The sequence below is a fragment of the Buttiauxella sp. 3AFRM03 genome (genome assembly GCF_003675305.1).
Classification (GTDB): domain Bacteria; phylum Pseudomonadota; class Gammaproteobacteria; order Enterobacterales; family Enterobacteriaceae; genus Buttiauxella; species Buttiauxella ferragutiae.
Map to the genome: position 1 here is coordinate 3568965 of NZ_CP033076.1, position 230686 is coordinate 3799650.

The window sequence follows — 230686 nt, forward strand, 5'->3', positions numbered from 1 at the left end:
ACTGGTGAACGTCTTAGGATGACCACCGTCGTCACCCTAAGAACCCGGACTCCCGGCAAATAAATCGCCGCAAGCGGTAAACCTCCATTTTGCCTCCGTGTCAGGGTCGGTTGCGATTCGTTCCCGACGATCGCGCCCTCCAGCCGTTCCCGACGGCTGGACCCTGCCACCAGGAGTCAAAATGGAGGCGATTTAAGCCGGACCTGAAAGTCAAAGTCAAAGTCAAAAGACAGAGCGGTTTTGACCTTGTTGCCGGCTTCAATCGCACCGTTTTTCGCCCTTCAGTCGGGGTCACGTGGCCGGGAGCCACGTGAGAGAGCGATCGTCTGGAACGAATCGCGAACGACCCCGAATGTTGGGTGAAAAACGGTGTTTACCGCTTTAGCGGCGATTGATTTGCCGGGCGCCTGGATTATCAAGGGGTTGGCGTTAACCCCTTGATACGTTCACCGTTTTCGGGAATTAAAGAGATAACAGAACGCACAGGTGAACGGAAAATCAACGAGGCTTACAGGTCTCACCCTGACAAAATGCCCGGGTGAGTTGTGTATAAGAGACAGCCCTTTGGGAGAGGGCCGGGGTGAGGGGAAGGTTAGTCCGTCAGGCTCTCATGCACATCCATTGCCAAATCAAATGAATGTAACCGCGCTTCAGTATCAAAAATCTGGCCGTTGACCATAATCTCATCGGCCTGGGTTTCCCGCAGTAACGAAATCAGCCCATGACGCACCTTCGCTTTATCGCCTACCAGCGACATGCTCAACGCTTGCTGCACGCCATACTTCTCGGCAGGGCTCCAGAAGTTATCCATATTTTCAATCGGTGGCGGTAGTTGACCAGTCTCACCGCGACGTAATTTAACGAAAGCCTGCTGCATAGAGGTAAACAGGAATTCGGCATCGCGGTTACTGTCGGCGGCGACGATATTAATACATACCATCGCATACGGTTTTTCAAGACGAGCAGAGGGTTTGAACTGGGCGCGATAAAGTTGCAGAGCCTGGAACAACATATCTGGCGCAAAGTGCGAAGCAAAGGCAAATGGCAGCCCAAGTTGTGCCGCGAGTTGTGCGCTGTACAAGCTGGAGCCTAACAACCAGACCGGAACTTTAGCGTTGTAACCCGGAACCGGGCGCACCGCTGGATTGGGATCGGTTGCATCAAACCAGGAGACCAACTCACTGACATCGCGCGGGAAGTTATCGATATCACCACTCATATGGCGGCGCAGCGCCATCATGGTTCGTTGATCGCTACCAGGTGCGCGGCCTAAACCCAAGTCAATACGCCCAGGATAAAGAGTTTCCAGCGTACCAAATTGTTCGGCAATCACTAAAGGTGAATGGTTCGGCAGCATCACGCCACCGGAACCCAGGCGCAAAGTCTCAGTATTCGCCGCCAGATAACCAATCAGTACCGACGTTGCCGCACTGGCAATCCCAGTCATATTGTGGTGTTCAGCCAGCCAGTAGCGGTGATAGCCACGTTTTTCGGCCAGGCGCGCTAAATCCAGAGAACGATGAAATGCATCACGAGGCTCGGAGCCTTGTGGAATAGGGGCTAGATCGAGTAAAGAGAACGGGACTTTTGTGATGTCAGGCATAACGGCTCACTTTGTTTGGGTACTACGTTTGCTGATAATCTCTTCAGTATTGCTGAAAATCATCAACATTTAAGTAACAAAGTGAGCCTTTTCTCAGCTCTGAGTGACTAACTCTAAGCCTGCGACGCGCCGCCAGTAGCCATTACAATCGCTTTGCTGTGCCAGAGTTAAAGGCGCATTGCCGTTCTCATTTTTTCGGAATGCTTCCAGCACGCGCAGGGTATCCATGCCCATTGGCGATAAACGCACCATGTCGACCAGGCCTTTCATTGATGCCAGTTCATTACCGAGGTTGTAAACATAACCGCTCATGGTTTGAATGCCGTTAAGCACAAACACTTGCTGATTTTCCTGTGAAAGCATGTTGCGCCCGACAGGATATTTAATGCAGCAGGTTTCGCATTCATCTTTCGGTTTGTCTTCTGAACGAGCGGTAAAACAACGGGCAGAGTAGGCCAGTGGCAAGTGCCCGTAACTGAGGACTTCAACTTCAAACTTGTTGCGGATGCCCAACTCATCGCACTGAATCAACATGTTTTTCAGCCAATCTCGCGACAGCTCAACGGGCATACACCAGCGAACCATGCCTTGTTTGAGCAGCAAGCGCAGCGTCACTGCGTTGTAACAGTTAAGCGCATGCCCGGCGACAAATGGCAGCTTGCGTTCTGCCGCCATGTTCACGGCACCAAGGTCATTGGCTTCAATCAGGAACTCGCCATTCTCAACATAGCGTTTTAGCTCGTTCAACTCAGACGGAGCTTGAACCAGTGCCAAAGTAGAGAGCACCACTTGCTTGCCCTGGCTTGCCAGGCTTTTCGCCATATCCAGCCATTCACCCGTCTTGGTAGCACGACGTTTGCTGCATACCGACTCACCAAGATAAATAGTTTCAGCACTGCTTTTTGCCGCAGCCTGGTAAAACTTTTCCAGCGTCTCTTTTGGCCAATAATACAACACTGGCCCTAATGAATATTTCATGGGATTTCCTACTGCCATTTACGGTGATAGGCACCGAGAGTGGTTTGTGTGCCTTCGGCCATCGCCCCTAATGCTTCCATCCATGCCGGTTGTGCACGGTAATTTTCAGGATCGGCCATGCAGCGGTCGATTGCCTGACGCCACACTTTAGCGACCTGGCTGACATATGCCGGGCTACGTTGGCGACCTTCGATTTTCACGGATGCAATATTTGCGGCGAGTAATTCAGGCAGCAGCTCAAGCGTGTTCAGGCTGGTTGGCTCTTCTAGCGCGTGATATTTCTGGTCATCAACCAGATAGCGCCCTTTACAAAGCGTCGGGTAACCGGCGTTTTCGCCATCCTGGTAACGGTCAATCAGCACATCATTGAGGCGTGATTCCAGACCTTGTGGCGTTTGTTGCCAACGAACAAAGCGCGCAGGAGAGCATGCGCCCACCGTATTTGGCGACTCGCCAGTCAGATAAGAAGAAAGATAACAGCGACCTTCCGCCATGATGCACAGGCTACCGAAAGCGAAAACCTCCAGTGGCACCGGTGTCACGCGGGCTAACTGTTTTACCTGATGAATGGATAACACACGCGGCAGAACGACACGAGCCACGTCGAAATGACGATGATAAAAACGAATCGCTTCTTCGTTGGTGGCGGAAGCTTGTACTGAAACATGGCGTTCGATATGCGGATAACGCTCAGCCGCGTATTCAAGCATAGCGAGGTCAGCCAAAATGAGGGCATCGGCTCCGAGTTGCGCTGCCATATCCACTGCTCGTTGCCAGCGCACGTAGCCGTCAGGGTGCGCGAACGTATTGATAGCGATATGGAGCTTACGGCGATGTTGATGCACGTAACTTACCGCTTCTTGCAGTTTCTTCTCCGTGAAATTCAGTCCAGCAAAATGGCGTGCGTTGGTATCATCTTTAAGACCAATGTAAACCGCGTCGGCACCATTATCGATGGCCGCTTTCAACGCCGGTAAGTTTCCGGCTGGGCAAAGCAACTCCATAATTTATCCTGAATCATCGGGAAACCTCAGAGGTGACCCGTGCAGCCCAAGGCAAGGGCCGCAAAATTGTTAACGAACTGGGATTTTAGTTAACCCGACAGCGACAAATTTTGATTTAAGGCAGCTAATGGCGTATTGATCGCTTATTGATGTGACCTATAAGTCGTCTTGATAACCCGCGTAATTGTTGATTTGCACCGCTACGGAGAATAGTTGGTGTGGCAAAATAGCGGATAAATTTCTCAAGGAGTAAAGCTCGTGTTGGATAAATTGCGTTCACGCCTGGTCCATCTTGGCCCGTCACTGTTAAGAACACCGGTTAAACTCACGCCCTTTGCTCTAAAGCGCCAGGTGCTAGAGCAGGTACTTGGCTGGCAGTTTCGTCAGGCGATGGAAGAGGGTGAGCTAGAATTTCTTGAGGGACGCTGGTTAAGTATTGAAGTACGCGACCTCGATCTGAAGTGGTTTACTTCGGTACAAGATAATAAACTGGTAGTGCGTGAAGATGCCCCAGCAGATGTCAGCTTCAGTGCAACCGCCAACGATCTGTTGATGATCGCAGCCCGCAAGCAAGATCCAGATACCTTGTTTTTCCAGCGCCGTTTGGTCATTGAAGGCGACACTGAACTTGGGCTATATGTTAAAAACCTAATGGATGCCATTGAGCTGGATGCGATGCCTAAACCATTACGCATGCTGCTGCTACAACTGGCTGATTTTGTCGAAGCAGGTATGAAATATCAGTCTGCTCCAGAAAGTAACTCGGTAGGTGAGCCATGCTAATTCGTGTAGAAATACCCATTGATGCTCCGGGCATCGACGCCTTACTTCGCCGTTCTTTTAAAGGTGATGGTGAAGCCGATTTGGTCAAAGATTTACGAGAAGACGGCCTGCTAACGCTTGGCGTTGTTGCCACTGATGACGAAGGTCAGGTTGTGGGTTACGCCGCTTTCAGTCCTGTCGCCGTAGAAGGTGAAGAGCTGCAATGGGTGGGGCTTGCGCCGCTTGCCGTTGATGAAGCTTACCGTGGGCAGGGCCTGGCGAAGCAACTGGTTTACGAAGGACTGGATTCGCTCAATGAGTTTGGTTACGCAGCCGTTGTGACTTTAGGTGAGCCGGAACTCTACAGCCGCTTTGGTTTTGTTCCTGCCGCTCAATACGGCTTACGCTGTGCCTGGCCAGACACCGAAGCTTATTTCCTGATCCATCCGTTAGCTGACGATGCGCTGACTGGTGTTTCAGGACTGGTGGAATACCACGAGCATTTCAACCGGGAGTTTTAATTTCCGGAGTCTTTTGAAGATCTGCCAGCAGGTCTTCAAAAGGCAGTATCCCCTTTACCAACATCTCTTTGCTCGCTTTCGGTAGTTGTTTGATGCGATATTCCAGGCGTAACGCACTGGAACGATCGCCCACCAAATGGCTGAATGCCAGTGTAAGTTCGCCTTTCCCGCGCAGCGCTTTCGCACCTTTCCCTGTTTGATGCTGTGAGAAACGGCGCTCCACATTAGTGGTAATGCCCGTATATAAACGGTTATCGAGAGTGCGGACTAAATAGAGATACCAGGGAGACATAGGTCAGGCGCATAATTGACATTTCCCGCAGAATATCACTCTTCAGGTTGCACATGGAAACTCTCAATGCCATCAGTCGTTGGCTGAACAAACAGCATGTACTGACTTACTGCGCAGGTAGTCACGGCGATTTATGGTGCGCGAATGCGTTCTACCTCTTTGATGAACAACGGGTGGCTTTTTATCTGCTCAGTGAATCCCATACCCGTCACGGTGAGTTAATTGGCCAGCAGGCCCATGTCGCCGGAACCGTCAATGGACAGCCGAAAACTGTCGCATTAATTCGTGGTGTGCAGTTCCGAGGTGAAATCAAATTAGTAGAAGAAGGCGAAGTGGACAGTATCCGCAGCCGTTACTGTAAGCGCTTCCCGGTTGCCCGAATGATGTCTGCACCGGTATGGGAACTTCGGCTTGATGAAATAAAAATGACCGACAACACGCTCGGTTTTGGAAAAAAACTACACTGGCTGCGGGATGAAACTAAGCTTGGTGAATAAGCGAAAGGAGAACTTATGAGCCGGGTTTTGCTAACAGGGGCCACAGGTCTCATTGGTGGACATCTATTACGCATGTTGATCAATGCGCCGCAAGTCAGCCACATCATTGCGGCGACAAGGCGTCCCTTGCCTGCGATGAACAACGTCACCAATCCCTACGATCCTCAGTTGAGTGACGCACTCACACAATTAACCGAGCCGCTTGATACGGTCTTTTGTTGTCTCGGTACCACTATGAAAGAAGCGGGTAGCAAAGAGGCTTTTGTATTAGCGGATTACACGCTGGTGGTGGATACCGCGATAACCGGCTTGCGTCTGGGGGCAAAACATATGCTGGTGGTCAGCGCTATCGGTGCAAACAGCAAATCACCGTTCTTCTACAACCGGGTGAAAGGGGAAATGGAAGAGGCGCTTATCGCGCAGAACTGGCCACGTTTAACCATTGCTCGCCCGTCTATGCTGCTTGGGCATCGTGAATCACAACGCTTTAATGAATCGCTGTTGGCGCCGTTGTTTAAAATCATGCCGGGGAAATGGAAATCCATTGAAGCGCGGGATGTGGCAAAGACGATGTTGCGAGAAGCGCTGGCTCCCTCTCGCGAAGGCGTGAACATTCTGGATTCACATGACCTCAGATTGCTGGCAAAGGGTGATTAACGTGTTTTTGTAGGGTGGATAAGCGTTTTAGCGTCATCCACCATTTGCATCAGTGGTGCCGGATGACGCTGCGCTTATCCGACCTACGAGGGGCTTTATCGTAAATGATGCACAACCTGGTTGCTGCTGCCGCGCCAGACAAGCGCCGGATCTTTGAGATCCTGAACAAATTTACCGTCAATCAGCACATTGATTAAATCAACAACTTCACGTTGAGCTTCGGTTAATTCATCAAGCCTATAGCCCGTCCACATCCAGATATCTTTGCCGGGACATTCCGTTTTCACTCGTCGCACCAGTTTCAACACATCCGCGATATTTTGCGGATGAAGCGGATCGCCGCCTGAAAGCGACAACCCCTGGCGGCGGATACGCGTGTCGTTCAGATCGTTAATGATCCGGTCTTCCATCTCCTGCGTGAACGGCACACCGGAATTCACCCGCCATGTGCTTTTGTTATAACAGCCTGCGCACTCATGCACGCAGCCTGAAACAAACAGTGTGCAGCGGGTACCCGGCCCGTTAACAATATCAACCGGGTAATATTGATGCATGTTCACTTAGCCGATCTGCCCGTTGCCAAGGTGCTTCACGCGGCGCTTCACTTCTTCTTGCTTGCCGGCGTTAAACGGGCGAGCATCCGGGCTGCCGAGGTAACCGCAAACGCGGCGCGTTACCGAGACGCGAGCGGCGTCGTGGTTACCACATTTCGGGCAGGTGAAGCCTTTGCTGGTGCATTCAAACTCACCGGTAAAGCCACATTCGTAGCACTCATCAATTGGCGTGTTAGTGCCGTAGTACGGAACGTGTTGGTAGCTGTAATCCCAGACATCTTCCAGCGCTTGCAAATTGTGCTGAATATTTGGGTATTCGCCGTAACAGATGAAACCGCCGTTCGCGACTGGCGGATAGGCAGCTTCAAAGTCTATTTTGTCGTAAGGGTTAACTTTCTTCTCAACATCTAAGTGGAAGCTGTTGGTGTAGTAACCTTTATCCGTTACGCCTGCAACCACGCCAAACTCAGCGGTATCAAGACGGCAGAAGCGGTCACACAGGTTTTCACTTGGCGTGCTGTAAAGGCTGAAACCGTAGCCGGTTTCTTCTTTCCATGTGTCAGTTGCCTGGCGCAGACGCTCAACAATTGCCACGGCTTTCGCACGCAGTTCTTCGCTGTCGTAAACGTGCTGATTACCAAACAGCGCATTCACCGTTTCGTGGATGCCGATATAACCCAGGGAAATCGACGCACGGCCATTTTTGAAGATCTCCGACACGTCGTCGTCGGCTTTCAGGCGCACACCGCAAGCCCCTTCCATATACAGGATTGGCGCAACGCGAGCTTTCACTCCTTCCAGCCGTGCAATACGCGTCATCAGGGCTTTAAAAGCCAGCTCCAGACGGCTATCGAGCAGCGTCCAGAAAGTGGCTTCATCGCCTTTTGCTTCCAGCGCAATACGCGGCAAGTTCAGGCTGATCACGCCGATGTTATTACGGCCATCGTGAATCTGCTCGCCGTTCTCTTCATATACGCCAAGGAAACTACGGCAGCCCATTGGTGTTTTGAACGAGCCGGTCACTTTCACGACCTGGTCATAGTTCAGGATATCCGGGTACATGCGCTTGCTGGCGCACTCCAGAGCCAACTGTTTAATGTCGTAGTTTGCATCGCCAGCCTTGTGGTTCAGACCCTCTTTGATAGCAAATACCAGTTTCGGGAACACCGCCGTTTTGCGGTTTTTGCCCAGACCTGCGATGCGATTACGCAGAATAGATTTCTGAATCAGACGTGATTCCCAACTAGTTCCCAGGCCAAAACCAAAGGTGACAAACGGCGTCTGACCATTGGCTGTATGCAGCGTATTCACTTCATATTCCAGGGACTGGAAGGCGTCATAACACTCTTTCTCAGTACGGGAAAGCGCATAACCTTCGGCATCCGGGATCTGCCATTCCTCGGCGGTTTCACGGTGTTTTTCAAAGCTTGCGGTGACAAATGGCGCCAGCACTTCGTCAATACGGTTAATCGTGGTGCCGCCGTAAATATGGCTGGCAACCTGAGCAATAATTTGCGCAGTCACCGCTGTGGCGGTAGAGATGGATTTTGGTGGCTCGATTTCCGCATTACCCATCTTAAAGCCGTGCGTCAGCATGCCTTTGAGATCGATAAGCATGCAGTTAAACATCGGGAAGAACGGGGAGTAATCCAGATCGTGATAGTGAATATCGCCACGCTCGTGGGCCAGTACCACATCACGCGGTAACAAATGCTGTGATGCGTAGTGTTTAGCCACGATCCCGGCTAACAGGTCGCGCTGTGTCGGGATAACCTTGCTGTCTTTATTGGCATTTTCGTTGAGCAAGGCGGAGTTAGTTTGTTCAACCAGACCGCGGATCTCCTGGTTTAAGCGGCCACGTTTTTCGCGCTCAATATCACGGTCATGACGATATTCGATATAAGCACGCGCCAGTTGCTTGTAGTCACCAGCCATCAGCTGATTTTCCACGGCAGTCTGGATTTCACCGATATCAACCTGAGTGCGGCCTTCCATTTGCGCACGAACAATATCTGCGACGGTGGCGCAATAGTCTGCGTCATCGACTCCCGCTGCTTTAGCTGCACGAAGAATAGCTTCTTTAATGCGCTCTGAAGTGAAAGGCACTTTGCACCCGTCTCTTTTCATCACATGCGGTGTCATGATCTCTCCATTCTAAAAAGGTTATCCACAAAGGATTGAAATTGTTCGCAAGCCGAAATTTGCTCGCGTTGCCATAGGCTTTATGATTTTGAGCCGATGTTTATCCACAGATAATCCCCTGAATCCTCTGTGGTACTTGTTGCTATAATAGTCGAAAAATACAATATGTGGGGTCGGGGCGCATTTTAAGGTCTATATGTAGTGCTTTGCATCAAAGATGTTTGTGGTTTTATTGATGCAGAACAAAGTAAATCAGGCGACGCAGTCACGATGGGGGTGTGCTTATTTACGGAGGCGTTTTTTCGTAGAAATACCCAGCAAATGGATGGTGTGATGGAACAGAATCTATACCGAGCCACCACACCGTTAAACAATCAGGTGTTTCCGTTCCAGGATAATGCAGCAAGTAGAAACGCTGTGGCTGAAATCAGCCCCAGAATAGCGGGAACGACCTTATTCTGGAGTACAGGTTTTTCTTGTGGAGCGATTTCATCGCTTTCAGCGCAAAGTAGTGCCATGACTTCATCAGGTGTTCTGACTGCTAATAACGCTTCGCGAAACGCGTCTTCCGTTAAACGACTGGTTAAGGTTGTCAGAAGCTGTATATGGGTGTTACCCGCTTCCTGCGGTGGGATTGCTAACAGAAAAACTAGTCTTACCGGTTCATCCCCCTCAATGCCTGTCCAGTTAATAGGCTGCGGCAATATTGCCAGCGCGAAAGCGGCTTGTGCTACAGCATCACTTTTGCCGTGCGGTACCGCGAGTTCTTCCCCTAGCGCAGTCGGACCTTCAGCTTCACGTTTCATCACACTGTTGATAAATACTGAGGCATTCCGTACTTTTCCTGTTTGTACCAGGCGTTCAGTCAACAGTGTAATGAGCGTGGCTGGCGTCGGATTGACGGGATCAATCAAAATCAGCTCTCGCTGAGTGAGCATGTCCAGTTCCATATTTTTATCCTTATTATTTAGTGTGTTGTATCCACATTACCTGCCAGCCTTTCAGTGTACAGTTGCCAGAAAAAGGGGTGTTACTGAGCAGATCGATGCCACTGATGTTCAACATTAGCGGTTGTGTGTCATTTCTGACATTCACCACGCAGGTTAGCGTTTCGCCGCTTATCGGGTGATGGCGCTCGACGGCAAAAAGCGCATCGTTCAGGGTCAATACATGTTGGTTGGCAAACGGGGAAAAGGCGCTGTGCAGTCGACGGATAGACAGTAACTGGCGCAGACTGTTAAATACGCAACTACTCAAGCTTGTTGTATCCGCTAAGTTTTGCTCAACAATCGCCAGAGGCAGTTTTTTTCGGTTGATCCGCCGATTTATGCCCGATTGTTCTGCCGCCGCCAAATCGTTTTCACTGCCAAGCAGGCTGTGATAATAGATCGCAGGTACGCCGCGTAGCGTGAGCAAAATGGCATGGGCCGCAGTAGTACAGGCGGTTTTTTCTGCCACGCTATGCCATGGTTCACTCAGTGCGCTGAGGAAATTAATGTTCAGCTCATAGGGTGACTGGCTGCCGTCCGGGTTGTTTTTCCATGAGACTAAACCTTGCTTGCGTAATACTTCACTGACAATAAATTCCCGCTCTGCATCCTCAAGCAAATCTTCGGTTGGACGTAAACCAATGCCGTCATGACTCGCCAGAAAATTGAAGAAAGTGACGTTTTCTGGCAAAGGCTGAGTTTCAAGTGATTGTGCCCAATCGCGTAGCCAGCGCACATTGCCACGCAGAAAAGCATGCAGAGTTAACGGCGGCAATGGGAACTGATACACCATTTGCGCTTCGTTTCCGTCACCAAAATAGCTGATGTTTTCAGCATGCGGCACGTTGGTTTCGGTAATCAGGCGGCAGCAAGGAAAAACCTCGTCGAGGATCATGCGCCAGATCTGAATAATCTGGTGAACCTGTGGTAGATGGATACAGCAGCTAGCAGGCTCTTTCCAGATAAAGCCAATCGCATCCAGACGAATGGAGCGCCCACCACGTGCGGCGTATTCCAGTAAAATGTCGATGCTTTCCAGTAGCACCGCAGGTTCGCGGAAATTGAGATCGATCTGATCGGCGCTGAAGGTCGTCCAGATATGCAGCTTTTCACCATTGTGTTTCACGAATGGGGTCAGTAGCGGCAGTGTCCTCGGGCGGGTCACCTGGTGATAATCGCCCTGAGGATCGGCGGCGATGAAAAAATTCTGATACTGCGGCTCACCGCGAAGAAACCCCTGGAACCAGGCGCTGTGCTGCGAGATATGGTTAATCACGCAGTCAAACATCAGATCTGCGTCTTGCGCCAGTGCGGCAATATGCGACCAGTCTCCCAGCTGTGGATCGATTTTCCGGTAGTCGGTGACGCTAAAACCATCGTCAGAAGTCCATGGGTACATCGGCAACAGATGCACGTCGCTTATTACATTCTTGAGATGGCGACGGACGAAATGGTGTAATACCGTAAGCGTTGGCTCACTGTTGTGCTGGAACGCATCGCCGTAGGTAATCATGTAAGCCGTTTTTTCATCTACAGGCGTGGCGGCATAATCCGGGAGTGCCCAGTGTCTGCAACGCTCCATAATGGCGTCACACAATACGGTGTTATCGTTGTCGGGATAAACCCCGGTCAGCGCGGTTTTCAGATGCAGAGCAAGTTCTGAATCATCAGGTTTCATGCGAGTTCTCCATGCACTTTAACTAAAAAATCGACTGTATTAGCTGGGGCGATGTACGATGCGGGTGCGACTTTTTCTTCGAGATAATTCACCTGGCGATGGCGCAGTAACTCAGGCGGCAGTGCCACATCATCATCCGTCGCATTAAATGCCCTGATGACGGTTCCATCTGTGGTGAGTGAATGTGGGATCGCCGACAAAAATAGCGAGTCAGGCAGCGTGATTAAGCTGAATTCGGGTGCCAGCAGGCGTGCGCTAAAGCGTAAGGCAAAGCGTTCCAGGCGATGTTCGGTGGTATTAAGCGCCTGACGCTGGTAGCAGAATGGCTGGTGGATGGCATCTGCTTCAAGTTGGCGCAGGGTAAGATGGCGGGCGTTGTCGGTTAATGCCAGTGCTAGGCTAAAACGCAGCGGTTGTAGCAGTTGTGCGTCCGGCGTTTCCACCACCGTGTTGTTGATACCCGAAGCGCGCCCTGGTCGCCATTCCAGATCGTCACGCCCAAGTACACCTGTGGCTTTAAACAAAGTCAGCGCCACACGGTTGGGTGAGGACTCCAGCACCTGGAATTCTTTCATTCCCATGCTATTGATAACCAGTGCTTTCCCTGGTTGCTCAATGGCGATAATTCCGTCGCTGGTTTCGATATCGACCGGATTTTCCCGTAGTGTGTGCTGCCAGCCGTGAGGATGATTATTCAGCGGACGTGCGATCATAGAGAACGGTTGGGAGGCCAGCGAGTGGCTAGTGTGAATATCGCTGTTAATCACCAACCGTAACCGGTGATCGCAAACTGTGTTGGTCAGCTCGACATGAATGAAAAGATGCGGATTGTCATGATGCAGCTCGCACACCACGGTGACTGGTAATGTCGCTGCGTGCTGTTCTTTCCCCTGTCGTGCTGCCAGATTCGCCGGCAGAGCCAGCGTGGTGCGAAGCGTCAGGCGCTGGAAGTGATCTTGTGTTTCACAGGAGAGAAGCGTGAAATTATCGGCTGCTATTGGGACGTCGCCCGCTAAAGGTGAGAAATCGTAGCTGTCGCCTGCATCGGCGCAATCTTCCAGCGCCAGCAGACTCTCAATTATGCGGCCGGTTTTTTTCTCCACCAGTTTCAATTTTGCGTTTTCGAGGCTCAGGCAGTAATGCTGGTTTTGAATCTCCGCGGTGGCTTTTTTTACCGTTGTGGCAATGAGTTGCGATGGGCTTTCATTCACCTGTACCACGGCATAGCCTAACGCCGGGAGGTCGACGGTTTCTATTGCCACACGCCAGCGATAGTAAGAGGGTTGAGCAACCTCTTGCTCCCCTTGTGGTGTGAGCTGCACAGTTTTACCGCCGGAAAGCGTTTGCTTTTCTATCACGCTAAAAGCCAACGGCTGGCCTGCGCGAGTGAGCGTGAAGCCTGGTGCGACGGTATACAGCGTAGCTTCCACCGTGCCAGACCAAATGCTTGCACGGGTGTTGAATATCAGGAAATCACCTTCACGGCAGGTAGCAAATGCTAGCTCTTTTACCACCAGGTTCCACAAGCTATGGACGACCTGTTCTGCCTGTTTCAGGCGATGCACAATATCCTGATTAGTCGCGTCGCTATTACAGCCGCCCATTGAGTCATGCGCGTGGCTACGCAGAATCGTTTTCCAGGCGTTGTCGACCCATTCGGTATTGACACTGATCCCCTGATTGCGAGCGATAGCGACTACCGGTTCCAGCTTACGTAGCAGGAATTGTTCGATGTCATAATTGCGCTTTTTAATGTCATAACGCACGGAACCAATGGTTTTGTGGATGCGTGTGTAACGTGGGGCTTTCAACTCGCCTTGCCATACCGTTTCTGCATCACATTGCGGGCGCACAGCATCGATAAACTGTTCCAGTGAGCTGAGTATCCATTCGTCCTGTTGCAGAGACGATGCTGACGCCTGAGCCAGAATTTGCGGTAGATTGGGGTCGATATTCACCTGATCTCCACCGCAGGGAAGCAGCACATCAGCAAGGCCTGAACGTTGCTTAATCTGCTCCACCATAGGGAAAATCTTCTGTTCAAGATGGACGCTTGTGGCCTGGATATTCTTGGCGGCACCGTAACCATACGGCATGGAACAGGCCAAAATAGTGGCACCGGATGGCGCTTGCCACCAGAACTGGCTGCGTGGAACTTGCGTGTCGTGGTCAATCCCGCGCCAGAACACCAGGTTATCAAGGCCGCAACCGCGCAAAAGCGTCGGCATCTGGGCATTATGGCCAAACGTATCGGGCAGATAACCCACCTTCATGGCATGACCCAATGAACGGGCAAAAGTGATGCCATATTTCAGATTACGAATGATGGATTCGCCATGCACATTGTAGGTATCGGTTTGAGTATACCAGGGGCCGATAAACAGCCGTTTATCGCTGACAAGCTGTTGTAAAAGATTGCGGTAATCAGGTTTGATCGCCAGAAAATCTTCCACAATGGCCGTTTGCCCATCAAGGTGGTAGTAGGCGTAATCCGGCGCATCAGAGAGCGTGCGCAGGACTTCGATAAAGTTATATGACGCCAGAACGCTGCTGTCCTGATGCGTGAAATACCACTCCTGATCCCAATGGGTATGTGGGATTACATGAATCCGGGTCATGTTCTTTTCCTTATATGATGAAGTCATGCGACGCTTTTCTTGCTAAGAAACAACACACCCAGTGCGCAAATCAGCGAGCCAATCAGCACCCCGAATAAGTAACCCGGCACATTGGTCGCCAGCGGCCAGCCCCAAATCGCAGGTAACGGAAGGGTTTGTTTCACGCCCAGTGAGATGGCGACCAGCGTTCCGCCTACCGCTCCGGTCATAAAAACAGGGATCAGGCGTGGGTTCTTCAGAATGAAGGGAATCGCCCCTTCAGAGATACCGATAACCCCCAGCAGAAGTGATGTGCTACCCAAGGTTTTTTCTTCACTGCTGAAGACATCGGGTAAGCCAAAGCGTCCATTGAGTAATGCCGCAAAACCGACGCCAATCGATGGGATAACAATCGATAGCTCGCGGGCGGTTAAATCGAATGTCGGGCCAGCACCGTTTAACCCCAGCGCTACAGAACCTGCTGCTTTATTGATTGGGCCACCTAAATCGAAGGCGGTACCGGCAGCAATCATTGCGGAGTAGAAACCGCGCCCGGTATCTCCGGCGGCGGTGAAGAATCCCACCATCCATTGGTTGAGTGCGCCAAAAACGGGATTAATCAGATACTGCATCACCATCACCAGCGTAATGCCCGTCAGAAGCGGTACCACCAGCATGGTTTTGATGGTAGTCAGCTGTGTGCTGACTTTGATCACATCGTTGAGATAACGCACCATATAGCCGACGAAAAAGCCAATCGCAATCGCGCCAAAAAAGCTGGATGGCATAAAACCGTCCAAATCAAAGAAGCGTTTATAGATTTCATCAGACATTATGCCACCGATAAAACCAGGGATCAGTGCAGGTTTTCCGGCGATAGAAAAAGCCAGATACATGGCGAAAATCGGGTACATAAATTTGATGGTCATAAAACCCAATTTATCGAGTACCGCGAAAGGGGTGTTTTCAATCTCAATAAACTGACCAGTAATTTTGGCGACGGCCATGAGCAGCCCGCCTAATACCACTACCGGCAGCATATAGCTGATACCCGTCATAATATGACCGATAAAAACCTGGTAAGCCGTGCGCGATATTTCTGGCGATCCTGTTGTTATATGAGGCGTTTTACCGGCATTGAGTGCCTGTTGTAAAAATTCATCCGTATGCTTGATTAATTCCTGGGTGCGGACTTTAAGCTGCGGTAATCCATCAAAGCGTTCTTGATCCTGAATTGGGACATCGACGGCAAGAATAATGGCGTCTGCGCTGGCGATATCTTCGCGCGTAAGGAGATTCTTTACACCATCACTACCTTGTGTTTCTACTTTGACATGAAAGCCATGCTCTTTAGCCCAACTTTCTATTTTCTTTGCCGCCATAAAAGTATGAGCAATACCTGTCGGACACGCAGTGACCGCAACAATACGTTTTGTTTTCATTATGAGACATTCCAGTCATTATATTATTCTGGCGAGTATAAATAGCTCCCAGTGGTATCTAAATAGTTTGCTGATACATATCACGTATCATCATACTAATTACGATCAAAATGTGATTTATGTGGCAGTGGAAAAGAAACTGAAAGTGTAATCTTTACATTTTTAATGACTAAAGGTTTAATTCAGTGAATGCATTTCAGGGAAGTGAACGTCTTATTTATGAGTACATCTTACGGCGTGGTAAGGAAATAGGGGGGCTATCGGCTAAAACTATTGCGCATGATAATTTTACGACTACGACATCCGTTAATCGGGTGTGTAAAAAAATGGGCTATGCAAGTTATACCGAACTGCGTTACAAATTTACTCGTGACCAGGCATTATTTAAACCGATTGAGCGGGAAATGTCCTCTGATGAACCACCATTTCTGAATAGCGTTTGTGAGTTACTGGCGAACTCAGGGCATATCTACCTTTATGCCCGTGGGGCAACGCTGACCAGCCTGAATTATTTATCGCGTTTTCTTTCACTTGCGAACTTACCCCATCTGATGCTCAACGATATTCACCAGCTTACCTGTGTGGTGAAAGGAACCCTGGTATTATTGAGCAAGTCTGGTGAAACACATTCATTGATTGAAATGGCCCATAATGCTCACCGCAAAGGGCTTAAAGTGCTGGTGATTACCAGCCGCAATTCGACACTGGAATCCCTGGGAACAGTCTGTTGGCCGCTGGAAATTAATCGTAATCCCATTTCGCTCTATCAGCGTGAAGGGCAGCTGGATTTGCTGATGGTTGTAGACCGCATTGGCTGTCATCTTTTACAGCACAACGCAGTCTGACTCTATCGTTTTATAAGGACTTAACGAGTCCCAGGCGTACGGCGTAATCATTCTCATGATTGCCGTCATTGTTGATGTAGGTTTTATCCAGCGAAACCAGTTCGACGTACGGTGTCCAACCGTCATCCAGTTTGTAGTTGAAGGCCAGAGTATGTTCCCAGTAGGTATCATCACCAGTCCCCTGGTCGACGCCATCCTGCCAGCGGAAACGAGGGTTATAAGACATACCAAATTTACCCATGTTGTAGGCAAACCAGATATCAAACTGATGTGACTGGCGGCGGGTATAGCCGCTGCCGTCCAGTTCCCGGTCGCTGTGGGCATCATTCACAGTGTTATAGCGGTAACGAGTAGAAATATTTAACCCATTATCAAAGGACTTCCAGCCCTGAATAAATGGACGATAGTGGGTGTTGGTGCCGGTAAAAACAGTGACCATCCCCGGAGCAACGGCATAACCATTACCGAGGTCAAAACGCCAGCGGGTTTCAATTTCCTCTGCTGCCTCGGTAACACCTTTATCATCTGGATTATAACGGTCGGTATCACCGAAAAATGTATCATTATGATTTTGTGCAGCTTCAACAGAAAAATAAAATCCATTATCTGCTTGATGCATCACTTTAATACGCGAATCATTAACATCTGAATTTGTATTATGCCCGAAACGAACATCCACTGCGGTAGTGGAACTCCAGGCAACGTTAGAGATGAGTAATGAAGCTAGTAATGATATTTTTGAAATAGAGGTATTCATAAACGTCCTGTCTAATAAATGAAATGTAGGCAGGACAAATTGTGATTAATTCATTGCAGCGTGTTAAAGGTTTTATAATCCATTCGTTGTATAGCAATACTACGAGATAATAAAAGAGAAAAAGCAGATAAAATACATTGTGTGTTTTATCTGCCACTTAAAATTACTGCAACCAATAAACCGCCTCAAATGGCCGTAAGCTGATCTCGCCAGGTTTCCCCGCTGCATCAGCGTAGTTGCTCATCAGTACATCCCAGTCGCCTTCAAAGGCTTCCGGCATCCACCATTGATTTTCACGGCTGAGGTTCGCCGCAACCACCAGTGTTTGCCCTTGCCATTCACGGCGGTAACACCACAAATACGGATGCTCAGGCAGCAGATCCTGATAACTACCCCAGGTGAAAACAGGGTTGGCTTTACGCAGTTTGATGAGGCGTTGGTAGGCATAAAATACTGAATCGGCATCGTCAACCGCTGCTCTGGCATTGATGGTCTGATAGTTATCGCACAGGTTGATCCACGGCGTACCGGTGGTAAATCCTGCGTTTTCGCCATCGTCCCATTGCATCGGCGTACGGCTGTTATCGCGCGATTTACTGGCGAGGATCGCCAGCAGATTGTCACTCTCGCGGCCCTGGGCGCGCAGTTCGGCGTACATGTTGTGGCTTTCGACATCACGGTAATCAATGATGCGTTTGAAGTGCGGGTTGGTCATCCCCAACTCTTCGCCCTGATAGATATACGGCGTGCCCTGCATGCCATGTAGCACCATCGCCAGCATTTTGGCTGCCGGCACACGCAGCTCGCCTTCGTCACCAAAGCGCGACACAATGCGCGGCTGGTCGTGGTTACACCAGAACAACGCATTCCACGCTACGTTGTGCATGCCTTGTTGCCAGTGGCTGAAAATCGCTTTCAGTGCGATGTAATCAGGGGCTGCCAGCGCCCATTTTTGCCCGTCCGGATAATCCACTTTCAGGTGATGGAAGTTGAACGTCATCGACAGTTCATTGCTGTTGAGTGCGGCATATTGCTGGCAGTTATCGAGCGTGGTGGAGGACATTTCGCCCACCGTCATTAACTCGCGTGGTACAAACACATCGCGGCTTAATTCTTGCAGATATTCGTGGATGCGCGGCCCGTCGGTGTAAAAACGACGCCCGTCACCGCCTTCAATATCCGCCGGGAAATCCTGATCCTTGGAAACCAGGTTGATCACATCAAGACGCAAACCATCTACGCCACGGTCGGCCCAGAATTCGCAGACCTTTTTCAGTTCAGCGCGAACTTGCGGGTTTTCCCAGTTGAGATCCGCCTGCTCCGGCGCAAACAGGTGCAGATAATACTGGCCGCTCTCTGCGTGCCAGCGCCAGGCGTTACCACCGAATTTAGAGCGCCAGTTGTTGGGTAAAACGTCTGGCGTACCGTCGCGCCAGATATAAAACTCGCGGTACGGGCTCTCTTTGTTCAGCGATTCGTGGAACCATGCATGTTGCGTGGAAGTATGGTTAAACACCATATCCAGAACGACGCGGATACCGCGCTCGTGGGCGCCAGCAACCAGTAAATCAAAGTCATCCAGCGTGCCGTAGGTATGATCGATGGCACAGTAGTTCGCCACGTCATAGCCGTTATCGACCTGCGGCGAAACATAAAACGGTGTCAGCCAGATGGCATCCACACCAAGCAGTTTGAGATAGTCCAGGCGCTTAATTACGCCAATCAAATCACCGGTACCACTGCCAGTCGTGTCCTGGAAACTCTTCGGGTAGATCTGGTAAATGACACCGTGTTGCCACCAGGGAGGAGTTGTATTCATAAATCATTCCTAAAACCAGTGAGGCCAATGTGACCTCTGTTGTCGGATGACGCTAGCGCTTATCCGACCTACGAAAAGCCTTTGTAGGGTGGATAAGCGTTAGCGTCATCCACCACCGATTGTGAACCGATTACACCACCAGCAACAAACCTTGACGGTGTTTGCGTTTATACATCACGCTGGTCAATACAATCGGCACGATGACCGCAATCAGAATCGCCAGCGAATACACTTCCCAGTAACGCGGCTGAATGGACAGAATGCCCGGTAAACCACCCACGCCAATCCCGTTTGCCATCACGCCACTCAGGCCACACAGTAAGCCCGCAAGCCCTGAGCCAATCATTGCGCACAGCATCGGGAAGCGGTATTTCAGGTTGATGCCGTACATCGCCGGTTCGGTCACGCCCAGGTAGGCAGAAATCGCCGCCGGAACTGAAATCTCACGTTCGTTGTGCTTACGGCTGCAAATGATAATGCCAACCACCGCAGACGCCTGAGCAATGTTAGACAGCGCAATCAGCGGCCAAACTGGGGTTCCGCCCATGCTCTGAATCATCTGCATATCGATGGCGAGCGTGGTCTGATGTACACCGGTAATCACCAGCGGCGCGTAAAGGAAGCCAAACAACGCAGCGCCAATCGGGGCAAAACTGCCGGTCATCAGGTGGCGAACCGCAAAGGCCACACCGTCACCAATCCAGCGGCCAAACGGGCCGATAAACGCGTGCGCCAGGAATACCGCCAGAATCAACGAACACACAGGCACTACTACAAGATAGAGGTAATCCGGCACGATGCGTTTCAGACGCGTCTCAATAAAGCCCAGAGCCAGGCCCGCCAACAAGGCTGGAATCACTTGCGCCTGGTAGCCCACTTTCTCGATGGTAAACAGGCCAAAGTTCCACACTTCAGGAATTTTGCTACCCAATTCATAGGCATTCATCAGCTGTGGTGATACCAGCGTGACGCCAAGCACAATCCCAAGGATAGGTGTCCCGCCCATTTTTCGCACGGCTGACCAGCAAATACCGACTGGCAGATAGAAGAAGATTGCCTCGCCAATCAGCCATAAGAAGTCGTAAATCGATTGTAGCGACGGGTGCATTTGCGCCAGCGTCTGCCCGTTGCTCATCGGCAAGTCGCCGATCACATTACGGAAGCCGAGGATTAGACCGCCGCTGATCAATGCCGGTAACAGTGGGAAGAAGATCTCGGCGAAGTGGGAGATCAAACGCTCATGCCATTTCATATTCTGGCGCGCGGCGAGTTTTGCTTGTTCTTTGTCTGAGTTGCTGTGGCCACTTGTGGCGATCAACGCCTGATAGTAATCGCCGACTTCGGGGCCAATCACTACCTGGAACTGCCCGGCATTGGTAAAGCAGCCTTTCACCATCGGTAATTCTTCAATCTGTTTTGGTGATGCAGCGGCTGGGTTATTCAATACAAAACGCAAGCGGGTAATACAATGGCTCACAGTGGCGATGTTGCCACGTCCGCCAACCAGCTCTATCAGCCTGTCTATATCTTGTTGTTTCACTTTGGCCATGATGATGTCCCGAGGTAGTGAGGTGTTATCTGCCAGCAAGGTTATCTTTTAATCTTTTTTACGAAAATGGGAACGTTCCCTAAATAAGGCGACGATCACAATAAACCGTAAAAGAGGGGAGATTACTGTAATGATCCGGGGATAACGATCTGCTGTAGATCGCGGGTTTGGGTGATCTGGCCGATCAGTTGTCTTGCGGCCTGGCGACCGGCTTCGGCGTAACCGGGATCGACGGTAATGATCTCGGGATGGAGGAATTTCATCAGCGGCGTGCTACCGACGCTCGCCAGTTGCAAAGCGCTGTTTTGTTGTTCTTGCAGATATTTACTGGCACCCAAAGCGAGGGTATCGGTGGCGCACAGCAGCGCGGTGGTTTCCGGAGTCAATACTTCGGCCACGTGGTCATAACCTTGTTTCATTGCCAGGCCCGGCAGGACGAAATTCGGTGTTAGCGCGTGGCTTTTACAGAACGCGAGATACGCCTGATGGCGGCGAAAACCGGTAGTGACATCGCTATGGGGAACGCCGAGGAAACTAATCTGGCGGTGGCCTTGCTCATACAGACGAGCCATCAAAATATCGATAGCGCCTTCATCGTCATAACACACCGAAGCAAACCCTTTGGCGTCCCGCGCCATCAGCACCAGCGTCGATTGCCACGGAGCGAGTATTTTCTCATTGATGCCGGTGAAGCCAAACAAAATCACCCCGTCGATATGGCGACGCCTCAGCACGCCTAAATGCTCTTCGACCAGTTTCGGGGAAAATTGGCTTTCCATCATGATCGGATCATAGCCTTGCTCATAGAGCGACGGCAGCAGGGTTTGTACCGCGAGGTTTTCCGATAGCGAATCCAGACGGGTCACAATAATAGCGACCACTTTATCGCTCTGTCCACGCATCGCACGTGCTGACCGGGAAGGGGAAAAACCTTCTTGCTGCATCACCGCTTCCACGCGCTCACGTGTACGCGCACTGACCCCGCTTTCATTATTCAGAACTCGCGAGACAGTGGATTTACCCACACCGCTTAAACGGGCGATGTCTTTGATAGTGAGGCGGCTTTGCATGTGTCGGTTCCTGGCAATCAATTGCTCATTAGAATTAAGGCTAGTCAACGATACCACAACGGAAAAAATCTGGTTTACGTGAGGTTTAGTTTTGTCGGCGTAGAATATCCGCCAGTATCGTAATGACTTTTTCTTTTAACCGGAGGCGACATGGAACCTGATCCCAGTCCAGACCCTGTAATGACAGGAATAATCCGGTAAGACTCCCTTCTTTGAAGCGACTGCCTTACCGGATTGCGTAAGGCAGAGATCTCTCAATTAATGATATCCCTGCTGATGAAAAAATTTGGCCTGCAAGGCAAGGATTAGCCGCGCCTGCACGTCACCAGGTGCCACAACACGTGGCGCCGAGGGACTACTATGCTGTTAAAAAATCTGACCCGGCAGTTGTTTGCACAACTCAGCCGCCACCTGCCTCGTCGCTTGATCCAGCGCGACCTGATGCCGGACGACAATACCATTGCACTTGCGCAAGAGGTTCCCGCTTCGCTGAGCGAATCGTGCCTGAAGTATGCGCACGCATCCGAAGAACAACTGTATCGCGATTTCCACAGCCATCCTGAAGGGCTGAATGCGCGTGAAGTTGAGAGTGCGCTCGAGAAACATGGCTCAAACCAAATCCCGGCGCAAAAGCCATCGCCATGGTGGGTGCATCTTTGGATGTGCTACCGCAACCCATTCAATATTTTGCTCACTATTCTCGGCATTGTTTCTTACTCCACCGAGGATATGTTTGCCGCAGGGGTGATTGCGCTGATGGTGGCGATCGCCACTTTGCTGAACTTCGTCCAGGAAGCGCGCTCCACCAAAGCGGCTGACACGCTCAAAGCAATGGTCAGCAATACCGCCACCGTGCTGCGCGTGGTGGATGAAACGGGGGAAAATGCGTTTATCGAAATCCCTCTCGAAAGACTGGTGCCAGGCGACATCGTTAAACTGGCTGCGGGCGACATGATCCCGGCAGATCTACGTGTTATGCAGGCTCGCGATCTTTTTGTCGGCCAGGCCTCGCTGACCGGTGAATCCTTGCCGGTGGAAAAAGTGGCGGTCAGCCGCGACACGTCGCACAACAACCCGCTGGAATGCGACACGCTGTGCTTTATGGGCACCAACGTGGTGAGTGGTACGGCGCTCGCGATGATTATCGCAACGGGTGGTAACACCTGGTTTGGGCAACTGGCCGGGCGCGTGACTCAACAAGAAAGCGAGCCGAATGCGTTCCAGAAAGGCATCAGTCGCGTCAGTTGGGTGCTGATTCGCTTTATGCTGGTGATGACGCCGATCGTCTTGCTGATCAACGGTTTCACCAAAGGCGACTGGTGGGAAGCCGCACTCTTCTCGCTCTCTGTGGCAGTCGGTTTGACACCAGAAATGCTGCCGATGATCGTCACCTCGACGCTGGCTCGCGGGGCGGTAAAACTCTCTAAACAGAAAGTGATCGTCAAACACCTCGATGCGATTCAAAACTTTGGCGCGATGGACATTCTGTGCACCGATAAAACCGGCACGCTGACGCAAGATCGCATTGTGCTGGAGTCGCACACCGATATTCTTGGTGCGACAAGCAACCACGTTCTGCATACCACCTGGCTCAACAGCCATTACCAGACCGGGCTGAAAAACCTGCTGGATGTGGCGGTGCTGGAAGGGGTGGATGAAGAGACTGCGCGTCATGCAGCTACGCGCTGGCAAAAAGTGGATGAGATCCCGTTCGACTTTGAGCGCCGCCGCATGTCAGTGGTCGTCTCCGAACAACCGCAAGTGCATCAGCTGATCTGCAAAGGCGCCTTGCAGGAGGTGCTCAACGTCTGCACACAAGTGCGTTACGGTGATGAGATCGTGCCGCTCAGCGAAACCTTGCTGGCACGTATTCGCCGTGTGACGGACGATCTTAACCGTCAGGGACTGCGTGTGGTGGCAGTGGCGAGCAAAGTCCTGCCTGCACGCTGTGACGATTACGGTCGTGTGGACGAATCGGATCTGATTCTCGAAGGTTACATCGCGTTCCTCGATCCACCGAAAGAAACCACGGCACCTGCGTTGAAAGCGCTGAAAGCCAGCGGCATTGCGGTGAAAATCCTCACCGGTGATAGCGAGCTGGTGGCGGCGAAAGTGTGCCGCGAAGTGGGGCTGGATGTCGGTGAGCTGGTCACTGGCAGCGACATCGAAAACATGAATGACAAAGATCTCGCGGCACTGGCGTTGCGCACCACACTATTTGCGCGCCTGACGCCAATGCACAAAGAACGTATTGTGCGCCTGTTGCGGGGCGAAGGGCATGTGGTCGGCTTTATGGGCGACGGCATTAATGACGCACCCGCATTGCGTGCGGCAGACATCGGGATTTCCGTCGATGGCGCGGTCGATATTGCGCGTGAAGCCGCAGATATCATCTTGCTGGAAAAGAGCCTGATGGTGCTGGAAGAAGGGGTGATTGAAGGGCGCAGAACCTTCGCCAACATGCTGAAATACATCAAAATGACCGCCAGTTCTAACTTTGGTAACGTGTTCAGCGTGCTGGTAGCGAGCGCCTTCCTGCCGTTCTTGCCGATGTTGCCGTTGCACTTACTGATTCAGAACCTGCTGTACGATGTGTCCCAGGTGGCGATTCCGTTCGATAACGTCGATGACGAGCAAATCCAGAAACCACAACGCTGGAACCCGGCGGACTTAGGGCGCTTTATGGTGTTCTTCGGGCCGATCAGTTCTATCTTCGATATTCTGACGTTCTGCGTAATGTGGTGGGTGTTCCAGGCAAATGTGCCGGAAGCGCAAACGCTGTTCCAGTCTGGCTGGTTCGTGGTCGGGTTACTGTCGCAAACATTGATTGTGCATATGATTCGTACCCGTCGCATTCCATTCATTCAGAGCCGTGCGGCCTGGCCGTTACTGGTAATGACGCTGGTGGTGATGGTTGTCGGGATTGGCCTGCCGTTCTCGCCACTGGCAAGCTACCTGCAACTCCAGGCGCTACCGCTGAGCTACTTCCCATGGCTGATTGCGATCCTTGCCGGATACATGACGCTGACGCAGTGCGTGAAAGGTTTCTATAGCCGCCGTTACGGCTGGCAGTAAATACCCATCATCCTTCAAGCTGCAGCGGCGTTGGCTGCAACTCGAATGCTAATGGGTATAGTAAATATCAGCGGGATGTGATCTGCATCCCGCGTTTCCCGCCCATAATCTTGATGAATATTTCTACACGTGTTACCAGATTGTTTTTGCTTTTTTCTGGCCCGTCACTGTTAAAGGAATATTCATGTTTAAATCAATTCGTTTGAGCCTGCTGGCGGGTTGCATCGCTGCAACTTGCCAGGCTTGGGCGGCACCGGCAGGCGATTTGCCGCTGATGCCCTGGCCGCAGCAGGTCGATCGCCCTTCAGCGGAAGGGACGCTGGTTATCGACAATGCCATTTCCATAAAAATCACTGGCGACAAACTGCCTGGTGCCACCGAACGCTGGCGTCAGCGCATTTCCCGGCAAACTGGCTGGCAGCTACAACCGGCACAGACCAACCCTGCAAAACCCACCATCGACATTCAAATCAAACAAGCGGTTGCTCCACTCCCTAAACTCGACAGCGATGAAAGCTACGAATTAAGCGTTACCGCAGACGGTGTGAAACTGACGGCGAATAGCCGTTTTGGTGCCTTGCGCGGCATGGAAACCTTATTACAGCTGATTCAAAACGGCCCAGAAAACACCGCCATCCCGTTTGTTGCGATTAAAGACCAGCCGCGCTTCCCGTGGCGTGGGTTGCTCCTCGACTCCGCTCGTCACTTCATGCCAGTCAACGATATTCTGCGCCAGTTGGATGGCATGGCCGCCGCGAAAATGAACGTCTTTCACTGGCATTTAACCGACGACCAGGGCTGGCGTTTTGCCTCAACCGCCTATCCAAAATTGCAGCAACTGGCCAGCGATGGGGACTTTTACACCCAGGCACAGATGAAAGAAGTGGTGCGCTATGCAACATCGCTCGGTATCCGCGTGGTGCCAGAAATGGATCTTCCAGGGCACGCTTCAGCCATTGCTGTGGCCTATCCGGAATTCATGAGCGCGCCGGGGCCGTATCAAATGGAACGCCATTGGGGCGTGTTAAAACCGCTGCTGAACCCGACCAACGAAGCCGCCTATAAATTTGTTGATACGCTGATTGGTGAGCTGACCGCAATTTTCCCGGACAGCTATCTGCACATCGGTGGTGATGAAGTTGATGACTCACAGTGGAAAGCTTCGCCAGAAATTCAGGCGTTTATGAAGCAGCATAATTTGGCCGACACCCACGCTTTGCAAACTTACTTCAACCAACGGCTGGAAAAGATCCTCGAAAAACATCATCGCCAGATGATGGGCTGGGATGAGATCTACCATCCGGATCTGCCGAAAAATATCCTGATCCAATCATGGCAAGGGCAGGACGCACTTGGTGCTGTGGCAGCCAACGGCTACAAAGGGATCTTGTCGACCGGCTTCTATGTTGATCAACCGCAGGCGACCGCTTACCACTATCGCAACGAGATCCTGCCGCAAGGGTTGAACGGTATCGACAAAATTAGCGAATCCGACAGCGCCCAAAGCTGGTTCTTCAGTATGCCGCGTCTGAAAGGCAGTGCCGTAGAAGGGAGTTTCACCCTGGTGAGTGGCCAAAGCGGGTGGCGTGGGTTTATCGATTTTAAAGGAAAGTCTCGTCGTGCGGTGCGTGATGTTGACTGGTTGAGCCCGACTCAGGTGACTTTTACCGTCGATACCTGGATGGGGGAAACCCGCCCGGTATTAACGCTTGATAAAGACAAATTGAGCGGCTATTTGCTGGTGGGCAACGTACGTTATCCGGCAACTGGCCAGAAACTGGATGATGTGCCAGACGGCATCCAGCCTGTGGTGCCAACGCCTGAACAGATGAACAATATTCTGGGTGGCGAAGCGGCGCTGTGGGCTGAAAACGTGATATCGCCATTGCTGGATATCAAGTTGTGGCCACGGACTTTTGCGGTGGCAGAGCGTTTATGGTCAACGGAAGACGTGAAAGATGTCGACAATATGTACCAGCGTATGCAGGCGATCGACGCCTGGTCGACCGTTTCTGTGGGTTTGCAGCAGCACGCAGCGGCAGCGCGGCAAATGACACGCCTGGCGGGGACGGCGGAGATTATGCCGTTGCAAATTCTGGCTCAGGCGGTTTTGAACCGGCGCAGTACTACACGCGCCAGCATCTGAAATTCCAGGCCGGAAACTATCATCACTTTGAGCCGCTAAACCGTTTTGCTGATGCGTTAGGTGCGCAAAGCAGCCAGGTGCGTGCGCTGGATATGTGGGTCGATAAACTGATTGCTGACCCGGAAGATAACAACAGTGTCGATTCCCTGCGCCATACCTTTGCGCGCTGGCAAAGTAACACGCCGGATGTGCTGGAGTTGATCGACGGTAATTATCAGCTCAAGGCGCTAAAACCGGTGGCGGAAAACGTCGATAAACTGGCGGGAATAGGGCTGCGTCTGACGGATTTGGTGGCTAGACAGGGCACGCTGAGCGCTGATGAAGTTCAGGGGATTCAGAAACAGCTCGATGATGCAGCACAAACGCAAGATGAAGTGGTGATTGCGGCGGTGTATCCGTTGCAAAAATTATTGCGGGCGAGTGTGAAACCGTAATTATTTAAAAGGCCGCGTTTGCGGCCTTTTGACTGAAACGTTAGCGGCGAATCGCAATCGCTTCGATTTCAATCTTCACATCTTTAGGCAGACGAGCCACTTCCACGCAAGAACGCGCCGGGAAAGAAGCTTTATGCTCATTAAAGAAGGCTTCGTAAGTCGCATTCACGGTAGCGAAGTCGTTCAGGTCTTTAACGAAAACGGTGGTTTTCACGATATCGCCCACTTTCAGGCCAGCCGCTTCAACAATCGCCTGCACGTTTTCCAGAGACTGACGCGCTTGCGCTGCTACGTCTTCCGGTACGGTGCCAGTTTTTGGGTTCACTGGGATCTGACCTGAAGTGATAATCATGCTGCCCAGGTCTACACCCTGAACATATGGGCCGATAGCTGCAGGTGCGTTTTCGGTGCTGATAATACGAGACATATTAATTCCTTCAATAAAGTTCGTAGATGCTTGAGTCGTGGATGGCGTTTATCCATCCTACAAACAAAAAGCTCCCGTCCATTATAGGGACGAGAGCTTAAGCGGCAATGATTAATCAGCCAGCACAACGTAATGTGCGAACTCCTTCTCACAATATTTGCATTTGAGGCTGATGCTTTCGTCGCGCTTTTTCACTGCGAATGAAGAATGAACAGGTTCGCTGCGGCTGATGCAGTTGGTATTCGGGCAAACCAGCACTTTATCAATACGTGAAGGCAGGCTTGGTTTGCTTTTACCGACCACTTCATATTCATCAATACGGTTGACGGTGGCATGCGGTGCATACAGCGCCAGTTGGTTAACTTGTTCGTCCGTCAGGAAGGTATTTTCTATTTTAATCAGGTCTTTACGGCCCTGTTCGCGAGAAGGCAAGTTCAGGCCAATAGTGATGCGCTGGTCGGTTTCCGTTAACTGGAAGAGAGTCAGCAGCTTAAAGCCTACCAGGGCAGGAATATGATCGATAACCGTGCCGCGTTTAATCGCTTCCACTTGTAATTTGTTGTCGTGTGTCATCTTAATCTTCCTCTCACTCAAACCAGTTCAGGTTGCAAAACTAACGCCAGCAGAGCCTGGCGGGCATAAATACCGTTGCCTGCCTGCTGGAAATACCAGGCGTGGGATGTTTTGTCGACATCAGTCGTAATTTCATCAATGCGTGGCAGCGGGTGCAGGACTTTCATGTTTTCGCGAGCATCGACCAGATCGGCCGCGCGCAGCACAAACTGTGCCTTCACGTTGGCGTATTCAGATGGGTCAAGACGCTCTTTCTGGACTCGCGTCATGTACAGAATATCCAGATCGGCGACCACATCGTCGATAGCTTCATGGCAGCTCCAGGCAATCCCTTTTTCATCCAGCATATCGAGAATGTACTTCGGCATCGCCAGCGCATTTGGTGCGATGAAGTAGAAGCGGTTACCTTCAAATTTCGCCAGTGCCTGCGCCAGAGAATGCACGGTGCGGCCATATTTCAGGTCACCGACCATCGCGATGTTCAGGTTTTCCAGACGGCCCTGCGTTTCCTGGATGGTGAACAAATCCAGCAGCGTTTGAGTTGGGTGCTGGTTGGCACCGTCACCAGCATTCAGCACCGGAATGTTGCCAGAGAATTCAGTCGCCAGGCGTGCAGCCCCTTCTTGCGGGTGCCGCATGACGATGGCGTCAACGTAAGTGCTGATCACCGAAATGGTATCGGCCAGCGTTTCGCCTTTTTTACCCAGCGACGTGTTGCTGCTGTCCGAGAACCCGACAACTGACGCGCCGAGGCGGTGCATTGCGGTTTCAAAAGAGAGGCGTGTACGCGTTGAAGCTTCAAAGAAACAACTGGCAACAACGATATGCTTTAACAGTTCCGGCTGCGGGTTGGCTTTCAGTTTTGCCGCGGTCGCGAGCACTAGTTCAAGCTCTTCACGACTGAGATCGTTTATGGAAATGATATGTTTTTGATATAGGGGGTTAGCCATGGTTATCTCCTGCTCTCGGGCGTCGGGCAAAAAAAAAGGCCCCTCAACGAGGGGCCTTTGGAATTGATTGAAGCAACGGAAAGAAAAACAGATTCGCGCCGTCTTTTAGACGACGTGGTGTGGCAATTTTTTGAACACACTTGACCATGCTTCCTCCCGGCAAATTGTGGCGCATTATACGCGTGTAAGGGGACACTTCAAGCGATTAATTCACATATTTTAGCTATTCGCAATCGGTTGCTGTGGATACTTACCCGCTATAAATGCGCCAGTGATTTGTTCAATCACACACCGGTTTTACGCAGTTCAAAACGCGGAGAGATAAGGCCATATAGTGTCCAGCCGAGGAAAGTCACGATGGCACCATACATCATCGCTTCTTCACCGGAAGAATACAGAGCGTAGAAGCTATACATCGCGCCAATGAATGCGAAGATGTTGGCAAGACGCGCTTTACTCGGTTCCACTTTCGCCACTTTCTGGATAATGACCAACGCCGCCATCGACAGGATGTAAGGGATAATATTGGTCACTACGGCCAGGTTAACCAGCACGTTGAACTGTTTGTTCAGCGATGGGCTGATGGTCATCAAAGACAACACTGACTGGATGATAACGATAACGATCATCCCTTTCACTGGTGCTTCTGCTTTGGTTAATTTAGAGAAAACTTTCGGGAAATAACCTTCGTCAGCAGAAGATTTGAATACTTGAGCGATAGTGAACTGCCAGCCCAACAGTGAACCTACGCAGGACATAATCATCAATGCCATGATGATTTTACCGACGCCAGGGGTAAACATCTGAGCAAAGGCTAAACCAAACGGAGCGGTTGAGTTTGCCAAATCCATGTTTGGCACAATACCGGCGATCACGTTAGTCGAAATAATGTAGATAACCGCAGCGCCCAGCGTCCCGCCTAATACGGCGATAGGTACGTTACGCTCTGGGTTTTCAACAACATCGGTGTTTGCACAGGCAGATTCTAAACCCAAGAAGGCCCACAGCGTCATGGCGATAGAAGAACCGATGGCTTCAAAAACAGGAAGATGATGCGGGTTCCAGGAGGCCACATACATTGATGGACTGAACCAGAACCAACCAATGATTGAGATGCCCAGTACAGGAATAATTACGCCCCAAACGGTCACGCCACTAATACGCCCGGTAATGCGTGCACCGCCAAAGTTTGCAACTGTCGCCAGCCACAACACCCCGATGGTTGCAATACAAATTCCGATTGGCGATAACGTGGCATCCAATAATTCGGTGCCGTAACCCACTGCAGAAATCGCAATCGCGACGTTGGCAATGAGTAATGAAACCCCGTAAGTGTAGTTCGCCATGAAGTTACCAGATTTGCCAAAGGCATATTCTGCGTAACCGCCCATGCCACCTGATTTGCGGCTGAACATCCCACATTTAGCGAAGGCGTAAGCCAGGGCCATCGAGCCCAATGCCGTCACTAACCATGAAACGATTGAAAGTGTGCCCACTTCCGCTAATTTGGTCGGCAACATGATGATCCCTGATCCCATCATGTTAACTGCTGTCAAAATTGTGAGCTGAACGACGCCCATTTTGTTGCTGCCCTTAGACGTACTCATAATCTGTTCCTTTAATAAACTTGAGTTGTGAAGAACCGAAAAATCACGGTTCTTCACTGTTTCTTTTTATGGGAAAATCAGTTTTTGCCAGTAACGCTGACGCCTGCTGATTTCAGATTTATTGTTTAATAACATAGCCATAAGCGCGTTTTTTACGGTCATCATCCAGTTTGATATAGACACCCTGTAATTCAGGAGCAAAGCCTGGTAACAGATTGATCCCTTCTTCCAGCGCCAGGAAATAACGCTGCACAGAACCGCCCCAGATTTCGCCTGGAACCACACATAAAACACCTGGAGGATATGGCAGAGCACCTTCAGCAGCGATGCGGCCTTCAACCTGAGATAACGCCACTAATTCAACGTTACCGCGCACAAACTCAATGTTTGCCTGTTGAGGATTCATCACGACTTTCGGGAAGTGGTCTTTACGGAACATCTCTTTTTGCAGCTGTTTGACGTTATGGCTGACGTACAAATCGTGCATTTCCTGGCACAACTGACGGATGGTGTAGCCCTGATAGCGTTCTTCGTAGGTTTTATAGATTGATGGCAGAACTTCAGATAACGGCGCATCTTCTTCAATCAGGCGCTCAAAACGGGAAATTTGAGCAACAAGATGCTGCATTTTTGCCATGTCTTCGGCAGGTGTCATCAGGAACAGAATGGAGTTGAGGTCGCATTTCTCCGGGACAATGCCGTTCTCGCGCAGGAAGTTGGCGAGGATAGTCGCTGGTACGCCGAAGCTATCGTATTCACCGGTCTGAACGTTGATACCCGGAGTGGTCAGCATCAGTTTGCATGGGTCAACGAAGTATTGGTGCTCGGCGTAGTTATCAAATGAGTGCCAGCGTTCGCCTGGGATGAAGTTAAAGAAGCGCAGGTCGTTTGCCATGGTTTCGGTATCAAACTCTTCCCACTTACGGCCATCAATAGTTTCTGGTACGAACGGACGAATATGTTTGCAGAGTTTTAACAGCAGCTTGCGGGTCTCAATCCCGACTTTTACGCAGTCCATCCACATACGTTTACCGCTTTCGCCTTCATGCATTTTGGCGTTAACGTCAAGGGCGGCAAACAGCGGATAGAACGGGCTGGTGGAAGCGTGCATCATAAACGCATTGTTCATACGCTTATGATTGACATAGCGATCTTGCCCTTTGATATGCTTGTCTTTTTTATGAATTTGCGAAGTCTGAGAGAAGCCAGCTTGCTGTTTATGTACGGATTGTGTGACCAGAATGCCTGGGTCATTTTCATTTAATTCAAGCAGCAGAGGTGAACAGTCGTTCATCATCGGAATGAATTGCTCATAACCTACCCATGCAGAATCAAACAGGATGTAGTCACACAGATGACCAATCTTATCAACGACCTGGCGTGCGTTATAAATAGTGCCGTCGTAAGTGCCCAACTGGATAACGGCCAGGCGGAATGGACGTTTCTCAGCACCTCGATTTGGTGCAACTTCACGCACTAAATCACGGAGATATTTCTCTTCAAAACAGTGAGCATCAATACCACCGATAAATCCGAACGGGTTACGAGCTGTTTCCAGATAAACTGGCGTAGCGCCCGCCTGAATCAATGCACCATGGTGGTTGGATTTATGGTTATTACGGTCAAATAACACCAGATCGCCCGGTGCCAGTAATGCGTTCAACACCACTTTGTTAGAAGAAGAAGTCCCGTTTAAGACAAAGTAGGTTTTATCAGCGTTAAACACTTTCGCTGCGTGCATCTGTGCAGTACACGGAGCGCCTTCATGGATCAGTAAATCACCCATGGAGACGTCAGCATTACAAAGGTCAGAGCGGAAAAGCGTTTCACCAAAGTAATCAAAGAATTGGCGTCCAGCCGGGTGACGGCGGAAGAATTGGCCGCCCTGGTGTCCCGGGCAGTCGAAGGCAGCATTACCCTGCTGCACATATTCCACCAGGCTGCCAAAGAACGGTGGTAGCACTTCTTTTTCATATTTAACCGCTGCGGCTTCCAGCTGTTTGCCATAGAAATCCACATTTCCATCGCACAGTTCAAACACGCCAGTAACGCGAGGTAGCACTTCGGCTGGTAACTCTTCTTCGCAGCAAACGGCGACAAAGATTGGAATACCAAAACCCGTCTGTTCAATGGTATCTAACATACCTGATGTTGCATCTTTTACGGAAATGACGGCGGCCGACACATCAGTAAAATTAGTATTTGTTATCTCGACGATTTCACGTTCGGTACTAAAGCATTCAGTCGCGCTGGTATTAACTGCTATTTTTAATTTTTCCATTTTGACTTTGTTCTCTTGTATTTTGAATAATTGAAATTTTGGCATGACATGGTCGTCAGATATTCCCCACAGGGAATCCGATGTTTATTATTTTTTTAAAGACAATAACTACCCGCAATAATTCTTATTATTGAATTACTGATGTGAGTCGATATATGTCAGGTGATTGATTCACCGGATTGGCTAAAAGCTAATTTGGATAGTCAAATGCCATACGAAAAACGAAAGATAATAGTAGCTATATTCAACAGCTTACTTTATTTATCAGTGTTTAGAGACAAGCAGGCACGAGTATCCACAAAAGCAGATGCCGTGGGGGAGGGGTTTACTTAGAGTTGAAAAGATGAAAATCAAAGCAGCTACGGTGTATTAGCATCATAATATGCGTAACACGTCGTATGTGTGGCATGGATTTATTATTGTTTTCCATTTCTCTATTTCCTTATATGGTGGGAAATCGAGGTCATTGTAATCATGAGAAGATATAAAACTGTGACATTTGTCACTAATGGTTTTAGTGTTAAAAATAAAACAATGTTTTTATTTAAGTCAAATGAATAAAATATCATTTATCAGGGTTGCTGAAATGTGAAGTTATTATTATGCGAGTGGTGAGTATTAAATAAATAGCCACGAAGCATCAGGAACATTCGCACCCATTATTGAAAATGAACCCCGTAAAGCATCATGGGTGATAACAAGATGAAATCTTAATGTTAATCGTTTGTCACAATGGTAGATTTTCATGATCTACATAATGATTCATTTTTTATATTTGTTTTCGCATGTTTATTCACTAAAATTATCTAAGCAATAAATGCTGTGTAGTTTGAATTTTATGAAGCATATCTCTGCATGTTGATCGTTTAATGACTTTTATCTGCTGTTTTTTTTCTGTTTACGGTGTCTGGCACCCGCGCTTAAAAAGGTCAAAAACGGTGTAAGTAGAATTTTTTAAGATGCAGCACAGGTTTTCATAAAAAACTCGTAGCGGTAGAAGATGAATGCTCGTATAAATACCATAATAAAACATCGTTTCAAAAAAGGTATCGAACATGATTATTGGCAACATTCATTCTTTGCAATCCTGGCTACCGGAAGAACTGCGTCAGGCAATTGAACACGTGAAACAACACATCACTCCAGAAACGCCACTTGGTAAACATGACATCGACGGTAACCGCCTGTTTATGCTGGTTTCTGAAGATTCCACACAACCAATCGAAGACCGCCCTGCGGAATTTCACCAGCGCTATCTGGATATCCAGATTGTGATGAAGGGTCAGGAAGGGATGACGTTTAGCTGTCAGCCTGCGGGCGCGCCTGAGACTGACTTGTTGGCGGAAAAAGACATCGCGTTCCTGCCTGAAGGTGTGCAGGAAAAAACCATTATCATGAATGAAGGGGATTTCGTGGTGTTCTACCCAGGCGAAGTTCACAAACCACTGTGCGCGGTGGGCAAACCCGCGCCGGTGCGTAAAGTTGTGGTGAAGATGTTGGTAGGATAAGGGAATTTTCACCCTCACCCTGGCCCTCTCCCTGAGGGAGAGGGGACTGGCTTTCTCCCTCGCCCCTTTGGGGAGAGGGCCGGGGTGAGGGGATGTTACTTAACCAGCGTCGCCACCATCACCGCTTTAATGGTGTGCATGCGGTTTTCAGCCTGAGAGAACACCACGCTGTTTGGCGATTCAAACACTTCATCCGTCACTTCCATGCCACCGTGCAGACCATATTGTTCCGCCATTTGTTTACCCAGTGTCGTTTGGTCGTCGTGGAATGCAGGCAGGCAATGCAGGAATTTCACCTCAGGATTGCCAGTCAGCGCCAGCATTGCGCTATTGACCTGATAATCCCGTAACAGGCTGATACGCTCAGCCCACTTCTCTTTAGCCTCGCCCATCGACACCCATACATCGGTATAAATGAAATCGGCCCCTTTCACGCCTGCGGCAATATCTTCTGTCAGCGTGATATTCCCACCGTTGTGAGCCGCCAGAGCCTGGCATTCGGTCACCAGTTTTTCATCCGGCCAGCATGCTTTTGGAGCCACCAGGCGCAAATTCAGCCCGGTCAACGCGGCAGCTTCCAGCATCGAATTACCCATGTTATTGCGCGCATCACCTGCATAAACCAGCGTCATCTGTTGGAAGGTCTTACCGGGCATTTGCTCCTGCATAGTCAGCAAATCTGCCAATAATTGCGTTGGGTGAAATTCGTTAGTCAGCCCGTTCCACACCGGCACACCGGCATACTGCGCCAGCGTTTCAACGATTTCCTGGCCATACCCGCGATACTGAATGCCATCGTACATCCGGCCTAATACACGAGCCGTATCTTTAATTGATTCTTTATGCCCAATTTGGCTGCCGCTTGAACCGAGCCAGGTGACTCGCGCGCCCTGGTCAAATGCGGCAACTTCGAAAGAGCACCTCGTACGAGTCGAGTCTTTTTCGAAGATGAGCGCAATATTTTTTCCAGTAAGATGCTGAACTTCAGTGCCTTTTTTCTTGTCACTTTTCAGTTTGGCAGACAGGGCAAGCAATTCTTGAAGCTGTGCAGGGGTGAAATCCAGTAATTTTAGAAAATGTTTTTGATAGAAATGACTCATATTTTCCTCTCATGGCATAAGCCAGTAATTGAATGCAAATTCAATTTATATGTATGAATATTCATTTGCAACCCCGAAAGTAAAATCTTTAGCGGGAAAGGTGGAGGCAAACTCAGCCGTGTGTGAAAATAGAAGTATCTGCCGACAAAATTGAGGAAAGGGCCATGGCAAATCCAGAACTGCTGGAAGAGCAACGCGAAGAGACGCGTTTGATTATTGAAGAATTACTGGAAGACGGCAGCGATCCTGACGCGCTGTACACAATCGAGCATCACCTTTCCGCAGACGATTTCGAAACTCTTGAAAAAGCCGCTGTTGAGGCATTCAAAATGGGTTACGAAGTGACTGACCCTGAAGAGCTGGAAGTGGAAGAGGGTGACACCGTTATCTGCTGCGATGTGCTGAGCGAATGTGCGCTGAAAGCTGAACTGCTGGATGAGCAAGTTGAACAACTGCTAAACCTCGCCGAGAAATTCGGTGTGGATTATGACGGTTGGGGCACTTACTTCGAAGACCCGAACGGCGAAGAGGGTGAAGAAGGCGATGACGAAGATTTATTTGACGAAGATGACGACGGCGTACGCCACTAATCTCTTCAGTGCAGCGGCGTAATGCCGCTGCACATCAAGGAAAGACAATAATCCAATATGAACTACCCGCAACTCCTCTCCCCGGTACTCAATTTCCTGCATTGCCCAACGCCTGACGCCTGGATTGAAAAAGCCCGGCAGCCTGAGTATTTACCTCTGTTGCTCACCGACCATCTGGTATGCGAACTCAAAGCGGCGCAAACCGCCATGTTCCTGATTCGTAAATATGTCGCCGATAAGAGTAGCGCGCAGGTTTTACTTGATTGGCTAAAACCTTACGAAGATTTCACTTTCCGTGAAGGCAAAGAACCTGATTTTGTCGCGCTGCATAAAAGCCTGAGTAAAAGCGTGATGCCAAAAACGCAAAACGCCTGGGGTCAGCAACTCATCGACAGCATGGTTTTGTTGATTAAAGAAGAGCTGCACCACTTCTTTCAGGTGCGCGAGATCATGCTCGCTCGCAATATTCCCTACGTTAAAATCACGGCCAGCCGTTATGCCAAAGGCTTACTGAGCGAAACACGTACCCATGAGCCAGTGATGCTGGTGGATAAATTGATTTGTGGGGCGTATATAGAGGCGCGATCTTGTGAGCGCTTTGCTGCACTGGCGCCCCATCTGGATGATGAGCTACAGAAATTCTATTTGTCGCTGCTGCGTTCAGAAGCCCGGCATTATCAGGATTATTTAGCGTTAGCTGAAAAGATTGCTGGTGGGGATATTCGTGAACGAGTGCGTTTCTTTGGTGATATAGAAGCAGCTTTAATTAGCAGCCCGGATAACGAATTTCGTTTTCATAGTGGTGTGCCTGGCGGTCAATCGCTTAAGGCTTGAACAGCAACACGCTTATCGCTAAGGTAAGCGCGTTTTTACCTTCCTGGAAAGTATCATGACAACCATCGCCCTTATTGACGACCACCTCATCGTCCGCTCCGGCTTTGCGCAGCTATTGGGGCTGGAGCCGGACTTTCAGATTGTGGTTGAGTTCGGCTCCGGGCGCGAAGCGCTGGCTGGGCTGCCGGGCCGCGGTGTGCAGGTGTGTATTTGTGACATCTCGATGCCGGATATTTCCGGGCTGGAACTGCTCGGCCAACTGCCAAAAGGAATGGCGACCATTATGCTGTCGGTGCACGACAGTCCGGCTTTGGTGGAGCAGGCTTTAAACGCAGGCGCACGTGGCTTTCTGTCTAAACGCTGTAGCCCGGATGAGCTGATTGCCGCCGTCCGTACGGTGGCGACAGGTGGCTGCTATCTGACGCCGGACATCGCCATCAAACTGGCGGCCGGACGGCAGGATCCGTTAACCAAACGCGAGCGTCAGGTAGCCGAAAAGCTAGCCCAGGGCATGGCGGTCAAAGAGATCGCCACTGAGCTTGGACTATCGCCAAAGACGGTTCACGTCCATCGTGCCAATCTGATGGAAAAACTCGGCGTCAGTAACGACGTTGGGTTGGCTCACCACCTGTTTGATGGATGGTGATGCAACCCTTTTTCTCCCGGTTTATTTCCGTCGTCGCCAGCTTTTTTATCTTCACGGCCAGCTGGTTTTGCCTGTGGAGTATCAGCCTGCATTTGGTGGAACGGCCCGATCTGGCAGTATTGCTGTTTCCCTTTGGGCTGCGTTTGGGCCTGATGCTGCAGTGTCCACGTGGTTACTGGCCCGTGTTGCTCGGCGCGGAATGGGTGATGCTTGGCTGGCTGGCGCAGGAAGTGGCTCTGACGCATGTTCCGTTGCTAATGATTGGCGGTGTGCTAACCGTCCTGCCAGTCGCGCTGATTTCCCGCTACCGCCATCAGCGTGACTGGCGCACTTTACTCCGTCAGGGCGGGGCGCTGATTGCCGCCGCACTGTTGCAGTCACTGCCGTGGATCGGGCAAGGACAGGAGACGCTGAACGCGTTGCTGATCACACTGACCGGCGGGCTAACTCTGGCCCCAACCTGCCTTGTCATCTGGCACTACCTCACCAGTACCGTCTGGCAGCCGCTGGGACCTGGATTGGTTTCACAACCAGTAAACTGGCGTGCCCGCCACCTTATCTGGTACCTGTTACTGTTTGTGCTCAGCTTGTGGCTACAGCTCGGGCTACCTGACGAACTTGCTCGCTTTACGCCGTTCTGCCTGGCGTTGCCGATTATCGCCCTTGCCTGGCACTACGGCTGGCAGGGCGCGCTGATCGCGACGTTGATGAATGCCATCGCGCTAATCGCCAGCCAGACCTGGCACGATCATCCTGTGGATTTACTCCTCTCGCTGCTGGCTCAAAGCCTGACCGGACTTCTGCTGGGGGCGGGGATCCAGCGCCTGCGTGAGCTTAATCAGTCCCTGCAAACCGAACTGGTGCGTAACCGTCGCCTTGCTGAACGCTTGCTGGAAACCGAAGAGAGTGTGCGGCGCGACGTGGCTCGTGAGCTACATGACGACATCGGCCAGACCATTACCGCAATTCGTACCCAGGCGGGTATTGTGCAGCGACTGGCGCAGGGCAATGACGGGGTCAAGATGGGGGGATTGCACATCGAACAGTTATCCCTTGGGATTTATGATTCGGTACGCCGTCTGCTGGGAAGACTGCGTCCACGCCAGTTGGATGATTTATCTCTGGAGCAGGCAATTCGCTCGTTGATGCGTGAAATGGAGCTGGAAAGTCGGGGCATCATCAGCCATCTCGACTGGCAAATTGACGAACCGCTGCTGAGCGAAAGCCAACGAGTGACACTGTTCCGCGTTTGCCAGGAAGGGTTAAACAACATTGTGAAGCACGCTAGCGCTAGCGCGGTAACGATTCAAGGCTGGCAGCAAGATGAGCGGCTGATGCTGGTGATTGAAGATGACGGCAGCGGCCTGCCTACCGAATCCGGGCAGCAAGGCTTCGGCCTGACGGGCATGTGCGAACGTGTGACAGCGCTCGGTGGAACTCTCAATATTTCCTGCACTTACGGCACTCGCGTAAGCGTAAATTTGCCATTGCGATACACCTAAGGGCTGACGATGCTCACTTTTCTGAAAGTCCCCCGGTGGCTACGCCTGTCAGCGGTAAAGCCGAAATTGACGAGCGCTATCGCTACTGGCGTCGGCACATTCTGGTCACTATTTGGTTGGGTTATGCACTGTTTTACTTCACCCGTAAAAGCTTTAACGCCGCGGCACCGGAAATCCTCGCCAGCGGCGTGATGACGCGTACCGATATCGGCCTGCTGGCGACGTTGTTTTACATAACTTACGGGCTGTCGAAATTTGTATCCGGCATCGTCAGTGACCGATCCAACGCTCGTTATTTCATGGGAACAGGGTTAATCGCAACAGGTATTGTTAACATCCTTTTTGGTTTCTCTACCTCCCTTTGGGCATTTGCCTTGCTGTGGGTATTGAATGCTTTTTTCCAGGGCTGGGGCTCGCCGGTGTGCGCGCGATTGCTAACGGCATGGTACTCACGCACTGAACGCGGTGGCTGGTGGGCGGTATGGAATACTGCGCATAATGTCGGTGGGGCTCTAATCCCGATGGTGGTTGGGGCTGCAACACTGCATTACGGTTGGCGGGTGGGGATGATGATCGCCGGTTCGCTGGCTATTCTTGCTGGGCTATTTCTCTGTTGGCGTCTGCGAGATCGCCCGCAAACCGTTGGCTTGCCGCCGATAGGTGACTGGCGGCATGACGAACTGGAAATCGCCCAACAGCAGGAAGGAACAGGGCTGACGCGTCGGGAAATCCTCTACAAATACGTTCTGGGGAATCCCTATATCTGGCTGCTGTCACTGTGTTATGTGCTGGTCTACGTGGTACGGGCGGCGATTAACGACTGGGGAAACCTCTACATGTCAGAGACTCTGGGCGTGGACTTGGTTACCGCCAACTCCGCGGTAACGATGTTTGAGTTGGGTGGGTTTATCGGCGCACTGGTGGCAGGGTGGGGATCGGACAAACTTTTCAACGGCAACCGCGGGCCAATGAATCTGATATTTGCCGCCGGAATTTTGCTTTCAGTAGGCTCGTTGTGGCTGATGCCATTTGCCAGCTACGTCATGCAGGCGGCCTGCTTCTTCACCACTGGTTTCTTTGTGTTTGGCCCGCAGATGCTTATCGGCATGGCGGCGGCGGAGTGCTCCCACAAAGAGGCCGCGGGGGCCGCTACCGGCTTCGTGGGCTTGTTCGCCTATCTCGGGGCATCACTCTCTGGATGGCCGCTGGCGAGGGTTATCGACATTTGGCACTGGAACGGTTTCTTCGCCGTAATCGCCATCGCCGCAGGGATCTCTGCACTGCTGTTGCTGCCATTTCTTAACGCCCAGTCCCCACGCACCTGCAGCGAAGCGTGATGCATCTCACCTTTTTACCTCGAATGGCGCAAAACTAAGAAATTTTCCAGGTTTCCCCTGGAAGCCATCTCAGGCCAAAGCTGCTGCTGATTTTTACAATACCTGCTATCACGCAGGTTTTTAAATCAGGAGTAATCCATGCTGGCCTTATTAAACCAGGTGCGCAAGCCGACCCTGGATCTGCCGCTCGATGTACGGCGCAAGATGTGGTTCAAACCGTTCATGCAGTCTTATCTGGTAGTTTTTATTGGCTACCTGACCATGTACCTGATTCGTAAGAACTTCAATATTGCGCAGAATGACATGATCTCGACCTACGGGCTGAGCATGACGCAACTGGGGATGATCGGCCTGGGCTTTTCCATCACCTACGGCGTGGGCAAAACCCTGGTTTCCTACTATGCAGATGGCAAAAACACTAAGCAGTTCCTGCCGTTTATGCTGATCCTCTCCGCAATCTGTATGTTAGGTTTTAGCGCCAGTATGGGAACGGGTTCTGTCAGCCTGTTTATGATGATTGCCTTCTACGCCCTGAGCGGCTTCTTCCAAAGCGCGGGTGGTTCGTGCAGCTATTCCACCATTACCAAATGGACGCCTCGCCGTAAGCGTGGAACCTATCTGGGGCTGTGGAATATCTCCCATAATCTGGGTGGTGCTGGCGCGGCGGGTGTGGCGCTGTTTGGCGCGAACGTCCTGTTCGACGGTCACGTGATTGGCATGTTTATCTTCCCGTCCATCATCGCGTTGGTTGTTGGCTTCATTGGCCTGCGATATGGCAGCGACTCCCCTGAATCTTACGGCTTGGGTAAAGCTGAAGAGCTGTTCAGCGAAGAACTGAGCGAAGAAGATAAAGTGACCGAAGATGAGTCGATGACCAAATGGCAGATCTTCGTTGAATACGTGTTAAAGAACAAAGTTATCTGGTTGCTATGCTTTTCCAACATCTTCCTCTACGTGGTGCGCATTGGCATCGATCAGTGGTCTACGGTTTACGCCTTCCAGGAGCTGAAGCTCTCTAAAGAAGTAGCGATTCAGGGCTTTACTCTGTTTGAAGTGGGGGCGTTGGTCGGCACATTGCTGTGGGGCTGGCTGTCGGATCTGGCGAATGGTCGCCGTGCGCTGGTCGCCTGTGTCGCACTGGCATTAATTATCGCTACCCTCGGCGTTTATCAGCACGCCAGCAACCAGTATGTCTACCTGACATCACTGTTCGCGCTGGGCTTTCTGGTGTTTGGCCCGCAGTTGCTGATTGGTGTAGCGGCGGTCGGTTTCGTTCCGAAAAAAGCCATCGGCGCGGCCGACGGAATTAAAGGAACCTTTGCTTATCTTATCGGTGACAGTTTCGCTAAATTGGGGCTGGGGATGATTGCCGATGGTACGCCAATCTTTGGCCTGACCGGCTGGGCAGGGACTTTCGCTGCACTGGATGCTGCTGCTATTGGCTGCATTGTACTGATGGCGATGGTCGCGATAATGGAAGAACGCAAAATCCGCCGCGATAAACGCATTCAGCGTTTAGCTACCCAGTAATAGTTGACAGTAATAGTTGAAGGGTTTGCTGGATCTAATGGATTCAGTAAACCCGTTTTCGAAGGGTTACAGAGACTTAATCATCCGCACTTCGCAATCCACGTGTCCGGTACAGCCAAGTGGTTCAGAAATATGTTCAAAGCCCAGGTGCTCATACAGCGCAATCGCTTCGGTCAGAAACGCAGTGGTTTCCAGATAGCAGCGTTTAAAACCCTCTTCGCGGGCGAAATCCATCGCCTGTAACGCCAGACGTTTTGCCAGACCTTTGCCACGAACCACCGGCAGGAAATACATCTTCTGCAATTCACAAATATCCGGCTCGCTACACGTTAAAGGTGCGACACCTCCGCCACCGACCACTTTGCCATCCATTTCTACAATCCAGAAAGCATGCCCAGGTTGGCTATAAACCTGAAATAGCTCGTCCAGATTGGGATCGGCCACCGTGTAGCCTTTATCGGCAGTTAAACCATATTCAGCAGAGACTTCACGGATAACACGGGCAATAGCCGCATTATCGTGGGGGGTTATCCGGCGCAGAGCGATTTCAACCGGAGCTTCGATATTCATAAATTAGCTCGTGATTTATTAAAGAATATTCCGATTTAATAGCACTCCCCTCAGGAGGGTGCAAGCGTATAAAAAAGGCCGGGAAATTTCCCCGGCCTTTTAACTTTCAACCAACCTAATTACAGCGCGGCAATCGTCGCTTTCTGTTCAGTCAGTTTCACTTTAGCTTCGCCACAAGCAGCCAGACGTTCGCGTTCTTTCGCGACAACAGCTTCAGGCGCGCGTGCCACAAAGCCTTCGTTAGACAGCTTGTTTTCGATGGCTGTAATTTCAACATCCAGCTTCGCCATCTCTTTATCCAGACGTGCAAGTTCAGCCGCTTTGTCTACCAGACCCGCCATAGGGATCAGCAGCTCTGCACCTTCGATGATTTTGGTCACGGAAACCGGGCCTTTATCATCAGCAGGCAGCAGGGTGATGCTTTCCAGGCGCGCCAGGTTTTGCAGGAAGGTACGGTTCGCATTAACGCGACGTTCCGCTTCTGCACTGACGTTGCGCAGCAATACTGGCAGTGGTTTACCCGGAGAGATGTTCATCTCAGCACGAACGTTACGCACTGCGGTGATTGCCAGCTTCAGCCACTCGGTATCGGCAAACGCAGCTTCATCGTCCTGTGCGCTGTTATACGCCGGGAACGGTTGCAGCATGATGGTATCGTCGGTGATGCCTTTGAAGGTTTTCACGCGCTGCCAGATGGTTTCAGTGATGAATGGAATGATTGGATGCGCAAGACGCAGCAAACCTTCCAGCACGTTAATCAGCGTATTACGCGTGCCGCGCAATTCCGCTTCAGAGCCACTGTTCATGACCGGTTTGGTCAGCTCCAGATACCAGTCACAGAACTGGTTCCAGGTGAATTCATACAGAATGTTGGCAGCGATATCAAAGCGATAGCTGTCCAGCGCTTCACGGTACGCTTTCACCGTGCGGTTGAATTCCGCCAGAATCCAGCGGTCTGCCAGAGACAGAACCATTTCGCCGCCGTTAAAGCCGCAATCCTGGTCTTCGGTATTCATCATCACGAAACGGCTGGCGTTCCACAGCTTGTTACAGAAGTTACGGTAACCTTCCAGGCGCTTCATGTCCCAGTTGATATCGCGACCGGTAGAAGCCAGTGCAGCCAGCGTAAAGCGCAGTGCATCGGTGCCGTGTGGCTCAATGCCGTTCGGGAATTGCTTCTCGGTACGCTTACGGATTTTCTCAGCCAGTTGTGGCTGCATCATGTTACCGGTGCGTTTCTCAAGCAGGTCTTCCAGGGAGATACCATCAACCATATCCAGTGGATCGATAACGTTACCCTTGGACTTGGACATTTTCTGCCCTTCGTCATCACGGATAAGACCGGTCATATAGACGGTTTTAAACGGAACCTGTGGTTTGCCGTCTTCATCTTTGATGAAGTGCATGGTCAGCATGATCATGCGTGCAATCCAGAAGAAGATGATGTCAAAGCCGCTAACCATCACGCTGGTAGGGTGGAAGGTTCGCAGCGCTTCGGTGTTTTCCGGCCAGCCGAGTGTGGAGAACGTCCACAGACCGGAGGAGAACCAGGTATCCAGTACGTCTTCGTCCTGGTTCAGAACAACGTCGTCGCTAAGATTGTTTTCAGCACGGACTTCCGCTTCGTTGCGGCCAACGTACACGTTGCCTTCAGCATCGTACCAGGCCGGGATACGGTGACCCCACCACAGCTGACGAGAAATACACCAGTCCTGAATATCACGCATCCAGGAGAAGTACATGTTTTCGTACTGCTTCGGCACGAACTGAATGTCGCCTTGCTCAACCGCTTCAACCGCGACTTTCGCCAGCGGAGCAGTACGCACGTACCATTGGTCAGTCAGCATTGGCTCGATAACCACGCCGCCACGGTCGCCGTAAGGTACGGTCAGATCGTGTGGTTTGACTTCTTCGAGCAGGCCCATTTCATCAAACGCCGCAACCACCGCTTTACGCGCGGCGAAACGTTCTAATTTCTGGAATTGAGCCGGGATTTCGTTGCTATACACATCGGCTTCTTCGCCGTTGGTATCGAACACTTCTGCTGTTTCGCGGATATCACCGTCGAAGGTCAGAATGTTGATCATTGGCAGGGCGTGACGACGGCCAACTTCATAGTCGTTAAAGTCGTGTGCAGGCGTTATTTTCACGCAGCCGGTGCCTTTTTCCATATCGGCGTGTTCATCGCCAACAACTGGAATGCGGCGGTTAACCAGCGGCAGCACCACAAATTTACCGATCAAATCTTTATAACGCGGATCTTCCGGGTTCACGGCCACGCCAGTATCACCGAGTACGGTTTCTGGACGGGTGGTCGCAACAACCAGGTAATCTTTGCCATCAGCGGTTTTCGCGCCGTCAGCCAGCGGATAACGCAGGTGCCACATGGAACCTTTGGACTCACGGTTTTCCACTTCCAGATCGGAAATTGCCGTGCGCAGTTTCGGGTCCCAGTTTACCAGGCGCTTACCGCGATAAATCAGGTCTTCTTTGTACAGGCGAACGAACACTTCTTTCACCGCGTTGGACAGGCCTTCATCCATGGTGAAGCGTTCGCGCTCCCAGTCAACTGAGTTGCCGAGACGACGCATCTGACGGGTGATGGTGCCACCAGACTCTGCCTTCCACTGCCAAATTTTCTCGATAAAGGCGTCGCGGCCATAGTCGTGACGTGTTTTCCCTTCTTCGGCGGCAATTTTGCGCTCAACGACCATCTGGGTCGCGATGCCGGCGTGGTCAGTCCCCGCCTGCCACAGAGTATTTTTACCCTGCATGCGCTGGTAACGAATCATGGTATCCATGATCGTTTGCTGGAAGGCGTGACCCATATGCAAGCTGCCGGTAACGTTCGGCGGCGGGATCATGATGCAGAAGCTTTCCTGGCTGGTATCGCCATTTGGCTTAAAGTAGCCCTGCTGTTCCCAGTGCTCGTAAAGCGGCTGTTCGATATCTTGCGGGTTATATGTCTTTTCCATTGTCTGCTATGTCGTTCCCGGCGGGGTATGAGTCGCCGTAGTCAAGTGGAAACCAGCAACGCGATATGCTTTATAGCGATCGCGGGCCAGTTGTTTTTGAGTGTCTTCGTAAGGTACGAAGTCTATCACTTCATGGAAAGCGGTGGCAAAATCTGCGAACTGTGGCAACAGGCTAATCAGCACATCGCGGGCTGAACTCCCACGCCGCTGCGGCCAGGCCAATTCCACAGGGGCTCCGTAACGCGGGCCTTCACCGGCAAGATTATGCGGTACAAACGCGTGCGCGTCGCGCTGCCAAAGAGCTTCATCCAGACGGATCGCTTGTTGTTCATCAACACAAGCAATCAGCAGGCGTTTTCCTGCGCGAAAGCTTTCTGCCGCCAGTTCACACACCAACGCTTCAACGGCACTCAACTCACCGGAAGGCGTGTCGTTGTCGAGCAGGTAGAACGTCGCGTTTTTCATTAAGCCAGCTTTTTCTATTGAATATGGACGCCCTCACCCTAACCCTCTCCCCCAGGAGAGGGAACATTCTTTTCACCCTCTCCTGAGGGAGAGGGTCGGGGTGAGGGGAAACAATCACTCTTCGCCGTTAAACCCTGAACGGTTCAACAGGAATTGCGACAACAGTGCCACCGGACGACCGGTTGCCCCTTTCGCTTTACCTGAACGCCAGGCGGTACCTGCGATATCGAGGTGTGCCCAGTTGTACTTACGGGTAAAGCGCGACAGGAAGCAGGCTGCAGTGATAGCGCCGCCTGGACGGCCACCGATATTTGCCATATCAGCAAAATTGGTTTCCAACTGTTCCTGATACTCATCGGCAATCGGCAGACGCCACGCGCGGTCACCCGCTTGCTCAGAGGCGCTAATCAGCTCATGTGCCAGTGGGTTGTGATTCGACATCAAACCGGTGATGTGATGGCCCAGGGCAATCACACATGCGCCGGTAAGCGTTGCCACATCGATAACCACTTCAGGTTCGAAGCGCTCAACATAAGTCAGCACATCACACAGCACCAGACGGCCTTCCGCATCGGTATTCAGTACTTCAACGGTCTGGCCAGACATCGTTGTCAGCACGTCGCCTGGGCGATACGCACGCCCGCCAGGCATGTTTTCACAGCCCGCCAGCACGCCGATAACGTTAATTGGCAGATTCAGTTCAGCCACCATACGCATCACGCCGTACACGGAAGCTGCGCCGCACATATCGTATTTCATCTCATCCATGCCTTCGGCAGGTTTGATAGAAATACCACCTGAGTCGAACGTCAGGCCTTTACCGACCAGCACGATAGGGCGCACATCCGGTGAATTATTGCCTTTGTATTCGATTACGGACATCAGAGATTCGTTCTGGGAACCATCACCTACTGCGAGGTAAGAGTGCATGCCCAGCTCTTTCATCTGCTGCTCACCGATGACACGAGTGACCACATTTTTGCTGTAAGAATCAGCCAGTTGACGTGCCTGGGAAGCCAGGTATGCCGCGTTACAGATGTTTGGTGGCATATTGCCAAGATCTTTTGCTGCTTTAATACCGGCAGCAATCGCCAGACCATGCTGAATGGCGCGCTCGCCGCTGGTCAGTTCGCGACGGGTTGGCACGTTAAAGACCATTTTACGCAACGGACGACGTGGCTCGCTTTTGTTGGTCTTGAGCTGATCGAAGCTATACAAGGACTCTTTTGCCGTTTCCACCGCCTGGCGTACTTTCCAGTAAGTGTTGCGGCCTTTAACGTGGAGTTCGGTCAGGAAGCAAACGGCTTCCATCGAACCCGTATCGTTTAGTGTATTGATCGTTTTTTGGATAACTTGCTTATACTGACGCTCGTCCAGTTCACGTTCTTTGCCACAGCCAATCAGCAGAATGCGCTCTGAGAGCACGTTCGGAACATGGTGAAGCAATAAAGTTTGGCCGGCTTTTCCCTCGAGCTCACCACGGCGCAAAAGCGCGCTGATGTAGCCATCGCTGATTTTATCGAGTTGTTCGGCGACCGGGGACAGGCGACGCGGTTCAAAGACTCCCACAACGATGCAGGCACTACGCTGTTTCTCGGGGCTACCGCTTTTTACACTGAACTCCATGCACTACGCTCCTGAATCTTAAAGACAACGACGGTGGCTACAGCTAGAATTACAAGCTTTCGTAACTCATGTCCGCGGTTGCGATGACTTCGTGTTAATCTTACGAGTATGTTTGTACTGTTTTGGCGACGTCAATTAAATCACCCTGTGCCAGAAACATGCTGAGCTTCTTAATCTTAGCGATGTTTTCGACGACTCAAGAGAATAAATGACGTATAAGCGATGAAACAAGCAATTTTCCTGCAAAAAGACTCGTTTTCACAGGCGTATTTAATGTGATTATCATAAGATATCTGGTTCGGGAGACGTTCAAAAGCCAACTTGCGATCCTCTTCATCCTGCTGCTGATCTTCTTTTGTCAGAAGCTAGTCAGGATTCTTGGGGCAGCGGTTGACGGCGATATTCCGACAAATCTCGTTTTCTCTCTCTTAGGGCTGGGCGTGCCTGAAATGGCGCAACTTATCCTGCCTCTTAGCCTTTTCCTTGGGTTACTCATGACCTTTGGCCGCCTGTATACCGAAAGCGAAATTACGGTAATGCATGCTTGTGGCTTGAGTAAAGCGGTGCTGATCAAAGCTGCAATGATCCTCGCACTCTTTACCGGTGCTGTTGCTACCATCAACGTGATGTGGCTCGGCCCGTGGTCTTCACGCCACCAGGATGCAGTGCTGGCGGAAGCCAAAGCTAACCCTGGCATGGCTGCGCTGGCTCAAGGGCAATTCCAGCAAGCGACCGATGGCAACTCAGTGCTGTTCATTGAGAGTGTTAACGGTTCAAGCTTCAACGATGTTTTCCTGGCGCAATTGCGTCCGAAAGGTAATGCGCGTCCATCCGTCGTTGTTGCGGATTCCGGCCATTTGTCACAGCGGCCAGATGGTTCCCAGGTGGTGACGCTCAATACGGGCACTCGTTTTGAAGGCACCGCACTGCTGCGTGATTTCCGTATTACAGACTTCCAGGATTACCAGGCGATTGTTGGGCACCAGTCGGTCGCGCTTGATCCCGATGACTCCAGTCAAATGTACACGCGAGCCTTGTGGGCAAGCGATGCGCCTAACACGCGAGCTGAATTACATTGGCGTCTTACGCTGATAGTGACCGTCTTTATCATGGCATTGATGGTTGTTCCGTTAAGCGTAGTGAACCCGCGACAAGGTCGTGTGCTTTCAATGCTGCCAGCCATGTTGTTGTATTTGGTCTTCTTCCTGCTGCAAACTTCTCTGAAATCGAATGCGGCGAAAGGGAAAATCGACCCAATGCTATGGATGTGGTTGGTTAACCTGGTCTATTTTGCCATCGCAGTGGTGCTCAATGTGTGGGATACGGTGCCGATGCGCCAGCTACGTGCACGCTTTAGCAAAACACGAGGAGCGGCATAAATGTTTGGTGTTCTCGACCGTTATATCGGTAAAACCATCTTCACCACCATCATGATGACATTGTTCATGCTGGTGTCGCTGTCGGGCATTATTAAGTTTGTTGACCAGTTGAAAAAGGCCGGTCAGGGCAGCTATTCGGCGATGGGGGCGGGGATATATACCGTCCTTAGCATTCCAAAAGACATCCAGATTTTCTTCCCGATGGCCGCACTTCTCGGTGCGTTGTTAGGGTTAGGGATGCTGGCACAGCGCAGTGAGCTGGTGGTTATGCAGGCCTCCGGTTTTACCCGCATGCAGATTGCCTTGGCCGTAATGAAAACGGCTATTCCGCTGGTGTTGCTGACTATGGCCATTGGTGAATGGGTGGCACCGCAAGGCGAACAAATGGCGCGTAACTACCGTGCGCAACAGATGTACGGCGGTTCTTTGCTGACGACCCAGCAAGGTTTGTGGGCAAAAGATGGCCACAACTTTGTCTATATCGAACGTGTGAAAGGTAACAACGACCTCGCCGGTGTGAGCATTTACAGTTTCAGTAAAGAAAAACGCCTCGAATCAGTTCGATATGCCGCATCAGCACAATACGATGTGGAGCATAAAGTATGGCGACTGTCTCAGGTTGATGAATCTAACCTCACCGACACGAAACAAATTACTGGCTCACAGACGGTTAGTGGCGAGTGGAAAACTAACTTAACCCCAGACAAACTGGGTGTTGTGGCACTCGACCCGGATGCGCTATCGATTAGCGGTCTGCACAACTACGTTAAGTACCTTAAGGCCAGTGGACAAGATGCCGGGCGTTATCAGCTCAATATGTGGAGCAAAATCTTCGCGCCACTCTCTGTTGCGGTAATGATGTTAATGGCACTGTCGTTCATCTTTGGCCCACTGCGTAGCGTGCCGATGGGGGTGAGAGTTGTCACCGGTATCAGCTTTGGTTTTGTGTTCTACGTGCTCGACCAAATATTTGGCCCTCTCAGCCTTGTGTACAGCATCCCGCCGATTTTGGGTGCTTTGCTACCAAGTGCAACGTTCTTCTTAATCAGCCTGTGGTTAATGATGAAGCGCTCCGGCTAATACCCATCATACTTCAAGCTGCAACTGTGTTGGCTGCACTCACAAACCCCAGTCACTTACTTATGTAAGCTCCTGGGGCTTATGCGGCCCATCCTTGGGTCTTACCCCTTTGGGGACGCTGCAAGCAGCGTTCAAATTTGTTCCAGACAAATTTGTTGTTCTTTTGCCGCCTTGCTGCAACTCGAATTATTTTGGGTATAGATAGTTAACGTGTAGATATTACCGTTTACGCCCACCCATAATACTACCTAAGACTCCACGAATAATTTGGTTAGTCACCTGGCGTGCTGCACTCTTGGCCATGGTTTGCACCACACCGTCTTTTTTGCCACCACGCGGCCCTGTGGTTCCAAACAAAATATCCTTCAGTCCGCCAAGGATGCCGTCATCTACCGCAACAGATTCGCCTTTTGCAGGCGGTGCATTTTGTTGCTCACCTGCGGCTTGCACACCCTGTTGTAATCGTTCATAGGCGGATTCACGATCGACCGTTTCATCGTATTTGCCGTATAGCGGTGAATGATTCAGTAACCCGTTACGTTCATCTTCAGTGACTGGCCCCATGCGTGAGCAAGGTGCAATTACCATGGCGCGCTCGACTACCGTTGGGCTGCCTTTTTCGTCCAGCAAAGAAATCAATGCTTCCCCAGTCCCAAGCTCCTGAATCGCTTTCTCAGTATCGAATTTAGGGTTGGCTCGCATGGTTTGTGCCGCCGTTTTTACTGCTTTCTGGTCCTTCGGTGTAAAGGCGCGTAGCGCATGCTGGACCCGATTACCTAACTGCCCCAGTACGGTATCTGGAATATCCGACGGGTTTTGGGAAACAAAATACACCCCAACGCCTTTGGAACGAATCAAACGAATAACCTGCTCGATTTTATCCAGTAGCACTTGCGGCGCGTCGTTAAATAGCAGATGCGCTTCATCAAAAAAGAACACTAGTTTTGGTTTTTCCAGGTCACCAGCTTCTGGTAGTTGTTCATAAATTTCTGAAAGCATCCACAGCAAACTGGCGGCATACAGTTTCGGCATCTGGTACAGCTTTTCGGCAGATAAAATATTGATAATGCCTTTACCGTTGGCATCGGTACGCATCCAGTCTTTAATATCCAGCATCGGTTCGCCAAAGAAATACTCAGCACCTTGTTGTTCGAGCTGTAAAAGCCCACGTTGAATGGCACCGACAGAAGCACTGCTGATATTGCCGTACTGGTTCTGGAACGATTTTGCGTTATCGCCGATGTACTGCGTCGCGGCGCGCAAATCTTTAAAATCGAGCAGCAACAAGCCTTGATCATCAGCAATGCGGAAGATGATTTGTAGCACACCAGACTGTACTTCATTGAGATTAAGCAGGCGGGCGAGTAACAGCGGGCCAAGATCTGAAACAGTCGCCCGTACCGGATGGCCTTTTTCGCCAAAGATGTCCCACAGCACCACCGGGTTTTTGTGCGGTGACCAGTCAGTCACACCAATTTTTGCCAGCCGTGCGAGCAGCTTTTCAGACTCAACGCCTTCTTGTGCAATACCGGTGAGGTCACCTTTCACATCCGCCATAAATACCGGTACGCCAATCTCTGAAAACGACTCAGCCAGCTTTTGTAACGTCACCGTTTTACCGGTGCCGGTCGCCCCGGTTATCAGCCCGTGACGGTTTGCCATGCCGGGCAGTAAATGCAGTTCTTGTTCAGTGGTTCTGGCAATCAGCAGTGGTGCAATCATGATGATTTCCTGTGGCGATATTTCCATAAGCATAGCAAGCGCATACGGAACGTCACCCGCCAAAATCCTGGTTTGCGCAGATCCTCGCAGCAAAGGCTATGCTTTGCATATGTATTACTTATTATTGGGAAGCCATGTCCAGATTCTTCTTTAACGACCGTCAGAAAATGGTCGACGATGCCATCGAAGGTGTGATCATCAGCTCTCGTTTTCGTAATTTGACCCGTTTAGATACCGATCCCGCTATACGTGTGGTGGTACGCAAAGACTGGAATAAGAGCAAAGTGGCGATTATTTCAGGTGGCGGTTCGGGGCATGAACCGGCTCACGCAGGCTTTGTTGGCAAAGGGATGCTAACCGCTGCGGTATGTGGGGACTTGTTTGCCTCGCCAAGCGTGGATGCGGTTTTAAACGCGATTGTTGCGGTCACGGGCGATCGCGGTTGTTTGCTTATCGTCAAAAACTACACTGGCGATCGTCTTAATTTCGGGCTTGCGGCGGAGAAGGCCAAAAAACACGGTCTCAAAGTGGAGATGGTGATCGTTGGCGATGATATTTCGTTGCCCGATAACAAACAGCCACGCGGCATTGCCGGAACGGTACTGGTGCATAAAATTGCGGGCTTTGCCGCAGAACAAGGCAAGTCTTTGAGCGATGTTCGAGACATCGCGCAAAGTGCCTGCGATAGCATTGCCAGCATGGGTGTCGCCATGCAAACCTGCAACCTTCCGGACCAAAATGAAGAAGAAGGGCGCATCAAAGGCGGGCATCTCGAGCTAGGTCTGGGGATTCATGGTGAACCTGGCGCCAGTACACTGGATAGCCAAAACAGCCAGAAGACGATTGCTACTCTGGTGAATCATTTGCGTAAAAAGACCGGCAACGACGCAAGACTGGCAGTGCTGGTTAACAATCTTGGCGGCGTATCGTCTTTGGAAATGGCCATGCTTACCAAAGAGCTGGTGCATTCAGAATTAAAAGACCAGATCGATTATTTGATTGGCCCGGCACCACTGGTCACTGCATTGGATATGAAAGGATTTTCACTGTCCGCTATAGTGCTAAATGATCGTTTTATCAAAGCATTGCATGCAGATGTGGAAACGGCAGGCTGGTGCCCGGTGGTAAAACTCCACGCGATGCCAAAGCGGAAACACAGTGTGATACGTATCGAATCATCGGCGAAGCCGTCAGAAAATGCGGACGTTAAAACGTTGGTGGCGAATATTACGAATACGCTTATCGCACAGGAAAAAGCGTTGAATGCGCTGGATGCCAAAGTCGGAGATGGTGATACTGGCTCCACGTTTGCACAGGGTGCACGCGACATTGCACAGCTTAACGATGACGGCAAACTGCCATTAAATGACCCAGCGGCGCTGCTGGAATTAATCGGCGAACGCCTGGCAACGGTGATGGGTGGCTCAAGTGGCGTACTGATGTCGATCTTCTTCACTGCGAGCGGGCAGCAAGTCGCTAAAAAGCAGCCACTTGTCGATGCCTTGCTATTTGGCCTTGAACAAATGAAACGCTACGGTGGGGCAGAACTGGGTGATCGCACGCTAATTGACGCGTTACAGCCAGCACTGGAAGCATTAAAAAATCAGGATTTGTCTGCTGCAATAGAAGCCGCGGAAGCTGGTGCAGCAGCCACGGCGAAAATGCAGAAAGCTAATGCCGGGCGTTCGTCGTATGTAAACAGCGAGAATCTGAAAGGGGTAAAGGATCCAGGTGCAGTAGCGATTGCCGCAGTATTTGCCGGGATAAAGTAAGTTAGAGCATTGAACGTGATTTTGTAGGGTGGATAAGCGCCAGCGTCACCCACCATTTTTTCCGATCACGCCTGCCCGCTCAATGCCATCTGCGTTAACCAAAGCCGCGTATCAAACTCCAGTTGGTGATATTGCGGCTCCATATGGCAGCACAGCGAGTAAAACGCCTTGTTATGATCTTTCTCTTTTAAATGCGCCAGCTCGTGCACCACGATCATGCGCAAAAAGGCTTCTGGCGCATTTTTAAATACTGTCGCCACGCGAATTTCAGCTTTGGCTTTTAGCTTGTTCCCTTGCACGCGCGACACGGCAGTATGCAAACCCAGCGCATTATTCAGCACATGAATTTTGCTGTCATAAGCCACTTTATTAATCGGCGGCGCATTACGCAGATACTGGTTTTTAATCTCTTGCGTCCAGGCATACAACGCTTTATCGGTAGTGATGTTATGCGTTTCTGGATAGCGTTTTTGCAGTACCTCGCCCAGACGTTGTTCCGCAATCAGCGTGCGAACCTGAGAGAGCAAATGCTCTGGGTAGCCCTGTAAATAAGTTAAATTGCTCATAGTTCTCGCTTGCTCGAAGTCTTTCAAAAGGCAGTTGCGCAGTTTTTGGAAAAAAAAGGGTATACTCACGCCCCCATTCGGGGATTACGCCGAAATTTTACCATCCAGGAGGGCCGATGAGCCAATTAGACAACGGTTTCCGTTCACTGACACTAAAACGTTTTCCAGAAACGGATGACGTTAACCCACTACAGGCGTGGGAAGCTGCCGATGATTATCTTTTGCAGCAACTGGACGAAATCGAAATCAGTGGCCCGGTCCTGATTTTTAACGATAACTTCGGGGCGCTGTCTTGCGTGCTGGCTGAACACAAGCCGTACAGCATCAGCGACTCGTATCTTAGCGAACTGGCTATCCGTGAGAACTTGCGCGAGAACGGCATCGTTGAATCCAGCGTCACGTTTGTTGATAGCACTGCAAAATATCCAGAAGCTCCAGCAGTGGTTCTGATTAAGATCCCTAAAACGCTGGCATTACTGGAACAACAACTGCGCTCGCTGCACAGTGTCGTGACCCCAGAAACACGTATTATCGCGGGTGCGAAAACACGCGACATTCACAACTCAACTATTGAGCTGTTTGAAAAGATCCTTGGGCCGACCACGACCACTCTGGCCTGGAAAAAAGCGCGTCTCATCAACTGTACTTTCAATGCACCCGTGTTGAAAGAAGCCGCAGAAACCCTGAGCTGGAAACTGGAAGGTACGCCGTGGACGATTCACAACCACGCCAACGTATTCTCCCGCACTGGCCTGGATATTGGCGCTCGTTTCTTTATTGAAAACTTGCCAACTAACCTGGAAGGCGAAATTGTCGATTTAGGTTGTGGTAACGGTGTGATTGGCCTGCACTTGCTGGAGCAAAGCCCAGAAGCAAAAGTGGTATTTGTTGATGAATCACCGATGGCCGTTGCTTCAAGCCGCCTGAACGTTGAAACCAACATGCCGGAAAATCTGGATCGCTGCGAATTTATGATCAACAACGCGTTGTCAGGTGTTGAGCCATATCGCTTTAACACGATTCTGTGCAACCCACCGTTCCATCAGCAACATTCGTTGACCGATCAGGTGGCGTGGGAAATGTTCCACCACGCCCGTCGTTGCCTGCAAAATGGCGGTGAGCTGTACATCGTTGCTAACCGCCATCTGGACTACTATCACAAGCTGAAGAAAATCTTCGGTAACTGCGATACCGTTGCTACGAACAAAAAATTCGTGGTGCTAAAAGCCGTGAAGCTGGGCCGTCTTCGCTAAGCGTTTGGTCACTTCTGCTAAAAGTGGTGGATGACGCTTATCGCTTATCCACCCTACAAAACCTGGCCTGTAGCTACCGTCTTGGACGTCAAGCGGTAGCTGCATAATTTTCATCCCATGGTAATCGGGTTTTCAGTACGCCGAAGCACATATGTACCAGCTTACGCATCACTGCACCCAGCGCCGCTTTTTTCGCCTTACCTTTCGCTACCAGCCTTTCATATATCGCCTTCGCGGGTTTATTCCACCGGATTGCACTCAGGGCTGCTACATACAGTTTGGCTCTGACTATTGAGGGGCCTGTTTTTGACATATGTGCCCGCCCGCGTACCGAACTGCCGGACACTCTCTCCACCGGTGTTATTCCCAGATACGCTGCCACCTGCGAGGCACTTTTGAACGTCCCGTCTTTCAGTAGTGCCAGCATCTCCCGTCCCACCTGCTCCTTCACACATTTTATCGATTTCAGCAGCTCCAGATCGGCCTTCAGTCCCGGGTCGTTATCTGTGTGGTCAGTAATGAGCTTTTCTATCCGTTCCAGTTCATCACTCAGCCAGCCGTGTGTCCGCTCCAGTGAGCCTATGACCTCCCGTGGTGTCGAGGTTGAATGCGCTTTTTCAAGCCGGTTGGCCGTCCTCTGCACATCCTCTTTCAGCGCGTCGCGCTGACGCAACAACGCCCTGAGTTTACGGACTTCAACTGACGGTGGGACCCAGGCATCGGGATGCTTCAGCTCGCCATAACAGGCCAGCACAAATGCGTCCACTGTGTCATTTTTCGTGAGGATATCCATTCCGCAGGCAAACTCACGGACACGGTATGGATTGGCCATGCAGACAGAAATCCCCGCATCATGAAGCCCATACGCCAGATTCTCATGGTAGATACCCGTGGCTTCCATCACGACTGTCATATTATCAGAGGCGCATTTTTGGGCCTCCAGCCAGTCGATGATTTTGCGGGCCACACAGGGTTCATTGGTGAAGACTTTCTGCTTTTTCTTACCCTTAATACCGGCAACAAGCAGACAGACATCTATTTTATTTTTGCTGATATCAGCACCGAGAAAAGCCATATTTCATCTCCTTCCACGTGAACCAACACGCCATTCCAGCCTTGTACATGCGAAGTCAGAGCTTCTGGTTACCGTTCGGATTTTGAGTGGCGTGAAAGGTGAAACGGAGGGCTTAAGCTACGTCGGAAGATCGAGGTCTTCAGGTCGGATACAAGCTTCCTCCGTTTCATGTAACCGGTAGCTAACCAGCTACCGGTTCAAGATACAAGGTCGGATAAGCGCAGCGTCATCCGACGTTTAGTTCTAAATTTCCAGCGCTAAACGGGTGCCCTGCGCGATTGCGCGTCGGGCATCCAGCTCCATCGCCACATCTGCTCCACCAATCAAATGTATCGTCTTCCCTAATTCTTGCAGCGGTTGCGTCAATTCACGGCGCGAATCTTGCCCGGCGCAAATAATCACATTATCGACTTTCAGCGTTTGCGGCTCACCGCCTACCGTAATGTGCAGACCCTCATCATCAATGCGTTCGTAAGTTACGCCCGCCAGCATTTTGACACCGCGTGCCAGCAGCGTGGTGCGGTGAATCCAGCCTGTCGTTTTACCTAAACCTTCACCTGGCTTACTGGTTTTGCGTTGCAGCATTACAATCTGGCGCGGGCTTTTATGCAGATGAGCGCCTTCTGGACGCAATCCTCCTGCGTGTTGCAGGCTGGTGTCGATGCCCCATTCCACGCAAAACTCAGCGATATTCTGGCTGGTGGACTCCCCTTCCTGGCTTAGATACATCGCGGTATCAAAGCCAATACCGCCGGCACCGATAATCGCCACGCGGTCACCCACTGGCGCTTTTTCACGCAACACATCAATATAATTCAATACTTTAGGATGAGTAATACCGTCGATAAGCGGCATGCGTGGCTCGATCCCGCAGGCGAGAATAATCTCGTCGTATTCTTCGAGCATTGGCGCGGTGACGTATTGATTCAGGCAAACTTCCACTCCGGTCAGCTCCAACATGCGGCGGTAATAGCGCAGTGTTTCGTAAAACTCCTCTTTGCCGGGGATCTGCTTGGCGATATTAAATTGGCCGCCGATTTCAGAGGCTGCATCAAACAATGTCACTTTGTGGCCACGCGCTGCGGCATTGATCGCAAAAGCAAGCCCGGCAGGCCCAGCACCAATTACCGCCAGATTTTTATGCACGGAAGCGGGGACAATCGGCATTTTGGTTTCATGGCAGGCGCGGGGATTGACCAGGCATGAAGTCACTTTGCCGAGGAAAATCTGATCCAGGCATGCCTGATTGCAGCCAATGCAGGTGTTGATTTCATCTTCGCGCCCCTGCTCGGCTTTGGAAACAAACTCCGCATCGGCGAGGAATGGCCTCGCCATTGACACCATATCGGCGTCGCCATCAGCAATGATTTTTTCTGCGGTTTGCGGATCGTTAATGCGGTTGGTAGTGACAAGCGGAATAGAAACCTGGCCTTTGAGTTTGCGGGTCACCCAGCTAAATGCGCCGCGTGGCACAGGTGTTGCGATGGTTGGAATACGCGCTTCATGCCAGCCGATGCCAGTGTTAATTAACGTGGCACCGGCTTTTTCAATCGCTTTTGCAAGCTGTACGGCTTCTTCAAACGTGCCGCCGCCATCGACCAAATCCAGCATCGACAGGCGATAAATGATAATAAAATTCGCTCCCACTTTTTCACGCACCGCGCGGACGACTTCAATGGCAAAACGCATGCGGCGAGGGTAATCGCCGCCCCATTCGTCATCGCGCTGGTTGGTTCTTGCCGCTAAAAACTGGTTAATCAGATAGCCTTCGGAACCCATGATTTCGACGCCATCGTATCCGGCAAGCTGTGCCAGACTTGCGCACTGAGCAAAATCCTCGATCAAAGTCAGGATCTCTTCATGGCTCAAGGCGTGGGGTTTAAAACGGTTAATCGGTGCCTGGATTGCGGAAGGGGCGACCGGGTTTGGCTGGTAGCTATAACGCCCGGTATGCAGGATTTGTAGCGCGATTTTCCCGCCTTCTTTGTGCACTGCATCGGTAACAATCTGATGATGGGCAAGCTGGCTTACGTCATTGAGTACCGCGCCGCTTTCCACGCCGACGCCAGAAGGCGAGGGGGCAACGCCGCCAGTGACAATTAACGCCACGCCGTGGCGTGCGCGCTCGGCATAAAACGCCGCCAAACGGTCAGCGCCTTTAGGGTGCTCCTCAAGTCCGGTGTGCATCGAACCCATCAGCACACGGTTTTTAAGCGTGGTGAAACCCAGGTCTAGTGGGGAAAACAGCGACGGATAGCTCATATTCTCTTCCTGCGGGTCATTATTATTATGTGGTCGGATGAGTTAGTAATCTAGCTTGATGTAGCGCAAATGGGGAGAAGTTGTCGAATGATTGTGACATAACTCAAAGAACGGCAGTCATGCAGGTCGGGTAAGCGAAGCGCTTCCCGACACAACAGAAGCTGTATTTAGTGCGCCAGGCGCTTACCCAGTGCATCAAACAGATGAAGATGTTTTTCATCTACGCCCAATGTTAGCGCCGTCCCACTGGTGAAATTGAGCTGCTGGAAGGATTTCAGGCAAACCGATTGCCCGGCTAAATCCAGATAAACCAGCGTTGAATCACCCTGAAGTTCAGTAAATTTGGCGCTGGCATCAAACTGGTAATCTGCCGCTTCGCCGAGGCGCAGGTGTTCCGGACGAATGCCGATAAACACTTTATCGCCCTGTTGTAACGTTGCGGGCGGGTTCGCCATAGGCAATATCACATCGTTGGCAATATGCAGCGCATTACCCTGGAACGTCGCGGGCAAGATATTGATTTTCGGCGTGCCAATAAACTCGGCGACGAACAAGTTTTCAGGCCGGTTATACAGCTCCAGAGGTGTACCAACCTGCTCAATTTTACCTTTGTAGAGCACCACAATTCTGTCCGCCAGCGTCATGGCTTCAACCTGATCGTGGGTGACGTAAATCATCGTATTGTGCAAATTGCCGTGTAGCTGGCTAATTTCCTGGCGCATTTCAACGCGCAATGCGGCGTCTAGATTCGACAGCGGTTCATCAAACAGAAAGATTTTGGGTTGTTGAACGGTAGAGCGGCCAATCGCCACACGTTGCCGTTGCCCGCCAGAAAGATTCTGCGGCAGGCGGTCGAGCAACTCTTCAAGCTGTAACATTTTGGCGGCTTGCGTAATGCGCCGCGTAATTTCGTCTTTCGGTGTTTTGACATTATTGAGGCCGAAAGCGAGATTTTCACGCACCGTCATATGTGGATAAAGCGCGTAGGATTGAAACACCATCGAAAGACTACGCTGACCAGCAGGTAAATCAGTGACATCCTGGTCACCGATGATTATCGAGCCACTGTTTAAACTTTCCAGCCCGGCAATAATGCGCAATAACGTTGATTTACCGCAGCCAGATGGGCCGACCAGCACAATAAATTCGCCGGAATGAATATCGAGTGACAGGTTTTCGATGATGGTATTTTTTTCGTAGGTTTTATTAATATTTTTTAGGGTAACAGTGGTCATCATTTTCTCCGTATTGATTCACAGCGATTCAATAAGTGATAACAGCAGCGAAGTTTTCATCTTCATCAACGCATGATCGCCACGGCTTTCAACGTTCAGGCGCAGCAAGGGTTCAGTATTCGAGGTGCGTAAATTAAAACGCCATGTGTCAAATTCCATGCTTAAGCCGTCACAATGGGATTGGCTCACACATTGTGCTGAAAACTTCGCTTCAATATGTGCCAGTACGGCAAGAGGGTTCTTAACGGTGATATTGATTTCGCCGGATATCGGGAATTGGTTTTTACGCTCGGCGACGAGTTCGGATAAATTTTTGGCGGTGGTATTCAATAACTGAAAAACTAACAGTGCGGGGAGCATGCCGCTGTCACAATAACCAAATGAGCGAAAATAGTGATGACCACTCATTTCACCGCCATAAATGGCATCTTCCTGGCGCATTTTATCTTTTATAAATGCATGACCCGTTTTGGACTCAATCGCTATTCCGCCACACTGGCTGATGATTTGTTGTGTATTCCAGGTCAGGCGCGGGTCATGAATAATTTTCTCACCCGCAGCCTGGTTAAGAAACCCACTTGCCAGTAACCCCACCAGATAATAGCTTTCGATGAACTCGCCCTGGCTGTCGAAGAAAAAACAGCGATCAAAATCGCCATCCCAGGCAATACCTAAATCGGCTTGGTGTAACATGATTGCCGCACGCGTGTCATAGCGGTTTTCTTCAAGCATTGGGTTCGGCACACCATTAGGGAAATGGCCATCCGGTTCAACGTATAACTTGATGAATTCAATGGCCGCATGGCTTTTGCGCAGCGCGTTTTCCAGGGCTTCAAGGGCGGGGCCAGCCGCGCCATTTCCCGCATTAACCACCACTCGCAACGGGCGGCTTAACGGCGTGGTGATATAACTCATCAGATGGTTAATCCAGGCGTCACGATGTGAAACTCGCTGGTAACTCCCTGGTTGTGCCGCTTGAGTAAAATCATTCGCCAGCGCCAGCGCTTTAATCTCCAGCAACCCGTTGTCGTTACTGACCGGACGGGCTTGCTCACGCACAATTTTCATGCCGTTATGATTGGCTGGGTTATGGCTGGCAGTAATTTGAATGCCACCATCGGCTTTCAATATCCGCGTAGCAAAATAAACTTCTTCCGTGCCCACCATGCCAATATCGATAACATCGACACCGCTCAGCGTTAATTCTTTTGCCAGGATATGTTTATATGCATCCGACGTCAGACGGCTGTCGCAGCCAATGACCATGCGCTTGGGTTTTAACCAACTGGCGACAGCGTGTGCAATTCGCAGAATAATATCGTGATTAATGGTGACATCCACTTCACCACGAATATCGTAGGCTTTGAAACAGCTAAGTTCATCCATAAATTAACCCGTATCAGTAGAACGTCACGTTGACGCTCCTTCAATAAATTGATAATCCAGCTCGTAATGGGTTTTATTATTTTCGTCGAGTAATAACTTCACGGCGATCGCCCCTTTTTCCTCGGCATGCTGGGAAATGGTGGTTAAACGAATGCCTGATGTATTTACCGGAATATTATCGAAACCCGTAATCGCCACTTTCTGTGGAATAGCGATATTATTTTCGACGCAATAATTGATTGCACCAGCGGCAAAACGGTCAGATAAACAAATTAATGCGCTAATTTCAGGGTGCTCGGTTAACAGAATTTTTGCTGCCTGCGCACCGTGTTGTTCATTGTGAATGGTTTCGTACAACCAGCATTCGTTAAGGGCAATCTCATGAGCGGCAAAGACATCGCGGCAGGCATTGACACGCGTTAGCATCACGCTGTTATCGCCGTTCACGGGTTGCTCAAGTGAACGCATACCCGCAGCCGATTTTTGTGATGGGAAGGAGATGATACCGAAGCGGCGATGGCCTTTATTAAGTAAATAACTGCATATTTCGTTCATCGCTTTTTGGTTATTAATTGACACGCTGCTGTGGTCGGGTAAAGAAAAATCGATAGTGACCACAGGAATATTCTTCGCCAATGCCTGCTGGATAACTTCATCATTATTGTGGGTGGCGTTAAGAATATAACCATCAACCAGCGTATTGATCGTTTTTATTTTAATGTTTTGGCTATTTTTTAACGGAATCAGCACCAGGTTGATATCATGGTTTTCGCACTGCGTAGCGATACCTTTCATCAAATTGAGATCGTGATTATCGATAAACACGTAGCTCATTGAGTCATTAAAAATCACCCCGATGGTATCTGACTTGCCGGTACGCAGCGCCCGGCCCAGTCTGTCTGGCCCCTGAAAGCCGCAAGAAGCGGCATATTCAATAATTTTCCCCCGTAGCTCAGCGGAAAGTTTGTCGGGGTTGTTCCACGCGTTAGAAACGGTGGTATGCGAAATACCTAATGCTTTTGCGATGGATTTGGTGGTTACTTTTTTGTTGTCATTCATCTTCTTCAGTACGTCTTTTTTTGTTTTTCATACTTCGTAATTTGCCATGAGTTTAACGTTAAACAAAGCTGTTTTTGTGACTTGTTTAACGTTAAACATAAATTCCTGGTGTTAGCGTGAAAATAGGATGCGCGCTTACTGTTTCAAAGGAGAGTTTCTAGTGAAAATTTTTACACTGGTTAAATGGACAGCCCCAGTTGTATTAGCAATGGTTATTTCGGGCTGCGGGCAGGATGACGAAAAGACAGCGGAACAAGACGCTACACCAATAAAAATGTGGGTTGCACCGAATGAAAATGAAGAAGCTTTCTGGAATGCAATGGTCACCGAATGGAATAGTTTGCCGGAGCACCACAAAGTAGAATTCACGACCATTCCGGCAGCCAGCAGCTCTGAAGAAGCCATTATGAATGCACTGGCTTCGGGAACAGAACCTGATATTTCGAGTAATATTTTTATCGGTTTTGCCAGCCAACTGAATGAGATGGATCAGCTCATCGATCTGGCGAAATTACCCGGTTACCCGCAACTGATTGAAAACCGCCATATGGGGAAAATTGTTCCGGCCTGGGAAATTAACGGCCAGAAAAATGTGTTGCCGATTTACATTAATCCTATCGTCTATTGGTGGCGAATGGACTTATTAAAGCAATATGGCTATGACAAAGTTCCAACCACGTATCAGGATATTTATACGCTTTCACAGCGTCGTGCGGATGATAAATCAGGTTATGCCATTCAACTTACCGCCGGAAAAAACTGGTGGGATCGCTGGTTCGATTTCATCCCATTATTTTATGCCGCCACCAATGGCCAAGCTTATATTACTGATAACAAAGCCCAATACAATAATGCCCAAGGGGAAACCGTCCTGACATTTATGGCGAAAATATTTGCCAATAAGTGGAGTAGTTATGATTTCACTGCCGTAGATGATCCATTAGCCACCGGCCAGGTAATGGCATCGGTGCGTGGCCCGTGGGATATCGCCCGTTATCGCAAGCAATACCCAACCATTCTTGAAAGTATCCAGATTGGCCCGATGGTCACCGCTGATGGGCACCCTCAGCCTCACACCCTGGCAGACAGCAAAGGCGTGGTGATGTTTAAAAGCAGCAAACACCAAACTGAAGCCTGGGAGTTTATTCAGTGGGTATTTAACGCGCCAGAACATGACCTGAAATGGCTGGAATTAACCGGCATGCCACCTGCACGTGAGGACTTACTCACCAACAGCCTGTTCACCGCATATCTTGGCCACAGCCCAGTGGAAAAGCAGATTGCAGCCTTTGTGGCGAATGCACAACCGCCAGCGGCGACCACCAAAACCAGCGAAATTCAGCGCAGCATGACGCAAATGATCGAACGCACTATCTTCTCTGGCAGCGCCCCGATAGAAGCACTCAATCAGTCTGCCGCTGAAACTGACAAGTTGCTCGGGCAATAATTATTATGCGCAGAATAAGAATTAGTGATTCTTCATTAGGGGGCCTGTTGGCCTCCTCGTGGCTCGGCTATTCCGTGTTGTTTTGGTTTTATCCGTTTGTCTGGTTAGTCATCTTAAGTGTGACCCAATGGCAATTTATTGGCACTCCTCGCTTTAACGGATTGTATAACTTTATTGGCGTGATGCAGGACGAATTATTCTGGAAATCAATGCTCAATGTGCTGCGCTTCTTGCTCTATTACATTCCGATAGTGTTAGTTGCATCATTACTTTTTGCTGCGGGATTAAAACGCATTAAATATGGTAAAGGTTTTATTGCCTTGAGCTTTCTGTTAGCGAATGTCTCATCGGGTGTGGCGTATTCCATCGTGTTTTCAAAGCTGTTTAGTGAATACGGGCCGATAAACGAATTTCTGCGCGAATGGCTTGGTTTTGCCATCCCATGGTTTACTAACCCAGACTGCGCCATGTTATCTATTGCTTTAATTGTGACATGGAAGTTTGTTGGCTATTACGGCTTGATTTTATATTCCGGCATGATGGCAATTCCAAAAGATATTTATAGCGCGGCGATCCTCGATAAAACCGGGCGCTTTAAACAGCTGTATGCCATCACTCTGCCGATGATGAATGCGCAAATCATCATGGTGCTGGTGCTGGCAATTACCGTCGCCTTCGGCATTTTTACCGAACCTTATTTAATCACCGGCGGTGGCCCGCTCAATAGCACCACTACACCAATGGTGGTGATGTATGAAGCCGCCTTCCAGAATATGAAACCCAGTTGGGCGGCAACCATGTCTATTATTGTCGCGGCTTGTAGTTTTGCACTTATTTGGATCTTGCGTCGAATGTTTGAAAAAAATATCGAGATCGTCTGATGAAAAAATTTAAACCGCTCAGTTTATTGATTCACCTGGCGATGCTGACGCTGGCGATAACCTGGCTATATCCGTTTATCTGGATGGTGGTGGTGTCGTTTAAAGATACGGCGCAGATTTATACCACCGCATTATTCGATGGGCGCTTCTCGCTTGATAACTATGCTTTTCTTTTTGATAACAGCGCCCGTGCGGATAAACCCTTTTTACGCACGCTGTTTAACTCGATGTTTATTGCCATCACCATTACCGCCAGCGTGACGTTAACCTCGACGCTGGTAGGTTATGCGGTGGCGAAAATTCAGTTCCGTGGCAAAAGCGCATTTAAAAATTTGCTGATTGTGCAGATGGTTTTCCCGGTATTCATGTTCATTATTCCGCAGTTTGTCTTAATGCGTGAGCTGGGGCTTATCAACAGTTACGGGGCGATGATCCTGCCGTTTATGATGAGCGCATGGGGAATATTCATGGTGTCGCAAAGCTTTAAAGGGACGCCAAATGATTATATTTATGCCGCTAAATTAGACCACGCCAGTTTATGGGGGATTTTGCGCCACGTGATGATGCCGCTGAATAAATCGATTCTGGCGATTGTCGCGCTGTTTACCTTCTCCAGCGCGTGGGACAACTTCCTCTGGCCGCTGATTGTGATGCGCGAAGCAGAAAAAATGCCGTTTTCGGTATTACTGGCAACGTTCAGCAAATCGTATGGCGTTTATCTCGGGCCGGTGATGGCTGGTGCCGTAGTGCAAACGTTGCCAGTGGTTATTCTCTTTATCTTGTTCCGTAAATATTTCCTGCAGGGAATGTCGCTGTCATTAAAATAATAGGGATCTGGAGATGGATAATTCCCATTGGTGGAATGAGACAGTTTTTTATCAAGTCTATTTACCGTCATTTCGTGACGGTAATAATGATGGATTAGGTGATTTTTACGGCTTACTGGAAAAAATAGACTACCTCGCAAGCCTTGGCGTGAAAGGACTGTGGATAACGCCTTTTTACCCTTCGCCACTGGTCGATAACGGCTACGACATCAGCGATTACTGCGCTGTAGACCCGCGTTTTGGTGATATGGCGGCGTTCGGCGCCGTACTGCAAGCGTGCCATCAACGGGGCATGAAAGTGATTATTGATGTGGTGATTAACCATGTCTCGTCTTTGCATCCGTGGTTTCAGGATGCCTGGAACAATCCTGCCAGCCCGTGGCGTGATTTCTTTCTGTTTAGTGACGCCCCCAATAATTGGCAATCATTCTTTTCTGGCCCGGCATGGAGCAAAGAGCCGGATACCGGCCAGTATTACTTCCATAAATTTTCCCCGCAGCAGGTGGATCTCAACTGGCGCAATCCGCGCGTCGAGCAGGAAATTTTGCAGATGCTCGATTTCTGGATAGTGCAGGGCGTTGATGGCTTCCGTTTTGATGTGATCAATTTCCTCACCACCGACGGCATCACGGCGGATAACCCGCAAAGCGAAGGTGAGCAGCAGCACCTCAACGATATTAATCAGCCTGGTTTATGCGCGGTACTGGCGCGCTTATGTCGCCATGTCCGTCAACAAGGCGACTACTTTCTGGTGGGTGAAGTGGGCAGCGAAGACCTCGATGTGCTGCAACGTTATCAGCGCCCCGAATTGTTGGATGTGGTGTTTAACTTTAATCTCGGCAGCCAGAAAACCTTTTCCGCCACCGCGATTTATCAGCAACTGACGGCGATGGAAAAACAGTTAACGGGTGTCCCGACGTTGTTTTTCTCAAGCCACGATATGCCGCGAATGATCAGCCGGTTTGGTGAGTCAGAGCGAGATACTGCACGCGCCATTGCTGTGATGGCACTGCAAATCACCGCCCGTGGCGTGCCATTTATTTTCCAGGGCGAAGAGAATGGTATGACCGATTATGTGCCTGAATCTCTGGAACAAATTTATGACATTCAGGGGCGCACGCATTACCACTCCGCGCTGGCCGACGGACTACCTCCAGGCCAGGCATTAGTGCAGGCGATTCAACATTCGCGCGATGGTTCGCGTTCTCCATGTCAGTGGCGGAATACGCCGCACGCCGGGTTTTCATCATGCCCGCCATGGATACCCGTTAACGCTAATTATCCCGAGGTGAATGCGCGGGCGATGCAGGACGACCCAGATTCTATCTTTCATGCTTATCAAAAGCTTATCTTGCTGCGTAATCAGTCACCGGCATTGCAGCATGGCGAATATCAGTTTCTGGAATGCATTCAACAATGCCTGTGGTTTGCCCGCCGCTTTGGTGACGAAACGGTGATGGTGGCGATTAATTTTGGCATGGAAATCAGCAACCCCGGCCGGGAAATCGCCGGGGAACTGTTGTATGGCGAAGATGCGCCAGTGCTCGGAAAAAATCATATTGTTATTAAGAGGACAGTTCATGGAAAGGAATAGCAAAAACCCGTTGATCACACCGGCAGATATCAAGCCATCGCACCCGTCAATGAAAGTAGAGTGTGTTTTCAACGCTGGAGTCACTGAATTCAACGGCGAAATTATTCTTCTACTGCGTGTAGCCGAGAGCGTAATTAGTGATTCGCCGCAGACAATCCATGTGCCTTTACTGGAACAGCAGGGCGATAAATGGGTTTGTACGACACGCATCTTTGACCGTAATGATCCACGTTTTGACTACAGTGACCCGCGCACTATCGTGAATATCGATCAGCCGGACGAAGTCTATTTAACCTCGATGTCCCATCTGCGGTTAGCACGTAGCCGTAATGGCATTGAATTCGTTATTGATAGTGAGCCGTTTATCTTCCCGGATAATCAATATGAGCAGTTTGGCTGCGAAGATCCGCGCATCACTGAAATCGACGGTGTCTGGTATATCAACTATTCAGCGGTGTCGTGTTACGGCATCTCGACCGCATTAGCGGTGACGCGTGACTTCCGGACTGTTGAAAAGCAGAGCGTCATTTTCTGCCCGGACAACCGTGATGTTTGCTTCTTCCCTGAGAAAATTCACGGCAAGTTTTATGCCTTAACCCGCCCGGCACCGAAACACTTTGGTAAGCCGGAAATCTGGTTAAGTGAATCACCGGATCTTCTGCATTGGGGTAATCATCGGCATTTACTGGGTGCTTCCGGGGATATTTGGGATGCCCGTAAATCGGGTGGTGGTGCCCCATTACTGAAAACAGATCGCGGCTGGCTGGCGATTTATCATGGTGTTGATGCCAGCCAACGTTATTGCCTCGGCGCGCTGCTGCTTGATCTTAACGACCCGACGAAGATCCTCGCCAAATCACCGGTTCCGTTGCTGCAACCTGAGGCAATTTATGAGCGCGAAGGGTTCTTCGGCAATGTGGTGTTTACTTGCGGCGCGCTGATTAAGCACGACACGCTGCACGTCTGGTATGGCGCGGCGGATGAATGTATGGCGCTGGCAACGCTGCCATTGACTGAACTCTGGCAACATTTACGGCTGGCATGAATGAAGAAAAATCCCACTGTTAACGCGCTGCTGGCGGCTTATCGCCAGCGCCGTCCCTACCGTCTTGCGTGTCATAAAATAGAGTTCCATGGCGTGGCGGGGTTTGATGTTTACAACCCGACGAAGCCGTTCCGATACCAACAGCAATGGATAATGGCGGCGCGTGTTGAAGCTCGCGAAAGTGAGTTTTCACAGGTGCGTTTTTTCCGTCTGGAAAATTTTAAATCGGCTTATTTACTGGAAGATGCGCCAGTTTTTGATTTGCAGGATCCGTTTATTTGCCAGGTCGGCGGAGAGATGGTTTTCGGTGGTGTTGAAGTGGCTTTCACATCGACTGGCGATCGGACCCTGATCTGGAAAACGCATTTTTGGCGCGGTAAAGATCTCGCTTCGTTGCGTCATTTTGCCGATGGTCCGCCGGGCATGAAAGACATTCGGCTGGTTGATTTAGAAGATGGGCGCATTCTGCTGTTTACCCGTCCTCAAGGTGCGTTGGGTGGGCGCGGCAAAATTGGCTGGAAAATTATCCACACGCTTGAAGAGCTTACACCGGAGGTTATTGAACAGGCGCAATTGCTGGAACATGTTGATGCGTTGTCGTGGTGCGGAGTGAACGAAGCGTGGCTCAGTGCACCAAACTGCGTTGAGGTACTGGCGCATGTTGCCTGTTTCGATGAGCAAGGGAATCGCCATTACTACGCCGCAGCTTTTAGTTTTGATGTGTCTCAGCGGCAAAGTTCGCCAATCAGAATTATGGCTGAACGGAATGATTTTCTGGCCGGAGAGGCAAAACGTAGAGATTTAAGTGATGTGATATTTCCTGGGGGATTACTACTAAAAAATGATAATGCAGTGTTGTTATTTTGTGGCACCAGTGATTGTGAAGTACAGGTGTTACTAATAGCTAAAAATCTTTATGGGATTTACCTCGCAAATTAACCATTGGTTGCCCCTTAATAAATAATAAGATGATAAAAAGAAATTGCTTTAATTCACAACAGCAAAGCATTTAGTTTATCAATATAAATACGAATTGCATTCATGGTAATTATTCTGTGTTGTTTGCATTACGTAATAAGTCACACCCAATTAATTGTTCTCATAAATGTTTCATGAACTATATAAGGATATAGGTGATTATGAAAAGAAAAGCTTTGGCTTTATTTATCGGCCTGACGATTTCTACTGGTGCATTAGCAGCGAATAAATCAACGAGTAGCGATTTGGAACAACGTCTGAATCAATTAGAGCAACGTCTAATCGCTGCAGAACAGCGTGCTGCCACTGCGGAAGCCGAAATCCAACAGATTAAAACCACCCCTAAACCCGCTCAGACTACGGCACCGGTTCAAGTGGTGAGCGAACAATCTGTTAATGATAAAGCTGATAACCAATCACCGAAATTATCTTTAACCGGATATGGCGATTTAAAAATTTATGGCGACGTTGAATTTAATATGGATGCCGCCAGTCGCAGTAATGGCCTGACATCTGTACGCCGTAGTGCCAATACTAATTGGGCTGATGGCAATAACGAACGTTGGGATATTAATGGTCGTTTATTATTGGGCTTTGATGGTTATCGCCGCATGGAAAATGGCCAATTTGCCGGTTTCTCAGCACAGCCGTTAGCGGATTTAACCGGTGATATGAATCTTGATGATGCGGTATTTTTCTTTGGGCAAGAGAACGACTGGAAAATAAAAGTCGGGCGCTTCGAAGCCTACGATATGTTCCCGCTGAATCAGGATACTTTTGTTGAGTATTCCGGTAATACCGCCAACGACTTGTACGGCGATGGCTTTGGCTACATCTATATGATGAAAGAAGGGCGCGGGCGTAGTGATTCCGGTGGTAGCTTCCTGATGAGTAAAACCATCGACAACTGGTATTTCGAATTCAATACCCTGCTGGAAGATGGCACTTCGCTGTATCAAGACAAGTCTTATCATGGCAATGAACTGACCAAAGACAAAAATGTTGCTTATCTGCGTCCGGTGATTTCCTGGTCGCAAGATGAATTCTCAGTTGCTGCTGCGATGGAAGCGCAGGTGGTGGATAACGCATACGGTTACAAAGATGCCAATGGCCAAATGGTGGATCAATCGAGCCGCACCGGTTATGGCTTAACCATGACGTGGAACGGACTGAAAAGCGACCCGGATAACGGCATCGTTGCCAACTTCAATACTGCCTACCTTGACGCCGCCGATGAAACTGACTTCACTGCGGGTGTCAACGCACTGTGGCAGCGTTTCGAGCTAGGTTATATCTATGCCCACAACGACATTGATAAGTTTGATGTCAACTCGGCGATGGATACCTGTGAAGACGACTGCTGGATAACCAATGCGGGGACTTACGATATTCACACCATCCATACTTCGTATCAATTCCCGAACGTGATGGGCATGAAGAACTTTAATATTTATCTCGGGACTTATGTGTCGTGGGTTAGCGCTGATAATGACGGCAGCGATAGCGACGACAATACCCGCTATGGCGGGCGTGTGAGATTTAAATATTATTTCTAATGTGAGTTAGCTTGCCCTCATCCTAACCCTCTCCCCCAGGAGCTGTCTCTTAGTCACATCTTTGAAGGACGGTTCCTGCTGATTGGGAGAAGGTTTCGTTCACCGGGCGATTTAAGCCGGACCCGAAAGTCAAAGTCAAAAGCCAGAGCGGTTTTGACCTTGTCCCCGGCTTCAATCGCGCCGTTTTTTACCCTTCAGTCGGGGTCACGTGGCCGGGAGCCACGTGAGAGAGCGATCGTCGGGAACGAATCGCGAACGACCTCGAATGTTGGGTGAAAAACGGTGTTTACCGCTTTAGCGGCGATTGATTTGCCGGGCGCCTGGATTATCAAGGGGTTGGCGTTAACCCCTTGATACGTTCAACGTTTTCGGGAATTAAAGAGATAGCTGAACGCACGGGTGAACGGAAAATCAGCGAGGCTTGCAGATCTGACCCTGACAAGATTGCCAGAGCAAGTTGTGAGCCCTCAGGGAGAGGGCCGGGGTGAGGGTGGCATCACCAGGCCAGGAGCCTGCCACATCGACGTCGTCAAACCACTATCAACCAGCGTTAACTGGTCGGCATAAACCTTCATCCATTTGCGTTTCATCTCGTCATACAACCCGCGATGCGCCTGATTAGGTGTAAATTCACGCTGCCATTGCACCAGGCGCTCGCCTGCATCAGCCATATTATTAAACAACCCGACACCGACGCCTGCGGCTATCGCACAACCCAATGCTGTCGCTTCTTTGACAACCGGAACACGCACCGGTAGGCCCGTCACATCACTTAAAATCTGGCTCCACAACGCGCCTTTTGAGCCGCCACCGGCAAACACCAGCGACTCAAACTGAATGCCAGAAAACCCGGAAATTTGCTCAAGATTGCAGGCCGACACGATCGCTGCATTCTCTTCCAGTGCTCTGAATAATGTCGCTTTGTTGCATTTTTCTGGGTCGATGGAGAGATTAATAAACGACGGCGCTGCGTGATACCACTGCTTGAAGTGCATCGCGTCGGAGAAAATCGGCATCACACCGTGAGACCCCGCCGGAACACGCGCTGCCATCTCCTCGAGCAAAGCGTAAGTATCCACGCCAAGCCTTTCGGCCAGCAGTTTTTCTTCCGCGCAGAAGGCATCCCGGAACCAGCGCATCGTCAGGCCGGTAAAAAAGCTGATGGATTCGGCCTGTACCATATTGGCGATAACATGTGGATTGATACGAATGTTCATATCCGGATCGGTTTTGATCGCTGGCAGATTCACTACCTGTTGCCAGAAGGTGCCACCCAGCACTGCCGCTTGCCCGGCGCGCACCACGGCAAGCCCGAGGCAACCCAGTTGCACATCGCCGCCGCCCATCACCACGGGGGTTCCAGCCAGCAAACCACTCTGCTGTGCGGCTTGCTGGGTCACGGCTCCCAGCACGCTGCCGGTTTCTTTTACCGGAGAGAGAATATCCGCGCGCAGCCCCGCCATATCCAGCAATGCGGGCTGCCAGTCGCGGGTGGCTAAATCCAGCATACCGGTAGTTCCTGCGTTGGAAGGGTCAACCGCCAGCTCACCGCTGAGTTTGGCCGCCAGCCAGTCGCTGATCATCGTCACGGTCGCCGCCTGGCGATAAATATCCGGGCGATGATGTGCAAGCCACAGCAGACGCGGCATGGCGCTTAACGCCAGCGTCTGGCCGGAAACGTGGTAAACCTCGGATTCAAACTGATAGTCGTGGATCTCCTTTAGCTCGGAGACTTCACGGCTGGCACGGGCATCAACGTTGGCACAGGCCCAGATAGGTGTGCCATTTTTATCGTAAAGCACGATCCCCTCACGCATCGAACAGCAGGAAATTGCGCTGATAGCACCAGGGGGAAGGTGGGCTTTTTGCAGTGCATCACGGATGCACTGGCAGGCGAGCTGCCAGTTGGTGATGAGGTCAAACTCCATCGAGCCGGGGACATCAGCCACGCTCAGGTGTTTCCATTCGGCCTGGCCGACGGCAATCTGGTGGCCTGAAGTATCGAAGATCACGGCGCGGATGCTGCCCGTTCCGGCGTCCAGTGCAAGTAAATAACTCATCGCCATTCCTCTTATGAGCGCGGCTGGCGACGAATCAGGTTTAATCCGCCAACGCCAGTACCGCCCGCGCAGTCTCTTCTTCCGTCACCAGGCCATTGATATGCTGACCTAGCAGTGCGGCATAAATCGCGTCCGCTTTGTCTGTCCCGCCCGCAACACCCACAATCGTCGGGAGATGCGCCAGGTCATCAAGCGTCACGCCAAGTAGTTCGCGGTGAATTTCCAGTCCTTCCACCCGTTCGCCATCCGCTTGCAGGAAATAGCCAAGAATATCGCCCACCGCACCTTTGCGGGCGTACATCAGTTGTTCGCCTTCGCTGATATAACCGGAGCGCAAAATGGTGGCATCGCGCTTTTGATTAATCGCCCCAATCCCGACCACCGCGACATCGGCGGCGGTAGCCGCAAGAATCACATCGCGCACGCTGGATTCCATGCGCAAAATCTCGGCCACTTGTGGCGATGACACCCGCAGCGGTGCCGGGATCATGCTGACACTGCAAGCCGCATCTAACTGGCCGATGCCGGTCATATACGGCCCGACACCGCCGGAAAGCGTCACCAGGCGAATCTGCTGTGAGCTGATAAAGCCGCTCAAATGTTGCAGGCAGTTCATGGTCGCTTCGCCAAATCCCACCGCCAGTAATTGCCCTGGCTCCAGAATGCCCATCAGCGATTGTGCCGCGCCAATCCCCAAGCGGGTGTTCATCGGCGGCGTGTTATGCGCCGGAAGCACGCGGGCGATTTTGAGACCGAAACGCTGCTGCAACTGAGTTTCCAGCGCCAGGCACCCTTCAAAACGCGAGTTAATCTGCACGCGAATCACGCCAGATTGACGGCCTTTTTCCAAGAGTCGTGAAATCTTTAACCGCGGTAAGCCGAGGCGCTCGCCAATGTCGTTCTGCGTCAGCCCGTCGTGGTAGTAAGACCAGGCTACACGCGCCAACAACTCCTCTTCTGCCATCGGCAAGGCGGCTAGTTTGCCTTCTTCTGCTGTTCGTTTATCGCTCATATTTGAACTCTTCTTAAAATTTAGATCATATGTTCGAAGATGCGGGGCAAGAAAATGTGAAGCACACGGCAAAAAGATCATTTTCTGATACCAGGGGTTTAGCCGATCTATTTAAAAATTTTGTGATCCCAGTCCGGTTGTAAAGATAACCCTGCGTCTACGCTTTTGAACATTATTAATTCAATTTATCTTTTGTTCAATTGTGGAGTGCCGATGCCCAACACCACCGCAATGCTGGAAGCTCATCACATCAGCAAACAATTTTCAGGCGTCAGCGTTCTGAAAGCGATTGATTTTGCTCTGTATGCCGGGCAGGTCCACGCATTGCTGGGCGGGAATGGTGCCGGTAAGTCGACGCTGATGAAGATTTTCGCCGGGGTCGAAACCGCGGATAGCGGTGAACTGAAGGTGCACGGTAAAGCATTTGGGCGGCTTAAACCGGGTCAAGCGCATGAGCTGGGTATTTACCTGGTGCCGCAGGAACCGATGTTGTTCCCCAATTTGACGGTACGTGAAAACATTCTTTTTCGTCTGCCGCGGCAAAGTGACATTGAAAAACGGCTGCAAGAGAAAATGCGCCAGCTTGAGTGCCAGATCCCGCTCGGTGCCACTGCCAGCACGTTAGAAGTGGCCGATCAACAGATGGTTGAGATCCTGCGCGGTTTAATGCGCGAGGCGAAGATCTTGATCCTTGATGAACCGACCGCCTCTCTCACACCAGGTGAAACCGAACGCTTGTTCCGCCAGATCCGCGCGCTACAAAACCTCGGCGTCGGCATTGTTTTTATCTCGCACAAATTGCCGGAGATCCGCCAGATCGCCAGCCATATCTCGGTGATGCGCGACGGCGCGGTGGTGCTACAGGGCGAAACCGCACAACTGCTGGATGAGCAGTTAATCAATGCCATGACGCCACTCGACCGCAAGCATACGCTGAGCGATACGCAAAAACTGTGGCTGGCGCTGCCGGGAAACCGCCGCACGCAGCCGCAGGATTTTCCGGTATTGCGCGTTGAAGAACTCACCGGAGAAGGTTTTATCGATCTCAGTTTTGAGCTGTACGCCGGTGAGATCGTCGGCCTTGCCGGGCTGGTCGGATCCGGGCGCACCGAGTTAGCTGAAACGTTGTATGGCCTGCGCCCGGTGCGTGGAGGCCGGATCTATCTGGAGAACCGGGAAATTAGCGGCGACCGGACGAAATCACGCCTCGATCGTGGGCTGATTTATCTGCCGGAAGATCGGCAAGTTTCCGGTCTTTTTCTGGATGCGCCGATTCGCTGGAACACCGTCGCGCTCAATGAGGCGAGTGTCTGGCAGCAAAGCAAGCGGGAAGCAGCGGTAGTGGAACGCTACCACCGGGCGCTGGGCATCAAACTCAATAATGCCGAGCAAACTGTGCGCACGTTGTCCGGCGGTAATCAGCAGAAAGTCCTGCTGGCGCGCTGCCTGGAAGCCAACCCGTTATTGCTGATCATCGACGAGCCGACGCGCGGCGTGGATGTAGCAGCGCGGGCGGATATTTATCAACTGATCAAAAGTGTCGCGGCGCAAAACGTCGCGGTGCTGATGATCTCATCCGATCTTGACGAGTTCAGTGGGCTTGCGGATCGCGTACTGGTGATGCATCAGGGCGCGATGAACGGCGAATTACGCAAACCTTCGATCACGGTCGAAAGCATGATGAGCATGGCGTTTGGCGGAGGTAAAGCATGAAGAAATTGCTCCGTAACCGCGAATTGAGCGCACTGCTGGCGATCGTCGCCCTGTTTGCCGTGCTGGTGGCGCTGAATCACAGCTATTTCAGCTTGCAAACGTTAAGCATGATCTTCACCAGTGCGCAGATCCTGATCCTGTTGGCGGTGGGCGCGACGATGGTGATGCTAACGCGCAACATCGACGTTTCGGTGGGATCAACCGTCGGCTTGTGCGCCATCGCGGTAGGGGTTGCGCTTAACAGCGGTTACGGCCTGCCAGCGGCGATGCTATTTGCATTGCTGATTGGCGCAATTGCAGGGTTTTTTAACGGGGTGCTGGTGGTGTGGCTGCGCATTCCGGCGATTGTCGCCACGCTGGGCACGCTCGGGCTTTATCGTGGCGGCATGCTGCTGTGGACCGGCGGAAAATGGATTGAAGGGCTGCCTGCCAGCCTAAAAGCGCTCTCCGAGCCGGTTGCTATTGGGGTTTCACCGCTTGGGTTTTTGGTACTGATTGTGGTGGCTATTGCCGCCTGGATGTTAGCGCGTACCGCCTTTGGTCGCGATTTCTACGCGGTGGGTGATAACCTCGCCGCTGCGCGCCAGTTGGGCGTTGCGGTCAATCGCACCCGTCTGCTGGCGTTCACGTTTAACGGCATGCTGGCGGCCATCGCCGGGATTATCTTCGCTTCACAGATTGGCTTTGTACCGAACCAAACCGGTAGCGGGCTGGAGATGAAAGCTATCGCCGCCTGTGTGCTGGGCGGCATTTCATTGCTCGGCGGCACCGGAACCGTGATTGGCGCATTCCTCGGCGCGTTCTTCCTGACTCAAATCGACACCGTCTTAGTGCTGTTCAAACTGCCGGCCTGGTGGAATGACTTTATCGCCGGACTGGTTTTGCTCGGCGTTTTAGTGCTCGACGGGCGCTTGCGACAGGCGCTGGCTCGCCACCAACGGGCGCAGAAATACAGCCGTTTTGTACCGCCATTGCCTGGAGCCAAAAACGTGCGGCAATTTCCCCGTAAGAAAAAGGATGTGGCGTAAATGAACAAGCTGAAACTTAACTGGGAAGTGGCGTTGTTACTGATTCTGGTGGCGGAGATTTTACTGTTTGGGGCCATCAACCCGCGCATGCTCGACGTTAACATGCTGCTGTTTAGCACCAGCGATTTTATCTGCATCGGGATTGTCGCACTGCCGTTGACGCTGGTGATTATCAGCGGTGGCATTGATATTTCGCTCGGTTCCACCATTGGCTTATGCGCGATTGCGCTGGGCGTGATGCTGCAGGCGGGAATGCCGATTTCTCTGGCGGTGATCCTTACGCTCGCCGTCGGCCTGCTATGCGGGTTGTTCAACGCGGTACTGATTCACTACACCGGAATCAGCCCGTTGGTGATTACGCTGGGCACACTGTATCTGTTTGGCGGTGCGGCGCTGCTGCTTTCGGGGATGGTGGGGGCGACAGGTTACGAAGGCATTGGCGGTTTCCCGGATACCTTCACCAACTTCGCCAATCTGACGCTGTTTGGCTTGCCGATCCCGCTGGTGATGTTCGCTGTCATCACGTTGCTGTTCTGGCTGCTGACCCACCGCGCACGCTTTGGCCGCCATATTTTTCTTATCGGACAAAACCCGCGTGCGGCGCGCTATGCCGCGCTGCCAGTCAACGGTTCGCTGTACGGCGTTTACGGCATGGTTGGGCTGGCGTCGGCGATTGCCGCCATTGTGCTGGTTTCTTACTTCGGTTCGGCGCGTTCCGATTTAGGCCGCGATTTACTGATGCCTGCGCTCACGGCGGCGGTGCTGGGTGGAGCGAATATTTATGGCGGTTCCGGTTCCATTCTTGGCACCGCGCTCGCCGCGCTGTTAGTGGGATATTTACAACAAGGTTTACAGATGGCTGGCGTGCCTAATCAGGTATCGAGTGCGTTGTCCGGTGCGTTGTTGATTGTGGTAGTCATTGGTCGGTCGGTGAGTTTGCACCGCGATTATCTACAGACGACATGGCGTCGTTTGCGCGGTCACAAAAAACTAACGGGGGTTTGAAGATGAAGCAGACAACAAAACGCGTGCTACAGCTCAGTGCATGGGCTTTGGCCTTTGGTGTGGTGAGCGCGCAAGCCGCCGACAGGATTGCCTTTATCCCAAAATTAGTGGGTGTCGGCTTCTTTACCAGCGGCGGCAATGGCGCGATGCAGGCGGGTAAAGACCTCGGTGTACCGGTGACCTACGATGGCCCCACTGAACCGAGTGTCTCCGGCCAGGTGCAGCTGATTAACAACTTCGTTAACCAGGGTTACAACGCGATTATTGTCTCGGCAGTTTCGCCAGACGGCCTGTGTCCGGCGCTGAAACGTGCGATGCAGCGTGGAGTGAAAGTGCTGACCTGGGATTCTGATACCAAACCCGAGTGCCGCAGTATTTATATCAACCAGGGCACCCCGCAACAGCTCGGCGGCATGCTGGTGGATATGGCCGCGAAACAGGTGACTAAACCGGCCGCCAAAGTTGCCTTCTTCTACTCCAGCCCCACCGTGACGGATCAAAACCAATGGGTGAAAGAGGCGAAGGCGAAAATTGCTAAAGATCATCCACAGTGGGAGATCGTCACCACCCAGTTTGGCTATAACGACGCGACTAAATCGCTGCAAACCGCTGAAGGGATCTTAAAAGCGTATCCGGATCTGGATGCGATCATCGCCCCTGATGCCAACGCGTTACCTGCCGCAGCCCAGGCAGCTGAAAACCTGAAACGCACTAATGTCGCGATTGTTGGCTTCAGTACGCCAAACGTCATGCGCCCGTATGTTGAGCGCGGCACGGTGAAAGCCTTTGGCCTGTGGGACGTGGTACAGCAGGGCGAAATTGCGGTCAACGTCGCCAATACGCTGCTGAAAAAAGGCGATCTGAACGTCGGCGATACTGTTGATGTGGCGAAAATTGGCAGCCTGAAAGTCGAGCCAAATAGCGTGCAGGGCTACCAGTATGAAGCGAAAGGTAACGGCATTGTGCTGCTACCTGAACGTGTGGTGTTCACCAAAGACAACATCGGCAAATACGACTTCTGAGGGAGGAAAAATGGCAGATCTTGACGATATCAAAGAGGGAAAAGATTACGGCATTGGCCGCCCGCAGGAGAATAAAGCGTTTTACCTGAAGGGCAGCGGGGCGCTGGATTGGGGCATGCAGTCGCGGCTGGCGCGGATTTTTAACCCGGACAGCGGGCGCACCGTGATGCTGGCCTTCGACCACGGCTATTTCCAGGGGCCGACCACCGGCCTTGAGCGCATTGATTTGTCTATTGCGCCGCTGTTTCCGGAAACCGATGTGCTGATGTGTACCCGCGGTATTCTGCGCAGCGTGGTGCCGCCAGCCACCAACAAACCGGTGGTTTTGCGGGCTTCCGGTGGTAATTCGATTTTGAGCGAGCTGTCGCGGGAAACGGTGGCGGTGACCATGGAGGATGCCTTGCGTCTCAATGCCTGCGCGGTGGCCGCACAGATCTACATTGGCAGCGAGTATGAACACCAGTCGATTAATAACATCATCAAACTGGTAGATGAAGGCACGCGCTACGGTATTCCTACGCTTGCGGTAACAGGCGTGGGCAAAGAGATGGCACGCGACGCACGTTATTTCTCGCTCGCCAGCCGAATTGCCGCAGAAATCGGTGCGCAGTTTGTGAAAACTTACTTTGTGGAAGAGGGGTTCGAGAAAGTCACCGCCAGTTGCCCGGTGCCAATTGTCATCGCCGGAGGCAAGAAACTACCGGAGCAAGAAGCGCTGGATATGTGCTTCAAAGCCATCGACCAGGGCGCATCCGGTGTGGACATGGGGCGCAATATCTTCCAGTCAGACGCACCGCTGGCGATGCTAAAAGCGGTGAAAAAGGTGGTGCATGAGAATCTTTCTGCCCGCGAAGCGTACCAATTCTGGCTGGATGAAAAACATCATGGAGGCAAAGGATGAACGTGACGTTGGTGGAAATTAATATCAAACCGGAACGGGTTGATGAGTTTATGGATGTGTTCCGCGCCAATCACGAAGGCTCAATCAAGGAACCGGGCAATTTGCGTTTTGATGTGTTGCAAGACCCGGATGTCGCGACGCGGTTTTTTATTTATGAAGCGTATCAAAACGATGAAGCGGTGTTGGCGCATAAGCAAACACCGCATTATCTGGCCTGTGTCGATAAGCTAGACGCGATGATGTCGGAACCGCGTAAGAAAAGGAGTTTTGTTGGGTTGTTGCCTGAAAACTAATTATCATGAAATTCTATAACGCCGCAGATTTTTTCTGCGGCGATGTTTTGCGTGCTGTAATAAATACTTAAATAGAGTTGTCGTTTATTAATCTCTCTAGCATGGTATCTGCGGTATAGTTTTTCATTAATTTAACATTTATCGGTGGCAAAGTTAGATTCATAAAGCCGGATAAACTATCTAAAGAATCCACTCCCCATATAAAAATCCTTTCTGGTGAGTAGAAGTCACATTTTTTTATTTCATTATTAGTTGTGATCAGTTTTTTATTGAAGAATAGCGCTTCAAGAGCACGAAGTGTAAGCCCTGTTTGCCCCGTCCTGTTTATTTCAATGAGTATTTCGCAGTGTTTTATTTTTTCGAGATTTTCTTTATATGACAGGAATTCATTTTTGCAACAAGCTGGATATTTTTCTTTATCTTCTTTGGTCACTAAATAGAAATCCGAGGTGTAATTTAATTCTTTGATAGTTAAGTCTATTTCGTTTAATGTTCTGACGCGATAATTATCATACCCACCAACATAAAAACACGTTTTTGAATGGGGGGTATTATTAGATGGTGCAAGAGAAATAAACTGTTGAGAGGTAAAGCTGATAAACTGCGGCAAATAAACCATATCATGATTTAGGCAGTCAAGTTGGTCAAAGCTATAAACTTTGTCAAAGACGGTTTTAACCCTGCCTAAATAATCTTCATGCTGAGTCAGCAAACCTTTTTCTCGCATGTGATAATTTAGTTTTTCAATGGTATCACGGACTATAATTATCTTTTTACATGGTAATGTGGCTACCATGTCAATTATTGCCAATGCACTGTAGCCAGTGCAAATTACCAGATCATTTTTAGTGATGTTTTTAAATTTCAAACGTGCATGAGCTTTTGTATGCAGTTTTTTCAGGAAACTAAAATGAATGTGTTTTTGAATGGTTTTATATCTATGTAATACACGTGATATTTTGGCAGTATTATAATGAGAAGATAAATTATCAATCATTAACTTTCCGTGCTCTGCATTCCACTCAACAAAAAAAATACGCATGTGAGATTCTTCTCTCATTCTAAATGAGGGGTATTGTACTATAAAATATCGCTCATATCTGCGGATGTTTATGGTGAGTTATCGTGGTCACGATATCAGATATAAATGGCATCTAATACCGTAACCACTTGTCATGTTAACCAAAGACCATTTTATTAATGTCTTCTTGTGGGTTAACGTTTTTCAGGCTTTGTAGTGCTTTCCGCGCACAACTCAACACATGTTCGCACTGCTCAATCGTGATAGTCAGTGGAGGCTCAACACGAATGGTTTTCGCATTGTTGAGCGTCCCGGCGACCAGCACCTGCTGGCGGAACATAGCACTAGCAAAGTTATAGCCAATTTCGTTGTCGCTGAACTCGATGGCAATCAACAAACCTTGCCCACGCGCATCAACAACCAGCTCAGGAAACTCGCGTTTCAGAGCCAGGAAGCCATCCACCAACAATTGCCCTTTCTGTTGTGCCTGAGCGGGAAGGTTTTGCTCAAGCAGAACATGGATTGTGGCAAGCGCTGCAGCACAGGCTAACGGGTTGCCACCAAAAGTTGTGGTGTGCAGGAAAGGATTATCAAACAGCACAGAGAAAACTTCTTCCGTGGCAACAGTCGCGCCAATCGGCATTACGCCACCACCGAGTGCTTTGGCGAGGCATAAAATATCAGGCTGTACGTTTTCGTGTTCACAGGCGAACATTTTGCCGGTACGGCCCATGCCAGTTTGCACTTCATCAAGAATCAACAGTACGCCGAACTCATCGCACAGCTTACGAACCGCAGGTAAATACCCCGCTGGTGGAATAATGACGCCACCTTCACCCTGAATAGGCTCAAGGATCACGGCTGCGACATCATCACCGGTTTTACGGCATTCGTTGAATAGGGTGCGTAATGCATCGATATTGCCAAACGGTACATGCCTGAAGCCCGGAAGCAGCGGCATAAATGGTTTACGGAATGCAGCTTTTGCTGTTGCTGACAATGCCCCGAGAGATTTGCCATGGAACGCGCCACTGGCTGCGACAAAGGTAAATTTCCCGCGTGGAGATTGATAGGCTTTAGCGAGTTTAATCGCCGCTTCAACCGATTCTGTACCGCTGTTGCTAAAGAAACTGTACTTAAGTTTACCCGGTGTGAGTGTCGCAAGGGTTTTGGCTAACATCGCCCGTAGGGGGTCGAGCAGCTCCTGACTGTGCAGGGGTTGTTTTTCGAGCTGATGCTGTACGGCGGATACCACTGTTGGATTACGGTGCCCCACGTTAAAAATTCCGAACCCACCCAGACAATCTAAATATTCCTTACCCTGGGTGTCGACAAGCGTATTTAAGCTGCTTGCTTGCCACTCTACGGCTCCGTAATCCCCGCCGGCGGTCACTGATTTGCGATACTCAAGAAAACCCGGATTCACATGCTGTTGGAAGTTATCAATAACTTCGCGATTTAACGCCTTCATCTCCTCATGACTCAGCGACTTCTTTTCAATGATGTTGAGGGCGTGCGCTGTACAGGCAAGAGCCGAAGCGCTGGTAGGTAACCTGTTCAAAATGTGCTCCTGGGGATGACGTATCACGCGATACACGAAATAAGTATTGCAGGGAATACGCCACTTCGCTTTCCCTAAACAAAATCAGGATAAACGATCTGAGTGAATGCAAACTGCGTAATAAATAAGCACACGGGATGAGTTTTTTTGGTTGAAAATTCCATAATGGCGGGACTTTGGTCTGCGTTATCTGGTTGTAGTGCACCATTGCCGTGCATCGTGCTACTTAAAGGTGCATCGCTAAGAAAAGTTAGCAGTTTTAAATTCATAAAATGAAAAGAAGTAATTTCATTTTAATTTATTTTTGCGATGAATTGCGAATAAGTAAATTATAGAATGATGCCTGCCAGTTTAATGACTCTTGAATTAATGATTCACCCAGTGAATATTTCACCGCTGAACGTTATCATTTTGTGGGGGTTATTAAATAAATGCAGTGTATAAGTGGTTTGAATATGTATATAAATGACCTTGATTATTCAATAACTGAATTAAATTTGGCGATAAATGATCATTATGATTGGGCCGGAAAATTCCTTCGTTTGAGTCTGCTGGGGGGGAAGTTGACGGCGATATTCTTGACCCCAACTCGGCTCAGCACTGCCGCTTCAGTCGTTGGCTATCATTGCGTATGAATGGTGAAGCTTTAGATAAAGAGATGGTCATCACCATCGATAAAAATCACACCCACATGCACAATGTTGCCCGCGAATTGATGCAGTCCATTGTTCATCAACATGTGACTGATTCATTACTGATGAAGTATCAAAAAGCCCAGCAGGAATTTATTCATAACTTGGATCAATATAAGGAACATCTCTTTTCCTGGCGGAATTTGCATGATGCATTAACCGGGTTACCGCTGCGCCATTTATTATATCGGGAGTTCCCATTAGTTCGTGCGCAGTGCCAACGTATGAATCATCATTTGTATCTATTAATTATCGATATTGATCATTTTAAGTCGATAAACGATACATGGGGCCATAATGCTGGTGATGATGTATTGCGCAATGTCGCGTTGGCGCTAAAAGAGGCGACGCGCAAAGCCGAGCGAATTTATCGTTTTGGTGGTGAAGAGTTCATTATTTTACTTGATGCGAAAAACGACCGGGATGCACAGACCGCAGCGCAGCGTATACAGCAATACTTACAACAGCATAGTTTCCTTGTGGGTGACGATAAGATCACTGTCACGGCAACCGGTGGGTTGGCAAAAGTCCTGGAAACTGACACCTTACATCAGACCATTGGCCGCGCGGATAAAGCGATGTATTACGGTAAAAACACCGGGCGCAACCGTTGCATTATGGCGATGACAGATAGCGAAATGCTGACTATCAGTTAAAAAAAACGCCGGCATTCACCCGGCGTTTTATCACAAACAGAAGTTATTCATTAATACGCGGATGCTGCTGAACCAGCAGTGTGCGTTTTTCCTGAAGCGCTTCGATTTCACGGTCCAAATCTTCGATTTTGTGCTCGATATTGTCGTGATGTTCCTGAACAATTTCACGCGCTTCCGCAATATCAGACGCCGCAGGCGTTGCCCCTTTAAGCGGCTTATTCGCGGTCTCTTTCATAGTCAGGCCGGTCACCAGGCCAATCACCGCAACCACCATCAGATAATAGGCAGGCATCATCAGGTTGTTGGTTGTTTCGACTAACCATGCGGCAACCGTTGGCGTAATACCCGCAACCAGCACTGAAATATTAAAGGCACTTGCCAGCGCACTGTAGCGAATATGGGTTGGGAACATCGCAGGCAGTGTCGATGCCATGACGCCAGTGAAGGAGTTGAGGATCACCGCCAGAATGAGCAGCCCGGCGAATATCAGACCCAGCACATTACTGTTAATCAAGACAAATGCAGGAATCGCCAGTATCAGCAATGCCACGCTACCAAAGACGATAAACGGACGGCGTCCATAACGGTCACTCAGCAGGCCAATCATCGGCTGCACAAACAGCATACCGATCATAATGGCGATGATGATCAGCACGCCATGTTCTTCAGAATAATGCAGGTTATGGGACAGGTAACTCGGCATATACGTCAGCAACATGTAATAGGTCACGTTGGTAGAAATAACGATACCGATACAGGTCAACAGACTGCGCCAGTGCTTAGTGGCAATCTCTTTGAAGGAGATTTTTGGCCCTTCCGCCAGGCCTTCTTTATCGCCTTGTTCCAGCTTTTCAATGTGCTGCTGGAACGCCGGTGTCTCTTCAAGCGCATGGCGCAGATACAGGCCGATAATCCCTAATGGCAGTGCCAGGAAGAACGGTAAACGCCAGCCCCATTCGAGGAAGTTAGCTTCGCCGACAATCGCGGTAATCAGAACCACGACACCCGCACCACAGACAAAACCGGCAATCGAACCGAAGTCCAGCCAACTGCCCATAAAGCCACGTTTACGGTCGGGCGAGTATTCCGCCACAAAGATGGATGCCCCGGTGTATTCGCCGCCCACTGAGAACCCTTGCGCCATTTTCGCAAGTAACAACAGGATTGGCGCCCAGATACCAATGGTCGCGTACGACGGGATCAGGCCAATACAGAAGGTACTCAATGACATAATGATGATAGTGATGGACAGGATCTTCTGGCGCCCGTACTTATCACCCAGCATGCCGAAGAACAGGCCGCCTAGCGGGCGAATCAGGAACGGAACAGAGAAAGTACCCAGTGCTGCAATCATCTGCACGCTTGGGCTGGCATCCGGGAAGAAAACTTTACCGAGGGCATAGGCCACAAAGCCATAAACGCCGAAATCAAACCATTCCATCGCGTTGCCCAAAGAAGCGGCAGTAATCGCTTTTTTCAGGCGGCTGTCGTCGATGATGGTGACGTCACTGACCTTGATAGGTCTGACTTTCTTTTTCCTTTTTAACATTATTTTCCTCTTTTTCCTTGCGGGAGCAAAAGCGTCTCCCAGTCTAAGTGTAGTGGGCCGATCGCAAATTGAAGGTTAAAACTCCTGCACTCAGCGTCACTATGCAAAAGCCACTAATAACTTTATGAAATTATTGGAAAATGTGGCTCTCTTCTAAAAACATTATAAAAAATATGGCTTAGTTAAAAAAGTGTGATCGCCATCAAGTTTAACCGCTAAAGGAAATCTTTGCAGCGCCGAAATAACAACACGATGAAAAAAATTAACAATTAGCTAACCTATTCAAGGGAGTTGCTATGACTGCGCGCACGGCTATTACACAGCACGAATACCTGCTTGATGACGATACGACTTTGATGTCCACGACCGATTTAAAAAGCGTGATCACCCATGCGAATGATGCGTTCGTGAAAGTGAGCGGTTACCAACTTAACGAACTTACCGGACAGCCACATAACCTGGTGCGCCACCCTGATATGCCAAAAGCCGCTTTTGCTGATATGTGGTTCACCCTAAAACAGGGCGAGCCGTGGACCGGAATTGTTAAAAATAGGCGTAAGAATGGTGATCACTACTGGGTTCGCGCCAATGTAGTGCCGGTGGTGCGCAACGGTAAAACCACCGGATATATGTCGATTCGCACCAAAGTACGGCCGGAAGAAATTGCTGCCGTCGAACCGCTGTACAAGGCGCTGAAAGAAGGGCGCTGTAAACGCCGTCTGTTTAAAGGACTGGTGTTGCGCAAAAGTATGTTGGGGAAATTGCCCGCTTTACCACTAAGAGCCCGCATTCGCCTGATTATCAGCAGCGTATTTTTATCGATGATGGCCGCACTCATTGTGACGGAACAAGGTGCGTTGCCGCTGGTAGTCAGTGCTGTGGCAAGTGTGTTGGCCTGCGCGTTGCTGGAGTGGCAAATTGCACGCCCGTTAGAAAATGTCGCCCGCCAGGCGCTGGAAGTGGCGACGGGCAACCAGCAATGTGTGCAGCATCTGGCACGAACCGATGAAATCGGCATGACGTTACGCGCCATAGGCCAGCTCGGGTTGATGTGCCGCTGGCTGATTCATGATGTCAGTCATCAGGTCGAAAACGTGCGCAGCGGCAGTGAAACTCTGGCGCAGGGCAATGTCGAACTCAACGCACGCACGCGCCAGTCGGTGGTTAACGTGCAGCAAACGGTCACTACCATGAGCCAGATGGCGGTTTCAGTACAGAACAACTCTGAAACTGCCGCCGCTGCCGATAAGCTTTCCAGCTCTGCGAGCGATGCCGCAGCACATGGCGGTAAGGCAATGGAAACCGTGGTAACGACGATGGATGATATTGCCGACAGTACGCAGCGTATCGGCTCCATTACTAGTCTTATCAACGATATTGCTTTCCAAACTAATATTCTGGCGCTCAACGCTGCCGTGGAAGCCGCCCGTGCTGGCGAGCAGGGCAAAGGGTTTGCGGTAGTGGCGGGTGAAGTGCGTAACCTGGCACAGCGTAGTGCGACGGCGGCAAACGACATCCGCAAGCTTATCGATGCCAGCGCCAGCAAAGTGCAATCAGGCACTATTCAGGTGCACGAAGCGGGGCGCACCATGAATGACATCGTGGCGCAGGTGCGTAATGTGACGCAGCTTTTAGGGCAAATTAGCCACGCGACATCGGAGCAAGCGCAAGGGCTGTCTGATTTAACCCGCGCGGTGGCGGAACTGGATGCCATCACACAGAAAAATGCGGCACTGGTCGAAGAAAGTGCCGAAGTCTCGGCGATGGTAAAACACCGCGCCGCACGGCTGGAAGATGCGGTAACGGTTCTGCATTGATTCAACAGTGGCTGGAGAAGCGTTAGCGCCATCCAGCCTTTCAAACGAATGCTTAAAGGCACTTTTTTCATGCCACACTCAGCAATTATTAGCTAGGCTGGGACAGATTGACCGTTTATTCACGACCCTAACCTATGGAGAGCGTTATGACTCAGTCGTCCCAGATTAACCGCCGCTTTGTGCTTAAGCAGCGTCCACAAGGTATGCCAACCGATCAAGATATTCGCCTCGAAGAAGCACCCGTCCCACAACCTGCCGCAGGTCAGTTGTTGTTACGTACCCTCTATCTGTCACTCGACCCGTATATGCGCGGGCGCATGGATGATACGGAATCCTATTCTGCCCCATTAGCCATTGGCGATGTGATTGGTGCAGGTACCGTTTGCCGGGTTGAAAAATCTGCACATGCGGATTACAAAGCGGGTGACCTGGTGTTGGCTTATACCGGCTGGCAGGATTACGCGCTCTCTAATGGCGAAGGTTTGCAAAAACTCGACGCCAATATGTCGCACCCGTCGTATGCGCTCGGTTTACTCGGCATGCCCGGTTTTACCGGCTATATGGGCTTGACCGATATTGGCCAGCCAAAAGAAGGTGAAACGGTAGTTGTAGCCGCCGCCAGCGGCGCGGTAGGTTCGGTTGTTGGCCAGGTGGCGAAATTACTGGGTGCAAGAGTGGTGGGTATTGCGGGTGGCGCGGAGAAGTGCCGTCACGTCACCGATACTTTAAAATTCGATGTCTGTATTGACCACAAAGCACCAGACTTTGCCGAACAGCTTAAAAAAGCCTGCAACAAAGGGATTGATGTTTATTTTGAGAATGTCGGTGGTGCAGTGTTTGACGCCGTTTTGCCTCTGCTCAATACCAAAGCGCGTATTCCGGTGTGCGGTGTTATCAGCCAGTACAACGGCATGAACAGCGCATTCGAGCAGGACAGATTACCGTTGTTGATGAGTAGCATTCTGAAAAAACGCATGCGCGTACAAGGGTTTATTATTTCCCAGGATTACGCCGATCGTTATCCAGAATTCTATCAGCAGATGAGCCAATGGCTGGCTGAAGGGAAAATTCAGTACCGCGAAGATGTGGTTGATGGCCTGGAGAAGAGCGTAGAAGCGTTTCGCGGTCTGTTGAGCGGTAAGAACTTCGGCAAGTTGATTGTGAAAGTCGCGAGTTGATTTTTATTGAAACGGCGCTAATGCGCCGTTTTATTAACCTTTATATGGCCCATCAATCACCGAATTTCTGGCTAACAAATCCGACGTAAACACATTATCTTTCGATAAGTATCCGCCATCCAACATGGATATTAAGCGGTTGATGACCTCACTGATCATATCGCTCACCGGATCTTTAATACTGGTTAACGCCGGAGAAAGATAAGGTGCAGTCGGAATATTATCGAAGCCAATAATCGATATATCCTGTGGAACAGAAATTTCCATATCGTTTAATTTTTTCATGGCTCCGACCGCCATTTCATCATTACTGGCAAGAATCGCGCTGATCTTATGCTTGCGCGCAAGCAATGCTTCTACCGCAGAAACACCGCTGGCTGGCGTCCATTTTCCGTGGGCAATCAACTCTTCGTTTACAGCAATATCATATTGATTCAACGCTTCTTTATAGCCCGCTAAGCGCTCGATAGCGGTAGGGGAATCCATTGCGCCGGTAATAAAAGCAATATCACGATGCCCGCGTTCAATAAGATATTTTGTCGCCATCAAACTGGAGCCTTTATGGTCACAACAAATACAGTGGCTCTGGTGTTTTCTGAGTTTTCGGTTCACTACCATAATCGGCTGTTTATGCTGATCAATAATGTCGTCCATTTCATCAATGGTCAAAAAGCGTGGATAAATAATTACCGCATCACAGCGTAAATCGAGCAAGAACTGAATCGCTTCGCGTTCTTCCTGCGCACTGTGTTTACCATCCACCAGAATAAGCTGACGGCCATTGTCTTCTAATTTCTTCGCTGCCTGCGAAAGTATTTCACTGAAATAACTGCCGTTATAAAGCGTGTTGGTGACCACTAAACCAATACATTCTGACTTATTCGTCGCCAGATTTCGCGCCAGCAAATTGGGCCGGTATCCCGCTTCTTCAATGGCTTTATAGACCTGCTCTTTTGTGGCTTCGCTGACGTATCCCTTGCCGGATAAAACGCGTGAAACAGTGGCTTTTGAGACGCCGGCTTTTTGTGCCACTTCTAGCATTGTCGACATGGGAGCTTCCTGGCTTTTTTGAATGCCTCATTTTACACATTCCGCGGCGACAAAATACTGCCGAAAAGGTGTGGTGAGTGCCCTTTTAGAACAACTTGTGGCGATCGTCATCACAAAATTAACAATATGTAAAATTAGGATTTGATCTGTTCTATTTTCATGGTCAATCTAATGTGGAACCGGTTACCTATCTCTCAGACCCCTACAAGTCGATGCGGAGTTGCCGGAGAGTTTTTAGTAACTACATGAATTTAAAATTATTAAAGTCTCATGACGAGAGAGTGGTAACTCATGGCTAAGAATTATGCGGCAGTATCTCAGTCGATAGTCGACGCAATAGGTGGCGCGGGCAACGTCGGCGCGGTGACTCACTGTATGACCCGTTTGCGTTTTGTCCTCAACGACGATAGCCGGGTCGATACCGCAAAGTTAAAAGCTATTAGTGGCGTGATGGGCGTCGTGCGTAGCGAAAATCAGTGCCAGGTGATCATCGGCAACACCGTTTCACAAGCTTACGCTGAAGTGCTGAAACTGCTGCCGGAAGGGATGCAGCCCGCGCAGCCCGCTCCGGGTAAAAGCAAAATTACGCTCAAACGTATTGGTGCCGGGATTTTGGATGCGCTGATTGGCACTATGTCACCGTTGATTCCGGCGATTATCGGCGGCTCAATGGTAAAACTGCTGGCGATGATTCTGGATATGACCGGCGTCTTCGGCAAAGGCTCCTCAACGCTTATCATCCTCAATGTGATTGGCGACGGCGCATTCTTCTTCCTGCCAATCATGGTTGCGGCATCGGCGGCGGTAAAATTCAAAACCAATATGTCGCTGGCAATTGCTATTGCCGGTGTGCTGGTTCACCCAAATTTTGTTGACCTGATGGCGAAAGCGGCACAAGGCCAACACGTTGAATTTATGGGGATGTCGGTCACTGCGGTGAAATATACCTACACCGTCATTCCTGCGCTGTGCATGACCTGGATTCTTTCGTATATCGAAAAATGGGTTGACCGCATCACCCCAGCGGTGACGAAAAACTTCCTCAAACCGATGCTGATTGTGCTGATTTCCGCACCGATTGCCATCATGTTGATTGGCCCGCTGGGTATCTGGATTGGTACCGGAATTTCCGCACTGGTTTACACCGTTCATAGCTACCTGGGCTGGTTGTCCGTGGCGATTATGGGCGCACTGTGGCCGCTGCTGGTGATGACCGGTATGCACCGAGTATTCACACCGTCTATCATTCAGACCATTGCCGAAACGGGTAAAGAAGGCATGGTTATGCCATCAGAAATTGGTGCTAACTTGTCGCTCGGTGGTTCATCTCTGGCAGTCGCATGGAAAACGAAAAACCCTGAACTGCGCCAGACTGCGCTGGCTGCGGCGGCATCGGCCATTGTGGCGGGGATTTCGGAACCGGCACTTTACGGTGTGGCGGTACGTTTAAAACGCCCGCTGATTGCGGCATTAATCAGTGGTTTTGTCTGCGGCGCGGTCGCAGGAATCGGTGGGTTGGCCAGCCATTCCATGGCATCTCCGGGCCTGTTCACCAGTGTGCAGTTCTTTGATCCAGCTAATCCGATGAGCATCGCTTGGGTGTTTGGCGTGATGATTCTGGCCGTGGTGCTCTCTTTCGTCCTGACGTTAATCCTGGGCTTTGAAGACATTCCCGTTGAGCAAAGTCACGAGAAAGAGCCAATCCAGCCAAACGCCGTTGTTGCACCGCAACATGCTGTAAACGCTAACTAACTTAGAAGAGGGACTTTATGTCAGCATCCATTTTTCCTGATGACTTTTTATGGGGCGGTGCTATTGCTGCGAACCAGGCTGAAGGTGCCTACCTCGCAGGCGGAAAAGGGCTTTCAACCGTCGATACCATTCCGCACGGTGAGCATCGTCTGGCGGTGAAACTCGGTTTAGAAAAACGTTTTTCACTGCGTGATGACGAATTTTACCCGAGCCATGAGGCGATCGATTTTTACCATCGCTACAAAGATGATATTGCGCTGATGGCTGAGATGGGTTTTACCGTTTTCCGTACCTCGATTGCCTGGAGCCGTATCTTCCCTCGGGGCGATGAGAAAGAGCCTAATGCGGAAGGGATCGCGTTTTACCGTGATCTGTTTGCCGAGTGCAAAAAACACAATATCGAACCACTGGTCACGCTGTGCCACTTTGATGTGCCGATGTATTTGGTGCAGGAATATGGTTCGTGGCGCAGCCGCAAAATGGTGGAGTTTTTCACCCATTACGCGCGTACCTGTTTTGAAGCCTTTGACGGCCTGGTGAAATACTGGCTGACCTTCAACGAAATCAATATTTTACTTCACGCTCCATTCTCCGGTGCGGGTCTGGTATTCGAAGAAGGCGATAACAAAGAACAAGTGAAATACCAGGCGGCGCACCATGAACTGATCGCCAGTGCGTTAGTGACCAAAATTGCTCACGAAGTTAACCCTGATAACCAGGTCGGCTGTATGTTGGCGGGTGGGAATTTCTATCCGTATTCTTGCAAACCGGAAGACGTGTGGGCGGCGCTGGAAAAGGATCGTGAGAACCTGTTCTTTATTGATGTGCAGGCACGTGGTGCTTATCCGTCGTACTCCAAACGTCTGTTCCGCGAGAAAGGCTTTGAGCTTGAAGTGCTGCCTGGCGACGACGAAATCCTCAAGAATACCGTCGATTTTGTCTCATTTAGCTACTACGCCTCACGTTGTGCTTCCGGTGAGATGAACGAGCTCAACAGTAACGCGGCAAACATCGTTAAGTCACTGAAGAACCCGTACATTCAGGCGAGCGAATGGGGCTGGGGCATTGACCCGCTTGGCCTGCGCATCACCATGAACATGATGTACGACCGCTACCAGAAGCCACTTTTCCTGGTAGAAAATGGCCTGGGTGCAAAAGATGAAGTTAATGCGCAGGGCGAAATCAACGATGACTACCGCATCGACTACCTGCGTGAGCACATCAAAGCGATGGGCGATGCTATTGAAGATGGTATCCCGGTTATCGGCTACACCTCGTGGGGCTGCATTGATTTAGTCTCCGCATCGACCGGTGAAATGAGCAAGCGTTATGGTTTCATCTACGTTGATCGTGACGACCAGGGCAACGGCACATTGGCACGTACACGTAAAAAGTCGTTCTGGTGGTATAAGAAAGTGATCGCCAGCAATGGCGCTGATTTAAGCTAACAAGCCCCGTTTTACGGCCCGGTTTCAACCGCCGGGCCGCCTTCACACATTCTAAACCCGCACCACCATCTCCAGAGCATCGCTGTCTTGTAACCAGTCGCGGGTGTTAATTCTTAGCATTTCCATAAAGGTGTGTCCGGCACTGGAAAGACGGCCGATATTCGGGCAAAGAATGCTGATATTGCTGGCTGGAAGCACTTCGCGCAGTACCAGCGGGCGCAAGTTTGAACTGTAGCCAGGGAAGCGCAAACGCACTGACGTCCACATGCTGACCATATTGGTTTGTTCCATCATGCGCGCCATGATCCACGGCGATGAGCAGTGGATAATATTTTGCGGCAGCGGCAGGTTATAACGCCGGAAAACCTGGCCTAAAATCGAGTGTTCACCAGGTTCATCCCAGTCCAGCCACGGGTAATCCATCAGGTTTTTCAGCGAGGTTGTATGGGTGACGGGATGCTGGTTTCCGGCAATAATCGTGTTGCTCAGCGCATACAGCGTTTCGTGATACATACCGTTTTGCACCGCATTGCTGGCGCTGGTGATGACGGCAATATCCAGGCGTTGGTTCTCCAGCGCATCGTGAATTTGTTGCGGTCTGCCTTCCATCACGATCAGTTTCACGCCGGGGAAACGTGCCTGAAATTGAATCAACGTGTGGGTAAATGGCCCGTAGGATGCAGCAGAGGTAAACCCCACTCGTAACTGGCGCATCGCTTTGCCGAGCAGATTGTCGATTTCGTCACGCGCCTGGTGCAGCGAGCGGTCGATGTCGCGCGCATGGCGCAGCAGAACTTGCCCATACTCATTTAACGTTACGCCGCGTGATGAGCGTTGCAGAATCGGCATGCCGATTTCCGCTTCCATCTCCTGAATGGTTTTCGAAATGGCCGGTTGTGTGAGGTGTAATGCTTTCGCCGCTTTGCCAATGCTGCCTTGCGCGGCAACCTCTAACAAAATATCTAACTGATTTAGTTTGATTTTCAATTTTCCATCCCGCCTGAGCCACCACCGTGGTGCAAATTTTGCTCTCTAACAATACAAACAAGATAACCAAAGGCATAACTAATTTTTATGATTGTAATGTTCTTTTTTTATGCAGATAGTTAAATCCAGCCCCAGTTTGTTTACATCTGAATAACAAAAGAGGACGTGAGCATGAAACAGCGTGTCAGCTATGCCCAGTTAGATGCCGGGATCTCCGCCTCGCTTCCCGTAGATGTGGCGTTGGTTCCGGAACGTGCCAACTTTAAGTCATTGGTGGCGGTGACGATTGGCAACGGCCTCGAGATTTACGATTTTGCGGTTTACAGTTTTTTCTCGGTGATTATTGGGCATCTGTTTTTCCCCAGCTCCAATGAATACACCTCGTTGTTGTTAGCGGTGGCGACCTTTGGCGTGGGGTTTGTGATGCGCCCGCTCGGCAGCATGGTGCTTGGGAGCTATGCCGATAAACATGGGCGTAAAGCGGCCATGACGTTGATACTGGGGCTGATGTCTTTAGGGGTGATGATGGTGGCTTTTGCGCCCACTTATCAGCAAGCCGGGATTATGGCGCCTGTGGTGCTGGTGGCCGGGCGCATGTTGCAGGGCTTTTCAGCAGGTGGTGAAGTGGGGGCGGCAACCTCGTGGTTGATGGAAGCCGGTGATAAATCTCGCCGCGGTGCGCGAGTGAGCTGGCAGATGACCAGCCAGGGCGGCGCGGCACTTTTTGGTGCGGCAATGGGCGCGGGCCTGAGCCATGTTCTGAGCGAACAGCAGTTGTATGACTGGGGCTGGCGTATCCCGTTTATTGTCGGCCTTGCGATCATGCCGATTGGTTTATACATCCGTCGCCAGCTTGAAGAAACGCACACCGTGACGCCTGCGGTGAGTGCAGAAAACCCAGCATTAACGCTGTGGCGTGAACATCGCCGCGCTCTATTACTGGGCATTTTACTGGTGATGAAAGGCACCACGACTTTTTACATCATCATCTATTACATGCCCGCGTATATGGTTAACACGCTGCATATGCCAGCCAGCACCTCATGGTGGGTGAGTTTGACCGCGGCGGCTCTAACGCTGCTGGTGCCTTTCTTCGGCGGTAAACTGGCGGACAAATTGCCACGGCGTAAACCGATCCTGATTGGCTGCGCAGTGGGATCATTTGCCCTGATTTGGCCGATCTTCGCGACAATTCTGCATGGCGCTCCGCTGGGCGTCACCCTGCTGCTGATTGCTATCGATCAGATACTGGCAAACATCAGCTCGGCTGCATTTTTCTTGTTGATCCTTGAAGCGTTTCCAAAAGCGGTTCGTGCCTCCGGTATGGCGATGGTTTATGCCATTGGCGTTACGCTGTTTGGTGGCTTCGCACAATTGATAGTGACCTGGTTGTTGAAAGTCACCGGCCAACCGATGGCTCCGGCATGGTATTTGATGTTCTGCGCGGTGGTGACTTTTGCCGCGTTGCTGGCCTGGCACGAACGCAAAACTTTCTGTGATGAATAAAAAGGAATAACCCTATGCTGATTAAAGAAATTCTCGATTACGAAGAAGAGATGATTGCCATTCGTCGTGATTTCCATCAACACCCGGAGCTAGGTTTTGAGGAGTTCCGTACCAGCGACCGTATTGCCGAATTGCTGACGGGCTGGGGCTATGAAGTTCACCGTGGGCTAGGTGGCACAGGGGTTGTTGGCACGTTGAAAGTGGGTAGTGGCGGTAAGCGCCTGGGCATTCGCGCTGATATGGACGCCTTGCCGATGCAGGAACAAACCGGGCTGCCGTGGGCGAGTGTGGTTGAGGGGAAAATGCACGCCTGCGGGCACGACGGGCATTGCGCTATTTTGTTGTCAGCCGCGCGTTATCTGGCAGAACATCGCCCGTTTAGCGGCACGCTCCATCTGATTTTCCAGCCGTCAGAAGAGACGATTGGCGGTGCCAAACGGATGATTGATGACGGCTTATTCAAGCTGTTTCCGTGTGATGCGGTGTTCGGTTTGCACAATTTCCCTTTGCTGCCAGCAGGTGAGATCGCCACCAAACCAGGCGCGTTGATGGCTTCCTCAGACAGCATGACCGTGACGCTCGAAGGAAAGGGCGGACATGGATCGATGCCGGAGCACTGTATTGATCCGACCGTTGCCGGGGCGTCGATCGTTATGGCGCTGCAAACGATTGTTTCGCGCAATGTTGATCCGCAGGATTCTGCCGTGGTCACAGTGGGAAGCCTGCAAAGCGGCACCACGCACAACATCATCCCGCACAGCGCGGTACTCAAGCTCAATATGCGTACTTTCAAATCGGATGTGCGTGATGCGGTGAAACAGCGCATTCAGAAATTAGTTCATGCTCAGGCCGAAAGCTTTGGCGTGAAAGCAACGATCGCCGTGGATTTTGGTTATCCGGTGACGGTGAATGATCCTCAGCAGACCGAGTTTGCGTTGCAAGTTGCGCGCGATGTTTTTGGCTCCGATAAAGTCGCCGATCCTGCGCAGGTGAAAAGTGCCATGGGCAGCGAGGACTTTTCATTTATGTTGGAAGAAGTCCCTGGCTGCTATTTATGGTTGGGGACGGCAACGGGCAACAATGATTACTCGGTTCACCATCCGCTCTATCAATTTAACGATGCCTGTATTTCAGGTGGCGCGACTTACTGGGTTAAATTGACCGAGTCATTTTTACGCTAGCTTTTGCTCCTCACCCTGCGTCATGCGCGGTGAGGAGGTACTTTTCAAGCGGTAATCCAGCCTGCAAATTACAACTTTCTGCTGACGGTCAATCACGGAGGATTTTCTAGACTGAAAGAAAACGTCTGCAGAGGTTTTACATGTCCTGGCAACCTTTTCTCTCAGTGATCCCAGGATCGGTGCCTGCGGATCTTGCCATTAAACACATCACTTGCAGCGACATCAGTGATGACTGGCCGATGAAGGATCAGGTATCAGAGCAGATCGATGACATCAATCAACAGCTAGCATCAGACCCTTCTTTGGAAGCCCCGGAAATCATTTTAGACAACCTGGGAATACGCCAGATTAGGTGCCGGAACAAACACTCAGAATTTGCCTTTCATAATCGCCCCGCGCTCGCGGAGTGGCGTTGCCAACTGGTGCCGACCGCACTTGCGCTGTGGGCGGTGCAGCACCCGCTTGCCGAGCGGCTGATCAGCGGCGGGGAGATGGATCTCAATAGTCGGCCATGGTTTATTCACGCCAACGATGCACGGGGGATTCGCTCGCGCGCCAAAGTGATGGCGGCCATTGCCGATATTCATCTCAACGACCGCGTTTCAGGAAACTGGATAAGCCTCGCTTGCGGCGCGGCGGTGCCGGTTTTAAAGACTTTGCGCGGGGCAAAATTAAAGGCGCAGAAATTCACGTTGTTGCTGGTTGACCACGACAGGCAATCGCTGAAGTTTGCCCGCGGGCTGGCGACACAATATGGGTTGGTTGAAGGCCACCATTTTTCGCTGTTAATGCGCAATTTGTTCGACCGGATGATTGCCAGTGACAAGCTGGTTCAGGAACTGGGCGAGGAGTCAGCGGAGCTGGTCGACGGGCTGGGTATTTTCGAGTATTTCTCGCAGGCCGAAGCGGTGCATTTCATTCGCCACGCGCTGCGCCTGGTGAAACCCGGTGGCGTGCTGATTATTTCTAATATGCTGAAAACCAGCCCGCAAATTGACTTTGCGCTGCGTTGTGTCGGCTGGACCACGATTTATCCACGCACGCTGTTTGAGCTTAGGGAGATTATTCTGGCCGCCGGAATCAATCTGCAAAACGTCACCGTGACGTTACCCAGCGATGGGGTGTATGCCGTGCTGGAGATTAATGTTAAGGAGTGAGTATTGATGATCCGCCCTACAGCCGCTTTACGCAGGGCGGTAATTCAACTTAGGAAAGGTAGCTCATGCCCTGCTTGAGGACAAAATCACAGGCCTGAGTTTTTACTTTTTCTGCTATCGGCGAACTGCCAATAGTGTCCAGATTCAGTTGCTGGCCTTTGCCGGTATTGAGCATCCCCATCAAGCCTTGTGTGTAATCCTGTGGCTGAGTTTCTTTCTTGCCGCTATCAAGACCCAGTTTATCGAGCAGCTCGCTTTTCACGTTGTCGGTGTTGGTGGCTGAAACCAGTTTGTTTTTCATGCAGTACTGCAAAATGCCCGCCGCGTTAGTCATGCTGTTGGCGCTAAGGGCCTGAGTACCGCCGCCGAGCAGGCTGGTTAGTGAGGAAAGTGAGTTGCCTGTGGTTGCGGTGGTCGCAGGTGTTGCAGTATTGCTGGTGGTGGTTTTGCTTAATTCACTCGCAGCACTGGAGAGTTGATCCTGCCAGCTCGACGCCATCGCCTGGCCTGCAAATACGGATGTTGCCAACGCCAGTGCACAGAGAACCCGATTGCTTGCTTTCATCATTTTTATACTCTTTTCGTTAACCTGCATCGCAGGAGAATTTTCGACGAGTATACCGCTATCTGTAGGGCGATGGGTGCCAGGAGATTTCCTAAAGCTTCCAGATTTACCCGTTATAATTCAAGCTGCAGGTGCGTTGGCTGCAACTCGAATTATTTAGGGTAGAGATTTATGTTTATGGCCCGATATAACGCAGCACCACTTTTACCGCCATTTCACGGTAATGTGCTGTGCTATCAACCGGTTCTGAACCATCTTCAAAGAAATTCGAAAATGTGTAGCTGTTTGCGACGTGGTAGAAACAAAAACTACTGATCAGGCGGTGGACGTCTTTAGCGGTGACGAGTCTGCTGAATAGCTGTTTATCCTGGCCTCGGGAAAGCACATCTTGCAGTAATTCCAGCGCACTGCGGTTTATCTCGCGTAAGTAAGCCGACTCTTTCACAAAGCGCCCACGCTGCATGTTCTCCATGCAGATGATCCGAATGAAATCGGGGTGAGTGACGTGGAAATCAAAGGTCCATTCTACCAGTTCCACCATCGCTTCGACTGGCGGCTGGTCAGTGAGATTAAGCTGGCGCTCACAGCTGCGAATTTGGGTGTAAACATATTCCAGCACCTGAACGTAAAGCAGCTCTTTGCTTTTAAAGTGATAAACCACCATCCGTTTGGTGGTGTTGGCTTTCTCGGCAATTTGCTCCATGCGTGCGCCGTTAAGGCCAAATTCAGCGAACAAACTAATGGCGCTGAAGAAAATCTTTTCTTTCAAACTGGCGTCATCAAAACGCTCAGGAAGATAAATTTCGTGGGTTTCCACGCAAGGCTCCTTAATGTCATCAGGCCGCTGGTATCGCCCAGGCCAGATGACATTAAAACAAGTTTGCGTGGGCAAAGCACTGATGAGTTAGCGAAGCCCTGCAACACATCACACTCGCGGGCGTTTACGGTACAGCCACAGGCCTGGAATGGATAAGCCAATCGATAATGCTCCGACGATAAACGACGCCTTCAGGAAGTTGGTGAGCAGTTGAATCATCAAGTCTTCGGTGTAACCAAAGTGGCTCAGTTTCACGGCTGAAATCATGGCGGTGTAGGCAGAAATGCCAGGGAACATCGGAATAACCGCCGCCACGGTAAAGACTTTAGGATGGGCGAGATACCAGCGCGACCACTGAATACCGATGCTGCCCACCAGAAGTGAAGCGATAAACGTGCTCCATTCAATGTTCATGCCCGCCGTCATCATCGCCATTCTCGAACCGTGGCCAATGGCACCCAGCAGTGCGCAATAAGGTAAGGCACGCTGTGGGACGTTAAACACCAGGGCAAAACCTGCGGCGGGAATGGCGGCCAGCGTCATGTCCTGAAGCAGCGCCAGTAAAAAGTCGATTACTCCCATCCTTTTAACCCCCACAGTGACATCGCCATCACCACTCCAATACACGTGGCAAGCGTAAGCAGGCTAGCCATCGCCCATCTGGCAAGGCCAGTATTGACGTGGCCTTTAAACATATCGGCGACGGCGTTAATCAGCGGAAATCCAGGAACCAGCAACAAGACGCTTGCGGCCATCGCAATATTTGAGGTCATGGCGAACGGGCCTTTGGCAATCAGCAGGCCAGAAATCGTGGTGGCGACAAACGCCGTGATGCAGAAGTTAATTTGCGGATGCAGGTGGTGTGATGTGAGCACCAGGCGCACATACATCGCCACCGAACTGGCAAGGAAAGCAACCATTGCACCATCCCAACCGCCGCTATTGAGCTTACAGAAACAGCCGCAGGAAAGACCGACCATCAGCACTACTAACCAGCGGGGATAGCGCAAGGGTTTAATGTGCTCAAAACGCTTCAAAACGTCTTTATGATCCAAAAGCTTATGCTCGGCCAGGATCACGATGTGCTGCACTTCCGTCACCACATGCATATTGATGCCGCGGTCGCTGTTTTTGCGTGTCGTCGTGAGGCACTGATTGTCTTTGATGGTGCTGAGTACGATGGCGTTCGCTGAGATTGAGCTTTCAACGCTGTCCATCCCTAATGCCACACCTAAACGACTGGAAAGCTCTTCTACAAGGGCGCTTTCGGCGCCGTGTTGCAACAAGAAAAGCCCACATTGAATGCAGAGGCGGGTGACTTCGCGCTGCGGGTTGACATCTGTCGACATGCCTGGCCTATGTAAGATGAAAAGCGACGGCGGTCGCTGAAATTTTAACATCCCCCATTTTTAACATATGCCGACCCCTGTACTCAGGCGCACCAGATCAACATTTAGCGTAATAACGCATTTCGCACACTTTTTCGGCGAAATATGAGCTTGTCCGCACTTTGAGTGAGACTTTCGAAAAGTGCACGTTTTAGACAGATATTGGCCTTCTTTTTCTCTCTGTGGACGCTAAAAATGCACGAATGAGCATTTGTTAAACATAAAAACAACATTCATGTAACGTTTTATTAGAGAGCATATCTTATGAAAACTCAGGTCGTGATAATCGGTGCTGGCCCGTCGGGTTTGTTGTTGGGGCAATTGCTGCACAATGCAGGTATTAGCAATGTGGTGTTAGAAAGACAAACCCCGGAGCACGTACAGGGGCGAATTCGGGCGGGTATCCTGGAAAATGGCACCGTAGATTTGCTGCGTGAAGCCGGGGTCAGTGAAAGAATGGATGCCGAAGGGCTGGTCCATGAAGGCGTGGAGTTTTTGGTAGATGGAAAACGTATTCCGGTTGCGCTAAAAGAGCTGACCGGTGGCAAAACGGTGATGGTGTACGGCCAGACCGAAGTGACGCGTGATTTGATGGACGCACGCCGCAAAACCTCAGCGCCGACGATGTACGGTGTCAGCAATGTACAATTGTTTGATGTGAAAAGTGATTCGCCGTATGTCACTTTTGAAAAGCAGGGCGAAACCTACCGCATTGATTGCGATTACATTGCCGGATGTGATGGTTTTCATGGTGTTTCACGTAAAGCGATTCCGGCAGAGATTACTCGCGAGTATGAACGGGTTTATCCCTTCGGCTGGCTCGGCTTGTTATCTGACACGCCACCAGTAAATCACGAGCTGATTTATGCCCATCATCAACGCGGATTTGTGTTGTGTAGTCAGCGCTCACTAACCAGAAGTCGCTACTATTTGCAGGTTCCTTTAATCGATAGCGTTGACGCCTGGCCGGACGAACGCTTCTGGGATGAGCTTAAACAGCGGTTGCCAAAAGAATTGGCGGATAAGTTAGTGACTGGTCACTCACTCGAGAAGAGCATCGCGCCGTTACGCAGTTTTGTGGTTGAACCGATGCAGTATGGCAACCTTTTCCTGGTGGGAGATGCAGCGCACATCGTACCGCCAACCGGAGCCAAAGGGCTAAACCTGGCCGCCTCTGATGTGAATTATCTGTTCCGGATCTTATGTAAGGTGTACCACGAAGGGCGAACCGATTTGCTGGAAACCTATTCACCTATGGCGTTGCGCAGGGTGTGGAAAGGTGAGCGTTTTAGCTGGTTTATGACTAATCTCCTGCATGATTTTACAGGAATGAATGCGTTTGACCGCAAAATGCAGCAGGCAGATCGTGAGTATTATCTGACCTCACGCGCTGGATTGACGACTATCGCCGAAAACTACGTCGGTTTACCGTTCGAGCCCGTTGAATAAACTACACTTATTCACTATTAGTCTGTGGATCTTATGCTTAAAAAGAGGACGTAATGAATCTGAATGCCAGTATTCCGGTATTTAAACTATATGGTGAAAGCCGGAACTGGCCTGCAGCAGATTTGCTGCATTGCGAATCGATTCAAAGCCGCAGCAGCCTTTATGAATGGCACATTCGCATTCATCAGCATGCGGATTTGGTTCAATTACTTTATTTGCACAAAGGTGAGGTGGAGATAGATATTGAAGGCGTTAAGCATCATGTGCGACAGGCGTGTATTCAGGTGGTACCTGCGTTGTGCGTGCACGGTTTTAAATTCTCACCGGGGACTCAGGGTTATTCGCTTTCGTTTTCAGCTCCGTTAATCGCCCAGTTTGAGCAGCAATTTGGCCGCCCTTTACAGGTACTTAAGCAGGCGGCGTGTGTGCCGGTGAAAGGCTCGAACAGGCAAATTAATACACTGTTTAGTACCTTACAAAGTGAGTATGAAGGCGCGGGGGAAGCCCGTGACATGATGCTGCATTCATTAATCAGCGCGCTTTTAGTTTGGCTCAATCGGCAATGTGCTCCGGTACCAGGCAGCAGTTCGCGTGTCGAGCGAAAACGGGCGGTGATTCATCAATTTAATCAATTGGTTGAGTGTCATTATCGTGAGCAGTTGCTGGTCACGCATTATGCCAGCGAAATCGGTTTATCAAGTGTGCACCTGAATACCCTGTGCCATGAGTTCTTTGGCTGTAGCGCTCTGAATGTCCTGCATCAACGCGTGTTGCTCGAAGCCAAACGCAGGTTGCTGTATACCAGTATGACGATCAGCCAGATCTCTGATTATCTTGGCTTTAGTGATGCGACCTATTTTTCGCGTTTTTTCCGCCGTTATACGGGTACGACGCCAAAGGATTTTCGTCAACATCCGATGCGTGAATTGAAAGCGTCTTTAATAGAAGGAAGGTAATTGTTTAATTAAATTTAAATAGTTATTTAGTCACACTGACTATTATTTTGTAGTTTGTAGGTTATTTGTAAATAAGATCATAACTTGAAATATTATTTCATCATAAAACACTCCTTCTAATTTAAATTTCCATCTGAATAAACTATTGTATTTTTGTTGTTCAAAGCACTTATATGTTTAATGTATGAGTGAATCATCGGACATATTTTAAATAATATGAATGCATTAATCAAAGGAATGATATGGAAAAAATTATTAGTACAAATAGTTTACCTGGAAAAATAATGGTGGTTGTACCCTGCGTGTTAACGGCAGCAGGAATTGTACATCGATTAAAATCCATGCCAAAAATTCATAAATTAGTGAGCAATATCAAAAGGATTGATGAGGCTTATGGAGAGGTATTAAAAGCCACGGACTCACTTGTTATTTTGAATATTAGCGAGTCATCTACTCAACTCGCTGAGGAGATAAAATTTATTAACTGGTGCCGTACAGTGCAACCTGGCGCTGCCATTGTTGCTTACACACGAAATCATAAACTTAGCGTGTTGAATTATATTTCTGCTTTGGGTGCGCGGGTGATTATTTCTCAATACGAGTCATCCTCAACATTCACCGATTTAATTATAAAGTCTTTTTCCTCCAGATCGATGCTTTCCAGCCCGATGATCAAGAATATTCTGGATACGAGAATTTCAGGTGAACTGACGGTATGCGAAGTTCAGGTAATAGGGCAGTTATTTCTTGGGCACAACGTCAGCCAGGTTGCTCAAAGTTTAGGACGCGATATCAGAACGGTGAGCGCACATAAAAGACATGCGATGGAAAAACTCGGCCTTCAGTGTGAGAAAGATCTCCATGTCCTGGGTTGCGCACTGCTAGGAAAGTGAAAGTTTTAAAAGGAGATAAATATGCAGGAAAGCAAAGCAAAGGTCTTTTTGCGTAACCCATTTTGCCGCGCGTTAGTTGTTAGCAAGCGGCCAATGATGAGAGAAGGCCTTCAGTTTATGATGAAAGAACGCGCTGAGAAATCATCGCTCATTCTTTGTGAAAACTATTTAGATATCAGGCCAGAAATATTGCTGCAGATCGATGTGGTGGTTATTGAACTGGATAGCACGTTGCAGGAAATCTTCGAAGCCTGTGATTTCTTCAACCAATTACAAAATCAGCACCGGCAAGTGGAGTGGGTTTTCACGCTTCCCGTGAACTTGGTGAATATTGCCATTGAACGGTTGTTGACGGCCAAAACAGCATTGCTTTCTTTACATGAACCGATGAGCCGTATTATCGAACATGTCTTTAATAGCGGTGGTCAAACCGAAAGAATTAGCCGGCTTCTTTTGCAAGAAAAAGCGGTTAATACGTCCGATATTACGGTGACGAATGCCAATTTAACTTTTTCAGAGCGTCGTGTTCTACGGCTGCTTAGCAAAGGGTGGCAACTGACCCAAATTGCGACTCTGCTCGAGAAAAGTTACAAAACCATCAGTGCACAAAAGAGCAGTGCTATGCGCCGCCTGATGCTGAAAACGGACGCCGAAATGTATGCATGGATGATCAGTGTACATGGGATGCAGGAGCTGAATTTGCCTCCGTATCACCAGGGGATATGAAGAAAATTAGTGATGACTGAGGTTCGCTAGTGCGTCCTCAGTCATCTGATTATTGGCAGACATCGACCCAAAGTGCAGCTGTGAGTTCAGCCAGACGAGCCGGGGAAATACGCACTGCGCTATGAATCGCTCCTGCTGCGGGTAAAACTTCTTCGTACTGTTTTAGTGAAATATCACAGTAAACCGTTAACGGATTTTCCAGGCCAAACGGACAAACCCCGCCTACCGGATGACCTGTCCAGATAACCACTTCATCGCTGCTGAGCATGCGGGCTTTTGCCCCTAAAGCCGCTTTGAGTTTTTTATTATCCAGGCGTGCGTCACCTTTCGCGACAACCAACACGACTTGATCCTTAACTTTCAACGACAATGTTTTAGCAATTTGGCCCGGTTCAACGTTATGGGCCATGGCTGCCAGAGCAACGGTGGCGGTGCTTTGGTTTAATTCGATAATGTCGATATCCGGGGCGTTTTCGGCAAAGAATTGCCGGACTGACTGCAGGCTCATGCTTTTCTCCCATTCTTGGCCGCAAATAATTTGGCATAAGGCTGTGCTATATGTAAACCAGTGAACGCATAATTTCTATGTGTCATGAATACATACCGTCAATAGCCAATGCTGTGATGTGAAATAGCTAAACAACTCAAAGTTTCAGTGATTTCTGGATCTTCTTCACAATCACTGCAACCGGTTTCAGTAACCGGTTGCAGAGTAAGAAAAGGCGATGAATACTGAAACGGTCACACACCTGTACCCAATAATAAGAGCAGCCTATGAAACCTATTTTTTTATGCTGTGCCACTGATGCCCCTGCCAGTGTTTTAGACATTAAAGCTGTATCTAAAAAGGTCCCGGCTACGGGGATCAATTATATAAATTACGGATTGTTGCGCAGCGATATTCTTCCCGCTGTAACATTCGCGTTGAAAGCCTGACAGGAGCACTGCTATGTCATCGAATCATGCCGCTTTTAATCTGATCTTTCGCTTCGTAGAAAACTACGTGAGTCCCGTCGCGGGAAGAATTTCATCACAACGCCACGTTATGGCGATTCGTGATGGGTTTATTTCTGCGATGCCATTCATGATTGTCGGTTCGTTCCTGCTGGTCTTCGCCTATCCGCCTTTCTCGCCAACCACCACCTGGGGCTTTGCTCGTGCATGGCTGGATATGGCAAAACAGTTTGAAGGGCAAATTCTGACGCCGTTTGATATGACGATGGGCATTATGTCTATCTACATTTGTGCGGCGATTGCCTATAACCTCGGTAAACATTATGTGAAGTCGCACGGCCTGGATCCGTTCATGTGTGCGATGCTTTCGCTAATGGCATTCCTGCTGGTGGCGGCTCCGAAAACCAAAGGTGTGATGCCGATGGATAGCCTGGGCGGGACGGGGATCTTTACCGCGATTCTGGTGGCGGTTTACTGTGTTGAAATGATGCGCTTCCTGAAAGCGCACAATATCGGGATCAAGCTGCCGGACCAGGTTCCACCAATGATCAAAAACTCCTTTGATCTGCTGATTCCTGTGCTGGTTGTGGTTCTGACACTCTACCCGCTGAGCCTGCTGATTCAGTCGCAGTTCGACATGTTAATCCCGCAAGCGATTATGTCGGTGTTTAAACCTCTGGTATCTGCTGCTGATTCATTGCCGGCGATTCTGCTGGCGGTGCTGATTGGTCACTTGCTGTGGTTTGCCGGGATTCACGGTGCGGCGATTGTTTCCGGCATGCTGCAAATGTTCTGGCTGACCAACCTGGGGATGAACCAGAGCGCGTTGGCACAAGGCGCACCTTTGCCACACATCTTCATGGAAGCATTCTGGACCTTCTTCATTGTTGTCGGTGGTTCGGGGGCCACTATGGGTCTGGTGATTTGCTATCTGCGGAGTAAATCTGCCCACCTGCGTTCCATTGGCCGTCTGAGTATTGTCCCAACTTGCTTTAACATTAACGAACCCGTCATCTTTGGTACGCCAATCGTAATGAACCCAGTGTTCTTTATTCCATTCTTGCTGGCACCAATGGTTAACGCCGTGCTGGCATGGGGTGCTATGAAGATGGATTTGATTGGCCGTGTGATTTCAGTGGTTCCATGGACTGCACCCGCGCCAATCGGTGCTGCATGGGCATTAGGCTGGGATTTCCGTGCGGCGATTTTGGTGATTCTGTTGGCTGTTGTTTCCGCCATCATCTACTTCCCGTTCTTTAAAGTGTACGAGAAGCAGTTGCTGGAGCAGGAAGCGGAAGAAGCTCAGAAAGCCTCTGGCGAAGAGAGCCAACAGGCTGCTTAATGAAATGAAAGAGTGAGATGAAACGGTGGGGAAACCCGCCGTTTTGCTTTATTACTTCAGGGTACAGTCGCCACAACCTTGTACATCAGGCAACTTATAGCGCTGGCAGCAGGTGCGGCGTACCAACAAACCTTCGCGCAGGATTACAGTGCGGTAGAGGGGGTTATCCTGGCCATCGCGCAGTTGTTTTTCAAAGAAACAGGCGTGGCGCAATTCAGCGATTGTCGCATCATCAAGCAACTCTCTCAGCTCACCAAAAAACCAATTTAGCAAATACCCAGTATTGCTCCAGATGAGTTTCCCATTGATCTCACCGCTGTTTTCCAGCGCCTCAACGACCGGCATTAGCCCTTCAACCAGCAGTTTCTCAAGGCGTTGTTGCAACGGCTGGGTGGTTGCCACTCTATCTTCCTGAACGTCTATCCAGAAAGTGGCGGCTCTGCCCGTTTCATGAAACTCGACATGAATATGTTGTGGGCCGATATCCAGCGCTCGGGGCTGAGTGATCAGCGCCATCACCAGCGGTGGAACCAGCAGGCCAAGATACCATTGCGCCCACAGTGATTTCAGCGGTTTCCCCTCACGGGCAAGTTGCGGCTGGTTGCGATAAATATGGTCACTGTAACAGGCAAGAAGCGAGGTTAACGCAGCGGGTTGGGCCCATTGATACAACGTCTGGCTGGTTGCCGGAGCGGGCTCATTGAATTTGATGATGTCATTAAAATAAGGTCGATGGGTGATGAAATGCGCGCGCAGCTCATCTGCCAGCTCTGGCTGTGAGCTGGTAGCAAATGGTGAGTGCCATGCAAAATCATCAAGAAACTGGGAAGACTGAAAAGCCATCGACAAACAAGACCACTAATACAAATGATAATGATTGCCAATCCTATCTATAGGCAAAGCCTTTAGCAAGGCTATTTTGTGCGCGTGTTCTGATGGGGGATTTTTGCTCAGGCAGGCAGCAGCGATTCGCTGACAAAAATGCTATTACGACCCTGGCGTTTGGCTCGATAAAGAGCGCTATCAGCCTGCCGAAAGGCCTCTTCGATGTTTTGCTGTTCCAGCACGGCAAGGCCAATGCTGGCCGTCACATGGGTTGCCACGTCGTCATTAAACAAGTGTGGGATCTTTAAATCATAAACCCGTTGGCGGATACGTTCAGCGGTTTGCAAAGCCTGCTCGGCATCCACATCGGTCAGCAACACCATAAATTCTTCACCGCCATAACGGGTGACAATATCGCGAGAACGAACGGCATCGCGAATGGCGGCAGAGACATGGATCAAAGCCTGGTCGCCCATGCTATGACCATAGTTGTCGTTGTAAGCTTTAAAATGATCGATATCCAGCAACAAGACGAAATGCGTGCCGCTTCCAACGGCTAACACTGTCTCAAGTCGATTTTGAAAACCACGGCGGTTATACAGACCGGTAAGGGGATCTAACATACTCAAATCGTTAAGAGTTTCTTTCTCTTCGAGTAGTTTATCCATTAAACGACGAGTAAAATTATCATTACGTTGCTGAATGATATTCTGAATGATAATGCCAATGCCCGGGAGGGCCACCGAATATAAAACTCTCGGCCAATTATTCCCGTGGTCGAGCCATAAAATCATTAGCGTTACTGGCAAGCATGAGGCGATAAATGCTTGTATGTTATTGATAAAAGAGATTGAGCCAATAAATAATATCGCCAGTAAGGCAATAATTAGAAAATTAAGATCTTTAATCGGCATCACACTGACTTTTATATAGATATGCCATGCCCAAAGTGAGCCAATTATTAACGAAACAGCGTTAATGTTGATCAGTGTTTTTTTGTTAAAAAACTGCCAGAGTAGGCAGCAGAGGCTTATCACCAGCACCATGATAATCGGTAAGGTAAGGTGCTGAGTGTGGGCAGAAGGCGACGCCATACTAAATCCCGCAGAAAACGCGTTCAGTAATAAAAATAAACGCAACGAGAGTTGATGTTTCCCATTGAGTAAAGCGCGCCAGGTTGTTGCTGTCATATCAGATAGTTCTTTTTACTCGAACTCAACATTATGCTGTTGAATAATATTATAAAAATAGATAGGAAAGTGATTTCTTAAGGAAATTATTTGACTGTTAATTATGTATTTTTAATCGTCGCTCAATCTATCACCTTAATGAATATATGTCATCTGGTGATCAGGAATGCTAAACATTTCTAATGTAAAACAGAATCTACACAAGCGCTGACAAACGAGAAATTATATCATATGATATTGGTTATCATTACCAATTGATGAGATAGAGATAATGTTACAACGGCAGTTAGAAAGTGCGTGGGCAGTGTTGATACCTGGAGGAATTGTCGCCGCATTGTTGTATCTGGATCTTTCTTTTAGTCAGTGGCGAGTGCTGATTGTGCTGGGATTATTGGTGACGACGGCAATGCTCTACCATAAACGGTTACGTCATTTTGTCTTGTTGCCATCATGCGTTGCATTTGCCAGTGGGCTTGCACTAGTGATGATGAATCTGGAAGCTATGAAATAGGGATGTGAAACAGAGAATGACGAGAGTGAAGCCAGAAGAGGGTGATAAGAATTGGTGCGAAGAGAGGGACTTGAACCCTCACGCCCGTTAGAGCACTAACACCTGAAGCTAGCGCGTCTACCAATTCCGCCACCTTCGCAAATCAAATCTTATCTGATATCGCCTTCGCATTGGTGCGAAGAGAGGGACTTGAACCCTCACGTCCGTAAGAACACTAACACCTGAAGCTAGCGCGTCTACCAATTCCGCCACCTTCGCGCAGTGCGAACGATATCTTGCGTGGTTAATGGTGCGAAGAGAGGGACTTGAACCCTCACGTCCGTAAGAACACTAACACCTGAAGCTAGCGCGTCTACCAATTCCGCCACCTTCGCATACCCACAACACCGAAGTATTGTAACCACGGAGGCGCATTCTAGATGTTTTCTGCGCGTCGTCAACAGTTAATTTAGTGCCGCTTTTCTAATCGCTGCAAAAAGCGGCACAACAACGTGTTAGCGCTTCTTCACGCCACGCATCACAACTGAGCGGTAAACTTTGAAACGGCCTGTCTGAGCGATAACTTCGTGGTTACCGAAGGTTTCATCCAGCACGTCCGGATACGCCAGGAAGGCGTTCGCCACGATACGCAATTCACCACCCATATTCAGGTGGCGTACTGCGCCACGAATCAGCTGGTGAGCCGCATCCAGGCTGGTTTGTAAACCATCATGGAACGGTGGGTTTGAGATAATCATGTCGAAACGGCCATTCACTTCGGAATAGACGTTACTGGCGATAACTTCGCCTGCAATTTCGTTGGCGGCAAGCGTTGCACGGCTTGCCGCAACGGCTGGTGCAGAAACATCACACAAAGTCAGACGGACTTTTGGTGAATGCTTAGCAAGCGTTACCGCCAACACGCCTGCGCCGCAACCGACATCCAACACTTTGCCTTTGGTGTGCGGTGTCAGCGTGGAAAGCAGTAATTTACTGCCAGTGTCCAGACCGTCACGGCTAAACACGCCAGGCAGAGTTTTTACGGTCAGGCTTTCGTGTTGATACTCATCCCACCAGGAATTCTCATCAAACTGCGGCTGTTTTTCCAGGCGACCATGATAGAAACCGCAACGACGTGCGCTATCAATTTTATTGAGTGGGCTAAATTCGGCGAGCATCTGCTCAGCACTGCGCACACCACTACGGTTTTCACCAACCACAAAAATATCGCTGCCAATTGGCATCAACGATAAAATGTTCATCAGCTGGAACTGAGCTTCTGGCTTATTCTTCGGCCAGTAATAAATTAATGTATTGCAGTCGCCAATGCTGCTGGCGTCAGCCACCAGGCCGTATTGTGCATCTTCGCCCATCTGAGCGCTTAATACCTGCCAGTGGTGAAATTGTTGGGTATGGACGCGACTTGCTGCCGTTTCGAAACGGGCAGGCATGTCGTCTTGTAAATCACCGGCAAACAGCACGCGGCTCTCGGTAAAATCATCGCTATGGCGCAGCAGCACTTCACTTGCCGGGGTTAACGCAGTCATCAAATTACTCCTGGGAAATCAGAACCGGGATTATAGAGCTTTAATGGCGCACATTCGATGAATTTGCTATATTTGCGCCCCAATTGGCACTCTCTACCTGGTTTCGCTATGCCCCATATACCTTTGCGACGTGACTGGTTGTTACAACAGCTGGGCATCACCCAGTGGGAGCTGCGGCGCCCGGCTGCGTTGCAGGGCGAAATCGCGGTCTCGCTGCATGAAAACGTTAAGTTATTGATAATCGCCGAAGATCTTCCTGACTTAAACGATCCTTTCGTTTGCGATGTTTTGCGCAGCCTGAATCTGGATGCACAGCAGATTATGCAACTGACCCCGGAACGAGCTGCAATGCTGCCAGGTGAAAGTCGTTGTAATAGCTGGCGACTGGGTGTGAGTGAACCGCTCCCTATTTCTGGCGCGCAGTTAGCGACCCCGGATTTAAACGAGCTTTATCATAATGGCGCTGCCAGACAGGCGCTGTGGCAACAAATTTGCGAACATGAACACGATTTCTTCCCTCAACACCAGTGACTTGAGCCTGGCTTACGCCATCGAACAACGCAGCCATGCTTTCCCATGGAGTGAAAAAACCTTCGCCAGTAACGAGGGCGAACGCTATTTGAACTTACGACTCGATGTTGACGGTAAAATGGCAGCGTTTGCGGTGACGCAGGTCGTGCTAGATGAAGCGACGTTATTTAATATTGCGGTCGACCCGGATTTCCAACGACAAGGTTTGGGCCGCCAGTTGCTGGAGCATTTAATCAGCGAGCTGGAAGCGCGAGATGTGTTTACCCTGTGGCTTGAAGTGCGCGCCTCGAATACGGCGGCGATTGCACTGTATGAAAGCCTGGGCTTTAACGAGGCGACGATTCGCCGTAACTATTACCCCACAAAAGAGGGTCGGGAAGATGCCATCATCATGGCATTACCTTTAGGCTGAAACGACAGGTGTGTAAATGAACTGGGACTGGATTTTATTTGATGCTGACGAAACGCTGTTTACCTTTGACGCGTTCGGCGGCTTACAGCGGATGTTTCTCGATTATAGCGTGACGTTTACCGCTGAAGATTTCCAGGATTACCAGGCTGTTAACAAACCTTTGTGGGTCGATTATCAGAACGGTGCCATTAGCGCGCTTCAGTTACAGCATCAGCGTTTTCTGGGCTGGTCGGAAAGATTGTCGGTGCCTGCGGGTGACCTGAACGCTGCGTTTCTCAATGCTATGGCCGAAATTTGTGTGCCGTTGCCCGGTGCTGTTTCGCTGCTTAATGCGTTAAAAGATAAAGTAAAAATCGGTATTATCACCAACGGTTTTACTGCGCTGCAGCAAATCCGCCTGGAACGCACGGGTCTGCGCGATTATTTCGATTTGCTGGTGATTTCCGAACAGGTCGGTGTCGCGAAACCCGATCGTAAGATTTTTGATTACACCTTTGAGCAAATGGGCCATCCGCCGCGCGACCGCGTCATGATGGTTGGCGACACCGCAGAATCAGATATTCTGGGCGGCATGAATGCAGGAATTGCCACCTGCTGGCTCAACGCCCACGGACGAAGCTTACCGGAAGGCATCTCACCGACCTGGGAAGTGACCACACTAAATGAACTGGAGCGATTGTTGTGTAATTGATGATTGCATCACAGCTGATTGTTAAACCTGACCTGATGGGTAAAATAGCCGCCAGGTAACGTTCATTTGCCGCGCAGTTACGCCTGTGCGCAATTCACAGAAGAATTCATTATGACTTTGTCTCCTTTTTTGCAAGAAGTGGGGAAACGCCGCACTTTTGCGATCATTTCTCACCCCGATGCCGGTAAAACGACCATCACGGAAAAAGTGTTGCTGTTCGGACAGGCGATTCAAACTGCGGGTACGGTAAAAGGCCGTGGCTCCAACCAGCATGCAAAATCTGACTGGATGGAAATGGAAAAGCAGCGTGGTATCTCGATTACCACCTCCGTCATGCAGTTCCCGTATCGCGACAGCCTGGTTAACCTGCTGGATACCCCAGGGCACGAAGACTTCTCCGAAGATACTTATCGTACGCTGACCGCGGTTGACTGCTGTTTGATGGTTATTGATGCCGCGAAGGGTGTTGAAGATCGTACCCGTAAGCTGATGGAAGTTACCCGTCTGCGCGATACGCCAATCCTCACTTTTATGAACAAACTTGACCGCGACATCCGTGACCCAATGGAAGTGATGGATGAAGTTGAACGCGAGCTGAAAATTGCCTGTTCACCTATCACCTGGCCAATCGGCTGCGGCAAGCTATTTAAAGGTGTTTATCACCTCTATAAAGACGAAACTTATCTGTACCAGACCGGTAAAGGTCACACCATCCAGGAAGTGCGTATCGTGAAAGGGTTAAACAACCCTGATCTGGATGTGGCGGTAGGTGAAGAACTAGCAGCACAGCTGCGTGACGAGCTGGAACTGGTACAAGGTGCTTCCCACGAATTTGACCGTGAGTTGTTCCTTGAAGGCGAACTGACTCCGGTGTTTTTCGGTACAGCATTGGGTAACTTCGGTGTTGACCATATGCTGGACGGCCTGGTCGAGTGGGCTCCGGCGCCAATGCCACGCAAAACTGATACGCGTGTAGTAGAAGCGGCTGAAGATAAATTCACCGGTTTCGTGTTTAAGATTCAGGCCAACATGGACCCGAAACACCGTGACCGTGTGGCTTTCATGCGTGTGGTTTCCGGCAAGTACGAAAAAGGCATGAAGCTGCGCCAGGTTCGTACCGGTAAAGACGTGGTGATTTCTGATGCGCTGACCTTTATGGCGGGTGACCGTTCGCACGTTGAGGAAGCCTTCCCTGGCGATATCATCGGCCTGCACAACCACGGCACCATTCAAATTGGTGATACCTTCACCCAGGGCGAAATGATGAAGTTCACCGGTATTCCGAACTTCGCACCGGAACTGTTCCGTCGTATTCGTCTGCGTGATCCATTGAAGCAGAAGCAGTTGCTCAAAGGCCTGGTACAGCTTTCTGAAGAGGGCGCGGTACAGGTATTCCGCCCAATCGCCAACAACGATTTGATTGTGGGTGCGGTCGGTGTGCTGCAGTTTGATGTGGTTGTGGCGCGTCTGAAGAGTGAATACAACGTTGAAGCGATTTACGAATCCGTCAACGTTTCGACCGCGCGTTGGGTTGAAAGCACTGATGTGAAGAAGTTTGAAGAATTCAAACGGAAAAACGAAATGCAGTTGGCTCTTGATGGCGGCGACAACCTCGCTTATATCGCTCCAACTATGGTGAACTTGAACCTGACGCAAGATCGTTACCCGGAAGTGACGTTCCGTAAAACTCGCGAGCACTAATCCCCTCTCAGGGCGCGGCAGTCGTCGCGTCCTGCTACTTTTCCCGTCTTATTAATCCCTTACGGATTGTTCTTAATTTCCTGCATTTTCCTTACGTTCCTTCATTCACACCATGCAAATCTGTGATTGTTGTCTATATTTAACAAACCAGTGACAAATTGGTTGGTCGAATATGCCATGTAAACGAAGCTTTCTGGCGGGTTCATCCACTCTAATTTTTATTGGCGTTATTAAAAACTGAACGGAAAATTTTTGGGCCGTAACACTTGGCCTGAGGTTTAAGGAAAGCCGTTACGTTAAGGCTTGTGCTCAAATTGTGAGCAAAACTATAGGAATTAATCGATGACTATGACTACGACTAAGATTTCTAAAACTCTGTTAGCTGTTGTTCTTGGCTCTGTGCTGGCAAGCGGTAGCGCTTTAGCAGAAGACAAGATGCTTAACAAAACCGAATCGACAGCGGACACAGCAGGCGAAAAAATTGATAGCTCCGTAAAAGACGTCGGTAATTTCATGGATGACAGCGCTATCACTGCGAAAGTGAAAGCCGCCCTAGTCGATCACAAAGATATTAAAAGTACCGATATCTCAGTGAAAACCGACAAAAAAATCGTCACGTTAAGTGGGTTCGTTGAAAGCCAGGCGCAGGCTGAGCAGGCCGTAACAGTTGCCAAAGGCGTGGAAGGGGTCTCTTCTGTCAGCGACAAACTGCATGTGCGTGACGGGGCCGATAAATCAGTCAGCGGTTATGCAGGCGATACTGCTACCACCAGCGAAATTAAAGCTAAACTTTTAGCAGACGACATCGTGCCTTCGCGCCATGTGAAAGTTGAAACCACCGAAGGTGTAGTCCAGCTATCGGGTACTGTGGAATCAAGCGCGCAGTCCGAGCGGGCTGAAAGTGTTGCCAAAGCAGTTGATGGCGTTAAAAGCGTCAAAAACGACCTGAAAGTGAAGTAACCGATCAATCGAAACTTTCTCCTCTGGTTATGCCGGGGGAGTCAGTAACCAAGTAAGCAACATCAATACCAAATATCGCCAATGAGTGCGCATCCCGCACCCATCCAGAAGCGATTCGGGTTCACTATGGTTAAGGAGAGGCTTATGTTTCGTTGGGGCATTATTTTTCTGGTCATTGCGTTGATTGCAGCAGCTCTGGGTTTTGGTACTCTTGCGGGTACTGCGGCAGGTGCTGCAAAAATTGTCTTTGTGGTAGGTATTATTCTGTTCCTGGTTAGCCTGTTTATGGGCCGAAAACGCCCATAGCGATTTTTACGTGCTATAACCATTAGAGACAGACCAGAGAGCCAGTCTATTTAGACTGGCTCTCGCGTTTTTAAGCGACTAACAAATAACCAATAATAAATATCCTTTAGATTAAGGAAAGCAGGGTGGGACAAAGAATACCCGTAACGCTCGGCAACATTGCGCCGCTTGCGCTTCCAACGTTTCGTCCAGGAAAACTCGCCATTATTTGTGAAGGTGGCGGGCAGCGTGGGATATTTACAGCCGGCGTGCTGGACGAGTTTATGCGCGCTAACTTCAACCCGTTCGATCTCTTCTTAGGCACCTCCGCGGGTGCGCAAAACCTTTCCGCTTATGTTTGTGACCAGCCTGGTTATGCCAGAAGAGTGATCACCCGTTTTACCACGACCCGTGAATTTTTTGATCCTCTGCGCTTTGTGCGTGGCGGGCATCTTATCGATCTCGACTGGCTGGTTGAGGCCACATCGTCAAAAATTCCGCTCTCAATGTCGAGCGCGGAAAAACTGTTTGAGTCCGGTAAAGCGTTCTATATGTGCGCCTGTCGCAGTGATGATTACACCCCAGGTTACTTTTCGCCGAACAGCACAAGTTGGCTGAATATCCTCAAAGCCTCCAGCGCCATCCCGGGTTTTTACCGTAGCGGGGTAGAGATTGATGGCATCGGTTATCAGGATGGTGGAATAAGCGATGCGATTCCGGTTCGCGAAGCCGTGCGCCTGGGGGCTGATACGTTGGTGGTTATCCGTACTGTTCCTTCGCAAATGTATTACACGCCTGAATGGTTTAAACGCATGGAGCGCTGGCTTGGCGATAGCAGCCTGCAACCGTTGCTCCATTTGGTGAAACATCACGAGGCAAGTTATCGTGAGATACAGAATTTTATTGAAAAGCCACCGGGCAAACTGCGTATTTTCGAAATCTATCCGCCGAAGCCACTGATGAGCATGGCGCTTGGCAGCCGAATGCCCGCGCTGAATACGGACTATAAAACGGGCCGTTTATGCGGGCGCTATTTCCTTGCTACCGTGGGTAAACTGCTGGCGGCTCAACCGCCGATAAAACGCCATCATCCGCGTATTATCGTGCCAGGCCCGGTTGTGGTGGCGCCGGGAATCGTGACGCATGAGCCTTTATCTCAGGCGGTGATTGAAACCCCAGAGGCGAACGATTCCACCTTTAATAATGAAGGTACGGCGTGACAATGACTTTTTACGATACGCATTGTCACTTCGACTTCCCGCCGTTTAGCAATAACGAAGCCAGTAGTCTGGCGCTTGCTGCACAAGCGGGTGTCGAAAAAATTATCGTTCCGGCCATTGAAGCCGAGCGCTTTGGTGTCGTTCTGGCTCTGGCCGACAATTATCCGCCGTTGTATGCCGCGCTGGGCTTGCACCCGATTGTGATTCACAAACACCAGGATGCGTCACTGGCGTTGCTGGAACATCATCTGCAACAACGTCCGAAAAAGCTTGTGGCAATTGGCGAGATCGGTCTTGATCTCTATATGGATAATCCGCTTTTTGAGAAACAAGAAGCGATGCTCGATGCGCAGTTAAAGCTGGCAAAACGTTATGATTTGCCGGTCATCCTTCATTCACGTCGTACCCACGACAAACTCGCTGCCCATTTAAAACGCCACGATTTACCGCGAGCCGGTGTGGTGCATGGTTTTTCGGGCAGCCTGCAACAGGCTGAACGTTTTGTGGCATTGGGCTACAAGATTGGAGTGGGGGGAACCATAACCTATCCGCGAGCCAGCAAAACGCGCGATGTGATGGCGCAACTACCGCTCAGCGCGTTGGTGCTGGAAACGGATGCGCCCGATATGCCACTCAATGGCTGGCAAGGACAGGCTAATCGTCCGGAACGCATTGTTGAGGTTTTTCAAACCCTTTGTTCTCTCCGTTCTGAACCTGCGGATGTTATCGCAAATACTTTCATTCATAACTGCAATGAATTATTCAATCTGAAATAGTCAGTAACAAAATGTGATCCAGCTCACCTTATAAGATAAACGTTTCCATGAATGTGTATAAATACGTGATTGCCGTTCCATTTGCTGGCTTCCCTGCCGCTATAATCCCGCCAGTTGTCGGTTTTTAGCTCGCTTTCACTTTTATCAACTAATACACAGGGATTCTGTATGCAACTCTTCATGGGATTGATCGGCATGATCGTTCTGCTGCTGATCGCCGTTTTACTTTCCAGTCATCGCAAAGCGATAAATCTTCGCACTGTTCTGGGCGCATGGATTATCCAGGTCGGCATCGGTGCTCTTATCCTGTATGTTCCGGTCGGTCGTAAAGTTCTGTTGGCCATGTCTGAAGGTGTCGCTAACGTTATCGCTTACGGTAACGCCGGTATTTCCTTCCTGTTTGGTGGCCTGGTTTCGGACAAAATGTTCGAAGTCTTTGGCGGCGGCGGCTTTGTATTTGCCCTGCGCGTTCTGCCAATTATTGTCTTCTTTTCCTCACTGATTGCAGTGCTTTACTACTTGGGCATCATGCAGTTAGTGATTCGTGTTCTCGGCGGCGGCCTGCGTAAGTTGCTGAAAACCTCTCGCACTGAATCCCTGTCTGCGACAGCCAACATCTTTGTTGGCCAGACTGAAGCTCCGCTGGTGGTCCGTCCTTATATCGCGACCATGACGCGTTCAGAACTTTTCGCCGTCATGTGTGGTGGTTTGGCATCCGTGGCAGGTTCCGTGTTGGCCGGTTACGCACAAATGGGCGTACCGCTAGAATATCTGATTGCAGCATCCTTCATGGCGGCACCCGGCGGTTTACTGTTTGCAAAAATCATCCTGCCTGAAACAGAAACACCAAACGATGCACCAGAGCTGGAATCCATGAAAAATGATCCAGATCGCCCAGCGAACGTGCTGGATGCTGCGGCATCAGGTGCAGCTTCGGGTATGCAGTTGGCTCTAAACGTAGGCGCAATGTTGCTGGCGTTTGTGGCTCTGATTGCCTTACTGAACGGGATGCTTTCTGGCATTGGCGGCTGGTTGTTTAACTACCCGCAACTGTCGATGGAACTGATCCTTGGTTGGGTGTTCTCACCGCTGGCGTGGGTTATCGGTGTGCCATGGAGCGAAGCTAACGTTGCGGGTTCCTTCATCGGCCAAAAACTGATCATCAACGAATTTGTCGCCTACCTGAACTTCGGGGAATACCTGAAAGATGACGCCACCGTTGCGGCAGCAGGCCTGCAAGTTCTTTCAGATCACACCAAAGCCATTATTTCCTTCGCGCTGTGTGGTTTTGCTAACCTTTCTTCTATCGCTATCCTGATTGGTGGCCTGGGAAGCATGGCTCCAAACCGCCGTCACGATATTGCTCAGCTTGGCCTGAAGGCTGTAGCAGCAGGTACCTTGTCTAACCTGATGAGTGCGACAATTGCCGGGGTGTTCCTGTCATTATAAAAAGGTGATGTTAAAATTATAACATCCCTGTGAAATCAATGGTCGGCACTTTTGCCGGCCATTTTTTTATATTTGAATCACATTTTTACTCTATCTAACCTTGTTAAATCACATATACTGTACAAAGCATGTAATTTCTCCTTTGGCTTTTGTGAAGCGAGACACAATATTATCAAGATGGTGAATGTTATAATTATAACATTGCTACATATGATGTGCGGTGAGAAGGATCTCAACGTGACGGTGACCCGTGTTACCTCTGCTCTTCAAGGAACCAAGTCCGCTCCAACGTGTTGAGTTTCGAAGCCAGAGACTTCTATATCTTTTGTTGGAGAGTGTTATGACCGATTTAACTGCAAGCAGTCTGCGTGCCCTGAAATTGATGGACCTGACTACCCTGAACGACGATGACACCAATGAAAAAGTGGTAGCACTTTGTCATCAGGCCAAAACAGCGGTAGGTAATACTGCGGCGATCTGCATTTATCCTCGTTTCATCCCAATTGCTCGTAAAACTCTGAATGCCCAGGGCACTCCTGAGATCCGCATTGCTACCGTGACCAACTTCCCACACGGCAACGACGACATCGAAATTGCGCTGGCTGAAACCCGCGCGGCTATCGCTTACGGTGCCGACGAAGTTGACGTGGTGTTCCCATACCGCGCGCTGATCGCGGGTAACGAACAAGTGGGTTTTGACCTGGTGAAAGCCTGTAAAGAAGCCTGTGCTGCGGCAAACGTTTTGCTGAAAGTGATCATCGAAACCGGCGAGCTGAAAGAAGAAGCCCTGATTCGTAAAGCGTCGGAAATTTCTATCAAAGCCGGTGCTGATTTCATCAAAACCTCTACCGGTAAAGTACCGGTCAATGCCACGCCGGAAAGCGCTCGCATCATGATGGAAGTGATCCGTGACATGGGCGTTGAGAAAACCGTTGGTTTCAAACCAGCCGGTGGCGTGCGTACTGCTGAAGATGCGGCGCTGTTCCTGTCTATCGCGGATGAACTGTTTGGTGCTGACTGGGCTGATTCCCGTCACTACCGTTTTGGTGCGTCCAGCCTGCTCGCGAGCCTGTTAAAAACGCTGGGTCACGGTGACGGCAAAAGCGCAAGCGGCTACTAATCTCTTCCTTGCGGCGGTTTCCCCGCCGCATTTCACCTGATGAATTCAGGGGGTTACCTTGTTCCTCGCTCAAGAAATTATTCGTAAAAAACGTGATGGTCATGCGCTAAGCGATGAGGAAATTCGTTTCTTCATCAATGGTATTCGGGATAACACTATCTCTGAAGGGCAGATTGCAGCACTGGCAATGACCATTTTCTTCCACGACATGACTATGCCGGAACGCGTATCTCTGACCATGGCGATGCGAGATTCAGGAACCGTGCTGGACTGGAAGAGCCTCAATCTGAACGGCCCAATCGTTGATAAACACTCAACGGGCGGCGTCGGTGATGTGACTTCGTTAATGCTTGGCCCAATGGTGGCGGCATGTGGCGGTTACATCCCAATGATTTCTGGCCGTGGTTTAGGCCATACCGGCGGTACGCTCGATAAACTCGAAGCAATCCCTGGATTTGATATTTTCCCGGACGATAACCGTTTCCGCGACATTATTAAAAACGTCGGCGTGGCAATTATCGGCCAGACAAACTCGCTTGCTCCGGCGGACAAACGCTTCTACGCCACGCGTGACATTACCGCGACCGTAGACTCCATCCCGCTGATTACCGCTTCCATTCTGGCGAAGAAACTGGCCGAAGGCCTGGATGCGCTGGTGATGGACGTGAAAGTCGGCAGCGGTGCATTTATGCCGACTTATGAGCTTTCTGAATTGCTCGCCGAAGCGATTGTTGGCGTGGCAAATGGCGCAGGCGTTAAAACCACTGCGCTGCTGACCGACATGAACCAGGTGCTGGCCTCCAGCGCAGGTAATGCGGTTGAAGTGCGCGAAGCGGTGCAATTCCTGAACGGCGAATACCGCAACCCGCGCCTGCATGAAGTCACCATGGCGCTGTGCGTGGAAATGTTACTTTCCGGCAATCTGGCAAAAGATGACGCCGAAGCCCGCCAGAAACTGCAAGCGGTGCTCGATAACGGTAAAGCGGCTGAAGTGTTTGGTCGCATGGTTGCGGCGCAAAAAGGCCCGACAGACTTCGTCGAAAACTATGCGAAGTACCTGCCAACCGCCGTGCTGAGCAAAGCGGTTTATGCAGATAAAAATGGCTTCATCTCTGAAATGGACACCCGCGCGCTAGGTATGGCGGTGGTAGCGATGGGCGGCGGTCGTCGTCAGGCTTCTGATTCCCTGGATTACAGCGTCGGCTTCACCGATATGGTGCGCCTGGGCGATAGCGTTGAGATTTCTCGCCCGTTAGCGGTGATTCACGCTGCAAGCGAAAGTCAGTGGCAAGAAGCGGCTCGTGCGGTTAAAGCGGCAATTAAAGTTAACGATACGGCACCGGCTAAAACGCCAGACGTTTATCGCCGTATTAGCTAAATGCTGGCATACTGATCTGATCACTTTTTGAAACGCTCTCGGGCGTTTCAGGCGCAACGACGCAGGAGAAATTATGAAACGTGCATTTATTATGGTGCTGGACTCTTTCGGCATTGGCGCGACTGAAGATGCTGACCGCTTTGGCGACGTTGGCTCTGATACCTTCGGCCATATCGCGCAAGCTTGTGCAAATGGCGAAGCCGACAAAGGCCGTAAAGGGCCACTGCATTTGCCTAACCTGACTCGCCTGGGTCTGGTGAAAGCGGCTGAAGGTTCTACCGGTAAAATCCCGGCGGGTATGGACGGTAACGCAGAAGTTATCGGTGCATACGGTTGGGCGCATGAACTTTCGTCTGGTAAAGACACTCCGTCAGGCCACTGGGAAATCGCCGGTGTTCCTGTGCTGTTCGAGTGGGGCTACTTCTCCGATACCCAAAACAGCTTCCCGCAAGAATTGCTGGATAAACTGGTCGAGCGCGCAAACCTGCCAGGTTACCTCGGTAACTGCCACTCTTCCGGTACTGTGATTCTGGATGAACTGGGCGAAGAGCATATGAAAACCGGCAAGCCGATTTTCTATACCTCCGCTGACTCCGTGTTCCAGATTGCCTGCCACGAAGAAACCTACGGCCTCGATAAACTCTACGAACTGTGCGAAATCGCCCGCGAAGAGTTGACCGAAGGCGGCTACAACATTGGTCGCGTTATCGCGCGTCCGTTTGTTGGTGACAAAGCGGGTAACTTCCAGCGTACCGGCAACCGCCATGATCTGGCTGTTGAACCGCCAGCACCAACCGTGTTGAAAAAACTGGTTGATGAGAAAAATGGTCAGGTTGTTTCCGTGGGTAAAATCGCAGATATCTATGCTGAAGTCGGTATCACCAAAAAAGTGAAAGCGACCGGTCTGGATGCGCTGTTTGACGCGACAATTACCGAGATGAAAGAAGCGGGTGACGACACTATCGTGTTCACCAACTTCGTCGATTTCGACTCCTCTTACGGTCACCGTCGTGACGTAGCAGGTTATGCCGCCGCGCTGGAACTGTTCGACCGTCGTCTGCCAGAACTGATGGAATTGCTGAAAGAGGACGATATTCTGATCCTCACCGCTGACCACGGTTGTGACCCAACCTGGCAAGGTACTGACCATACTCGCGAACACATTCCGGTATTGGTCTACGGCCCGAAAGTGAAAGCTGGCTCTCTGGGCCATCGTGAAACCTTCGCGGATATCGGCCAGACCGTGGCGAAACACTTCGGTGTTTCAGATATGGACTACGGCAAGAACATGCTGTGATACCCGTCATTCTTCGAGCCGCAGGGGTGTTGGCTGCAAAAGCTCACCCCAGTCACTTACTCAAGTAAGCTCCTGGGGATTCGCTTTCTTGCCGCCTACCTGCGACTCGAATTATTTAGGGTATATGGATTACAGATTTGGGTGAGATGTTTTATCCGCCCAGACGTTAACCTCTTAAAACAAGGAATAAAAACATGGCAACGCCACACATTAATGCAGAAATGGGTGATTTCGCAGACGTCGTTTTGATGCCTGGCGACCCGCTGCGCGCAAAACATATCGCTGAAACTTTCCTTGAAGATGTTCGTGAAGTGAACAACGTGCGTGGCATGTTGGGCTTCACCGGGACTTACAAAGGCCGCAAAATTTCTGTAATGGGCCACGGCATGGGTATCCCATCCTGCTCGATTTACACCAAAGAGCTGATCACAGATTTCGGCGTGAAGAAAATCATCCGTGTGGGTTCTTGCGGTGCAGTACGTATGGATGTGAAATTGCGTGACGTGGTTATCGGCATGGGTGCTTGCACCGATTCCAAAGTGAACCGTCTGCGTTTCAAAGACCATGACTTCGCTGCAATCGCTGACTTCGACATGGTGCGTAACGCGGTTGATGCAGCTAAAGCGCTGGGCGTTGATGCTCGCGTGGGCAACATCTTCTCTGCAGACCTGTTCTACTCCCCAGACCCGACTATGTTCGACGTGATGGAAAAATACGGCATCCTGGGTGTGGAAATGGAAGCCGCGGGCATCTACGGCGTGGCAGCAGAATTTGGTGCTAAAGCACTGACCATCTGTACCGTGTCTGACCATATCCGTACTCACGAGCAGACTACTGCTGAAGAGCGCCAGACAACCTTTAACGACATGATCAAGATCGCTCTTGAATCTGTGTTACTGGGCGACAAAGAGTAAGATTTTAAAGGGTGCTCCGGCACCCTTTATCTTTTCAAATTATCTATTCATATGAGCGCTCTGACAGATTTATTGCTGCATGGCCCACAAACTGCAACCTCATTACGCCAGCGTTTGGGTGTCAGCCAGGCGACGTTTTCACGTCTGGTGAATACTGAAAGCGATGTCATAAAAGCAGGCGCTGCCAGAGCGACCCAATATGCCCGGATCAGACCAGTGCGCCAGATCCGGCAATTTCCATTGTGGCAAATAGATGATGCGGGGCAGGCCTGGCGTTTCGGTGACTTGTATCCCATCTGGCGCAGGGAAGCTGTCTGGTGATACTGAATAATGGCACCGCGCAATGGTTTAACGGTATCCCATGGTATTTAACCGATCTGCGTCCTCAGGGTTTTTTGGGGCGAGCGTGGGGGAAGCGCTTAGCACAGCAAACAGGATTACCGGAAGATATTAGCCCGGCGTTTCGCGAGCTTTGCAGAGAGATGTCATTGCAACTTGATACCGTTGAGGCAAGCGTTAAGCGACTCGCCTAGCGCACCGTCTGCGCAATCCACGTGCTCAATTCACGTAATTCCATTTCTTGTTCCGGGAAGTCGGCAATCAGCGTTTCGCATTGCTGTTGCAACATGTCACTGCGATACAAACAGCCCTGCAAACGGGCGGCCAGCGCTTCAAGAGGCGCAGGATTTAGGCTGTCTGTGAATATTTTCGCTTGGGTGATATGCCCTTTCTCAACGTCGAAATGCAGTTCAACACCACCCCAGGTAAAACGCTGATCCAGTAAATGGCTAAATGCCGGAGCCTGGCCGAAATTCCATTCCCAGCTACTTTGGCGGGCAAAGGTTTCAGCAAAGCCGGGTAGGTCGGGCAGGGCATCAGGAGAAATATGTTCTGCTGCCACTTGTTCGCCGTAGAAGGCAAAAAATGACTCGCGTACCGCATCGCAAACTTGCTCGTGTGTCAGGCCAGGCAGCAGATCGCTGAGGTTTGCCACTCGTCCACGTACTGAAGTTATGCCTTTGGCCTGCAGTTTTTTCTGGTCTGGATTCAGGTAGTTTGCCAGGCGGCTTAAATCGGCATTCAACAGCAAGGTGCCGTGATGGAAACCGCGATCCATCGTTTCCTTATAAGCCGAGCCGGAAACTTTGCGCACCCCCTCAGCGGTGGCAACTTCCAGATCATTGCGTCCGGAAGCGGTGGCACTGATGCCGAGCGCATTAAGCGCATTCACCACAATGGCCGTCGACACACTTTTGTCGTATTCCGGTTTTCCCGCCATAAAGGTGAAACAGGTGTTGCCCAAATCGTGGAATACCGCGCCGCCGCCGCTGCTGCGTCTGGCCAGCCGCACGTTATCTTCTTCCATGCGCCGGGTATTACATTCTTTCCACGGGTTTTGCGCCCGGCCAATGACCACCGTATCCGCGTTGCGCCATAAGAACAGCACGCGCTGGGTTGCAGGCATCTGGCGGAAAATACACTCTTCCACCGCCAGGTTGAACCAGGGATCGTAAGAGTCCGAAATAAGCAGACGTAATGTAGACATAGCAGAAGTCCTTTCTTATTGGGGTTTATTGGCGCTCGGTTCTTCCTCATCTTCTTTTACTTCGGTATTCGCCGTCAGAAGAAAAGGAGATTGTTGCCAGCGGGTGCGTTTGCCCTGCAAAAGCGTGCGCGTCAGCACAATGCCAATTGCCAGCGCCAGTAACATCATCAGGCGCAAAATATTGGTGGTGTTATCCACTTGCTTGGCTTCAGTGGGTAGCGTGTGGGTATCGAGCGTGATGCGTAGATAGCCTACAGGCCCATCTTTATCTTCAATCGGTTGAACAATTTGCTGATTAAAATAACTGCCCGCTTTTTTCCCATCCAGAGCGAGTCGATCGCGCACGGCGATCCCTTCGCCCGCATGTGCGACCTGGCTGCCGCCGTTGTCGTAAACACCTGCATCCAGAATTCGGCTGTCCTGAGTCAATAAATTCAGCACTGTTGAAATCTTTTTCTCATCAGGATTTTCAGACTTCATCAATGGAATCAGGTTATAGCTCACCTGCCGTGCCAGGGTTCTTGCCAGTTCTTCAAGTTGCACGTTCCGGGCTTGTTGATGCCCCTGGCTAAACCACGACGCGCCCTGCATCAGTGCGACTAAAAGTGCGAGGCAGATAAGCACAATCACTGCACGATGCAGCCTAAATTTCATTTTTGCCCGAGCCATAATGCACCTTCAATAAATTGCTTACTTTAATGTTGCCAGAAGCGGCGTGGACAAGGTAGCCTCATGCGTTGTTTTGTTCCGAATACCCTTAATCATTCGAATTGCTGCAGTGTTGGCTGTAATCCGAATGATTAATGCTATCTCTTAAATCTTTCCTGGAGTTGTGATGCCGAATAGTCTGACCTGGTGCGACCTGCCAACCGACGTATCTCTCTGGCCTGGTTTGCCGCTATCGTTAAGTGGCGATGAAGTTATGCCACTCGATTACCGTGCTGGCCGCAGCGGCTGGCTTCTGTATGGTCGGAATCTGGATAAAGAGTGCCTGAATCGCTATCAACGTAAGTTAGGCGCGGCGATGGTTATCGTCACCGCGTGGTGCGTTGAAGATTATCAGGTTATTCGCCTGGCCGGTTCATTAACTCCTCGCGCTACCAAACTTGCCCACGAAGCCGGTCTGGATGTTGCGCCACTGGGCAAAATCCCGCATCTGCGCACGCCTGGCCTGCTGGTGATGGACATGGATTCCACCGCCATCCAAATAGAATGTATCGATGAAATCGCGAAACTGGCAGGCACTGGCGAAATGGTGGCTGAAGTCACCGAGCGCGCGATGCGTGGCGAGCTGGATTTTGCCGCAAGCTTGAAACAACGCGTTGGCACGCTTAAAGGTGCTAACGCGTCTATTCTGCGCCAGGTGCGTGATGAACTACCGTTGATGCCAGGGCTGACGTCACTGGTACTTAAGCTTGAATCTCTTGGCTGGAAAGTTGCGATTGCCTCCGGTGGTTTCACCTTCTTCGCCGAATATCTGCGCGACAAATTGCATTTAGATGCAGTGGTGGCAAACGAGCTGGAAATCTGCGACGGCAAGCTCACTGGCGAAGTCATCGGTCAAATCGTTGATGCACAATTCAAAGCCACAACGCTCCAGCGTCTGGCAGATAAATACGAAATCCCCGTCGCGCAAACCGTCGCGATTGGTGATGGGGCGAATGACTTACCGATGATTCAATCGGCGGGCCTGGGCATTGCTTTCCACGCTAAACCTAAAGTGAATGAGAAAACAGAAGTCACCATCCGTCATGCTGATTTGATGGGCGTATTCTGCATTCTGTCCGGTAGCCTTATCCAGGAAGAACGCTAATGGCAAAAGCTCCGAAACGCGCCTTTGTCTGCAACGAGTGCGGCGCAGACTATCCTCGCTGGCAGGGGCAATGTAGCGCCTGTCACGCATGGAACACGATCACTGAGGTGCGCATTGCCGCCTCGCCGACGGTTGCGCGTAATGAGCGTTTGTCAGGTTATGCCGGTAGTGCGGGCGTCAGTAAAGTTCAAAAACTTTCTGAAATCAGCCTCGAAGAGCTGCCGCGTTTTTCTACTGGTTTTAAAGAGTTTGACCGCGTGTTAGGCGGCGGTGTGGTGCCGGGAAGTGCCATTCTGATTGGTGGTAATCCTGGTGCAGGTAAATCCACGCTGCTGTTGCAAACCTTATGCAAGCTCAGCGAACAGATGAAAACGTTGTACGTCACCGGTGAAGAGTCTCTGCAACAGGTGGCGATGCGCGCCCACCGTCTTGGGTTGCCGACCAATAACCTGAATATGCTTTCGGAAACTGGCATCGAACAAATCTGTATGATTGCCGAAGAAGAAGCGCCGAAGCTGATGGTTATCGACTCCATTCAGGTGATGCACATGGCCGACGTACAGTCGTCGCCTGGCAGCGTGGCGCAGGTGCGTGAGTCAGCCGCTTATCTGACGCGCTTTGCTAAAACGCGCGGTGTGGCGATTATCATGGTCGGCCACGTCACCAAAGATGGTTCGCTTGCCGGGCCAAAAGTGCTCGAACACTGTATCGACTGCTCGGTGATGCTCGATGGCGATGCCGATTCCCGTTTCCGCACGCTGCGCAGCCACAAAAACCGCTTTGGTGCGGTGAATGAGTTGGGCGTGTTTGCCATGACGGAGCAAGGGCTGCGTGAAGTGAGCAACCCTTCCGCTATTTTCCTGAGCCGTGGAGATGAAGTGACGCCCGGCAGTTCGGTTATGGTGGTGTGGGAAGGCACGCGCCCATTGCTGGTAGAGATTCAGGCGCTGGTGGATCAATCCATGATGTCCAACCCGCGCCGTGTCGCCGTGGGTCTTGAGCAAAACCGCCTGGCGATTCTGCTGGCCGTTTTGCACCGCCACGGTGGCCTGCAAATGGCTGACCAGGATGTGTTTGTCAACGTGGTCGGTGGCGTAAAAGTCACCGAAACCAGTGCTGACCTTGCCTTGTTGTTGGCGATGGTTTCCAGCCTGCGCAACCGTGCTTTGCCGCAAGATTTGGTGGTGTTTGGTGAAGTCGGGTTAGCCGGGGAAATTCGTCCGGTGCCAAGCGGCCAGGAGCGTATTTCAGAAGCTGCAAAACACGGCTTTAAACGTGCGATTGTGCCGCAGGCCAACGTGCCGAAAAAACTACCGGAAGGGATGCAGGTCTTCGGTGTGAAAAAACTGGCTGATGCGTTGTCGGTGTTTGACGACTTATAATTGATATTTGCCCAATTTTGCAGGAGGCAGCATGTCGTCTTTTGATTATCTGAAGACTGCTATTCGTCAGCAGAGCGTTACGCTACAGCAAGTTGCAGAATCCTGCGGCATGACCAAGGGCTATCTTAGCCAGTTACTGAACGCCAAAATCAAAAGCCCAAGCGCGCAGAAACTGGAAGCATTGCACCGTTTTTTGGGGCTGGAATTTCCACGGCGTGAGAAAAAAGTGGGCGTGGTATTCGGTAAGTTTTATCCGTTGCATACTGGCCATATCTATCTGATTCAGCGCGCGGCAAGCCAGGTTGATGAACTGCATATCATCATGGGCTATGACGAAACCCGCGATCGCTTGCTGTTTGAAGACAGTGCGATGTCGCAGCAACCGACCACCGGTGACCGCCTGCGCTGGCTGTTACAGACCTTCAAGTATCAGAAAAATATCCGCATTCATTCGTTTAACGAAGAAGGGATGGAACCGTATCCGCACGGTTGGGATGTCTGGAGTCGCGGTATCAAAGCGTTCATGGAAAGCAAAGGGATTAACCCCGACTGCATCTATACCTCCGAAGAGAGCGATGCGCCCCGTTTTATTGAACAGCTCGGCATTGAAACGGTGCTTATCGACCCGAAGCGCACCTTCATGAATATCAGCGGCGGGCAGATTCGCGAAAACCCATTCCGCTATTGGGAATACATTCCTACCGAAGTAAAACCGTTCTTTGTGCGAACCGTGGCTATTCTGGGCGGCGAATCGAGCGGTAAATCGTGGATGGTGAATAAGCTCGCCAACATTTTTAATACCACCAGTGCCTGGGAATATGGGCGTGATTACGTCTTTTCGCACCTTGGCGGTGATGAGATGGCGCTGCAATATTCTGACTACGACAAGATTGCTATTGGGCATGCTCAGTACGTTGATTTTGCCGTTAAATACGCCAATAAAGTCGCATTTATTGATACTGACTTTGTGACGACTCAGGCGTTCTGCAAAAAGTATGAAGGGCGTGAGCACCCGTTTGTACAGGCCCTGATCGACGAGTACCGCTTTGATCTGGTGATTTTGCTGGAAAACAATACGCCGTGGGTAGCGGATGGTTTACGCAGCCTTGGCAGTGATACCGACAGGAAATCTTTCCAGAACTTGCTGGTGTCGATGCTGAATGAAAACAACATTAGCTACGTGCATGTGGAAGAGTCTGACTACGATTCACGCTTCTTGCGCTGTGTGGATTTGGTGAAGGGCTTAATTGGCGAGCGTGGATAAAACAACCCTCACCCCGGCCCTCTCCCTGATGGAGAGGGAGAAAACCGCTTAATTCCCTCGCCTGAGGGAGAGGGATAAAACCGCTTAATTCCCTCGCCTGAGGGAGAGGGAGAAAACCGTTAATTCCCTCTCCTGGGGGAGAGGGAGAAAGCCGTTAATTCCCTCTCCTGGGGGAGAGGGTTAGGGTGAGGGCGTTACAACAATTACTTCGTTACACGCTTGTACTTAATACGCTTAGGTTCCAGCGCATCTGCACCCAGGGTGCGTTTCTTGTACTCTTCGTACTCAGTAAAGTTACCTTCAAAGAACTCCACTTTACCTTCATCCTGGTAATCCAGAATATGCGTGGCGATACGGTCAAGGAACCAACGGTCGTGCGAGATAACCATGGCACAGCCTGGGAACTCCAGCAGGGCGTTTTCTAACGCGCGCAGGGTTTCGATATCCAGGTCGTTGGTTGGTTCATCGAGCAGCAGTACGTTGCCGCCAACTTGCAGCAGCTTCGCCAGGTGCAGACGACCACGCTCACCACCGGACAACTCACCAACACGTTTACCCTGGTCAACGCCTTTAAAGTTAAAGCGACCAACGTAAGCGCGGCTTGGCATTTCGGTGTTGCCGATACGCATGATGTCCTGACCGCCGGAAACTTCTTCCCACACGGTTTTGCTGTTATCCATCGCGTCACGGAACTGATCGACAGAAGCCAGTTTCACGGTTTCACCTAGTTCAATGGTGCCGCTGTCTGGTTGTTCCTGGCCTGACATCATACGGAACAGGGTAGATTTACCCGCGCCGTTCGGGCCGATGATCCCGACAATCGCGCCTTTCGGTACGGCGAATGTCAGGTCTTCAATCAGCAGGCGGTCGCCGTAGGATTTACGCAGGTTGGTAACCTCAACGACTTTATCGCCCAGACGTGCGCCTGGTGGGATAAACAGTTCGTTGGTTTCGTTACGTTTCTGGTATTCAGTGCTGTTAAGTTCTTCAAAGCGAGCCAGACGCGCCTTGCCTTTAGACTGGCGGCCTTTCGCACCCTGACGTACCCACTCCAGCTCTTTCTCAATGGATTTACGGCGAGCCGCTTCCGATGAGGCTTCCTGAGCCAGACGTTCGTCTTTCTGCTCAAGCCATGAGGAGTAGTTACCTTCCCACGGAATACCTTCGCCGCGGTCAAGTTCCAGAATCCAGCCAGCCACGTTATCGAGGAAGTAACGGTCGTGGGTAATCGCCACAACGGTGCCTTCGAAATCGTGCAGGAAGCGCTCGAGCCACGCCACGGATTCAGCATCCAGGTGGTTCGTTGGTTCGTCGAGCAGCAGCATGTCTGGTTTTTCGAGCAGCAGGCGGCAAAGTGCTACGCGGCGGCGCTCACCACCAGACAGGTTTTCAATTTTAGCGTCCCACTCCGGCAGACGCAGTGCATCAGCAGCACGCTCCAGTTGAACATTCAGGTTATGGCCATCGTGTGCCTGGATGATTTCTTCAAACTTGCCTTGCTGTGCAGCAAGCTTATCGAAGTCAGCGTCTGGTTCGGCATATTTTGCGTAGACTTCATCCAGACCTTTCAGCGCGTTAACGACTTCGGATACCGCTTCTTCAACGGATTCACGAACCGTGTGCTCGAGGTTGAGCTGAGGTTCCTGAGGCAGATAGCCAATTTTCAAACCAGGTTGTGGACGGGCTTCGCCTTCGATGTCGGTATCAATGCCGGCCATAATGCGCAGCAGCGTGGATTTACCGGAACCGTTCAGACCCAGTACACCAATTTTGGCGCCAGGGAAGAAACTGAGCGAGATGTTTTTCAGAATATGGCGTTTCGGCGGAACAACTTTGCCGACACGATGCATGGTATAAACGAATTGAGCCACAGTGCGACTTCGCCTCTTTTTCGTGATTTAAGATGGTGCGTATTAGTGGCGAAGTGTAGCCGTTTTCAGCAGGTAATCCCAGCAGGGGAAGCGGGATGTGTTACCCGAAACCGCCTTAACGCTTTTATCGACAAAATAACGCCCTTTGGCGTGGCGAATCTGTAATACCAGGGTTAGCATGAAGTAATTAATGGCGGCACGATGCTGCCGGTGAACATGTGAGGAGAACTTGTGGGGATAGCCAAACAAGTCGTGGGACAATTGCTGGTCGCAGTTGTAAGCCTTGCGGCAATAACTCATGCAGTTCGCGCGGATTCGCTCGACGAGCAACGCAGCCGATATGCACAAATCAAACAAGCATGGGATAACAAGCAAATGGATGTGGTGCAGCGCATGTTGCCCACGTTGCAGGATTATCCACTTTATCCTTATCTCGAATATCGCCTTATCACTGATGATTTAATGAATGAGCCAACGCTCGCCGTCAGTCAGTTTATTGAGGCTAACCCTACGTTACCACCAGCCCGCGCGCTGAAATCACGCTTTGTTAATGAACTGGCTCGCCGCGAAGACTGGCGTGGTCTGCTGGCGTTTAGCCCTGAACAACCGGGCACCACCGAATCCAAATGTAATTATTACTACGCCAAATGGAATACCGGCCAGGTAGATGCCGCATGGGTCGGAGCCAAGGATCTGTGGCTAACGGGCAAAAATCTGCCATCGAGCTGCGATCGTCTGTTCTCAGCATGGCGATCGTCGGGAACGCAAGATCCGTTGGCTTACCTGGAACGTATTCGTCTGGCGATGAAAGAAGGTAACTCTTCACTGGTGACCAATCTCGCAAGCCAAATGCCTGCGCAATTCCAGACCATTTCCAGCGCACTGATCAGCCTACAAAACGACCCGAAAACAGTGCTGTCGTTTGCCCGCACCGTTGGTGCAACTGACTTTACGCGCCAGGCGGCTGCGGTGGCGTTCACGCGTGTCGCGCGCGATGACGTAGAAAATGCGCGTTTGATGATCCCCTCACTGATTCAGGCGCAGCAATTGAATGACGCACAGGCTCAGGAACTCAGAGACACTGTTGCATGGCGGTTAATGGGCAACGACGTGACGGCTGAGCAAGCGGCATGGCGCGATGATGCAATCATGCGTTCTGAATCAACCTCGCTGGTTGAGCGACGTGTGCGTATGGCGCTGGGAACGGGTGATCGTACAGGCCTGAATACCTGGCTTGCACGCTTGCCAATGGAAGCTAAAGAGAAAGATGAATGGCGCTACTGGCAGGCAGATTTGTTGCTGGAACGTGGTCGTGATTCGGAAGCAAATGAGATCCTTCTCTCGCTGATGCAACAACGCGGATTTTATCCAATGGTGGCGGCTCAACGCCTGGGGGAAGAATATCCGTTACGCGTCGACAAAGCGGTGGCGGTGAATCCGGCGTTAGTTCAGGGGCCAGAAATGGCGCGTGTTCGCGAGCTGATGTACTGGAATTTGGATAACACTGCACGCAGCGAATGGGCTAATTTGATCTCCAGTCGCAGCAAACCAGAACAGGAAGGATTAGCACGTTACGCGTTTGATCAAAATTGGTGGGATCTCAGCGTGCAGGCGACGATCGCCGGGAAGCTTTGGGATCATCTGGAAGAGCGATTCCCACTGGCTTACAAAGATATTTTCGCCCGCTACGTGAGCGGCAAAGACATCTCGCAAAGTTATGCCATGGCGATTGCGCGTCAGGAAAGTGCCTGGAACCCGAAAGTCAGGTCACCGGTGGGGGCGAGTGGTCTGATGCAGGTTATGCCGGCTACAGCCGCACATACGGTGAAGGTTTTTGGTATTCCGGGTTACAGCAGCCCATCGCAACTGCTTGAGCCAGAAACCAATATCAATATTGGTACGACTTATTTGCAGTCCGTCTCTCAGCAATTTGAGAACAACCGGATTTTCTCATCCGCTGCTTATAACGCGGGGCCTGGGCGAGTCAGAACCTGGCTTGGCAATAGTGCCGGACGCATTGACGCGGTGGCGTTTGTTGAGAGTATTCCTTTCTCGGAAACACGTGGATATGTGAAAAACGTGCTGGCATATGATGCGTACTATAAGTACTTCATGGGTAAATCTGCACCATTGCTGACAGAGGCTGAATGGCAACGCCGTTATTGATTTTGCAGTGTCTATGATATTGTATCGTACTAGTTGAATAGTATGGTGGCGACATGACTCAGCATTCTCAATACTCGGCAGAGCACGCCGAGCAAAGCAATCAGGAGTGGCTCCGTTTTGTGGAGCTGCTCCAGCAATCGTTCGATAAACAGCTGCATATGCCGTTGTTAATGTTGTTGCTGACCCCAGACGAACGTACCGCCCTCGGAACACGGGTCAGAATTATCGAAGAGTTATTGCGCGGTGAGATGAGCCAGCGGGAACTCAAAAATGAACTTGGCGCGGGAATTGCCACCATTACGCGCGGTTCAAATAGCCTGAAATCTGCTCCACCGGCATTGCGTACCTGGCTGGAGCAGGAATTATTAGGCAATAAAAGTTAGCTATAAATCGCGTTGTGGAACGGGCTAAGCGCCAGAATCACCGCCTGCTGGTAAACGCTGCTGCGCGTGAGCTTCCCGGCGGTAAATACCCCAATCGCGCCTTCTTTATTGCCAATTTTATCGATGCCGGTATATGCCGACATCACCGGCCCTAAAGCTTCTCCCGCGCGGACTTTTTCAAGAATAATCGACGGTAGAGGCAGTGTGGCCGAACGGGCTTCGCCGCGCTGGTTTTGGTTTTCAATAACCACCCAGCTAAAAGTACTGTCGTCATCAATTCCCGCTTCAACCGCAACCCAAAAATCGGCTTCAGGGCGAACCTGACGGGCATTCATTACCCGGCATCGTGCGCCAGTTCGCGTTTCATGGTTTCCGAAGGGTTGTTCTGGCACTCCGCTATCGACGGCAACGGGTTCAATATGGCAGCATCCTTCACCAAAGATGTCGTCGAATGCCTGGTGAATTGCCTGAATTTTAGCTGGATTGGTTGTTGCGCAGACGACATGGTACATAATCAGTGAAACTCTCTAGAAATTGTTGCCGCAGTATAACGGATAAATCGCATGTTACAGGTATACCTTGTTCGCCACGGCGAAACGCAGTGGAATGCAGAACGTCGCATTCAGGGCCAGTCAGACAGTGCGCTGACTGAAAAAGGGGAACGTCAGGCCGAGCAGGTGGCCGAGCGTGCCAAAACGTTAGGCATTACACACGTCATCTCCAGTGATTTAGGGCGTACCCGCCACACTGCTGAGATTATCGCTCTTGCATGTGGTGTAGATGTCACGCTGGATTCGCGTTTACGTGAACTGGATATGGGGGTGTTAGAACGCCGCAATCTGGACACGCTAAACGAAGAAGAAGAAGGCTGGCGTCGCCAACTGGTGAATGGCACGACCGATGGGCGAATTCCCGATGGGGAAAGCATGCTTGAGATGAGCGAGCGTATGCACGCGGCTTTAAATGCTTGCCTGGATTTACCATCTGGTAGCCGCCCATTGCTGGTTAGCCACGGTATGGCGTTAGGTTGCCTGGTGAGTACCATTCTGGGATTACCGGCCTGGGCTGAACGTCGCTTACGTTTAAGAAACTGTTCGATTTCCCGTGTCGATCACCAGCACAGCCCGTGGTTAGCTTCTGGCTGGGTGGTAGAAACGGCAGGGGACATCTCACATTTAGACGCCCCTGCGTTGGATGAATTACAGCGTTAATTAACGACGTACTGGGATCAGATATTCACATCTGATCTGCATTGGTCGGTCCTGAACACGCGCTTCTTCTTGCGGGAAGAAGCGTTCAATATCCTGACCTTTACGGCGCGTCAGATTAAGCGATGGCATGCAGGTGCCATAAATTGTCAGGATGAACTCCTGCAAACCGGTGCCCGGGCCTTCGTAGTCGAATTGCACGTAGTCACCACCTTCCAACCTGACCGGATGAGAGTCTGGTAAGAATCCATTCGCCATTTCTGGTGTCAGCGCAGTGGTATAGAAGACTTCCTGTTCGTCATCTTTCTCAATGCTTGGACGTGGCTCATGCAGGCCGTATAACACACGTGGCAACGTTGGCGCATTGCCGAGGAATTGTGTCCAGAACTGAATACGCATTTCATTACGGAAATCAGATATTTGCTCAAGCGTACAGCTGTAGCTTTGCGTGACACCCACTAAATGGGTTTCCGGCAGCGTGACAAATTGCGCTTGCGGCAGTGTAAACGCATCTAAACGCAGCGGTGGACGCATACCGAACGAGCTCCAGTCTGGAGAACGGCGATAGAGCGCTGGCGTTTGAGCAAACTGCTTTTTGAATGCACGAGTAAAGGTTTGCTGTGAGTCAAAACGATACTGCAACGCAATATCGAGAATCGGTCGCGCAGTCAGGCGCAGTGCCACAGCAGATTTTGAAAGTCGGCGAGCACGGATGTATGCGCCAATGGCGTGACCCGTGACCTCTTTAAACATCCGTTGTAGATGCCACTTGGAATAACCTGCTTTTGCCGCCACATTATCCAGTGACAGAGGTTGATCCAAATGGCCCTCTAGCCAGGTTAATAGATCACGAATGATCCCTGCCTGATCCATATAATATCCTCATCCTGACACGGTGAGTGCCGTTAATGTGGGCGATGATAGCACTTTTTGTTGTTTTGACATTCAGAGTTTTTTTTAACAAGACGTGCCAAAATCAGCTACTCATTCGGAAAATTTTATTAATAACGTGATATTAAACGATTTTTTAGCACAAAGAGTTAATAGTCTCTAAAGGCAACCTTAACTAATGGTAACAATATGAAATATAAAGTTTTAGCTCCCCTCAGTTTATTACTGCTTGTTTCGTTGGGCGTCAAAGCCGAACAAATTGGTTCAGTAGACACTGTTTTTAAGATGATTGGCCCGGACCATAAAATTGTTGTTGAAGCATTTGATGACCCGGATGTACAAAACGTGACTTGCTATGTTAGCCGTGCAAAAACGGGTGGCATTAAAGGCGGACTGGGTCTGGCAGAAGATACTTCCGATGCGGCGATTTCTTGCCAGCAAGTGGGGCCAGTTGAGCTAAACGAAAAGATAAAAGCAGGTAAAACAGAGGGTGATGTTGTTTTCCAGAAGCGGACATCACTGGTCTTCAAGAAGCTGCAAGTGGTACGTTTCTACGATGCTAAACGCAACACGCTGGCGTATCTGGCTTACTCCGATAAAGTGGTCGACGGTTCGCCTAAAAACGCGATAAGCGCCGTGCCGATTATGCCGTGGAAATAACAGGGAGTTCGTGATGAGCCAGGCCACTATCTGGTTAGTTGAAGATGAAACCAGTATTGCGGATACGTTGATCTATACGTTGCAGCAGGAGGGGTTTTCTGTGCGTGCTTTCGAACGGGGTTTGCCTGTGCTGGATGCCGCGCGAGAAGAACGTCCTGATCTGGCGATTCTTGATGTCGGCTTGCCAGATATTAATGGCTTCGAGCTTTGTCGCCGTTTACTTGCGGATTATCCAGATCTCCCGTTGCTATTTCTGACAGCTCGCAGTGAGGAGGTTGATCGGCTGATTGGCCTGGAGATCGGTGCTGATGATTATATCGCGAAGCCGTTTTCACCTCGTGAAGTGTGTGCGCGGGTGCGAACAGTGCTACGTCGTTTGCAAAAACAACGGCAAGGTCTGACGATAAGTGTACAGCGCATTGGTCAGTTCGAAGTCAATGAAATGGCGGCGCATATTACCTGGTGCCAGCAGCCATTGCTGCTCACCCGCTATGAGTACTTGTTACTGAAGACTTTTTTGCAATGGCCTGGGCGTGTGTTTTCACGCCAGCAACTCATGGATTTAGTGTGGAGTACAGCCGAGGATAGTTTTGATCGAACGGTTGATACACACATCAAAACCTTGCGCGCCAAACTGCGTGCAATTAACCCCGATCTTTCACCGATCAATACGCACCGTGGCTTAGGCTACAGCCTTGGAGTGAGTTGATGCGTATTGGGATGCGTCTGTTGCTGGGCTATTTTTTGATTGTGGCGATTGCGGCCTGGTTTGTTCTCTCTATATTTTTGCAAGAGGTGAAACCAGGCGTCCGGCGTGCAACGGAAGGCACGTTAATTGATACAGCTACATTGCTTGCTGAATTTGCGCGTGCAGATATGCTGGCGGGTAACGCGCAAAATGGTGAGCTGGCCCAGGCTTTTTCCCATCTCAATCAACACAAGCTTAGTGCCAATATCAGCGGCATTACCAAGTCTAAAAATGAATACCGTGTTTATCTGACCAATGACAAAGGCATAGTGCTTTTTGATTCCACTGGAAAAGCGACAGGCCAGGATTACTCGCAATGGAACGATGTTTGGCTCACGCTGAAAGGAAAATACGGCGCACGCAGTACGCCAGTTAATGCAAACAATCCTGAAAGCACCGTAATGTATGTGGCTGCACCCGTCCGCGACGGACAAAACATTATCGGCGTGTTGAGCGTAGGCAAACCAAACAGCGCAATGGACCCGGTAATACGTCGCAGCGAGCGGCGTATTTTGTGGGCGGGTGTTGCGCTGCTTGGCATTGCTTTGATGATTGGTTTCGGGTTTGTGCTGTGGATTAACCGGGCTATCGGGAAACTGGTTCGCTATGCCGACTCGGTCACTACGGAACACCCTTTACCGCTGCCTAAACCTGCCAGTAGTGAATTACGTAAGTTGGCGTTAGCCCTGGAAAGTATGCGGCTGAAACTCGAAGGGAAAACCTACATTGAGCAGTACGTTCATGCTCTGACTCACGAGTTGAAAAGCCCGATGGCGGCGATTCGTGGTGCGGCAGAAATATTACGTGAAGGCCCACCGCCAGAAGTGGTGGAGAAGTTTTCGGCTAACATTCTTCAGCAAAATCTACGCATGCAGCAGTTGGTCGATAATTTATTACGCCAGGCTAAGTTAGAAAGCCGCGCTGAAATTACGGCACAGGCGATAAATCTGCCCACACTTTTTTCCACGTTATGCGATAGCCGTGAAGTGGTCGCTAGCAGTAAACAGATAACGTTAAGAATCGATGAAAACAGCCCTGACGGCACTGTCGTAGAAGGTGACGCCGCCTTACTTGAACAATCGATCGGTAATTTGCTGGATAACGCGCTCGATTTTACCCCGCCAGGTGGTGAGATTGTGTTGAGTGTTGAGCAAAACATTGGGCAGACCGTCATTGTTGTTTCAGACACCGGAAGTGGGATTCCAGATTACGCTCAAGGCCGTTTGTTCGAACGCTTTTACTCATTGCCGCGTAGCAACGGGCAAAAGAGCAGTGGCCTGGGGCTGGCTTTTGTTCAGGAGGTGGCGCGTTTGCACCGCGGAACGATTTCTCTTGAGAATCGCCCTGAGGGTGGTGCGGTCGCTCGTCTGATTTTGCCCGGGAAATAATAATTTCTTCACTTCACTGTCTCTTCACATAACTTCATATCGTCCCCACAAACGCTCGCTATCCTCGCCAAATCAAAAATGGAGGGGATTATGTTTAAATCTGCGTTGTTCTGGAAAGTGATGACTTTGTTGGGATGTATGGCTGTGTTGTTGATTCCGTTGAGTATGCTGAGTTCGCTGATTAATGAACGCAGCAGTTACCGGGATGATGTTGAGCAGTCGCTACGCCAAAGTGCCAGTGGGCCGCAAACCCTTACCGGGCCGCTTATCGCCATTCCTGTCGCGGAGCTGACGACTGTTATGGAAGATAATAAAGAGGTCAAAAAAGAGCGCCGCTTCATTCGCTATTACCTCCCGGAAAACCTGGATATTGTGGGAAAGCAGACCGTTGAACCACGTCATATCGGCATTTATGAGGGGCAAATTTGGCGTACGGCGGTGACTGTGGATGCCACGTTTAATCGCCAGTTGCTCAATCACGATATGGATGAAAATACTCGTTTTGGTACGCCATACGTGGTGCTGGCAGTCGGTGATTCGCGCGGTATCGGCAAAGTAGGTGAACTGGAAATCAACGGAAAAACCTATCCTATTGAACCCGGTAGCAATCTGCCCGGCGTTGAGCAGGGTTTGCATGCCATTCTCCCCATCGAACGCCTTCAGGATGAAAAGCTAACACTGCGTTTTAATCTGGATTTGATGGGCACGAAGCAGCTCGCTGTCGTGCCAATCGGGCGTAATAGCCAGTTCAGCTTAACCAGTAACTGGCCGCATCCTAATTTTATGGGCGATTTCCTGCCACGTGGGCGTACCGTGACGGAAACCGGGTTTACCGCAAACTGGCAAAGTACCTGGTTTGCCAACAATCTTAATGCCAACTTCAGTGATGCTCAGTTAATCGATGTTAATCGCCTTCCTGCGTTTAGCGTCACCGTAGCGAATCCGGTAGACCAGTATCAACTGACAGATCGCGCAGTAAAATATGCCATCTTGCTGATTGGTATGACGTTTATGTGTTTCTTCCTGCTGGAAACATTGACCGGTTTACGCGTTCACCCAATGCAGTATTTACTGGTCGGCCTTTCGCTGGTGATGTTCTATCTCGTTCTGTTAGCCGTTTCTGAACACACAGGGTTTAACCTGGCCTGGCTGCTGGCAAGTTTGGTCTGCGCGGGAATTAACGGTTTCTATCTCAAAGCGGTGCTGAATAGCTGGAAAGCGAGTGCGATGTTTACGCTTGGGTTACTGACTCTTGATGCGGTGCTCTGGCAACTGCTTCAGTCTGAAGACAGTGCTTTGTTGCTTGGCACTGGGGTACTGTTCGTTGCTCTTTCCTCCATTATGCTGCTAACCCGACATATCGATTGGTATGGGATGGGGCAAAAAGTGCAGGCGCTGGCAACAGACGATGCCCAGAAAGATCCAGAGCGGTTCAGGCTGTGGAAATAGCGGTTTAATTCTGGCAAAAGAAAAGGGCGGATTAAAAATCCGCCCTTTCGCAATCATGTTTGATTACAGGTTTATTCCTGTAAATCGCCGCAGAAGCGATAACCTTCGCCGTGAATCGTGGCGATGATTTCAGGTGTATCTGGGGTCGATTCAAAGTGCTTACGAATGCGACGAATCGTGACGTCAACAGTACGGTCGTGTGGTTTCAGCTCACGGCCAGTCATCTTCTTCAGCAATTCAGCACGAGACTGAATTTTCCCAGGGTTTTCACAGAAGTGCAGCATGGCGCGGAATTCGCTACGCGGCAACTTGTACTGCTCGCCATTTGGGCTGACCAATGAACGACTGTTGATATCCAGTTCCCAACCATTGAACTTGTAGCTTTCAACGGAACGACGTTCTTCGCTGATTGCACCGAGGTTCATCGTGCGAGACAACAGGTTGCGCGCGCGGATGGTTAATTCACGTGGATTGAATGGCTTAGTGATGTAATCATCTGCACCGATTTCAAGGCCCAGGATTTTATCCACTTCGTTGTCGCGGCCAGTCAAGAACATCAATGCGACATTGGCTTGCTCACGCAATTCACGCGCCAGCAGCAGGCCATTTTTGCCAGGCAAGTTAATATCCATAATGACCAGGTTGATGTCATTATCGGAAAGAATCTGATGCATTTCAGCGCCATCGGTCGCTTCAAAAACATCATAACCTTCAGCTTCAAAAATGCTCTTTAACGTGTTGCGTGTTACTAATTCGTCTTCGACGATAAGAATGTGCGGGGTCTGCATGTTTGCTACCTAAAATTGCCAACTAAATCAAAACAGGAAGTACAAAAGTCCCTGACCTGCCTAATACATGCCATAAATTAACATGTCTGGCGTAACATGACTAAAGTACGTAATTGCGTTCTTGATGCACTTTCCATCAACGTCAACAACATCATTAGCTTGGTCGTGGGTACTTTTCCCTCTGGACCCGACGGTGTCAAAAACGGTTGTTATCCTATACCATTTTAACAGCAACATAACAGGCAGGACCGCTTTAGACATCTGATAAAACTACGCTTCGTTGACATATATCAAATTCAATTGTAGCACGTTAACAGTTTGATGAAATCATCGTCGCGTTTTGCGAGCATGCGTCACATTTTTCCAATAATCAATATAGTTACGCGTATTGATTATTAAACAATGCAAATCTGATTATTGATAGCAAGCTTATGTATTATTTATCATATAAAACAGAATGATAATGAGCATCAATACATCTTGTAATACTGGTCTAACTACGAAAAAGCATTCAGTGTGTTTATGATTCCCATTGAATGTATTTTATAGATGAATGTTGCGCTAATGTAAATTTTTGCCGCGTATTATCATTTTAATTTTGTGACTATCCATATTTGGATACTTTTTTAAGAGAGTTTTAATGCGTTTTCTAATTATTTTGGTCGCTCCTGCCAGAGCTGAAAATGTTGGTGCAGCAGCCCGCGCAATGAAGACCATGGGATTTGCTGAGTTGCGTGTTGTGGCTAGTGAAGCCGACCGTCAACCAGAAGCCCGTTGGGTCGCGCATGGTTCTGGTGATGTGCTGGATAATGCTCAGCATTTCAATACGCTGGAGGAAGCTTTGCATGACGTCGACTTTACCATTGCGACTACCGCTCGTAGTCGCGCAAAATTCCATTACTACGCCACACCGCAGCAACTGGTTCCGTTACTCGAAGAAAAGCGTAATTGGGTGGGCACTGCCGCGTTGGTGTTTGGGCGTGAAGATTCAGGGTTGACCAACGAAGAGCTTGAACTGGCCGATGTGCTAACTGGCGTACCGATGGTGGCAGATTATCCATCGCTTAATCTCGGGCAGGCTGTAATGGTTTACTGCTATCAGTTATCAGCACTGATGCAGCAAAATGTACCAGAGCATGATGTGGTTGACGCTCAGCAACTGAGTGCACTGCGTTCCAGAATGGCAACGCTCCTTGAGCGTGTAGAAGCCAGCGACGACCAAAAAATGGTCGACTGGCTGCAACAGCGGCTTGGTCTATTAGCTCAGCGTGACACGGCAATGTTGCACCGTTTGCTGCATGATATTGAAAAAAAACTGCCAGTGAAAAATGCTGATAGCTGAATTAATATCAGTGAAAATGGGGTGTGATGCCCCTGCTTTTTCAGCGCAATAAGTACGTTTTTGATGGTTTATCAGCGTTCAGTCATAGTCTTGCTCTTTGTGGCAAAATTAAAAATAAATTGACTTAGCCTACCGGATACTTTAGTCAATATAGGTAAATCATATTACGAGCACACAACATCCATGATTCGCATCAGCCCAATGACAACAATTATTACAACCACCATTACCACAGGTAACGGTGCGGGCTGACGCATACAGGAAAAACGAAAAAAGCCCGCACCTAAACAGTGCGGGCTTTTTTTTGGACCAAAAACTCAAAGGTAATAATAAATGCGAGTGTTGAAATTCGGTGGTACTTCAGTGGCAAATGCAGAACGTTTTCTGCGTGTTGCCGATATCCTGGAAAGCAATGCCAAACAGGGGCAGGTGGCAACCGTGCTGTCTGCCCCGGCGAAAATTACCAATCACCTCGTTGCCATGATTGAAAAAACCATCGGCGGCCAGGATGCAGTACCGAATATCAGCGACGCAGAGCGTATTTTTAGTGAGCTTCTGAAAGGCCTTGCTGATGCACAACCTGGTTTTCCACTCGAACAACTCAAAACTACGGTTGACCAGGAGTTTGCTCAGCTGAAACATGTTCTGCATGGTATCAGCTTGCTGGGACAATGCCCGGACAGCATCAATGCGGCAATCATCTGCCGTGGTGAAAAGCTCTCTATCGCGATCATGGCTGAATTGCTCAAAGCTCGTGGGCACAATGTGACAGTCATCAATCCGGTAGAGAAACTTCTTGCCGTTGGTCACTACCTTGAGTCCACTGTCGATATCTCCGAGTCCACTCGCCGCATCGCCGCAAGCCGCATTCCGGCTGACCATATGATCCTGATGGCAGGCTTTACTGCCGGGAACGACAAAGGTGAGTTAGTTGTTCTGGGACGCAACGGTTCTGATTATTCTGCTGCCGTGCTGGCTGCCTGCTTACGTGCGGATTGTTGTGAGATCTGGACGGATGTAGATGGTGTTTATACCTGTGACCCGCGCCAGGTTCCTGATGCCAGATTATTGAAATCTATGTCGTATCAGGAAGCCATGGAGCTTTCTTATTTCGGCGCTAAAGTTCTTCATCCACGTACCATTTCCCCCATCGCTCAGTTCCAAATTCCTTGCCTGATTAAAAACACCGGAAACCCACAAGCGCCTGGCACCCTCATCGGCGCGGAAAGCGATGATGATGAACTTCCGGTCAAAGGCATCACCAACCTGAATAACATGGCGATGTTCAACGTTTCAGGTCCTGGCATGAAAGGCATGGTTGGCATGGCGGCCCGCGTTTTTGCGGCGATGTCTCGCGCCGGAATTTCTGTGGTGCTGATTACTCAATCATCTTCTGAATACAGCATCAGTTTCTGTGTGCCGCAGGCGGATAGCGTACGTGCACGTCGTGCGATGGATGATGAGTTTTATCTGGAGCTGAAAGAGGGGCTACTGGAGCCGCTGTCTATCATGGAGCATCTGGCGATCATCTCCGTGGTGGGTGATGGCATGCGTACTCTGCGTGGTATTTCTGCCAAGTTCTTTGCAGCGCTGGCTCGCGCCAACATTAATATCGTGGCGATTGCCCAGGGCTCTTCCGAGCGCTCTATCTCTGTTGTGGTCAGCAATGACGAGGCCACCACCGGCGTGCGCGTGACTCATCAGATGTTGTTCAATACCGACCAGGTTATCGAAGTGTTCCTGATTGGTGTCGGCGGTGTGGGTGCGGCATTGGTTGAGCAGGTGAAACGCCAGCAGGCGTGGCTCAAGCAAAAACATATCGATTTGCGCGTGTGCGGCATTGCTAACTCGAAAGCGCTGCTGACCAATATCCACGGCCTGAATCTGGATAACTGGCAGGAAGAGCTGGCGCAGGCAAAAGAGCCGTTCAACCTTGGCCGCCTGATTCGCCTGGTGAAAGAGTACCACTTGCTGAACCCGGTCATTGTTGACTGTACTTCCAGCCAGGCGGTGGCCGATCAGTACGCTGATTTCCTGGGTGAAGGTTTCCACGTGGTGACGCCGAACAAAAAGGCGAACACGTCCACTATGAATTACTACCACCAGATGCGTAACGCTGCGGCGAAATCACGCCGTAAATTCCTTTACGACACTAACGTGGGCGCGGGTTTACCGGTTATCGAAAACCTGCAAAACCTATTGAACGCGGGTGATGAATTACAGCGTTTCTCCGGTATTCTTTCGGGTTCGCTGTCGTTTATCTTTGGCAAACTCGACGAAGGCATGAGCCTTTCTGAAGCTACCAAAGTGGCGCGGGAAATGGGTTACACCGAACCCGATCCGCGTGACGATCTTTCCGGCACGGACGTAGCGCGTAAACTGTTAATCCTGGCGCGTGAAACCGGCAGCCACCTTGAGCTTTCCGATATTGTTATCGAGCCAGTATTGCCAGAGTCGTTTGATTCTACCGGTGACGTCGAATCGTTTATGGCGCGTATTCCACAACTGGACGATGAGTTTTCTGCGCGTGTGGCACAAGCCCGCGACGAAGGAAAAGTGCTGCGTTATGTTGGCGTGATTGAAGCGGACGGCAGCTGCAAAGTTAAAATTGATGCGGTCGATGGTAACGACCCGTTGTATAAAGTTAAAAACGGCGAGAACGCCCTGGCGTTCTATAGCCATTACTATCAGCCGTTACCGCTTGTTCTGCGTGGTTACGGAGCAGGAAATGATGTGACTGCTGCCGGTGTTTTCGCCGACTTATTGCGCACTTTGTCATGGAAGTTAGGAGTTTAAGATGGTTAAAGTATACGCCCCGGCTTCCAGTGCCAATATGAGCGTCGGGTTTGATGTTCTGGGCGCGGCGGTTTCGCCAATAGACGGTTCGCTGCTCGGCGATTATGTGACGGTCGAAGCGGCAGACACCTTTAGTTTGAATAACATCGGCCGCTTTGCCAGTAAATTGCCAGACGAACCGCGCGAAAACATCGTGTATCAGTGCTGGGAACGCTTCTGCCAGGAACTCGGCAAAAATATTCCGGTGAAGATGACGCTGGAAAAAAGCATGCCGATTGGTTCCGGTCTGGGATCCAGCGCATGTTCGGTGGTCGCAGGCTTAATGGCGATGAACGAATACTGCGGCAAGCCGTTGAGCGACACCCGTTTGTTGAGCCTGATGGGCGAGCTGGAAGGGCGCATTTCAGGCAGCGTTCACTACGACAACGTAGCGCCGTGTTTCCTGGGCGGTATGCAGTTGATGATTGAAGAAAATGGCATCATCAGCCAGTCTGTTCCGGGGTTTGATGAATGGCTGTGGGTTCTGGCATATCCGGGCATTAAAGTTTCTACCGCTGAAGCTCGCGCTATTCTTCCTGCACAATATCGCCGTCAGGATTGCATCAGCCACGGTCGCCATCTGGCGGGCTTTATTCACGCCTGCCACACTCGCCAGCCACAGCTGGCGGCAAAACTGATGCGTGATGTGATTGCCGAGCCTTACCGGGCTAAATTACTGCCGCGCTTTAATGAAGCGCGCCAGGCCGCAGCAGATATCGGGGCAGTGGCGAGTGGTATTTCGGGCTCCGGCCCAACTTTGTTTGCGTTGTGCGATAACACTGATACCGCACAACGTGTGGCTGACTGGCTCAGCCAACATTATTTGCAGAACCAGGAAGGTTTTGTACATATTTGCCGTCTGGACACGGCGGGCGCACGAGTTCTGGGATAACGCATGAAACTGTATAACCTTAAAGATCATAACGAGCAGGTCAACTTTGCCCAGGCGATTGTGCAGGGTTTGGGTAAACAGCAGGGCCTGTTTTTTCCTCACGACCTGCCGGAATTTGAACTGACCGAAATCGACGAAATGTTGAAGATGGATTTTGTCACCCGCAGCAGCAAAATTCTGTCTGCTTTTATCGGTGATGAAATCCCGCAAGAAATTCTCGAAGAACGTGTGCGTGCGGCGTTTGCTTTCCCGGCACCGGTGAAAAGCGTCGAGCCAGATATCGGTTGTCTTGAGCTGTTCCATGGCCCGACGCTGGCGTTTAAAGACTTCGGCGGCCGCTTTATGGCGCAGATGCTGACGCATATCAGCGGCGACAAACCGGTCACTATTTTGACCGCGACTTCTGGCGATACCGGGGCTGCGGTAGCGCATGCATTCTACGGCCTGAAAAACGTGCGCGTCGTTATCCTGTATCCGCGTGGCAAAATCAGCCCGCTGCAGGAAAAACTGTTCTGCACGCTCGGCGGCAATATTGAAACTGTCGCGATTGACGGTGATTTTGATGCCTGCCAGGCGCTGGTGAAACAAGCGTTTGATGATGAAGAGCTGAAAGTGGCGCTGGGGTTAAACTCTGCCAACTCCATCAACATCAGCCGTTTGCTGGCGCAGATTTGCTATTACTTTGAAGCGGTGGCGCAGTTGCCACAGGAAGCTCGTAACCAGCTGGTGGTTTCCGTGCCAAGCGGCAACTTTGGCGATTTGACCGCGGGCCTGCTGGCTAAATCGCTCGGTCTGCCTATCAAGCGCTTTATTGCGGCGACCAATGCCAACGACACCGTTCCACGTTTCCTGACCAACGGCGAATGGGCACCGAAAACTACGGTGGCGACACTTTCTAACGCTATGGATGTTAGCCAGCCAAACAACTGGCCGCGTGTGGAAGAGTTGTTCCGCCGTAAGATTTGGCGCCTGACCGATCTGGGTTATGCGACGGTAACTGACGAAACCACCAAAGCCACCATGAAAGAGCTGAAAGCGGTGGGTTATGTTTCCGAGCCACACGCGGCGATCGCCTATCGTGCGCTGCGTGACCAGCTCAAGCCCGGCGAATACGGTTTGTTCCTCGGCACTGCGCATCCGGCGAAATTCAAAGAAAGCGTGGAGGAGATCCTCGGTGAAACTCTGCCACTTCCTGCTGAGCTTGCCGAACGCGCTGATTTACCGCTGCTTTCCCACAATCTACCTGCCGATTTTGCTGCGCTGCGTAAATTGATGATGGCCAAAGCGTAAGTTTTTCGGCTCTCGCCGTGCTAATCCGAGCTGGGAAGCTATAAAGTAATGCCGTTCGTTTAATCGCGAGCGGCATTTTTTTGTCTGATATTTACTGTAGCTGGCAGCCTGGTTCCACGCTTTGGCTAACCACGCGAGTGAACGTCGACAGCGGGCAGTATCCTTCAGCCGTCTGGTCGTTACAGCCAGGAATTTTTAGCTGTACGCTTCCCGCAGGTTGATTAAGGCTAAGTGGTGTTTGGGAGCGCAACTGCTCGAGAGTCTGATACACCATGCTCACGCTAACATATTGTTTCCCTGACTTATCGGCCAAACGCTCAAAGACTAAAGCGCCGCCCGGAGGGGTGTTATCGGGTTGCCCTGGTAGCGTCCAGCGCATGTTGAGCATGCCTGCGATATTGGCAATATTGGTATCGTGCCCGGCAAGAAACAGGATCTTATTGTCAGGTGAGATACCAGGCAGTTTGCTTACGTCGGCTTTCGGCTCCAGCGCGTTGCTGATGGTCTGCAATAAAGGCGTGCCGTTATGTGTGGCGATGTAAGGTGTGCGCGCCATCAAATCAAACTGGGCGTTATGCAGTTTCAGTAGCGACGCCCACTCTTGCTCTGAATGAATATTCTCCCACGCCGCTTGCGGCATCCCTTGGGCATATTCCAGCAGGAAAATTTCAGCAAGCGTAGACGAAAGGCCAATGGCCCCGTCGAGAGCGACTTTGTTGCCATTATCTTTTATCGACAGCTTGCTCGGCATGGATTGCGCTAAATCACAGCTTTTATCCGCACTGTGTTTCTGACACCAGGCCGACGTCGAAAAGTTGAGGGTCGTATTCATCAAGGCCAGAGAGGGAATATAGTGCTGATTCAGATTATCAATGGGGGTTTGAGCTTCTTTTTCAACGGCCTGTTGGACCTGAGTTTTATCCATTGAACAGGTGCCCGCTTTCACCGGATGGAACAGCGGATCGGCTTTTTCAAGATTTTGCTGGTGGTGAATAGTTAAACCACATTGCGGAGCAAGCCCTGCCAGGAAAGCTTCGCCAGTTTTAAGCGTGCGCTGATCAACGTCTGCCCAGACATAAATTGAGTTTGGTGTGGGGCAACTGCCCTGCGATAAAATGCCCTGTTGTTGAAACTTCTCGCGATAAAACCCGCCCATCAGGCTAATCAGATGCTCACCGCGTGGCGTGATATAACCCAATTTTACTGGCCATTCTGGCCAGGTATTGGGTGTTACGTCGCGCATGGTCTGTGTCATTTTGGTGGGTGCTCGCACCCCGTGGCGGCTGAGGATTACCACTTTCTCAACCTGGTAGCCTGAAGCGGGAGTGTCGTTGGCATAGGCCGTAGAGCTTAATGAAAATATGGCGCTCAGTGCTACGAACAGACCAGGGTGAAGCGTCAGTTTTTTGCGGTTAAACGCAGAGAACGTCATTTACAGCCTCTTTTCTTTGGGGTGTTTGAGACTGATAAATATACTCCAGAAGCAAAGCGGTAACGTCGAGTTCGTCTCGTTGTTGTTTGGTCTGTGAAAAAGATCCACGCAGGTGCGTGGATCTTAAAGGGCTTGCGGGAGCATTTTTAGAGCCCGCGTTTAGCCATCATTGCTGCAAGGTCGACCAGGCGGTTAGAGAAGCCCCATTCGTTGTCATACCAGGCCAATATCTTGACCAGATTACCGCCAATCACCAGCGTCGAAAGCCCGTCGATGATAGAAGAACGTGGATCACCCTGATAATCACTCGATACCAGCGGTTCATCGCTGTAGCCCAAAATGCCTTTCAGCGGGCCGCTTGTTGCTGCTTCCAGGAATGCTGCATTCACCTGCGCGACGGTGACCGGGCGTTTTAAGGTTACCGTTAAATCAACGATAGAAACGACGGGTACAGGCACTCGCAATGAGTAACCGGTCAGGCGTCCGTCCAGTTCAGGAATGACTTTGCCTAACGCTTTTGCCGCGCCGCTGGAGTAAGGAACGATGGAGAGGGCGGCAGCTCGCGCCCCACGCAGGTCTTTTTCCGGCTGATCGTGTAACGCCTGACTGTTGGTGTAAGCGTGAGTGGTGTTCATCAAACCGTGTTCAATACCAAACTGCTGATGCAAAACCTGTGCGGCAGGCGCAAGGCCGTTAGTGGTACAGCTGCCATTGCTCACGACATAATGGCGTTCCGGATCGTACTGCTGATGGTTAACGCCCATCACTATCGTCAGGTCGTCATCTTTACCAGGTGCCGAGATGATGACGCGTTTTGCTCCGCCGCTATTGATGTGTACTGCGGCCTGCTCGCGACTGGTAAAGAAACCCGTGGCCTCAATAACAATATCGACGCCCACATCATGCCACGGGATATTTGCCGGATCTCTTTCGCTAAACACGCGAACAAGTTTGCCGTCCACATGCAAATGCCCGTCAGCCGCTTCAACCGGAACAGGCAATCTTCCCATCAGTGAATCGTGTTTCAGCAAGTGAGCAAGGGTTTTGCTGTTTGTCAGATCGTTGATTGCTACAATTTCTACGTCTGCGTTACCCAGCGTGGCGCGTAATACGTTACGACCAATTCTGCCGAAACCATTAATACCGACCTTAACCATGATTGACTCCTTCTTTGAAATGTCTGGAATCACTGTAGGCTTCAGGCAAAGTGGCGTAAATGACAAAAAAGGATCAATTCACGCCATTTTTCGACAATGAAAACGCTCGCGGTATTCGCCCGGTGTGAGGTGTAGTTGACGCTCGAAGGCGCGGCGCAAAGTGATGGTATTGCCGAAGCCCACTTTACTCGCAATCTGCTCGAGCGTTTCCCGCGTTTGCTCAAGGCAATGTCGGGCTGCTGCAAGGCGGGCTTCTTCAACATAGCGCGCTGGTGTGATGCCAGTTTCTTTGCTGAAAACACGCGTGAAGTTACGAGGACTCATCGCGACCCGGTCTGCCAGTTTCTCAACCGACAAATCGGCGGATAGATTTTCAATAAGCCAGTTTTGCAATTGACCTATCGGACTGGAGATGTCGCTTTGCTGGAGGTGGTATCGACTAAATTGCATTTGCCCGCCGGGACGACGCAGATACATCACCAGATCCTGTGCCACGTCGCGAGCAAGCGTAAAGCCATAATCTTCTTCGACCAGTGCGAGGGTCAGATCAAAACCTGAGCTTACTCCGCCAGAAGTCCAGATAGGGCCATCCTGAAGATAGAGCGGACCACTTTCGACTTTGACGTGCGGGTAAGTGGATTGCATCTTTTCCAGCAGATGCCAGTGGGTTGTCGCACGACGGCCGTTAAGTAACCCAGCCTGTGCCAACAACATTGCCCCGCCGCAAATGGAAACAATGCGCTGAGCGTGAGGTGCGGCAAGCTTTAACCAATTGACCACCGCGGTACCTTCTAACTCATCTGATCCTCTCCCCGTGATCATAATGGTATCCCGAGGTTCATAAGGATCAAGTTCGTGCAGGCGATAGTCGGCCAGCAAGTTCAGCCCGGATTGACCGTGGATCACCTGATGAGGCTGAGTGGTCGCAAGTCTTATCTGGTAGCGAGGTTGAGACAAACCTTCCGCCTGTAAGCGGTTGGCTTGCATCAGTATGTCGGCAATTCCGGCGGCTTCGAACAGCACCCCGCCATCGGGAACAATAATCAGAAAGGTTTTCATGTCCTGAAAAGTACGCTTTTAACAAAATAAGTCAAGGTGGGTGTGAGTCTGAATCATGGAGGAAATATGCAGGAAACAAGGAGGGAAAATGTAGGAATTCCCATTAAATGCGGGCGTTCAGAGATTAGGATTGCACAGTATAACAACTCCGCGTTGTTCGGCTTATGCTTTCCTTAACGACCCATAGCGGGTGTGAATGTAGTAAGGAGTGACTTATGTTGAAATCAATAATGTTGGCTTTATCGATTCTGGTGGTGACTCCGCTGGCAGCGCAAGCTTCTGAAATTACGCTTGTCCCGTCAGTCAAACTGCAAATTGGCGAGCAGGACCGGGGCGGTAACTACTGGGACGGTGAACACTGGCGCGACCGTGGCTGGTGGGACGACCACTATGAGTGGCGTGATAATAGATGGCATCCGCATGATAATCACGGTAAGAAAAATGGCCATTATAAAAAAGATAAACATGACAACGGTAATCACTACGGCCAACACAAAAATCACTAAACGGGGTTTGTAGGGTGGATGAGCGTTAGCGTCATCCACCATTTACGCCAGTGGAGTCGGATGACGCAAGCTTATCCGACCTGGGAAGAGGTTTACTGTTCGTGACGCTTAAACACTAACTCATGTTTGCCCGATGCAGCTTCATCAAAGAAGTAGCCATCGGTGTTAAAATCAGTGAGTTGTTCAGGTTTAGTGAGTCGATTCTCAATGATGTAACGGCTCATCAGCCCACGCGCTTTCTTGGCATAGAAGCTGATGACTTTAAACTTGCCATTTTTCTCATCCAGGAATACCGGCTTGATGATTTCTGCATTGAGCTTTTTCGGTTTTACCGATTTGTAATACTCGTCTGATGCCAGGTTAATCACCACATTGTCGCCCTGAGCTGCCAGCGCCTGGTTCAGCTTTTCGGTTATGGTGTCGCCCCAGAAATGATACAGATCTTTGCCCTTCGGGTTTTCAAGCCTAATGCCCATCTCCAGACGATAAGGCTGCATCAGATCCAGCGGACGTAACACGCCATATAGCCCTGAAAGCATGCGTAAATGCTGCTGGGCAAAATCGAAATCTGCGTCGCTAAACTCTTCAGCTTGTAATCCGGTATACACATCGCCTTTGAACGCCAGAATCGCCTGACGCGCATTTTGCGGTGTGAAATCAGGCTGCCATTCATGAAAACGGGTTTCGTTCAATGACGCCAGCTTGTCACTGATGTGCATCAATGACGAAATTTGCGGTGCGCTAAGCTTGCGCGCCACCGCAATCAACTGCTGCGAATGGTCCAGCAGTTCTGGCTGAGTATAACGATCGGTAGGAAGATCGCTTTGATAATCCAGTGTTTTTGCAGGTGAAATTAGTATGAGCATCTCTGTTCCTTGCCGCCGCGATGTAACTCGACATATTTTGGCTACATGGTAGCAAATTTACTGAAAGTATCTGCCAATGGTTGCGATTAGCGCCTGGTTTCAGGTGGCTTGTGATTGTCCCAAATACCGGGTTCCAGTTGGCTTTTAATTTCGGGAAAACGATTCGGATCGAAAACTGGCGTCATACCGAGGCGCAACTGGCGCAGGTAATCGGCGCTCAAATCACGTGCGATAGGCGATAGCAATAAAATCGCCGTGAGATTAGTGACCGCCATAAACGCCATTGCCACATCTGCCATCTGCCAGACTATCGGCAACGGAGATAAAGTACCAAACATCACCATCACCAGCGCCATGCAGCGAAATAACACGATGGAAAATGGACTTTTATTTTGTAGAAACAAAAGGTTGTTTTCTGCGTAGGCATAGTTGGCGATAATCGACGTGAAGGCAAACAGCAACACAATTAGCGCGATAAACCCCGCCCCCCATGAACCGACCACATTACTCAGCCCCTGTTGCACCAGCGTAACACCATTCATCTGTGGATTTGCGGTATCCAGAATTCCCGAAAAAAGGATGATTCCCGCGGTGGCGGTACAGATGATCATGGTATCGATCAACACGCCGAACATTTGCACCAGCCCTTGCGAGGCGGGGTGTGGAGGCCAGGTGGCTGCTGCGGCTGCGGCGTTGGGTGATGAACCCATTCCTGCTTCGTTGGAGAACATTCCTCGCTGAAAACCGGTGGTAATGGCCTGGCTGATGCTAAATCCAATCGCACCCGATGCCGCTTCTTGCCAACCAAACGCGCTTCTGAATACCAGTGAAACGACTTCAGGCAGGCGTTCGATGTTCATTGCTACAACCACGAGGCTCATCAACACCCAGATAAATGCCATGAACGGCACTAGCCATTGGGAGACACGCGCAGTGCCACGCATTCCGCCCCAAATCACGCCAGCCGTCAAAACAACAAGTGCGATGCCAATCCAGGTTTTAGGGATCCCGAAAGCATGGTTAACTGCGCTGGCGATGGAGTTGGCTTGTACCGCGTTGAAAATCAATCCAAAGGCGACCATCAGGAAGACGGAAAACATCACCCCCATCCAGCGCATTCCAAGCCCGCGTTCCATGTACCAGGCGGGGCCACCACGGTAATTACCTTCACTATCACGGGTTTTATAGAGCTGGGCGAGGGTACATTCGGCAAAGGATGTTGCCATTCCAAGCATGGCGACTACCCACATCCAAAAAATAGCGCCAGGGCCACCGAGAGTTAGTGCAATTGCGACGCCGGAAAGATTACCGCTGCCGATGCGTGCGGCAAGGCTTGTACACAGCGCCTGAAATGAGGAAAGTCCGGAAGAATCTTCGTTTTTATTGGTAAGGATTAGACCGCGAAGCTGGGTCAGATAGCGAAACTGGACAAAGCCACATTGCCAGGTAAACCAAATACCGGCCCCGACTAATAAATAAATGAGAATAGAACCCCACAGTATCTCATTGATGAACATAAAAAAATCGGCCATTAACATCCCTCGTTTACATGCACTGCGAGCACGACTAATGCGCGGTGGTTGCGCATGTTCCATTAGATTGCAGGCGAATAATACACAGAATATATCAGTTTCGCGTTCAGTTCCTGACGATGTGTTGCTGCGGTTGCGCCTGAATGACGTCGTGATATCATCAAGCCAGACCGGTTACATCCCCCTAACAAGTTACACCTAACGAGAAACACTATCATGACGGATAAATTGACCTCCCTGCGTCAGCTAACCACAGTTGTGGCGGACACCGGGGATATTGCGGCAATGAAGCTGTATCAACCGCAAGATGCTACCACCAACCCATCTCTGATCCTGAACGCTGCGCAAATTCCTGAATACCGCAAACTGATTGATGATGCGGTTGCATGGGCGCGTGAGCAAAGCAGCGATCGTGCACAACAAGTTGTGGATGCAACTGACAAGCTTGCGGTGAATATTGGTCTGGAAATCCTCAAACTGATCCCTGGTCGCATTTCTACTGAAGTTGATGCGCGTCTGTCTTACGACACCGATGCCAGCATCACCAAAGCAAAACGTCTGATCAAAATGTATAACGATGCGGGCATCAGCAATGACCGTATCCTGATCAAACTGGCTTCTACCTGGCAGGGCATTCGTGCTGCTGAACAGCTGGAGCAAGAAGGTATCAACTGTAACCTGACGCTGCTGTTCTCCTTCGCTCAGGCTCGTGCTTGTGCTGAAGCTGGCGTGTTCCTGATTTCTCCATTCGTGGGCCGTATCCTCGACTGGTACAAAACCAATACCGATAAGAAAGAGTACGCTGCGCACGAAGATCCAGGTGTGGTTTCTGTTTCTGAAATCTACCAGTACTACAAACAACACGGTTACGAAACCGTCGTTATGGGCGCAAGCTTCCGTAACCTGGGCGAGATTATCGAACTGGCTGGTTGTGACCGTCTGACCATCGCGCCTGCTCTGCTCAAAGAGCTGGCTGAAAGCGAAGGTGCGGTTGAGCGTAAACTGGCTTACACCGGTGAAGTTAAAGCACGCCCTGAGCGTATGACTGAATCCGAGTTCCTGTGGAGCCATAACCAGGATCCAATGGCAGTTGATAAACTGGCTGACGGCATCCGTAAGTTTGCTATCGACCAGGAAAAACTGGAAAAAATGATCGGCGACCTGCTGTAATCATTGGCGTGGCCGGAGTGTTCCGGTCACGCTTTTTAGTGTTTCACCCTGTCTGCAATTCCCTTCGCCGTGTATCATTCCGTTAAGTTTGCTGATTTCCCGGGAATGATATGAATACCTTACGCATTGGCTTAGTTTCGATCTCTGACCGCGCTTCAAGCGGCGTTTATCAAGATAAAGGCATTCCGGCGCTCGTTGCCTGGCTGGAGAAAACCTTAACCACTCCTTTTCAAATAGAAAACCGCTTAATCCCTGATGAACAGCCGCTGATTGAACAAGCGCTGTGTGAGTTGGTGGATGAAATGGCCTGTCATTTGGTGCTTACCACGGGTGGTACGGGGCCGGCGCGTCGTGATGTGACCCCTGATGCAACGCTTGCTATTGCTGACCGCGTGATGCCTGGCTTTGGCGAGCAGATGCGCCAGATAAGTCTACAGTTTGTGCCGACGGCGATTCTTTCGCGCCAGGTGGGCGTTATCCGTAAGCAGGCGCTAATCCTCAATTTACCTGGCCAGCCAAAATCGATTCAAGAAACGCTTGAAGGCGTTAAAGATGCTGATGGCAAAGTTGTGGTACCGGGTATTTTTGCAAGTGTACCGTATTGTATACAGCTACTGGATGGTCCTTACATTGAAACAGATACGACTGTCGTAGCATCTTTTCGTCCAAAAAGTGCAATCCGTGAAGTAAATATCTAAAAATAGGTTGTTTGTGACATAAGATGATAAGATGTAGTGGCTCTGGTATGTCGTGTGGGGAACGTTATAGTAAGTTTTGCTTTACAGCAAAATGGAAACTAAAAACCACACTCATCTTTATGCGCAGGTTCTTATGTCACAACAATTGCCGTCAACACCACACACAAGACCTTTGAATCGTCAGGATTACAAAACCCTGACTCTTGCCGCCCTTGGTGGCGCGCTCGAATTCTACGACTTCATCATCTTCGTCTTCTTTGCCACCGTCGTCGGGGCACTGTTCTTCCCCGCGGATATTCCTGAATGGCTACGTCAGCTACAAACGTTCGGCATCTTTGCTGCGGGTTATCTGGCGCGCCCGCTAGGTGGCATCATCATGGCGCACTTTGGTGATCTGGTTGGACGCAAAAAAATGTTCACCCTGAGCATTTTGCTGATGGCGTTGCCGACTCTGGCGATTGGTATGTTGCCGACCTACGAAACTCTCGGCATTGCCGCTCCGGTATTACTGCTGTTGATGCGCGTTCTTCAAGGGGCGGCAATCGGCGGTGAAGTGCCGGGCGCCTGGGTGTTTGTTGCCGAGCACGTACCTTATAAACGTATCGGCATCGCCTGTGGCACGTTAACTGCTGGCTTAACTGCCGGGATTTTGCTGGGTTCCGTTGTCGCCACCATTATTAATACTTCGATGACGCAGCAGGCGATTCATGATGGCGGCTGGCGTATTCCGTTCTTCTTAGGCGGTATTTTCGGGCTGGTGGCGATGTACTTGCGCCGCTGGTTGCAAGAGACGCCGATTTTTATTGAGATGCAGCAACGTAAAGCACTGGCAGAAGAGTTGCCGTTGAAATCCGTCATCGTGAACCATAAAAAGGCTGTCGTGGTTTCGATGCTGCTGACCTGGTTGCTGTCTGCAGGAATTGTTGTGGTTATTTTGATGGCGCCAACCTGGTTGCAAAAACAGTTGGGCATCGCGCCAGCACTGACGCTTCAGGCAAACAGTATTGCGATTGTGATGTTGTGTATCGGGTGTATTTTAGCCGGGATGATTATCGACCGTATTGGTGCCAGCAAGACCTTTATCATCGGTAGTGTGTTGCTGGCGGTTTGTAGCTGGATGTTCTATCACCTGACGGCGAGCCATCCTGAATATTTGTTCTTCTTATATGGCCTGGTTGGTTTGAGCGTTGGAGTGGTAGGTGCGGTGCCATACGTAATGGTCAGGGCATTCCCGGCAGAAGTGCGGTTTAGTGGGATTTCGTTCTCTTATAATATGTCTTATGCCATTTTCGGTGGTCTGACGCCTATCTTTGTCACCATGTTGTCGGCGGTATCACCGATGGCGCCTGCCTGGTATGTGCTGGCACTGGCAATGGTTGGCCTGGCACTGGGAATTTGGCTGAGAAATGATTTAACGCATGAAGGGAAGGTGGTTGAAAGACCGCTGCAACATTCATAAAAAAACGCGGAGCCTGGCTCCGCGTTTTTGTCTTCTGGCTCGTTGCTTGCCGGAATTAGTGTTTTTCACCAATTGGCAGCACGGTACGGCCAAACTGCTCGTTGAGCACTTCGCCCATCGCCAGGTAAATGGCGCTAGCACCACAAACCAGACCGATCCAACCCGCAACGCGCACGATGCTTTCGTTATCAACCAGGTGGCCAATAGCCAGCAGGGCAAACAGAACTGTCAGGCTAGCAAACACGAACTGCAGCATGCGGTTAGCTTGCAGGGTGCCGAAGAACATGAACAGAGTGAAGACACCCCACAGGCCGAGATACGCGCCAAGGAAGTGTGCGTTTGCCGCGTCTGCAAGACCCATCTTAGGCATGATCAGAATGGCGACCAGAGTCAGCCAGAAAGAGCCATAAGAAGTGAATGCTGTCAGGCCGAAAGTATTACCTTTCTTGAATTCCAGCAGGCCGGCAAAAATTTGCGCGATACCACCGTAAAAAATACCCATTGCAAGAATGTTGACATCCATAGGGAAGATGCCGGTGTTATGCAGGTTGAGCAGGATGGTGGTCATGCCGAAGCCCATCAAGCCCAGGGGAGCTGGATTAGCCAACTTAGTGTTGCCCATAGTTCCTCTAAAATTCGTCTGAAAATGGATATATGTGAGCGCCGCATAACCGCTAAAGGGCAGCGGGGCGCGGCATCATAATCAGGTGAAGGGCGCGAGTCTATGATCTAAACAGGTGTGAAGATGAAAATTTTTTTTACCTTGCCCCTTGATGGCGAGCTTAGTGACCCCATCTTGTATCCAACCGCAGTTGATGAGCCTGCAAAAAAAGCACGTTTGGGCAGTTGAAAGACTCTTGTTTGCCCGCATAACAGGTTCACAACCACATGACGAACAAATTTTAAGTGGAGACGTTTAGATGGGTAAAATTATTGGCATCGACCTGGGTACTACCAACTCTTGTGTAGCAATTATGGATGGTACTACTGCACGTGTGCTGGAGAACGCCGAGGGCGACCGCACCACTCCTTCTATTATTGCTTATACGCAGGATGGTGAGATTCTGGTAGGTCAGCCGGCTAAACGTCAGGCAGTGACTAACCCGCAGAACACTCTGTTCGCGATCAAACGCCTGATTGGCCGTCGCTTCCAGGATGAAGAAGTGCAGCGTGATGAAGCCATCATGCCGTACAAAATTATTGGCGCTGATAACGGCGATGCATGGATTGACGTTAAAGGCCAGAAAATGGCACCTCCGCAGATCTCTGCTGAAGTGTTGAAGAAAATGAAGAAAACCGCTGAAGATTACCTGGGCGAACCAGTAACTGAAGCTGTTATCACCGTTCCTGCGTACTTCAACGATGCACAGCGTCAGGCAACGAAAGATGCTGGCCGTATTGCAGGTCTGGAAGTAAAACGTATCATCAACGAACCAACCGCAGCCGCTCTGGCTTACGGTCTGGATAAAGAAGTTGGCAACCGTACTATCGCGGTTTACGACTTGGGTGGTGGTACTTTCGATATCTCTATTATCGAAATCGACGAAGTTGATGGCGAGAAAACCTTCGAAGTTCTGGCAACCAACGGTGATACCCACCTGGGTGGTGAAGACTTCGATAGCCGTCTGATCAACTACTTAGTGGAAGAGTTCAAGAAAGATCAAGGTATCGATCTGCGTAACGATCCACTGGCTATGCAGCGTCTGAAAGAAGCTGCTGAAAAAGCGAAAATTGAGCTGTCTTCTGCTCAGCAGACCGACGTGAATCTGCCGTACATCACTGCAGATGCAACTGGTCCAAAACACATGAACATCAAAGTGACTCGTGCAAAACTGGAATCCCTGGTCGAAGACCTGGTAAACCGTTCTATCGAGCCGCTGAAAGTTGCGCTGCAAGATGCTGGCCTGTCTGTATCCGATATCCAGGACGTTATCCTGGTCGGTGGTCAGACTCGTATGCCAATGGTGCAGAAGAAAGTGACTGAGTTCTTCGGTAAAGAACCACGTAAAGACGTTAACCCGGACGAAGCTGTTGCAATCGGTGCTGCTGTTCAGGGTGGTGTGCTTGCTGGTGACGTGACTGACGTACTGCTGCTGGACGTTACCCCGTTGTCTCTGGGTATCGAAACCATGGGCGGTGTGATGACTTCACTGATCAACAAAAACACCACAATCCCGACTAAGCACAGCCAGGTGTTCTCTACCGCTGAAGACAACCAGTCTGCGGTGACCATCCATGTGATTCAGGGTGAGCGTAAACGTGCAGCTGATAACAAATCTCTGGGTCAGTTCAACCTGGATGGTATCAGCCCGGCACCACGTGGTATGCCGCAAGTCGAAGTCACCTTCGACATCGATGCGGATGGTATTCTGCACGTGTCTGCGAAAGACAAAAACAGCGGTAAAGAACAGAAGATTACTATCAAGGCATCTTCTGGTCTGAACGAAGAAGAAATCCAGAAAATGGTGCGTGATGCAGAAGCTAACGCCGAAGCTGACCGTAAGTTCGAAGAACTGGTTCAGACTCGCAACCAGGGTGACCACCTGATGCACAGCACTCGTAAGCAAGTTGAAGAAGCGGGCGACAAACTGCCAGCTGACGACAAAACTGCTATTGAGTCTGCATTGAGCGCGCTGGAAACTTCTTTGAAAGGCGAAGACAAAGCTGACATCGAAGCGAAAATGCAGGCTCTGGCGCAAGTTTCTCAGAAACTGATGGAACTGGCTCAGGCACAGCACGCTGAACAACAAGCGGGTAACGCGACTGATGCTGGCAACGCAGCTGGCAAAGACGACGACGTTGTTGACGCTGAGTTCGAAGAAGTTAAAGACAAAAAATAATCGCCCTTTTATTCATATTCGAAATAATTCGAGTTGCAGGTAGGCGGCAAGGGAGTGAATCCCCAGGAGCTTACTAAAGTAAGTGACTGGGGTGAATGAGCGCAGCCAACACCCCTGCAGCTCGAAGAATGATGAATAGAGCGGTTGGTAACTGGCACGGGCGTTGAGGTTTTCCTCTGCGCCCGTGCCCGCATGTTAGGGGCAGACAAAAAAGATGGCGAAGAGAGACTATTACGAGGTTTTAGGCGTTCCGAAAAACGCGGAAGAGCGTGAAATCAAGAAAGCCTATAAACGCCTGGCAATGAAGTTCCACCCGGATCGTAATCAGGGTGACAAAGAGTCCGAGGCGAAGTTTAAAGAAATTAAAGAAGCCTACGAAATCCTTACCGACGAACAAAAACGTGCAGCCTACGACCAGTATGGTCATGCCGCGTTTGAACAGGGTGGTATGGGTGGCGGCGGTCACGGTGGATTTGGTGGCGGTGGTGCTGACTTCGGCGATATCTTTGGCGACGTATTCGGCGATATCTTCGGTGGTGGCCGTCGTCAACGTGCTTCCCGTGGTGCCGATTTACGCTACAACATGGACTTAACGCTGGAAGAAGCGGTTCGTGGCGTCACCAAAGAGATCCGCATTCCAACACTCGAAGAGTGTGGCGTTTGCCACGGTAGCGGCGCGAAAGCGGGATCTAAACCGCAGACTTGCCCGACTTGTCATGGGCAAGGCCAGGTGCAGATGCGCCAGGGCTTCTTCACAGTGCAGCAAAGCTGCCCGCACTGCCAGGGTCGTGGCTCGATTATTAAAGATCCGTGCAATACCTGCCATGGCCATGGTCGTGTAGAAAAAACCAAAACCCTGTCCGTGAAGATCCCGGCGGGCGTGGATACCGGCGATCGTATTCGTCTTGCTGGTGAAGGTGAAGCAGGCGAACACGGAGCACCATCAGGTGATTTGTACGTTCAGGTTCAGGTCAAACAGCACCCAATCTTTGAGCGTGAAGGCAATAACCTGTATTGCGAAGTGCCAATTAACTTTGCAATGGCGGCGTTGGGTGGTGAGATTGAAGTGCCAACCCTGGATGGTCGTGTGAACCTGAAAGTACCTGGTGAAACGCAAACTGGCAAATTGTTCAGAATGCGTGGCAAAGGGGTGAAATCCGTACGTGGCGGGGCTCAGGGCGACCTGTTATGCCGCGTTGTGGTGGAAACACCTGTCAGCCTGAACGAAAAGCAGAAGCAGTTGCTGCGCGATCTGGCTGAAAGTTTTGGTGGGCCAAGCGGTGAAAAGAACAGTCCGCGTTCAAAGAATTTCTTTGATGGCGTGAAGAAATTCTTTGATGACTTAACCCGCTAAACTTCACACTCCTTTGTGTAGCGCCAAAGCCTGAATCGAATATTTTTGATTCAGGCTTTTTTATGCGCCGAATTTGATTAGCTCAATTAACATTCCAATTCGATTTTTTCGAGTTATTCGCGCCATATAATCTACTTTTATCGAGGTGTTGGTTGGGTTATGCTTAATACATATTAATGCCCTAAATGTTTAAGGCAGTAAAAATAAGTTGGGTGAAATAATGACAAAAAAACTAAAACGCTTTTTCCATAGCGATGCCTCAAGCGGTATCTTTTTAATCCTTGCAGCAGTTCTGGCAATGGTTCTTGCTAATCTGGGTTCCACCAGCGAGTTGTATCAATCATTTCTGAATACACCGGTTGAAGTTCGCATCGGTTCACTGGATATCAGTAAAAACCTGTTGTTGTGGGTGAATGATGCGTTGATGGCGATCTTCTTTCTGATGATTGGCCTTGAAGTAAAACGCGAAATGGTGAGTGGATCGCTTGCCAGCATGCGCCAGGCGTCATTCCCGGTCATTGCTGCTCTGGGGGGGATGGTTGTCCCTGCGGCAATTTACCTGTTGTTCAACTTCCAGGACCCAATCACTCGTGAAGGTTGGGCGATTCCCGCAGCAACAGATATTGCCTTCGCGCTGGGTATTCTGGCGTTGCTGGGCAATCGAGTGCCGGTAGCATTGAAAGTATTCCTGATGGCACTGGCTATCATCGATGACCTGGGCGCGATTGTTATCATTGCCCTGTTCTACACCAATGATCTTTCTATGCTTTCGTTGGCTGTTGCAGCAGGTGCTATCGCAGTTCTGGCATTACTGAATATCTTCAACGTACGTCGCACCGGGCTGTACATTTTGGTCGGCGTAGTGTTATGGACGGCGGTGTTAAAATCGGGCGTACACGCAACGCTTGCTGGGGTAATTATTGGTTTCCTTATTCCGCTCAAAGACGAAAAAGGCCGTTCCCCAGCAAAAGAACTCGAGCATGTGCTTCATCCCTGGGTCGCGTTCTTGATTCTGCCGCTGTTTGCTTTCGCCAATGCCGGTGTGTCGTTAAGTGGAGTCACATTTGCAGGGTTGACCTCACTGCTGCCAATGGGAATTATGGCGGGTCTGTTTATCGGTAAGCCGCTGGGTATTAGCCTGTTTTGCTGGGCGGCTCTCAAATTGAAGTTGGCGACCTTGCCAGAAGGGACGACGTGCAAGGAAATTATGGCGGTGGGCGTACTGTGTGGCATTGGTTTCACGATGTCTATCTTCATCGCTTCACTGGCGTTTGATGGCGCCGACCCGGCACTCATTACCTGGGCGAAACTGGGTATTCTGTTGGGGTCGCTGTTCTCGGCTGTGGTTGGCTACTGGATGTTGAGAAGCCGCTTCAGCCCACAACACCAACACAATTAATATTTCCACTAACGGCTCCTCAGGAGCCGTTATCTCATGGACTGTTGATCAGGGAGCGAAAACCGTATGTCACACATCAATTACAATCATCTCTACTACTTCTGGCATGTTTGCAAAGAAGGTTCAGTTGTTGGAGCTGCGGAAGCACTTTATTTAACGCCGCAGACCATCACCGGTCAGATCAAAGCATTAGAAGAACGCCTGCAAGGTAAACTCTTCCGCCGTCAGGGCCGTGGCCTGGTGCCTTCTGAATTGGGGCAGCTCGTTTTCCGTTATGCGGATCGTATGTTTACTTTAAGCCAGGAAATGCTGGATATCGTTAACTATCGCAAAGAGTCCAGCTTGTTGTTTGATGTGGGTATTGCGGATGCGTTGTCAAAACGCCTGGTGAGTGGTGTGCTTGATGCGGCTGTCGTTGAAGATGAGCAAATCCACCTGCGCTGTTTCGAATCAACTCACGAAATGCTGCTTGAGCAACTCAGCCAGCATAAACTCGATATGATCATCTCTGACTGCCCGATTGACTCAACTCAGCAAGAAGGGCTGTTCTCGGTGAAAATTGGCGAATGCGGCATTAGCTTCTGGAGCCAGAATCCAGTACCCGATTTACCTTTCCCTGCATGCCTTGAAACCCGACGGTTGCTGATTCCTGGCCGTCGTTCAATGTTAGGGCGCAAGATCCTGAACTGGATTAACACTCAAGGACTGAACGTCGAAATTCTGGGTGAGTTTGATGATGCGGCGCTAATGAAAGCCTTTGGTGCGGCACACAATGCGATATTTGTCGCACCGACGCTTTACGGTGAAGACACCTACAAAGATGAGAGCATTGTTGAAATCGGGCGCGTTGAGAATGTGATGGAAGAATATCACGCGATATTTGCCGAACGTATGATTCAGCATCCCGCGGTACAGCGTGTGTGTAACCGGGATTACTCAGCCCTGTTCAAAGAGGCCTGAATTGCAGACATAAAAAAACCGGCATAAGCCGGTTTTTTTTAAGCTAACAACAAGTTGGCAATTAAGCCAGTTTGTTGATTTGCGCTACAAGGTTAGCCTTATGGCGCGCAGCTTTGTTTTTGTGGATCAGACCTTTGCTAGCCTGACGATCCACGATTGGTTGCATTTCGTTAAATGCTTTCTGTGCAGCAGCTTTGTCGCCAGTTTCAATCGCTGCGTATACTTTCTTGATGAAAGTACGCATCATAGAGCGACGGCTTGCGTTGTGCTTACGAGCCTTTTCAGACTGTACAGCACGTTTCTTAGCTGATTTGATATTAGCCAAGGTCCAACTCCCAAATATGATCTGTGTAGACAATTCAAAGGCCGAGGAATATGCCCTCTTAGCCTTCTTTTGTCAATGGATTTGTGCAAATAAGCGCCGTTAAATTTCCGGTGCCTCTTACGTTGTGATGGCGCGGATTCTAACAGCTTCATGGTCATGAATACAGCTTTAAGCAACAAAAATCGTCCAGTGATGCGCATCTATGTAGAAACTCAGTGCCAGTTCGATGAAATCCTTAATGCTTTATGTCTAAGGGTACAATCGCCGGTTAACCTTCACCGCGGTAATTGATATAATCCGCCGATTTCCACTGTCTTGAGCCAGCCATGAAGCTGATACGCGGCATACATAATCTACGCCAGAACCACCACGGGTGTGTCCTCACCATTGGTAATTTTGATGGTGTTCATCGAGGCCACAAGTCCCTGTTAAAAGGGCTATGTGCCCAAGGGCGTGCGCGCAATCTGCCGGTGATGGTCATGATCTTTGAACCGCAACCGCTTGAGTTGTTCGCGGGCGATAAGGCTCCTGCGCGCCTGACACGTCTGCGCGAAAAGCTGCGTTATCTGGCCGAATGTGGTGTGGACTACGTGCTGTGCGTGCGCTTCGATCGTCGTTTTGCTGCCTTCACTGCGCAAAACTTCGTCAGCGATCTGTTGGTCAACCGCCTCGGGGTAAAATTTCTCGCGGTGGGGGATGATTTCCGCTTTGGTGCTGGTCGCCAGGGGGATTTCTTGTTATTACAGAAGGCAGGCGTTGAATATGGCTTTGACGTCACCAGTACGCAAACTTTCTGTGAAGGCGGTGTGCGCATCAGCAGCACAGCGGTGCGTCAGGCTCTGGCTGAAGACGACTTAGCACTTGCCGAAAGTTTACTGGGTCATCCGTTTAGCATCTCCGGGCGAGTTGTCCACGGTGATGAACTGGGAAGAACCATTGGTTTCCCAACGGCGAATTTACCGTTGCGTCGTCAGGTTTCCCCGGTAAAAGGGGTGTTTGCGGTAGAAGTCGCAGGCCTTGGCGATAAACTGCTGCCGGGCGTTGCCAATATAGGCACGCGGCCAACGGTGGCGGGTCTGCGCCAACAGCTGGAAGTCCATTTGCTGGACGTTGCAATGGACTTATATGGGCACCATATAGATGTGGTGCTGCGTAAAAAAATACGCAATGAACAACGGTTTGCTTCACTTGATGAACTGAAAGCGCAAATCGCCAAAGATGTGGTAACCACCCGCGAATTTTTTGGGTCTAAGACCTGAGCAAGCTAACTACGGAACCGAGAATCTAATGAGTGACTTTAAATCTACCCTGAATTTGCCGGAAACAGGGTTCCCGATGCGTGGCGATCTCGCTAAACGTGAACCGGGCATGCTGGCTCGCTGGAATGATGATGACCTGTACGGCATCATCCGTAATGCAAAGAAAGGCAAAAAATCCTTCATTCTGCATGATGGCCCTCCATACGCGAACGGCAGCATTCACATTGGTCACTCCGTTAACAAGATTCTGAAAGACATTATCGTTAAGTCCAAAGGGCTTTCTGGTTTTGACTCGCCGTATGTTCCAGGTTGGGACTGCCACGGTCTGCCAATCGAGCTGAAAGTAGAACAGCTGATTGGCAAACCGGGTGAGAAAGTCTCCGCCGCTGAATTCCGTGCGGCGTGCCGCAAATACGCCGCAGAGCAGGTTGATGGCCAACGTGCCGACTTCATCCGTCTGGGTGTGCTGGGCGACTGGTCACGTCCTTACCTGACCATGGATTTCAAAACCGAAGCGAACATCATTCGTGCGCTGGGTAAAATCGTCGGTAACGGCCACCTGCATAAAGGGGCTAAACCTGTGCACTGGTGCGTCGACTGTCGTTCGGCCCTGGCTGAAGCGGAAGTTGAGTATTACGACAAAACCTCTCCTTCTATCTTCGTTAACTTCCAGGCTGTCGATGCTGATGCCGTGAAAGCGAAATTCGGTGCCACGCAAGTTAATGGCCCAGTTTCGATGGTTATCTGGACCACCACTCCGTGGACGCTGCCTGCTAACCGCGCAGTTTCTCTGAACGCAGAATTCGAATATGTGCTGGTGCAGGTTGATGGCCAGGCGCTGATCGTCGCCAAAGACTTGCTCGAAAGCGTAATGAAGAGCGCGGCAATCGTCGAGTGGACAGTTCTGGGTACTGCCAAAGGCGCAGACCTGGAATTATTGCGCTTCAAGCATCCGTTCTTAGATTTCGACGTGCCAGCTATTCTGGGTGAGCACGTAACCCTTGAAGCCGGTACTGGTGCGGTGCACACAGCTGGTGGTCACGGTCCTGACGACTACGTTATCAGCCAGAAATACAATCTGGAAATTGCCAACCCGGTTGGCCCGGACGGTTGCTACCTGCCTGGTACCTATGAAGGTCTGGATGGCGTTCAGGTGTTTAAAGCTAACGACCTGATCGTTAACATCCTGCGTGATAAAGGCGTCTTGCTGCACGTTGAAAAACTGCTGCACAGCTACCCGCACTGCTGGCGTCACAAAACGCCAATCATCTTCCGTGCCACTCCGCAGTGGTTCATCAGCATGGATCAAAAAGGCCTGCGCGCGCAGTCTCTGAAAGAGATCAAAGGCGTGCAGTGGATCCCAGACTGGGGTCAGGCGCGTATTGAATCAATGGTCGCTAACCGCCCGGACTGGTGTATCTCTCGCCAGCGTACATGGGGCGTGCCGATGTCGATGTTCGTCCACAAAGACACTGAAGAGCTGCACCCGCGCACGCTGGAACTGATGGAAGAAGTGGCGAAGCGTGTTGAACAAGACGGCATCCAGGCGTGGTGGGATCTCGACCCGCGCGACATCCTTGGTGACGACGCTGATAACTACACCAAAGTGCCAGACACTTTAGATGTGTGGTTCGACTCCGGTTCAACGCATTCATCGGTTGTTGATGTGCGCCCTGAATTCAGCGGCCACGCGGCAGACATGTATCTGGAAGGTTCGGATCAGCATCGCGGCTGGTTCATGTCTTCACTGATGATTTCGACAGCGATGAAAGGCAAAGCGCCTTACCGCCAGGTACTGACTCACGGTTTCACCGTTGATGGTCAGGGCCGCAAAATGTCTAAATCCATCGGTAACACCGTTTCTCCGCAGGACGTGATGAACAAATTGGGCGCCGATATTCTGCGTCTGTGGGTAGCATCAACGGATTACACCGGCGAAATTGCTGTGTCCGATGAGATCCTGAAACGTGCTGCCGACTCTTATCGTCGTATCCGTAACACCGCGCGTTTCCTGCTGGCGAACCTTAATGGTTTCAATCCAGAAACCGATATGGTGAAACCGGAAGAAATGGTTGTACTGGATCGCTGGGCCGTCAGCTGTGCGCAAGAAGCACAAGCCGATATCCTTGCCGCTTATGAAAACTACGATTTCCACGAAGTGGTGCAACGCCTGATGCGTTTCTGCTCCATCGAAATGGGCTCGTTCTATCTCGATATCATCAAAGACCGCCAATACACTGCGAAGTCCGACAGCGTAGCGCGTCGTAGCTGCCAGACCGCTCTGTTCCACATTGCAGAAGCGCTGGTTCGCTGGATGGCACCTATCATGTCCTTCACCGCCGATGAAATCTGGGCGTTCCTGCCAGGCAACCGTGAGAAATATGTCTTCACCGGTGAATGGTACGAAGGTCTGTTCGGTCTGGCTGACAGCGAAACGATGAACAATGATTACTGGGACACGCTGTTAACCGTGCGTGGCGAAGTGAACAAAGTTATCGAACAAGCACGTGCTGATAAGCGTGTGGGCGGTTCTCTGGAAGCTGATGTGACTCTGTTTGCCGACAGCGAACTGGCAGCGAAGCTCAACAGCCTCGGTGATGAATTACGATTTGTCTTGTTGACCTCGGGTGCAGCAGTTGCCGATTATGCACAGGCAACTGAAGACGCGCAGCAAAGCGAAATCCTCAAAGGATTGAAAGTTGCTCTGCGTAAAGCTGACGGTGAAAAATGCCCGCGTTGCTGGCATTACACCACCGACGTCGGCCTGGTGGCGGAACACGCAGAAATCTGTGGCCGCTGTGTAACTAACGTAGCCGGTGACGGCGAAAAGCGTAAATTTGCCTGATGAGTAAATCGATTTGTTCGACCGGCCTGAGCTGGCTGTGGCTTGTGGTGGTGGTACTGATCATCGATCTTGGCAGCAAATACCTGATCCTCCAGCATTTCATGCTGGGGGACACCGTATCCCTGTTCCCATCGCTGAATCTGCACTACGCCCGTAACTACGGCGCTGCGTTTAGTTTCCTTGCGGATAAAGGCGGCTGGCAGCGCTGGTTCTTTGCGGGTATTGCTATCGGCATATGCGTGATTTTAGCGGTAATGATGTATCGCTCAAAAGCGACGCAGAAGCTGCATAACATCGCCTATGCTTTAATCATCGGCGGCGCACTCGGCAACTTGTTTGACCGTTTATGGCATGGCTTTGTGGTCGACATGATCGATTTCTATGTCGGCGACTGGCACTTCGCCACGTTTAATCTGGCCGATACGGCAATCTGTATCGGTGCGGCGCTGATTGTTCTGGAGGGGTTCTTTGTCTCCTCCGACAAGCCCGCTAAGCAAAAAGGATAACCCATGGCTGAGTCTATCCAGGCTAATAGCAGAGTTTTCGTGCATTTCACGCTGAAACTCGAAGATGGCTCCACCGCCGAGTCGACCCGCAACAACGGCAAACCGGCACTCTTCACGCTGGGTGACGAAACACTGTCGCCAGGCATGGAAGACCAGCTAGTCGGTTTGAAAGCAGGGGACAAAAAAGCGTTCTCTCTGGCACCGGAATCGGCGTTTGGTATTCCAAGCCCGGACATGATCCAGTATTTCTCTCGTCGTGAATTTATTGACGCGGGTGAGCCGGTGCCGGGTGCCATTATGTTGTTTACTGCAATGGATGGCAGCGAGATGCCTGGTGTAGTACGTGAAGTTAACGGCGATTCCATCACCGTTGACTTTAACCACCCACTCGCCGGGCAAACCATTCATTTTGATATCGAAGTACTGGAAATTGACCCGGTACTGGAGGCGTTGAATGCAGATCCTGTTGGCTAACCCTCGTGGCTTTTGTGCCGGGGTAGACCGCGCTATCAGCATTGTTGAAAACGCGCTGGCCATATACGGCGCGCCGATTTATGTCCGTCATGAAGTGGTGCACAACCGTTACGTGGTTGATAGCCTGCGGGAACGCGGGGCGATTTTCATCGAGCAGATCAGTGAAGTGCCTGATGGCGCAATCCTGATTTTCTCAGCACATGGTGTTTCTCAAGCAGTACGCAGTGAAGCCAAAGGCCGTGATTTAACGGTGTTTGATGCGACCTGCCCGTTGGTGACCAAAGTGCATATGGAAGTGGCTCGCGCCAGTCGTCGTGGTGAGGAATCCATTCTGATTGGCCATGCTGGCCATCCGGAAGTGGAGGGCACCATGGGCCAGTACAGTAACCCGAAAGGGGGCATGTACCTGGTTGAATCGCCGGAAGATGTCAGCAAGCTGGATGTGAAAAACGAAAATAAACTTTCGTTTATGACCCAGACCACACTCTCTGTAGATGACACTTCTGATGTGATTGACGCGCTGCGTACCCGCTTCCCGAATATTATCGGTCCGCGTAAAGACGACATTTGCTACGCCACCACCAACCGCCAGGAAGCGGTCCGTGCGTTGGCTGATGAAGCAGATGTGGTGCTGGTAGTTGGCTCGAAAAACTCGTCCAACTCCAACCGTCTTGCTGAACTGGCGCAACGCATGGGCAAAGCGGCGTACCTGATTGACGACGCAGCGGACATCCAGGAAGAGTGGGTGAAAGACGCTATTTGTGTTGGGGTGACGGCAGGGGCATCAGCCCCCGACATTCTGGTGCAAAACGTTCTGGCTCGCCTGCGTGAACTCGGCGGTAGCGACACCCGTGAACTGGTAGGGCGCGAAGAAAACATCGTTTTCGAAGTTCCGCGTGAGCTGCGTGTGGATGTGAAAGAAGTGTAGGGTGGATAAGCGCTAGCGTCATCCACCATTTACGCCTGTTATTGCATATAAAAGTGTCGGATGACGTTGCGCTTATCCGACCTACGAAGACGTTTGTCATCAGTTTCGGGGGAGCATTTGCTCCCCTTTTTCCTTACGCATCGTCCTCATCCTGCATAATCGCACTGCGCCCGCCATCCATCACAATTGTCGTTCCGGCAATAAACCCGGCTTTATCGCTGGATAAGAACAGGCACAAATCGCCGACTTCCTCGGCACGCCCAATGCGGCCTACCGGGTGTTTGCGAATAGTTTTGTCGCGGGCGGCTTTGCCATCGGCATGCGAGTCAAACCAGACCTGATTGCCGTCGGTGTCGATAAAACCAGGCGCGATACCCACGGTGCGAATTTCTGGCCCCCATTCGATAGTCAGGCTTTGCACCAGTGAAAGCAGGGCGCGCTTGCTGATGTTATACGGCGCGCAGCCAGGCATGGTTGAAAACGCATGATTCGAGGTGATCACCAGGATCGTCCCTTTGCTTTTTTGCAGCGCCGGGCGGGCGCATTTCGCCAGATACCAGTGCGATCGCAAGTTCAGATCGAAGTTATGCGCCCAATCGCTCTCTTCACAATCGATCCCTTTAAAGACGTTTTTACCGGCGTTAGACACCACCACATCAATGCGCCCAAAAAGCTTTTCGGCATCAATAACGAATTGCTTAATAGACTCCGTTTTGGTCACGTCGACGGAAAAATAGAAATAGCGTTCGGGATATTCAGCCAGCATTTTTTGGGCATTTGGCGCTCTTTCCAGCGCTGAAAAAGCACAACCGATAACAATATCGCCATTGCTCAGAAAGGTCTGTGCAATGGCCTGGCCGATACCCTGGCTGGTTCCGGTAACAATCACAACGCGTGCTGATTTTTGACTGCTCATTTCGTTAACCTCAAAAAGCTAAGCTTAGAGTTGGAATTCGTTCAGGAAGCGATCAAGGGTCTGATGGTCTTCCGTAGAAAGCTGCCAGCCCGGCTTGCGGCAATAATCGCTGGCAATAATCCCACGTCGTTGCAGCAGGGTTTTCTCAACCTGAATGATGTATTCGCAGTGCGTCATCCAGCGCTGGATATACGGCAACAACGCCTGATGTAACGCCTCGGCTTGCGCCGTTTCGCCCCGTTGCCAGTGCTGGTAAATCCGCACATAAACCTCGGTAAACGAACAACCCGGCATCACACCTTTTCCGCCTGCCGCCAGCATTTGCAGCATATACAGCCCGGCATAACCGTTCAGCACGCTGGCCTGTGGTGCCAGTTTCAGGAACTCGCGGGTATAGTCGACCGGTGGGTTACACTCAATTTTGAATACCGCATGCGGGTAGCGGTCTGCGACCACTGCCAGTTGTTCCGGCGTAATCGGCAGGCCGGTTTCACCCGGTGCGTACTGAACCATGACCGGGATATCGACCGCTTCCAGCACGGCAAAAATATGTTCCTGAATGGCCTGTGGATTAGGGCTAAGGAAGAACGGTGGCAGTAGCATCAGCGCATCCACACCTAATTTGGCGTAGTAACGCGCCCGTTTTATCGCCAGCTCAGTGCTGTGATCGGTCACCGACATCGCCCGATAAAGCGGGCTACCTGCCAGCGTCGAGACAAACATTTGTGCCAGCCGATCGCGTTCCTGATCGTGCAATTTCGGGAATTCACTGGCGATGCCAAACAGCGTGGTGCCTTGCGCTCCGCTGGTGGAAAGATGCTCCAGCAGGCGCACAAAACTGTGTTCGTCAATTTCGCCCGCCGGCGTAAACGGCATCGCGGTAATGGGATTCACGCCACCGATGTCTTGCGCCGTATAGTGCTTAGTCATCAGTCGTCCTCCCGGTCAGCCAGCACCGCGCCTTGCGCGGCAGGCAGCGCCCAGCGGCGATACAAACGTAAGAACCCGCGAGGCACTTCTTTGTTTACCGGCTGCCAGTTTTCACGGCGTGTTGCCAGCACATCTTCCGCCACATGCAGCGTCAGCAAGCGTGATGGAATATCAATTGAGATTTCATCGCCGTTTTCCACCAGCCCTAACTCACCGCCATCTACCGCTTCCGGCGAGATATGGCCGACGAACAGCCCACGGTTGGAGCCAGAAAAACGCCCGTCGGTAATCAACGCGCAAGTATCAGAAAGCCCCATGCCTTCCAGCGATTTCATCGGCTTATACATTTCCGGCATCCCCGGCCCGCCTTTCGGGCCTTCGTAGCGCAGCACCAGCACGCTGCCGGGCTGAATCTGGCCGGACATAATCGCATCCACAGATTCCTGCTCGCTGTTGAACACCACCGCAGGGCCACGGAACACCATCAGGTTTTCCGGAACGGCAGCCGGTTTGACTACGCAACCCAGCGGCGAAATGTTGCCATGCAGCACGGCGACACCCGCTTCGTTACGCACCGGAATAGCCAGCGTGTGAATCACTTCCGGGCGGCAACTGCGTTTAGTGTCGGCAAGCAACTGGGCTTTAGTTTTACCGGCAACGGTCAGCGCATCCAGGTGCATCAGTTTGCTGATTTCAACTTCTACCGCCTGCACGCCACCGGCTTCCCAGAAGTCGATCATGTCGTGCTCGGAGGCCGGATACAGCGAGGCCACCAGCGGCACACGGTGGCTGAGTTCATCAAAAGCGGACAGCGGCAGATGGCCTAGCTCGGCTTCGTAATAAATGGCTTGTAGATGCAAAATTGCATTGGTTGAACCGCCGGTTGCCAGCAAATAAACCATCGCGTTATGAATGGATTGCGCGGTAATAATCTGGCGCGCATTCACGCCATTGAGCACCAGTTCCACCGCCTGACGGCCGGTTTCTACGGCGCAATCGCGGCGTTCTTGCGATACCGCAGGCAGCGTACTGCTGCCCGGCAAACTCATACCCAATACTTCACCAATGCAGCACATGGTATTCGCGGTGCCGTACATGGTGCAGGAGCCAGGGCCTGGCTCGGCAATATTCTCGATATGGGCAAACTCTTCTTCGCTGATTTCACCGCGCATCTTCCAGCCAATGGCTTCAGTGACGATATTGCCGTCCCAGTGTTTACCTTTATATTCAGCCGGATACATTGGCCCGCCGTTAACCATAATCGCCGGTATATCTAAACGCGCCGCCGCCATTAACATCGCCGGAACGATTTTGTCGCATGAGCCAAGCAGCACCATGCCGTCAAAACGGTGAGCGCGCATCATCACTTCGATAGACGCGGTAATCACTTCGCGGGCGGCGAGGATATAACGCATCCCCAAATGCCCTTCGGCGATACCGTCACACGGCGCGATGGTGCCAAACACCATGCCCACGCCACCGGCTTCGTCGATACCTTCCAGCACTTTTGCCGTCAGCTCATTCAGGTTGGCATGGCCCGCCGTAGCATTTGTATAACTGTTCACCACGGCGATTACCGGTTTGCGCAGTTGCTCATCGGTATGCCCCATGGATTTGTACAGCGCACGTTTCAATGCGCCATCATCACCTTCGAGGATCGGGTTGAAATGCGTGCCACAGCTGGCACATCCGCCACATCCGCTCATATTCACAATCTCTTTTTGTTCGTTAACGACGAGGTGCCGCATTGATTTGATGCGCAGCATTAGGCTGCACACCGCTTTGTTCAGGTTGAACTATCACTTTTTTAGGGTTTGCCAGGCGTGCAGGCAAAAGCAGGATGAGCGGTACACAAAGCAGCAGGAAACCCGCCAGAATGTATAAGCCGATATCTGTACGTCCGGTGGTATCTTTCAGCCAGCCCAGCACAGTCGGGCCGAAGAAACCGGCCAGGTTGCCAATCGAGTTCACGAAAGCGATACCTGCAGCGGCGGCAGTGCCAGACAGCAGCGCGCCGGGCAGACTGATATAGGTTGGAATCAGCGCCAGGGTGCCGGACATCGCCACGCAAATCCACGCCATCATCCAGAAGGTAGAGCCGCTGCAATACGCGCTTAACGTCAGGCCGATACAGCCAACCAGCGCAGGGATGGCGATATGCCAGCGGCGCTCTTGCTTGAGGTCAGAGTGGCGGCTGTTCCACACCATAAATGCCGCGCCGAAGACATACGGCAGCGCCGCCAGCAGGCCGATATACAAATCGTCATTCACGCCGGAGCTTTTGATGATCGAAGGCAGCCAGAAGTTGATGCCGTAATAGCCGATGTTGAAGCTGAAAAACACCAGTGCCAGCAGCCAGACATAACCGTTTTTCAGCATCCCTTTCAGGCTGCTATCCACTTTGCCTTTATTGAGCAGCGCGCGGTTGGCTTCATCTTTTGCCAGATCGTTAATGACCACCTGCTTTTCGGCATCGCTCAGCCATTTCGCTGACTTCACGTCGTTATCGAGATAACGCAGCACCACAAAAGCGAGCAGGAAAGAGGGGATCGCTTCAACCAAAAACAGCCATTGCCAGTTATGCAGGCTGCCAACGCCTTCAAAAAGTTTGAGGATCAGTCCGGACAGCGGGCTACCGATAATGGTTGAAAGTGGGGTGACCAGAATAAACAGCCCCAGGGTGCGTGCAGAACGCCACGACGGGAACCACAGCGTGAGATAAAACACGATGCCAGGGAAGAAACCTGCTTCGGCCACGCCGAGTAAAAACCGCACCACGTAGAATTGGGTCGGCGTGGTGACGAACATCATGCCTGCTGAGAGCACCGCCCAGGTTGCCATAATGCGGGCAATCCAGAAACGTGGCCCAAACTTCTGCATCAGCAAGTTGCTTGGCATCTCAAACAGGAAATAGCCGATAAAGAAAATACCGGCACCCAGGCCATACACCGTGTCACTGAAATTCAGCGCATCCTGCATATGCAGTTTGGCGAAGCCGACGTTAACGCGGTCCAGATAGGCGAAGAAATAACACAAAATCAAAAACGGAATCAGTCGCCGGGTTATCTTGCTGTAAACCCGCGATTCAGCGGCTGAATTCGCTGATGTACTCTCGATTATGTTACTCATTGTCATCTCCAGAGGTAGGGGGCCTGAATTCTGAGCTCAGGCCTGTTGTTGTTTTATTCGGTGGTGATTGGGTTACTGGTCTTGCTCTGTTGCGGCTGGCCGATATGGCGCAGCGCATTACCGCGCATTAAGTTGCGTTCGATATGTTCCAGAGAAATATTTTTGGTTTCAGGAATGAACAGAAGGGTCAGCACAATACACACCACGTTCAGCGCGCCATACAGCCAGAAGGTATTCGGGCTGCCGATGGTGTCGATCAGCGTCAGGAAAGTAGCACCGATGATCATATTGGCGATCCAGTTCGCCATCGTGGAACAGGTGACGCCAAAATCGCGCCCAGCGAGCGGCTGGATCTCTGAACACAGCACCCAAATCAACGGGCCAGCACTCATCGCAAAACCGGTGATGAAAATCAGCAACACGATAACGGCGGTGTATTGCTCAGTCGGGTTAGAAATGCCGCTATGGAACATATAACCGAGAATGCCCATGCAGATGGCCATGCCTGAGAAGCCCAGTTTCAGGATAGGTTTGCGTCCCCAACGGTCAACCAGAGCAATCGCGATAAACGTCGCCAGCACGTTGGTTAAGCCTGCAATTACGGTGCCCCACATTTGTTCGCGGGTGGTGGCAAAACCGGCGATCTCAAAGATCTTCGGGGCGTAGTACATGATCACCGTCATACCGGTGAATTGCTGCATAAACTGGAGTAACACGCCGAGGTAAGTGGAACGGCGGAAGTGTGGGTTGTGCAAGAAAAGCTGCAAACCGCGTTGCTTCATCTTCACGCTTTCGCGAATTTGATTCAGCTCGTCCTGCGCTTCTTTATCGGAGTTACGCAGCAGCTTCAGCACTTTTCCAGCCAGTTCATGCTTGTTTTTCATTGCCAGCCAGCGCGGGCTTTCAGGCAGTGTCAGCACGCCGACAAACAGGATGATCGCCGGGAATGTAATAACGCCCAGCATCCAGCGCCAGTGGCCGCCTTCGCTCAATGCCGCATCAGACAAAAACGCCGCCAGAATGCCGATCGTAATCATCAACTGATAAAGAGAAATCATGCTGCCACGAATACGTTCCGTTGCGATTTCAGACAGATACAGCGGCGCGGTAAACGATGCAACGCCCACGGCCAGGCCGAGAATAAAGCGCGATACCGCGAGCACTTCCATGCTGTGCGCGACGGCACAACCCAGAGAACCGACGATAAATAGCACTGCACCGAGCAACAGGCTTTTCTTGCGTCCAAGGGTTGATGACATCGGGCCGCAGCACAGTGCGCCGAGCGCCGCACCTAACATCATGATACTGACGACAATTTCCTGGTGATGGCTGCTGAGATTAAATTCGCTAGCGATAAACGGCAGTGCGCCGGCGATGACGCCCATATCGAGGCCAAATAGCAGCCCGGCGAGTGCGGCAAGGAAGCAGACCAGTAAAGTCTGCCGATTAGTCTGTGTAGGGGAAGAGATCGTATTCATTAATAACGCCTCAAAGTTATGGATTTTTAGATCCTGAATTTGCGGGCGGGTGTGCCTGCAATTGTTGTTGTTATTTTTAAAACCGCGCCATCCAGGGCGACGGGTCGGGCAAGTCCATCTCGTGCAGAAGTGATGTAAAGATCGGATAAATTTGGGCCACCGAACGTGCAACTGCTGGGCTGGCTGACGGGCAAGGTTATGCGGCCAGATTCAACCAGTTGGAGATTGTCTATTCGGTAGCGCGCCAGGCAGGAACTTCCCCAGCAAGCGTTAATCAGTTCGCCATCGTCGGTCAGCGTCGAGCCATCGGGAATGCCGTTGACCTGGTATTCCTGTTCGATGTGCAGCCCGTGTGGCTGCAACGTCGCACGGTAAAAATGGTGACGTAACGAATCGGCAAACCAGACGTTTTCGCCGATCCATTGCAGGGTATTCGGGACTAACAAACCGCCCAGCAAATGCTGAGGCGTGGGGGAATCCGCGCAGACTCGATACCAGCTGCCAATCGCCTTCTGAGCGGTTGGGTCCATGGTGCTAAACCACAGCGAACCATCAGGCGCAATGGCGGCTTCATTTGGGCGTGTTCCGTGGGCATCATTCGGCCACGCACAAACCGCACTCGACTGTTGGTTTTGGTAGTTGTACAGCGAGATACCACTCTGACTGACCACCAGGAAAATCTCTGGCTCAGAGGTCAGCAGCACCGCGCTGGTGAAAACCGGCATCGGGCGAACATCAACGCTTCCGGCTTGATTCGGCCAGTAACGCAACAGGCGATTTTGCAAGATATCGACCCACAACAGCGAACCGCTCCGGCGACACCACACCGGCGTTTCACCCAACTGCGCACGATATTCACCGATTGCCTCGATATTGCCGCCGATACCTTGATTCATGATTTAGCCCGCGCACTGGCGCCAGGCGTGTTGATAAGCCTGGGCACGTTCACGAAGGGTCGGCATGCTCAAACCGGCCTGATACAAACCGCCGCCAAGACCAAAACCGTTAGCGCCTGCCTGGATGTAACTGCGCATTTGTGCGGCGTCTGGCTGGATACCGCCAACCGGCAGCATGGCGACACTGCGTGGAACCACCGCGCGGAAAGCTTTGGTAACGACCGGGCTGACATGCTCCGCCGGGAACAACTTCAGTGCGCTGGCTCCGGCGTCGATCGCGATGAACGCCTCGCTGGGCGTCATGATCCCCGGCATGCTGATCAACTTGAGCAGGCGCGTGCGGCGAATCACTTCAGGGCAGCAACTTGGGGAAATAATCAGTTGCCCGCCGCATTCGGCTACCGCATCAACTTGTTCAACTGTCAGCACCGTTCCGGCACCCACATAGCCACGCTCGCCCACCACGCTGCGCATCAAAGCAATCGACTCCAGCGGTGACGGGCTATTCAGCGGCACTTCAAGATAGTGAAAACCGCACTCGAGCAGGATTTCTGCCGCTTCGACGGCATCTTCAGGCGTGATGCCGCGCAAAATGGCGACCAGCGGTAACGGCTCTTGTTGCCATTGGGCAATGAAATTTTCCGGGCTCATGATGGGTTTCCTTGAAGCTGGGTAAAGAGGTGCCACAGGCCATGAATAAAACAGTCATCGCCGTTAATTGCCGTGAGATTCAGCCCCAACTCGCCTGCGGCAAGCTGATAGCGGGCGGTTAGTGACGGGCTGCCGACCAGCCACGCCTGTTGCCCGGCGGGTACGGCCTGCAATTCGTAGCCAATGGTTAAGCCGGACAAATAGCTGTGAACACCAGTTTCAGCAATTTCGCCGGCCAGGCGGCGGGTGCGGGCTGAGAAGATTAAGTGGGTAAATGGCGCGCCTTGCCGGGCGGCTTTCACACCTGACAAGAAAGCGTCTGTATCTTCCTGCTGTTCTGGCAGCGCACGCCCGAGAATGGAATGCTGACTGAGCAGCGAGAATATTTCGCCGCTCATAAAGGTGGCGAACGAGGTAATTTCACCATTCACCATTTGCGCATGTTTGCTGTGCGTGCCGGGCAACAAGGCGGTGTGCTGGCTGGCAGGATGCAGCAACGCCAGGCCTAATAGTTGTACTTCTTCACCGCGCATTACGTCTGGCTGAGAGAACCGACTGTTGCCGTTCGCGCCGGGAATAATCCACGCCGGGCTGCCCCAGTCGGTGGTGAAAGCCAGCGTACGAGCAGCCAGATCTTCGGCAAGACAGGGGAGCGGTGCATAAGGCACTTCATGCCAGCCTTGCTGCGAACCAACCATTCTTGCCATTACAATCGGCAGGTTGCCGAGCTCTTCTAACCACGCGTGCAGCAACGTTTGCAGCGTCGAGGCAAATTGCCCCTTTTCAACGGATAACAACCCGCAAGGCTGGCTAATTCGGGAAACAGGCTGCGAACCGGACATTAAAAATGCACGGAAGTTGGTGGTTCCCCAGTCGATGGCAATCCAGTGAGTTTTCATTCAAGTAATACAAACCATGCAATCTTGTAATACAAGAATGCTAGAACAAAAAGCACCCACAGTGTGTGAGGGAGATCGAAATTACGTCAGATGAGGATCAAATAATGTGGTCGAACATTTCCGGTCGATCCTGCCAGATGCGTTTTTTAGCGGCATTGAGCAAAATATTACGCATTTGCAGGCGGGCTTTATCGACTTCTTTCAGGCGGATAGCATCGAATAGCAGGTAGTGTTCGTCGACGGCGGCTTTGGTCTGGCGCACGTCTTTTTCCAGCGTTTGCTTAAAGGAGAGCGCCATGGCGGCGGAAAGCGCGTTGCCAAGGGCTAAAAGAAAGGGATTATGCGTGGCGCGTAATAACGCATGGTGGAACGCCATATCGCCTTCTTCGAATAACGATCTTTGTGCTTCGAGTTGGCCATTGCGCATTAACTGGAGCGCATCTTCCATCGCCGCCAGATCGTGTCCGTTGGCGTTTAACGCCGCAAGCGTTGCCACATTAGGCTCGAAAATCAGGCGCGTCACAATCAGTTGCTCAACCAGTTTAAGGTCAAGTTCACCTTCAGCCAGCCAGCCCAACACATCAATATCCAACAGGCTCCACAGTTCGCGGCTATTCACCGTGCTGCGTTTCTTGGCCTGAATCGAGATAAGCCCCTTGGCAGCTAATACCTGAAGTGCGTTACGCACTGAAGTCCGGGAGACTTCGTATTCAACGGCTAATTCGTTCTCGCCAGGCAATGACAGTCCTGGCGCAAGATCGCCGTGCATAATTCGCCGCGCAAGATGCTGGGTGACGGATTCTGAAATGCTGGCCTGTGGGAGTTTCATTACACTTTCTCGATCAAGTCTGAACCTGGAAATGAGCGACATAATAAGCTAATCGCACTTTGATCGCACTGTATGTACTTAAAAGATAAGAGAGCATGGCTCCGTAATGAATTAACGCGACGCAGATCGACATTCTCCGGCCTGGGCTTAGGGTTAATCGATTAACCTTGCTATGCTGATTAGGCAGTTCTCCTTGGGCCGGAGAATCAAAATGAACATTTCTGTCAACATGCCGCCTTGCGTGGCATTCCACAACGGCCATTTTACGGCTGAAGATCTCATCACTAAGGTTACCCGTAGCGGCGATCTGGCTGGCGTTTTTTACGATACCGACGCCTGGCGAGCATTGCCGCCGGAAACGGCAATCTATCAGGTCGAAATGCTGAAATCTCCGCAGGGCGAAGGTGAGCTTTATGCTGGCACCACGCACCTGAATCCGGGGCGAATCGGCGACGAGTTTTACATGACGCGTGGCCATTTCCATCAACGGCGTGAACAAGGCGAAGTCTATTTTGGCCTGCGCGGAACGGGCTTATTGCTGCTGCAGGATGAGCAGGGAAAAGCGCGCTTTGAGCAGGTTTCGGCGGGTTCAGTGCATATTATTCCAGGTGCGACAGCGCACCGTTTGATTAACACCGGAACTGAAGTTCTCTCCGCACTTGCCGTTTGGCCAACCATTGCCGGGCATGATTACGCGGCGCTGGCACAAGGCTTTGCGCTGCGCGTGGTGTTGCAAGGCGGAAAAATTCACGGCAAAGAGGTGCAAAATGGCTGAACAGCACCTGAATTTTGGGCTGGATATGGCGATCCACCACCAGCCGATAGGCTTTAGCTATGGCGAAGAGGTGATTGGCCCCGTACCGGAGATCCGCAAACTCGATCAGATCCGCGCCTCGTTGCGCGATCCAGCATGCAATGGCCCGGAAGACGTGTATGCCATCGTGATGGATGTGGCGCGTTTGCAGGACACCGATGAGCTTAAAAAACGCATGCTGCTGTTTGGCGTGGTGACTTACGCTTCTGGCCGCCTGGGCGATGAGCCGATTCGCAGCCAGGGACATATTCACCGCATCAGTGAACACAGCGGTTGGTCGCCGCCTGAGCTGTATGAAATCTGGCAGGGCAAAGCGATTATCTACATGCAGGAATATGTAGCTGACGACCCAGGGCGCTGTTTTGCGGTTTGCGCGGGGCCTGGTGAGAAAGTGCTGGTGCCGCCGGGTTGGGCACACGCGACGATTTCTGCCTCGCCGGATGAACCGCTGACGTTTGGTGCCTGGTGCGACCGGGAATATGGTTTCGAATACGATGCGGTGCGGGCATACAAGGGGCTGGCGTGGTATCCGCTTTTGCAAGATGAGCATATTGCCTGGCAGCATAATCGCCGTTATATGCCGGGGCGTTTACAGGTGACCTCGCCACGCCAATATACCGAATTTGGGATTACCGATGCGCCGCTGTATCAACAATTTATTGATGATCCGGCGCGTTTTCAGTTTATTTCAAAGCCGGGAATGGTGAGCGGGAAGTGGGTGGGGTTCCATCCTTAAAAAAGTCGGGTGACGCTGCGCTTACCCGACCTACGAGTTTGGTGTCGTAGGGGGGATAAGCGCAGCGTCATCCACCATGTTTTACGAGAACAGCCCCACAGCCACACCCGCCGCCGCCAACACCAATAACAACAACATTGCTTTCACCGGTGACACACCGCGTTTCGCCATCAAATACCAGGTGCCAATCACCACCAACAGCGGCAGCAGATTAGGGAAAATTCCGTCCAGCATCTGCTGCACATGGATATTCACGCCATCTTTGGTGACAAACTCTAGCCCAGTGCCGAGTTTCACGTAACTTGCCGCCACGCCGCCCATCACGAACACGCCTAATAACGATAGCGCTTCACGCAGGCGCGTCGATTTGCTGCTTACCAGCATCTCAACCGAGGTTGACCCCATGCGGTAGCCTTTCAGGAACAGGAACCACGAGCCGGGAATAATAATCGCCAGCCACGCCACGCAATAAAACAGTGGCCCGAGAATGTTGCCGCCCGCTGCCAGCGCCATGCCGATACTGAGCAGAATCGGGATCAGCATGCCCGGTATCATCGAATCACCAATCCCCGCCACTGGCCCCATCAGGCCAACTTTCAGCGTGTTGATGGTTTCGCCGTCTATCGGCTCGCCGTTGGCGCGTTTCTCCTCAAGACCCAGCACCATGCCGTTGACGATCGCCCCCAGCTGCGGCTCGGTGTTGTAGAACGACGCATGGCGTTTGAGCATCTCTTTGCGTTGTTCGTCATCGGGATAGAGCTTTTTCGCCACCGGCAACATACTCAAACAAAAGCCGAATGACTCAAGGCGCTCAAAGCTCATGGACGAAAGGTTGTACATCATCCAACTGCGCCAGCAACGGCGCAAATCCTGGCGAGTGAGTTTACGTTCTTCCATCAGAATTCATCCTCATCATCAGCGGGCGTGGAGGCTGTGCGTTCAGCCTGCGGCTCAGGTTTGTAGTTGTAGTGAATCAGTGCCAGCAACGCGCCGACAATCACCAGCGCCACCATGTTTAGCTTCAGGAAAACAATGCAGATAAACCCCACCAGAAAGTAAATCAACATGCTGTAATTCTTGATAATTTGCTTAAGCAAAATCGCGATACCTACCGCAGGCAGAATCCCGCCCAACACGTTCATGGTGGAAAGAACGATGTGCGGCAGGCTGTCCATAAAGGCGTTGATGTACTGCGCGCCGAAATAGACTGCGATAAACGTCGGAATAAAACGCATCAGGAAATTGGTGGCTTGCGGCCAGATAGCACTGTTGAGATACACGCCGCGCTCGTCGCCTTTCTCCAGCGCAATATCCGCGCGGTGGTTCCACCAGGAATTGAGCACCATCATGGCGTTAAACAACACCGTACCCGCAATGCCGATGGTCGCTGCCAGCGCCACAGCCACTTCCGGGCCTTTATTGGAAAGAATGCCGAGTGCGATTGCCGGGAAAGCAACAAAGTTGAGATCCGCAGGCATCGAACCGCCGGGAGTGACCATCGCGATATACACGGCCTGAACCGCCACGCCGATGATAATCCCGGTTTGCACATCGCCGAGAATAAAACCTACCAGCATCCCTGAAACCAGTGGGCGGGTAATTAAATACCAGCCGCCGGTCAACCCCAGCAGCCATGGGCTGCTAAGTGCACCGAGGTAACAGAGAATGCCGATTAGAGCTGCTTCGAAAGCCATAAATGCACTCCTTTATTTGAGTTTTTGTCGAGCATCCTGCCAGCTGTAACTGCTGGCATCAGGTACCAGTCGAAATTCAATCTGATGCCCGCGCAGCAGCAGATAGTCGAACGCCGCTATCTCTTCGGGGTTCACAGATTGATTCGGGCCAATGGTGGTGGTGGTGGCTCGCGCGCTCATCGGGCCAACGTTGATTTTCTTATTGCTGTTTTGCAGGCTGATACCCGCTTCCTCAATGCGTTTTAGCGTTACCGGAGATTTACCAATCACGAAATAGTGCTTCTCACTGGCGATGATCTTTGGCAGTTTTTCAATCGCGGTGGCGGTATCAAACAGCCAGACTTTGGTGTCCTGCACAGCGCCTTTCATCACCGATGACAACAGCGGATCGGCGGCAACGGCATCATCAATGGCGACGATCCCATCGCACGGCAACTCTTTTGCCCAGCGGGTGATCAGCTGGCCGTGGATCACTCGATCGTCAATGCGCACAAAAGAAATACTCATCGTTGCCCCTTAGAAATCATCAGATTGTGTGGTTTCAGTCAGTTGCGCCTGAACCAGCGTGTCGTGTGTTTCTGCCAGTAAAACCTCTGCCGCCTGTGCGACATCGGTCAGGTCTTTTATTTCATCGCTCAGCAATACCATCGGGAAATTCACCCCACCTAACACCGCCATAGGTGGCTGCGTTTGCGGGTCGAATGCATGATGGCAGGCGATATTCCACGGCGTGCCGCTTTGCAAATCGCATAACACCAGCACGCCGTCAGCACCTTTACCGGCCTGTTTCAGCACTTCGGCAAACTCATCGCCAAAACTATTGATGCCCTTGTTTTCCGTCAGCATTACGGGGAAAACATGCGGCAGTTCGCCGTAGACCATTTTGCCGCCAGCCAGTAATGCTTCGGCAAGCGAACCATGTGTTGCCAGAATCACGTTGATCATCTTGTTATCCTCTTACCCAGGCTTTCATGGTGGCGAGTTGTTGACCCGCAGCACAACCGTATGGGGAAATGCGATATTCGCCGACAGCCGCCGGCACAATGAAGGTTTCGGCGTAATGCACCACAAAGGGTTCGAATGCGCCGTGCGGGCTTTCAACCAGAGCGGCATCGCCTTCAACCAGATTCAATACGTTGACGCCGCCGTGGGTGTGGTGGGTGACCGGTTGAGTAAACCAGTGGCGACGGGTTTCGATAAATTCACGTTCATGCAGGCCGGTGCGTTCTTCACTCCAGCCATCGCCTGCGGCAATCGACTCAAAATGGTTGACCAGATGTTCGGACACCCATTGCGTATCGCGTTGCCAGTCAATCACTTGTGCGCCGTGTTCCAGATGCACCGGGCGCGGCAGGCCATCCAGACCCAAACGCCCCCAGTCCCACAATTTGAAGGTGAAAATGTACGGCGTGGCGCTGATTTCCAGCACCATCGCGCCGGATCCGGAACAGTGCACGGTACCTGCCGGGATCAGGAAGTGATCGTGTTTACGCGCCGGAAAACGATTCACAAATTTCTCGTCATCAAACGCTTTTTCGCCACGTTGGGCGGCCGCGAGATCGTCGAGCATTTCTTGTGGACTGATACCTGTTTTGGTCCCCAGATACACTTCGGCACCCGGTTCGGCTTCCAGCATGTAATAGCTCTCATCCTGGGTGTAGTGCATGCCGAAATGCTGCTGGATATATTCGGTTACCGGATGAACCTGGAAGCTTAAATTCTGCCCGCCGATGGTATCGAGGAAATCGAAACGGATCGGGAACTCCGCACCAAAACGGGCATGGACGCGCTCGCCAAGCAGCGGACGCGGGTAAAGCAACACCAGATCCTGAGAGGGGATCTCGATCCGCACATCACCAAAACGCAGTAACAGGCTGTTCTCCTCGGGCACACAGTCAAAACACCATGCGTAATTTGGCTTTGAGGGATCGAGATCGAATTTATCTTTCATCCATTGCCCGCCCCAGACGCCTGGGTCGAAGAATGGCACCACGCGGAACGGTTGTTGCGTGGTTTGTTGCAGCGCGCAGCGCAGCGCTTCGCCGCTGACCATCGCCGGTTGTTCGGCGTTATTGGTATCGAGCAGGAAATCCGCACGCTTCAGCAACGGTGTTTTATGGCGGTCAAACACGCGCCATTCAATGAAAAAGGCACGCTTGTAACGGCGCAGAATATCTTCATCGGTGTTATTCGCACCCCAGTTGCCGAGTTCGCCACGGCGAAAACGCTGCTGGATTTCCCAGCGCGCCAGATCCGCATACACCAGCACATCACCGCTATGAATTAGTGCGGCTCCTGGGCCGTAAACCACCACCAGGCCTGATGTGATGTCAGCGACTTCACGCTGCGCTTGTGCCAGTTTGTCGGGGCAGAAAAACTCAGGTAACTGGTGACAAGAAAGTACGCCGAATACGCGGTCATCCGTCAGGTTATAGGCCAGTAAATCATGCAGATGTTGTTCACTGAGGCGCGCAGATTCCGCGTTAATCACGCATTGTGGGTTCAGTTGGCTAATCAATTGTGCGTGGAGCGTGTCGAGTTCAACGCCGGGATAGCAGTCAATCACCAGCACGGTTTTCGCTGAGCGTGTCAGTTTCTCGCTTACTGCATGTTTGATGGCAGACCATCCCTGCCAGGCTTGATGGTCAAATCCCGAAACGCGGACTTCGGGATACTTGTCATAAGATGCCGGATACATAGTTTTCTCCCTGTTTCTGATAGATTAAGATTAATCGATTAACCGTCTTTGAACAGAGTGGTAAACGCGATTAACCTGTCACTTTTGCTAAGATGTTGCCTAAAGTTGGGTTATCTGTGATGGCATTCACACGTGGATAAGCAAATTTTTGGTTATTCGATTAATCTATTGGGAATAACGTAATTCCGAGGAGTGCCGATGAGCACCGTTACCCTTGCCCAGGTGGCAAAACAAGCGGAAGTTTCCACCGCAACCGTTTCGATGGTGCTGCGCAATCGTGGCCGCATTTCTGACGCTACTCGCCAACGCGTGCTCAAAGCTCTGGATGATTTGGGCTACGTGTACAACCAGACAGCAGCGAATTTACGCAACCGCACCAGCAACCAGGTGGGGCTGTTATTGCACGACATCACCAACCCTTTTTACGGTGAAATGACGGCGGGACTTAGCCAGGAAATGGAACGCCACGACTTGCTGCTGTTTCTGGCAAACAGTGAGGAATCTGGCGAGCGTCAGCAAAAGTTCGTTGATTCTCTGATGCGCAATAACGCCTGCGGCATGGTGTTGTGCGCGGCGCGGGAAACGCCTCCGCTGTTTTTTGAAACCCTGAAGCGGCGCAATATTCCGGCGATTATGGTGGTGCGCCCGATGGATGACGTGGATTTCGATTTTGTCGGCACCGACAACTTCCTTGGCACCCAACTGGCAACACAACATTTGCTGCGCATGGGGCATCGCAATATTGCGTTTATCGGCGGCAGTGAAAACTCTATCAGCCGGGCGCAGCGTATCGGCGGTTACAGCAGCAAATTGCTGGAGCATCGAATACAGCCGAAAAGCGAATGGGTGGTTTCATCGCTTGCCAGCCAAAGTGATGGGGCCCGGGTGGCCGAGGAGTTGTTCCGCCGTTACCCGGAAATTACGGCAGCGGTGTGTTATCAGGATATTGTGGCATTGGGCGTGATGCAGACGCTGCGCAAAATGGGGCGTCAGACCGGTGTGGATTTCGCGCTGGTGGGGTTTGACGATATTACCGAAGCGTCGTTAGTGCAGCCTGCATTGACCACCGTTTCGGTGGCAGCCAAAGAGATTGGCCGCAAAGCCGGAGAGTTGTTGTTTAGCCGCATTCAGGGCAACGACGAGCCGCCAAAACGGATTATTCTCCCGCCCACGCTGGTGGTGCGGGAGTCATGTGGGTTTGGTTTAAGATAGATAAACGGGTTTTGTAGGGTGGATAAGCGATAGCGTCATCCACCATTTGCGCCTGTTGTTACAGATAAAAGCGTCGGATGTCGCTACGCTAATCCGACCTACGATAAAAGTTTGTCCTCAGTCTCGGTTAAACGGCGCACCAATTCCATTTCGCGCTGGCGGAAGGGAATGCCGTATTCGTCGAGCACATCGTGGAACCATAATTGCGCATAATCCACGCCGCTTTTGCGTACTGACGGCCAGGGGAGGGTGGTTTGCGTTTTGCCGCGTACCAGCCCCCACTGGTAACAACCGACGTTCAGGGCGGCAAACAGCGGCAGTTGCTCCTCCATAACGCAACCGACGTGGCGCGCCAGCCATTCAGTGCATAACAGCGGGCGCTCGAACGTATGCCAGAAGCGCAATACTTGCAGCATTTTCGGCGTTGCAAGATATGCGTGGAAACTCACCACGTCCGAAAGCCTGGCGGCGGTAACGTCGATTGGATGCGCGAAATACTCCGTTAGCGGTTGATCGGGATCCTGCGAAATATGCCATGCGCCAACAGTCAGCGGTTGCGCAGGATCTTCGTCACGCGCCCAGGCGAAAACTTTATGCAGCAGCTCCAGCGCAAAATGTTCCAGTTTTTCATCGAACTGTATTTCCTCAAGCCCGCTGGTAAACGTGCCACGGTTGCCTGGTTCGTTGTACAAATCCCAGATAGCAATACGCGAATCGCTTCTGAAATGGCGCACAATGTCTCGCACGTAGCGCTCAAGCTGCGGCCACATCTCGCGATTGCAGACAATTTCTCGCCCAGGGCTGGCTGCCGCCTGGCTGTTATGTTTGCCGGGAACCGGTGCTTTTTGTGGCCCTAAAAATGGTTCGTCCCCGGAAAACGCACAGTCATCCATTAATGTCAGCATCACTTTTATGCTGTGGCTATCGGCTATCGCCAGAAACTGTTCGATACGCTCCAGCAGCCCGTCGCGGTCGTTCTGCCAGACAATAAACGGCAGATTGATGCGCAGTTGGTTATAGCCAATCTCCTGCGCCCAACCCAGTTCCTGGTCGATGGTTTCGGCGTCAAAAGTTTCGCGTTGCCACAGTTCTGTCCAGTTCACGGCACTGCGGGGCAGGTAGTTAAAGCCGCAGATCCAGCCCTGATTTTTGTGCCATTCTGCGGCTTGTTGTTTGCTCCATTGGGTACGCATGTGTCGGCTCCTTTACGGTGCACCTGGGGTTAAAGTTGCGGTGGTTTTACGCCCCGGCGTATTGCCCCAGACTTTGTCATATTCATAACCGGTAAGATCTTTGATGACTTTGCGGGTTTCCATGTCGCAATCTTCCAGATTGCCACCCAGTTTCAGGCGCGCCACTTCTTTGATTAGCGTCTTGTGGGATTCACGCGTTAACTTGAATTTGAACGTCATATAGAAGCTGATAGCCAGTAAGGCTGCGGTGGCAAAGATCATTAGCCCAACAATGGCGTGCAAGGCTTGAATAGGTTGCTCGCCCTGGCCTTTAACAAAACCGTTCTCTTCCAACACCACACCAATCAACATGATGGCTATCGCCACGGTACTTTTGCGGGTTAATACCATGACACCGGCAAATATTCCCTCGCGGCGTTTTTTGGTGACAATTTCATCAATGTCGGGAATAAAGCTGTAAATGTTCCATGGGATAAAATAAAGACCCGCACGCGAAATACCCAATACCACAAATACTGCTGAGAACACCATGAACGAGACATTCAGGTTGGTGATATAGGCATAAAATAAGAAGGCTAATACCGAGAAAATACAGCCATAAGATAAACGCAGAGCAGCGGACGGTGAGAAGTCAAATTTGCTGAGGAGCATCATAAAGACAAATGTTCCCGGAACAGAAACAAATGCGGCAACGCTTAAATAACCTGAAACCGCAGCCGTATCCTGATGCAAACCGTAAACCACGTAATAAGTAAATACTGAACCAAAGACATCCATCGCCGTAAATGAGGCGATGTAGATAATAATGTGCTGGCGGAACATTTTAATTTTAAATGAGGAGTGAAGGTCTAAAACCAGGCTTTTTAAATGATGCCAGAGATTGCCGCTATTTGCGCCTTCCGCTTCGGGTTCAAACTCTTCGCGCACATCTTTCGCTTCCCAGGTGCACATCCAGGTAGTGAAGACGGCGATGCAGAAAATAGCCGAGAACAACAGGCCGGTGTAGGTATAAGTCATCGGGTTATCTTTGCCGGTGAACTGCATAATCACGCCCGGCACTGAAACTGCCAGAAAACCACCGAGTTGTGAGCAGATCATTCGCACACCCGATAAACGGGCGCGTTCGGCATAGCGATTAGTCATTTCTGCGGCCAATGTTTCCCACGGCACCAGCACCATTGCTGACAGCAGTTCAATGGAAAGATAGGTACCGAGATAATACCAATAGCCCATATCTGTTACCCACAGCAGGGCGTATAAGAACATCAGTGGGGCGCTGAGCAGTAAAAAGAAGCGACGGCGACCGAAACGTTTACCCAGCCAGGTATTGGCGAAGTTATCGGTGATATAACCCATAATCGGGCTTAATACGGCGTCAATAACACGGGCAATAGCAAATATCGAACCGGCTTCCAGTACTGATAATCCACAATAGGTGGTGTAGAAAAATAATAACCATGTGCCAATAATGGCAAAAGCTCCGCCGCCAAATAAATCGGTAACACCATATCCTATGGCTGTTCCGTAGCCAACTCTGCGTTCAGTAGGTTTCATATTGTTATTCCATTTTTGTAGGGCAAAAGGAAAGTGTGTTTATTCTGAAATCTCTATCCAGTTCCTGGTTATCGAAGATTGATAAATAGCCTCTACCATCCGTAGCGATATTTCTGCCTGGTGAATATCGACGTAATTACGGGCATTTGTTTCTGACAATGAGTGATAAAAATTATTAATTGCTAACTGGTGGCTGCTGCCCCAATAACATTTTTGCGCGGCATTGGGGGATTCATCACTGGCCAGCAGTTCTTTACCTTCATCTGAAATGCACCACAAATTATTGTGATGCAGTTGCAGTAAACCGTTTTCGCAGTGGATCTCTAAAAGCAGCGGCGAGTCGGTGGTATGGCAGTTGGTTGCATAAAAAATCCCACGCGCCCCGTTTGCCAGTTCCATATTGGCCATTGCCGTGTCTTCAGCTTGTGTGGCGTGGCTCAGAAAACTGCTTTCCACCACACCTTTTATTGCGTCCACGCCCCCGGCAAACCACTGCATTAAATCCAGCGTATGAATCGCCTGGTTGATCAGCAGGCTACCGCCTTCGCTGGCCCAACTCCCGCGCCAAGGGCTCTGCGCGTAATAATCGAGCGAACGGCTCCAGGTCAACACTGCTTTAATACTCAGAATTTTTCCGTAGTGGTTCTCTTCTAGTAACGCTTTAATCTTCTGGCTGCTGGGGTTCAGGCGATTTTGGTAGCAAACGCCAAGCTGTGAGGTCGTAATCGCCAGCGTATTTTTGATGTCTTTGACTTCGGCGGGATTGAGCGCCACCGGTTTTTCGGTGAACACATGTTTTCCGGCGATGAGCGCTTTGGTAATCATCTCTTTATGCGCGGCGTGCGGGGTGCAGATATGCACCACATCAATCTCGTTATCGAGCAGCATCTCACAGTAATCTGCGTAATAGCGGCAACCGTAGCGTTCGGCGAGTGCCTGGCCTTTTACGGGGTCGGTTTCGACAATGGCCCGTAATTGGCAGGCTGGGTTGGACTGAATGGCCTCCACATGCAAGGTGTGGATTGCGCCACACCCGACAACCGCAGCTTGAATCGCTTTCATCATTCTTCCACTCCATTGGCCAGCATTTGGGCGCGGACACACAATTCAGCCGCTTTGAACGCATGTTCCTGTGTCATCGCATTTTCGGTGCGATTCAAACAATCCAGAATCAGCTCGCCGAAGAACGGGAAACCGACTTTTCCGGCCACCGGATAGCGGAATTCACCCTCTTGATTTACCAGATACACCACGTCTTGTTGCTGGCGGGTGATGTCGACGTATTTGCGGATTTCGATATAGCCGTCAGTCCCGAGCAGGGTAAGACGCCCGTCGCCCCAGGAACTTAGACCTTCTGGCGTAAACCAGTCGCAGCGAAAATAGCCGCTGGCTCCGTTTTCGCCCTTGAGCATGGCGTCGCCGAAATCTTCAAATTCTGGGTATTGAGGATGGGTAAAATTACTGGTTTGTGCTGCCACAACTTGCGCGTCGTGGTTGCCGGTATAAAACAGGAACTGTTCGATTTGATGGCTGCCAATATCGCAGAGAATGCCGCCGAAACGCTTCTTAACGTAGAACCAGTCCGGGCGGCCCTGCCCTTCGCGATGCGGCCCGGTTCCCAGGGTTTGAATAACCCGGCCAATGGCACCCTCGCGCACCAGTTGCCCGGCAAAAACTGCGCTTTCAACGTGCAAACGTTCGCTGTAATACACTGCATATTTGCATCCGGTTTCCGCCACTTTTTCTTTGGCTGCGGCAAGTTGTGCAAGGGTTGTCAGCGGCGCTTTATCGGTGAAATAGTCCTTTCCGGCATCCATCACCTTCAGGCCAAGTGCACAACGCTCCTCTGGTATCGCTGCTCCGGCAACCAGGTTCACACTGTCATCGCCAAGAATCACTTCAAGTGATGGTGCAACGTTGACCTGCGGATATTGCTTAACAAACTGTTCCACTTTCTGCGGGTCAGGGTCGTAAACCCATTTAAGCGTGGCACCCGCTTCAATCAGGCCGTTGGACATGCCGTAGATATGGCCGTGATCAAGTGCGGCGGCGGCAAAAACGAAATCACCCGGTTGCACGACTGGCTGCGGTTTGCCTGTTGGCGCGTAATTCATACCGTCGTTGAGACTCATGCTTATGCTCCTTGATCCATATTTTTGCCCAGCGGGATAGCGCCTTGTTCGGCAAAATTTTCCACCGAGGACGATTTTTCAAAGAAGTGGGGAGCCTGGTTGACCAGGCCGCCAGTCAGGTAATACGGGTCACTGGCCGCGATCGGCAATGAGACAAAGCTGCGGGTGATGGCGGATTTATAGATTGCGGTGATGAGTTCCAGCGAACGCTTGCCTTGCGGCCCATCAACTAACGGGGCGGTGCCAGTGTGTAGCGCGTGCAGGAAGTTATCGATTTGCCCGGTGTGCAGTGTCCAGGCCAGGCGCGGCACCGACTGGTAGCTATCTTCAAGCTGGTTTTCCAGCGGGGTATTACGCTCTTCAAGCGGGAAACCGTTGGCGGCGGCGATGCTGGCGAATTTATCCCATGGTGCGGAAATACGTGCTTTTTCACCCTGAATCACAATCTTCTGATCTTCGCCGTGATGCACCACGGAGGAGGTCAGTTGCGTGAGTGCACCATTGCCATATTTGAAAATTGCCGCACTGAGGTCTTCCACTTCGGCGTTGTCATGGGAGACGTTGGTGGTGACTGCAACCACTTCAGTCGGGAAGCCCAGCATCCACTGAATGGCATCAATATGGTGTACCGCATGGTTGAGCGTGCAACCACCGCCTTCTTTTTCCCATGTGCCGCGCCACCACAGGTCGTAATAGGAGTGGCCACGCCACCAGAATGAATCCACCTGCGCGTGGCAAACTTTGCCGATTTGGTCACTTTCGAGCACTTTTTTCAAACGCCAGAAGGCATCGGTAAAACGGTTTTGGGCAATGATAGACAGCGTTTTACCGCTCGCCACGGCGGCGTTGATCATCGCGTCGCATTCCTGAAGTGAAGCAGCCATCGGTTTTTCACACAGGACGTGTTTTCCCGCATTCAGCGCATCAATAGAAATAGCGGCGTGAACATAAGGCGGGGTACAGATATCGAACACATCAATGGTGGGATCATTAAGAATATCCTGGTGGTTGTTGTAAACTTTTGCGGCTGTTAATCCGTAATGTTTTTTCTTTTCTTCAGCTTTTTCTGGGTAGATATCTACCAGCGCGACAATCTGGCAACGATCAGGAAATTCAAGATAACTTTGGATGTGATTGTGGGAAATATTACCGGTTCCGATAATTGCGATTCTTTGCATTATGCTCTCTCTTATCAAGGGTAGCGTTTGATACAGACAATAAAAGTTACTGTTTATTTTCAACAAGAATCATTTTTTGAGAGCATAGTTATGGTTTTTTTTGCACACAACAGCTATTTATGACAGGAATTGCACGGCGAAAATATTACGGGCAAGCAGAAAGTGAAATGCTCTGGATTATAAAGAGTTGATGGTGAAAATAATGTAATTTCTCTAATGAGGTATCGATCACAAAATGACGGGGAAGCTGAAAATTAAAGAGATAGCTGTGCTGACAGGGCTGTCACCAAGCACTGTGTCACGGGTGCTGGCTGGTAAAAGTAATGTCAGCCCGCAGGCCAAAGAAAAGGTATTTTACCATGCTCGTCATATGGATATTTTACGGGATATTCCCGCCAGCCGTTTACTTATTAACTCATTATTAATATGTGCCCCTGCGGAAGCGTTTACTCCTCATGGTGATCATTATTATTACGAAGTGATTCAGGGGGTTGTTTCCGCTGTCTCACATTATGATACGCATGTTAAAAAGTGTTCTCTTGATATTAATGAAGCTGATACTTCATTATTCATGAGGTCGATTAGTCAGTCGGATGTTGATGGCGTAATAATTATTGGTATTGATGATGAATCACTGTATCGCATAGCCGCGGAAAGCAATAAGCCTATCGTGACGATAAATGCCAGAGATAAGAAAATGCGTCTTGATTGTGTCTCACCAGACCATTATTCCATTGGCTATAGCGCGGCAAACTATTTATTAGAGAAGGGGCATCGTCCCGTTCTGCTATTTACCGATTTGCGCCGTGAAACCATGATCCAGCGTCTTGACGGCTTTAAAAGAGCCTGCCTCGACCATCACCTGGTGTTTGATGAATCCGAGCATTTGCTGGTAACCAAAGGTTATGGTGAAACCGAAGCCCGCGCCAATTTCAAAAAATACCTCCAGTCGCGCACTAAAGCCGAACTCCCTTCAGCTATTTTTTGCGGCAGCGCAGCCATTGCGCGGGCCGTATTGAGTGAGCTAAAAAACCAGCATCTGCAAGTGCCTGAGGATATTTCTCTGATGAGTTGTGCCTATTCCCATGAAATGGATGAAATTAAACAGCTCGGTTTATCCGCGGCCTGCCAGCCTTGCCGTGAATTGGGCAGCGAAGCGGTTTATGTTCTGCAAAGTCGTTTAATGCGTGAAGTCAGCCCGCGCTTTAATTTATTGCTTCAGGGTTCCATTCAGCCGGGGGATTCGGTGGCAGATGTGAACTGGCGGCGTCGGGAACTGTATCAAACTCATTCAATTCCATAATTCTTTTAAGGCATTAATGGGTTTTACTGATAATTCCGCCGTTTTGTCATAAATTTCTTATTATCGGTGTTTTCATGTGGCGAGCCTCCCAAGGCCTCGTTAATCTGAGAACAGTTTCATTGGTTATTGAATAAAGAAAAGAGAGTCAATATGGATGAGTCACAAGTCCGCGTTGCAATCGCGGGTGCGGGTGGTCGCATGGGGCGACAGCTGATTCAGGCAGCATTACAGATGGATGGCGTAAAACTGGGTGCAGCGCTTGAACGCACGGGTTCATCCTTAGTGGGCAGCGACGCGGGTGAATTAGCTGGCGTCGCCAAAACGGGAGTTATCGTCAGCGATAGCCTGGATGCGGTAGTGAATGATTTCGATGTCTTTATCGATTTTACTCGTCCCGAAGGCACGCTTCATCATCTGGCTTTTTGCCGCCAGCACGCTAAAGGCATGGTTATCGGCACCACCGGTTTTGATGATGCGGGCAAGCAGGCGATTACTGATGCTTCAGCAGAAGTGCCGATTGTCTTTGCGGCCAACTTCAGCGTGGGTGTGAACGTGATGCTTAAGCTTCTGGAGAAAGCCGCCAAAGTGATGGGTGATTATACCGACATTGAGATCATCGAAGCGCACCATCGCCATAAAGTGGATGCGCCATCAGGCACCGCATTGGCAATGGGCGAAGCCATTGCTCATGCGATGGACAAAGATTTGAAAGATTGCGCGGTTTACTCCCGTGAAGGGTACACCGGCGAGCGCGTTCCAGGCACTATTGGTTTTGCGACGGTGCGTGCGGGCGACATTATTGGTGAACATACGGCGATGTTTGCGGACATCGGCGAGCGTATTGAGATCAGCCATAAAGCATCAAGTCGCATGACTTTTGCAAACGGTGCAGTCAAATCTGCATTGTGGCTGAGTTCGATGAAAAGTGGACTTTACGATATGCGAGATGTGCTTGATCTCAATAGTTTGTAATCGTTATTACCCATCGTGATGTGGTTATTGCAATCATAACTGTTTGATTGATAGGGCAATGTTTTATTGCCCTTTTTATTTGTTATGTTTTATCCGCATTTTTTTATGTTTTTTAATCGTAACCATCATAAGTTTTACTTTTCCTGCTAATAATCGTTGTTCTATGTCTAATTTTGACCATTTGGTCCACTTTTCATGCCGCCATGCCCAGCTTTCCTGCTCATCCTGGTCCGCAACCGATTACGCACTATAAGTTAGTTGTTGATTTCATCGGTCAATTCCTCTTTTATCCATTAGATTGGTAAAAAACACATAAAAAGTTGCGCTTATGGTAGACTTTTACCCGGCCTCTCACTAGAATGCCGCCGTTTGTCAAAAATCCAAATGACAGGCTGTTTTGCATTGATTCCTGAATTCATTTTGAATTAATATGCAAATAAATTGACTGTTTATTCCCTGGAGGGCGTTTTGATTAAGTCAGCAATATTGGTTCTGGAAGACGGAACCCAATTCCACGGTCGGGCCATTGGGGCATCGGGTTCGGCCATTGGGGAAGTCGTTTTCAACACCTCTTTGACCGGTTATCAAGAAATCCTCACTGATCCTTCCTACTCCCGCCAGATTGTCACTCTTACTTATCCTCATATCGGAAATGTCGGCACCAATGCTGCTGATGAAGAATCCTCCCAGGTACATGCGCAAGGCCTCGTCATCCGTGACCTACCACTGATTGCCAGCAACTATCGCAATACCGAAGACCTTTCTTCTTATCTCAAGCGCCATAACATTGTGGCCATCGCCGATATCGATACCCGTAAGCTGACACGTATTCTGCGTGAGAAAGGTGCACAGAACGGCTGCATTATTGCCGGTGATAACCTTGATGCCGCACTGGCGCTGGAAAAAGCAAAAGCTTTCCCAGGCCTCAACGGTATGGATCTCGCGAAAGAAGTCACCACGAAGGAAGCTTACGCCTGGCAGCAGGGGAGCTGGACACTTGAAGGTGAGTTGCCTGAAGCGGCTAAAGAAGAAGATTTACCGTTCCATGTCGTCGCCTACGATTACGGCGTGAAACGCAACATTCTGCGTATGTTGGTTGACCGCGGTTGCCGCCTGACGGTGGTTCCGGCGCAAACATCAGCTGAAGATGTGTTGAAGATGAATCCAGATGGCATCTTCTTATCTAACGGCCCTGGTGACCCGGCGCCGTGCGACTACGCCATCAGCGCCATTAAATCCTTCCTGGAAACAGACGTGCCGGTATTCGGTATCTGCCTGGGCCACCAGTTGCTGGCTCTGGCGAGCGGCGCGAAAACCGTGAAGATGAAGTTTGGTCACCACGGTGGCAACCACCCGGTTAAAGATTTGGATCGCGATTGCGTGATGATCACTGCTCAGAACCATGGTTTCGCCGTAGAGGAATCAACACTTCCGGCGAACCTGCGCGTGACTCATAAGTCACTGTTCGATGGCACGCTGCAAGGCATTCATCGTACAGATAAAGCAGCATTCAGCTTCCAGGGGCACCCAGAAGCAAGCCCTGGCCCGCACGATGCGGCGCCGCTGTTTGACCACTTTATCGAATTGATTAAGCACTACCGTTCTACCGCCACTCTTAATAGCAAGTAAGTATCAGGAGCTAAGAAAATGCCAAAACGTACAGATATAAAAAGCATCCTGATCCTCGGCGCAGGCCCGATTGTTATCGGCCAGGCGTGTGAGTTCGACTACTCCGGTGCCCAGGCGTGTAAAGCGCTGCGTGAAGAGGGTTACCGCGTCATTCTGGTGAACTCCAACCCGGCAACGATTATGACCGACCCAGAAATGGCCGATGCAACTTACATCGAGCCGATTCACTGGGAAGTGGTTCGCAAAATCATTGAGAAAGAGCGCCCGGACGCGGTTCTGCCAACCATGGGCGGCCAGACTGCACTGAACTGTGCGCTGGAGCTGGAGCGTGAAGGCGTGCTGGCAGAATTCGGTGTCACCATGATTGGTGCAACCGCAGACGCCATTGATAAAGCTGAAGACCGCCGCCGTTTCGACGTGGCGATGAAAAAAATCGGCCTTGATACTGCGCGCTCTGGCATTGCTCACAATATGGAAGAAGCGTTGGCGGTTGCGGCGGACGTCGGTTATCCGTGCATCATCCGCCCTTCATTCACCATGGGCGGCACCGGCGGCGGTATTGCATACAACCGTGAAGAATTCGAAGAAATTTGCGAGCGTGGCCTGGATCTTTCGCCAACCAAAGAGCTGCTGATTGATGAATCGCTGATTGGCTGGAAAGAGTACGAGATGGAAGTTGTGCGTGATAAAAACGACAACTGCATTATCGTCTGCTCTATCGAAAACCTTGACCCGATGGGTATTCACACCGGTGACTCCATCACCGTTGCACCAGCGCAAACGCTGACCGACAAAGAGTACCAAATCATGCGTAACGCCTCGATGGCGGTGCTGCGTGAAATCGGCGTGGAAACTGGCGGTTCTAACGTGCAGTTCTCGGTTAACCCGAAAACTGGCCGTCTGATTGTTATCGAGATGAACCCGCGTGTGTCGCGCTCTTCTGCGCTGGCTTCTAAAGCAACCGGCTTCCCGATTGCCAAAGTCGCGGCAAAACTGGCGGTGGGTTACACCCTCGATGAGCTGATGAACGATATCACCGGTGGTAAAACGCCAGCCTCGTTCGAACCGTCTATCGACTACGTTGTGACTAAAATTCCTCGCTTTAACTTCGAGAAATTCGTCGGCGCTAACGACCGCCTGACCACGCAGATGAAATCTGTTGGTGAAGTGATGGCGATTGGCCGCACCCAACAGGAATCACTGCAAAAAGCTCTGCGCGGTCTGGAAGTGGGCGCGACCGGTTTTGACCCGAAAGTGAATCTGGATGACCCGGAAGCGCTGACCAAAATCCGCCGCGAGCTGAAAGACGCTGGCGCTGAGCGTATCTGGTACGTTGCTGATGCCTTCCGTGCGGGCCTCTCCGTTGATGGCGTGTTCAACCTGACCAACATTGACCGCTGGTTCCTGGTACAGATTGAAGAGCTGGTTCGCCTGGAAGAAAAAGTAGAAGAGATCGGCATTACCGGTCTGACTCATGACTTCCTGCGCTTCCTGAAACGCAAAGGCTTTGCCGATGCGCGCCTGGCGAAACTGGCTGGCGTTCGCGAATCAGAAATCCGCAAACTGCGTGAGCAATACAACTTACACCCGGTTTATAAGCGTGTTGATACCTGTGCGGCAGAGTTCTCTACCGACACGGCGTACATGTACTCTACTTATGAAGACGAGTGTGAAGCTAACCCGAACAACGACCGTGACAAAATCATGGTGTTGGGTGGCGGCCCGAACCGTATCGGCCAGGGTATCGAGTTTGACTACTGCTGCGTCCACGCATCCCTTGCGCTGCGTGAAGATGGTTACGAAACCATCATGGTTAACTGCAACCCAGAAACCGTTTCAACCGACTACGACACGTCCGACCGCCTGTACTTCGAACCAGTAACTCTGGAAGACGTGCTGGAAATCGTGCGCGTTGAGAAACCAAAAGGCGTCATCGTGCAGTACGGTGGCCAGACTCCGCTGAAACTGGCTCGTGAACTGGAAGCCGCTGGCGTACCGATTATCGGCACCAGCCCGGATGCCATCGACCGTGCAGAAGACCGTGAGCGTTTCCAGCACGCTGTTGACCGCCTGAAGCTGAAACAGCCTGCCAACGCCACCGTCACCGCCATCGAAATGGCGGTCGAGAAAGCGGCCCATATTGGTTACCCGCTGGTTGTGCGTCCATCCTACGTTCTGGGTGGCCGCGCGATGGAAATCGTCTATGACGAAGTGGATTTACGTCGTTACTTCCAGACTGCGGTTAGCGTTTCAAACGACGCGCCAGTGCTGCTCGACCGCTTCCTTGACGATGCGGTAGAAGTGGATGTTGATGCCATCTGCGACGGTGAAACCGTACTGATTGGCGGTATTATGGAGCACATCGAACAAGCTGGTGTTCACTCCGGTGACTCCGCATGTTCTCTGCCAGCTTACACGCTGAGCCAGGAAATCCAGGACGTGATGCGCCAACAGGTGCAGAAACTGGCTTTCGAGCTGCAAGTTCGCGGTTTGATGAACGTGCAGTTTGCGGTGAAAGACAACGAAGTCTACCTGATTGAAGTGAACCCGCGTGCTGCGCGTACCGTACCGTTTGTCTCTAAAGCGACCGGCATGGCACTGGCGAAAGTGGCGGCGCGTGTGATGGTTGGGCAAACTCTGGTGCAACAGGGCATGACCAAAGAAATCATCCCGCCTTACTACTCGGTGAAAGAAGTGGTACTGCCGTTCAACAAATTCCCGGGCGTTGACCCACTGTTAGGGCCAGAAATGCGCTCCACCGGTGAAGTGATGGGCGTGGGTCGTACCTTCGCAGAAGCGTTCGCCAAAGCGATGCTGGGCAGCCAGTCTACGATGCGTAAACCAGGCCGCGCGCTACTTTCTGTTCGCGAAGGCGACAAAAAGCGTGTGGTTGACCTGGCAGCAAAACTGCTGAAACAGGGCTTTGAACTGGATGCAACTCATGGCACCGCTGTGGTGTTAGGCGAAGCTGGCATTAACCCGCGTCTGGTGAACAAGGTGCATGAAGGCCGTCCGCACATTCAGGACCGTATCAAGAATGGCGAATACACCTACATCATCAACACCACCGCAGGCCGCCAGGCGATTGAGGATTCCAAACTCATCCGCCGCAGCGCACTGCAATATAAAGTGCATTACGACACCACGCTGAACGGCGGCTTTGCTACGGCGATGGCGTTGAACTCTGACGCGACAGAGAAAGTGATTTCAGTTCAGGAAATGCACGCGCAGATTAAAGGCTAATTTCTTTAACTGATATAAAAAATAAACGGCTCCTCATTGCAGGGGCCGTTTGTCGTTTAAGAGTGTTCTGGTTCTGAAAGCGAAGCGCATGCCGCTGACTATAATTACCCTGCTAATGAAAATTGAACGCAGGGAGAAAATAATGCTCAATAAATCAATCATCACTCCAATTCTTGCCGCTATTGCGCTGATGTCTGTTGCGGGTTGTTCTTCCAACCAATCGGTGAAAACTGCTGACGGGAAAACTATTGTCACCGATGGCAAGCCGCAAGTGGATGATGATACCGGACTGGTGTCATACAAAAATGCGGAAACCGGAAAAACAGAACAGATTAACCGTGACCAGGTTAAATCAATGGGCGAACTGGATAACTAATTCAGACTTATCCACTTAACCCGTCAAGAATATTGACTATTAGCCTGTTGAATTACTGACTACACTCTTTCGTTAAAAGAGAGCAGTAAAACAACAGGCTTATTCATGATCTTAATTATTTATGCACATCCGTACCCGCATCACTCCCACGCCAACCGAAAAATGCTCGAACAGGCTTCACTACTACCTGATGTGGAAGTGCGCTCTCTTTATGAGTTATACCCAGATTTCAACATCGATATTGCCGCTGAACAAGAAGCGCTAAGCCGCGCTGATTTGGTTATCTGGCAACATCCGATGCAGTGGTATAGCACGCCGCCTTTGATGAAATTGTGGATTGATAAAGTGCTGGCTCATGGCTGGGCGTATGGCCACGGCGGCAAGGCGCTGCGCGGTAAACCCGTGATGTGGGCTGTTACCACTGGTGGTGGCGATAACCATTTCGAACTCGGCGACCATCCGGGTTTTGCTGTTCTCGGCCAACCATTGCAAGCTACGGCGCTGTACTGCGGCATGAACTGGCTGCCGCATTTCACTATCCATTTCACGTTTGTCTGTGACGAAAATACCCTCGAGGTACAAGCCGAAATGTACAAGCAACGTTTGCTCGACTGGCAGGAGGCAAATCATGGATAGCCACAGCATGATCCAGGCGCTGATTTACCTCGGTTCAGCGGCGATCATAGTACCGATTGCGGTGCGTCTTGGCCTGGGGTCAGTGTTGGGCTACCTAATCGCAGGCTGCATTATCGGGCCGTGGGGATTGCGACTGGTGACGGACGCCGAAACTATTCTTCACTTTGCGGAGATCGGCGTGGTCTTGATGCTATTCGTCATCGGACTGGAACTGGACCCACAACGTTTGTGGACGCTGCGTGCGTCAGTATTTGGCGGCGGTGCGCTGCAGATGGTAGCGTGTGGATTGCTGCTCGGCTTGTTCTGTATGTTCTTAGGATTGCGCTGGCAAGTGGCGGTGTTAATCGGCCTGACTCTGGCACTTTCTTCTACCGCAATCGCCATGCAGGCGATGAACGAGCGAAACCTGACCGTTTCACAAATGGGGCGCAGTGCCTTTGCGGTGCTGTTATTCCAGGACATTGCAGCAATTCCGCTGGTGGCGATGATTCCCTTATTAGCCAGCAGTAGCGCAACCACGACCTTTGCCGCCTTTTCTATTTCGGCTCTGAAAGTGGTTGGCGCTTTGACCATTGTTGTTTTGCTTGGGCGTTACGTCACACGCCCGGTTCTGCGGTTTGTGGCGCGTTCAGGCCTGCGCGAAGTGTTCAGTGCCATGGCGTTGTTTATGGTGTTCGGCTTTGGCCTGTTGCTCGAAGAAGCCGGGCTTTCAATGGCGATGGGGGCATTTCTGGCGGGCGTGTTACTGGCAAGCTCTGAATATCGTCATGCGCTGGAAAGTGATATTGAACCGTTTAAAGGCTTGTTGCTCGGGCTGTTCTTTATTGGCGTGGGCATGTCGATAGACTTCGGCACTTTGCTGGAGAGCCCTTTGCGGATTATCGTTCTGTTACTCGGTTTCCTGGCGATAAAAATCATCACGCTATGGATCGTAGCAAAACCGCTTAACGTGCCGCGTAAACAACGGCGCTGGTTTGCCGTCCTGTTAGGGCAGGGCAGTGAATTCGCATTCGTCATTTTTGGTACTGCGAGAATGGCTGAGGTACTGGACGACAGTTGGGAAAAATCGCTTACGCTTGCTGTCGCGCTATCGATGGCGGCCACGCCATTGTTGCTGGTGCTGCTCAACCGCCTGGAAAAATCAGGCCCAGAGCAGGCGCAAGAAGCGGATGAAATCGATGAGGAACAGCCGCGTGTGATCATCGCAGGTTTTGGTCGTTTTGGGCAAATCGCCGGGCGTTTGTTACTGACCAGCGGCGTGAAAATGGTGGTTCTCGATCACGACCCAGATCATATCGAAACGCTGAGAAAGTTTGGCACTAAAGTGTTTTATGGCGATGCGACGCGCGTGGATTTGCTGGAGTCTGCGGGTGCTGCAAAAGCGGAAGTGCTGATCAATGCCATCGACGATCCGGATGCAAATATGCAGTTAGCAGAACTTGTACAAGAGCATTTCCCACATCTGAAAGTGATTGCGCGCGCACGTGACCTCGACCATTTCATTCGCCTGCGACAGTTGGGGGTTGACCAACCTGAGCGTGAGACTTTTGAAGGTGCGTTGAAAGTGGGGCGTAGGGCGCTCGAAGGGCTGGGTGTAGGGAGTTATGAGGCACGTGAACGAGCCGACCATTTCCGTCGCTTCAATGCGCAGATGGTGGAAGAAATGGTGCCTGCACCTGACTGGTCAGCACGCGCCGATGTTCTCAAACGCACCAGCGCCATGTTGGCCGATGTGATTAACGAAGACCGTGCGCATCTCAATGTGATTCAGCGCCATGGTTGGCAGGGTACTGAGGAGGGGATTCATTCGGGGAAACTGGCTGATGAACCGCCTGTTAAGCCCGAGTAGCTAAAGGCTGTGTCGGATGACGCTAACGCTTATCCGACCTACGCAAACCGTTTTAGGGTGGATTAGCGTTAGCGACATCCACCGATTTTTTGCGGTAAGAAATCAGCTCAAGGCGACTTTTATTCCCAGAGCTATCAACATCCCGCCCAGCAATTTATCAACAATTTTCTGCGCTTTGGCAAGTCCACGACGCACCGGTTCGCTTTGAATCAGCACCACTAATAACGGCCACCAGACGACGGACAGCATCAGGATGACGCCTGCGTACCACAGTTTTTCCATAGTATCTGAGTTCACGCTCAAAACCTGGGTGAAAACGGAAAGGAAAAAGAGTGTCGCTTTCGGGTTTAGCAGATTGCACAAATAGCCTTGTAAAAAGGCTTTCTTGAGTGTGGTTTGCTGGCGTTCAACCTGGCTGACATCCATTTTACTGCCGCCGCGTGCTAACAGTGCCTGTACGCCAATCCAAATTAGATATGCAGCACCGGCATATTTCAGCAAGCCGAACAACCACGGAGTGGTGGTAATCACTACCGCTAACCCGGCAACACAATAAGTCATGTGCGTTGCCACTCCGCTGATAACTCCCAGCGAGGTCATCATTGCTGCCGAGCGTGAATAGCGAGCGGCGTTCTTAATAACCAGGAAGAAATCAGGCCCAGGGGAGAGCATCCCCAAAGTGGCAATAGTGGCGACAAAAAGCGTGGTTTCCAGCATGGCAATGTCCGGTAAAGATACGATCAATAATCGTGAACTATACCGCAGCTAGAGCATAGACTTATAGTATGTGGCAGGCCACAGTTAAGAATTTTTTACGTTACTTTGGGCGCTTTTACGCTAACTCATTGTTCCTGTTATATCAGGAAGCATTACGTGACAGGTTTACAGTCGCAGAACGAAAAAATTCTTACGCAGAAGCTTGTGGATAGTCGACGAAAGATTGCGCTTTCCGTATAGTGGCGGCAATTTTTTTCACCACCCGTGGGTTAATAGAATGATCAGTCTGATTGCTGCATTAGCGGTAGATCGTGTAATTGGCATGGAAAACGCCATGCCCTGGGACATCCCTGCCGATCTGGCATGGTTTAAACGTAATACACTGAATAAACCTGTCGTTATGGGGCGTTTGACCTGGGAATCTATCGGTCGTCCGCTTCCAGGACGCAAGAATATCGTCATTAGCAGCAAGCCAGGCACCGATGACCGCGTTGAGTGGGTTTCGTCCGTAGAGGACGCTATTAAAGCCTGTGGCGATGCGGAAGAAATTATGGTGATTGGCGGTGGGCGTGTTTACGAACAATTCCTGCCAAAAGCACAGCGTCTGTATCTGACGCACATTGACGCAGAAGTGGAAGGTGACACGCATTTCCCGGATTACGACCCGGACGAGTGGCAGTCAACGTTCAGCGAATTCCATGATGCGGACGAGAATAACTCGCACGGCTACTGTTTCGAGGTTCTGGAACGTCGATAAGACGGGCTGGAAAAGAAAAAACCCGGTTAATGACCGGGTTTTTTCTTATGAAGCGATAGCCGTTTCACCATCGCCCACATCTTTCTGGCGATTGGAGGGCTGAACGAAATAGGTTTTGTCTTCCCAGCGTAAGCAAGTTAGATCGCCACCCCAGCAGCAGCCGGTATCAAGCCCGTATATGCCCTCTGGCGTGCCTTTGCCTTCCAGCGATGCCCAGTGCCCGAAGATAACGGAATATTCAGCAGTCACAGGCCCAGGGATAGCAAACCACGGCTTCAGCGGAGCGGGCGCGCTTTCAGGCGTGTCTTTGCAGTACATATCCAGTTGCCCGTTCGGGAAGCAATAACGCATACGGGTCAGTGAATTGGTAATAAACCGCAGGCGCGCTAATCCTGAAAGTTCTGGTGACCAGTTGTTAGGCATATCGCCATACATCGCATCGAGGAATAACGGATAGCTGTCACTCGATAACACGGCTTCGACATCACGTGCACAGGCCATTGCGGTGTTCAAATCCCACTGCGGAGTGACCCCAGCATGAGCCATTACCAGTTTTTTCTCTTCATCAACCTGAAGCAGCGGCTGGCGGCGTAGCCAGTTAAGCAATTCGTCAGCATCAGGTGCTTCCAGCAGCTGGGACACGCGATCTTTGGGCTTATTGCGGCTGATGCCTGCATAAACGGCCAGCAGATGTAGGTCATGGTTACCGAGAACCAGACGCACGCTGTTACCCAGTCCACGCACAAAACGCAGGACTTCAAGTGAACCCGGCCCACGCGCGACAAGATCGCCCGTAAGCCATAAAGTATCTTCACCAGGCTTAAAATCAACCTGTTGCAGTAGAGCGACCAGTTCATCGTAACAGCCGTGAACATCGCCAATCAGGTATGTAGACATTGGATTAGTGAATGAAGGCTGGAATAGCCAAACGGAATACGGGAATAGCGACGCGGAAGGCATCGCCCTGAGAGTCGACCATTTCGTAATGGCCTTGCATGGTGCCAAGCGGTGTTTCAAGTACCGCACCGCTTGTATAGCTGTATTCGTTACCCGGTTCAATATGCGGCTGGACGCCAATCACACCCTCGCCCTGAACTTCAGTTTCATGACCGTTACCATTGGTGATAAGCCAGTAACGGCCAAGTAATTGCACCGGTGTTCGCCCCAGGTTACGGATGGTTACGGTATAAGCAAAGACGAAACGTTCGTGCTCCACAGAGGACTGTGATTCGATATAGACGCTTTGTACCTGAATGCATACGCGGGGCGAATTTAACATCGTTAACTCTCCTTCGGCTGCTGCTGTGGGTGCTCAGCCAAATAGTTTGCCAGTTGGCAATACTGAGCAACTGAGATGTTCTCAGCGCGCAGAGTTGCGTCGATTCCCAGCTCCGCCATCACCTCTGGGCTAAACAGATGGCCAAGGCTGTTACGAATCGTTTTGCGACGCTTATTAAAGGCTTCAGTAGTGATGCGGCTTAATACGCGCAGCTCTTTTACTGGGTTCGGTATTGTTGCATGTGGTACCAGGCGCACGACGGCAGAATCCACTTTTGGTGCCGGTGTGAAGGCGGTTGGTGGCACTTCAAGCACTGGAATCACATTGCAATAATACTGCGCCATCACTGATAAACGACCATACGCTTTACAGTTAGGGCCAGCAACTAAACGGTTTACCACCTCTTTTTGCAGCATGAAGTGCATGTCAGCAATGGCATCAGTATAGCTAAAGAGATGGAACATCAATGGCGTGGAGATGTTATACGGCAGGTTGCCAAATACGCGCAACGGCTTACCGATTTTTTGCGACAGCTCTCCAAAATCCATGGTCATGGCATCTTGCTGATAAATTGTCAGCTTTGGTGCCAGGAAAGGATGCGTTTGCAGGCGAGCCGCAAGATCGCGGTCCAGCTCGATGACGGTCATTTCATCCAGGCGTTCACCCACAGGCTCGGTTAATGCGCCGAGGCCGGGGCCGATCTCAACCATTGCCTGGCCTTTGAGTGGATTTATAGCAGAGACAATACTGTCGATAACGAACTGGTCATTAAGGAAGTTTTGTCCAAAACGTTTACGGGCTAAATGGCCCTGGTGGACACGAGTATTCATTGAGTATTAACAATCATTTTGATGGCGAGATTAAGCGCCGTAATAAAACTGCCGACCTCGGCTTTCCCCTGACCCGCTAGTTCTAGCGCGGTTCCATGGTCAACCGAAGTGCGGATAAAAGGTAAGCCTAGCGTGATATTGACTGCGCGGCCAAAGCCCTGGTACTTAAGGACTGGCAAGCCTTGATCGTGGTACATCGCCAGAACTGCATCGGCATTATCGAGATACTTAGGCTGAAACAGGGTATCTGCCGGTAGTGGGCCAGAAAGATTCATCCCTTGAGCGCGCATTTCATTCAGTACTGGAATGATGGTGTCAATTTCTTCGGTACCCATGTGACCACCTTCCCCGGCATGGGGGTTGAGGCCACAAACCAGCACGTGCGGCTGTACGATACCAAACTTGGTTTGCAGGTCATGATACAGGATGGTGATTATCTGGCGTAATAAATCTGGCGTTATTGCATCACTAATGGCTTTTAGCGGCAGATGTGTTGTCGCCAGAGCCACACGTAGCTCTTCGGTCGCCAGCATCATCACCACTTTTTCACTGTGCGATCGCTCTTCGAAAAATTCGGTATGCCCGATAAACGGAATGCCAGCATCGTTGATGATGCCTTTGTGCACCGGCCCGGTAATCAGTGCCGCAAATTCGCCGTTAATGCAGCCGTCACAGGCACGAGCCAACATCTCTACCACGTACTCACTGTTTCTCACATCCAACTGCCCAGGGATGACTGGAGCGCGTAATTCGATGGGGAGCACGGTCAGGGTTCCGGCAACATGCGGAGTCGCAGGTGTGCCTGGTTGGTAAGTTTTGAGTTGTAGAGGAAGGCCGAGGAGGGCTGCACGTTCCTGAAGGAGTTCAGGTGCGGCAACCGCAACCAGCTCAACAGGCCAGTCACGGTTTGCCAGTGCGATAATCAGGTCAGGACCAATCCCGGCGGGTTCGCCGGGAGTGATGACCACACGATGGATGTTAGCCATTGTCGCCTATAATTTTTACGTAAGCAGAAGCCCGTTGTTCCTGCATCCAGGTTTGTGCTTCTTCAGAGAACTTACGGTTGAACAACATACGATATGCACGATCTTTCTGTGCTGCATCAGTCTTATCAACGTTGCGTGTATCCATAAGCTGAATCAAATGCCAACCAAATGATGAGTGAACAGGTTCGCTCGTTTGGCCTTTGTTCAGTTTCATCAAGGCATCACGGAACGCCGGATCATAAATGTCTGCTGAAGCCCAACCTAAATCCCCACCCTGGTTAGCAGAGCCTGGATCGTCGGAGAACTCTTTTGCCGCTTTTTCGAAAGTGGTTTTGCCACTCTTAATATCAGCTGCAATCTGGTTCAGCTTAGCTCGCGCCTGGTCATCATTCATGATTGGCGACGACTTCAGCAAAATATGTCGGGCGTGAACTTCGGTAACAGAAATGCTCTTGCTTTGACCACGCAGGTCGTTCACTTTCAGAATGTGGAAACCTACACCTGAACGAATCGGGCCGATGATATCGCCTTTTTTCGCAGTGCTTAACGCCTGTGCGAAAATAGATGGCAGCTCCTGGATTCGTCCCCAACCCATTTGACCGCCTTTCAGGGCTTGCTGGTCAGCAGAGTAGGTGATAGCCAGTTTGCCGAAATCACCACCGCTTTGCGCTTGTGAAACGATGTCACGCGCTTGTTTTTCCGCATCATCTACTTGAGTAGAGGTTGGGTTTTCCGGTAATGGAATCAGGATGTGGCTGAGGTTCAGCTCAGTGCTGCTGTCGTTCTGGCTACCCACTTGCTGTGCAAGAGCATCGACTTCTTGCGGCAGGATGGATACACGACGACGGACTTCGTTATTACGCACCTCCGAAATCGTCATCTCTTTACGGATTTGAGCACGGTAAGTGTTGTAATTAATGCCGTCATAGGCCAGACGGCTACGCATCTGATCCATGCTCATCTTGTTTTGAGCTGCGATATCAGCGATCGCCTTATCAAGCTGTTCATCTGTCACTTTGACGCCCATTTTCTGGCCCATTTGTAACAGAATTTGGTCCATGATCAGACGTTCAATAATTTGATGACGCAGCGTGTTGTCGTCAGGAAGTTGCTGCCCGGCTTGTTGGGCACCTGTCTTCACTGACTGCATCATTCCGTTAACGTCACTTTCCAGCACAACACCGTTGTTCACTACGGCTGCAACTTTGTCGACCACTTGCGGGGCCGCGAAAGAGGTATTCGCCACCAGGACGACACCGAGAAGCAGCGTTCTCAAATTCTTCATACTTTTTCCATTTACTTAGCCGCAAAGCGGATTACGTTTTACTAGTCAAAGTGAATTACATCGAGCTTTGATACGGCAGAATGTTTGAACGCAACATCTGCTGTGTGCCCAGGCCATAGTTAGAACTCAAGCCACGTAACTCGATGTTAAAGCCAATTACATTATCGTATTTGCTTTCGTCGTTTTCCCAGCCATTAATTTTACGCTCGTAACCCAAGCGAATGGCATAACAGCAAGAGTTGTACTGCACCGCCAGCATGGAGTCTGCGGTTTGTTGTGCTTTGGTGTCGTAGTAATAAGCCCCAACGACAGACCAACGATCAACAACTGGCCAACTTGCTGTCATCCCAACCTGCGAGATGCCGTTCTTGTATTGTGGCGCATTAACATCAATATTTGAGATTGTTGCACCAATATATTCCGGGCTTGCGTAACGGTAATTAAACTGAACCAGACGATCGTTGTCTTTGCGATATTCGATAACGCCGTTGCCGGTCGCTATGTTATCCAGACGCGTATCGTACTGTAGACCGCCACGTACACCCCAACGATCGGTCATACGCCAGTAAGTATCACCAGCCCATACAACAGAACCAGTTTCGTCACCTTTTTCACTGTTGATCGTCTCGTCACCGGTACGAGACGGAGTGAAGTAGTAGATTTGACCCACAGAAACGTTAAAACGTTCAACTGCGGCATCATCATAAATACGGGTGGTAATACCGGTTGTGACCTGATTGGCGGAGGCGATACGGTCAAGCCCACCATAGCTACGGTCACGGAATAAGCCGTTGTAGTCAGACTGCAGCAGAGATGAGTCGTAGTTATTGATGTTGCTCTGATCGCGATACGGCACATACAAATATTGTACACGCGGCTCCAGCGTTTGTTCCCAGCCCAGGGCTGAGTCCATGGCGCGGTCGAAAATCAGCTTACCATCCATTTTGAACTGCGGCAGAACACGGTTAACAGTCTCATCCAGTTGATTATCAGCGTGAGCAGCGTTGTAGGAATCCAGATTGGTCTGCTGATAGTGCGTTGCCATCACTTTGGCTTCAGTATTCAGACTTGCCCAGCCGTTAGACACTGGCAGACTAATGACTGGCTCAATATGCAGACGAGTCGCTTCGGGCTGGCTGTCATTTACGTTAGTAAAATGAACGGCTTGACCGTAAATACGCGTATCAAATGGCCCAACATCATTTTGGTAGTAATTCATATCCAGTTGCGGTTGTGCACTGTAAGAGCTAGTGCCGCTATTCAACTGGGAACCAAAGACCTGAAACTGTTTTGTTGACAGCGTTGCATCAAAGTTTTCAACGGCATAACCGACACTGAATTTTTGCGTTGCGTAACCGTCGGTGCTGGAACCGTATTGCGAACTAAAGTCGGTGAAGTAGGTTGGATCGCTGACTTTGGTGTAGTCGATATTAAAACGCCACACCTGATCTACCACCCCGCTGTGGTTCCAGTAGAACAACCAGCGTCGCTCGTCCTGGTCTGGGTTAGCAGCCGTGTTGTCTTTATATTCTTTATCAGAAAGCATGTAATCGAATTCAATGATACCCGCCCCAGCTTTGGTCAGATATCGGAATTCGTTCTGCCACTGCATGCCACGCTCTTCCATATAGTGCGGAGTAATGGTGGCATCAAAGTTGGGTGCAATGTTCCAGTAATACGGCAGAGTGAACTCAAGACCGCTATTGCTACTGTATTTCGCATTTGGGAGCAGGAAACCGGAACGGCGTTTATCACCGATTGGCAACTGTAAATATGGGCTGTAAAATATCGGAACCGGACCCACCTTAAAGCGGGCGTTCCAGATTTCCGCGACTTCTTCTTCGCGGTCCTGAATCACTTCGCTACCTACCACGCTCCAGGTATTAGAACCTGGCAAACAGGAAGTAAAGGTGCCATTTTCCAGAATGGTGTAGCGATTATTACCGCGCTGCTTCATCAGGTCGGCAGTACCACGACCCTGGCGGTCTACCATTTGATAGTCGCCTTCCCAGACATTGGTATCTTTGGTATTCAGGTTTGACCAGGCTTTTGGCCCTTTAAGAATGACCTGATTATCGTCGTAGTAGACGTTGCCAACGGCATCAACAGTACGAACGGGGTCAGGTTGACCCTCAACTTGTTTCTGATGCAGTAGAACTTCGTCAGATTGCAGGCGGCTATTGCCTTGCTGTATATCCACATTGCCACTAAATACCGCATCGTCAGGATAATTTCCTTTTGCGTGATCGGCATTTATAGTGACAGGCAGGTTGTTGGTGTCCCCTTCAACCAAAGGGCGGTTGTAACTTGGGACGCCAAGCATACATTGCGACGCGAGATCGGCCGCCATGCCTTGTTGACTATACAGCGCTGCGCCAATCAAGGTGGCCAGCAAGGTGGGAATACGTTTTTTCATACGTGTTATTCGTTGTTCCGTCATCAATGGCTTATACCCATCATCATTCAAGATGCAGAGGCGTTGGCGGCACTTAGTTATTTGACTCATCATGAGCCTCACCCTTTTGGGGCCGCTCTAAGCAGCGTCCAAATCTGCTCTGAACAGATTTGGTGGTTCCTGTCATTGGGTTAACTTAATGACGGGATATTTTCTCAATTGCCGCTTTGCTTCATATTGAATGCTATAGGGTATAGCGTCGGCAAACGGTCAGAGACTAACTTACTCATCACTACAGCGCTAGTGTTAATCCTGCCCGCTCAATAGTCTGCCGTTAGGCACTACTATCAATGACGGGTATGATAAAGCAAATTCTAGCCGACGACATGACGATTTGGGGAGTATATGCAGTATTGGGGAAAAGTACTCGGTGTCGCAATAGCACTTATTATGGGTGGTGGCTTCTGGGGTGTGGTTATAGGGTTGCTGATCGGTCATGCCATTGACAAGGTGCGCAGCCGCCGTCAGTCCTGGTTTTCTAACCAACAACAGCGCCAGTCATTGTTCTTTAGCACCACATTTGAAGTGATGGGCCACCTGACTAAGTCAAAAGGGCGCGTCACGGAAGCGGATATCCAGATAGCCTCACTATTAATGGATCGTATGCAGTTACACGGTGATGCGCGAAGTGCCGCGCAGCATGCGTTCCGGGTGGGTAAAGAAAATGGCTACCCGCTGCGTGAAAAAATGCGTCAGCTACGCAGCGTATGTTTCGGGCGTTTTGACCTAATTCGGATGTTTCTTGAAATTCAAATTCAGGCGGCGTTTGCTGATGGTTCTCTGCATCCGAACGAGCGGGAAGTGTTGTACGTAATTGCCGAAGAACTCGGTATTTCACGAATGCAGTTCGACCAGTTCTTACGCATGATGGAAGGCGGGCAGCAATTCGGTGGTGGTTACAACCAATCGCAAGGTGGTTTCCAGCAACAACGTGGGCCAACGCTTGAAGATGCATGCAACGTATTGGGCGTCAAAAGTAGCGATGATGCCACTATCATTAAGCGCGCATACCGCAAATTAATGAGTGAACACCATCCCGACAAACTGGTCGCCAAAGGCTTGCCGCCAGAAATGATGGAGATGGCCAAACAGAAAGCGCAGGAAATTCAGAAAGCGTACGATCTGATCAAGACGGCAAAAGGGTTTAAGTAATAGAAGAGACCCTCACCCCGGCCCTCTCCCTCAGGGAGAGGGAGAAAACCGGACAATTCCCTCTCCTGTAGGAGAGGGTTAGGGTGAGGGGATTTAGAAGTCAGCCGGAGCACGGAACGTCATCGGCGTGCCATATTCAGGGTGAGTGATAGTCAGCATTTCTGCATGGAGCTGCAAACGCGGCGCCATCGCTAGCGCTTCAGGTGACGCGTAAAAACGATCGCCCAGAATCGGGTGTCCCATTGCAAGCATATGGACGCGTAACTGATGCGAACGCCCTGTGATCGGTTTTAGCAGCACACGCGCGGTATTATCCGCCGCATACTCCAGCACCTGATATTCCGTCTGTGCCGCTTTGCCGGTTTCATAACACACTTTCTGTTTAGGCCTGTTTGGCCAGTCACAAATCAGCGGTAAATCTACCAGCCCCTCTTCCGGCTGAGGATGACCCCAAACCCGTGCCACATACTGCTTCTTCGGCTCACGTTCACGGAACTGACGCTTCAGCTCACGCTCAGCCGCTTTAGTCAGCGCAACGGCAATCACGCCGCTGGTGGCCATATCCAGGCGATGCACTGATTCCGCCAACGGGAAGTCGCGCTGAATGCGGGTCATCACGCTGTCTTTGTGCTCATCCAGACGGCCCGGTACAGACAACAAGCCCGAAGGCTTGTTGACGACCATGATATGTTCGTCCTGATATAGGATGACTAACCATGGTTCCAGTGGCGGGTTATAGGGTTCCATAATCATTTACTCTACATCCTTCAAGCTGCAGCGGCGTTGGCTGCTTTCGCCCACCCCAGTCACTTACTCTAGTAAGCTCTTGGGGATGTTCTCTCTTGCCGCCTTGCTGCAACTCGAATGATTTGAGTAAAGCGGTGTGCAAACTACTGATGTGTCACGACGATCAGACGCAATGCATCCAGGCGCCAGTTGGCTTGCGCAAGGCTTTCCAACACTTGCTGACGGTTGCTCTCGATAGCTTCAAGTTCATCGTCACGAATGTTTGGGTTGACCGCTTTCAGCGCTTCCAGACGGGAAAGCTCGGAACTCAGCTTCTCATCAGCTTCTTCACGAGCCGCTTTGATCAACACTTGTGCTGCGGCTTCCACTTTCTCTTCTGCCAATTGCAAAATAGCGTGGACATCTTGCTGCACCGCATTCACCAGCTTACTGCCGGTATGGCGATTCACCGTGCTGAGCTGGCGGTTGAAGCTTTCGAACTCCACTTGAGCGGCAAGGTTGGTGCCATTTTTGTCCACCAACATACGCACTGGCGTTGGCGGCAGGAAGCGGTTGAGCTGCAATTGTTTCGGCGCTTTTGCCTCAACAACATAAATCAGCTCCAGCAGCAACGTGCCGACTGGCAACGCTTTGTTTTTCAACAAAGACAACGCACAGCTACCGGTGTCGCCAGACAGAATCAGATCCAGGCCGTTGCGGATGATCGGGTGTTCCCAGGTGACGAACTGTGCGTCTTCGCGAGACAACGCCACATCACGCTCAAACGTAATGGTGCAACCGTCTTCCGGAAGACCTGGGAAATCAGGCACCAGCATATGATCACCAGGGGTCAGCACCACCATGTTGTCGCCGCGGTCATCCTGATTAATGCCGACGATGTCGAATAAGTTCAGGGCAAAACTCACCAGGTTGGTGTCGTTATCCTGCTCCGAAATGGACTCAGCCAACGCTTGTGATTTCTCACCGCCGTTGGAGTGAATTTCTAGCAGGCGGTCACGGCCCTGCTCAAGCTGAATCTTCAGCGCATCATGCTGTTCACGGCATTGCTTAATCAGCGCATCGAAACCGTCGGTATTTTCCGGTGCTGCAAGATACTCAATCAGTTGCGGATACACGCTGTCGTAAATTGTGCGGCCAGTTGGGCAAGTATGCTCGAAAGCATCCAGGCCTTCATGGAACCACTTCACCAGGACGGATTGCGCGGTTTTCTCAAGATAAGGAACGTGGATCTGGATATCGTGCGCCTGGCCGATACGGTCCAGACGGCCAATACGTTGTTCCAGCAGATCCGGGTTAAACGGCAGATCGAACATCACCAGTTGGCTGGCGAACTGGAAGTTACGGCCTTCGGAACCAATTTCGGAACACAACAGCACCTGAGCGCCGGTATCTTCTTCGGCAAACCATGCGGCTGCACGGTCACGCTCGATGATGGACATGCCTTCATGGAACACGGCGGCACGGATACCTTCGCGTTCACGCAGAACTTGTTCAAGTTGCAATGCTGTCGCGGCTTTGGCACAAATCACCAGCACCTTCTGAGAACGGTGGCTGGTCAGGTAACCCATCAGCCATTCAACACGCGGATCGAAGTTCCACCACGTGCCGCTATCGCCTTCAAATTCCTGATAAATCTGCTCCGGGTAGAGCATGTCGCGAGCGCGTTCTTCCACAGATTTACGCGCCGCCATAATGCCGGACACTTTAATCGCGGTTTGATACTGCATCGGCAGCGGCAAACGAATGGTATGCAGTTCGCGTTTCGGGAAACCTTTCACGCCATTACGGGTGTTACGGAACAACACACGGCTGGTGCCATGGCGGTCCATCAGCATGGAGATCAGCTCCTGGCGAGCCGCATCGCTACCTTCACGGTTACTGTTCGCGGTTTGCAGCAGCGGTTCAATATCCTGCTCGCCAATCAACTCACTCAACATATTGAGCTGATCGTTAGTCAGATGGTTACCCGCCAGCAGCAGTGCAACGGCATCAGCTACCGGGCGATAATGCTGCTGTTCTTCAACAAATTGCTCGAAATCGTGGAAACGGCTCGGGTCCAGCAAACGCAGACGCGCGAAGTGGCTTTCCATACCCAGCTGTTCCGGCGTTGCGGTTAACAGCAAGATACCCAGAACATGTTCAGCGAGCTGTTCTATCGCCTGGTATTCACGGCTTGGTGCCTTCTCGCTCCACACCAAATGGTGGGCTTCATCGACCACCATCAAATCCCATTCAGCTTCACAAAGGTGCTCAAGACGTTGCTTACTGCGGCGCACAAAATCCAGCGAACAGATAACCAGTTGTTCTGTTTCGAATGGGTTATCGCTGTCGTGCTGGGCTTCGGCATAACGCTCGTCATCAAAGAGAGCAAAACGCAGGTTAAAGCGGCGGAGCATTTCAACCAGCCATTGGTGTTGCAGGGTTTCCGGCACCACAATCAATACGCGCTCAGCACTGCCAGCCAGCAGTTGCTGGTGGAGAATCATCCCGGCTTCGATGGTTTTACCCAAACCTACTTCATCAGCCAGTAATACGCGCGGTGCATGGCGACGGCCAACATCGTGGGCGATGTTCAACTGGTGTGGAATCAGACTGGTGCGCATACCGCGCAGCCCGCTCCATGGTTGGCGATACTGTTCGCTTTGGTAGACGCGGGAACGGTAACGCAGAGCGAAACGATCCATCCTGTCAATTTGCCCGGCAAAAAGACGGTCTTGCGGCTTACTGAACACCAGTTTGCTGTCGAGGAAAACCTCACGCAGCATCGTACCGGTTTCTTCAGTGTCCAGACGCGTACCAATGTAGGCTAGTAAGCCGTTTTCTTCTTTAACTTCATCAACTTTTAGTTGCCAGCCTTCATGGCTGGTAATGGTGTCGCCTGGGTTAAACATCACACGGGTGATAGGCGAGTCATTTCTGGCATACAGGCGATTTTCACCGGTGGCAGGGTAGAGCAAGGTAACCATCCGTGGGTCTAAAGCGACCACAGTTCCCAGTCCCAGTTCGCTTTCGGTGTCGCTGATCCAACGTTGACCAAGTGTAAAAGGCATAAGATTTCGGCTCTATTATCAGTTACTAAGATTTGCAGGCAATAGCATAACGACCGCACAGAAAAGGGAGCGGTTGTCTAAAAGTAGATTTAAGGGTACTTCAGGAGGGCGCTATGGTACTGGAAGGGAGCGCATTCGTCACCGTCAAAATAGCCCTAATTGCCCTGTCATCAGTGTAGCAAAGTCATCTTCAAGGAAAGGTAAAATTCCTTCGGCCACCGGTTGGAGTTGGCGAGTCAGGTAATGATCATAGTCCAGAGGGGATTGCTGGTAATCCACTGGCTCAGGGCCGTTAGTGGTGATCACGTACTTGATAGTGCCACGGTTCTGATACTGTGGCGCGCGGCCAAGCCGTTGATTATGCTCATCTGCGAGGCGTGCAGCCCGCACATGCGGCGGTACATTTTTTTGATATTCACTTAGCGGACGACGCAGGCGTTTACGGTAAATCAATTGGTCATCCAGCTCACCCGCCATCAAACTGGCAATAGTTTCGCGGATATAATCCTGATACGGTTCGTTACGGAAAATTCGTAAATAAAGGGTTTTCTGGAATGCCTGCGCCAGTGGCGTCCAGTCAGTGCGTACAGTTTCCAGCCCTTTAAACACCATGCGTTGCCGATCATTTTCCTGAATCATCCCGGCATAGCGCTTTTTGGAGCCTTCAACGGTACCGCGAATCGTCGGCATTAAGAAGCGGCAAAAATGCGACTCAAATTCCAGTTCAAGCTTACTGTCTACCTGCTGCGTTTCTTGCAGATGCGCTTTCCACCACACATTGACATGCTCAACCAATTCGTTGCCGATACGCACAGCATCATCTTCTGAATGTGCTTTTTTTAGCCACACGAAAGTGGAATCTGTATCACCGTAAATCACGTCATAACCCTGAGATTCGATCAACGCCTTGGTTTGCAACATGATCTGATGCCCACGCATGGTGATCGACGAGGCCAGACGAGGATCAAAGAAACGGCAGGCACTGGTGCCTAACACGCCATAAAAAGCATTCATGATAATTTTCAGCGCTTGCGATAACGGCTTATTGCCATGACGTTTTGCCTCGTCACGGCCTGACCAGATTTGCCCGACGATGTCCGGCAGGCAATGTTTCGTTCTGGAAAAATGTGCCCCCAAAAAGCCGTCAACGGAATGCTCTGGTTCCGGGTGCGCCATACCTTCAACCAGGCCAACAGGATCGATAAGAAAAGTGCGAATAATCGACGGGTAAAGACTTTTGTAATCCAGTACTAATACCGAGTCGTAAAGACCCGGACGAGAGTCCATCACATAACCGCCGGGGCTGGCTTGCGGTGGCACTTCGCCAAGATTTGGGGCAACGTAACCGGCGCGGTGCATCCGTGGTATATAAAGATGACCAAACGCGGCGACGGACCCGCCATGCCGGTCGAGCGGTAAGCCGTTAACGGTTGCCCGCTCGAGTAAAAATGGCATCAGTTCCGTTTTGTGAAAAATCCGCGTCACCAGTTCACAATCCTTCAGATTGTATTTCGCCAGTGCCGGCTTATCTTCGGCAAAACGGCGGTCAATTTCGTCCATTCGTTGCCACGGGTTATCAATCGCTTTGCCTTCGCCGAGCAGTTCGCGGGAAACGGTCTCCAGGGAGAACGATGAGAAATTCCAGAAGGCAGATCGCAGCGCTTCGATACCATCGATAATCACCCGTCCGGCGGCTTGTGCGAAAAACACACCTTGCTTGAAGCCATGTTCTCGCCATTCCAGCAAACTGTTCTCACGCCCAAGACGCAGCGGGACTTGATAGCGATCCGCCATTTTTTGCAATACACGCAAATCAAACTGCACGACATTCCAGCCGATCAGCACATCGGGATCGTGCTGTGCAAACCAGTTATTAAGCTTTTCAATCAGCAGTGGGCGGCTGGCGACATATTCCAGCGTAAAATCGAGCCCGCTGGCGTCACCATTTTCCGGACCAAGCATGTACACAACGCGCTGCCCGCACCCTTCAAGGCCGATGCAATACAGCTCGCCATGACGATTGGTTTCGATATCCAGCGACACCCATTTCAGCGGTGGGCGGTAGTCCGGCGCGGGTTTCAGCTTAGTATCAACCACCAGATTATTTTGCGACTCACCGCTAAACCAGACTGGCGCGGTAATAAAACGCTCCATAAGGAAGCGCTCTGGCGGACGAATATCGGCTTCATAAACCTTGACACCGCCATCGCGCAGCAGCTTTTCGATACGCATGAGTTGGCGATGCTGGCGGGTATAAAGGCCACAGACGGGCTGACGGTGAAAGTCTGTGAGGGGCAGCGGCGTGAGCCGGTACTGGCTTTCATTTGCGAGCAAGCGCATGGCTTCAGACTGTTGCGACTGAGGAATAAACGCGACCGATTCCTGGCGCGGCAGACGCACCTTAACCGGACCATCGTCTGTTGCCAGCCAAAAATCAACTTCAGTACCGAGCGGTGTATCTCGCCAATGTCGCGTTAGCAAAAAACCAGAGCGGGCTTGTGACACGCTGCATTCTCATCAAGAAAAAGTGGTCTGATTATAGACCACTTTAAGCAGGATTACTGATTTTATGTACAGCGGTTTACTGCCCGTAATAAGCCTTTGCACCATGTTTACGCAAATAATGTTTATCGAGCAGCGTTTGCTGCATATCGGGTAATTCTGGTGCGAGTTGGCGGCAAAATATGCCCATATACGCCACTTCTTCCAGAACGATTGCGTTATGCACCGCATCGACCGGATCTTTGCCCCAGGCGAATGGGCCGTGGGAATGCACCAGCACGCCAGGCATTTGTGCGGCGTCGATTCCACGTTCGGCAAAGGTTTTTACGATCACTTCGCCGGTTTGCCACTCGTAATCACCATTGATCTCTTCATCAGTCATTTTGCGGGTGCAAGGAATGGTGCCGTAGAAGTAATCCGCGTGAGTGGTGCCGGTAGCGGGGATTGATTGCCCAGCCTGCGCCCAAATGGTCGCGTGGCGTGAATGGGTGTGGACAATGCCGCCGATGTGCGGAAATTGCAGGTACAGCAAACGGTGAGTCGGGGTGTCGGAAGACGGTTTTTTATTCCCTTCAATCACTTCACCGGTTTCGAGGCTCACCACTACCATATCTTCGGCGGTCATGATGCTGTAATCAATGCCGGAAGGTTTGATCACCAGCACGCCGCGTTCACGATCGACTGCGCTGACATTACCCCAGGTCAGCGTCACCAGATTATGTTTAGGTAGCGCGAGATTAGCTTCAAGTACCTGGCGTTTGAGTTGTTCTAACATATCGTTCTCCGGGATTTCCCCTCACCCTAACCCTCTCCCCAGGGAGAGGGGACTTTCTTTCCTCCCTCGCCCCTTTGGGGAGAGGGCCGGGGTGAGGGGCAAAACGCCTTAGCGTTTGAAGCTGTAATAAACCTCGTTCCAGCGCAGCGAATCTTTAAACGCAGGCAGGCGAGTGTCGTTATCAATCACCGTCAGCTCAACGCCGTGCAGTTCGCTGAACAGGCGCATATCGTCAAGCGTCAGTGACTGGCTGAATACCGTGTGGTGCGCGCCGCCTGCCAGGATCCACGCTTCAGAAGCGGTTGGTAGATCCGGTTGGGCTTTCCACAGCGCGTTGGCGACCGGCAGTTTCGGCAACTGATGCGGCGCTTCAACGGTATCAACACAGTTCACTAGCAGGCGGAAACGATCGCCCAGATCGATAAGGCTGGCGTTCAGCGCCGGGCCAGTTTTTGTGGAGAAGATCAGGCGTGCAGGATCTTCTTTGCCGCCGATCCCTAAGTGCTGCACATCAAGAATCGGTTTTTCTGCAATGGCGATCGACGGGCAAACTTCCAGCATGTGGGAGCCGAGCACCATATCGTTGCCATTTTCGAAGTGATAGGTGTAGTCCTCCATGAAAGAGGTGCCGCCTTCCAGACCCGTCGACATCACTTTCATGATGCGCAGCAGGGCAGCGGTTTTCCAGTCGCCTTCGCCCGCAAAGCCGTAGCCTTGCTGCATCAGGCGTTGCACTGCCAGACCTGGAAGCTGTTTCAGGCCGTGCAGGTCCTCAAAGGTGGTGGTAAAGGCGCTAAATCCGCCCTGTACGAGGAACTGTTTCATCCCCAATTCGATGCGTGCAGCATCAATCACATTCTGGCGTTTGTTGCCGTTGATTTGTGCTGCGGCGCTCAGGCGGTAGCTGCTTTCGTACTCATCGACTAATGCGTTAACGTCACCGTCGCTGACGGCATTCACCACTTGCACCAGGTCGCCCACTGCATAAGTGTTCACCGCGAAACCAAACTTCATCTGCGCTGCTACTTTGTCGCCGTCAGTCACGGCAACTTCACGCATATTGTCGCCGAAACGCACCACTTTGAGCTGGCGAGTATCTTGTTTAGACACTGCCTGGCGCATCCACGAACCAATGCGTTGATGGGCTTGCGGATCCTGCCAGTGGCCGGTTACCACGGTGTGTTGCTGGCGCATACGAGCGCCGATAAAACCGAATTCGCGGCCACCGTGCGCGGTCTGGTTCAGGTTCATAAAGTCCATATCAATGCTGCCCCATGGGATCTGCGCATTGAACTGGGTGTGGAATTGCAGCAGCGGCTTGGTGAGAATGCTCAGGCCATTGATCCACATTTTGGCAGGCGAGAAGGTATGCAGCCACACCACCATGCCCGCGCATTTATCGCTGTAACTCGCATCGCGGCAGATAGCGGTAATTTCGTCAGGCGTGGTTCCCAAAGGTTTCAGCACCAGTTTGCATGGCAGTTTGGCTTCTTTATTGAGTGCATTCACCACTTGCTCGGCGTGTTGATTCACCTGACGCAACGTTTCCGCGCCGTAAAGATGCTGGCTACCAATTACAAACCACACTTCATATTGTTCAAAAATGTTCATCGTTATGTCCTTAATGGGTCACTGTGGCCTGGGCTGCGGGAGTCACCGCTGCGGGGGCTGAAGGGAGATAATGTTGTTCGGCGCTAACAGCCCACTGCTGATAACGGCGGTAAAGTTGTTCAAAGCGTTCGGCGCGTTGCGGGATGGGCTGCAAGGTGTTTTCGATTTGGCTGGCCATCGCTTGTTGCGCGGTGGAAATATCCTGGTGAACGCCTGCGGCAACGGCGGCAAAAATGGCCGCGCCTAATGCACAACACTGATCCGAAGCGACGATCTGCAATGGGCGATTCAGCACGTCACAGCACACCTGCATGATCACGGGGGATTTACGGGCGATCCCGCCAAGCGCCATCACGTTGGTGACCGGGATCCCTTGTTCGGTGAAACACTCCATGATCGCGCGGGCACCAAATGCGGTAGCGGCAATCAGCCCGCCGAACAGCGCTGGCGCATCGGTGGCAAGGTTCAAATCGGTAATTACGCCTTTCAGACGCTGATTGGCATTTGGGGTGCGGCGGCCATTAAACCAGTCGAGCACCACTGGCAGATGTTCAAGTGAAGGGTTTTTCGCCCAGGCTTCCGTCAGTGCGGGCAGCAATTGCTTCTTGCTGGCATTAATTTGTTCACGCAGTTCAGGGTGCTGTTGCGCCAGTTGTTCCAGCGGCCAACCCAGTACGCGTCCAAACCAGGCGTAGATATCACCAAATGCCGATTGCCCGGCTTCTAGACCAATAAAATCGGGCACCACGCTGCCGTCGACTTGCCCACAAATTCCTTTCACTGCGCGCTCGCCAACGGTCGGTTTGTCGGCAATCAAAATGTCGCAAGTCGAGGTGCCAATCACTTTCACCAGCGTGTTGGGCTGTGCACCCGCGCCAACGGCACCCATATGGCAGTCAAACGCACCACCGGAAATCACCACGTTTTGTGGCAGGCCAAGACGCTCAGACCATTCAGAGCAAAGCGTGCCGACCGGAATATCCGCAGTCCAGGTTTCGCTGAACATCGGGTAATCCAGATTCTGGTTAATCAACGGATCTAATTCATCAAAGAAACTGGCCGGAGGCAGGCCACCCCAGCTTTCATGCCACAAAGATTTATGCCCGGCACTACAGCGGCCACGGCGAATATCTTGCGGGCGAGTAGTGCCGGAAAGCAGCGCCGGAACCCAGTCACACAGTTCAATCCACGACACCGCAGCCTGTGCCACTTTTGGGTCAGCGCGGGTGACGTGCAGGATTTTTGCCCAGAACCATTCGCTGGAATAAATACCGCCGATGTAACGGGAATAGTCATTTTTCCCGGGCTGGTGGCACAAGCGAGTAATCGCTTCGGCTTCTTCAACGGCAGTGTGGTCTTTCCACAGCACAAACATGGCGTTGGGGTTGTCGGCAAACTCTGGCGTCAGTGCCAGAACATGGCCGTTAGCATCAATCGGCGCGGGAGTTGAGCCGGTGCTGTCGACGCCAATGCCACAAACTCGGGCGCGTTGTTCAGCGGTCAGTTCTGCGAGAACGGTTTTTACCGCCTGCTCCATGGATTCAATGTAATCCCGTGGATGGTGGCGAAATTGGTTATTGGTGGCATCGCAATATTGGCTTTCTTGCCAGCGCGGATACCATTCCACGCTTGTCGCCAGTTCGGCACCGCTTTCACAATCTACGGCTAAAGCGCGAACTGAATCACTGCCAAAATCGAGGCCCAGCGCAATCGACATTTTTTAACTCCCTGACCTGGTTATCTATGCAAATGACATTAGTTTTTATGCCGGAAAACAGTCAGGTCGTATTCGCTGAAGTTATGGAGAAATGTGCTGTGCCGTTGAGAAGTGTGACGCCCCGCAAATAATCGATGTGGACATTTCTGCTACTTTTATAAACACTTTGGTTATCTTCACAAAAGCCCTCGATTGCCAGGTAAAAAGCACCGGTTCAGGTAAGTTGCGGCTTTATGATGAAAATCTGACGGTTTACGGTTCAGACAGTGTTGTCCTGGCAAGGAATAGCACGGATATGGACAAATTGTTTCTGTGACTCAATTGAAAAGTGAGCTTATTGATGCCTGAATTGCAAAATGATCCCTTGTTGCCGGGGTACTCTTTTAACGCCCACTTAGTCGCCGGATTAACGCCGATAGAAGCTGAAGGGCCTTTGGATTTTTTCATCGACCGGCCATTAGGAATGAAAGGTTACATCCTGAATTTAACGGTGCGGGGTGAAGGGGTTATCAATAACCAGGGAAAAAACTATGTCTGCCGCCCTGGGGATATTCTGCTGTTTCCACCGGGGGAAGTGCACCACTATGGCCGCGCACCGGACAGCAAAGAGTGGTATCACCAGTGGGTTTACTTCCGCCCACGGGCTTATTGGCAGGAGTGGTTAAACTGGGATCCTATCTTCGCACACACCGGTTTTTTCCGCCCGGATGACGCCCACCAACAAAGTTTTTCCCAGTTGTTTGGGCAAATTATTGAAGCCGGACAGGCGGAAGGGCGCTATGCCGAATTGCTGGCGATTAACCTGTTAGAGCAACTACTGTTACGGCGCATGGAAGTGCTGAACGCATCACTCAATCCGCCGCTGGATAACCGCGTCCGCGATGCTTGCCAGTACATCAGCGACCATCTGGCCGATCACCATTTTGATATTGCCAGCGTTGCGCAGCACGTCTGTTTGTCGCCGTCACGCTTGTCGCATTTGTTCCGCCAGCAACTGGGTGTCAGTGTGTTGAGCTGGCGTGAGGATCAACGCATTCTTCAGGCCAAATTGTTGCTGAGCACCACTCGTATGCCAATTGCCAGCGTAGGGCGTAATGTCGGTTTTGAAGATCAGCTCTATTTTTCGCGCGTCTTTAAGAAATGTACGGGTGCCAGCCCGAGTGAGTTTCGTGCAGGATGTGAATGATTACTATAATTGGGTCAAACAAAACTTGGCTTGACGCCTCTCATCACACTCAGGAGAATCGCCAACTCGTTACTTGACGGATGATTTATGGAAGCTTTGCTGGAACACTTTATTACTCAGTCAGTGGCATATTCGCTTTTTGCGGTGATGCTGGTGGCCTTCCTGGAATCACTGGCGCTGGTCGGACTTATCCTGCCGGGTACCGTAATGATGGCAGGCTTGGGTGCGCTAATTGGCGGCGGCCAGGTCGGTTTCTATAACGCCTGGGCTGCGGGGGTTGTCGGTTGCCTGTTGGGGGACTGGATTTCGTTTTGGCTGGGTGGGCGTTTCAAAGCGCCGTTGCATCGCTGGTCGTTTATGAAAAAGAATAAGGCGCTGCTGGATAAAACCGAACATGCGCTGCATCAGCACAGCATGTTTACCATCCTGGTTGGCCGCTTTGTTGGCCCGACGCGCCCGCTGGTACCCATGGTGGCGGGCATGTTAGACCTGCCGGTTTCTAAATTTATCGTGCCGAATATTATTGGCTGTATCTTCTGGCCGCCGATCTATTTTCTACCGGGGATTCTGGCGGGTGCGGCGATTGATATTCCTGCGGATATGCAAAGCGGCAGCTTTAAATGGCTGTTGTTGCTGGTGGCGTTGGTTATCTGGCTGGCGGCATGGTTGTGCTGGCGCTGGTGGCGAAGCGGTAAAGCGGGTCAGGATAGCTTGACCAAATATTTACCACGAGCGCGTTTGCACTGGCTGGCACCAGCCATAACGGCTCTGGCGATTGGTAGTTTTGTCGCGATTCAGATGCACCCGATGATGCCGATTTACCGTAGCATTTTATGGAAAGTGCTTACCGGGCAACATTAATTCCTAACATTTATCCCCAACAACGCAGACGCGCTGGCTTCTCCGCTCAATAAGGTCGCTGTGTCGCCATCCCAGGCGATACGGCCATCGACCACCACCAGGCTTCTTTCGGCTATCCGCGCCGCATCTTCAATACTGTGTGACACCATGATTAGCGTCAGTTGTTGCTGTCGGCATAAGTCATCAAGCAACTGGAGCATTTCCTGGCGCAGCGCCGGGTCGAGTGCCGAAAACGGTTCATCCAGCAGTAAAATAGGTTGTTCGCGCACCAGACAACGGGCGAGGGCGACACGTTGCCGCTGGCCGCCAGAAAGCTGCGAAGGCAGGCGGTCGAGCAATTCGCCGATCGCCATTTGCCCGGCAATCGTTTTCAGCCGTTCCTGTTGTGTGGCATTGAGCTTCAGGCCAGGATTCAACCCCAGGCCAATATTTTGCCGCACCGTCAGATGCGTGAAAAGGTTGTTCTCCTGGAAGAGCATTGAAACCGGACGTTGCGCGGGAGCCGTGCGGGTATGGTCTTCGCCATGCAGCATAATCTGCCCGCTGGCGGGCGTCAGAAACCCGGCAATCAAACTGAGCAGCGTACTTTTCCCCGCGCCGCTAGGCCCCAGTACTGCAACGCGTTCTCCAGCGTGAATCTTCATCGAAAAACGCATCGGCAAATGGTGATAGAGCCAGGTTACATCAGTTAGCGTTAGCATTCCCTTCATCCTTCAAGTTGCAGGTGTGTTGGCTGCTTTCATTCATCCAGGTCACATAGTTTTCTATGTTCCCAGTCTTCATTCACTTGCCGCCTTCCTGCAACCCGAATCATTTTGGGAATAGCGTCCCGGAAGTTTTTCAATCAATGTGAATAAAGCAAAGCACAGTATCAGCAGGACAAGCGCGGTAACTGCACCATCCTGGCTGCGATATGAACCAATTTGTTGATAGAGATAAAACGGTAGCGTGCGGAAATCTTCATTGCCGAACAACGCCACCACGCCGAAATCACCAATCGACAGCACGCAGGCAAACGCCAGCGCTTGTGCCAGTGGGCGCTTGAGTGCACGCAACTCAATGTAACGCAGACGGTTTACGCCCGTAATGTTCAGCGACTGGCACAGCTTGTTGTAGCGTTCTGCGACATCCAGCATCGGGTTTTCCAGCACTTTTAGCGCGTAGGGAATCGCCATCAACGCATTGGTGAAAATCACAATGCCATCGGCGGATTGCGGCAAGCCCACGGTGTTATTGAGCAGCAGGAAAAAGCCGGTCGCCAGCACGATACCCGGCATCGCCAGAATCAACATACCGCTGAGCTCCAGCGCCTGGCCTGCAAAAGCGCGGTTGCGCAGGCGCAATTCCCGCGAGCTCCACAGCAACATCACCGTGATGACCACGCTTATTAACCCAGCGCCAACCGCAATTCTTAACGAGGTAAATAATGCCTGCCACAGTACCGGTTGCGACAACACGCTGTTAAAGCCACTATTGATGCCATCAATGATTACTGCCAGCAGCGGCGGTAATAACAGCAAGAGAGCAAGGGTGATGAGTAGCCCGTCGCACAGTTTGCGGCGCAGGTTATCTTGCGGATCACGCCAGCTTTGCATTTGGCTGACGCCGGCTGAAATGGCTCTGCTCAGCCGCTGGCTCATCAGCACCAGACCCAAACAGCAAACCATCTGCACCATGGCGAGCAGAGCCGCCCGTGCGGGGTCGTAGTCGTAACTCAGCGCCTGGAAGATAGCCAGCTCGATAGTGGTCGCCTGCGGGCCGCCACCCAGCGACAGCACGGTGGCAAAGCTTGCGAAACAGAGCATAAAAATCAGTGCCGCAGCGGGCAGAATTTGGCGGCGCAACCACGGCCACTCGACAAAACGGAAGAAATTCCAGCCTTGCATGCCCAGTTGCGCAGCAACCTGGCGTTGTTCGTTGGGGATATTTTCCAGTGCCTGTAGCAGCAGGCGTGTTGCCATCGGTAAGTTGAAAAAGACGTGGGCCAGTAGAATGCCCTTCAGGCCGTAAGGCGAGAAACTCCATTCGATGCCAAGCCTTGCGCACAACACGGCCAGCCAGCCTTCGCGCCCATACACTGTCAGAATCCCGAATACCGCCACCAACACGGGCAGAACCAGCGTCATTGCGCACAGGCGTAACAGCGCAACGCGCCCAGGGAAGCGGCGGCGATACAGGGCGCGAGCGAGGAAAATAGCCGGGAACACGGAAAGGCTTGCTGAGAGAAACGCCTGCCAGAAAGAGAAACGCAGCACGTGCCACAAATAGCTATCCTGCACCAGCGCACGGATATCGGTTTGTGGCGCGTTAAACCACAACGCCATAAAAGCCGCCAGGGCTACGGCTACCACCAGTGTGGCGGCACATAGCCCTGGAATCAGCCAGCCGGGAATTAGCGACTGACGGCGCGTTGCCATTCGCTAATCCAGTTGGCGCGTTGTTTAGACACTTCTGCGGCGCTGTATTCCAGCGTGTTGTTCGGTTTGACCAGCCCGTTAAATCCTTCAGGCAATTTCACATCGGTCACCGGATACATCCAGTTGCCGGTGGCCACAGTGTTCTGGAAGCCCGGTGAAGTGATAAATTTCATGAATTTTTCAGCCAGTTCAGGCTGCTTGCTGGATGCCAGGCGTCCGGCCACTTCCACCTGTAAATAATGCCCTTCGCTAAAATTAGCCGCAGCATAGTTATCTTTTTTCTCTTCAATAATGTGATAAGCCGGAGAGGTGGTGTAGCTCATCACTAAATCGCCTTCACCTTTCAGGAACAGGCCATAAGCCTCGGACCAACCTTTGGTGACGGTGACCGTTTTCTTCGCAAGCTTTGCCCAGGCTTCAGGCGTTTTATCGCCATACACTTTCTGCATCCACAGCAGCAGGCCCAGGCCTGGTGTGCTGGTGCGCGGGTCCTGATAAATCACTTTCCATTGTTGGTCACTTTCGACCAGTTCTTTCAGGCTTTTCGGTGGGTTTTTCAGTTTGTTTTTATCGTAGACGAAAGCGAAATAGCCGTAATCGAAGGGAACGAAAGTGTCGTTTGTCCAGCCGCCAGGGATCTTCAACGCGCTAATGTCTGTTTTGCTCGGCGCAAATAATTTAGTCTGCGCGGCAGCTTCCAGAAGGTTGTTATCCAGTCCCAGAACCACGTCAGCTTTGCTGTTTTTACCTTCCATCCGCAGGCGGTTGAGCAGCGAAACGCCATCTTCCAGCGCCACGAATTTCAGCTGGCAATTACAGTCAGCCTCAAAGGCTTTTTTCACCGCAGGCCCTGGCCCCCAGTCGGCAGCAAAGGAGTCGTAGGTATAAACAGTCAGCAGGGGTTTGGCAAAAACGGGGGCGGCGATCAGTGCCAGCAACGGCAGGAATTTTTTGAACACTTTGCACCTCTTAGAATTAGGGGTGGCAAAGGACATTTGAGAATAGAGCCTCAAATCCCTTCGCCGGCGTTATCCGGATCAGGTTCGACGGGTATTATCTCAGCCAGACTTTCGTCTTAGCACCCCGTTGAGAACGCGTGCATTGTAATAACTTTGTGAATGATTCGAAAGCATTATACCCGTCATATTTCAAGCCGCAGGGGTGTTGGCTCCGGTGGGGCAAACCACGCCGATTTAAAGTCAAACCATCCCAGTGTGTTCATGCGCACACCACGCATACTGCGTTGCCCTTCGATGCGTAGCCAGTGGTGGATTAACGGTAAAATATCATTGTTTTCAACCAGGTTCTGGCACCACTCAGGCAGAGAAAGCTCGCCGTTATGCCAGTTGCGGGTATCCGTTTCCCAGTCGATAGCAATGCACTTTTGAATCAGCGGCACTTCATAAAGATGCGAGTAAAGCGAAAACTCTAACGGCAGGGTGAAATTCGCGCTATTGAGCCAGATATCGCTGACGGCATCGCCCTGATGCCACTCTTCATAACTGACTTCTTGCACCACCAGTTTTACGCCAACACGTGCCAGCAATTCTTCCATCACTTTGCTGATTACCCGATGTTCGACGTGATCGCGATAAAACGTCAGCGTCACGGATTCCAGCCCGGCCGGTTTTTCGACGGCTGGTTGTGGATGCGTGTGGTGCCAGCGTGGCAGCAGTCCGTAAGCCGGGAACCAGTACTGCTGGTTTTGCTCGCCCGCGCTATACAGCAGATGAATTGGTGCCAGCACATGACTGAGCCAGCGGCGCACTTCTTTATTGCTGCCGGCGCTTGAGCGGTTATCAAATAAAATGTAGTAGCAGCCTTCTTCAAGGCGGCTTTCGACGGCTTTCTCGCTGTCGGGCATTCCCGATAATTGCACCGCACAACTGACCTCTTCACCAATGTCCGGCAGCACCCAGAAATTCACTTCGTCAATCAATGCGCGATAACCAAAGTAATCGTCATAGGCCTGAATTTTCAGCTGGTTAGTATTATTGCGCACCACCGAATAGGGACCGGTGCCGACTGGCTGGCGGGAAAAATGGCTTAAGGTTTGCCATTCGCGCGGCAGGATCATCGCGTTAACGCTACCCAGCAACCACGGCAGCCAGTTATCGGGCTGTGAGAGCTTAATATCCAGCGTCCAGGCCGTCGGAGAAGTAATTTCCGTGATATGCGAATACAGCGGCAAAGAGCTGATGCGTTGCAGGGACGTCGTCACATCCAGCATATCCAGCTCACGGCCATGGTGAAAATGAATGCCGGGGCGCAGATAAAAACGCCAGTGTAATGGGGATATTTGTTGCCAGTGGTGCGCAATATCCGCTTCCAGTTCCCCATTTTCCTCATTTATACGGATCAGTCCGCTGAAAATTTGCCGGGCAATATGCGTTTCTGAACGGCGCAAAGCGGAACCGGGCAACAGATTGAGTAACGGGCGATAGTAGAGAACGCGCAGAATATGCCGCCCTTGCCGGAAGCTGCGCCCAAGGTGAGAAATCAGCATTTGGCGCACGGCGGCTTTATCGCCGACTATCTGCACCAGTTGGTCAATTCTGTCCTGCTCAAGAAGGTCTTCGGCGCGCTGTTGCTGGAGTGCAAGGCCGGTATACAAGAACTCAAGCTGTGAACGCTTGCCGCGCCCGACTTCCGCTTTCCAGCTCAGCCAGCCCTTTTCCTGCATCGCGCTAAGCAATGTACGCATATGACGGCGGGAGCAATTCAGCAAATCGGCCAAATCATTCAACGTCGTTTCTTGCGGCTTACCTTCAAAGTTTTGCCACAAACGGATGAACTGTTGTTGCAGACGACCAGACGACATAAAAGAGGAACTCCCGGCAGAAACTCATCAATTTAACTTTCCTCATATTACGCCAATAATCATCAACGTTGAAAGCGAGGAGGTACAACCCCGTCATACTTCAAGTCGTTGGTGCGTTGGCTACTCGCGTTCACCCCAGTCACATAGTTATCTATGCTCCTGGGGACTCACGCGTTTGCCGCCTTCCCACAACTTGAATTATTTGGGGTTTTTATGAAACGGTCGCCAGTGGTTAAGTTTTATCAACAGTATTTTGCCGCAACCCAAAGTGTTTCTGTTGGATGGCTGGCTCGCCTGAAAGCAGAGCAACGTCTGGAGATGCTTGAGAACTTAATGCAGTGGGAGTCCGCGTTCGTAGAGCACCAAATCGCTGACAGCAAGTGTGACTGAGA

196 protein-coding genes, 3 tRNA genes, 3 pseudogenes, 1 riboswitch and 1 other annotated feature are annotated in these 230686 nt (G+C 51.0%); of the genes and pseudogenes, 103 read left to right on the forward strand and 99 right to left on the reverse strand.

Annotation, left to right across the window (positions count from 1 at the left end; all coding sequences use genetic code 11):
• Positions 1-592 precede the first annotated feature (592 nt).
• From D8682_RS18210 to D8682_RS18220, 3 genes are all read right to left on the reverse strand, one after another.
• Positions 593-1603, reverse strand: a complete 1011-nt coding sequence (locus D8682_RS18210) for a luciferase-like monooxygenase (protein ID WP_121814818.1) — start codon at positions 1601-1603, stop codon at positions 593-595.
• 93 nt (positions 1604-1696) lie between these two features.
• Entirely contained in the window at positions 1697-2581 is an 885-nt protein-coding gene (locus D8682_RS18215) for a U32 family peptidase (protein ID WP_121814819.1), read from the reverse strand.
• Positions 2582-2589: 8 nt separating this feature from the next.
• Complete coding sequence (locus D8682_RS18220) at positions 2590-3585, reverse strand: peptidase U32 family protein (protein WP_064543176.1); 996 nt, start codon at positions 3583-3585, stop codon at positions 2590-2592.
• Positions 3586-3843: 258 nt separating this feature from the next.
• Here D8682_RS18220 and D8682_RS18225 point away from each other — a divergent pair, with 258 nt between their 5' ends.
• Both D8682_RS18225 and D8682_RS18230 read left to right on the forward strand, forming a co-directional pair.
• Complete coding sequence (locus D8682_RS18225) at positions 3844-4368, forward strand: SCP2 domain-containing protein (protein WP_064543178.1); 525 nt, start codon at positions 3844-3846, stop codon at positions 4366-4368.
• Positions 4362-4868 carry a GNAT family N-acetyltransferase gene (locus tag D8682_RS18230; protein WP_064543180.1) on the forward strand — a complete coding sequence of 169 codons (507 nt, stop codon included), beginning with the start codon at positions 4362-4364 and terminating at the stop codon, positions 4866-4868. The genes D8682_RS18225 and D8682_RS18230 overlap by 7 nt, the downstream gene beginning before the upstream one ends.
• Here the strand turns inward: D8682_RS18230 and D8682_RS18235 are convergent.
• Entirely contained in the window at positions 4852-5160 is a 309-nt protein-coding gene (locus D8682_RS18235) for a GIY-YIG nuclease family protein (protein WP_064543182.1), read from the reverse strand. The genes D8682_RS18230 and D8682_RS18235 overlap by 17 nt on opposite strands.
• 53 nt (positions 5161-5213) lie before the next feature.
• Between D8682_RS18235 and D8682_RS18240 the strand changes: the two genes are divergently transcribed.
• Positions 5214-5657, forward strand: a complete 444-nt coding sequence (locus tag D8682_RS18240) for a YhbP family protein (RefSeq protein ID WP_121814820.1) — start codon at positions 5214-5216, stop codon at positions 5655-5657.
• A 15-nt stretch (positions 5658-5672) separates the two neighbouring features.
• A complete protein-coding gene (locus D8682_RS18245; protein ID WP_121814821.1) occupies positions 5673-6314 on the forward strand; it encodes an NAD(P)H-binding protein in 642 nt (213 codons plus the stop codon).
• Positions 6315-6409: 95 nt separating this feature from the next.
• Here D8682_RS18245 and nrdG read toward each other — a convergent pair whose 3' ends face one another.
• The 6 genes from nrdG to D8682_RS18275 all read right to left on the reverse strand — a co-directional run bounded on the left by nrdG (position 6410) and on the right by D8682_RS18275 (position 15716).
• A complete protein-coding gene (nrdG, locus tag D8682_RS18250; protein ID WP_064543189.1) occupies positions 6410-6874 on the reverse strand; it encodes an anaerobic ribonucleoside-triphosphate reductase-activating protein in 465 nt (154 codons plus the stop codon).
• Positions 6875-9010: an anaerobic ribonucleoside-triphosphate reductase gene (nrdD, locus tag D8682_RS18255; RefSeq protein ID WP_121814822.1), complete on the reverse strand. Its 2136-nt coding sequence runs from the start codon at positions 9008-9010 to the stop codon at positions 6875-6877.
• A gap of 374 nt (positions 9011-9384) precedes the next feature.
• Positions 9385-9960: a fructose PTS transporter subunit IIA gene (locus D8682_RS18260; RefSeq protein ID WP_121814823.1), complete on the reverse strand. Its 576-nt coding sequence runs from the start codon at positions 9958-9960 to the stop codon at positions 9385-9387.
• Positions 9961-9973: 13 nt separating this feature from the next.
• Positions 9974-11677: a sugar phosphorylase gene (locus D8682_RS18265; RefSeq protein WP_238392778.1), complete on the reverse strand. Its 1704-nt coding sequence runs from the start codon at positions 11675-11677 to the stop codon at positions 9974-9976.
• Entirely contained in the window at positions 11674-14295 is a 2622-nt protein-coding gene (locus D8682_RS18270) for a glycoside hydrolase family 38 C-terminal domain-containing protein (protein ID WP_121814824.1), read from the reverse strand. The genes D8682_RS18265 and D8682_RS18270 overlap by 4 nt, the downstream gene beginning before the upstream one ends.
• A gap of 23 nt (positions 14296-14318) precedes the next feature.
• The gene (locus tag D8682_RS18275; protein WP_121814825.1) at positions 14319-15716 is read right to left on the reverse strand and encodes a PTS fructose transporter subunit IIC; all 1398 of its coding nucleotides are present in this window, start codon (positions 15714-15716) and stop codon (positions 14319-14321) included.
• A gap of 185 nt (positions 15717-15901) precedes the next feature.
• Here D8682_RS18275 and D8682_RS18280 point away from each other — a divergent pair, with 185 nt between their 5' ends.
• The gene (locus tag D8682_RS18280; RefSeq protein WP_121814826.1) at positions 15902-16561 is read left to right on the forward strand and encodes a MurR/RpiR family transcriptional regulator; all 660 of its coding nucleotides are present in this window, start codon (positions 15902-15904) and stop codon (positions 16559-16561) included.
• Positions 16562-16571: 10 nt separating this feature from the next.
• On the opposite strand, the gene D8682_RS18285 is transcribed toward D8682_RS18280, so the two are convergent.
• The 4 genes from D8682_RS18285 to treR all read right to left on the reverse strand — a co-directional run bounded on the left by D8682_RS18285 (position 16572) and on the right by treR (position 21756).
• Positions 16572-17318 (reverse strand): oligogalacturonate-specific porin KdgM family protein, encoded by a 747-nt coding sequence (locus tag D8682_RS18285; protein ID WP_121814827.1) that lies wholly within the window; start codon positions 17316-17318, stop codon positions 16572-16574.
• Positions 17319-17481: 163 nt separating this feature from the next.
• Positions 17482-19137, reverse strand: a complete 1656-nt coding sequence (gene treC / locus D8682_RS18290; protein WP_121814828.1) for an alpha,alpha-phosphotrehalase — start codon at positions 19135-19137, stop codon at positions 17482-17484.
• A 130-nt stretch (positions 19138-19267) separates the two neighbouring features.
• A complete protein-coding gene (treB, locus tag D8682_RS18295) occupies positions 19268-20686 on the reverse strand; it encodes a PTS trehalose transporter subunit IIBC (RefSeq protein WP_121814829.1) in 1419 nt (472 codons plus the stop codon).
• A 122-nt stretch (positions 20687-20808) separates the two neighbouring features.
• A complete protein-coding gene (gene treR / locus D8682_RS18300) occupies positions 20809-21756 on the reverse strand; it encodes a trehalose operon repressor TreR (RefSeq protein ID WP_064543195.1) in 948 nt (315 codons plus the stop codon).
• 363 nt (positions 21757-22119) lie between these two features.
• Between treR and mgtA the strand changes: the two genes are divergently transcribed.
• Together mgtA and D8682_RS18310 are read left to right on the forward strand one after the other, a co-directional pair.
• Positions 22120-24831 (forward strand): magnesium-translocating P-type ATPase, encoded by a 2712-nt coding sequence (gene mgtA / locus D8682_RS18305; RefSeq protein ID WP_121815729.1) that lies wholly within the window; start codon positions 22120-22122, stop codon positions 24829-24831.
• Positions 24832-25015: 184 nt separating this feature from the next.
• Positions 25016-27411 (forward strand): annotated as a pseudogene (locus D8682_RS18310) (beta-N-acetylhexosaminidase).
• 40 nt (positions 27412-27451) lie between these two features.
• Here D8682_RS18310 and ridA read toward each other — a convergent pair.
• The 6 genes from ridA to speFL form a co-directional block, all read right to left on the reverse strand.
• The gene (gene ridA / locus D8682_RS18315) at positions 27452-27838 is read right to left on the reverse strand and encodes a 2-iminobutanoate/2-iminopropanoate deaminase (protein WP_064543197.1); all 387 of its coding nucleotides are present in this window, start codon (positions 27836-27838) and stop codon (positions 27452-27454) included.
• 111 nt (positions 27839-27949) lie between these two features.
• Positions 27950-28411: an aspartate carbamoyltransferase regulatory subunit gene (pyrI, locus tag D8682_RS18320; RefSeq protein WP_064543200.1), complete on the reverse strand. Its 462-nt coding sequence runs from the start codon at positions 28409-28411 to the stop codon at positions 27950-27952.
• A 17-nt stretch (positions 28412-28428) separates the two neighbouring features.
• The gene (pyrB, locus tag D8682_RS18325; RefSeq protein ID WP_064543203.1) at positions 28429-29361 is read right to left on the reverse strand and encodes an aspartate carbamoyltransferase; all 933 of its coding nucleotides are present in this window, start codon (positions 29359-29361) and stop codon (positions 28429-28431) included.
• 284 nt (positions 29362-29645) lie between these two features.
• Positions 29646-30968 carry a putrescine-ornithine antiporter gene (gene potE / locus D8682_RS18335; RefSeq protein WP_064543205.1) on the reverse strand — a complete coding sequence of 441 codons (1323 nt, stop codon included), beginning with the start codon at positions 30966-30968 and terminating at the stop codon, positions 29646-29648.
• A 118-nt stretch (positions 30969-31086) separates the two neighbouring features.
• Positions 31087-33249 (reverse strand): ornithine decarboxylase SpeF, encoded by a 2163-nt coding sequence (gene speF, locus D8682_RS18340; protein WP_064543210.1) that lies wholly within the window; start codon positions 33247-33249, stop codon positions 31087-31089.
• 325 nt (positions 33250-33574) lie between these two features.
• On the reverse strand, positions 33575-33679 hold the full coding sequence (speFL, locus tag D8682_RS18345; RefSeq protein ID WP_121814831.1) for a leader peptide SpeFL: 105 nt from the start codon (positions 33677-33679) through the stop codon (positions 33575-33577).
• Between the two features lie 625 nt (positions 33680-34304).
• Between speFL and D8682_RS18350 the strand changes: the two genes are divergently transcribed.
• Positions 34305-34757: a YhcH/YjgK/YiaL family protein gene (locus D8682_RS18350; RefSeq protein ID WP_064543212.1), complete on the forward strand. Its 453-nt coding sequence runs from the start codon at positions 34305-34307 to the stop codon at positions 34755-34757.
• Positions 34758-34852: 95 nt separating this feature from the next.
• On the opposite strand, the gene argF is transcribed toward D8682_RS18350, so the two are convergent.
• Positions 34853-35857: an ornithine carbamoyltransferase gene (argF, locus tag D8682_RS18355; protein ID WP_064543214.1), complete on the reverse strand. Its 1005-nt coding sequence runs from the start codon at positions 35855-35857 to the stop codon at positions 34853-34855.
• A 164-nt stretch (positions 35858-36021) separates the two neighbouring features.
• On the opposite strand from argF, the gene rraB reads away from it, so the two are divergent.
• The 6 genes from rraB (at position 36022) to uhpT (ending at position 42296) form a co-directional block, all read left to right on the forward strand.
• Positions 36022-36447: a ribonuclease E inhibitor RraB gene (rraB, locus tag D8682_RS18360; protein ID WP_121814832.1), complete on the forward strand. Its 426-nt coding sequence runs from the start codon at positions 36022-36024 to the stop codon at positions 36445-36447.
• A 57-nt stretch (positions 36448-36504) separates the two neighbouring features.
• Positions 36505-37281 carry a tRNA isopentenyl-2-thiomethyl-A-37 hydroxylase MiaE gene (locus D8682_RS18365; RefSeq protein WP_064543218.1) on the forward strand — a complete coding sequence of 259 codons (777 nt, stop codon included), beginning with the start codon at positions 36505-36507 and terminating at the stop codon, positions 37279-37281.
• Between the two features lie 55 nt (positions 37282-37336).
• A complete protein-coding gene (uhpA, locus tag D8682_RS18370; RefSeq protein ID WP_121814833.1) occupies positions 37337-37927 on the forward strand; it encodes a transcriptional regulator UhpA in 591 nt (196 codons plus the stop codon).
• Complete coding sequence (gene uhpB / locus D8682_RS18375) at positions 37927-39429, forward strand: signal transduction histidine-protein kinase/phosphatase UhpB (RefSeq protein WP_064543223.1); 1503 nt, start codon at positions 37927-37929, stop codon at positions 39427-39429. The genes uhpA and uhpB overlap by 1 nt, the downstream gene beginning before the upstream one ends.
• The gene (locus tag D8682_RS18380) at positions 39420-40766 is read left to right on the forward strand and encodes an MFS transporter (RefSeq protein ID WP_121815730.1); all 1347 of its coding nucleotides are present in this window, start codon (positions 39420-39422) and stop codon (positions 40764-40766) included. The genes uhpB and D8682_RS18380 overlap by 10 nt, the downstream gene beginning before the upstream one ends.
• 138 nt (positions 40767-40904) lie before the next feature.
• Positions 40905-42296 (forward strand): hexose-6-phosphate:phosphate antiporter, encoded by a 1392-nt coding sequence (uhpT, locus tag D8682_RS18385; protein WP_121814834.1) that lies wholly within the window; start codon positions 40905-40907, stop codon positions 42294-42296.
• A 66-nt stretch (positions 42297-42362) separates the two neighbouring features.
• On the opposite strand, the gene D8682_RS18390 is transcribed toward uhpT, so the two are convergent.
• The 4 genes from D8682_RS18390 to pepA form a co-directional block, all read right to left on the reverse strand.
• Complete coding sequence (locus tag D8682_RS18390; RefSeq protein ID WP_121814835.1) at positions 42363-42866, reverse strand: GNAT family N-acetyltransferase; 504 nt, start codon at positions 42864-42866, stop codon at positions 42363-42365.
• A gap of 119 nt (positions 42867-42985) precedes the next feature.
• Positions 42986-45841 (reverse strand): valine--tRNA ligase, encoded by a 2856-nt coding sequence (locus D8682_RS18395; RefSeq protein ID WP_121814836.1) that lies wholly within the window; start codon positions 45839-45841, stop codon positions 42986-42988.
• 6 nt (positions 45842-45847) lie between these two features.
• Complete coding sequence (locus tag D8682_RS18400; protein WP_064543234.1) at positions 45848-46306, reverse strand: DNA polymerase III subunit chi; 459 nt, start codon at positions 46304-46306, stop codon at positions 45848-45850.
• 114 nt (positions 46307-46420) lie between these two features.
• Positions 46421-47932, reverse strand: coding sequence for a leucyl aminopeptidase (pepA, locus tag D8682_RS18405; protein WP_064543236.1), 1512 nt, complete (start codon positions 47930-47932; stop codon positions 46421-46423).
• Between the two features lie 275 nt (positions 47933-48207).
• Between pepA and lptF the strand changes: the two genes are divergently transcribed.
• Both lptF and lptG read left to right on the forward strand, forming a co-directional pair.
• Entirely contained in the window at positions 48208-49311 is a 1104-nt protein-coding gene (gene lptF / locus D8682_RS18415; RefSeq protein ID WP_064543238.1) for an LPS export ABC transporter permease LptF, read from the forward strand.
• Complete coding sequence (gene lptG, locus D8682_RS18420) at positions 49312-50391, forward strand: LPS export ABC transporter permease LptG (protein WP_064543240.1); 1080 nt, start codon at positions 49312-49314, stop codon at positions 50389-50391.
• Positions 50392-50610: 219 nt separating this feature from the next.
• Here the strand turns inward: lptG and D8682_RS18425 are convergent, their stop codons facing one another.
• Positions 50611-52113 carry a helicase HerA-like C-terminal domain-containing protein gene (locus tag D8682_RS18425; protein ID WP_064543242.1) on the reverse strand — a complete coding sequence of 501 codons (1503 nt, stop codon included), beginning with the start codon at positions 52111-52113 and terminating at the stop codon, positions 50611-50613.
• A gap of 134 nt (positions 52114-52247) precedes the next feature.
• Between D8682_RS18425 and D8682_RS18430 the strand changes: the two genes are divergently transcribed.
• A complete protein-coding gene (locus D8682_RS18430; protein ID WP_121814837.1) occupies positions 52248-53885 on the forward strand; it encodes a glycerone kinase in 1638 nt (545 codons plus the stop codon).
• A gap of 65 nt (positions 53886-53950) precedes the next feature.
• Here D8682_RS18430 and D8682_RS18435 read toward each other — a convergent pair whose 3' ends face one another.
• Positions 53951-54451 carry a M48 family metallopeptidase gene (locus D8682_RS18435; RefSeq protein WP_064543246.1) on the reverse strand — a complete coding sequence of 167 codons (501 nt, stop codon included), beginning with the start codon at positions 54449-54451 and terminating at the stop codon, positions 53951-53953.
• 116 nt (positions 54452-54567) lie between these two features.
• Here D8682_RS18435 and rlmG point away from each other — a divergent pair, with 116 nt between their 5' ends.
• Positions 54568-55704 carry a 23S rRNA (guanine(1835)-N(2))-methyltransferase RlmG gene (gene rlmG / locus D8682_RS18440; RefSeq protein WP_121814838.1) on the forward strand — a complete coding sequence of 379 codons (1137 nt, stop codon included), beginning with the start codon at positions 54568-54570 and terminating at the stop codon, positions 55702-55704.
• 88 nt (positions 55705-55792) lie between these two features.
• Here the strand turns inward: rlmG and D8682_RS18445 are convergent, their stop codons facing one another.
• The 5 genes from D8682_RS18445 to D8682_RS18465 all read right to left on the reverse strand — a co-directional run bounded on the left by D8682_RS18445 (position 55793) and on the right by D8682_RS18465 (position 62721).
• Positions 55793-56779 carry an IS110 family transposase gene (locus tag D8682_RS18445; RefSeq protein ID WP_121813607.1) on the reverse strand — a complete coding sequence of 329 codons (987 nt, stop codon included), beginning with the start codon at positions 56777-56779 and terminating at the stop codon, positions 55793-55795.
• A gap of 243 nt (positions 56780-57022) precedes the next feature.
• Complete coding sequence (locus D8682_RS18450) at positions 57023-59041, reverse strand: NADPH-dependent 2,4-dienoyl-CoA reductase (protein WP_121814839.1); 2019 nt, start codon at positions 59039-59041, stop codon at positions 57023-57025.
• Between the two features lie 167 nt (positions 59042-59208).
• A complete protein-coding gene (locus D8682_RS18455; RefSeq protein WP_064543252.1) occupies positions 59209-60276 on the reverse strand; it encodes an ABC transporter ATP-binding protein in 1068 nt (355 codons plus the stop codon).
• An 18-nt stretch (positions 60277-60294) separates the two neighbouring features.
• Positions 60295-61662, reverse strand: a complete 1368-nt coding sequence (locus D8682_RS18460) for a phosphomannomutase CpsG (protein WP_121814840.1) — start codon at positions 61660-61662, stop codon at positions 60295-60297.
• A 24-nt stretch (positions 61663-61686) separates the two neighbouring features.
• Positions 61687-62721 carry a LacI family DNA-binding transcriptional regulator gene (locus tag D8682_RS18465; protein ID WP_121814841.1) on the reverse strand — a complete coding sequence of 345 codons (1035 nt, stop codon included), beginning with the start codon at positions 62719-62721 and terminating at the stop codon, positions 61687-61689.
• Between the two features lie 208 nt (positions 62722-62929).
• Here D8682_RS18465 and D8682_RS18470 point away from each other — a divergent pair, with 208 nt between their 5' ends.
• From D8682_RS18470 to D8682_RS18500, 7 genes are all read left to right on the forward strand, one after another.
• On the forward strand, positions 62930-64168 hold the full coding sequence (locus tag D8682_RS18470; RefSeq protein ID WP_202914404.1) for an ABC transporter substrate-binding protein: 1239 nt from the start codon (positions 62930-62932) through the stop codon (positions 64166-64168).
• Between the two features lie 5 nt (positions 64169-64173).
• Positions 64174-65049, forward strand: a complete 876-nt coding sequence (locus D8682_RS18475) for a carbohydrate ABC transporter permease (RefSeq protein WP_162303029.1) — start codon at positions 64174-64176, stop codon at positions 65047-65049.
• On the forward strand, positions 65049-65876 hold the full coding sequence (locus tag D8682_RS18480) for a carbohydrate ABC transporter permease (RefSeq protein WP_121814843.1): 828 nt from the start codon (positions 65049-65051) through the stop codon (positions 65874-65876). The genes D8682_RS18475 and D8682_RS18480 overlap by 1 nt, the downstream gene beginning before the upstream one ends.
• Positions 65877-65889: 13 nt before the next feature.
• Positions 65890-67470, forward strand: a complete 1581-nt coding sequence (locus tag D8682_RS18485; RefSeq protein WP_064543263.1) for an alpha-glucosidase — start codon at positions 65890-65892, stop codon at positions 67468-67470.
• Entirely contained in the window at positions 67457-68515 is a 1059-nt protein-coding gene (locus D8682_RS18490; protein WP_064543264.1) for a glycoside hydrolase family 130 protein, read from the forward strand. The genes D8682_RS18485 and D8682_RS18490 overlap by 14 nt, the downstream gene beginning before the upstream one ends.
• The gene (locus tag D8682_RS18495) at positions 68516-69454 is read left to right on the forward strand and encodes a DUF1861 family protein (RefSeq protein WP_121814844.1); all 939 of its coding nucleotides are present in this window, start codon (positions 68516-68518) and stop codon (positions 69452-69454) included. It abuts the gene before it with no gap.
• A gap of 200 nt (positions 69455-69654) precedes the next feature.
• Positions 69655-71049 carry a carbohydrate porin gene (locus D8682_RS18500; RefSeq protein WP_121814845.1) on the forward strand — a complete coding sequence of 465 codons (1395 nt, stop codon included), beginning with the start codon at positions 69655-69657 and terminating at the stop codon, positions 71047-71049.
• 467 nt (positions 71050-71516) lie between these two features.
• Here the strand turns inward: D8682_RS18500 and lsrK are convergent, their stop codons facing one another.
• Entirely contained in the window at positions 71517-73109 is a 1593-nt protein-coding gene (gene lsrK, locus D8682_RS18505) for an autoinducer-2 kinase (RefSeq protein ID WP_121814846.1), read from the reverse strand.
• Between the two features lie 40 nt (positions 73110-73149).
• A complete protein-coding gene (gene lsrR, locus D8682_RS18510; RefSeq protein WP_064543273.1) occupies positions 73150-74121 on the reverse strand; it encodes a transcriptional regulator LsrR in 972 nt (323 codons plus the stop codon).
• Between the two features lie 231 nt (positions 74122-74352).
• On the opposite strand from lsrR, the gene lsrA reads away from it, so the two are divergent.
• From lsrA to lsrG, 6 genes are read left to right on the forward strand one after another with little or no spacing between them, the layout of a single operon-like run.
• Positions 74353-75834, forward strand: coding sequence for an autoinducer 2 ABC transporter ATP-binding protein LsrA (gene lsrA / locus D8682_RS18515; protein ID WP_162303071.1), 1482 nt, complete (start codon positions 74353-74355; stop codon positions 75832-75834).
• Entirely contained in the window at positions 75831-76862 is a 1032-nt protein-coding gene (gene lsrC, locus D8682_RS18520; protein WP_064543277.1) for an autoinducer 2 ABC transporter permease LsrC, read from the forward strand. Before lsrA ends, lsrC begins: the two co-directional genes overlap by 4 nt.
• Entirely contained in the window at positions 76863-77867 is a 1005-nt protein-coding gene (gene lsrD, locus D8682_RS18525; RefSeq protein ID WP_121814848.1) for an autoinducer 2 ABC transporter permease LsrD, read from the forward strand. It begins immediately after the preceding gene.
• A 2-nt stretch (positions 77868-77869) separates the two neighbouring features.
• Positions 77870-78889 carry an autoinducer 2 ABC transporter substrate-binding protein LsrB gene (gene lsrB, locus D8682_RS18530; RefSeq protein WP_121814849.1) on the forward strand — a complete coding sequence of 340 codons (1020 nt, stop codon included), beginning with the start codon at positions 77870-77872 and terminating at the stop codon, positions 78887-78889.
• A 10-nt stretch (positions 78890-78899) separates the two neighbouring features.
• A complete protein-coding gene (gene lsrF / locus D8682_RS18535) occupies positions 78900-79790 on the forward strand; it encodes a 3-hydroxy-5-phosphonooxypentane-2,4-dione thiolase (RefSeq protein WP_064543283.1) in 891 nt (296 codons plus the stop codon).
• On the forward strand, positions 79787-80083 hold the full coding sequence (gene lsrG, locus D8682_RS18540; protein WP_121814850.1) for a (4S)-4-hydroxy-5-phosphonooxypentane-2,3-dione isomerase: 297 nt from the start codon (positions 79787-79789) through the stop codon (positions 80081-80083). The genes lsrF and lsrG overlap by 4 nt, the downstream gene beginning before the upstream one ends.
• A gap of 67 nt (positions 80084-80150) precedes the next feature.
• Here lsrG and D8682_RS18545 read toward each other — a convergent pair whose 3' ends face one another.
• Together D8682_RS18545 and ygjG are read right to left on the reverse strand one after the other, a co-directional pair.
• Entirely contained in the window at positions 80151-81125 is a 975-nt protein-coding gene (locus D8682_RS18545) for a hypothetical protein (RefSeq protein ID WP_121814851.1), read from the reverse strand.
• A 136-nt stretch (positions 81126-81261) separates the two neighbouring features.
• A complete protein-coding gene (gene ygjG / locus D8682_RS18550; protein WP_202914346.1) occupies positions 81262-82665 on the reverse strand; it encodes a putrescine aminotransferase in 1404 nt (467 codons plus the stop codon).
• A gap of 520 nt (positions 82666-83185) precedes the next feature.
• Between ygjG and D8682_RS18560 the strand changes: the two genes are divergently transcribed.
• Entirely contained in the window at positions 83186-84013 is an 828-nt protein-coding gene (locus D8682_RS18560; protein ID WP_238392779.1) for a diguanylate cyclase, read from the forward strand.
• A gap of 43 nt (positions 84014-84056) precedes the next feature.
• On the opposite strand, the gene proP is transcribed toward D8682_RS18560, so the two are convergent.
• Positions 84057-85562, reverse strand: coding sequence for a glycine betaine/L-proline transporter ProP (proP, locus tag D8682_RS18565; RefSeq protein WP_064543287.1), 1506 nt, complete (start codon positions 85560-85562; stop codon positions 84057-84059).
• Between the two features lie 296 nt (positions 85563-85858).
• Between proP and D8682_RS18570 the strand changes: the two genes are divergently transcribed.
• Together D8682_RS18570 and D8682_RS18575 are read left to right on the forward strand one after the other, a co-directional pair.
• Positions 85859-87379, forward strand: coding sequence for a PAS domain-containing methyl-accepting chemotaxis protein (locus D8682_RS18570; protein WP_121814853.1), 1521 nt, complete (start codon positions 85859-85861; stop codon positions 87377-87379).
• Positions 87380-87525: 146 nt separating this feature from the next.
• Positions 87526-88557: an NADP-dependent oxidoreductase gene (locus D8682_RS18575; protein ID WP_064543289.1), complete on the forward strand. Its 1032-nt coding sequence runs from the start codon at positions 87526-87528 to the stop codon at positions 88555-88557.
• 33 nt (positions 88558-88590) lie between these two features.
• On the opposite strand, the gene D8682_RS18580 is transcribed toward D8682_RS18575, so the two are convergent.
• Positions 88591-89607: a LacI family DNA-binding transcriptional regulator gene (locus D8682_RS18580; RefSeq protein ID WP_064543291.1), complete on the reverse strand. Its 1017-nt coding sequence runs from the start codon at positions 89605-89607 to the stop codon at positions 88591-88593.
• A gap of 291 nt (positions 89608-89898) precedes the next feature.
• On the opposite strand from D8682_RS18580, the gene ascF reads away from it, so the two are divergent.
• The gene (gene ascF, locus D8682_RS18585) at positions 89899-91359 is read left to right on the forward strand and encodes a PTS cellobiose/arbutin/salicin transporter subunit IIBC (RefSeq protein ID WP_064543293.1); all 1461 of its coding nucleotides are present in this window, start codon (positions 89899-89901) and stop codon (positions 91357-91359) included.
• Between the two features lie 17 nt (positions 91360-91376).
• Positions 91377-92807, forward strand: coding sequence for a 6-phospho-beta-glucosidase (locus D8682_RS18590; RefSeq protein WP_064543294.1), 1431 nt, complete (start codon positions 91377-91379; stop codon positions 92805-92807).
• Positions 92808-92858: 51 nt separating this feature from the next.
• Here D8682_RS18590 and D8682_RS18595 read toward each other — a convergent pair whose 3' ends face one another.
• Complete coding sequence (locus D8682_RS18595) at positions 92859-93794, reverse strand: LysR family transcriptional regulator (protein WP_064543296.1); 936 nt, start codon at positions 93792-93794, stop codon at positions 92859-92861.
• A gap of 171 nt (positions 93795-93965) precedes the next feature.
• On the opposite strand from D8682_RS18595, the gene D8682_RS18600 reads away from it, so the two are divergent.
• From D8682_RS18600 to D8682_RS18610, 3 genes are all read left to right on the forward strand, one after another.
• Positions 93966-95300: an MFS transporter gene (locus tag D8682_RS18600; protein ID WP_121814854.1), complete on the forward strand. Its 1335-nt coding sequence runs from the start codon at positions 93966-93968 to the stop codon at positions 95298-95300.
• Positions 95301-95314: 14 nt separating this feature from the next.
• Positions 95315-96481 carry a M20 aminoacylase family protein gene (locus D8682_RS18605; RefSeq protein WP_121814855.1) on the forward strand — a complete coding sequence of 389 codons (1167 nt, stop codon included), beginning with the start codon at positions 95315-95317 and terminating at the stop codon, positions 96479-96481.
• A gap of 140 nt (positions 96482-96621) precedes the next feature.
• On the forward strand, positions 96622-97638 hold the full coding sequence (locus tag D8682_RS18610) for a hypothetical protein (protein ID WP_064543301.1): 1017 nt from the start codon (positions 96622-96624) through the stop codon (positions 97636-97638).
• A 49-nt stretch (positions 97639-97687) separates the two neighbouring features.
• Here D8682_RS18610 and D8682_RS18615 read toward each other — a convergent pair whose 3' ends face one another.
• The 4 genes from D8682_RS18615 to D8682_RS18630 all read right to left on the reverse strand — a co-directional run bounded on the left by D8682_RS18615 (position 97688) and on the right by D8682_RS18630 (position 100369).
• Entirely contained in the window at positions 97688-98203 is a 516-nt protein-coding gene (locus D8682_RS18615) for a DUF2501 domain-containing protein (RefSeq protein WP_121815733.1), read from the reverse strand.
• A 175-nt stretch (positions 98204-98378) separates the two neighbouring features.
• Entirely contained in the window at positions 98379-99020 is a 642-nt protein-coding gene (locus tag D8682_RS18620; RefSeq protein ID WP_064543303.1) for a TetR family transcriptional regulator, read from the reverse strand.
• Positions 99021-99128: 108 nt separating this feature from the next.
• Positions 99129-99602: a threonine/serine exporter gene (locus D8682_RS18625; protein WP_064543305.1), complete on the reverse strand. Its 474-nt coding sequence runs from the start codon at positions 99600-99602 to the stop codon at positions 99129-99131.
• Positions 99593-100369, reverse strand: a complete 777-nt coding sequence (locus tag D8682_RS18630) for a threonine/serine exporter ThrE family protein (RefSeq protein ID WP_064543554.1) — start codon at positions 100367-100369, stop codon at positions 99593-99595. Before D8682_RS18630 ends, D8682_RS18625 begins: the two co-directional genes overlap by 10 nt.
• Positions 100370-100672: 303 nt before the next feature.
• Between D8682_RS18630 and pobA the strand changes: the two genes are divergently transcribed.
• The 4 genes from pobA to D8682_RS18650 all read left to right on the forward strand — a co-directional run bounded on the left by pobA (position 100673) and on the right by D8682_RS18650 (position 104432).
• A complete protein-coding gene (gene pobA, locus D8682_RS18635; RefSeq protein ID WP_121814856.1) occupies positions 100673-101857 on the forward strand; it encodes a 4-hydroxybenzoate 3-monooxygenase in 1185 nt (394 codons plus the stop codon).
• A 53-nt stretch (positions 101858-101910) separates the two neighbouring features.
• Positions 101911-102813 (forward strand): helix-turn-helix domain-containing protein, encoded by a 903-nt coding sequence (locus D8682_RS18640; RefSeq protein WP_121814857.1) that lies wholly within the window; start codon positions 101911-101913, stop codon positions 102811-102813.
• A gap of 242 nt (positions 102814-103055) precedes the next feature.
• On the forward strand, positions 103056-103706 hold the full coding sequence (locus tag D8682_RS18645; RefSeq protein WP_121814858.1) for a LuxR C-terminal-related transcriptional regulator: 651 nt from the start codon (positions 103056-103058) through the stop codon (positions 103704-103706).
• Positions 103707-103727: 21 nt separating this feature from the next.
• Entirely contained in the window at positions 103728-104432 is a 705-nt protein-coding gene (locus tag D8682_RS18650) for a LuxR C-terminal-related transcriptional regulator (RefSeq protein ID WP_064543313.1), read from the forward strand.
• A gap of 49 nt (positions 104433-104481) precedes the next feature.
• On the opposite strand, the gene D8682_RS18655 is transcribed toward D8682_RS18650, so the two are convergent.
• Positions 104482-104940 (reverse strand): YbaK/EbsC family protein, encoded by a 459-nt coding sequence (locus D8682_RS18655; protein WP_064543315.1) that lies wholly within the window; start codon positions 104938-104940, stop codon positions 104482-104484.
• Between the two features lie 441 nt (positions 104941-105381).
• Between D8682_RS18655 and D8682_RS18660 the strand changes: the two genes are divergently transcribed.
• Complete coding sequence (locus D8682_RS18660) at positions 105382-106728, forward strand: PTS sugar transporter subunit IIC (protein WP_121814859.1); 1347 nt, start codon at positions 105382-105384, stop codon at positions 106726-106728.
• A 51-nt stretch (positions 106729-106779) separates the two neighbouring features.
• On the opposite strand, the gene fhuF is transcribed toward D8682_RS18660, so the two are convergent.
• Positions 106780-107571: a siderophore-iron reductase FhuF gene (fhuF, locus tag D8682_RS18665; protein WP_121814860.1), complete on the reverse strand. Its 792-nt coding sequence runs from the start codon at positions 107569-107571 to the stop codon at positions 106780-106782.
• A gap of 107 nt (positions 107572-107678) precedes the next feature.
• Positions 107679-108743: a GGDEF domain-containing protein gene (locus D8682_RS18670; RefSeq protein ID WP_121814861.1), complete on the reverse strand. Its 1065-nt coding sequence runs from the start codon at positions 108741-108743 to the stop codon at positions 107679-107681.
• Positions 108744-109014: 271 nt separating this feature from the next.
• Here D8682_RS18670 and D8682_RS18675 point away from each other — a divergent pair, with 271 nt between their 5' ends.
• Positions 109015-109254: a DUF1435 domain-containing protein gene (locus tag D8682_RS18675; protein ID WP_064543322.1), complete on the forward strand. Its 240-nt coding sequence runs from the start codon at positions 109015-109017 to the stop codon at positions 109252-109254.
• Between the two features lie 52 nt (positions 109255-109306).
• On the opposite strand, the gene D8682_RS18680 is transcribed toward D8682_RS18675, so the two are convergent.
• From D8682_RS18680 to rsmC, 4 genes are all read right to left on the reverse strand, one after another.
• Positions 109307-109393: transfer RNA gene (locus tag D8682_RS18680), tRNA-Leu, on the reverse strand.
• 32 nt (positions 109394-109425) lie between these two features.
• Positions 109426-109512: transfer RNA gene (locus D8682_RS18685), tRNA-Leu, on the reverse strand.
• A 29-nt stretch (positions 109513-109541) separates the two neighbouring features.
• Positions 109542-109628: transfer RNA gene (locus tag D8682_RS18690), tRNA-Leu, on the reverse strand.
• A 120-nt stretch (positions 109629-109748) separates the two neighbouring features.
• Positions 109749-110780, reverse strand: a complete 1032-nt coding sequence (rsmC, locus tag D8682_RS18695; RefSeq protein ID WP_064543324.1) for a 16S rRNA (guanine(1207)-N(2))-methyltransferase RsmC — start codon at positions 110778-110780, stop codon at positions 109749-109751.
• Positions 110781-110888: 108 nt separating this feature from the next.
• Between rsmC and D8682_RS18700 the strand changes: the two genes are divergently transcribed.
• The 14 genes and pseudogenes from D8682_RS18700 to D8682_RS18770 all read left to right on the forward strand — a co-directional run.
• The gene (locus D8682_RS18700; RefSeq protein ID WP_269811511.1) at positions 110889-111311 is read left to right on the forward strand and encodes a DNA polymerase III subunit psi; all 423 of its coding nucleotides are present in this window, start codon (positions 110889-110891) and stop codon (positions 111309-111311) included.
• Positions 111280-111723 (forward strand): ribosomal protein S18-alanine N-acetyltransferase, encoded by a 444-nt coding sequence (rimI, locus tag D8682_RS18705; RefSeq protein ID WP_064543328.1) that lies wholly within the window; start codon positions 111280-111282, stop codon positions 111721-111723. Before D8682_RS18700 ends, rimI begins: the two co-directional genes overlap by 32 nt.
• A gap of 16 nt (positions 111724-111739) precedes the next feature.
• Entirely contained in the window at positions 111740-112414 is a 675-nt protein-coding gene (yjjG, locus tag D8682_RS18710) for a pyrimidine 5'-nucleotidase (protein ID WP_064543330.1), read from the forward strand.
• 111 nt (positions 112415-112525) lie between these two features.
• Positions 112526-114115 (forward strand): peptide chain release factor 3, encoded by a 1590-nt coding sequence (gene prfC / locus D8682_RS18715; protein ID WP_064543556.1) that lies wholly within the window; start codon positions 112526-112528, stop codon positions 114113-114115.
• Positions 114116-114457: 342 nt separating this feature from the next.
• Entirely contained in the window at positions 114458-115075 is a 618-nt protein-coding gene (gene osmY / locus D8682_RS18720) for a molecular chaperone OsmY (protein ID WP_064543331.1), read from the forward strand.
• Between the two features lie 144 nt (positions 115076-115219).
• On the forward strand, positions 115220-115381 hold the full coding sequence (locus D8682_RS18725; protein ID WP_064513877.1) for a DUF1328 domain-containing protein: 162 nt from the start codon (positions 115220-115222) through the stop codon (positions 115379-115381).
• A gap of 125 nt (positions 115382-115506) precedes the next feature.
• Positions 115507-116580, forward strand: a complete 1074-nt coding sequence (locus D8682_RS18730; protein WP_121814862.1) for a patatin family protein — start codon at positions 115507-115509, stop codon at positions 116578-116580.
• Complete coding sequence (locus D8682_RS18735) at positions 116577-117356, forward strand: TatD family hydrolase (protein WP_121814863.1); 780 nt, start codon at positions 116577-116579, stop codon at positions 117354-117356. The genes D8682_RS18730 and D8682_RS18735 overlap by 4 nt, the downstream gene beginning before the upstream one ends.
• Positions 117357-117524: 168 nt before the next feature.
• A complete protein-coding gene (locus D8682_RS18740; RefSeq protein ID WP_064543337.1) occupies positions 117525-118805 on the forward strand; it encodes a NupC/NupG family nucleoside CNT transporter in 1281 nt (426 codons plus the stop codon).
• Positions 118806-119145: 340 nt separating this feature from the next.
• Entirely contained in the window at positions 119146-119925 is a 780-nt protein-coding gene (gene deoC / locus D8682_RS18745) for a deoxyribose-phosphate aldolase (RefSeq protein WP_064543339.1), read from the forward strand.
• 58 nt (positions 119926-119983) lie between these two features.
• Positions 119984-121303, forward strand: coding sequence for a thymidine phosphorylase (deoA, locus tag D8682_RS18750; protein WP_121814864.1), 1320 nt, complete (start codon positions 119984-119986; stop codon positions 121301-121303).
• Positions 121304-121376: 73 nt separating this feature from the next.
• Entirely contained in the window at positions 121377-122600 is a 1224-nt protein-coding gene (gene deoB, locus D8682_RS18755; RefSeq protein WP_064543343.1) for a phosphopentomutase, read from the forward strand.
• Positions 122601-122794: 194 nt separating this feature from the next.
• Positions 122795-123514 (forward strand): purine-nucleoside phosphorylase, encoded by a 720-nt coding sequence (deoD, locus tag D8682_RS18765; RefSeq protein WP_064543345.1) that lies wholly within the window; start codon positions 122795-122797, stop codon positions 123512-123514.
• Between the two features lie 51 nt (positions 123515-123565).
• Positions 123566-123966, forward strand: a pseudogene (locus D8682_RS18770) (transcriptional regulator); the annotation flags it as partial.
• 77 nt (positions 123967-124043) lie between these two features.
• Here the strand turns inward: D8682_RS18770 and lplA are convergent.
• A complete protein-coding gene (gene lplA / locus D8682_RS26795) occupies positions 124044-125060 on the reverse strand; it encodes a lipoate--protein ligase LplA (RefSeq protein ID WP_162303030.1) in 1017 nt (338 codons plus the stop codon).
• Between the two features lie 15 nt (positions 125061-125075).
• Positions 125076-125729: a YtjB family periplasmic protein gene (locus D8682_RS26800; RefSeq protein WP_064543354.1), complete on the reverse strand. Its 654-nt coding sequence runs from the start codon at positions 125727-125729 to the stop codon at positions 125076-125078.
• Positions 125730-125895: 166 nt separating this feature from the next.
• On the opposite strand from D8682_RS26800, the gene serB reads away from it, so the two are divergent.
• Genes serB through nadR form a run of 3 tightly spaced genes read left to right on the forward strand, consistent with a single transcriptional unit; the run spans position 125896 to position 129519 of the window.
• Positions 125896-126873: a phosphoserine phosphatase gene (gene serB / locus D8682_RS18785; RefSeq protein ID WP_064543357.1), complete on the forward strand. Its 978-nt coding sequence runs from the start codon at positions 125896-125898 to the stop codon at positions 126871-126873.
• Positions 126873-128255, forward strand: a complete 1383-nt coding sequence (gene radA, locus D8682_RS18790) for a DNA repair protein RadA (protein ID WP_064543359.1) — start codon at positions 126873-126875, stop codon at positions 128253-128255. Before serB ends, radA begins: the two co-directional genes overlap by 1 nt.
• A gap of 31 nt (positions 128256-128286) precedes the next feature.
• Positions 128287-129519: a multifunctional transcriptional regulator/nicotinamide-nucleotide adenylyltransferase/ribosylnicotinamide kinase NadR gene (gene nadR / locus D8682_RS18795; protein ID WP_064543361.1), complete on the forward strand. Its 1233-nt coding sequence runs from the start codon at positions 128287-128289 to the stop codon at positions 129517-129519.
• A gap of 203 nt (positions 129520-129722) precedes the next feature.
• Here nadR and ettA read toward each other — a convergent pair whose 3' ends face one another.
• Positions 129723-131390 (reverse strand): energy-dependent translational throttle protein EttA, encoded by a 1668-nt coding sequence (gene ettA, locus D8682_RS18800; protein WP_064543363.1) that lies wholly within the window; start codon positions 131388-131390, stop codon positions 129723-129725.
• A gap of 231 nt (positions 131391-131621) precedes the next feature.
• Here ettA and sltY point away from each other — a divergent pair, with 231 nt between their 5' ends.
• Positions 131622-133556 (forward strand): murein transglycosylase, encoded by a 1935-nt coding sequence (gene sltY, locus D8682_RS18805; RefSeq protein WP_064543365.1) that lies wholly within the window; start codon positions 131622-131624, stop codon positions 133554-133556.
• A gap of 53 nt (positions 133557-133609) precedes the next feature.
• On the forward strand, positions 133610-133939 hold the full coding sequence (trpR, locus tag D8682_RS18810; protein WP_064543367.1) for a trp operon repressor: 330 nt from the start codon (positions 133610-133612) through the stop codon (positions 133937-133939).
• Here the strand turns inward: trpR and yjjX are convergent.
• The gene (yjjX, locus tag D8682_RS18815; protein ID WP_064543369.1) at positions 133936-134451 is read right to left on the reverse strand and encodes an inosine/xanthosine triphosphatase; all 516 of its coding nucleotides are present in this window, start codon (positions 134449-134451) and stop codon (positions 133936-133938) included. The genes trpR and yjjX overlap by 4 nt on opposite strands.
• A gap of 51 nt (positions 134452-134502) precedes the next feature.
• Here yjjX and gpmB point away from each other — a divergent pair, with 51 nt between their 5' ends.
• Positions 134503-135150: a 2,3-diphosphoglycerate-dependent phosphoglycerate mutase GpmB gene (gene gpmB, locus D8682_RS18820; protein ID WP_064543371.1), complete on the forward strand. Its 648-nt coding sequence runs from the start codon at positions 134503-134505 to the stop codon at positions 135148-135150.
• Here the strand turns inward: gpmB and robA are convergent, their stop codons facing one another.
• Complete coding sequence (gene robA / locus D8682_RS18825) at positions 135151-136020, reverse strand: MDR efflux pump AcrAB transcriptional activator RobA (protein ID WP_064543373.1); 870 nt, start codon at positions 136018-136020, stop codon at positions 135151-135153. It abuts the gene before it with no gap.
• 207 nt (positions 136021-136227) lie between these two features.
• Between robA and creA the strand changes: the two genes are divergently transcribed.
• The 4 genes from creA (at position 136228) to creD (ending at position 140283) form a co-directional block, all read left to right on the forward strand.
• Positions 136228-136698, forward strand: coding sequence for a protein CreA (gene creA, locus D8682_RS18830; RefSeq protein ID WP_064543375.1), 471 nt, complete (start codon positions 136228-136230; stop codon positions 136696-136698).
• A 13-nt stretch (positions 136699-136711) separates the two neighbouring features.
• Positions 136712-137407 (forward strand): two-component system response regulator CreB, encoded by a 696-nt coding sequence (creB, locus tag D8682_RS18835; protein ID WP_121814868.1) that lies wholly within the window; start codon positions 136712-136714, stop codon positions 137405-137407.
• The gene (gene creC, locus D8682_RS18840; protein ID WP_064543379.1) at positions 137407-138834 is read left to right on the forward strand and encodes a two-component system sensor histidine kinase CreC; all 1428 of its coding nucleotides are present in this window, start codon (positions 137407-137409) and stop codon (positions 138832-138834) included. Before creB ends, creC begins: the two co-directional genes overlap by 1 nt.
• Before the next feature lie 90 nt (positions 138835-138924).
• A complete protein-coding gene (gene creD / locus D8682_RS18845; RefSeq protein WP_064543381.1) occupies positions 138925-140283 on the forward strand; it encodes a cell envelope integrity protein CreD in 1359 nt (452 codons plus the stop codon).
• Between the two features lie 71 nt (positions 140284-140354).
• On the opposite strand, the gene arcA is transcribed toward creD, so the two are convergent.
• A complete protein-coding gene (gene arcA / locus D8682_RS18850) occupies positions 140355-141071 on the reverse strand; it encodes a two-component system response regulator ArcA (protein WP_034459438.1) in 717 nt (238 codons plus the stop codon).
• Between the two features lie 96 nt (positions 141072-141167).
• On the opposite strand from arcA, the pseudogene yjjY reads away from it, so the two are divergent.
• The 6 genes and pseudogenes from yjjY (at position 141168) to thrC (ending at position 147430) form a co-directional block, all read left to right on the forward strand.
• Positions 141168-141310 (forward strand): annotated as a pseudogene (gene yjjY, locus D8682_RS18855) (protein YjjY).
• Between the two features lie 401 nt (positions 141311-141711).
• On the forward strand, positions 141712-142413 hold the full coding sequence (locus tag D8682_RS18865; protein WP_064543383.1) for a tRNA/rRNA methyltransferase: 702 nt from the start codon (positions 141712-141714) through the stop codon (positions 142411-142413).
• Between the two features lie 183 nt (positions 142414-142596).
• Positions 142597-142665, forward strand: coding sequence for a thr operon leader peptide (thrL, locus tag D8682_RS18870; protein ID WP_072009468.1), 69 nt, complete (start codon positions 142597-142599; stop codon positions 142663-142665).
• Positions 142604-142720: a sequence feature (Thr leader region), on the forward strand. Its footprint overlaps the gene before it by 62 nt.
• A 26-nt stretch (positions 142721-142746) precedes the next feature.
• Positions 142747-145209: a bifunctional aspartate kinase/homoserine dehydrogenase I gene (gene thrA / locus D8682_RS18875; protein WP_121814869.1), complete on the forward strand. Its 2463-nt coding sequence runs from the start codon at positions 142747-142749 to the stop codon at positions 145207-145209.
• A 1-nt stretch (position 145210) separates the two neighbouring features.
• Complete coding sequence (gene thrB, locus D8682_RS18880) at positions 145211-146140, forward strand: homoserine kinase (protein ID WP_121814870.1); 930 nt, start codon at positions 145211-145213, stop codon at positions 146138-146140.
• Between the two features lie 3 nt (positions 146141-146143).
• A complete protein-coding gene (thrC, locus tag D8682_RS18885) occupies positions 146144-147430 on the forward strand; it encodes a threonine synthase (protein WP_121814871.1) in 1287 nt (428 codons plus the stop codon).
• A 91-nt stretch (positions 147431-147521) separates the two neighbouring features.
• On the opposite strand, the gene D8682_RS18890 is transcribed toward thrC, so the two are convergent.
• From D8682_RS18890 to D8682_RS18900, 3 genes are all read right to left on the reverse strand, one after another.
• Positions 147522-148862 (reverse strand): AppA family phytase/histidine-type acid phosphatase, encoded by a 1341-nt coding sequence (locus D8682_RS18890; protein WP_121814872.1) that lies wholly within the window; start codon positions 148860-148862, stop codon positions 147522-147524.
• A 146-nt stretch (positions 148863-149008) separates the two neighbouring features.
• A complete protein-coding gene (gene gap / locus D8682_RS18895) occupies positions 149009-150019 on the reverse strand; it encodes a type I glyceraldehyde-3-phosphate dehydrogenase (RefSeq protein ID WP_121814873.1) in 1011 nt (336 codons plus the stop codon).
• Positions 150020-150097: 78 nt separating this feature from the next.
• Positions 150098-151078, reverse strand: coding sequence for a GlxA family transcriptional regulator (locus D8682_RS18900; RefSeq protein ID WP_121814874.1), 981 nt, complete (start codon positions 151076-151078; stop codon positions 150098-150100).
• A gap of 215 nt (positions 151079-151293) precedes the next feature.
• Between D8682_RS18900 and D8682_RS18905 the strand changes: the two genes are divergently transcribed.
• On the forward strand, positions 151294-151584 hold the full coding sequence (locus tag D8682_RS18905) for a DUF2502 domain-containing protein (RefSeq protein ID WP_121814875.1): 291 nt from the start codon (positions 151294-151296) through the stop codon (positions 151582-151584).
• A 92-nt stretch (positions 151585-151676) separates the two neighbouring features.
• On the opposite strand, the gene yaaA is transcribed toward D8682_RS18905, so the two are convergent.
• Both yaaA and D8682_RS18915 read right to left on the reverse strand, forming a co-directional pair.
• Positions 151677-152450: a peroxide stress protein YaaA gene (yaaA, locus tag D8682_RS18910; RefSeq protein WP_121814876.1), complete on the reverse strand. Its 774-nt coding sequence runs from the start codon at positions 152448-152450 to the stop codon at positions 151677-151679.
• An 86-nt stretch (positions 152451-152536) separates the two neighbouring features.
• Positions 152537-153982, reverse strand: a complete 1446-nt coding sequence (locus tag D8682_RS18915; RefSeq protein ID WP_064543394.1) for a sodium:alanine symporter family protein — start codon at positions 153980-153982, stop codon at positions 152537-152539.
• A gap of 216 nt (positions 153983-154198) precedes the next feature.
• On the opposite strand from D8682_RS18915, the gene tal reads away from it, so the two are divergent.
• The 3 genes from tal to D8682_RS18930 all read left to right on the forward strand — a co-directional run bounded on the left by tal (position 154199) and on the right by D8682_RS18930 (position 157309).
• Positions 154199-155152: a transaldolase gene (tal, locus tag D8682_RS18920; RefSeq protein ID WP_064543395.1), complete on the forward strand. Its 954-nt coding sequence runs from the start codon at positions 154199-154201 to the stop codon at positions 155150-155152.
• A 110-nt stretch (positions 155153-155262) separates the two neighbouring features.
• The gene (gene mog / locus D8682_RS18925) at positions 155263-155850 is read left to right on the forward strand and encodes a molybdopterin adenylyltransferase (protein ID WP_121814877.1); all 588 of its coding nucleotides are present in this window, start codon (positions 155263-155265) and stop codon (positions 155848-155850) included.
• A gap of 133 nt (positions 155851-155983) precedes the next feature.
• Positions 155984-157309, forward strand: coding sequence for an MFS transporter (locus tag D8682_RS18930; protein WP_064543560.1), 1326 nt, complete (start codon positions 155984-155986; stop codon positions 157307-157309).
• Positions 157310-157364: 55 nt separating this feature from the next.
• On the opposite strand, the gene satP is transcribed toward D8682_RS18930, so the two are convergent.
• Complete coding sequence (gene satP, locus D8682_RS18935; RefSeq protein ID WP_064543398.1) at positions 157365-157931, reverse strand: acetate uptake transporter; 567 nt, start codon at positions 157929-157931, stop codon at positions 157365-157367.
• 298 nt (positions 157932-158229) lie between these two features.
• Between satP and dnaK the strand changes: the two genes are divergently transcribed.
• The 4 genes from dnaK (at position 158230) to nhaR (ending at position 163862) form a co-directional block, all read left to right on the forward strand.
• Positions 158230-160149, forward strand: coding sequence for a molecular chaperone DnaK (gene dnaK / locus D8682_RS18940; protein WP_064543399.1), 1920 nt, complete (start codon positions 158230-158232; stop codon positions 160147-160149).
• 214 nt (positions 160150-160363) lie between these two features.
• On the forward strand, positions 160364-161503 hold the full coding sequence (gene dnaJ / locus D8682_RS18945) for a molecular chaperone DnaJ (protein WP_064543401.1): 1140 nt from the start codon (positions 160364-160366) through the stop codon (positions 161501-161503).
• A gap of 220 nt (positions 161504-161723) precedes the next feature.
• Positions 161724-162902, forward strand: coding sequence for a Na+/H+ antiporter NhaA (gene nhaA / locus D8682_RS18950; RefSeq protein ID WP_064543403.1), 1179 nt, complete (start codon positions 161724-161726; stop codon positions 162900-162902).
• A 66-nt stretch (positions 162903-162968) separates the two neighbouring features.
• On the forward strand, positions 162969-163862 hold the full coding sequence (gene nhaR / locus D8682_RS18955; protein WP_064543405.1) for a transcriptional activator NhaR: 894 nt from the start codon (positions 162969-162971) through the stop codon (positions 163860-163862).
• A 61-nt stretch (positions 163863-163923) separates the two neighbouring features.
• Here nhaR and rpsT read toward each other — a convergent pair whose 3' ends face one another.
• Positions 163924-164187, reverse strand: coding sequence for a 30S ribosomal protein S20 (rpsT, locus tag D8682_RS18960; RefSeq protein WP_034459390.1), 264 nt, complete (start codon positions 164185-164187; stop codon positions 163924-163926).
• A 326-nt stretch (positions 164188-164513) separates the two neighbouring features.
• Between rpsT and ribF the strand changes: the two genes are divergently transcribed.
• Genes ribF through ispH form a run of 5 tightly spaced genes read left to right on the forward strand, consistent with a single transcriptional unit; the run spans position 164514 to position 170199 of the window.
• Entirely contained in the window at positions 164514-165446 is a 933-nt protein-coding gene (gene ribF, locus D8682_RS18965; RefSeq protein ID WP_064543406.1) for a bifunctional riboflavin kinase/FAD synthetase, read from the forward strand.
• Between the two features lie 28 nt (positions 165447-165474).
• Complete coding sequence (ileS, locus tag D8682_RS18970; protein ID WP_064543408.1) at positions 165475-168291, forward strand: isoleucine--tRNA ligase; 2817 nt, start codon at positions 165475-165477, stop codon at positions 168289-168291.
• Positions 168291-168797, forward strand: coding sequence for a signal peptidase II (gene lspA / locus D8682_RS18975; RefSeq protein ID WP_064543410.1), 507 nt, complete (start codon positions 168291-168293; stop codon positions 168795-168797). Before ileS ends, lspA begins: the two co-directional genes overlap by 1 nt.
• Before the next feature lie 3 nt (positions 168798-168800).
• Entirely contained in the window at positions 168801-169271 is a 471-nt protein-coding gene (fkpB, locus tag D8682_RS18980; RefSeq protein WP_064513795.1) for an FKBP-type peptidyl-prolyl cis-trans isomerase, read from the forward strand.
• Positions 169252-170199, forward strand: a complete 948-nt coding sequence (gene ispH / locus D8682_RS18985; RefSeq protein ID WP_121814878.1) for a 4-hydroxy-3-methylbut-2-enyl diphosphate reductase — start codon at positions 169252-169254, stop codon at positions 170197-170199. The genes fkpB and ispH overlap by 20 nt, the downstream gene beginning before the upstream one ends.
• Before the next feature lie 133 nt (positions 170200-170332).
• Here the strand turns inward: ispH and D8682_RS18990 are convergent, their stop codons facing one another.
• The 9 genes from D8682_RS18990 to D8682_RS19030 all read right to left on the reverse strand — a co-directional run bounded on the left by D8682_RS18990 (position 170333) and on the right by D8682_RS19030 (position 179927).
• The gene (locus tag D8682_RS18990) at positions 170333-171115 is read right to left on the reverse strand and encodes an SDR family NAD(P)-dependent oxidoreductase (protein WP_064543424.1); all 783 of its coding nucleotides are present in this window, start codon (positions 171113-171115) and stop codon (positions 170333-170335) included.
• A gap of 24 nt (positions 171116-171139) precedes the next feature.
• Positions 171140-172045: a dihydrodipicolinate synthase family protein gene (locus D8682_RS18995; RefSeq protein WP_121814879.1), complete on the reverse strand. Its 906-nt coding sequence runs from the start codon at positions 172043-172045 to the stop codon at positions 171140-171142.
• Complete coding sequence (gene ilvD / locus D8682_RS19000; protein WP_121815735.1) at positions 172045-173751, reverse strand: dihydroxy-acid dehydratase; 1707 nt, start codon at positions 173749-173751, stop codon at positions 172045-172047. The genes D8682_RS18995 and ilvD overlap by 1 nt, the downstream gene beginning before the upstream one ends.
• A gap of 22 nt (positions 173752-173773) precedes the next feature.
• A complete protein-coding gene (locus tag D8682_RS19005; protein ID WP_202914348.1) occupies positions 173774-175180 on the reverse strand; it encodes an MFS transporter in 1407 nt (468 codons plus the stop codon).
• A 47-nt stretch (positions 175181-175227) separates the two neighbouring features.
• Positions 175228-176652 (reverse strand): sugar porter family MFS transporter, encoded by a 1425-nt coding sequence (locus D8682_RS19010; RefSeq protein ID WP_238392780.1) that lies wholly within the window; start codon positions 176650-176652, stop codon positions 175228-175230.
• Between the two features lie 26 nt (positions 176653-176678).
• Positions 176679-177548, reverse strand: coding sequence for an SMP-30/gluconolactonase/LRE family protein (locus D8682_RS19015; protein ID WP_121814880.1), 870 nt, complete (start codon positions 177546-177548; stop codon positions 176679-176681).
• A 3-nt stretch (positions 177549-177551) separates the two neighbouring features.
• A complete protein-coding gene (locus D8682_RS19020) occupies positions 177552-178199 on the reverse strand; it encodes a 2-dehydro-3-deoxy-6-phosphogalactonate aldolase (RefSeq protein ID WP_121814881.1) in 648 nt (215 codons plus the stop codon).
• Positions 178196-179098: a 2-dehydro-3-deoxygalactonokinase gene (locus tag D8682_RS19025; RefSeq protein WP_121814882.1), complete on the reverse strand. Its 903-nt coding sequence runs from the start codon at positions 179096-179098 to the stop codon at positions 178196-178198. The genes D8682_RS19020 and D8682_RS19025 overlap by 4 nt, the downstream gene beginning before the upstream one ends.
• Before the next feature lie 97 nt (positions 179099-179195).
• On the reverse strand, positions 179196-179927 hold the full coding sequence (locus D8682_RS19030) for a FadR/GntR family transcriptional regulator (RefSeq protein ID WP_121814883.1): 732 nt from the start codon (positions 179925-179927) through the stop codon (positions 179196-179198).
• A gap of 211 nt (positions 179928-180138) precedes the next feature.
• Between D8682_RS19030 and D8682_RS19035 the strand changes: the two genes are divergently transcribed.
• Both D8682_RS19035 and D8682_RS19040 read left to right on the forward strand, forming a co-directional pair.
• Positions 180139-180702, forward strand: a complete 564-nt coding sequence (locus D8682_RS19035; protein WP_121814884.1) for a glucose-6-phosphate isomerase family protein — start codon at positions 180139-180141, stop codon at positions 180700-180702.
• On the forward strand, positions 180695-181477 hold the full coding sequence (locus D8682_RS19040; RefSeq protein WP_121814885.1) for a glucose-6-phosphate isomerase family protein: 783 nt from the start codon (positions 180695-180697) through the stop codon (positions 181475-181477). The genes D8682_RS19035 and D8682_RS19040 overlap by 8 nt, the downstream gene beginning before the upstream one ends.
• Positions 181478-181558: 81 nt before the next feature.
• Here D8682_RS19040 and D8682_RS19045 read toward each other — a convergent pair whose 3' ends face one another.
• From D8682_RS19045 to D8682_RS19065, 5 genes are read right to left on the reverse strand one after another with little or no spacing between them, the layout of a single operon-like run.
• Complete coding sequence (locus D8682_RS19045; protein WP_064543441.1) at positions 181559-182374, reverse strand: PTS system mannose/fructose/sorbose family transporter subunit IID; 816 nt, start codon at positions 182372-182374, stop codon at positions 181559-181561.
• Positions 182374-183171 carry a PTS sugar transporter subunit IIC gene (locus tag D8682_RS19050; protein ID WP_064513773.1) on the reverse strand — a complete coding sequence of 266 codons (798 nt, stop codon included), beginning with the start codon at positions 183169-183171 and terminating at the stop codon, positions 182374-182376. The genes D8682_RS19045 and D8682_RS19050 overlap by 1 nt, the downstream gene beginning before the upstream one ends.
• A gap of 12 nt (positions 183172-183183) precedes the next feature.
• Positions 183184-183678, reverse strand: coding sequence for a PTS sugar transporter subunit IIB (locus D8682_RS19055; RefSeq protein ID WP_064543442.1), 495 nt, complete (start codon positions 183676-183678; stop codon positions 183184-183186).
• Positions 183679-183687: 9 nt separating this feature from the next.
• Positions 183688-184116: a PTS sugar transporter subunit IIA gene (locus tag D8682_RS19060; RefSeq protein ID WP_064543444.1), complete on the reverse strand. Its 429-nt coding sequence runs from the start codon at positions 184114-184116 to the stop codon at positions 183688-183690.
• Positions 184117-184120: 4 nt separating this feature from the next.
• Positions 184121-185869 carry a class I mannose-6-phosphate isomerase gene (locus tag D8682_RS19065; protein WP_121814886.1) on the reverse strand — a complete coding sequence of 583 codons (1749 nt, stop codon included), beginning with the start codon at positions 185867-185869 and terminating at the stop codon, positions 184121-184123.
• A gap of 198 nt (positions 185870-186067) precedes the next feature.
• Between D8682_RS19065 and D8682_RS19070 the strand changes: the two genes are divergently transcribed.
• A complete protein-coding gene (locus D8682_RS19070; protein WP_121814887.1) occupies positions 186068-187081 on the forward strand; it encodes a LacI family DNA-binding transcriptional regulator in 1014 nt (337 codons plus the stop codon).
• A 98-nt stretch (positions 187082-187179) separates the two neighbouring features.
• On the opposite strand, the gene D8682_RS19075 is transcribed toward D8682_RS19070, so the two are convergent.
• From D8682_RS19075 to D8682_RS19095, 5 genes are read right to left on the reverse strand one after another with little or no spacing between them, the layout of a single operon-like run.
• Entirely contained in the window at positions 187180-188274 is a 1095-nt protein-coding gene (locus D8682_RS19075; RefSeq protein ID WP_121814888.1) for a cellulase family glycosylhydrolase, read from the reverse strand.
• A gap of 12 nt (positions 188275-188286) precedes the next feature.
• Positions 188287-189828: an MFS transporter gene (locus tag D8682_RS19080; RefSeq protein WP_121814889.1), complete on the reverse strand. Its 1542-nt coding sequence runs from the start codon at positions 189826-189828 to the stop codon at positions 188287-188289.
• A 39-nt stretch (positions 189829-189867) separates the two neighbouring features.
• On the reverse strand, positions 189868-190890 hold the full coding sequence (locus D8682_RS19085) for a Gfo/Idh/MocA family protein (protein ID WP_121815738.1): 1023 nt from the start codon (positions 190888-190890) through the stop codon (positions 189868-189870).
• Positions 190890-191960: a Gfo/Idh/MocA family protein gene (locus tag D8682_RS19090; protein ID WP_121814890.1), complete on the reverse strand. Its 1071-nt coding sequence runs from the start codon at positions 191958-191960 to the stop codon at positions 190890-190892. Before D8682_RS19090 ends, D8682_RS19085 begins: the two co-directional genes overlap by 1 nt.
• A gap of 2 nt (positions 191961-191962) precedes the next feature.
• Entirely contained in the window at positions 191963-193138 is a 1176-nt protein-coding gene (locus D8682_RS19095) for a Gfo/Idh/MocA family protein (RefSeq protein ID WP_064543455.1), read from the reverse strand.
• A gap of 235 nt (positions 193139-193373) precedes the next feature.
• Between D8682_RS19095 and D8682_RS19100 the strand changes: the two genes are divergently transcribed.
• The 7 genes from D8682_RS19100 to kefC all read left to right on the forward strand — a co-directional run bounded on the left by D8682_RS19100 (position 193374) and on the right by kefC (position 203146).
• On the forward strand, positions 193374-194441 hold the full coding sequence (locus D8682_RS19100; protein ID WP_064543457.1) for a LacI family DNA-binding transcriptional regulator: 1068 nt from the start codon (positions 193374-193376) through the stop codon (positions 194439-194441).
• 150 nt (positions 194442-194591) lie between these two features.
• Complete coding sequence (dapB, locus tag D8682_RS19105; protein WP_121814891.1) at positions 194592-195413, forward strand: 4-hydroxy-tetrahydrodipicolinate reductase; 822 nt, start codon at positions 194592-194594, stop codon at positions 195411-195413.
• 468 nt (positions 195414-195881) lie between these two features.
• Positions 195882-197042: a glutamine-hydrolyzing carbamoyl-phosphate synthase small subunit gene (carA, locus tag D8682_RS19110; RefSeq protein WP_064543461.1), complete on the forward strand. Its 1161-nt coding sequence runs from the start codon at positions 195882-195884 to the stop codon at positions 197040-197042.
• An 18-nt stretch (positions 197043-197060) separates the two neighbouring features.
• On the forward strand, positions 197061-200285 hold the full coding sequence (gene carB / locus D8682_RS19115; protein WP_064543464.1) for a carbamoyl-phosphate synthase large subunit: 3225 nt from the start codon (positions 197061-197063) through the stop codon (positions 200283-200285).
• Between the two features lie 142 nt (positions 200286-200427).
• Positions 200428-200661: a YgdI/YgdR family lipoprotein gene (locus D8682_RS19120; protein ID WP_064543466.1), complete on the forward strand. Its 234-nt coding sequence runs from the start codon at positions 200428-200430 to the stop codon at positions 200659-200661.
• Positions 200662-200766: 105 nt separating this feature from the next.
• A complete protein-coding gene (kefF, locus tag D8682_RS19125; RefSeq protein WP_121814892.1) occupies positions 200767-201297 on the forward strand; it encodes a glutathione-regulated potassium-efflux system oxidoreductase KefF in 531 nt (176 codons plus the stop codon).
• Complete coding sequence (gene kefC, locus D8682_RS19130; RefSeq protein WP_121814893.1) at positions 201290-203146, forward strand: glutathione-regulated potassium-efflux system protein KefC; 1857 nt, start codon at positions 201290-201292, stop codon at positions 203144-203146. The genes kefF and kefC overlap by 8 nt, the downstream gene beginning before the upstream one ends.
• Before the next feature lie 102 nt (positions 203147-203248).
• Here the strand turns inward: kefC and D8682_RS19135 are convergent, their stop codons facing one another.
• Positions 203249-203863: a LysE family transporter gene (locus D8682_RS19135; RefSeq protein ID WP_121814894.1), complete on the reverse strand. Its 615-nt coding sequence runs from the start codon at positions 203861-203863 to the stop codon at positions 203249-203251.
• A gap of 277 nt (positions 203864-204140) precedes the next feature.
• Here D8682_RS19135 and folA point away from each other — a divergent pair, with 277 nt between their 5' ends.
• Entirely contained in the window at positions 204141-204620 is a 480-nt protein-coding gene (gene folA / locus D8682_RS19140) for a type 3 dihydrofolate reductase (protein ID WP_064543474.1), read from the forward strand.
• Positions 204621-204665: 45 nt separating this feature from the next.
• On the opposite strand, the gene apaH is transcribed toward folA, so the two are convergent.
• The 6 genes from apaH to lptD are packed head-to-tail and all read right to left on the reverse strand — an operon-like array spanning position 204666 to position 211416.
• Complete coding sequence (gene apaH, locus D8682_RS19145; RefSeq protein ID WP_064543476.1) at positions 204666-205517, reverse strand: bis(5'-nucleosyl)-tetraphosphatase (symmetrical) ApaH; 852 nt, start codon at positions 205515-205517, stop codon at positions 204666-204668.
• 4 nt (positions 205518-205521) lie between these two features.
• Positions 205522-205899 (reverse strand): Co2+/Mg2+ efflux protein ApaG, encoded by a 378-nt coding sequence (gene apaG / locus D8682_RS19150; protein WP_064543478.1) that lies wholly within the window; start codon positions 205897-205899, stop codon positions 205522-205524.
• Positions 205900-205901: 2 nt separating this feature from the next.
• Entirely contained in the window at positions 205902-206729 is an 828-nt protein-coding gene (gene rsmA, locus D8682_RS19155; protein WP_121814895.1) for a 16S rRNA (adenine(1518)-N(6)/adenine(1519)-N(6))-dimethyltransferase RsmA, read from the reverse strand.
• Positions 206726-207715 (reverse strand): 4-hydroxythreonine-4-phosphate dehydrogenase PdxA, encoded by a 990-nt coding sequence (gene pdxA, locus D8682_RS19160; protein ID WP_121814896.1) that lies wholly within the window; start codon positions 207713-207715, stop codon positions 206726-206728. The genes rsmA and pdxA overlap by 4 nt, the downstream gene beginning before the upstream one ends.
• A complete protein-coding gene (surA, locus tag D8682_RS19165; RefSeq protein ID WP_064543483.1) occupies positions 207708-209000 on the reverse strand; it encodes a peptidylprolyl isomerase SurA in 1293 nt (430 codons plus the stop codon). Before surA ends, pdxA begins: the two co-directional genes overlap by 8 nt.
• Positions 209001-209055: 55 nt before the next feature.
• Positions 209056-211416 carry an LPS assembly protein LptD gene (lptD, locus tag D8682_RS19170; RefSeq protein ID WP_121814897.1) on the reverse strand — a complete coding sequence of 787 codons (2361 nt, stop codon included), beginning with the start codon at positions 211414-211416 and terminating at the stop codon, positions 209056-209058.
• A gap of 384 nt (positions 211417-211800) precedes the next feature.
• Between lptD and djlA the strand changes: the two genes are divergently transcribed.
• Complete coding sequence (djlA, locus tag D8682_RS19175; RefSeq protein ID WP_064543487.1) at positions 211801-212607, forward strand: co-chaperone DjlA; 807 nt, start codon at positions 211801-211803, stop codon at positions 212605-212607.
• Between the two features lie 93 nt (positions 212608-212700).
• Here the strand turns inward: djlA and rluA are convergent, their stop codons facing one another.
• The 6 genes from rluA to araB all read right to left on the reverse strand — a co-directional run bounded on the left by rluA (position 212701) and on the right by araB (position 223009).
• Entirely contained in the window at positions 212701-213360 is a 660-nt protein-coding gene (gene rluA / locus D8682_RS19180) for a bifunctional tRNA pseudouridine(32) synthase/23S rRNA pseudouridine(746) synthase RluA (protein ID WP_121814898.1), read from the reverse strand.
• Between the two features lie 137 nt (positions 213361-213497).
• Positions 213498-216404: an RNA polymerase-associated protein RapA gene (rapA, locus tag D8682_RS19185; RefSeq protein WP_121814899.1), complete on the reverse strand. Its 2907-nt coding sequence runs from the start codon at positions 216402-216404 to the stop codon at positions 213498-213500.
• A 144-nt stretch (positions 216405-216548) separates the two neighbouring features.
• Positions 216549-218909: a DNA polymerase II gene (gene polB, locus D8682_RS19190; RefSeq protein WP_121814900.1), complete on the reverse strand. Its 2361-nt coding sequence runs from the start codon at positions 218907-218909 to the stop codon at positions 216549-216551.
• A 76-nt stretch (positions 218910-218985) separates the two neighbouring features.
• Positions 218986-219681 (reverse strand): L-ribulose-5-phosphate 4-epimerase, encoded by a 696-nt coding sequence (gene araD, locus D8682_RS19195; protein WP_121814901.1) that lies wholly within the window; start codon positions 219679-219681, stop codon positions 218986-218988.
• A gap of 108 nt (positions 219682-219789) precedes the next feature.
• Positions 219790-221292 (reverse strand): L-arabinose isomerase, encoded by a 1503-nt coding sequence (gene araA, locus D8682_RS19200; RefSeq protein WP_121814902.1) that lies wholly within the window; start codon positions 221290-221292, stop codon positions 219790-219792.
• 10 nt (positions 221293-221302) lie between these two features.
• A complete protein-coding gene (araB, locus tag D8682_RS19205; protein WP_121814903.1) occupies positions 221303-223009 on the reverse strand; it encodes a ribulokinase in 1707 nt (568 codons plus the stop codon).
• Positions 223010-223349: 340 nt separating this feature from the next.
• Between araB and araC the strand changes: the two genes are divergently transcribed.
• Positions 223350-224195: an arabinose operon transcriptional regulator AraC gene (gene araC / locus D8682_RS19215; RefSeq protein WP_064543502.1), complete on the forward strand. Its 846-nt coding sequence runs from the start codon at positions 223350-223352 to the stop codon at positions 224193-224195.
• An 87-nt stretch (positions 224196-224282) separates the two neighbouring features.
• Positions 224283-225056, forward strand: coding sequence for a DedA family protein (locus D8682_RS19220; protein ID WP_064543504.1), 774 nt, complete (start codon positions 224283-224285; stop codon positions 225054-225056).
• Here D8682_RS19220 and thiQ read toward each other — a convergent pair.
• The 4 genes from thiQ to sgrR form a co-directional block, all read right to left on the reverse strand.
• A complete protein-coding gene (gene thiQ, locus D8682_RS19225; RefSeq protein WP_064543506.1) occupies positions 225053-225757 on the reverse strand; it encodes a thiamine ABC transporter ATP-binding protein ThiQ in 705 nt (234 codons plus the stop codon). The two genes, D8682_RS19220 and thiQ, sit on opposite strands and share 4 nt — an antisense overlap.
• Before the next feature lie 78 nt (positions 225758-225835).
• A complete protein-coding gene (gene thiP / locus D8682_RS19230; RefSeq protein ID WP_121814904.1) occupies positions 225836-227473 on the reverse strand; it encodes a thiamine/thiamine pyrophosphate ABC transporter permease ThiP in 1638 nt (545 codons plus the stop codon).
• Complete coding sequence (gene thiB, locus D8682_RS19235; protein WP_064543509.1) at positions 227449-228432, reverse strand: thiamine ABC transporter substrate binding subunit; 984 nt, start codon at positions 228430-228432, stop codon at positions 227449-227451. Before thiB ends, thiP begins: the two co-directional genes overlap by 25 nt.
• 37 nt (positions 228433-228469) lie before the next feature.
• A riboswitch (TPP riboswitch) is annotated at positions 228470-228569 on the reverse strand.
• A 45-nt stretch (positions 228570-228614) separates the two neighbouring features.
• On the reverse strand, positions 228615-230294 hold the full coding sequence (gene sgrR / locus D8682_RS19240) for an HTH-type transcriptional regulator SgrR (RefSeq protein WP_064543511.1): 1680 nt from the start codon (positions 230292-230294) through the stop codon (positions 228615-228617).
• Between the two features lie 213 nt (positions 230295-230507).
• Here sgrR and sgrT point away from each other — a divergent pair, with 213 nt between their 5' ends.
• Positions 230508-230684 carry a glucose uptake inhibitor SgrT gene (sgrT, locus tag D8682_RS19245; RefSeq protein ID WP_074388521.1) on the forward strand — a complete coding sequence of 59 codons (177 nt, stop codon included), beginning with the start codon at positions 230508-230510 and terminating at the stop codon, positions 230682-230684.
• The last annotated feature ends 2 nt before the right edge of the window (positions 230685-230686 follow it).

What these genes read in the sequence shown, in the direction of transcription:
- trpR (WP_064543367.1), top strand. Translation starts at nt 133,610, where the DNA reads ATGACTCAGCATTCTCAATACTCGGCAGAGCACGCCGAGCAAAGCAAT.
- pdxA (WP_121814896.1), bottom strand. Translation starts at nt 207,715, where the DNA reads ATGGCTAACATCCATCGTGTGGTCATCACTCCCGGCGAACCCGCCGGG.
- rimI (WP_064543328.1), top strand. Translation starts at nt 111,280, where the DNA reads ATGAACACGATTTCTTCCCTCAACACCAGTGACTTGAGCCTGGCTTAC.
- D8682_RS18590 (WP_064543294.1), top strand. Translation starts at nt 91,377, where the DNA reads ATGTCAGCATCCATTTTTCCTGATGACTTTTTATGGGGCGGTGCTATT.
- D8682_RS18450 (WP_121814839.1), bottom strand. Translation starts at nt 59,041, where the DNA reads ATGAGCTATCCGTCGCTGTTTTCCCCACTAGACCTGGGTTTCACCACG.
- D8682_RS18400 (WP_064543234.1), bottom strand. Translation starts at nt 46,306, where the DNA reads ATGAAAAACGCGACGTTCTACCTGCTCGACAACGACACGCCTTCCGGT.
- argF (WP_064543214.1), bottom strand. Translation starts at nt 35,857, where the DNA reads ATGAGTCATTTCTATCAAAAACATTTTCTAAAATTACTGGATTTCACC.
- D8682_RS19095 (WP_064543455.1), bottom strand. Translation starts at nt 193,138, where the DNA reads ATGCAAAGAATCGCAATTATCGGAACCGGTAATATTTCCCACAATCAC.
- D8682_RS19010 (WP_238392780.1), bottom strand. Translation starts at nt 176,652, where the DNA reads ATGAATACGATCTCTTCCCCTACACAGACTAATCGGCAGACTTTACTG.
- D8682_RS18610 (WP_064543301.1), top strand. Translation starts at nt 96,622, where the DNA reads ATGTCCTGGCAACCTTTTCTCTCAGTGATCCCAGGATCGGTGCCTGCG.
- potE (WP_064543205.1), bottom strand. Translation starts at nt 30,968, where the DNA reads ATGAGTACGTCTAAGGGCAGCAACAAAATGGGCGTCGTTCAGCTCACA.
- lptG (WP_064543240.1), top strand. Translation starts at nt 49,312, where the DNA reads ATGTTTGGTGTTCTCGACCGTTATATCGGTAAAACCATCTTCACCACC.
- D8682_RS19050 (WP_064513773.1), bottom strand. Translation starts at nt 183,171, where the DNA reads ATGGCTTTCGAAGCAGCTCTAATCGGCATTCTCTGTTACCTCGGTGCA.
- gap (WP_121814873.1), bottom strand. Translation starts at nt 150,019, where the DNA reads ATGGTTAAGGTCGGTATTAATGGTTTCGGCAGAATTGGTCGTAACGTA.
- nrdD (WP_121814822.1), bottom strand. Translation starts at nt 9,010, where the DNA reads ATGACACCGCATGTGATGAAAAGAGACGGGTGCAAAGTGCCTTTCACT.
- D8682_RS18675 (WP_064543322.1), top strand. Translation starts at nt 109,015, where the DNA reads ATGTTACAACGGCAGTTAGAAAGTGCGTGGGCAGTGTTGATACCTGGA.
- lsrR (WP_064543273.1), bottom strand. Translation starts at nt 74,121, where the DNA reads ATGAGCGATAAACGAACAGCAGAAGAAGGCAAACTAGCCGCCTTGCCG.
- D8682_RS19055 (WP_064543442.1), bottom strand. Translation starts at nt 183,678, where the DNA reads ATGAGTATTTCTTTTGTGCGCATTGACGATCGAGTGATCCACGGCCAG.
- D8682_RS19020 (WP_121814881.1), bottom strand. Translation starts at nt 178,199, where the DNA reads ATGAGCCCGGAAAATTTCATTGCCCAATGGCAACAAGAGCCGTTACCG.
- nhaA (WP_064543403.1), top strand. Translation starts at nt 161,724, where the DNA reads ATGACAAAAAAACTAAAACGCTTTTTCCATAGCGATGCCTCAAGCGGT.
- creC (WP_064543379.1), top strand. Translation starts at nt 137,407, where the DNA reads ATGCGTATTGGGATGCGTCTGTTGCTGGGCTATTTTTTGATTGTGGCG.
- D8682_RS18990 (WP_064543424.1), bottom strand. Translation starts at nt 171,115, where the DNA reads ATGAGCAGTCAAAAATCAGCACGCGTTGTGATTGTTACCGGAACCAGC.
- mog (WP_121814877.1), top strand. Translation starts at nt 155,263, where the DNA reads ATGAATACCTTACGCATTGGCTTAGTTTCGATCTCTGACCGCGCTTCA.
- nadR (WP_064543361.1), top strand. Translation starts at nt 128,287, where the DNA reads ATGTCGTCTTTTGATTATCTGAAGACTGCTATTCGTCAGCAGAGCGTT.
- D8682_RS18930 (WP_064543560.1), top strand. Translation starts at nt 155,984, where the DNA reads ATGTCACAACAATTGCCGTCAACACCACACACAAGACCTTTGAATCGT.
- D8682_RS19090 (WP_121814890.1), bottom strand. Translation starts at nt 191,960, where the DNA reads ATGAGTCTCAACGACGGTATGAATTACGCGCCAACAGGCAAACCGCAG.
- D8682_RS18350 (WP_064543212.1), top strand. Translation starts at nt 34,305, where the DNA reads ATGATTATTGGCAACATTCATTCTTTGCAATCCTGGCTACCGGAAGAA.
- gpmB (WP_064543371.1), top strand. Translation starts at nt 134,503, where the DNA reads ATGTTACAGGTATACCTTGTTCGCCACGGCGAAACGCAGTGGAATGCA.
- ispH (WP_121814878.1), top strand. Translation starts at nt 169,252, where the DNA reads ATGCAGATCCTGTTGGCTAACCCTCGTGGCTTTTGTGCCGGGGTAGAC.
- D8682_RS19030 (WP_121814883.1), bottom strand. Translation starts at nt 179,927, where the DNA reads ATGAAACTCCCACAGGCCAGCATTTCAGAATCCGTCACCCAGCATCTT.
- D8682_RS18740 (WP_064543337.1), top strand. Translation starts at nt 117,525, where the DNA reads ATGCAACTCTTCATGGGATTGATCGGCATGATCGTTCTGCTGCTGATC.
- D8682_RS18485 (WP_064543263.1), top strand. Translation starts at nt 65,890, where the DNA reads ATGGATAATTCCCATTGGTGGAATGAGACAGTTTTTTATCAAGTCTAT.
- tal (WP_064543395.1), top strand. Translation starts at nt 154,199, where the DNA reads ATGACGGATAAATTGACCTCCCTGCGTCAGCTAACCACAGTTGTGGCG.
- radA (WP_064543359.1), top strand. Translation starts at nt 126,873, where the DNA reads ATGGCAAAAGCTCCGAAACGCGCCTTTGTCTGCAACGAGTGCGGCGCA.
- D8682_RS19025 (WP_121814882.1), bottom strand. Translation starts at nt 179,098, where the DNA reads ATGAAAACTCACTGGATTGCCATCGACTGGGGAACCACCAACTTCCGT.
- D8682_RS19120 (WP_064543466.1), top strand. Translation starts at nt 200,428, where the DNA reads ATGCTCAATAAATCAATCATCACTCCAATTCTTGCCGCTATTGCGCTG.
- pepA (WP_064543236.1), bottom strand. Translation starts at nt 47,932, where the DNA reads ATGGAGTTCAGTGTAAAAAGCGGTAGCCCCGAGAAACAGCGTAGTGCC.
- lsrB (WP_121814849.1), top strand. Translation starts at nt 77,870, where the DNA reads ATGAAGCAGACAACAAAACGCGTGCTACAGCTCAGTGCATGGGCTTTG.
- D8682_RS18390 (WP_121814835.1), bottom strand. Translation starts at nt 42,866, where the DNA reads ATGAATATCGAAGCTCCGGTTGAAATCGCTCTGCGCCGGATAACCCCC.
- araA (WP_121814902.1), bottom strand. Translation starts at nt 221,292, where the DNA reads ATGAACATTTTTGAACAATATGAAGTGTGGTTTGTAATTGGTAGCCAG.
- D8682_RS19100 (WP_064543457.1), top strand. Translation starts at nt 193,374, where the DNA reads ATGACGGGGAAGCTGAAAATTAAAGAGATAGCTGTGCTGACAGGGCTG.
- D8682_RS18240 (WP_121814820.1), top strand. Translation starts at nt 5,214, where the DNA reads ATGGAAACTCTCAATGCCATCAGTCGTTGGCTGAACAAACAGCATGTA.
- D8682_RS18670 (WP_121814861.1), bottom strand. Translation starts at nt 108,743, where the DNA reads ATGACAGCAACAACCTGGCGCGCTTTACTCAATGGGAAACATCAACTC.
- carB (WP_064543464.1), top strand. Translation starts at nt 197,061, where the DNA reads ATGCCAAAACGTACAGATATAAAAAGCATCCTGATCCTCGGCGCAGGC.
- ilvD (WP_121815735.1), bottom strand. Translation starts at nt 173,751, where the DNA reads ATGAGCGGATGTGGCGGATGTGCCAGCTGTGGCACGCATTTCAACCCG.
- D8682_RS18265 (WP_238392778.1), bottom strand. Translation starts at nt 11,677, where the DNA reads ATGAAACCTGATGATTCAGAACTTGCTCTGCATCTGAAAACCGCGCTG.
- D8682_RS18460 (WP_121814840.1), bottom strand. Translation starts at nt 61,662, where the DNA reads ATGGATGAACTTAGCTGTTTCAAAGCCTACGATATTCGTGGTGAAGTG.
- D8682_RS18625 (WP_064543305.1), bottom strand. Translation starts at nt 99,602, where the DNA reads ATGGGAGTAATCGACTTTTTACTGGCGCTGCTTCAGGACATGACGCTG.
- sgrT (WP_074388521.1), top strand. Translation starts at nt 230,508, where the DNA reads ATGAAACGGTCGCCAGTGGTTAAGTTTTATCAACAGTATTTTGCCGCA.
- proP (WP_064543287.1), bottom strand. Translation starts at nt 85,562, where the DNA reads ATGTTAAAAAGGAAAAAGAAAGTCAGACCTATCAAGGTCAGTGACGTC.
- lsrC (WP_064543277.1), top strand. Translation starts at nt 75,831, where the DNA reads ATGAAGAAATTGCTCCGTAACCGCGAATTGAGCGCACTGCTGGCGATC.
- fkpB (WP_064513795.1), top strand. Translation starts at nt 168,801, where the DNA reads ATGGCTGAGTCTATCCAGGCTAATAGCAGAGTTTTCGTGCATTTCACG.
- D8682_RS19075 (WP_121814888.1), bottom strand. Translation starts at nt 188,274, where the DNA reads ATGCGTACCCAATGGAGCAAACAACAAGCCGCAGAATGGCACAAAAAT.
- D8682_RS18495 (WP_121814844.1), top strand. Translation starts at nt 68,516, where the DNA reads ATGAAGAAAAATCCCACTGTTAACGCGCTGCTGGCGGCTTATCGCCAG.
- lsrA (WP_162303071.1), top strand. Translation starts at nt 74,353, where the DNA reads ATGCTGGAAGCTCATCACATCAGCAAACAATTTTCAGGCGTCAGCGTT.
- D8682_RS18900 (WP_121814874.1), bottom strand. Translation starts at nt 151,078, where the DNA reads ATGAAAACCTTTCTGATTATTGTTCCCGATGGCGGGGTGCTGTTCGAA.
- D8682_RS18600 (WP_121814854.1), top strand. Translation starts at nt 93,966, where the DNA reads ATGAAACAGCGTGTCAGCTATGCCCAGTTAGATGCCGGGATCTCCGCC.
- rapA (WP_121814899.1), bottom strand. Translation starts at nt 216,404, where the DNA reads ATGCCTTTTACACTTGGTCAACGTTGGATCAGCGACACCGAAAGCGAA.
- D8682_RS18890 (WP_121814872.1), bottom strand. Translation starts at nt 148,862, where the DNA reads ATGACGTTCTCTGCGTTTAACCGCAAAAAACTGACGCTTCACCCTGGT.
- D8682_RS18480 (WP_121814843.1), top strand. Translation starts at nt 65,049, where the DNA reads ATGAAAAAATTTAAACCGCTCAGTTTATTGATTCACCTGGCGATGCTG.
- D8682_RS18435 (WP_064543246.1), bottom strand. Translation starts at nt 54,451, where the DNA reads ATGAGCAATTTAACTTATTTACAGGGCTACCCAGAGCATTTGCTCTCT.
- D8682_RS18395 (WP_121814836.1), bottom strand. Translation starts at nt 45,841, where the DNA reads ATGGAAAAGACATATAACCCGCAAGATATCGAACAGCCGCTTTACGAG.
- yaaA (WP_121814876.1), bottom strand. Translation starts at nt 152,450, where the DNA reads ATGCTCATACTAATTTCACCTGCAAAAACACTGGATTATCAAAGCGAT.
- treC (WP_121814828.1), bottom strand. Translation starts at nt 19,137, where the DNA reads ATGAATACAACTCCTCCCTGGTGGCAACACGGTGTCATTTACCAGATC.
- rraB (WP_121814832.1), top strand. Translation starts at nt 36,022, where the DNA reads ATGGCAAATCCAGAACTGCTGGAAGAGCAACGCGAAGAGACGCGTTTG.
- D8682_RS18285 (WP_121814827.1), bottom strand. Translation starts at nt 17,318, where the DNA reads ATGAATACCTCTATTTCAAAAATATCATTACTAGCTTCATTACTCATC.
- nhaR (WP_064543405.1), top strand. Translation starts at nt 162,969, where the DNA reads ATGTCACACATCAATTACAATCATCTCTACTACTTCTGGCATGTTTGC.
- apaG (WP_064543478.1), bottom strand. Translation starts at nt 205,899, where the DNA reads ATGTTAAATTCGCCCCGCGTATGCATTCAGGTACAAAGCGTCTATATC.
- pyrI (WP_064543200.1), bottom strand. Translation starts at nt 28,411, where the DNA reads ATGACACACGACAACAAATTACAAGTGGAAGCGATTAAACGCGGCACG.
- rsmA (WP_121814895.1), bottom strand. Translation starts at nt 206,729, where the DNA reads ATGAATACTCGTGTCCACCAGGGCCATTTAGCCCGTAAACGTTTTGGA.
- D8682_RS19035 (WP_121814884.1), top strand. Translation starts at nt 180,139, where the DNA reads ATGAACATTTCTGTCAACATGCCGCCTTGCGTGGCATTCCACAACGGC.
- ribF (WP_064543406.1), top strand. Translation starts at nt 164,514, where the DNA reads ATGAAGCTGATACGCGGCATACATAATCTACGCCAGAACCACCACGGG.
- D8682_RS18470 (WP_202914404.1), top strand. Translation starts at nt 62,930, where the DNA reads ATGGTTATTTCGGGCTGCGGGCAGGATGACGAAAAGACAGCGGAACAA.
- D8682_RS18220 (WP_064543176.1), bottom strand. Translation starts at nt 3,585, where the DNA reads ATGGAGTTGCTTTGCCCAGCCGGAAACTTACCGGCGTTGAAAGCGGCC.
- osmY (WP_064543331.1), top strand. Translation starts at nt 114,458, where the DNA reads ATGACTATGACTACGACTAAGATTTCTAAAACTCTGTTAGCTGTTGTT.
- D8682_RS18905 (WP_121814875.1), top strand. Translation starts at nt 151,294, where the DNA reads ATGTTGAAATCAATAATGTTGGCTTTATCGATTCTGGTGGTGACTCCG.
- D8682_RS18500 (WP_121814845.1), top strand. Translation starts at nt 69,655, where the DNA reads ATGAAAAGAAAAGCTTTGGCTTTATTTATCGGCCTGACGATTTCTACT.
- arcA (WP_034459438.1), bottom strand. Translation starts at nt 141,071, where the DNA reads ATGCAGACCCCGCACATTCTTATCGTCGAAGACGAATTAGTAACACGC.
- D8682_RS26800 (WP_064543354.1), bottom strand. Translation starts at nt 125,729, where the DNA reads ATGGCTCGGGCAAAAATGAAATTTAGGCTGCATCGTGCAGTGATTGTG.
- treR (WP_064543195.1), bottom strand. Translation starts at nt 21,756, where the DNA reads ATGCAAAGCCGCCTCACTATCAAAGACATCGCCCGTTTAAGCGGTGTG.
- D8682_RS18915 (WP_064543394.1), bottom strand. Translation starts at nt 153,982, where the DNA reads ATGGCCGATTTTTTTATGTTCATCAATGAGATACTGTGGGGTTCTATT.
- D8682_RS18425 (WP_064543242.1), bottom strand. Translation starts at nt 52,113, where the DNA reads ATGATTGCACCACTGCTGATTGCCAGAACCACTGAACAAGAACTGCAT.
- D8682_RS18275 (WP_121814825.1), bottom strand. Translation starts at nt 15,716, where the DNA reads ATGAAAACAAAACGTATTGTTGCGGTCACTGCGTGTCCGACAGGTATT.
- lsrD (WP_121814848.1), top strand. Translation starts at nt 76,863, where the DNA reads ATGAACAAGCTGAAACTTAACTGGGAAGTGGCGTTGTTACTGATTCTG.
- dnaJ (WP_064543401.1), top strand. Translation starts at nt 160,364, where the DNA reads ATGGCGAAGAGAGACTATTACGAGGTTTTAGGCGTTCCGAAAAACGCG.
- djlA (WP_064543487.1), top strand. Translation starts at nt 211,801, where the DNA reads ATGCAGTATTGGGGAAAAGTACTCGGTGTCGCAATAGCACTTATTATG.
- D8682_RS18455 (WP_064543252.1), bottom strand. Translation starts at nt 60,276, where the DNA reads ATGACCACTGTTACCCTAAAAAATATTAATAAAACCTACGAAAAAAAT.
- D8682_RS18490 (WP_064543264.1), top strand. Translation starts at nt 67,457, where the DNA reads ATGGAAAGGAATAGCAAAAACCCGTTGATCACACCGGCAGATATCAAG.
- ridA (WP_064543197.1), bottom strand. Translation starts at nt 27,838, where the DNA reads ATGTCTCGTATTATCAGCACCGAAAACGCACCTGCAGCTATCGGCCCA.
- D8682_RS18235 (WP_064543182.1), bottom strand. Translation starts at nt 5,160, where the DNA reads ATGTCTCCCTGGTATCTCTATTTAGTCCGCACTCTCGATAACCGTTTA.
- rsmC (WP_064543324.1), bottom strand. Translation starts at nt 110,780, where the DNA reads ATGACTGCGTTAACCCCGGCAAGTGAAGTGCTGCTGCGCCATAGCGAT.
- D8682_RS19065 (WP_121814886.1), bottom strand. Translation starts at nt 185,869, where the DNA reads ATGTATCCGGCATCTTATGACAAGTATCCCGAAGTCCGCGTTTCGGGA.
- D8682_RS18615 (WP_121815733.1), bottom strand. Translation starts at nt 98,203, where the DNA reads ATGAAAGCAAGCAATCGGGTTCTCTGTGCACTGGCGTTGGCAACATCC.
- uhpA (WP_121814833.1), top strand. Translation starts at nt 37,337, where the DNA reads ATGACAACCATCGCCCTTATTGACGACCACCTCATCGTCCGCTCCGGC.
- deoB (WP_064543343.1), top strand. Translation starts at nt 121,377, where the DNA reads ATGAAACGTGCATTTATTATGGTGCTGGACTCTTTCGGCATTGGCGCG.
- thrA (WP_121814869.1), top strand. Translation starts at nt 142,747, where the DNA reads ATGCGAGTGTTGAAATTCGGTGGTACTTCAGTGGCAAATGCAGAACGT.
- folA (WP_064543474.1), top strand. Translation starts at nt 204,141, where the DNA reads ATGATCAGTCTGATTGCTGCATTAGCGGTAGATCGTGTAATTGGCATG.
- dnaK (WP_064543399.1), top strand. Translation starts at nt 158,230, where the DNA reads ATGGGTAAAATTATTGGCATCGACCTGGGTACTACCAACTCTTGTGTA.
- D8682_RS18445 (WP_121813607.1), bottom strand. Translation starts at nt 56,779, where the DNA reads ATGGCTTTTCTCGGTGCTGATATCAGCAAAAATAAAATAGATGTCTGT.
- D8682_RS18245 (WP_121814821.1), top strand. Translation starts at nt 5,673, where the DNA reads ATGAGCCGGGTTTTGCTAACAGGGGCCACAGGTCTCATTGGTGGACAT.
- speFL (WP_121814831.1), bottom strand. Translation starts at nt 33,679, where the DNA reads ATGGAAAACAATAATAAATCCATGCCACACATACGACGTGTTACGCAT.
- D8682_RS18580 (WP_064543291.1), bottom strand. Translation starts at nt 89,607, where the DNA reads ATGTCGACAATGCTAGAAGTGGCACAAAAAGCCGGCGTCTCAAAAGCC.
- satP (WP_064543398.1), bottom strand. Translation starts at nt 157,931, where the DNA reads ATGGGCAACACTAAGTTGGCTAATCCAGCTCCCCTGGGCTTGATGGGC.
- D8682_RS18655 (WP_064543315.1), bottom strand. Translation starts at nt 104,940, where the DNA reads ATGAGCCTGCAGTCAGTCCGGCAATTCTTTGCCGAAAACGCCCCGGAT.
- D8682_RS18700 (WP_269811511.1), top strand. Translation starts at nt 110,889, where the DNA reads ATGCCCCATATACCTTTGCGACGTGACTGGTTGTTACAACAGCTGGGC.
- D8682_RS18465 (WP_121814841.1), bottom strand. Translation starts at nt 62,721, where the DNA reads ATGAATGACAACAAAAAAGTAACCACCAAATCCATCGCAAAAGCATTA.
- serB (WP_064543357.1), top strand. Translation starts at nt 125,896, where the DNA reads ATGCCGAATAGTCTGACCTGGTGCGACCTGCCAACCGACGTATCTCTC.
- lsrF (WP_064543283.1), top strand. Translation starts at nt 78,900, where the DNA reads ATGGCAGATCTTGACGATATCAAAGAGGGAAAAGATTACGGCATTGGC.
- lsrK (WP_121814846.1), bottom strand. Translation starts at nt 73,109, where the DNA reads ATGAGTTATTTACTTGCACTGGACGCCGGAACGGGCAGCATCCGCGCC.
- apaH (WP_064543476.1), bottom strand. Translation starts at nt 205,517, where the DNA reads ATGTCTACATACCTGATTGGCGATGTTCACGGCTGTTACGATGAACTG.
- D8682_RS18430 (WP_121814837.1), top strand. Translation starts at nt 52,248, where the DNA reads ATGTCCAGATTCTTCTTTAACGACCGTCAGAAAATGGTCGACGATGCC.
- kefC (WP_121814893.1), top strand. Translation starts at nt 201,290, where the DNA reads ATGGATAGCCACAGCATGATCCAGGCGCTGATTTACCTCGGTTCAGCG.
- rlmG (WP_121814838.1), top strand. Translation starts at nt 54,568, where the DNA reads ATGAGCCAATTAGACAACGGTTTCCGTTCACTGACACTAAAACGTTTT.
- uhpB (WP_064543223.1), top strand. Translation starts at nt 37,927, where the DNA reads ATGCAACCCTTTTTCTCCCGGTTTATTTCCGTCGTCGCCAGCTTTTTT.
- D8682_RS19070 (WP_121814887.1), top strand. Translation starts at nt 186,068, where the DNA reads ATGAGCACCGTTACCCTTGCCCAGGTGGCAAAACAAGCGGAAGTTTCC.
- sgrR (WP_064543511.1), bottom strand. Translation starts at nt 230,294, where the DNA reads ATGTCGTCTGGTCGTCTGCAACAACAGTTCATCCGTTTGTGGCAAAAC.
- thrB (WP_121814870.1), top strand. Translation starts at nt 145,211, where the DNA reads ATGGTTAAAGTATACGCCCCGGCTTCCAGTGCCAATATGAGCGTCGGG.
- creA (WP_064543375.1), top strand. Translation starts at nt 136,228, where the DNA reads ATGAAATATAAAGTTTTAGCTCCCCTCAGTTTATTACTGCTTGTTTCG.
- araB (WP_121814903.1), bottom strand. Translation starts at nt 223,009, where the DNA reads ATGTCGATTGCGCTGGGCCTCGATTTTGGCAGTGATTCAGTTCGCGCT.
- D8682_RS18660 (WP_121814859.1), top strand. Translation starts at nt 105,382, where the DNA reads ATGTCATCGAATCATGCCGCTTTTAATCTGATCTTTCGCTTCGTAGAA.
- D8682_RS18475 (WP_162303029.1), top strand. Translation starts at nt 64,174, where the DNA reads ATGCGCAGAATAAGAATTAGTGATTCTTCATTAGGGGGCCTGTTGGCC.
- D8682_RS18645 (WP_121814858.1), top strand. Translation starts at nt 103,056, where the DNA reads ATGGAAAAAATTATTAGTACAAATAGTTTACCTGGAAAAATAATGGTG.
- fhuF (WP_121814860.1), bottom strand. Translation starts at nt 107,571, where the DNA reads ATGGCTTTTCAGTCTTCCCAGTTTCTTGATGATTTTGCATGGCACTCA.
- araC (WP_064543502.1), top strand. Translation starts at nt 223,350, where the DNA reads ATGCCTGAATTGCAAAATGATCCCTTGTTGCCGGGGTACTCTTTTAAC.
- dapB (WP_121814891.1), top strand. Translation starts at nt 194,592, where the DNA reads ATGGATGAGTCACAAGTCCGCGTTGCAATCGCGGGTGCGGGTGGTCGC.
- thrC (WP_121814871.1), top strand. Translation starts at nt 146,144, where the DNA reads ATGAAACTGTATAACCTTAAAGATCATAACGAGCAGGTCAACTTTGCC.
- D8682_RS18605 (WP_121814855.1), top strand. Translation starts at nt 95,315, where the DNA reads ATGCTGATTAAAGAAATTCTCGATTACGAAGAAGAGATGATTGCCATT.
- robA (WP_064543373.1), bottom strand. Translation starts at nt 136,020, where the DNA reads ATGGATCAGGCAGGGATCATTCGTGATCTATTAACCTGGCTAGAGGGC.
- D8682_RS19040 (WP_121814885.1), top strand. Translation starts at nt 180,695, where the DNA reads ATGGCTGAACAGCACCTGAATTTTGGGCTGGATATGGCGATCCACCAC.
- D8682_RS19045 (WP_064543441.1), bottom strand. Translation starts at nt 182,374, where the DNA reads ATGGAAGAACGTAAACTCACTCGCCAGGATTTGCGCCGTTGCTGGCGC.
- D8682_RS18270 (WP_121814824.1), bottom strand. Translation starts at nt 14,295, where the DNA reads ATGACCCGGATTCATGTAATCCCACATACCCATTGGGATCAGGAGTGG.
- D8682_RS18725 (WP_064513877.1), top strand. Translation starts at nt 115,220, where the DNA reads ATGTTTCGTTGGGGCATTATTTTTCTGGTCATTGCGTTGATTGCAGCA.
- thiP (WP_121814904.1), bottom strand. Translation starts at nt 227,473, where the DNA reads ATGGCAACGCGCCGTCAGTCGCTAATTCCCGGCTGGCTGATTCCAGGG.
- prfC (WP_064543556.1), top strand. Translation starts at nt 112,526, where the DNA reads ATGACTTTGTCTCCTTTTTTGCAAGAAGTGGGGAAACGCCGCACTTTT.
- lsrG (WP_121814850.1), top strand. Translation starts at nt 79,787, where the DNA reads ATGAACGTGACGTTGGTGGAAATTAATATCAAACCGGAACGGGTTGAT.
- D8682_RS18215 (WP_121814819.1), bottom strand. Translation starts at nt 2,581, where the DNA reads ATGAAATATTCATTAGGGCCAGTGTTGTATTATTGGCCAAAAGAGACG.
- araD (WP_121814901.1), bottom strand. Translation starts at nt 219,681, where the DNA reads ATGTTAGAACAACTCAAACGCCAGGTACTTGAAGCTAATCTCGCGCTA.
- D8682_RS19060 (WP_064543444.1), bottom strand. Translation starts at nt 184,116, where the DNA reads ATGATCAACGTGATTCTGGCAACACATGGTTCGCTTGCCGAAGCATTA.
- treB (WP_121814829.1), bottom strand. Translation starts at nt 20,686, where the DNA reads ATGGCCAAAGTGAAACAACAAGATATAGACAGGCTGATAGAGCTGGTT.
- lplA (WP_162303030.1), bottom strand. Translation starts at nt 125,060, where the DNA reads ATGTCTACATTACGTCTGCTTATTTCGGACTCTTACGATCCCTGGTTC.
- D8682_RS18650 (WP_064543313.1), top strand. Translation starts at nt 103,728, where the DNA reads ATGCAGGAAAGCAAAGCAAAGGTCTTTTTGCGTAACCCATTTTGCCGC.
- D8682_RS18995 (WP_121814879.1), bottom strand. Translation starts at nt 172,045, where the DNA reads ATGACTAAGCACTATACGGCGCAAGACATCGGTGGCGTGAATCCCATT.
- D8682_RS18575 (WP_064543289.1), top strand. Translation starts at nt 87,526, where the DNA reads ATGACTCAGTCGTCCCAGATTAACCGCCGCTTTGTGCTTAAGCAGCGT.
- D8682_RS18865 (WP_064543383.1), top strand. Translation starts at nt 141,712, where the DNA reads ATGCGTTTTCTAATTATTTTGGTCGCTCCTGCCAGAGCTGAAAATGTT.
- deoD (WP_064543345.1), top strand. Translation starts at nt 122,795, where the DNA reads ATGGCAACGCCACACATTAATGCAGAAATGGGTGATTTCGCAGACGTC.
- D8682_RS19135 (WP_121814894.1), bottom strand. Translation starts at nt 203,863, where the DNA reads ATGCTGGAAACCACGCTTTTTGTCGCCACTATTGCCACTTTGGGGATG.
- lptD (WP_121814897.1), bottom strand. Translation starts at nt 211,416, where the DNA reads ATGAAAAAACGTATTCCCACCTTGCTGGCCACCTTGATTGGCGCAGCG.
- D8682_RS19220 (WP_064543504.1), top strand. Translation starts at nt 224,283, where the DNA reads ATGGAAGCTTTGCTGGAACACTTTATTACTCAGTCAGTGGCATATTCG.
- D8682_RS18365 (WP_064543218.1), top strand. Translation starts at nt 36,505, where the DNA reads ATGAACTACCCGCAACTCCTCTCCCCGGTACTCAATTTCCTGCATTGC.
- D8682_RS18545 (WP_121814851.1), bottom strand. Translation starts at nt 81,125, where the DNA reads ATGCGTATTTTTTTTGTTGAGTGGAATGCAGAGCACGGAAAGTTAATG.
- thiQ (WP_064543506.1), bottom strand. Translation starts at nt 225,757, where the DNA reads ATGCTAACGCTAACTGATGTAACCTGGCTCTATCACCATTTGCCGATG.
- D8682_RS19005 (WP_202914348.1), bottom strand. Translation starts at nt 175,180, where the DNA reads ATGACAATGAGTAACATAATCGAGAGTACATCAGCGAATTCAGCCGCT.
- D8682_RS19080 (WP_121814889.1), bottom strand. Translation starts at nt 189,828, where the DNA reads ATGAAACCTACTGAACGCAGAGTTGGCTACGGAACAGCCATAGGATAT.
- D8682_RS19015 (WP_121814880.1), bottom strand. Translation starts at nt 177,548, where the DNA reads ATGAATCAAGGTATCGGCGGCAATATCGAGGCAATCGGTGAATATCGT.
- D8682_RS18260 (WP_121814823.1), bottom strand. Translation starts at nt 9,960, where the DNA reads ATGGAACTGGACATGCTCACTCAGCGAGAGCTGATTTTGATTGATCCC.
- D8682_RS18630 (WP_064543554.1), bottom strand. Translation starts at nt 100,369, where the DNA reads ATGTCGACAGATGTCAACCCGCAGCGCGAAGTCACCCGCCTCTGCATT.
- lspA (WP_064543410.1), top strand. Translation starts at nt 168,291, where the DNA reads ATGAGTAAATCGATTTGTTCGACCGGCCTGAGCTGGCTGTGGCTTGTG.
- creD (WP_064543381.1), top strand. Translation starts at nt 138,925, where the DNA reads ATGTTTAAATCTGCGTTGTTCTGGAAAGTGATGACTTTGTTGGGATGT.
- pobA (WP_121814856.1), top strand. Translation starts at nt 100,673, where the DNA reads ATGAAAACTCAGGTCGTGATAATCGGTGCTGGCCCGTCGGGTTTGTTG.
- D8682_RS19085 (WP_121815738.1), bottom strand. Translation starts at nt 190,890, where the DNA reads ATGAAAGCGATTCAAGCTGCGGTTGTCGGGTGTGGCGCAATCCACACC.
- D8682_RS18570 (WP_121814853.1), top strand. Translation starts at nt 85,859, where the DNA reads ATGACTGCGCGCACGGCTATTACACAGCACGAATACCTGCTTGATGAC.
- surA (WP_064543483.1), bottom strand. Translation starts at nt 209,000, where the DNA reads ATGAAGAATTTGAGAACGCTGCTTCTCGGTGTCGTCCTGGTGGCGAAT.
- yjjX (WP_064543369.1), bottom strand. Translation starts at nt 134,451, where the DNA reads ATGTACCATGTCGTCTGCGCAACAACCAATCCAGCTAAAATTCAGGCA.
- deoC (WP_064543339.1), top strand. Translation starts at nt 119,146, where the DNA reads ATGACCGATTTAACTGCAAGCAGTCTGCGTGCCCTGAAATTGATGGAC.
- ileS (WP_064543408.1), top strand. Translation starts at nt 165,475, where the DNA reads ATGAGTGACTTTAAATCTACCCTGAATTTGCCGGAAACAGGGTTCCCG.
- speF (WP_064543210.1), bottom strand. Translation starts at nt 33,249, where the DNA reads ATGGAAAAATTAAAAATAGCAGTTAATACCAGCGCGACTGAATGCTTT.
- kefF (WP_121814892.1), top strand. Translation starts at nt 200,767, where the DNA reads ATGATCTTAATTATTTATGCACATCCGTACCCGCATCACTCCCACGCC.
- D8682_RS18210 (WP_121814818.1), bottom strand. Translation starts at nt 1,603, where the DNA reads ATGCCTGACATCACAAAAGTCCCGTTCTCTTTACTCGATCTAGCCCCT.
- rluA (WP_121814898.1), bottom strand. Translation starts at nt 213,360, where the DNA reads ATGATTATGGAACCCTATAACCCGCCACTGGAACCATGGTTAGTCATC.
- pyrB (WP_064543203.1), bottom strand. Translation starts at nt 29,361, where the DNA reads ATGGCTAACCCCCTATATCAAAAACATATCATTTCCATAAACGATCTC.
- ascF (WP_064543293.1), top strand. Translation starts at nt 89,899, where the DNA reads ATGGCTAAGAATTATGCGGCAGTATCTCAGTCGATAGTCGACGCAATA.
- creB (WP_121814868.1), top strand. Translation starts at nt 136,712, where the DNA reads ATGAGCCAGGCCACTATCTGGTTAGTTGAAGATGAAACCAGTATTGCG.
- yjjG (WP_064543330.1), top strand. Translation starts at nt 111,740, where the DNA reads ATGAACTGGGACTGGATTTTATTTGATGCTGACGAAACGCTGTTTACC.
- uhpT (WP_121814834.1), top strand. Translation starts at nt 40,905, where the DNA reads ATGCTGGCCTTATTAAACCAGGTGCGCAAGCCGACCCTGGATCTGCCG.
- D8682_RS18230 (WP_064543180.1), top strand. Translation starts at nt 4,362, where the DNA reads ATGCTAATTCGTGTAGAAATACCCATTGATGCTCCGGGCATCGACGCC.
- D8682_RS18640 (WP_121814857.1), top strand. Translation starts at nt 101,911, where the DNA reads ATGAATCTGAATGCCAGTATTCCGGTATTTAAACTATATGGTGAAAGC.